Origin of the sequence: Marinobacter sp. NFXS11, from assembly GCF_040148675.1 — a bacterium.
Classification (GTDB): Bacteria; Pseudomonadota; Gammaproteobacteria; order Pseudomonadales; family Oleiphilaceae; genus Marinobacter.
On sequence record NZ_JAGDDV010000001.1, the window covers coordinates 907,817 to 1,138,502 of the forward strand.

The 230,686-nt window shown below is 57.1% G+C and carries 211 protein-coding genes and 7 tRNA genes (2 of these 218 cut by a window edge); 141 read left to right on the forward strand and 77 right to left on the reverse strand.

What is annotated here, in order from left to right:
- Positions 1-113: the start of a YciI family protein gene (locus tag J3362_RS04300; protein WP_349518276.1), read on the reverse strand. It extends 187 nt beyond the left edge of the window; only the first 113 of its 300 coding nucleotides appear in the window; the start codon lies at positions 111-113; its stop codon lies beyond the left edge, outside the window.
- A gap of 131 nt (positions 114-244) precedes the next feature.
- Here J3362_RS04300 and J3362_RS04305 point away from each other — a divergent pair, with 131 nt between their 5' ends.
- Positions 245-1,123 (forward strand): PHP domain-containing protein, encoded by an 879-nt coding sequence (locus J3362_RS04305; protein WP_349518277.1) that lies wholly within the window; start codon positions 245-247, stop codon positions 1,121-1,123.
- Here J3362_RS04305 and J3362_RS04310 read toward each other — a convergent pair.
- Positions 1,120-1,662 (reverse strand): YecA/YgfB family protein, encoded by a 543-nt coding sequence (locus tag J3362_RS04310; RefSeq protein ID WP_349518278.1) that lies wholly within the window; start codon positions 1,660-1,662, stop codon positions 1,120-1,122. The genes J3362_RS04305 and J3362_RS04310 overlap by 4 nt on opposite strands.
- A gap of 3 nt (positions 1,663-1,665) precedes the next feature.
- Positions 1,666-4,905 (reverse strand): ribonuclease E, encoded by a 3,240-nt coding sequence (rne, locus tag J3362_RS04315; RefSeq protein ID WP_349518279.1) that lies wholly within the window; start codon positions 4,903-4,905, stop codon positions 1,666-1,668.
- A 595-nt stretch (positions 4,906-5,500) separates the two neighbouring features.
- On the opposite strand from rne, the gene rluC reads away from it, so the two are divergent.
- The 3 genes from rluC to J3362_RS04330 are packed head-to-tail and all read left to right on the forward strand — an operon-like array spanning position 5,501 to position 8,286.
- A complete protein-coding gene (gene rluC, locus J3362_RS04320) occupies positions 5,501-6,559 on the forward strand; it encodes a 23S rRNA pseudouridine(955/2504/2580) synthase RluC (protein ID WP_349518280.1) in 1,059 nt (352 codons plus the stop codon).
- Complete coding sequence (locus J3362_RS04325; protein ID WP_349518281.1) at positions 6,556-7,203, forward strand: HAD family hydrolase; 648 nt, start codon at positions 6,556-6,558, stop codon at positions 7,201-7,203. The genes rluC and J3362_RS04325 overlap by 4 nt, the downstream gene beginning before the upstream one ends.
- 39 nt (positions 7,204-7,242) lie before the next feature.
- Entirely contained in the window at positions 7,243-8,286 is a 1,044-nt protein-coding gene (locus J3362_RS04330) for a S49 family peptidase (RefSeq protein WP_349518282.1), read from the forward strand.
- A gap of 4 nt (positions 8,287-8,290) precedes the next feature.
- Here the strand turns inward: J3362_RS04330 and J3362_RS04335 are convergent, their stop codons facing one another.
- A complete protein-coding gene (locus J3362_RS04335; protein WP_349518283.1) occupies positions 8,291-8,899 on the reverse strand; it encodes a Maf family protein in 609 nt (202 codons plus the stop codon).
- Between the two features lie 138 nt (positions 8,900-9,037).
- On the opposite strand from J3362_RS04335, the gene J3362_RS04340 reads away from it, so the two are divergent.
- The 13 genes from J3362_RS04340 to J3362_RS04400 all read left to right on the forward strand — a co-directional run bounded on the left by J3362_RS04340 (position 9,038) and on the right by J3362_RS04400 (position 20,566).
- Positions 9,038-9,598, forward strand: coding sequence for a YceD family protein (locus J3362_RS04340; protein ID WP_349518284.1), 561 nt, complete (start codon positions 9,038-9,040; stop codon positions 9,596-9,598).
- A gap of 100 nt (positions 9,599-9,698) precedes the next feature.
- On the forward strand, positions 9,699-9,878 hold the full coding sequence (gene rpmF, locus J3362_RS04345) for a 50S ribosomal protein L32 (RefSeq protein ID WP_008174968.1): 180 nt from the start codon (positions 9,699-9,701) through the stop codon (positions 9,876-9,878).
- A gap of 43 nt (positions 9,879-9,921) precedes the next feature.
- Positions 9,922-10,923 carry a phosphate acyltransferase PlsX gene (gene plsX, locus J3362_RS04350; RefSeq protein WP_014577545.1) on the forward strand — a complete coding sequence of 334 codons (1,002 nt, stop codon included), beginning with the start codon at positions 9,922-9,924 and terminating at the stop codon, positions 10,921-10,923.
- Positions 10,924-11,035: 112 nt separating this feature from the next.
- Positions 11,036-11,974, forward strand: a complete 939-nt coding sequence (gene fabD / locus J3362_RS04355) for an ACP S-malonyltransferase (protein WP_349518285.1) — start codon at positions 11,036-11,038, stop codon at positions 11,972-11,974.
- 18 nt (positions 11,975-11,992) lie between these two features.
- The gene (gene fabG, locus J3362_RS04360) at positions 11,993-12,736 is read left to right on the forward strand and encodes a 3-oxoacyl-ACP reductase FabG (protein ID WP_349518286.1); all 744 of its coding nucleotides are present in this window, start codon (positions 11,993-11,995) and stop codon (positions 12,734-12,736) included.
- 133 nt (positions 12,737-12,869) lie between these two features.
- Complete coding sequence (gene acpP / locus J3362_RS04365) at positions 12,870-13,103, forward strand: acyl carrier protein (RefSeq protein ID WP_008174976.1); 234 nt, start codon at positions 12,870-12,872, stop codon at positions 13,101-13,103.
- A 130-nt stretch (positions 13,104-13,233) separates the two neighbouring features.
- Positions 13,234-14,481, forward strand: a complete 1,248-nt coding sequence (fabF, locus tag J3362_RS04370) for a beta-ketoacyl-ACP synthase II (RefSeq protein WP_349518287.1) — start codon at positions 13,234-13,236, stop codon at positions 14,479-14,481.
- Positions 14,482-14,489: 8 nt separating this feature from the next.
- Positions 14,490-15,308, forward strand: a complete 819-nt coding sequence (gene pabC / locus J3362_RS04375; RefSeq protein WP_349518288.1) for an aminodeoxychorismate lyase — start codon at positions 14,490-14,492, stop codon at positions 15,306-15,308.
- A gap of 5 nt (positions 15,309-15,313) precedes the next feature.
- On the forward strand, positions 15,314-16,378 hold the full coding sequence (gene mltG, locus J3362_RS04380; protein ID WP_349518289.1) for an endolytic transglycosylase MltG: 1,065 nt from the start codon (positions 15,314-15,316) through the stop codon (positions 16,376-16,378).
- A complete protein-coding gene (tmk, locus tag J3362_RS04385; protein ID WP_349518290.1) occupies positions 16,375-17,016 on the forward strand; it encodes a dTMP kinase in 642 nt (213 codons plus the stop codon). Before mltG ends, tmk begins: the two co-directional genes overlap by 4 nt.
- Before the next feature lie 100 nt (positions 17,017-17,116).
- Positions 17,117-17,896, forward strand: a complete 780-nt coding sequence (locus J3362_RS04390; protein WP_349518291.1) for an AraC family transcriptional regulator — start codon at positions 17,117-17,119, stop codon at positions 17,894-17,896.
- A 303-nt stretch (positions 17,897-18,199) separates the two neighbouring features.
- Positions 18,200-19,690, forward strand: coding sequence for a sodium/proline symporter PutP (putP, locus tag J3362_RS04395; RefSeq protein ID WP_349518292.1), 1,491 nt, complete (start codon positions 18,200-18,202; stop codon positions 19,688-19,690).
- A gap of 129 nt (positions 19,691-19,819) precedes the next feature.
- Positions 19,820-20,566, forward strand: a complete 747-nt coding sequence (locus tag J3362_RS04400; RefSeq protein WP_349518293.1) for a sulfite exporter TauE/SafE family protein — start codon at positions 19,820-19,822, stop codon at positions 20,564-20,566.
- Positions 20,567-20,658: 92 nt separating this feature from the next.
- Here J3362_RS04400 and J3362_RS04405 read toward each other — a convergent pair whose 3' ends face one another.
- Complete coding sequence (locus tag J3362_RS04405) at positions 20,659-23,253, reverse strand: bifunctional aconitate hydratase 2/2-methylisocitrate dehydratase (RefSeq protein ID WP_349519246.1); 2,595 nt, start codon at positions 23,251-23,253, stop codon at positions 20,659-20,661.
- A 257-nt stretch (positions 23,254-23,510) separates the two neighbouring features.
- Between J3362_RS04405 and J3362_RS04410 the strand changes: the two genes are divergently transcribed.
- Entirely contained in the window at positions 23,511-24,119 is a 609-nt protein-coding gene (locus J3362_RS04410) for a MiaE family protein (protein ID WP_349518294.1), read from the forward strand.
- Here the strand turns inward: J3362_RS04410 and J3362_RS04415 are convergent.
- A complete protein-coding gene (locus J3362_RS04415) occupies positions 24,111-24,995 on the reverse strand; it encodes a LysR family transcriptional regulator (protein ID WP_349518295.1) in 885 nt (294 codons plus the stop codon). The two genes, J3362_RS04410 and J3362_RS04415, sit on opposite strands and share 9 nt — an antisense overlap.
- A 145-nt stretch (positions 24,996-25,140) precedes the next feature.
- Here J3362_RS04415 and J3362_RS04420 point away from each other — a divergent pair, with 145 nt between their 5' ends.
- The 12 genes from J3362_RS04420 to J3362_RS04475 all read left to right on the forward strand — a co-directional run bounded on the left by J3362_RS04420 (position 25,141) and on the right by J3362_RS04475 (position 37,086).
- On the forward strand, positions 25,141-25,911 hold the full coding sequence (locus J3362_RS04420) for a ferredoxin--NADP reductase (protein ID WP_349518296.1): 771 nt from the start codon (positions 25,141-25,143) through the stop codon (positions 25,909-25,911).
- A 114-nt stretch (positions 25,912-26,025) separates the two neighbouring features.
- A complete protein-coding gene (locus tag J3362_RS04425; RefSeq protein ID WP_349518297.1) occupies positions 26,026-27,606 on the forward strand; it encodes a PQQ-dependent sugar dehydrogenase in 1,581 nt (526 codons plus the stop codon).
- Between the two features lie 68 nt (positions 27,607-27,674).
- Entirely contained in the window at positions 27,675-28,067 is a 393-nt protein-coding gene (locus J3362_RS04430) for an acyl-CoA thioesterase (protein ID WP_349518298.1), read from the forward strand.
- A 3-nt stretch (positions 28,068-28,070) separates the two neighbouring features.
- A complete protein-coding gene (locus J3362_RS04435; protein WP_349518299.1) occupies positions 28,071-28,229 on the forward strand; it encodes a hypothetical protein in 159 nt (52 codons plus the stop codon).
- Between the two features lie 243 nt (positions 28,230-28,472).
- Positions 28,473-29,723, forward strand: a complete 1,251-nt coding sequence (locus J3362_RS04440; protein WP_349518300.1) for an efflux RND transporter periplasmic adaptor subunit — start codon at positions 28,473-28,475, stop codon at positions 29,721-29,723.
- The gene (locus J3362_RS04445) at positions 29,720-30,466 is read left to right on the forward strand and encodes an ABC transporter ATP-binding protein (protein ID WP_349518301.1); all 747 of its coding nucleotides are present in this window, start codon (positions 29,720-29,722) and stop codon (positions 30,464-30,466) included. The genes J3362_RS04440 and J3362_RS04445 overlap by 4 nt, the downstream gene beginning before the upstream one ends.
- Positions 30,463-31,671, forward strand: coding sequence for an ABC transporter permease (locus J3362_RS04450; protein WP_349518302.1), 1,209 nt, complete (start codon positions 30,463-30,465; stop codon positions 31,669-31,671). The genes J3362_RS04445 and J3362_RS04450 overlap by 4 nt, the downstream gene beginning before the upstream one ends.
- 68 nt (positions 31,672-31,739) lie before the next feature.
- Positions 31,740-32,627: a DcrB/PsbP domain-containing protein gene (locus J3362_RS04455; protein WP_349518303.1), complete on the forward strand. Its 888-nt coding sequence runs from the start codon at positions 31,740-31,742 to the stop codon at positions 32,625-32,627.
- A 261-nt stretch (positions 32,628-32,888) separates the two neighbouring features.
- Complete coding sequence (locus J3362_RS04460; RefSeq protein ID WP_349518304.1) at positions 32,889-33,914, forward strand: amino acid ABC transporter substrate-binding protein; 1,026 nt, start codon at positions 32,889-32,891, stop codon at positions 33,912-33,914.
- Between the two features lie 90 nt (positions 33,915-34,004).
- Positions 34,005-35,192 carry an amino acid ABC transporter permease gene (locus J3362_RS04465; protein WP_349518305.1) on the forward strand — a complete coding sequence of 396 codons (1,188 nt, stop codon included), beginning with the start codon at positions 34,005-34,007 and terminating at the stop codon, positions 35,190-35,192.
- Entirely contained in the window at positions 35,192-36,277 is a 1,086-nt protein-coding gene (locus tag J3362_RS04470) for an amino acid ABC transporter permease (RefSeq protein WP_349518306.1), read from the forward strand. The genes J3362_RS04465 and J3362_RS04470 overlap by 1 nt, the downstream gene beginning before the upstream one ends.
- A gap of 38 nt (positions 36,278-36,315) precedes the next feature.
- Positions 36,316-37,086 carry an amino acid ABC transporter ATP-binding protein gene (locus tag J3362_RS04475; protein WP_349519247.1) on the forward strand — a complete coding sequence of 257 codons (771 nt, stop codon included), beginning with the start codon at positions 36,316-36,318 and terminating at the stop codon, positions 37,084-37,086.
- 40 nt (positions 37,087-37,126) lie between these two features.
- Here the strand turns inward: J3362_RS04475 and J3362_RS04480 are convergent, their stop codons facing one another.
- Together J3362_RS04480 and J3362_RS04485 are read right to left on the reverse strand one after the other, a co-directional pair.
- Positions 37,127-37,852: a UDP-2,3-diacylglucosamine diphosphatase gene (locus tag J3362_RS04480; RefSeq protein ID WP_349518307.1), complete on the reverse strand. Its 726-nt coding sequence runs from the start codon at positions 37,850-37,852 to the stop codon at positions 37,127-37,129.
- Positions 37,849-38,349: a peptidylprolyl isomerase gene (locus J3362_RS04485; RefSeq protein ID WP_349518308.1), complete on the reverse strand. Its 501-nt coding sequence runs from the start codon at positions 38,347-38,349 to the stop codon at positions 37,849-37,851. The genes J3362_RS04480 and J3362_RS04485 overlap by 4 nt, the downstream gene beginning before the upstream one ends.
- 138 nt (positions 38,350-38,487) lie before the next feature.
- On the opposite strand from J3362_RS04485, the gene J3362_RS04490 reads away from it, so the two are divergent.
- The 3 genes from J3362_RS04490 to J3362_RS04500 all read left to right on the forward strand — a co-directional run bounded on the left by J3362_RS04490 (position 38,488) and on the right by J3362_RS04500 (position 43,883).
- Positions 38,488-40,167: a glutamine--tRNA ligase/YqeY domain fusion protein gene (locus tag J3362_RS04490; RefSeq protein WP_349518309.1), complete on the forward strand. Its 1,680-nt coding sequence runs from the start codon at positions 38,488-38,490 to the stop codon at positions 40,165-40,167.
- Entirely contained in the window at positions 40,164-41,552 is a 1,389-nt protein-coding gene (gene cysS / locus J3362_RS04495) for a cysteine--tRNA ligase (RefSeq protein WP_349518310.1), read from the forward strand. Before J3362_RS04490 ends, cysS begins: the two co-directional genes overlap by 4 nt.
- 150 nt (positions 41,553-41,702) lie before the next feature.
- Positions 41,703-43,883 (forward strand): malate synthase G, encoded by a 2,181-nt coding sequence (locus J3362_RS04500; protein ID WP_349518311.1) that lies wholly within the window; start codon positions 41,703-41,705, stop codon positions 43,881-43,883.
- 83 nt (positions 43,884-43,966) lie between these two features.
- On the opposite strand, the gene folD is transcribed toward J3362_RS04500, so the two are convergent.
- A complete protein-coding gene (folD, locus tag J3362_RS04505) occupies positions 43,967-44,824 on the reverse strand; it encodes a bifunctional methylenetetrahydrofolate dehydrogenase/methenyltetrahydrofolate cyclohydrolase FolD (protein ID WP_041645301.1) in 858 nt (285 codons plus the stop codon).
- A 234-nt stretch (positions 44,825-45,058) separates the two neighbouring features.
- On the opposite strand from folD, the gene J3362_RS04510 reads away from it, so the two are divergent.
- The 10 genes from J3362_RS04510 to J3362_RS04555 all read left to right on the forward strand — a co-directional run bounded on the left by J3362_RS04510 (position 45,059) and on the right by J3362_RS04555 (position 54,357).
- Positions 45,059-45,135: transfer RNA gene (locus tag J3362_RS04510), tRNA-Pro, on the forward strand.
- A gap of 32 nt (positions 45,136-45,167) precedes the next feature.
- A tRNA-Arg gene (locus J3362_RS04515) sits at positions 45,168-45,244 on the forward strand.
- 86 nt (positions 45,245-45,330) lie between these two features.
- A tRNA-His gene (locus tag J3362_RS04520) sits at positions 45,331-45,406 on the forward strand.
- A 78-nt stretch (positions 45,407-45,484) separates the two neighbouring features.
- A tRNA-Leu gene (locus J3362_RS04525) sits at positions 45,485-45,569 on the forward strand.
- A 224-nt stretch (positions 45,570-45,793) separates the two neighbouring features.
- Positions 45,794-47,098 carry a trigger factor gene (tig, locus tag J3362_RS04530; RefSeq protein WP_349518312.1) on the forward strand — a complete coding sequence of 435 codons (1,305 nt, stop codon included), beginning with the start codon at positions 45,794-45,796 and terminating at the stop codon, positions 47,096-47,098.
- A 172-nt stretch (positions 47,099-47,270) separates the two neighbouring features.
- Positions 47,271-47,906, forward strand: coding sequence for an ATP-dependent Clp endopeptidase proteolytic subunit ClpP (gene clpP, locus J3362_RS04535; protein ID WP_349518313.1), 636 nt, complete (start codon positions 47,271-47,273; stop codon positions 47,904-47,906).
- Positions 47,907-47,982: 76 nt separating this feature from the next.
- The gene (clpX, locus tag J3362_RS04540) at positions 47,983-49,266 is read left to right on the forward strand and encodes an ATP-dependent Clp protease ATP-binding subunit ClpX (protein ID WP_349518314.1); all 1,284 of its coding nucleotides are present in this window, start codon (positions 47,983-47,985) and stop codon (positions 49,264-49,266) included.
- Positions 49,267-49,427: 161 nt separating this feature from the next.
- Positions 49,428-51,845, forward strand: coding sequence for an endopeptidase La (lon, locus tag J3362_RS04545; protein ID WP_349518315.1), 2,418 nt, complete (start codon positions 49,428-49,430; stop codon positions 51,843-51,845).
- Positions 51,846-52,083: 238 nt separating this feature from the next.
- On the forward strand, positions 52,084-52,356 hold the full coding sequence (gene hbs, locus J3362_RS04550; RefSeq protein ID WP_008174603.1) for a non-specific DNA-binding protein Hbs: 273 nt from the start codon (positions 52,084-52,086) through the stop codon (positions 52,354-52,356).
- A 156-nt stretch (positions 52,357-52,512) separates the two neighbouring features.
- A complete protein-coding gene (locus J3362_RS04555) occupies positions 52,513-54,357 on the forward strand; it encodes a SurA N-terminal domain-containing protein (protein ID WP_349518316.1) in 1,845 nt (614 codons plus the stop codon).
- A gap of 112 nt (positions 54,358-54,469) precedes the next feature.
- Here J3362_RS04555 and J3362_RS04560 read toward each other — a convergent pair whose 3' ends face one another.
- Complete coding sequence (locus J3362_RS04560; protein WP_349518317.1) at positions 54,470-55,342, reverse strand: MurR/RpiR family transcriptional regulator; 873 nt, start codon at positions 55,340-55,342, stop codon at positions 54,470-54,472.
- Between the two features lie 211 nt (positions 55,343-55,553).
- Here J3362_RS04560 and zwf point away from each other — a divergent pair, with 211 nt between their 5' ends.
- Genes zwf through J3362_RS04575 form a run of 3 tightly spaced genes read left to right on the forward strand, consistent with a single transcriptional unit; the run spans position 55,554 to position 58,412 of the window.
- Entirely contained in the window at positions 55,554-57,029 is a 1,476-nt protein-coding gene (gene zwf, locus J3362_RS04565) for a glucose-6-phosphate dehydrogenase (protein WP_349518318.1), read from the forward strand.
- On the forward strand, positions 57,022-57,735 hold the full coding sequence (gene pgl / locus J3362_RS04570) for a 6-phosphogluconolactonase (protein ID WP_349519248.1): 714 nt from the start codon (positions 57,022-57,024) through the stop codon (positions 57,733-57,735). The genes zwf and pgl overlap by 8 nt, the downstream gene beginning before the upstream one ends.
- A 17-nt stretch (positions 57,736-57,752) precedes the next feature.
- On the forward strand, positions 57,753-58,412 hold the full coding sequence (locus J3362_RS04575; RefSeq protein ID WP_349518319.1) for a bifunctional 4-hydroxy-2-oxoglutarate aldolase/2-dehydro-3-deoxy-phosphogluconate aldolase: 660 nt from the start codon (positions 57,753-57,755) through the stop codon (positions 58,410-58,412).
- Positions 58,413-58,824: 412 nt separating this feature from the next.
- Here the strand turns inward: J3362_RS04575 and pyk are convergent, their stop codons facing one another.
- Positions 58,825-60,273, reverse strand: a complete 1,449-nt coding sequence (gene pyk, locus J3362_RS04580) for a pyruvate kinase (RefSeq protein ID WP_349518320.1) — start codon at positions 60,271-60,273, stop codon at positions 58,825-58,827.
- A 68-nt stretch (positions 60,274-60,341) separates the two neighbouring features.
- The gene (gene gap, locus J3362_RS04585) at positions 60,342-61,346 is read right to left on the reverse strand and encodes a type I glyceraldehyde-3-phosphate dehydrogenase (RefSeq protein WP_349518321.1); all 1,005 of its coding nucleotides are present in this window, start codon (positions 61,344-61,346) and stop codon (positions 60,342-60,344) included.
- Between the two features lie 169 nt (positions 61,347-61,515).
- Between gap and edd the strand changes: the two genes are divergently transcribed.
- The gene (edd, locus tag J3362_RS04590; RefSeq protein ID WP_349518322.1) at positions 61,516-63,336 is read left to right on the forward strand and encodes a phosphogluconate dehydratase; all 1,821 of its coding nucleotides are present in this window, start codon (positions 61,516-61,518) and stop codon (positions 63,334-63,336) included.
- On the forward strand, positions 63,333-64,298 hold the full coding sequence (locus J3362_RS04595; protein WP_349518323.1) for a glucokinase: 966 nt from the start codon (positions 63,333-63,335) through the stop codon (positions 64,296-64,298). The genes edd and J3362_RS04595 overlap by 4 nt, the downstream gene beginning before the upstream one ends.
- Before the next feature lie 21 nt (positions 64,299-64,319).
- Here the strand turns inward: J3362_RS04595 and J3362_RS04600 are convergent, their stop codons facing one another.
- Positions 64,320-65,060, reverse strand: coding sequence for a nitroreductase family protein (locus J3362_RS04600; protein ID WP_349518324.1), 741 nt, complete (start codon positions 65,058-65,060; stop codon positions 64,320-64,322).
- A 92-nt stretch (positions 65,061-65,152) separates the two neighbouring features.
- Here J3362_RS04600 and J3362_RS04605 point away from each other — a divergent pair, with 92 nt between their 5' ends.
- A complete protein-coding gene (locus J3362_RS04605) occupies positions 65,153-65,761 on the forward strand; it encodes a uracil-DNA glycosylase family protein (protein ID WP_349518325.1) in 609 nt (202 codons plus the stop codon).
- A gap of 51 nt (positions 65,762-65,812) precedes the next feature.
- Here J3362_RS04605 and J3362_RS04610 read toward each other — a convergent pair whose 3' ends face one another.
- Positions 65,813-67,564: an ABC transporter substrate-binding protein gene (locus J3362_RS04610; protein WP_349518326.1), complete on the reverse strand. Its 1,752-nt coding sequence runs from the start codon at positions 67,562-67,564 to the stop codon at positions 65,813-65,815.
- 370 nt (positions 67,565-67,934) lie between these two features.
- Between J3362_RS04610 and J3362_RS04615 the strand changes: the two genes are divergently transcribed.
- Positions 67,935-69,062 (forward strand): porin, encoded by a 1,128-nt coding sequence (locus tag J3362_RS04615; protein ID WP_349518327.1) that lies wholly within the window; start codon positions 67,935-67,937, stop codon positions 69,060-69,062.
- 301 nt (positions 69,063-69,363) lie between these two features.
- Here the strand turns inward: J3362_RS04615 and glpD are convergent, their stop codons facing one another.
- Together glpD and J3362_RS04625 are read right to left on the reverse strand one after the other, a co-directional pair.
- Positions 69,364-70,893 (reverse strand): glycerol-3-phosphate dehydrogenase, encoded by a 1,530-nt coding sequence (gene glpD / locus J3362_RS04620; protein ID WP_349518328.1) that lies wholly within the window; start codon positions 70,891-70,893, stop codon positions 69,364-69,366.
- Positions 70,894-71,073: 180 nt separating this feature from the next.
- Complete coding sequence (locus J3362_RS04625) at positions 71,074-71,832, reverse strand: DeoR/GlpR family transcriptional regulator (protein WP_053112348.1); 759 nt, start codon at positions 71,830-71,832, stop codon at positions 71,074-71,076.
- Positions 71,833-72,036: 204 nt separating this feature from the next.
- Between J3362_RS04625 and glpK the strand changes: the two genes are divergently transcribed.
- The gene (gene glpK, locus J3362_RS04630; RefSeq protein ID WP_349518329.1) at positions 72,037-73,509 is read left to right on the forward strand and encodes a glycerol kinase GlpK; all 1,473 of its coding nucleotides are present in this window, start codon (positions 72,037-72,039) and stop codon (positions 73,507-73,509) included.
- 28 nt (positions 73,510-73,537) lie between these two features.
- Here the strand turns inward: glpK and J3362_RS04635 are convergent, their stop codons facing one another.
- On the reverse strand, positions 73,538-75,418 hold the full coding sequence (locus J3362_RS04635) for a sigma-54-dependent Fis family transcriptional regulator (protein WP_349518330.1): 1,881 nt from the start codon (positions 75,416-75,418) through the stop codon (positions 73,538-73,540).
- 334 nt (positions 75,419-75,752) lie between these two features.
- On the opposite strand from J3362_RS04635, the gene J3362_RS04640 reads away from it, so the two are divergent.
- From J3362_RS04640 to J3362_RS04685, 10 genes are all read left to right on the forward strand, one after another.
- Positions 75,753-76,847, forward strand: a complete 1,095-nt coding sequence (locus J3362_RS04640) for an ABC transporter ATP-binding protein (RefSeq protein ID WP_349518331.1) — start codon at positions 75,753-75,755, stop codon at positions 76,845-76,847.
- Entirely contained in the window at positions 76,847-77,947 is a 1,101-nt protein-coding gene (locus tag J3362_RS04645; RefSeq protein ID WP_349518332.1) for an ABC transporter ATP-binding protein, read from the forward strand. The genes J3362_RS04640 and J3362_RS04645 overlap by 1 nt, the downstream gene beginning before the upstream one ends.
- Positions 77,947-78,813: a carbohydrate ABC transporter permease gene (locus tag J3362_RS04650; RefSeq protein ID WP_349518333.1), complete on the forward strand. Its 867-nt coding sequence runs from the start codon at positions 77,947-77,949 to the stop codon at positions 78,811-78,813. The genes J3362_RS04645 and J3362_RS04650 overlap by 1 nt, the downstream gene beginning before the upstream one ends.
- A 10-nt stretch (positions 78,814-78,823) precedes the next feature.
- On the forward strand, positions 78,824-79,630 hold the full coding sequence (locus J3362_RS04655) for a carbohydrate ABC transporter permease (RefSeq protein ID WP_349518334.1): 807 nt from the start codon (positions 78,824-78,826) through the stop codon (positions 79,628-79,630).
- Between the two features lie 11 nt (positions 79,631-79,641).
- Positions 79,642-79,917, forward strand: a complete 276-nt coding sequence (locus J3362_RS04660) for a DUF2160 domain-containing protein (RefSeq protein ID WP_349518335.1) — start codon at positions 79,642-79,644, stop codon at positions 79,915-79,917.
- Positions 79,918-80,138: 221 nt separating this feature from the next.
- Positions 80,139-81,881 (forward strand): ABC transporter substrate-binding protein, encoded by a 1,743-nt coding sequence (locus J3362_RS04665; protein WP_349518336.1) that lies wholly within the window; start codon positions 80,139-80,141, stop codon positions 81,879-81,881.
- Positions 81,882-82,094: 213 nt separating this feature from the next.
- The gene (locus J3362_RS04670) at positions 82,095-84,101 is read left to right on the forward strand and encodes a methyl-accepting chemotaxis protein (RefSeq protein ID WP_349518337.1); all 2,007 of its coding nucleotides are present in this window, start codon (positions 82,095-82,097) and stop codon (positions 84,099-84,101) included.
- Between the two features lie 163 nt (positions 84,102-84,264).
- Complete coding sequence (gene eno / locus J3362_RS04675; protein ID WP_349518338.1) at positions 84,265-85,566, forward strand: phosphopyruvate hydratase; 1,302 nt, start codon at positions 84,265-84,267, stop codon at positions 85,564-85,566.
- Positions 85,567-85,588: 22 nt separating this feature from the next.
- Positions 85,589-86,395 carry a triose-phosphate isomerase gene (gene tpiA / locus J3362_RS04680; RefSeq protein ID WP_349518339.1) on the forward strand — a complete coding sequence of 269 codons (807 nt, stop codon included), beginning with the start codon at positions 85,589-85,591 and terminating at the stop codon, positions 86,393-86,395.
- A gap of 11 nt (positions 86,396-86,406) precedes the next feature.
- Positions 86,407-88,038, forward strand: coding sequence for an NADP-dependent glyceraldehyde-3-phosphate dehydrogenase (locus J3362_RS04685; RefSeq protein ID WP_349518340.1), 1,632 nt, complete (start codon positions 86,407-86,409; stop codon positions 88,036-88,038).
- A gap of 23 nt (positions 88,039-88,061) precedes the next feature.
- On the opposite strand, the gene J3362_RS04690 is transcribed toward J3362_RS04685, so the two are convergent.
- Positions 88,062-89,312 carry a substrate-binding protein gene (locus J3362_RS04690; protein ID WP_349518341.1) on the reverse strand — a complete coding sequence of 417 codons (1,251 nt, stop codon included), beginning with the start codon at positions 89,310-89,312 and terminating at the stop codon, positions 88,062-88,064.
- 402 nt (positions 89,313-89,714) lie between these two features.
- On the opposite strand from J3362_RS04690, the gene J3362_RS04695 reads away from it, so the two are divergent.
- Entirely contained in the window at positions 89,715-90,608 is an 894-nt protein-coding gene (locus J3362_RS04695; RefSeq protein WP_349518342.1) for an FAD:protein FMN transferase, read from the forward strand.
- Between the two features lie 21 nt (positions 90,609-90,629).
- On the opposite strand, the gene J3362_RS04700 is transcribed toward J3362_RS04695, so the two are convergent.
- Genes J3362_RS04700 through J3362_RS04710 form a run of 3 tightly spaced genes read right to left on the reverse strand, consistent with a single transcriptional unit; the run spans position 90,630 to position 95,937 of the window.
- On the reverse strand, positions 90,630-92,189 hold the full coding sequence (locus tag J3362_RS04700; protein WP_349518343.1) for a hypothetical protein: 1,560 nt from the start codon (positions 92,187-92,189) through the stop codon (positions 90,630-90,632).
- A gap of 12 nt (positions 92,190-92,201) precedes the next feature.
- Positions 92,202-94,670, reverse strand: a complete 2,469-nt coding sequence (locus tag J3362_RS04705) for a LamG domain-containing protein (protein ID WP_349518344.1) — start codon at positions 94,668-94,670, stop codon at positions 92,202-92,204.
- Between the two features lie 31 nt (positions 94,671-94,701).
- On the reverse strand, positions 94,702-95,937 hold the full coding sequence (locus tag J3362_RS04710; protein WP_349518345.1) for a hypothetical protein: 1,236 nt from the start codon (positions 95,935-95,937) through the stop codon (positions 94,702-94,704).
- 170 nt (positions 95,938-96,107) lie between these two features.
- Between J3362_RS04710 and J3362_RS04715 the strand changes: the two genes are divergently transcribed.
- The 15 genes from J3362_RS04715 to J3362_RS04785 all read left to right on the forward strand — a co-directional run bounded on the left by J3362_RS04715 (position 96,108) and on the right by J3362_RS04785 (position 111,280).
- Complete coding sequence (locus J3362_RS04715) at positions 96,108-98,810, forward strand: HzsA-related protein (protein ID WP_349518346.1); 2,703 nt, start codon at positions 96,108-96,110, stop codon at positions 98,808-98,810.
- A 22-nt stretch (positions 98,811-98,832) separates the two neighbouring features.
- Positions 98,833-99,585, forward strand: a complete 753-nt coding sequence (locus J3362_RS04720; protein ID WP_349518347.1) for an SH3 domain-containing protein — start codon at positions 98,833-98,835, stop codon at positions 99,583-99,585.
- Positions 99,555-100,199 carry an outer membrane beta-barrel domain-containing protein gene (locus J3362_RS04725; protein ID WP_349518348.1) on the forward strand — a complete coding sequence of 215 codons (645 nt, stop codon included), beginning with the start codon at positions 99,555-99,557 and terminating at the stop codon, positions 100,197-100,199. Before J3362_RS04720 ends, J3362_RS04725 begins: the two co-directional genes overlap by 31 nt.
- An 11-nt stretch (positions 100,200-100,210) precedes the next feature.
- Positions 100,211-100,714: a TlpA family protein disulfide reductase gene (locus J3362_RS04730; protein WP_014577483.1), complete on the forward strand. Its 504-nt coding sequence runs from the start codon at positions 100,211-100,213 to the stop codon at positions 100,712-100,714.
- An 18-nt stretch (positions 100,715-100,732) separates the two neighbouring features.
- Positions 100,733-100,969 carry a DUF4266 domain-containing protein gene (locus J3362_RS04735; RefSeq protein WP_041645289.1) on the forward strand — a complete coding sequence of 79 codons (237 nt, stop codon included), beginning with the start codon at positions 100,733-100,735 and terminating at the stop codon, positions 100,967-100,969.
- Positions 100,956-102,116, forward strand: coding sequence for a DUF3570 domain-containing protein (locus J3362_RS04740; RefSeq protein ID WP_502882405.1), 1,161 nt, complete (start codon positions 100,956-100,958; stop codon positions 102,114-102,116). Before J3362_RS04735 ends, J3362_RS04740 begins: the two co-directional genes overlap by 14 nt.
- Positions 102,117-102,135: 19 nt before the next feature.
- Positions 102,136-102,687 carry an AraC family transcriptional regulator gene (locus J3362_RS04745; protein ID WP_349518349.1) on the forward strand — a complete coding sequence of 184 codons (552 nt, stop codon included), beginning with the start codon at positions 102,136-102,138 and terminating at the stop codon, positions 102,685-102,687.
- Positions 102,688-102,695: 8 nt separating this feature from the next.
- Positions 102,696-104,639: a hypothetical protein gene (locus J3362_RS04750; RefSeq protein ID WP_349518350.1), complete on the forward strand. Its 1,944-nt coding sequence runs from the start codon at positions 102,696-102,698 to the stop codon at positions 104,637-104,639.
- Positions 104,632-107,517, forward strand: coding sequence for a tetratricopeptide repeat protein (locus J3362_RS04755; RefSeq protein WP_349518351.1), 2,886 nt, complete (start codon positions 104,632-104,634; stop codon positions 107,515-107,517). The genes J3362_RS04750 and J3362_RS04755 overlap by 8 nt, the downstream gene beginning before the upstream one ends.
- Complete coding sequence (locus J3362_RS04760) at positions 107,504-108,073, forward strand: tetratricopeptide repeat protein (protein WP_349518352.1); 570 nt, start codon at positions 107,504-107,506, stop codon at positions 108,071-108,073. Before J3362_RS04755 ends, J3362_RS04760 begins: the two co-directional genes overlap by 14 nt.
- 15 nt (positions 108,074-108,088) lie before the next feature.
- Positions 108,089-108,394 (forward strand): hypothetical protein, encoded by a 306-nt coding sequence (locus J3362_RS04765; RefSeq protein WP_349518353.1) that lies wholly within the window; start codon positions 108,089-108,091, stop codon positions 108,392-108,394.
- Positions 108,395-108,533: 139 nt separating this feature from the next.
- On the forward strand, positions 108,534-109,241 hold the full coding sequence (locus tag J3362_RS04770) for a MotA/TolQ/ExbB proton channel family protein (RefSeq protein WP_349518354.1): 708 nt from the start codon (positions 108,534-108,536) through the stop codon (positions 109,239-109,241).
- A 25-nt stretch (positions 109,242-109,266) separates the two neighbouring features.
- Entirely contained in the window at positions 109,267-109,779 is a 513-nt protein-coding gene (locus tag J3362_RS04775; RefSeq protein ID WP_349518355.1) for an ExbD/TolR family protein, read from the forward strand.
- Positions 109,776-110,276 carry an ExbD/TolR family protein gene (locus tag J3362_RS04780; protein WP_349518356.1) on the forward strand — a complete coding sequence of 167 codons (501 nt, stop codon included), beginning with the start codon at positions 109,776-109,778 and terminating at the stop codon, positions 110,274-110,276. Before J3362_RS04775 ends, J3362_RS04780 begins: the two co-directional genes overlap by 4 nt.
- Before the next feature lie 2 nt (positions 110,277-110,278).
- The gene (locus J3362_RS04785; protein ID WP_349518357.1) at positions 110,279-111,280 is read left to right on the forward strand and encodes an AgmX/PglI C-terminal domain-containing protein; all 1,002 of its coding nucleotides are present in this window, start codon (positions 110,279-110,281) and stop codon (positions 111,278-111,280) included.
- 24 nt (positions 111,281-111,304) lie between these two features.
- On the opposite strand, the gene J3362_RS04790 is transcribed toward J3362_RS04785, so the two are convergent.
- The 3 genes from J3362_RS04790 to J3362_RS04800 all read right to left on the reverse strand — a co-directional run bounded on the left by J3362_RS04790 (position 111,305) and on the right by J3362_RS04800 (position 114,913).
- Positions 111,305-112,669 carry a sodium:solute symporter family transporter gene (locus tag J3362_RS04790; RefSeq protein ID WP_349518358.1) on the reverse strand — a complete coding sequence of 455 codons (1,365 nt, stop codon included), beginning with the start codon at positions 112,667-112,669 and terminating at the stop codon, positions 111,305-111,307.
- A gap of 99 nt (positions 112,670-112,768) precedes the next feature.
- Positions 112,769-114,571, reverse strand: coding sequence for a PHA/PHB synthase family protein (locus J3362_RS04795; RefSeq protein ID WP_349518359.1), 1,803 nt, complete (start codon positions 114,569-114,571; stop codon positions 112,769-112,771).
- 9 nt (positions 114,572-114,580) lie between these two features.
- Complete coding sequence (locus J3362_RS04800; protein ID WP_008174685.1) at positions 114,581-114,913, reverse strand: phasin family protein; 333 nt, start codon at positions 114,911-114,913, stop codon at positions 114,581-114,583.
- Between the two features lie 143 nt (positions 114,914-115,056).
- On the opposite strand from J3362_RS04800, the gene J3362_RS04805 reads away from it, so the two are divergent.
- The 11 genes from J3362_RS04805 (at position 115,057) to J3362_RS04855 (ending at position 128,575) form a co-directional block, all read left to right on the forward strand.
- Positions 115,057-115,377, forward strand: coding sequence for a TraR/DksA family transcriptional regulator (locus J3362_RS04805; protein ID WP_008174687.1), 321 nt, complete (start codon positions 115,057-115,059; stop codon positions 115,375-115,377).
- An 8-nt stretch (positions 115,378-115,385) separates the two neighbouring features.
- Entirely contained in the window at positions 115,386-116,117 is a 732-nt protein-coding gene (locus tag J3362_RS04810; RefSeq protein ID WP_088557001.1) for an ABC transporter ATP-binding protein, read from the forward strand.
- Between the two features lie 21 nt (positions 116,118-116,138).
- Positions 116,139-118,520: an ABC transporter permease gene (locus tag J3362_RS04815; RefSeq protein ID WP_014577470.1), complete on the forward strand. Its 2,382-nt coding sequence runs from the start codon at positions 116,139-116,141 to the stop codon at positions 118,518-118,520.
- A gap of 32 nt (positions 118,521-118,552) precedes the next feature.
- Positions 118,553-119,758, forward strand: a complete 1,206-nt coding sequence (locus tag J3362_RS04820; RefSeq protein ID WP_349518360.1) for an efflux RND transporter periplasmic adaptor subunit — start codon at positions 118,553-118,555, stop codon at positions 119,756-119,758.
- 98 nt (positions 119,759-119,856) lie between these two features.
- Positions 119,857-121,605, forward strand: coding sequence for an N-acyl-D-amino-acid deacylase family protein (locus tag J3362_RS04825; protein ID WP_349518361.1), 1,749 nt, complete (start codon positions 119,857-119,859; stop codon positions 121,603-121,605).
- Positions 121,606-121,625: 20 nt separating this feature from the next.
- Positions 121,626-122,231 carry a DUF2238 domain-containing protein gene (locus J3362_RS04830; RefSeq protein ID WP_349518362.1) on the forward strand — a complete coding sequence of 202 codons (606 nt, stop codon included), beginning with the start codon at positions 121,626-121,628 and terminating at the stop codon, positions 122,229-122,231.
- Between the two features lie 50 nt (positions 122,232-122,281).
- On the forward strand, positions 122,282-123,748 hold the full coding sequence (locus tag J3362_RS04835; RefSeq protein ID WP_349518363.1) for an SLC13 family permease: 1,467 nt from the start codon (positions 122,282-122,284) through the stop codon (positions 123,746-123,748).
- Positions 123,749-123,954: 206 nt separating this feature from the next.
- A complete protein-coding gene (locus tag J3362_RS04840) occupies positions 123,955-124,755 on the forward strand; it encodes a C39 family peptidase (protein ID WP_014577465.1) in 801 nt (266 codons plus the stop codon).
- A gap of 53 nt (positions 124,756-124,808) precedes the next feature.
- Positions 124,809-125,819 (forward strand): hypothetical protein, encoded by a 1,011-nt coding sequence (locus J3362_RS04845; RefSeq protein WP_053112282.1) that lies wholly within the window; start codon positions 124,809-124,811, stop codon positions 125,817-125,819.
- A 38-nt stretch (positions 125,820-125,857) separates the two neighbouring features.
- Positions 125,858-127,483: an OmpP1/FadL family transporter gene (locus tag J3362_RS04850; protein WP_349518364.1), complete on the forward strand. Its 1,626-nt coding sequence runs from the start codon at positions 125,858-125,860 to the stop codon at positions 127,481-127,483.
- A 63-nt stretch (positions 127,484-127,546) separates the two neighbouring features.
- Positions 127,547-128,575, forward strand: coding sequence for a MalM family protein (locus J3362_RS04855; RefSeq protein WP_349518365.1), 1,029 nt, complete (start codon positions 127,547-127,549; stop codon positions 128,573-128,575).
- A gap of 4 nt (positions 128,576-128,579) precedes the next feature.
- Here J3362_RS04855 and J3362_RS04860 read toward each other — a convergent pair whose 3' ends face one another.
- Genes J3362_RS04860 through J3362_RS04870 form a run of 3 tightly spaced genes read right to left on the reverse strand, consistent with a single transcriptional unit; the run spans position 128,580 to position 130,995 of the window.
- A complete protein-coding gene (locus J3362_RS04860) occupies positions 128,580-129,611 on the reverse strand; it encodes a polysaccharide deacetylase family protein (protein WP_349518366.1) in 1,032 nt (343 codons plus the stop codon).
- Between the two features lie 45 nt (positions 129,612-129,656).
- The gene (locus tag J3362_RS04865) at positions 129,657-130,331 is read right to left on the reverse strand and encodes a DNA-J related domain-containing protein (RefSeq protein ID WP_092029830.1); all 675 of its coding nucleotides are present in this window, start codon (positions 130,329-130,331) and stop codon (positions 129,657-129,659) included.
- 19 nt (positions 130,332-130,350) lie between these two features.
- On the reverse strand, positions 130,351-130,995 hold the full coding sequence (locus J3362_RS04870) for a TetR/AcrR family transcriptional regulator (RefSeq protein ID WP_349518367.1): 645 nt from the start codon (positions 130,993-130,995) through the stop codon (positions 130,351-130,353).
- Between the two features lie 72 nt (positions 130,996-131,067).
- Between J3362_RS04870 and ttcA the strand changes: the two genes are divergently transcribed.
- A complete protein-coding gene (gene ttcA / locus J3362_RS04875; protein WP_108017366.1) occupies positions 131,068-131,982 on the forward strand; it encodes a tRNA 2-thiocytidine(32) synthetase TtcA in 915 nt (304 codons plus the stop codon).
- Here the strand turns inward: ttcA and J3362_RS04880 are convergent.
- The 9 genes from J3362_RS04880 to ccoN form a co-directional block, all read right to left on the reverse strand.
- The gene (locus tag J3362_RS04880; protein ID WP_349518368.1) at positions 131,979-132,668 is read right to left on the reverse strand and encodes a sulfite exporter TauE/SafE family protein; all 690 of its coding nucleotides are present in this window, start codon (positions 132,666-132,668) and stop codon (positions 131,979-131,981) included. The two genes, ttcA and J3362_RS04880, sit on opposite strands and share 4 nt — an antisense overlap.
- On the reverse strand, positions 132,665-132,925 hold the full coding sequence (gene ccoS / locus J3362_RS04885) for a cbb3-type cytochrome oxidase assembly protein CcoS (protein WP_349518369.1): 261 nt from the start codon (positions 132,923-132,925) through the stop codon (positions 132,665-132,667). Before ccoS ends, J3362_RS04880 begins: the two co-directional genes overlap by 4 nt.
- A 36-nt stretch (positions 132,926-132,961) precedes the next feature.
- Positions 132,962-135,409: a heavy metal translocating P-type ATPase gene (locus J3362_RS04890; protein ID WP_349518370.1), complete on the reverse strand. Its 2,448-nt coding sequence runs from the start codon at positions 135,407-135,409 to the stop codon at positions 132,962-132,964.
- Positions 135,406-135,921, reverse strand: a complete 516-nt coding sequence (locus J3362_RS04895) for a FixH family protein (protein ID WP_349518371.1) — start codon at positions 135,919-135,921, stop codon at positions 135,406-135,408. The genes J3362_RS04890 and J3362_RS04895 overlap by 4 nt, the downstream gene beginning before the upstream one ends.
- Positions 135,922-135,967: 46 nt before the next feature.
- The gene (ccoG, locus tag J3362_RS04900) at positions 135,968-137,398 is read right to left on the reverse strand and encodes a cytochrome c oxidase accessory protein CcoG (RefSeq protein ID WP_349518372.1); all 1,431 of its coding nucleotides are present in this window, start codon (positions 137,396-137,398) and stop codon (positions 135,968-135,970) included.
- A 129-nt stretch (positions 137,399-137,527) separates the two neighbouring features.
- Entirely contained in the window at positions 137,528-138,418 is an 891-nt protein-coding gene (ccoP, locus tag J3362_RS04905) for a cytochrome-c oxidase, cbb3-type subunit III (protein ID WP_349518373.1), read from the reverse strand.
- Complete coding sequence (locus tag J3362_RS04910; RefSeq protein ID WP_349518374.1) at positions 138,415-138,600, reverse strand: cbb3-type cytochrome oxidase subunit 3; 186 nt, start codon at positions 138,598-138,600, stop codon at positions 138,415-138,417. The genes ccoP and J3362_RS04910 overlap by 4 nt, the downstream gene beginning before the upstream one ends.
- A 4-nt stretch (positions 138,601-138,604) precedes the next feature.
- Positions 138,605-139,213 (reverse strand): cytochrome-c oxidase, cbb3-type subunit II, encoded by a 609-nt coding sequence (gene ccoO / locus J3362_RS04915; protein WP_349518375.1) that lies wholly within the window; start codon positions 139,211-139,213, stop codon positions 138,605-138,607.
- A gap of 15 nt (positions 139,214-139,228) precedes the next feature.
- Positions 139,229-140,659, reverse strand: a complete 1,431-nt coding sequence (ccoN, locus tag J3362_RS04920) for a cytochrome-c oxidase, cbb3-type subunit I (RefSeq protein WP_349518376.1) — start codon at positions 140,657-140,659, stop codon at positions 139,229-139,231.
- 220 nt (positions 140,660-140,879) lie between these two features.
- On the opposite strand from ccoN, the gene J3362_RS04925 reads away from it, so the two are divergent.
- On the forward strand, positions 140,880-141,521 hold the full coding sequence (locus J3362_RS04925) for an alpha/beta family hydrolase (protein WP_349518377.1): 642 nt from the start codon (positions 140,880-140,882) through the stop codon (positions 141,519-141,521).
- Between the two features lie 9 nt (positions 141,522-141,530).
- On the opposite strand, the gene J3362_RS04930 is transcribed toward J3362_RS04925, so the two are convergent.
- Positions 141,531-143,372, reverse strand: coding sequence for a sensor domain-containing diguanylate cyclase (locus tag J3362_RS04930; protein WP_349518378.1), 1,842 nt, complete (start codon positions 143,370-143,372; stop codon positions 141,531-141,533).
- Between the two features lie 112 nt (positions 143,373-143,484).
- Here J3362_RS04930 and rlmM point away from each other — a divergent pair, with 112 nt between their 5' ends.
- Complete coding sequence (gene rlmM, locus J3362_RS04935; protein ID WP_349518379.1) at positions 143,485-144,561, forward strand: 23S rRNA (cytidine(2498)-2'-O)-methyltransferase RlmM; 1,077 nt, start codon at positions 143,485-143,487, stop codon at positions 144,559-144,561.
- Here the strand turns inward: rlmM and J3362_RS04940 are convergent.
- Positions 144,558-144,848, reverse strand: coding sequence for an antibiotic biosynthesis monooxygenase family protein (locus tag J3362_RS04940; RefSeq protein ID WP_014577445.1), 291 nt, complete (start codon positions 144,846-144,848; stop codon positions 144,558-144,560). The genes rlmM and J3362_RS04940 overlap by 4 nt on opposite strands.
- Before the next feature lie 86 nt (positions 144,849-144,934).
- Between J3362_RS04940 and tusA the strand changes: the two genes are divergently transcribed.
- The gene (tusA, locus tag J3362_RS04945; RefSeq protein WP_014577444.1) at positions 144,935-145,174 is read left to right on the forward strand and encodes a sulfurtransferase TusA; all 240 of its coding nucleotides are present in this window, start codon (positions 144,935-144,937) and stop codon (positions 145,172-145,174) included.
- Positions 145,175-145,186: 12 nt separating this feature from the next.
- Here tusA and dsbD read toward each other — a convergent pair whose 3' ends face one another.
- A complete protein-coding gene (gene dsbD, locus J3362_RS04950; RefSeq protein ID WP_349518380.1) occupies positions 145,187-147,082 on the reverse strand; it encodes a protein-disulfide reductase DsbD in 1,896 nt (631 codons plus the stop codon).
- 187 nt (positions 147,083-147,269) lie between these two features.
- Here dsbD and J3362_RS04955 point away from each other — a divergent pair, with 187 nt between their 5' ends.
- Genes J3362_RS04955 through pdxB form a run of 3 tightly spaced genes read left to right on the forward strand, consistent with a single transcriptional unit; the run spans position 147,270 to position 150,283 of the window.
- On the forward strand, positions 147,270-147,824 hold the full coding sequence (locus J3362_RS04955; protein WP_349518381.1) for an elongation factor P hydroxylase: 555 nt from the start codon (positions 147,270-147,272) through the stop codon (positions 147,822-147,824).
- A gap of 6 nt (positions 147,825-147,830) precedes the next feature.
- Positions 147,831-149,114: a DEAD/DEAH box helicase gene (locus J3362_RS04960; RefSeq protein WP_349518382.1), complete on the forward strand. Its 1,284-nt coding sequence runs from the start codon at positions 147,831-147,833 to the stop codon at positions 149,112-149,114.
- A 17-nt stretch (positions 149,115-149,131) separates the two neighbouring features.
- Positions 149,132-150,283: a 4-phosphoerythronate dehydrogenase PdxB gene (pdxB, locus tag J3362_RS04965; protein WP_349518383.1), complete on the forward strand. Its 1,152-nt coding sequence runs from the start codon at positions 149,132-149,134 to the stop codon at positions 150,281-150,283.
- A gap of 48 nt (positions 150,284-150,331) precedes the next feature.
- Here the strand turns inward: pdxB and htpX are convergent, their stop codons facing one another.
- The 3 genes from htpX to J3362_RS04980 all read right to left on the reverse strand — a co-directional run bounded on the left by htpX (position 150,332) and on the right by J3362_RS04980 (position 153,005).
- Complete coding sequence (gene htpX / locus J3362_RS04970) at positions 150,332-151,213, reverse strand: protease HtpX (RefSeq protein ID WP_349518384.1); 882 nt, start codon at positions 151,211-151,213, stop codon at positions 150,332-150,334.
- Positions 151,214-151,308: 95 nt separating this feature from the next.
- Complete coding sequence (locus J3362_RS04975) at positions 151,309-151,779, reverse strand: hypothetical protein (protein WP_349518386.1); 471 nt, start codon at positions 151,777-151,779, stop codon at positions 151,309-151,311.
- A gap of 11 nt (positions 151,780-151,790) precedes the next feature.
- A complete protein-coding gene (locus J3362_RS04980) occupies positions 151,791-153,005 on the reverse strand; it encodes a pyridoxal phosphate-dependent aminotransferase (RefSeq protein WP_349518387.1) in 1,215 nt (404 codons plus the stop codon).
- Positions 153,006-153,257: 252 nt separating this feature from the next.
- On the opposite strand from J3362_RS04980, the gene J3362_RS04985 reads away from it, so the two are divergent.
- Positions 153,258-153,749: a glutathione peroxidase gene (locus J3362_RS04985; protein ID WP_349518388.1), complete on the forward strand. Its 492-nt coding sequence runs from the start codon at positions 153,258-153,260 to the stop codon at positions 153,747-153,749.
- A gap of 9 nt (positions 153,750-153,758) precedes the next feature.
- Here the strand turns inward: J3362_RS04985 and J3362_RS04990 are convergent, their stop codons facing one another.
- Both J3362_RS04990 and J3362_RS04995 read right to left on the reverse strand, forming a co-directional pair.
- Complete coding sequence (locus J3362_RS04990; RefSeq protein WP_349518389.1) at positions 153,759-156,086, reverse strand: hybrid sensor histidine kinase/response regulator; 2,328 nt, start codon at positions 156,084-156,086, stop codon at positions 153,759-153,761.
- A gap of 53 nt (positions 156,087-156,139) precedes the next feature.
- Positions 156,140-156,907 (reverse strand): hypothetical protein, encoded by a 768-nt coding sequence (locus J3362_RS04995; RefSeq protein WP_349518391.1) that lies wholly within the window; start codon positions 156,905-156,907, stop codon positions 156,140-156,142.
- Between the two features lie 235 nt (positions 156,908-157,142).
- Here J3362_RS04995 and J3362_RS05000 point away from each other — a divergent pair, with 235 nt between their 5' ends.
- Positions 157,143-158,153 carry a LysR family transcriptional regulator gene (locus tag J3362_RS05000; RefSeq protein WP_039882066.1) on the forward strand — a complete coding sequence of 337 codons (1,011 nt, stop codon included), beginning with the start codon at positions 157,143-157,145 and terminating at the stop codon, positions 158,151-158,153.
- Here the strand turns inward: J3362_RS05000 and J3362_RS05005 are convergent.
- From J3362_RS05005 to J3362_RS05040, 8 genes are all read right to left on the reverse strand, one after another.
- Positions 158,142-159,107, reverse strand: coding sequence for a GNAT family N-acetyltransferase (locus J3362_RS05005; RefSeq protein WP_062782559.1), 966 nt, complete (start codon positions 159,105-159,107; stop codon positions 158,142-158,144). The genes J3362_RS05000 and J3362_RS05005 overlap by 12 nt on opposite strands.
- Positions 159,108-159,112: 5 nt before the next feature.
- A complete protein-coding gene (locus J3362_RS05010; protein ID WP_349518392.1) occupies positions 159,113-160,264 on the reverse strand; it encodes a JmjC domain-containing protein in 1,152 nt (383 codons plus the stop codon).
- Between the two features lie 15 nt (positions 160,265-160,279).
- Entirely contained in the window at positions 160,280-161,647 is a 1,368-nt protein-coding gene (gene purB / locus J3362_RS05015) for an adenylosuccinate lyase (RefSeq protein WP_349518393.1), read from the reverse strand.
- Positions 161,648-161,734: 87 nt separating this feature from the next.
- Positions 161,735-162,379, reverse strand: coding sequence for a high frequency lysogenization protein HflD (hflD, locus tag J3362_RS05020; RefSeq protein WP_349518394.1), 645 nt, complete (start codon positions 162,377-162,379; stop codon positions 161,735-161,737).
- Positions 162,376-163,563, reverse strand: a complete 1,188-nt coding sequence (gene mnmA / locus J3362_RS05025; RefSeq protein ID WP_349518395.1) for a tRNA 2-thiouridine(34) synthase MnmA — start codon at positions 163,561-163,563, stop codon at positions 162,376-162,378. The genes hflD and mnmA overlap by 4 nt, the downstream gene beginning before the upstream one ends.
- A 36-nt stretch (positions 163,564-163,599) precedes the next feature.
- A complete protein-coding gene (locus tag J3362_RS05030) occupies positions 163,600-164,064 on the reverse strand; it encodes an NUDIX hydrolase (protein ID WP_349518396.1) in 465 nt (154 codons plus the stop codon).
- The gene (locus tag J3362_RS05035) at positions 164,061-164,693 is read right to left on the reverse strand and encodes a pseudouridine synthase (RefSeq protein WP_349518397.1); all 633 of its coding nucleotides are present in this window, start codon (positions 164,691-164,693) and stop codon (positions 164,061-164,063) included. The genes J3362_RS05030 and J3362_RS05035 overlap by 4 nt, the downstream gene beginning before the upstream one ends.
- 187 nt (positions 164,694-164,880) lie before the next feature.
- Positions 164,881-165,192: a cold shock domain-containing protein gene (locus J3362_RS05040; RefSeq protein WP_349518398.1), complete on the reverse strand. Its 312-nt coding sequence runs from the start codon at positions 165,190-165,192 to the stop codon at positions 164,881-164,883.
- 306 nt (positions 165,193-165,498) lie between these two features.
- On the opposite strand from J3362_RS05040, the gene clpS reads away from it, so the two are divergent.
- Together clpS and clpA are read left to right on the forward strand one after the other, a co-directional pair.
- On the forward strand, positions 165,499-165,858 hold the full coding sequence (gene clpS, locus J3362_RS05045) for an ATP-dependent Clp protease adapter ClpS (RefSeq protein WP_349519250.1): 360 nt from the start codon (positions 165,499-165,501) through the stop codon (positions 165,856-165,858).
- 18 nt (positions 165,859-165,876) lie between these two features.
- Positions 165,877-168,147 (forward strand): ATP-dependent Clp protease ATP-binding subunit ClpA, encoded by a 2,271-nt coding sequence (gene clpA, locus J3362_RS05050; protein ID WP_349518399.1) that lies wholly within the window; start codon positions 165,877-165,879, stop codon positions 168,145-168,147.
- A 105-nt stretch (positions 168,148-168,252) separates the two neighbouring features.
- On the opposite strand, the gene infA is transcribed toward clpA, so the two are convergent.
- From infA to J3362_RS05095, 9 genes are all read right to left on the reverse strand, one after another.
- Positions 168,253-168,471 carry a translation initiation factor IF-1 gene (gene infA, locus J3362_RS05055; RefSeq protein ID WP_008169200.1) on the reverse strand — a complete coding sequence of 73 codons (219 nt, stop codon included), beginning with the start codon at positions 168,469-168,471 and terminating at the stop codon, positions 168,253-168,255.
- 80 nt (positions 168,472-168,551) lie between these two features.
- Positions 168,552-169,265: an arginyltransferase gene (locus tag J3362_RS05060; protein WP_349518401.1), complete on the reverse strand. Its 714-nt coding sequence runs from the start codon at positions 169,263-169,265 to the stop codon at positions 168,552-168,554.
- Positions 169,266-169,979, reverse strand: coding sequence for a leucyl/phenylalanyl-tRNA--protein transferase (gene aat, locus J3362_RS05065; protein WP_349518403.1), 714 nt, complete (start codon positions 169,977-169,979; stop codon positions 169,266-169,268).
- A 195-nt stretch (positions 169,980-170,174) separates the two neighbouring features.
- The gene (trxB, locus tag J3362_RS05070; RefSeq protein WP_008169196.1) at positions 170,175-171,128 is read right to left on the reverse strand and encodes a thioredoxin-disulfide reductase; all 954 of its coding nucleotides are present in this window, start codon (positions 171,126-171,128) and stop codon (positions 170,175-170,177) included.
- Positions 171,129-171,270: 142 nt separating this feature from the next.
- Positions 171,271-172,182: an AAA family ATPase gene (locus J3362_RS05075; protein WP_014577419.1), complete on the reverse strand. Its 912-nt coding sequence runs from the start codon at positions 172,180-172,182 to the stop codon at positions 171,271-171,273.
- A gap of 7 nt (positions 172,183-172,189) precedes the next feature.
- Positions 172,190-173,113, reverse strand: a complete 924-nt coding sequence (locus J3362_RS05080; RefSeq protein WP_349518404.1) for a carbon-nitrogen hydrolase — start codon at positions 173,111-173,113, stop codon at positions 172,190-172,192.
- Positions 173,113-174,162, reverse strand: a complete 1,050-nt coding sequence (locus tag J3362_RS05085) for an agmatine deiminase family protein (protein WP_349518405.1) — start codon at positions 174,160-174,162, stop codon at positions 173,113-173,115. Before J3362_RS05085 ends, J3362_RS05080 begins: the two co-directional genes overlap by 1 nt.
- 101 nt (positions 174,163-174,263) lie before the next feature.
- Positions 174,264-174,566, reverse strand: coding sequence for a hypothetical protein (locus tag J3362_RS05090; RefSeq protein ID WP_349518406.1), 303 nt, complete (start codon positions 174,564-174,566; stop codon positions 174,264-174,266).
- A gap of 95 nt (positions 174,567-174,661) precedes the next feature.
- On the reverse strand, positions 174,662-175,249 hold the full coding sequence (locus J3362_RS05095) for a PilZ domain-containing protein (protein WP_349518407.1): 588 nt from the start codon (positions 175,247-175,249) through the stop codon (positions 174,662-174,664).
- Positions 175,250-175,372: 123 nt separating this feature from the next.
- Here J3362_RS05095 and J3362_RS05100 point away from each other — a divergent pair, with 123 nt between their 5' ends.
- Both J3362_RS05100 and J3362_RS05105 read left to right on the forward strand, forming a co-directional pair.
- On the forward strand, positions 175,373-176,614 hold the full coding sequence (locus J3362_RS05100) for a lipoprotein-releasing ABC transporter permease subunit (protein ID WP_349518408.1): 1,242 nt from the start codon (positions 175,373-175,375) through the stop codon (positions 176,612-176,614).
- A gap of 13 nt (positions 176,615-176,627) precedes the next feature.
- On the forward strand, positions 176,628-177,317 hold the full coding sequence (locus J3362_RS05105; RefSeq protein ID WP_014577413.1) for an ABC transporter ATP-binding protein: 690 nt from the start codon (positions 176,628-176,630) through the stop codon (positions 177,315-177,317).
- Here J3362_RS05105 and J3362_RS05110 read toward each other — a convergent pair.
- Positions 177,305-177,850, reverse strand: a complete 546-nt coding sequence (locus J3362_RS05110) for a DUF2062 domain-containing protein (RefSeq protein ID WP_349518409.1) — start codon at positions 177,848-177,850, stop codon at positions 177,305-177,307. The two genes, J3362_RS05105 and J3362_RS05110, sit on opposite strands and share 13 nt — an antisense overlap.
- Positions 177,851-177,931: 81 nt before the next feature.
- Here J3362_RS05110 and J3362_RS05115 point away from each other — a divergent pair, with 81 nt between their 5' ends.
- The 9 genes from J3362_RS05115 (at position 177,932) to murB (ending at position 186,856) form a co-directional block, all read left to right on the forward strand.
- Positions 177,932-180,364 carry a DNA internalization-related competence protein ComEC/Rec2 gene (locus tag J3362_RS05115; protein ID WP_349518410.1) on the forward strand — a complete coding sequence of 811 codons (2,433 nt, stop codon included), beginning with the start codon at positions 177,932-177,934 and terminating at the stop codon, positions 180,362-180,364.
- Positions 180,365-180,436: 72 nt separating this feature from the next.
- Positions 180,437-181,063 carry a flagellar polar localization protein PocA gene (gene pocA, locus J3362_RS05120; protein WP_008169179.1) on the forward strand — a complete coding sequence of 209 codons (627 nt, stop codon included), beginning with the start codon at positions 180,437-180,439 and terminating at the stop codon, positions 181,061-181,063.
- Positions 181,064-181,068: 5 nt separating this feature from the next.
- Complete coding sequence (locus J3362_RS05125; protein ID WP_014577411.1) at positions 181,069-181,494, forward strand: ExbD/TolR family protein; 426 nt, start codon at positions 181,069-181,071, stop codon at positions 181,492-181,494.
- Positions 181,491-183,269, forward strand: a complete 1,779-nt coding sequence (gene msbA, locus J3362_RS05130) for a lipid A export permease/ATP-binding protein MsbA (RefSeq protein WP_349518411.1) — start codon at positions 181,491-181,493, stop codon at positions 183,267-183,269. Before J3362_RS05125 ends, msbA begins: the two co-directional genes overlap by 4 nt.
- Positions 183,266-184,312 (forward strand): tetraacyldisaccharide 4'-kinase, encoded by a 1,047-nt coding sequence (lpxK, locus tag J3362_RS05135; RefSeq protein ID WP_349518412.1) that lies wholly within the window; start codon positions 183,266-183,268, stop codon positions 184,310-184,312. Before msbA ends, lpxK begins: the two co-directional genes overlap by 4 nt.
- A 19-nt stretch (positions 184,313-184,331) precedes the next feature.
- Positions 184,332-184,520, forward strand: a complete 189-nt coding sequence (locus tag J3362_RS05140; RefSeq protein ID WP_008169170.1) for a Trm112 family protein — start codon at positions 184,332-184,334, stop codon at positions 184,518-184,520.
- A 26-nt stretch (positions 184,521-184,546) separates the two neighbouring features.
- Positions 184,547-185,341, forward strand: coding sequence for a 3-deoxy-manno-octulosonate cytidylyltransferase (kdsB, locus tag J3362_RS05145; protein ID WP_349518413.1), 795 nt, complete (start codon positions 184,547-184,549; stop codon positions 185,339-185,341).
- Positions 185,334-185,813: a low molecular weight protein-tyrosine-phosphatase gene (locus tag J3362_RS05150; protein WP_349518414.1), complete on the forward strand. Its 480-nt coding sequence runs from the start codon at positions 185,334-185,336 to the stop codon at positions 185,811-185,813. The genes kdsB and J3362_RS05150 overlap by 8 nt, the downstream gene beginning before the upstream one ends.
- Positions 185,810-186,856, forward strand: coding sequence for a UDP-N-acetylmuramate dehydrogenase (gene murB / locus J3362_RS05155; protein ID WP_349518415.1), 1,047 nt, complete (start codon positions 185,810-185,812; stop codon positions 186,854-186,856). The genes J3362_RS05150 and murB overlap by 4 nt, the downstream gene beginning before the upstream one ends.
- A gap of 55 nt (positions 186,857-186,911) precedes the next feature.
- Here the strand turns inward: murB and J3362_RS05160 are convergent, their stop codons facing one another.
- Positions 186,912-188,645 (reverse strand): proline--tRNA ligase, encoded by a 1,734-nt coding sequence (locus J3362_RS05160; RefSeq protein ID WP_349519251.1) that lies wholly within the window; start codon positions 188,643-188,645, stop codon positions 186,912-186,914.
- 127 nt (positions 188,646-188,772) lie between these two features.
- Between J3362_RS05160 and J3362_RS05165 the strand changes: the two genes are divergently transcribed.
- Positions 188,773-189,387: a TetR/AcrR family transcriptional regulator gene (locus J3362_RS05165; protein ID WP_502882418.1), complete on the forward strand. Its 615-nt coding sequence runs from the start codon at positions 188,773-188,775 to the stop codon at positions 189,385-189,387.
- Between the two features lies 1 nt (position 189,388).
- Here J3362_RS05165 and J3362_RS05170 read toward each other — a convergent pair whose 3' ends face one another.
- Entirely contained in the window at positions 189,389-189,886 is a 498-nt protein-coding gene (locus J3362_RS05170; protein ID WP_349518418.1) for an Lrp/AsnC family transcriptional regulator, read from the reverse strand.
- 145 nt (positions 189,887-190,031) lie between these two features.
- Here J3362_RS05170 and leuA point away from each other — a divergent pair, with 145 nt between their 5' ends.
- Positions 190,032-191,726 carry a 2-isopropylmalate synthase gene (gene leuA / locus J3362_RS05175; RefSeq protein ID WP_349518420.1) on the forward strand — a complete coding sequence of 565 codons (1,695 nt, stop codon included), beginning with the start codon at positions 190,032-190,034 and terminating at the stop codon, positions 191,724-191,726.
- 91 nt (positions 191,727-191,817) lie between these two features.
- Here leuA and J3362_RS05180 read toward each other — a convergent pair whose 3' ends face one another.
- The 3 genes from J3362_RS05180 to xseA form a co-directional block, all read right to left on the reverse strand.
- A complete protein-coding gene (locus tag J3362_RS05180; protein ID WP_048494874.1) occupies positions 191,818-192,027 on the reverse strand; it encodes a cold-shock protein in 210 nt (69 codons plus the stop codon).
- 316 nt (positions 192,028-192,343) lie between these two features.
- On the reverse strand, positions 192,344-194,218 hold the full coding sequence (locus J3362_RS05185; protein ID WP_349518422.1) for a propionyl-CoA synthetase: 1,875 nt from the start codon (positions 194,216-194,218) through the stop codon (positions 192,344-192,346).
- A gap of 103 nt (positions 194,219-194,321) precedes the next feature.
- On the reverse strand, positions 194,322-195,710 hold the full coding sequence (gene xseA / locus J3362_RS05190) for an exodeoxyribonuclease VII large subunit (protein ID WP_349518423.1): 1,389 nt from the start codon (positions 195,708-195,710) through the stop codon (positions 194,322-194,324).
- 192 nt (positions 195,711-195,902) lie between these two features.
- Here xseA and guaB point away from each other — a divergent pair, with 192 nt between their 5' ends.
- The 6 genes from guaB (at position 195,903) to J3362_RS05220 (ending at position 202,367) form a co-directional block, all read left to right on the forward strand.
- On the forward strand, positions 195,903-197,366 hold the full coding sequence (gene guaB / locus J3362_RS05195; protein WP_349518424.1) for an IMP dehydrogenase: 1,464 nt from the start codon (positions 195,903-195,905) through the stop codon (positions 197,364-197,366).
- A 62-nt stretch (positions 197,367-197,428) separates the two neighbouring features.
- Entirely contained in the window at positions 197,429-199,006 is a 1,578-nt protein-coding gene (gene guaA, locus J3362_RS05200) for a glutamine-hydrolyzing GMP synthase (protein WP_349518426.1), read from the forward strand.
- 20 nt (positions 199,007-199,026) lie between these two features.
- Positions 199,027-199,530, forward strand: a complete 504-nt coding sequence (tadA, locus tag J3362_RS05205) for a tRNA adenosine(34) deaminase TadA (RefSeq protein WP_349518427.1) — start codon at positions 199,027-199,029, stop codon at positions 199,528-199,530.
- Between the two features lie 9 nt (positions 199,531-199,539).
- The gene (galE, locus tag J3362_RS05210) at positions 199,540-200,535 is read left to right on the forward strand and encodes a UDP-glucose 4-epimerase GalE (protein ID WP_349518429.1); all 996 of its coding nucleotides are present in this window, start codon (positions 199,540-199,542) and stop codon (positions 200,533-200,535) included.
- Positions 200,536-200,565: 30 nt separating this feature from the next.
- Positions 200,566-201,909 (forward strand): UDP-glucose dehydrogenase family protein, encoded by a 1,344-nt coding sequence (locus tag J3362_RS05215; RefSeq protein WP_349518431.1) that lies wholly within the window; start codon positions 200,566-200,568, stop codon positions 201,907-201,909.
- Positions 201,910-201,926: 17 nt separating this feature from the next.
- Positions 201,927-202,367, forward strand: a complete 441-nt coding sequence (locus tag J3362_RS05220) for an HIT domain-containing protein (RefSeq protein ID WP_349518432.1) — start codon at positions 201,927-201,929, stop codon at positions 202,365-202,367.
- Between the two features lie 13 nt (positions 202,368-202,380).
- Here J3362_RS05220 and fabR read toward each other — a convergent pair whose 3' ends face one another.
- The gene (gene fabR, locus J3362_RS05225; RefSeq protein ID WP_349518433.1) at positions 202,381-202,998 is read right to left on the reverse strand and encodes an HTH-type transcriptional repressor FabR; all 618 of its coding nucleotides are present in this window, start codon (positions 202,996-202,998) and stop codon (positions 202,381-202,383) included.
- A 337-nt stretch (positions 202,999-203,335) separates the two neighbouring features.
- On the opposite strand from fabR, the gene aspS reads away from it, so the two are divergent.
- The 15 genes from aspS to nadA all read left to right on the forward strand — a co-directional run bounded on the left by aspS (position 203,336) and on the right by nadA (position 215,274).
- Complete coding sequence (gene aspS, locus J3362_RS05230) at positions 203,336-205,144, forward strand: aspartate--tRNA ligase (protein WP_014577395.1); 1,809 nt, start codon at positions 203,336-203,338, stop codon at positions 205,142-205,144.
- A gap of 25 nt (positions 205,145-205,169) precedes the next feature.
- Positions 205,170-205,913: a YebC/PmpR family DNA-binding transcriptional regulator gene (locus J3362_RS05235; protein WP_349518434.1), complete on the forward strand. Its 744-nt coding sequence runs from the start codon at positions 205,170-205,172 to the stop codon at positions 205,911-205,913.
- Positions 205,914-205,931: 18 nt separating this feature from the next.
- Positions 205,932-206,459: a crossover junction endodeoxyribonuclease RuvC gene (gene ruvC, locus J3362_RS05240; RefSeq protein WP_014577393.1), complete on the forward strand. Its 528-nt coding sequence runs from the start codon at positions 205,932-205,934 to the stop codon at positions 206,457-206,459.
- Between the two features lie 30 nt (positions 206,460-206,489).
- On the forward strand, positions 206,490-207,119 hold the full coding sequence (gene ruvA / locus J3362_RS05245) for a Holliday junction branch migration protein RuvA (protein ID WP_349518435.1): 630 nt from the start codon (positions 206,490-206,492) through the stop codon (positions 207,117-207,119).
- 132 nt (positions 207,120-207,251) lie between these two features.
- Positions 207,252-208,283, forward strand: coding sequence for a Holliday junction branch migration DNA helicase RuvB (ruvB, locus tag J3362_RS05250; protein WP_008169131.1), 1,032 nt, complete (start codon positions 207,252-207,254; stop codon positions 208,281-208,283).
- Positions 208,276-208,737 carry a YbgC/FadM family acyl-CoA thioesterase gene (locus J3362_RS05255; RefSeq protein ID WP_349518436.1) on the forward strand — a complete coding sequence of 154 codons (462 nt, stop codon included), beginning with the start codon at positions 208,276-208,278 and terminating at the stop codon, positions 208,735-208,737. The genes ruvB and J3362_RS05255 overlap by 8 nt, the downstream gene beginning before the upstream one ends.
- Before the next feature lie 3 nt (positions 208,738-208,740).
- The gene (gene tolQ, locus J3362_RS05260; RefSeq protein WP_148607270.1) at positions 208,741-209,430 is read left to right on the forward strand and encodes a protein TolQ; all 690 of its coding nucleotides are present in this window, start codon (positions 208,741-208,743) and stop codon (positions 209,428-209,430) included.
- 46 nt (positions 209,431-209,476) lie between these two features.
- Complete coding sequence (gene tolR / locus J3362_RS05265) at positions 209,477-209,923, forward strand: protein TolR (protein WP_014577388.1); 447 nt, start codon at positions 209,477-209,479, stop codon at positions 209,921-209,923.
- 79 nt (positions 209,924-210,002) lie between these two features.
- Positions 210,003-210,983 (forward strand): cell envelope integrity protein TolA, encoded by a 981-nt coding sequence (gene tolA / locus J3362_RS05270; protein WP_349519252.1) that lies wholly within the window; start codon positions 210,003-210,005, stop codon positions 210,981-210,983.
- Positions 210,984-210,999: 16 nt separating this feature from the next.
- Positions 211,000-212,313, forward strand: a complete 1,314-nt coding sequence (tolB, locus tag J3362_RS05275; RefSeq protein ID WP_014577386.1) for a Tol-Pal system beta propeller repeat protein TolB — start codon at positions 211,000-211,002, stop codon at positions 212,311-212,313.
- A gap of 67 nt (positions 212,314-212,380) precedes the next feature.
- Complete coding sequence (gene pal, locus J3362_RS05280; protein ID WP_008169120.1) at positions 212,381-212,953, forward strand: peptidoglycan-associated lipoprotein Pal; 573 nt, start codon at positions 212,381-212,383, stop codon at positions 212,951-212,953.
- Between the two features lie 16 nt (positions 212,954-212,969).
- Positions 212,970-213,716: a tol-pal system protein YbgF gene (gene ybgF / locus J3362_RS05285; protein ID WP_349518439.1), complete on the forward strand. Its 747-nt coding sequence runs from the start codon at positions 212,970-212,972 to the stop codon at positions 213,714-213,716.
- A gap of 84 nt (positions 213,717-213,800) precedes the next feature.
- Positions 213,801-213,876, forward strand: a tRNA-Lys gene (locus J3362_RS05290).
- A 68-nt stretch (positions 213,877-213,944) separates the two neighbouring features.
- Positions 213,945-214,020, forward strand: a tRNA-Lys gene (locus J3362_RS05295).
- Positions 214,021-214,212: 192 nt separating this feature from the next.
- Complete coding sequence (nadA, locus tag J3362_RS05300; protein ID WP_349518441.1) at positions 214,213-215,274, forward strand: quinolinate synthase NadA; 1,062 nt, start codon at positions 214,213-214,215, stop codon at positions 215,272-215,274.
- Here the strand turns inward: nadA and J3362_RS05305 are convergent, their stop codons facing one another.
- Positions 215,275-216,708, reverse strand: a complete 1,434-nt coding sequence (locus J3362_RS05305; protein WP_502882419.1) for a M48 family metalloprotease — start codon at positions 216,706-216,708, stop codon at positions 215,275-215,277.
- A gap of 204 nt (positions 216,709-216,912) precedes the next feature.
- Between J3362_RS05305 and J3362_RS05310 the strand changes: the two genes are divergently transcribed.
- Both J3362_RS05310 and J3362_RS05315 read left to right on the forward strand, forming a co-directional pair.
- Positions 216,913-217,140: a sulfurtransferase TusA family protein gene (locus tag J3362_RS05310; protein ID WP_008169116.1), complete on the forward strand. Its 228-nt coding sequence runs from the start codon at positions 216,913-216,915 to the stop codon at positions 217,138-217,140.
- 16 nt (positions 217,141-217,156) lie between these two features.
- On the forward strand, positions 217,157-218,236 hold the full coding sequence (locus tag J3362_RS05315; RefSeq protein ID WP_349518443.1) for an AI-2E family transporter: 1,080 nt from the start codon (positions 217,157-217,159) through the stop codon (positions 218,234-218,236).
- A 7-nt stretch (positions 218,237-218,243) separates the two neighbouring features.
- On the opposite strand, the gene J3362_RS05320 is transcribed toward J3362_RS05315, so the two are convergent.
- The gene (locus tag J3362_RS05320) at positions 218,244-218,711 is read right to left on the reverse strand and encodes a peroxiredoxin (RefSeq protein ID WP_349518444.1); all 468 of its coding nucleotides are present in this window, start codon (positions 218,709-218,711) and stop codon (positions 218,244-218,246) included.
- 74 nt (positions 218,712-218,785) lie between these two features.
- Between J3362_RS05320 and dapA the strand changes: the two genes are divergently transcribed.
- From dapA to J3362_RS05350, 6 genes are read left to right on the forward strand one after another with little or no spacing between them, the layout of a single operon-like run.
- On the forward strand, positions 218,786-219,664 hold the full coding sequence (gene dapA, locus J3362_RS05325) for a 4-hydroxy-tetrahydrodipicolinate synthase (RefSeq protein ID WP_053112172.1): 879 nt from the start codon (positions 218,786-218,788) through the stop codon (positions 219,662-219,664).
- 35 nt (positions 219,665-219,699) lie between these two features.
- Positions 219,700-220,797, forward strand: a complete 1,098-nt coding sequence (gene bamC, locus J3362_RS05330; RefSeq protein ID WP_349518445.1) for an NlpB/DapX family lipoprotein — start codon at positions 219,700-219,702, stop codon at positions 220,795-220,797.
- Positions 220,798-220,841: 44 nt separating this feature from the next.
- Positions 220,842-221,555: a phosphoribosylaminoimidazolesuccinocarboxamide synthase gene (gene purC, locus J3362_RS05335; RefSeq protein ID WP_008169108.1), complete on the forward strand. Its 714-nt coding sequence runs from the start codon at positions 220,842-220,844 to the stop codon at positions 221,553-221,555.
- Between the two features lie 32 nt (positions 221,556-221,587).
- Positions 221,588-222,325: a TIGR04219 family outer membrane beta-barrel protein gene (locus J3362_RS05340; protein ID WP_349518446.1), complete on the forward strand. Its 738-nt coding sequence runs from the start codon at positions 221,588-221,590 to the stop codon at positions 222,323-222,325.
- Between the two features lie 28 nt (positions 222,326-222,353).
- The gene (locus tag J3362_RS05345; protein ID WP_349518447.1) at positions 222,354-223,361 is read left to right on the forward strand and encodes an NAD-dependent epimerase; all 1,008 of its coding nucleotides are present in this window, start codon (positions 222,354-222,356) and stop codon (positions 223,359-223,361) included.
- A gap of 60 nt (positions 223,362-223,421) precedes the next feature.
- A complete protein-coding gene (locus tag J3362_RS05350) occupies positions 223,422-223,958 on the forward strand; it encodes a lipocalin family protein (protein WP_349518448.1) in 537 nt (178 codons plus the stop codon).
- A 164-nt stretch (positions 223,959-224,122) separates the two neighbouring features.
- Here J3362_RS05350 and J3362_RS05355 read toward each other — a convergent pair whose 3' ends face one another.
- The 7 genes from J3362_RS05355 to J3362_RS05385 all read right to left on the reverse strand — a co-directional run.
- A complete protein-coding gene (locus J3362_RS05355; RefSeq protein WP_349518449.1) occupies positions 224,123-225,817 on the reverse strand; it encodes a carboxylesterase/lipase family protein in 1,695 nt (564 codons plus the stop codon).
- Between the two features lie 524 nt (positions 225,818-226,341).
- A tRNA-Val gene (locus J3362_RS05360) sits at positions 226,342-226,418 on the reverse strand.
- A gap of 55 nt (positions 226,419-226,473) precedes the next feature.
- On the reverse strand, positions 226,474-227,424 hold the full coding sequence (locus J3362_RS05365) for a DMT family transporter (RefSeq protein ID WP_349518450.1): 951 nt from the start codon (positions 227,422-227,424) through the stop codon (positions 226,474-226,476).
- Between the two features lie 146 nt (positions 227,425-227,570).
- Positions 227,571-228,659 (reverse strand): hypothetical protein, encoded by a 1,089-nt coding sequence (locus J3362_RS05370; RefSeq protein ID WP_349518452.1) that lies wholly within the window; start codon positions 228,657-228,659, stop codon positions 227,571-227,573.
- A gap of 102 nt (positions 228,660-228,761) precedes the next feature.
- Positions 228,762-229,832, reverse strand: a complete 1,071-nt coding sequence (locus tag J3362_RS05375) for a hypothetical protein (protein WP_349518453.1) — start codon at positions 229,830-229,832, stop codon at positions 228,762-228,764.
- A 132-nt stretch (positions 229,833-229,964) separates the two neighbouring features.
- A complete protein-coding gene (locus tag J3362_RS05380) occupies positions 229,965-230,582 on the reverse strand; it encodes a YceI family protein (protein WP_349518454.1) in 618 nt (205 codons plus the stop codon).
- A protein-coding gene (locus J3362_RS05385) for a CDP-alcohol phosphatidyltransferase family protein (RefSeq protein WP_349518455.1) crosses the window boundary here: on the reverse strand, positions 230,569-230,686 show its 3' portion. Its footprint extends 617 nt past the window's final position; only the last 118 of its 735 coding nucleotides appear in the window; the start codon falls outside the window, past its right edge; the stop codon is at positions 230,569-230,571. The genes J3362_RS05380 and J3362_RS05385 overlap by 14 nt, the downstream gene beginning before the upstream one ends.

A 230,686-nucleotide genomic window follows, 5' to 3' on the forward strand; every position in this document is an offset into this window, starting at 1 on the left:
AGCAATCGGCCCTCGGCCTTCAATGCCTGAAGTCGGTCGATGTGAGCCGGACGTGCGGACTGACGTAACGGCAGGCTGTTCTCGACATCTTCACTGATAATGGCGTAGTACATTCAGCTCTCCGAACTGGTTTTCAAAGACAAGATAGTTGATCAGAGAATCAGCGGTCGTGTCGTGCAAGGGTTGGCTGGTACACTGTCAACCCTTGGCTATCCGCCAGTTATCTGAAGATTCAGGATATTTTGTGACTATACCGCAAGACCCGCATTTGTGCATTGATCTGCATTGCCACAGCACGGCTTCCGATGGCGCGCTATCACCGGCGGCACTGGTCGAGCGCGCTGCCGGTCGGGGCGTTACTCACCTGGCCCTTACTGACCACGACACGATCGCTGGCCTTGCCGAAGCCGAGGCGGCTGCGCAGGCGCAGGGTATCATCCTGATTCCCGGGGTTGAGCTTTCCTGTCTCTGGAAAAGCCGGACCATCCACGTCGTCGGCCTGGATTTTGATCCCGGGCAGGCCGGTTTCAGGCAAGCGCTGGAGCAGCAGAACGACAATCGCTGGGCTCGTGCTCGTATGATTGCGGAGCGCCTGGGTAAGCTTGGTGTTGATGATCTTCTCGGTAAGGCCTCCGGGGCTGCCGGTGGCGACGTGCCCGGACGGCCCCATTTTGCCCAGGTTCTGACAGAGGCTGGCGTGGTTCGCAATGCTGCCCAGGCATTCAAGCGATACCTGGGTAACGGTAAGCCCGGTGATGTAAAAGCTTTCTGGCCGGAGCTTCCAGAAGTCGTACGCTGGATCACCGAGGCAGGTGGCGTTGCGGTTCTTGCCCATCCCCGAAAATATCAGCTTACAGCAACCAAACTCCGGGAGCTGACCGCGGATTTCCGAAGGGCAGGGGGGCAGGCAATTGAGGTGTCTACTTCAGGTCAATCCAGTGGTGATCTGGGTTTTCTTGCAGAACTGTGCCGGAAAGAGAAATTGCTGGCATCCCAGGGCAGTGATTTTCACTTTCCCGGCGCTCCCTGGTGTGAGCTTGGCCGCATCATGAAAATGCCAGACGGGCTCGAGCCGGTCTGGCATTCCTTCAGACAACCTGTTCCGGGTGCGGCGCAGGCTTAATCCGGCGCGTGGAACAGCAGGTAAAGATCCGTCAGTGAATCCGGGATGGCGTCAGCCATCTGCCGGGATAGCTTTTCACTGTTGCGAACCTTCTGGAAGTCCTCGTCATCAAACAGGCCTGAGAGTGTCAGCATGGGCACCATCAGATCGGCCGCTTCTTCTTCGCTGGTCGCTTCGAGCCATTCTTCTTCGTGTTCCAGGAAGGTGTCCACGAACCCGGCGCACCAGTTTTCCAATGCGTTCATGGGGTCGCCATCCTCCGGCTCCGGCAGTTCCAGGGACTGCCCCATGTCCAGTGAATGGGCCATGTCATTGGCCAGCTGGGTCGAGCAGCGCCTGAACACCTCGGGAATCCCGGTGTCGGGCACCTGATCGGTGCCCGTGGCGAGCCGGAAGATTTCTTCCGCGCTCAGTTCAGCCGGGCCGACAACGCTGGCGCAGACCACCCCATGAAAACCGAAGAAATCCAGGGCATCATCGCCCCAGGGCTCGGCAAATAGGATGTCTTCCAGCGCTTCTATGTCGGAGTTCGATAGCATCAGTTAGTTACTCCCGGCCTTTTTGGCCTCTTCCGCAGCCTTTTGGCGCTTGCGGACTTCTCTTGGGTCATTGTAAGCGCGGCCCGGTGTTACCGGGACGTCGACTGCCGGGGCGTCGGCAGGCGTGTCCTTGGCCGCTGCCTCCGGAGCGGAAGGCGCCTCTTCCCTCACTGGCTCTGAGGGTTTGGGCTCAGCCTTTTCGGGTTCGGCTTTCTTGGGCTCGGCCTTTTCGGTGCTGGCCTGCGCTGCTTCCGGCTGCTTTGGCTCCGGTTGAGCCTCGGGAGCTTTGCGCTCTGGTGCTGCCTTCTCCTCCGCTGGCTTTTCGGCCTTCTCGGGTTGTGGTGCCTCCTCCGGTTCTACCTTGGCGGCTGGAGCTTCCTTTGGCTTCGCCGGCTGCTTCTTCGCCCGAGGCGCTTGTTCACCGTCGGTCGTGGCCCTGGACTCCGGCTTTGGCCTCGGAGCTGCCTCTTTTTTCTCGGGAGCCAGGTCAGTCACCGGCTTTGGCTCATCAGTAGCCGCGGTGTTCCTGGCAGGCTCTTTGTCTGTGGCTACGCCTTGAGCCTGCTCGGCAACTTTTTCGCTCTTTTCCTCTGGCTTCTCCAGGGGTTCGGAGCTTTGTTCAGCCTTGGCCGGCTCGGCTTTTTCAGGCTTCGCTTGAACAGCTTCCTGCTTTTCAGTCGACCTGTCTGCAGCGGGTTTTGTTTCCGCTGCCGGTTTAACTTCCGGCTTGCTCTCTGACGGCGCTTTGTCTGCCGATGCCTTCTCGGGCTTCTGCTCTTTTGCCGGCTCTTTCTGAGCAGCTTCGGGTTTTGGTGCTTCGCTGGCCGCCGGCGCAGTCTCGGCCCTGGTTTCGGGCTTTTCAGGCGCCTTGTTGACGGTTTCCTTCGCCTGCTCGGCTTTCACTTCGGGCTTGGCATCGTCACGACCGTTTTCCGGCTGTGTATCCTTCTGATGCTTCTCGCTACGAGCGGCCTTTCGATCAGCCGGAGCGGACGCCGGAGATTCAGACGGAGAGCCGTCGCGGTTGCGCTGGCGACGTGGCTTTCTGCGCTTCTCTTCTGAACCGGTCTTGTCTGCTGGCCCGGACTTGGCTGCATCATCCTGCGGGCCCTGATCTTTCTGATCCTTCTGCTCGCGGTTATCCTTCTGGTCTCGCTGGGGCCTGTTGCGGCCGCGGCCCTGGTTGTCGCGACGGTTGTCACGGCGATTGTCAGAGCCTTTGTTATCGGCGCTCTTGCTGTCGCCTCCACGATTTTCCTGACCTTTGTTTTCGGGCTCCTGGCGATTCTGGTTGCCACGGTTCTGGTCGTCATTGCGGTTGCGCCCGCGGCCACGGTTGTCGTCACCGCGGCCCTGCTGGCCGCCCTGGCGACGGTCGTTGCCACTGCGGTTGCCACCTGCACGCGGGTCATCGCCCCGGGCTACCCGGGATTTGCGACGGTCCTGACGGCCCTGGTTGCGAAGATCTTCGCGCTGGCTCTGGCTCTGTTCGCGATTCTCGACCTTCTGCTCTTCCTCGCCACTGAAGAAACCAGCGATCTTGCGTCCGAGCCGCCGGAAGAGGCCTTCTTCCTGCTCGGCGGTTTCATCAGCCTTCGGTGCGGTTGGGGCAGGCGCGGGTGCGGGCGCGGGTGCGCTGGGCCGGATCGCTTTCACCGCAGCCTGTTCGCGTACCGGCTTCTCAGGGGTCGGGGCCTCAAAGATTTCTTCTTCACGCTCGCTGTATTCCTGGGCCACCTGATGGCTGGAAATGTGTTCGGGCGTTGTTTCATCCTGACGCATCCGGATGATTTCGAAATGCGGTGTCTCCATATGGGGAACCGGCACCACGACAACGCTCACTTCCTGGCGGGCCTCAATGTCGGCCAGCTGCTTGCGCTTTTCGTTGAGCAGGAAAGTGGCGACAGAAACCGGCACAACGGCTCGTACTTCCCCGGTCTTGTCTTTTGACGATTCCTCGTAGATCAGGCGCATGATGCTCAGGGCGAGGGACTCGATGCCACGAATGGTGCCCTGACCTTCACAGCGGGGGCACACTTCGCTGCGAGTCTCTCCCAGGGAGGGGCGCAGACGCTGACGGGACATTTCCAGCAGGCCGAAGCGGGAGATCTTGCCGACCTGAACCCGGGCCCGGTCGATTTCCAGGGCCTCACGCATCTTCTGCTCGACTTCCCGCTGGTGCTTGGCAGGCGTCATATCGATAAAGTCGATGACAATCAGTCCGCCCATGTCCCGCAGGCGCAGCTGGCGGGCGATTTCCTCTGCCGCTTCCAGGTTGGTCTGGAGCGCGGTTTCCTCGATATCCTGGCCTTTTGTGGCGCGGGAGGAGTTGATGTCGATGGAAACCAGGGCCTCGGTCGGGTCAATCACGATGGAGCCGCCCGAGGGTAGTTTCACTTCCCGCTGGAAGGCGGTCTCGATCTGGCCTTCGATCTGGTAGCGGCTGAACAGGGGAATTTCGTCCTTGTACAGCTTGATCTTGTTTTCGAAGGTGGGCATGACCGCACGAACGAAATTCAGCACGTCTTCATAGACGCCGTTGGCGTCAATCAGAACCTCGCCGATATCCTGGCGAAGGTAGTCACGAACCGCACGGATGATGACGTTGCTTTCCTGGTGAATCAGGAAGGGGGCCTTGCGCTCGCCGGCGGCCTGGGTGATGGCCTCCCAGAATTGCACCAGGTAGTCCAGATCCCACTGGAGTTCGTCAGTGGTACGGCCGATGCCGGCGGTACGAACGATGATGCCCATGGATTTCGGAACCTGGACATCGTTCATGGCTTCTTTGAGCTGCGCCCGCTCATCGCCCTCAATGCGACGGGAGATGCCGCCAGCACGGGGGTTGTTGGGCATGAGTACCAGGTAGCGACCCGCCAGGGAGATAAACGTGGTCAGGGCTGCGCCCTTGTTGCCACGCTCTTCCTTGTCTACCTGCACAATCACTTCCTGGCCTTCGGAAACAACGTCCTTGATGTTGATCTTGCCTTCGATCTGGCCGGGCGACTTCTTGAAGTATTCCTTGGAAATTTCCTTCAACGGCAGAAAGCCGTGGCGCTCGGCGCCGAAATCCACAAACGCGGCCTCAAGACTGGGCTCGACCCGGGTAATACGGCCCTTGTAGATGTTGGCTTTCTTCTGCTCGCGGGAGCTGGATTCGATATCAAGGTCGAACAGACGCTGGCCGTCAACCAGGGCGACGCGCAACTCTTCGGGATGAGTTGCATTGATAAGCATTCTTTTCATGGAAAGAAAGAGTTCCTGTCGTTTAATTTGACAGAAAACCGGAGGGGATCGCATCAGCGAAGCAGGATGTGCGTGCCGCGGGCCCTGTTACATCAAGGGCGGACCGGCGGCCAGACGAATCAGACCCTTCTGGGGTTTGATCCTTTCGGTCTGAGACCAACGCCGACGATCCGGCTGCCCGTGAGCAGGGAGAGGTCGTGTAAGGTTCGTGTCTGTTGACGCATGTTATCCGTTTTCAGGTTCACTCAGGTGCCTGGGTCTCACGTCGTATTCGTATGCTGGACGGCCCGGCCCTGGGTGGCAGTGATTCTTCGCGATGTCGCCCGCGGTTTTCCGCGCGGTTTTTCTCTCCCCCGGGTACAGGATGCAGCCTTTCGAAGATCTGTCCTGGTCCTCCGGGAGCATTTCTCTCGCCGTTCCCGGTAGTGATTGGGTGCACGGCGTTCAAACTCTCGAATAGTGTCGGTATACTTCTGCCGCTCCGGCTTCTGACTTGAGTTGGTCAGGCCGTAGACAAACGGCAAAGCACGCCGGAATATAACAGTATTCATGCAGCCGTTCAATCCTGCAGTCACTTCAGTAACCAAGGAACTTCATGTCTCGAAAGTCTGCGAGCAGAAAGCCAGCCCAACCTCGGCCCGAAAGGGCAAAAAAAACCAGCAGGGCGGGCAGTGAGAGTCAGGCTGTTCGTGGCGAAGTCCGTCAGGGCGTGCAGTGGGTTACTGTGGACGAAGACAACGATGGCCAGAGGGTGGATAACTTCCTTCTTGCCCAGCTTCGTGGTGTGCCCAAGAGCATTATTTATCGCGTCATCCGCAAGGGCGAGGTTCGGGTCAATAAAGGACGGGTCAAGCCGGATTCCCGGGTGAAAACTGGTGATCAGGTGCGAATCCCACCGATCACCCGAAAGGAAAAGCCGGATCAGGTGGCGCCCGGTTCCCGGGTTCAGGGCGTGATGGAATCAGCTGTTGTCTTCGAGAATGAGCAGATGCTGGTGGTCAACAAGCCGTCCGGTATCGCCGTACACGGCGGCAGCGGCCTGAGTTTCGGGTTGATCGAGGTGCTTCGTTCCGCTCGCCCAACGGCAAAGTTTCTGGAGCTCGTTCACCGTCTGGATCGGGATACGTCCGGACTGGTCATGGTGGCCAAGAAGCGGTCGGCACTGCGTTATCTTCAGGATGAGCTGCGGGAGAAGCGAATTCGCAAGCATTATCATGCGCTGGTCGCCGGCGACTGGTCAGCCAGCGTCGACCGGGTGGATGTGCCTCTGCTGCGCTACGAGATGCCCAATGGCGAGCGTCGGGTGAAAGTTGATGCCGCCGGCAAGGCCTCCCTGACGACGTTCCGCTGCCTTGAGCATTATGCGGGCTACAGCCTTGTCGAGGCGTCGCCAATTACCGGTCGCACGCACCAGATTCGCGTGCACAGCGCCTGGGCCGGTCATCCGATTGCGGGTGACGACAAGTATATGGATGATGTCAGCCTCAAGGCGTTCCGGTCCATTGGCGGGCAAAGGTTGATGCTGCACGCGCGGGCCCTGGAGTTTACCTTGCCGGTCTCGGGTGAGGCGATGCGCCTTGAAGCGCCTTACGACGATGCATTCAATGACGTGCTCAGGAAGCTTTCCGGGCGTCTCAAAGGAAACGATCAATGAACGTCAGAGTAGTAATTTTTGACTGGGACGGGACCCTGGTGGACTCGGTGGAGCATATTGCTGACAGCCTGCATCAGGCGGCAACCGAGCTTGGCTTTCCGGCCCTGGAGCGTGAGGCTTACCGGGATATTATCGGGCTTGGCATGGTCGAGGCATTGGAGAAGCTATATCCGGGCATCAGTCGGGAAGAGATGAACAGAATCCGCGACGGTTACGGGCGCTATTTCTTCAGTAAGACGACAACACCCCAAAACGTGTTCGAGGGAATGGCTGAGGTGGTCGCGGATCTGCGAGGATCCGGTCGCAGTTGTTCCGTTGCAACTGGCAAGAGTCGGCGCGGGCTGGACTTTGCCCTGGTTTCCAGCGGTCTTGGTGACCACTTCGAGATCACCCGTTGTGCCGATGAGACGCGCTCCAAGCCGGATCCTGCCATGCTCGAGGAGATTCTTCGTTTCTATCGTATTGGGCCTGAGGAGGCGGTGATGATTGGCGATACCCGATACGATCTTGAAATGGCCCGGCGTATCGGCATGCCTTCTATCGGCGTTGAGTGGGGTGTGCACAAGCGGGATGTGTTGGGTGATTATTCGCCCCGTGCCATTGTTGAATCCGTGCCAGATCTCCGACGGGTACTGGGGCTGTAAACAGACCGAATTTATATACGTTGCTGACAGGATGCGCACATGAGTGACTGGGAATCTGACAAGTCTGCCGAATGGGGTGACAAACCGGTGGAGCCTGGAAAGGAAAACAAGCCGTTTTTCGGGCGCAAGTCACCGAAGCTTCCGCCCGAGTCCGGACGTGACTGGAAGCTCATCGAAAAACTCGTCATGTCGCTGCAGTCTGAGCAGCGCAAGAGCCGGCGCTGGGGTATCTTTTTCAAGTTCCTGACGTTTGGTTACCTGATCGCCCTGCTGTTTTTGATCAAGTTTCCCCTGGGCGATTCACTGGAGGGTGTAACCGGCAAGCACACGGCTCTTGTAGAAATAAATGGTCCGATCGCTGCCGACGAACTGGCCAGTGCCGACAATATTGTAGGTTCTCTGCGAACAGCCTTCGAAGAGCCAAACTCGGTAGCGGTGATTCTGCGCATCAACAGCCCGGGTGGAAGCCCTGTTCAGTCCGGGTATGTTTACGATGAGATCAAGCGCCTGCGGGAGAAATATCCCGAGAAAAAGGTCTACGCCGTGATCTCGGACATCGGCGCCTCCGGGGCCTATTACATTGCTGCGGCAGCGGATGAAATCTACGCCAACCGGGCCAGCCTTGTCGGCTCGATTGGGGTGGTGGCTGGCGGTTTCGGGTTTACCGAGGTTATGGAGAAGATCGGCGTGGATCGCCGTCTCTATACGGCCGGTGAGAACAAGGCGTTCCTTGATCCGTTTTCGCCGGAGCAGGAAGAGGAAGTCACGTTCTGGCAGAGTGTTCTGGAAAACACTCACCAGCAGTTTATCGAAGCGGTCAAGCAAGGGCGTGGTGATCGCCTGGCGGATGATGAGCGCCTGTTCAGCGGGCTGGTCTGGAGTGGCGAGCAGGCCGTTGAACTTGGCCTGGCTGATGGGCTCGGCAGCGCATCACACGTTGCCCGGCAGATCATAGGCCAGGAGGAATTGGTGGACTACAGCCGTCGCAAATCGCCGTTCCAGGATATTGTTGATCAGCTTGGTGTCGCCTTTGGCGAGGGTTTCGCCAGTCAGCTGGTCGAGTCCCGGCTCGAGCTTCGGTAATGCCTTATGAGGCAGGCCGGTTTTCCAGCAGGGGATTCCGGCCCCATTGCCTAAACAGATTGTTCAGGGCAATAAGAGGGAGGCCCACCAGGCTGTTCGGGTCCCGGCCCTCAAGGGCCTCGAACAGAGTAATGCCGAGGCCTTCCATCTTGAAGCTGCCGGCGCAGTCGTAAGGTTTCTCCCGCAGTAAGTAGGCTTCTATCTCCTCATCAAGCAGTTCCCGGAACCTGACGTTAAACGGCTCGCAAAGGCTGGCGATTTTGCCGGAATCAGAGTCGAGCAGCGCCAGGCCTGAAAGAAACAGTACCCTGTGACCACTGCACTGGCGTAACTGTTCTGTCGCCATTTCGTGGTTGCCGGGCTTGCTCAGTACCGAGCCGTCGGGCAGGCAGGCGACCTGGTCCGAGCCGATGATCCAGTGGCCGGGGAACCGGTCCGCCAATTCGCGGGCCTTGCTCTCGGCGAGACGTGTCGCCAGGGCCTCTCCGGTCTCGCCTTGATGGGGTGATTCGTCGATATCCGGGCTGGCGCAGGTGAAAGGCAAGCCAAGCCGCTCCAGGAGCGCTCTCCGGTACGGTGATGAAGACGCCAGTAAAAGCGGTTTTGGGGGCATTGTTCGAGTCCTTTAAGTACCTGGCCGGTGCATCTGTTGTGCGATTATCGTAAATTACACCTATCTGCACTGGAACCCCCGTGAAAAAGCAACGAAGTCTTTGACAGCGGCCGGCTGCGCCCCTAAAATTGCGCGCCTATGTCAAACGCGTCCAACGCCGAGTTGCCCAAATCTGTTGATCCTTACCGGTTAGCGGAACATAACAGCACACTGGAGGGAGTGATTCCCATCAGCGGGCTTGGCCGTTTTCGGGAATCCGTTCTCGGGTTTTCGGAAGGCGCTGCGTGCCGGGTCAAACTGTCTTTTTTCATGGATGGTGAGCGTCGTCGCGTTGTTTCGGGCGAGCTGGCGGCCCCGGTTGATCTGGAGTGTCAGCGGTGCATGGGCGCCATGAGCGTGACTCTGGTCTCCGAGTTCAAGCTGGGTCTTGTTACCAGTGACGAGCAGGCGCAACAACTGCCGAAAGAACTCGAGCCGTTTTTGACCGATGATTTTACGGCGGACCTCTGGTCGATGGTGGAAGACGAGCTGTTGCTGGTTTTGCCACCTTTTCCGCTTCACGAACGGGACCAGTGTCCTGCCCGGGAAGATCTGGAAGCCTACGAGCCTGACAGCTCCGGGGCAGAGCCGGTGAGAAAGTCGGGTGAGAATCCGTTCAGTGTCCTGGCGGATCTCAAGAAGACGAAGACAAAGCATTAACCGGGCGTGGGTTGTCCCTCGGGAGACCGGCGCACATTTAACGAACAGACGTTACTTATTCAGCACTACAAGTTTACGTTAACAGGTCAGGAGCATAATCATGGCTGTACAGCAAAATCGTAAGACCCGTTCCAAGCGTGGCATGCGCCGTTCGCACGACGCCCTGAGCGCCGCTGCTCTGAGCACCGATGCGACTACTGGTGAAGTTCATCGTCGTCATCACGTGTCTCCGGACGGCTTCTACCGCGGCAAGCAGGTAATCGAAGCGCGCGACGAGTAATCTCGTTACCGCTATGCACCGCCCCGAATCGGATGGCAGAACGGTGAAGCCGGTCACCATCACGATTGACGCAATGAGTGGCGACCGCGGCGCTGCCGTCGTGGTTGCCGCATCGCTGCGGGCGGTGCGCGAAAACGAAGCCTTGAGCATCGTTCTGGTGGGAATCCGGAGCGAGCTTGAGGCTTTGTTGCGTGAGGGGCACGCCCGAATTCGCATTGTCGAGGCGGCCGACGTGGTTCGGATGAACGAGCGCCCGTCCCACGCCCTTCGCCACAAGAAAAACTCCTCTATGGCCATCGCCCTCAGCCTTGTTCGAGACGGCGAAGCGCAGGGCTGCGTCAGTGCCGGTAATACCGGTGCGTTGATGGCGTTCGGGCGCACCATCATCCGTATGTATCCGGGTATCGAGCGCCCGGCCATTGCCAAATTGATTCCCTCGCTTCGGGGGCGTTGTCACGTCCTTGATCTTGGCGCCAATGTCGACTCAACCGCCGAGAATCTCTACCAGTATGCCCTGATGGGATCCCTGATGGCCTCTGCGATCTGCAGCCAGGCTGAACCGAGGGTCGCTCTTCTGAACGTCGGTGAGGAAGAGATCAAGGGCAATGAGCAGGTCCGGCTGGCGTCTCATATGCTGGCCCAGTGCGATACCATCAACTACATCGGTTATGTGGAAGGTAGCGATCTGTTCCGGGACGTCGCTGATGTGGTCGTCTGTGATGGCTTTGTCGGCAATATTGCCCTGAAAACCGGCGAGGGTGTTGCCGGTCTGCTTATCGAACTGATGGAACAGGCCTTCACACGAAATCTCTACGGCCGACTGGTCGGTCTGCTGGCCCGTCCGATTATCGGTCGGCTTCTGCAGTTGATGGATCCTTCCAGGCACAACGGTGCCAGTTTGCTCGGCCTCCAGGGTGTGGTAATAAAAAGTCATGGCAACGCCAACGAGCGGGCCATGTTGTCGGCCATTCGGCAGGCCGTGCGGGAAGTTGAGCTGGAAGTGCCCCGCCGTATCAACGAGCGTCTTGACGATCTCATGCTTTGAGTGCCTGAGACTAAAGTCTGTCCCGGTTTGGCCACGCATTCGCGGATAATTGGCCGAACTTGTACTATTGGCTAATCTCACGTAACCACCCAATGACGATAAGATCCCGCTTATGAAATCAGCCTTTATTTTTCCAGGACAAGGGTCGCAATCGGTGGGCATGCTTTCGGCTGCCGCTGAAGCCTGGCCCATCATCGACAGAACCTTTTCCGAAGCCTCCAATGTCCTCGGCTACGACCTCTGGGATCTCTGCCAGAAAGGGCCGGCGGAGGAATTGAATAAAACCATGGTGACCCAGCCTGCGCTCCTGACGGCCAGTGTTGCCCTCTGGCGGCAATGGTTTGTTGCCGGCGGTGTTTCTCCCGATTTTCTCGCGGGTCACAGTCTGGGAGAGTACAGCGCCCTGGTGGCGGCAGAGAGCCTCGATTTTGTTGAAGCGGTCAAGCTGGTTCGCCTCCGTGGTGAGCTCATGCAGGACGCTGTGCCGGCCGGAGAAGGGAAGATGGCAGCCATCCTTGGTCTTGAGGATGACGACGTTGTGGCAGCCTGTCAGGATGCGGCACAGGGCGATGTGGTATCTGCGGTAAACTTCAATGCCCCTGGTCAGGTGGTTATTGCTGGCTCGGCTGCCGCAGTTGAACGGGCTATTGAAGCCTGCAAGGAAAAAGGCGCGAAGAAGGCCATGCCATTGCCTGTAAGCGTGCCATCCCATTGCGCACTTATGAAAGGCGCTGCGGAGGAGCTGGCGAAAGCGTTGGAGGATGTTCGCTTTAATGATGCTGTCATCCCGGTTATACAAAATGTTAACGCTGCCGCCGAGACCGAATCCGCTACACTGAAGGCCAACCTTCTCAAGCAACTTTATTCTCCGGTGCTCTGGACGGACTCTGTGCGTGCGCTCGTTTCCAATAATGTCGAAGTTGCAGTCGAGTGCGGCACTGGAAAAGTGTTGGCAGGGCTGGCCAAACGTATCGACCGGGCTTTGGCAGTTCACAGTATCGAAGACCCGGATTCGCTGGCGAAGGCGCTGGACGCTTTCGGTCAGTCCTGAAACGAAAGGGAGTTATTCATGTCTCTGGAAGGTAAAACCGCACTGGTCACCGGTGCTACCCGCGGTATTGGTCAGGCCATTGCCCGGGCGCTGGCCGCGCAGGGTGCCGAAGTTGTCGGAACAGCAACCAGTGAAGCCGGTGCAGAATCCATCACCAACGATCTCCAGTCGGCCGGTTACAAGGGTTACGGCATGGTCATGAACGTTGCAGACCCCGCCAGCATTGACGCCGGTCTGAAGGAGCTGACGGAAAAATCCGGGGCGCCCCTGATTCTGGTCAACAATGCCGGCATTACCCGTGATAACCTCCTGATGCGGTTGAAAGATGATGACTGGGCATCGGTTCTGGAAACCAACCTGTCCAGCGTCTACCGGACCAGCAAGGCGGTGCTTCGTGGTATGGCCAAGGCCAAATGGGGCCGGATTATCAATATCAGCTCCGTGGTTGCCGGTATGGGCAATGCGGGGCAGGGCAATTATTGCGCCGCCAAGGCCGGGGTTGAAGGGTTTACCCGAAGCCTGGCCAAGGAAATGTCGAACCGTGGTATCACTGCAAATTGCGTGGCTCCCGGATTTATTGACACGGATATGACAAAAAAACTGGACGACAAGCAGCGCGGGGCTATGCTGGAAATCATACCCGCGGGTCGTCTGGGTGAGCCGGAAGAAGTGGCAGCCGTGGTTGCCTTTCTGGCATCAGATGCAGCCGGATACGTGACGGGTGAAACCATCAACGTGAACGGCGGAATGTACATGGGATAAGCCCCTTTCGGGGTCTGTGCGCAACTCCTTGTCGCACAACATGTTTATCAGAATCCCTGCTTGTTTGCAGGTAGGGTTTAAACTAAACTGGCAGCACTAGAGTTGCTTGGTTGACACACAAAGTGAGGACATTATGAGTACAGTTGAAGAGCGCGTGAAGAAGATCGTTTGTGAACAGTTGGGCGTTAAAGAGTCCGAAGTTCAGAACTCATCTTCTTTTGTAGAGGATCTTGGCGCTGACTCACTGGACACCGTTGAGCTGGTTATGGCACTGGAAGAGGAATTTGAAACCGAGATTCCTGACGAGGAAGCCGAAAAGCTGACAAGTGTTCAGGACGCGATCGACTACATCGTCGCGCACACCTGATACTCTGCATTTAAGAAAGCCAGGCAAAAAGCCGTCCTTGTGAAACAGCGAGGGACGGCTTTTTTATTGGCCGAAAATCAGGTTCAATCGGCGTTCAGATTCATTCGGACAAGATCAGGTGCAACAGGTTATGGCTAAACGGCGAGTTGTCATCACAGGTATGGGCATGCTGTCTCCAGTCGGCAATAGCGTGGAGTCGTCCTGGCAAGGGATTCAGGCTGGGCGCAGCGGGATCGGTATGATCGACCGCTTTGACGCGTCTGCCTACAACACCAGAATTGGTGGGGCCATCCGGGATCTGGACATGGAATCCTACCTGTCCCCGAAGGATGCCAGAAAGCTTGATGCCTTTATCCATTATGGCCTGATTGCTGCGCAAAAGGCTGTGGACAGCAGTGGCCTGGAGTCGTTTGAGAAGCTTGATCGGGAGCGAGTGGGTATTGCAATCGGCTCCGGGATTGGCGGCCTTGAGTACATAGAGAAAAGCGTCCTGACCATGGACAAGTCGGGGCCCCGAAAGGTTTCCCCGTTTTTCGTGCCTGCTTCTGTTATCAACATGATCTCCGGCAATGCCGCGATTCGTTTCGGATACCGTGGCCCCAACATTGCGATCGTGACAGCCTGCACTACCGGCACCCACAACATTGGTTACGCGGCCCGCACGATTGCCTATGGCGACGCCGATGTCATGCTGGCAGGTGGCTCGGAAATGGCGACGACGCGTACCGGTATGGCTGCGTTTTCGGCTGCGCGGGCTCTGTCTACCCGTAACGATGAACCGGAAAAGGCCAGCCGTCCCTGGGATAAAGACCGGGACGGCTTTGTGCTCAGCGATGGCGCCGGTGTCGTTGTGCTTGAAGAGCTTGAACACGCAAAGGAGCGGGGCGCCACCATATACGGTGAAGTTGTCGGTTTTGGTATGAGCGACGACGCCCACCACATTACAGCGCCGCCCGAAGATGGCGAGGGCGCCGCCCGATCCATGGCGAACGCAGTTCGTGATGCTGGCCTTGAGCTGGAAGAAATCGACTACATCAACGCCCACGGCACCTCCACCCAGGTTGGTGACGTGGCCGAAGTGGCCGCAGTCCGTCGGGTATTCGGCGCGCATGCCGAAAAGCTGGCCATGAGCAGCACCAAGTCAATGACAGGGCACCTGCTTGGAGCTGCCGGTGCTGTGGAAGCGATCTTCTCGGTTCTGGCGATTCGGGATGGCGTCCTGCCGCCCACCATCAATCTGGACAATCCGGATGAGGGTTGCGACCTGGACCTCGTCGCACACACGAGCCGTCAGGCCGACGTGCGGGTAGCGCTATCTAACTCGTTCGGGTTCGGTGGCACCAATGGAACCCTGATTTTCCGTCGCTACGAAGGCTGACCCGCGCCGTGTTTCGTCTTTACTGGGCCGACGAAGGTGGCCTGCCCGCCAATGACCGGGGGCTGGCCTATGGAGACGGGTTGTTCGAAACCATTCGGATGTCCGGTCAGAAGGGGGTTCTGCTATCCCGACACCTGGAGCGAATGGCGCGCGATGCCGGCCGACTTGGTATCGAGGTGTCGCGGAAAGAGCTTGCCAGCGTTTGCGTCGAGGCGGCGCAGCGTTTTACTGATCGCTTCAAGGGCGACGGCTGGGTTCTGAAGCTGACCCTGACCCGCGGTAGTGGCGGCCGAGGATATCGCCCGGATCCGGGGATGGAGCCCAATTTGCTGGTTTCGGCATCGGCTTTGCCGCCGACACCGGATCCTGATGGTGTCGCGGTTGATTTCTCCAAGGTAACTCTCGCGGTTAATCCGTTATTGGCCGGGATCAAGTCGCTGAACCGGATGGAGCAGGTTCTGGCGGCCGCCGAGCTCGAACCATCCCTGTTCGAGGTCATCATGGCCGATCGTGATGGAAATCTGGTCGAAGGCACTCGTACCAACATCCTGCTCCGGCAGGCCGATGGATGGGTGACGCCCCCGGCTTCCAGTCTGGCGGTTGCCGGTGTTCTCAGGCAGTGGCTGCTGGAGCGTCTGAGGCAGAGAGGCGAGCCGGTAACAGAGCGCCCCGTCACTGTGCCCGATGTTCTGGGTCCGGATTGTCAGGGAATGTTTCTCCTGAACAGCGTTCTGGGCATTGTTCCGGTTCTCACTATTGCCGGCCATCATTTGCCTGCGGATAGCGGACTTGCGACAATCTTTAATCCTCTCGAAACACTGGAATAAATCGTTTGCTCAAGAAGTTATTGCTTGCGTGCGTTTGTGTCGCCGTCCTCGCCTCTGCGGGAACCGGGCTGTGGGTATGGCAGGGGCTACAAGGCTTGAAAAAGCCGGTGGTGCTTGAAGAACCGCTGCTATTTGACGTTCCCCAGGGCAGTTCATTCATTGAAGTCGTTGGTCGACTTGAAGCTGAGGGGTTGGTTTCAGACCGGCTCTGGCTGAGGTTATACGGTCGGCTAGAGCCCGAGCAGACGCGGATCAAGGCCGGCCAGTACGAGTTTCTTGATGGTATGAGCCCCAAAGACATGATCGGTGTCATGGTGTCGGGAGACACCAAGCACTGGTACGTTCAGTTTATCGAAGGCTGGACCTTCAGGGATATGCGAGCCGCTCTGGCGCAGGCCGAGCGACTTCAGAAAGTCACTGGCGAGTGGACCAGCGAGCAGGTCATGGCGGCTGTTGGAGCCGAGGGTGAGCATCCTGAAGGTCGATTCTTTCCCGATACCTACGCTTTTACCAGTAGCGAGTCCGATCTGGATTTGTTGAAGCGGGCCTTCAGCCGGATGGAGACAGTGCTGGCCGAGGAATGGGCGGCGCGAGAGGAAGGGCTGCCCTATGATAATCCCTACGAAGCCCTGATCATGGCATCAATTGTGGAACGCGAAACCGGTGCGCCCCATGAGCGGGAGCAGGTGGCAGGGGTATTCGTCCGTCGTTTGCAGAAGGGAATGCGACTGCAGACCGACCCCACGGTTATCTACGGTATGGGTGACAGCTATCAGGGCCGGATTGGGCGTAAGGACCTGCGCACGCACACGCCCTACAACACGTACCGAATCAATGGCTTACCTCCAACCCCCATCGCCCTGCCAGGCCGCGAAGCCATTCGTGCGGCCCTGCACCCGGATGACGGTGACGCCCTGTACTTCGTTGCCCGGGGGGATGGCACCCACAAATTCTCGCGCACGCTCGCGGAGCATCAGAAAGCCGTACGTGAGTTTCAGTTAAACAGGCGTGAAGACTACCGCTCTTCACCGGCGCCAAAAAACAGTGATTCTGATGAGGATGCCGGATGACAGTGCGAGGGCAGTTTATAACCTTCGAAGGCACGGAAGGGGTCGGCAAATCGACCCAGCTGACGAATGCAGCCGACACGCTCGCTAAACTGGGCGTCGATTATATCGTCACCCGTGAGCCGGGTGGCACGCCAATGGCTGAGGCTGTTCGCGAGCTTTTGCTGGCGCCCAGGGATGAACCGGTCAATGAAATCACAGAGTTGCTACTGATGTTCGCTGCCAGGGCCCAGCATCTGCATACCCGTATCCTGCCAGCGCTTGAGCAGGGCCAGTGGGTTTTATGCGATCGTTTCACCGATGCGACCTTTGCCTATCAGGGCGGTGGACGCGGTGTTCCGGAGGAGCGAATTGCCGTGCTTGAAACACTGGTTCAGGGTGATATCCGTCCAGATCATGTGATTGTCCTGGACGCCTCGGTGGACACCGGGATGGCCAGAGCTCGAAAGAGGGGCGACCTCGATCGTTTTGAACAGGAGGATATGGAATTCTTTCAGCGAATCAGGGAGACCTATCTCGCTCGCGCCATGGCCCAGCCCTCCAGGTATCACGTGGTTGACGCTGCACTCCCGCTGGCCGAGGTTTCCGGGCAGGTTTCGGGATTGTTGAGCCACTGGGTAAGAAGTTCAGAGGCTGACTGAAAACTGTGAGTTTTCCCCAGAGTTTCAGTTCCATTCGTGCACTTTCTGTAATGTTCTGCTTTAATTGAGGAACATTCTCAGTTAAACGCTGGCAGTTTTAATGGTTAACGCGAAACTTCTGAAGCTTCCCATGGCTGCGCACCAACACCGGCATGAACACCACCAGATTGTCATTGGAGTACGTGGCGAAGCCGAGTTGAGCGTCGATGGGGCCGGGGCTCAACTGGACACCTGGAGAGCTTACCTGGTGCCCACGGAAGCCCGCCACGATTATCGCGGTAACGACAAGAACCATGTTCTTGTGATCAATCTTGATCCGCTCACTCCGGCCGTCAACTCGCCAGCGCACGCCGAATACGAGCGCATGATGCGGGTTTTTGAAAAGCCGCGGACCCTGCAAATGGATAGCCGTTTGCACGGGCTGGTCCAGTTTGCGGCCGGCGAGTTCGACCGCGCGCCTGATCATATTACGCTCCAACAACACCTTGCTTCGAGCATTCTTTACTGCATGGCCGATCGTATCACCGAGGGCCGCTCGTTCTCCTCAAACCGGAATGCCATCAGCCCTGAGGCAGTCCGTCGTTATATCCTCAAGAATATCCACAAGAAGATCACCGTCGAAGATATGGCAGGAGAGGCATGCCTGAGTGTTAGCCGTTTCCATGAGGTATTCAGAGAATTAGCTGGCATAACGCCCCACCAGTTCCTGTTACAGACACGCCTCGATCAGGCCGCCACCCTCCTTACTACAACGACCCTTACGGTGTCTGAAATCAGTTACCGAACCGGTTTCTCATCTCAAAGTGCACTGACAAATGCACTGCGTAAATACAAAGGGACTACGCCTTCACGACTGCAGGTTGGCGATCGAGTGGCCTGATTTGGCGTGTCGGTTTCCCAGTCCCGTAGGATTGTGCAAAAGAATCGTAGGATTTCGTAAGCCCGGAATCCGTACTAATACTAAGTTATAGCGACTGAGCCCCGGTCTCATGCATTTGTGCGGGGCGCGAGTCGCAAACCTTCTTTGTGTGCTCAGGTTCAGGAAGTTGTTACATGGAAAATTCCTGCTTCAATCGAGATGGAACTCGGAAAGAAAAGAAGAATAGTGCAGCGAGTTGGCGTGAAGTCAGCCATGTGCTTTGCGAGCGGACCTAGTCCGACTCATTAAACCGGAGGAGCCCCTATGGCTATTGGTGTTTGGATCAGTCTCTTTTTATATTTCGCGCTCATGATTGCCATTGGCATTTTCGCAATGCGCAGAGCGACGTCTTCCTCTGAGGACTATATGTTGGGCGGTCGCGCCCTGAGTCCAAAGGTGGCAGCGCTTTCCGCTGGCGCTTCTGACATGAGTGGCTGGTTACTCCTGGGTCTGCCCGGGGCGCTGTTTGCGTCGGGTTTGGGATCGGCCTGGATCGGTATTGGTCTGCTCGTGGGGGCATTCTTCAACTGGACGCTGGTCGCGCCACGTCTTCGTGAACAGACGGTTCACTACGGCAACGCGATTACTATCCCGTCTTTCCTGGCGAACCGCTTTCCGACACAGGCCCTGTCCCTGCGTACGGTTTCGGCCATCGTAATCGTTATCTTCTTCGCGGTTTATACGGCATCCGGCCTCGTTGCCGGCGGCAAGCTGTTTGAAAGCGCGTTTTCCGGCATTTTCAATTTTGGTGGTCTGAGTGATTACGCCGTAGGTATTGTGATTACCCTCGGTGTGGTTCTGGCATACACCGTGGTGGGCGGCTTCCTGGCCGTGAGTCTGACCGACTTCGTGCAGGGCTGTATCATGATGCTGGCGCTGGTCATCATGCCGGCGGTTGTGCTCTTCGGTGAAGGCGGCGGGGGCTTTGCCCAGGCGTCGCAAACCCTGAATGAGGTAGATCCCACTTTGCTGTCCTGGACGGAAGGGCTAACCTTCATCGGTTGGCTCTCTGCGGTTACCTGGGGCCTGGGTTACTTTGGTCAGCCCCACATCATTGTGCGTTTCATGGCCATCCGCACCCTGAAAGATGTACCGGTTGCCCGGAACATCGGCATGAGCTGGATGCTGATTTCCCTAATCGGTGCGATCTCACTGGGTGTGTTCGGCCGCGCGTACGCAATCCGAAACGGCATGGACGTGCAGGATCCGGAAACCATCTTTATTATCCTGTCAGACATGCTGTTCCATCCCCTGATTACAGGCTTCCTGTATGCGGCCCTGCTGGCGGCAGTGATGAGTACCATCTCCAGTCAGCTGCTGGTGTCGTCTTCTTCGCTGACAGAGGATTTCTATCGTCTGTTCCTGCGTAAGGAAGCAAGCGACAAGGAATGCGTGAATATTGGCCGTGTGTGCGTTGTCCTCGTCGGCCTGGTCGCTGCCGTCATTGCATCCGATCCGAACTCTCAGGTTCTGGCTCTGGTTGCTAATGCGTGGGCCGGCTTCGGTGCCGCATTTGGTCCGCTGATCATTCTTTCACTGATGTGGCCGCGCACCAACGGTGCTGGTGCCATCGCAGGTATGGTTGTCGGTGCAGCCACCGTTATGATCTGGATCTCACTGGGATGGAACGGTGAGTTCATGGGTGGTCCCGGTGTCTACGAGATCATTCCGGGCTTCATTGCCTCCATGATTGCGATACTGGTGGTGAGCAGTGCCACTGCCGATGCGGGTGAGTACCAACACATCGAGCGGTAAAGACGAACGCTTAAAACGCGTTAAACGAAATGAAAAGGACTCCTTCGGGAGTCCTTTTTTTGGTCATAATGATTCCGGATTGGGGGTTCCCTCCATTCGAACACCCCAATTACAGATGGAGCGCGCCGAGTGACTGTTCTTGAAGTCGTGGCTTTACTGTCGATCGGCGGCATTGCCGGGTTTATTAATGTTCTCTCAGCTGGTGGCTCCATGCTGACTCTGCCCCTGTTGATGTTTCTTGGTTTGCCGCCACAAGTGGCCAACGGCACCAACAGGGTGGCGATAACTCTGCAGAGTATTACCGCGGTTGGCAGCTTCTACCGGATGGGGCATGGCAACCTGATTGTCAGTCTGCATCTGGCTTTACCGGCGGTTCTCGGCTCGCTGCTGGGCGCCTGGATTGCCACCTGGGTGCCGGACGCTGTGTTTGAATGGGTGTTGGTCTATGCCATGATTGGCGCGTCCGTATTCATGCTCTTACCGCAACCTGTTTTGAATACCCGGCCGTTGACACAGGAGCGCCTGAGTCCGGCCATTTATCTCGCGATGTTCGTCGTTGGTATGTACGGGGGATTCATTCAGGTTGGTGTGGGCGTGCTGTTCATTGTGGTGCTTTACCACATGCTCAAGATCGACCTGCGTCAGGTGAATGTGCTCAAGGTATCGATCGTGTTGCCTTTCACCTTCGCCGCCTTGGTGGTATTCGCTCTGAACGATCAGGTTCGTTGGGGGGTAGGTCTGACGCTGGCACTGGGCAATATCACCGGCGCTTTCATTGCGACTCGGGTGAACATGAGCAAACGCGGAGCCCGCTGGATCAAAGGGGTTACCCTCGTCATGGTGGCTGCGATTCTTGTGAGGCTGATTATCTACTGATTGTAGGGGCATCCCGGGTATGTAATCAGGCATAAAAAAACGCCAGCCCGAAGGCTGGCGTTTCTGTGGAGCTAAACCCTGAAGGTCAGTGCTCAGGCAACGTTCGCCTCGGCAGCCTTCTTGGTGTAGTTCTCCATCTGGTCGAAGTTGAGATACTTGTAGATCTCTTTCGACATGCTGTTGAGGTCCTTGGCGTACTCCATGTATTCCTCGGCGGAGGGGAGTTTGCCCAGTACCGCGCCAACCGCTGCCAGTTCCGCGGAGGTCAGGTACACGTTGGCACCATCGCCCAGACGGTTCGGGAAGTTACGGGTGGAGGTTGACAGCACGGTGCTCTTGGCCGCCACACGCGCCTGGTTACCCATGCACAGGGAGCAGCCCGGCATCTCGGTGCGAACACCGGCGGTGCCGTAGATGTTGAAGTAGCCTTCTTCCATCAGCTGAGCCTGGTCCATCTTGGTGGGAGGTGACATCCACAGGCGCGTCTTCAGGGGTTCCTTGTTCTGCGCCAGCAGCTTGCCGGCGGCACGGAAATGACCAATGTTGGTCATGCAGGAACCGATGAATACCTCGTCTACCTTGTCGCCGGCCACTTCTGACAGAGTCCGGGCATCGTCCGGGTCGTTCGGGCAGCACACGATCGGCTCTTTGATTTCGGCCAGATCGATTTCCACCACGTGGGCGTACTCCGCGTCCTTGTCGGCACGCATCAGCTTCGGATCAGCCAGCCACTCTTCCATCTGCTGGGCGCGACGCTCCAGGGTACGTGGGTCGCCGTAACCTTCGGCAATCATCCAGCGTAGCATGGTGATGTTGGAGCGCAGGTACTCGGCCACGGACTCTTCAGACAGGTTGATGGTACAACCGGCTGCAGAGCGCTCGGCAGAAGCGTCGGACAGCTCGAACGCCTGCTCAACGGTCAGGTGCTCAAGACCTTCGATTTCCAGGATGCGACCGGAGAACTCGTTGATCTTGCCTTTCTTCTCAACGGTCAGCATGCCCTGCTTGATGCCGTACAGCGGGATGGCGTGTACCAGATCACGCAGGGTGATGCCCGGCTGCATTTCGCCCTTGAAACGAACCAGAACGGATTCCGGCATGTCCAGAGGCATAACGCCGGTCGCCGCGGCAAACGCCACCAGGCCGGAACCGGCCGGGAAGGAGATGCCCATCGGGAAACGGGTGTGGGAGTCACCCCCGGTACCTACGGTGTCCGGCAGCAGCATGCGGTTCAGCCAGGAGTGGATGATACCGTCGCCCGGGCGCAGGGAAACACCGCCACGGGTGCGGATAAAGTCCGGCATGGTGTGCTGCATTTCCACGTCAACCGGCTTCGGGTAAGCAGCGGTGTGGCAGAAAGACTGCATGACCAGATCGGCCTGGAAGCCCAGACACGCCAGGTCTTTCAGCTCGTCCCGGGTCATTGGGCCGGTGGTGTCCTGGGAGCCCACGGTGGTCATGTGTGGCTCGCAGTAGGTGTTCGGACGAACGCCTTTGCCTTCCTCCAGGCCACAGGCTTTGCCGACCATCTTCTGGGCCAGGGTGAAGCCTTTGGTGCCGGCTTCAGGATCTTTCGGCAGGCGGAACAGGTCGGTCGCGCCCATGCCCAGTGCTGTACGAGCCTTGGCAGTAAGGCCGCGACCGATGATCAGCGGGATACGACCGCCGGCCTGAACTTCGTCCAGGATCACGTCGGACTTGAACTTGAACTCGGAGATAGTCTCGCCGGCCTCGTTCAGGATCTTGCCCTCATACGGGCGGATATCGATAACGTCGCCCATGTTCATGTCGTCGACGGGGGCTTCGAAAACCAGGGCACCGGCATCTTCCATGGTGTTGAAGAAGATCGGGGCAACCTTGTTACCGATACAGACGCCGCCGGCACGCTTGTTCGGCACGCCCGGGATGTCTTCACCGAAGAACCACAGGACGGAGTTGGTGGCCGACTTACGGGAGGAGCCGGTACCGACTACATCACCCACGAAAGCAACAGGCAGGCCTTTGGACTTGATCTCGTCGATCTGGCTCATCGGGCCGGTTACACCCGGCTCTTCCGGCTTCAGGCCGTCACGTTCCATTTTATAGGCAGCGCGAGCGTGCAGCGGGATGTCCGGGCGCGACCATGCATCCGGGGCTGGAGACAGGTCGTCGGTGTTGGTTTCGCCAGTGACCTTGAACACCACCATCTTGGTGCTCTCGGGTACCTTCTTCTTGTTGGTGAACCACTCGCCGTTGGCCCAGGATTCGACGACTGCCTTGGCAACGGGGTTGCCTGCATCCATCTTTTCCTTCACGTCGTTGAAGGCGTCAAACATCAGCAGGGTGCGCTTCAGCTGCTCGCCGGCCAGTTCGGCCAGTTCGGAGTCGTCCAGAAGGTCAACCAGGGTCTCAATGTTATAGCCACCCTGCATCATACCCAGCAGCTTGACCGCTGTTTGCTTGTCCAGCAGCGGAGAAGAGGCTTCGCCTTTTACGATGGCCGTCAGGAACGCAGCCTTTACATAGGCGGCTTCATCGACACCCGGCGGTACGCGGTTTTCCAGGAGATACACCAGGGTATCTTCCTCACCGGCCGGCGGATTTTTCAGCAGATCGACCAGAGCAGCGGTCTGCTCGGCGTTCAGGGGCTTGGGAGGAATACCCAGGGCTTCACGTTCAGCAACGTGTTCACGATAGGCTTCTAACACGATATGGACCCTCATCAGTTGGAATGTCCCGCGCCGTTGGCTTCATGCCTTGGCGGGAGGTTTTTGGCGGAAAGGCCGCAGGAGCCTCTGAATAATGCCTCAAATCACCGATGGGGTTTCAGGGTTTATTCAGAGACTCCTTAATCTGGCGCTGCATTCTATAGGAAACCCCTTATAAAGTTAAGTTGGACAGAGGTCGGAGAGATCTGTTAAGTACGCTATACTCGCCGCCCGCAAATCAACCAACAAATTGAGCCATGAACGACGCCCTGCAAGAGATTCACAACTTCCTGCCGTGCCGGACCCCGCAACAATGGATCGACAATGCCCTGGAGAACCAGGACTTGATGCTGATCGATCACGCCCATTGCGAGAAAAAGGCCGCTTCCACAGCGCTCAGCCTGATGTACCGGTATGTTGACAATACGGACCTGCTGAACAAGATGTCCCGGCTTGCCCGGGAAGAGCTCCGGCATTTCGAGCAGGTGCTCGCGATCATGAAAAAGCGGGGCGTGGCCTATTGCCACCTGACACCGGCTCGTTACGCTGCAGGGTTGAGACAGGATGTCCGGTCAGAAGATCCCGGCCGGTTGGTAGATGTGTTGATCGTGGGCGCTATTATTGAGGCGCGTTCCTGTGAGCGCTTTGCTGCGCTCGCGCCGTTCCTGGATGAAAAGCTGGCAGATTTCTATAACAGCCTGCTGAAGTCCGAAGCGAGGCATTATCGGGATTATCTGGCGCTGGCCGAGCAGGCTGCCGGTGCTTCTGTGGAGGAGCGTACTTCAGAGTTCCTGTTACTTGAGAAAGCATTGATCGAGAAGCCGGATACCGAGTTCCGGTTCCACAGTGGGCCGGTTTCAGCGTAGCTGCCTACAAAGCTCTATCCAGGCATCAATGCCGGCGCTGCGGTACTTCTGCTTGTGCAGGATAAAGTAGAACTGCCTGTCAAACCGTCGATGCTCCGGAACGGTCAGCGGAACCAGGCTGCCCCGCTTGAACGCGTCGGCCAGGACGACCTCGGACAGGCAGCCAATGCCCAGGTCTGCCTCCACCGCACGTTTGATGGCCTCGGTGTGTTCCAGCTCCAGCAGCACGTTGAGATCTGGTAGCAGGCCGTGCATGCCCCGCTCAAAGCTTTGCCGGGTACCCGACCCGGGTTCCCGCATGATCCAGGTGGCGTTGCGCAGGTTCTCATCCGAGAGAGATTCTTTGCTGGCCAAAGGATGGGTAGGAGAACAGAACACGACAAGCTCGTCGCCTCGCCAGGGGAGCACATCCAGTTCCGGTGACTGCAATTCCCCCTCAATCAGCCCGATGTCCAGCTCAAAGTCCTTGACCCGTCTGGCAATGGTGCTCGTGTTGGCCACTTCCAGGGAGACTCTTGGGCGGGTAGGGGTATTCATGTATTGGGCCATGACCCCCACGGCCAAATAGTTCCCGATAGTCAGGGTGGCGCCGACTTTCAGGGCGCCCACCTCCGTGTGTTTGCTGAAGGCCTGTTCCAGTTCATTGGCCTGGGCGAGGACGGCCTCCACCTTGGGGCGGTAAAGCCGCCCAAGCTCGTTCAACTGAAGCCGTTTGCCAACGCGGTCAAACAGCTGGATGTCAAACTGGTTTTCCAGTTCTTTCAGCGCGCTGCTGGCCGCCGATTGTGACATGGCCAGCGATTCGGCAGCACGGGTAATGTTCTGGAAATGGGCGGCTGCCAGGAAAACTTCCAGCTGTCGAAAACTGTACTTCATAACTTTTCGCTCTTAATCGGCTCACTCGAATAAGGTTATGAGAATATCCCATTTTCCCGATAGGTTAGTGTCGGGTTAGACTGAGCGCAATCCAAAGTTGAATCATTCGCCGTAAAAAAGCGTAACGAACAGGCAAGAGGTTTACATGAGCAACCTGATCAAAGAGAAAGTTACCAGCGTCCATCACTGGAACGATACCCTGTTCAGCTTTACCACGAGCCGGGATCCGGGCTTCCGTTTCAAGAACGGGCACTTTGTCATGATCGGCCTGGAAACCGAGGGTAAGCCGCTGATGCGCGCCTACAGTATTGCAAGTGCCAACTACGAGGAAGAGCTTGAGTTCTTCTCGATCAAGGTCCAGGACGGCCCACTGACATCCCGGCTTCAGAAAATCCAGGTAGGCGACGAAATTCTGGTGAGCCGCAAGCCGACAGGCACCCTGATTCTGGACAACCTGTTGCCCGGAAAGAACCTGTGGCTGATCAGCACCGGCACCGGTTTGGCGCCCTTTATGAGCATCATCAAGGATCCGGAAGTGTACGAGGCGTTCGACAAGGTTATTGTGACCCATGGCGTTCGTTACGTCTCCGAGCTGGCTTATCAGAAGGAGATCGAGGAGCTGCCGGAGAACGAATACTTCGGCGAAATGGTTAAGGGCAAGCTGGTTTACTATCCGACCGTCACGCGGGAAGAGTTCCGCAACCAGGGTAGGCTGACCGATGCCATGGAGACCGGGAAAATCACCCGTGATCTGGACCTGCCGGATTTTGACCCGGAGAATGACCGATTCATGATCTGCGGCAGCCCAAGCATGCTCAAGGACACCTGCGCCATCCTGAACAACATGGGCTTCAAGGAAGCCCGGGGTGGTGATATGGGGCATTACGTGATTGAGCGGGCGTTCGTAGAGCAGTGAGCTCGCGGGCTGAATTCGCCTCGCAAAAAGCCGGAGCGTGATGCTCCGGCTTTTTTGTGTTTGTATCTGACAGGATTGGTCGTATAAACCGCAAAGGGTTTTGGAGGCGGAGCAATGGCAGGACGGCAGTTAACGAAGAAAAACGTCATCAGCTTTTTGGTGGCACTGGCGGTCGGGGTAATTCTTGGCACCGTGGTTCAGACCCAGCTAAACCTGTGGGCCCTTCAGGCTATGGGGGTGGCGGTTGGGCTTGACGCCCGCATTTCCGCCACCGGCCATGACCTGGTCTCTTTTGCGCCGCTCTACCTGCTCCTCTTTGGAATCAGTTTCCTTGTTTCCCAGGTTACCGCGGCGGCCGTTTCCAGAGTCATGGGGCGTGGGCTGCGGGTGCCACTGTTCGCCCTGGCCGGGGCATCCGGGCTGTGGGTTGCACTAGTGTTGGTCAATGCCCTGGCTCCCATGCCAACCCTGATTGCGGCGACCCGAACCGGGGGAGGTCTGCTTGCCATGCTGTTAACCGCAGCATTTGCCGGAGCCCTGCTCGCCAGACTTACTGCCAGGCCCGCCACCGGGGTCAGTAGCCACGCCTCAGGCACCCTGCTGGCCTTTTGCCTGGCGGTTGGCCCCGGGGCGCTGCCAGGCCCGACACAGGCCCAGTCCTTGAGCGATTACACCGTCGAGACGTTGACCTCCGGGCTGGAGCATCCCTGGTCTCTGGCGTTTCTTCCCGGCGGTGGCGCACTTGTGACGGAGCGGGCAGGGCGATTGCGGCGGATTTCAGGTGATTGGGAGCTCGGCCAGGCCCCGATTACCGGAGTTCCGCCGGTTTTCAATGATGCCCAGGCAGGTCTGTTCGATGTGCTGTTGTCGCCGGACTTTGAGAATGACCAGCTGGTCTTTCTCGCCTACGCTTGCGGAACTGCCTCTGCGAATCACCTGTGCGTGGCCCGTGGTCAGTTGCAGGCGCAGGCCTTGACGGAGGTTGTCAAGATATTCCGGGCCAAACCGGCCAAGCAGGGCAGCGCCCACTACGGTGGCCGAATGGCATGGCTTCCGGATGGTACGCTGATCGTGACGCTGGGAGACGGGTTTGATTATCGGGAGCAGGCGCAGAACCTGTCCAGTCATCTGGGCAAGATCGTGAGGCTGAACCCGGATGGCAGTGTTCCCGCCGACAACCCCTTCGTTGGCAGGGAAGACGCTCTCCCGGAAATCTACAGTTACGGGCATCGTAATGTTCAGGGGCTCGTCTACGACTCCGTTGAGGGCCTGTTGATTGCCCATGAACATGGCCCGCGCGGCGGTGATGAGATCAATATTATCGAGCCGGGACACAACTATGGCTGGCCGGTGATCACGCAAGGCATCGATTACACCGGCGCGATGATCACGCCCTTTGTTGAGCGGGAAGGTATGGAGCAACCGTTGTTGCACTGGACCCCTTCAATTGCCCCTTCAGGCATGACCCGCTATCGGGGTGACCTGTTTCCGGACTGGCAGGGAAACCTCCTGGTCGGTGCCCTTGCCGATAAAAGCGTTCACCGCGTCACACTGGAAGCTGGCGAGGCAAGCGACGTGGAGAGTTTGTTCGAAGCAGTTGGCGAACGCATCCGGGACGTGGCTACCGGGCCTGATGGAGCGGTGTATCTGCTCACTGACAGTGCGGACGGACGGATTCTGCGTATCCTGCCTTAGTCTCGGCTCTGGGGTCTTTGGCCCCGGCCGGTGTATAGTAGGCGGTTTTCACAAAGAGGGAAGCCGCTATGTTTCATCTGGAACTGGAACCGCGTTTCAGCGATACCGATGCCCTCGGGCATATCAGCAATACCACTTTGCCGGTCTGGTTCGAGCAGGCCAGGACGCCGGTTTTCCGGATCTTTCATCCTACCCTTGAGGCGGAGACCTGGCCGCTAATTATTGCACGGCTGGAGATTGATCTGATGGCTCAGAGCTACTGGCATATTCCGGTCAAGATCAAGACCGGTATCGGTAAGATCGGTAATTCCTCGTTTCATGTGGTTCAGGAAGCTTGGCAGGGCGACAAGCAGATTGCCCGGGGCGTTGCAGTGTTAATCCATTTTGATTATGAAACGGAGAAGGCACTGCCGATTCCGGACGGAATCAGGGCAAAGCTTTCTGAGCATCTCATGGAATGAGGCTTGGCAGGCGACTTGGCCCGCACCTTGACTCCAATATCTCCGGCGGGTGTTGAGCTGGATTTTGGTGTTCCGGTGTTGGTCAATTTTGATGTCCGCTACACCTTATTAGATACAGATGCCACCTTCTCCGATGCCATTGACGAAACCGTGGCGATGTAGATAGATCCGGTCGTATTCTTGATAGGTGTTGGGTGTCGGTTCTAAGTTCGATTTACACGAGCTCTTACGAAGAAGGCCGGGAAATCCCGGCCTTCTTCGTTTTGTAGGCGGAAAGGTTGATAGCTCTGATGCGTTGACTAAAAAATTAACGGTCTATGCTTGCAATCTAGAAGCTGTTCAGCGTAATGCGTATTGAGGGCCCTCAAGTTCGTGCCCTGTGCTTCCGATTGGAAGGAGAGCCTGATGGAAGAGGAAAAGGATGCAACCCGGCAGGAAATGGCTGCTGAGGTCAGTCGGGTTATTCGCTCAGAGCGCAAGCGGGGAAGGGCTGGCCTGTTTGTCTGGCTGATTGCCCTGATGGCGGTTCTGGCGCTCGTTGGTTGGTGGCTGTGGCCGGATGACGGCGAGGTACAATGGCAGATCCACAATCTGGACCGGGGCGACATGGTGCTGACGGCCACAGCCACTGGAAGCCTTGAACCCAAGAGTGAGGTTTCCGTGGGGGCCGAAATATCAGGCCTGATCACGCAGGTTCTGGTGGACGAGAATGACCAGGTGACCGAAGGCCAGGTTCTGGCTCTGTTCGACACTGATGAGCTGGAGGTGGCGCTGGAGCAGGCGGAAGCCCAGCTTGCCCTGTCACGGGCGTCGGTGGCAGAGGCCGAGGCGACTCTTGACGAAGCGAGGGTGGATGAACGGCGGATCAGCGCACTGCGTGAGCGGGGCACCACTGCGCAGGCGGAGCTGGATTCTGCCGTTGCGGCCCGTAAGCGGGCAGAAGCGAAGCTGGCCTACGCCCGCGCCTCGGTGAGGCAGGCGGAAGCGTCGGTTCTTCAGGCCCGAACCCGGTTGGAAAAAGCAGTGATTACATCTCCCATCAACGGCGTGGTTTTACAGCGAAGCATTGAGCCCGGCAATACCGTGGCGGCCAGTTTCCAGACACCGGTGCTGTTCCTGCTGGCAGAAGATCTGAAAGCCATGGAGCTGCATGTGTCCATGGACGAAGCCGATGTCGGGATGGTGGAAGCTGGTCAGACGGCAACGTTTACTGTGGATGCCTGGTCTGGCCGGGAGTTTTCTGCCGAAGTGCTCAAGGTTCATCTTTACCCGTCCGTCGACAACAATGTGGTTACCTATACGACCGTTCTTTCCGTCGACAACAGCGACGGTTTGCTGAAACCCGGCATGACCGCCACCGCTACCATTGAGACCGGCCGTCGTGAGGATGTTTTGCGGGTACCGAATATGGCATTCCGTTTTACACCGCCCGCGGCTGATGGCAGTGGCGGTGGCCTGTTTAGCCACCCCGGTGCCCGGGCTGGCTCAAATCGGGCCGGCCCCTCAAACACTGTTTGGGTACTGCGAGACGGGGCGCCGACCCGGGTGGTCGTAAAAACGGGGGCCTCCGATGGCCGCTACACGGAGTTGCCTGGTGACGAGCTGGCGGAGGCTGACGAGGTGATAACCGGCATGCAGTCAGCGGTAATTCCATGACGGAACCAGTTAATGTCGGTGTGTCTGCCGTCTCACAATCCTTGCCATGCGTTGTGGAGATGCGCGACATCTACAAGATCTACGGCAGCGGAGAAACTCAGGTTCGTGCTCTGGACGGAGTCAGTCTCAGTATTCGGGCTGGGGAGTTCGTTGCCATCATGGGCCCGTCCGGCTCGGGAAAATCCACCTGCATGAACATTCTGGGTTGCCTGGATATGCCTACCTCCGGGGAATACTGGTTTCGGGGCGTGGAAGTTGGCGGCCTCGACCGGGACGAACTCGCCCTGTTGCGCCGCAACTTCATGGGGTTTGTGTTCCAGAGCTTCAACCTGCTACCCCGCACCAATGCTCTGAGTAACGTTGAGCTTCCGCTGATTTATGAGGGGGTCCGGCCTGCGCGGCGTCGTGAACTGGCTATGAAGGCGCTCATGACCGTTGGTCTTGCGGATCGGGCCCATGCGACGTCGGCCGAGCTTTCCGGTGGTCAGCAACAAAGGGTGGCGATAGCTCGAGCCCTGGTGACCGAGCCTCCGGTTCTATTGGCAGATGAACCCACTGGGAACCTGGATACCGCCATGGCCGGGGAGATCATGAAGGAACTCGTCTCCATTCGAGAAAAGCGGGGAATTACGATTCTCATGGTGACCCATGAGCCTGATATTGCCCGGTATGCGGACCGGGTTCTGTTTTTCACCGATGGCAAATTGGTCCGGGATGGGACGCCATCCGAGGTTCTCCCGTGAGGGCTCTGGATACCCTGGGCATGTCGGTGCAGGCCATTGCCCGAAACAAGCTACGTTCGTTCTTGACAACGCTCGGCATCATTATCGGGGTGGCAAGTGTGGTGGCCATGGTGCATCTTGGGCAGTCGGCTACCCGAAGTGTGACTGAGCAGATCGCAAGCATTGGCTCCAATTTGTTGTTTGTCATGCCGGGTACAGCCCAAAGGGGGGCCGGCGGGCTGCGCACCAGTGCGGAGAATTTCGAGCTGGGCGATGCCGATGCCATTCGCAATGAAGTGGATGGCATTCTGGTTGCTCCTGCGCTCACCACCAGTGCCACCGTCGTCATCGGTAATGCCAATGACACCATCCCGGTCATCGGCACCACTAATGACTATTTCGCCGTACGCAATCATTACCTTGATTATGGCCGCGAGTTCGAGAGCAGTGAACAGTCCGCCGGCGCTGCCGTGTGTATCATTGGCAAGACCCTGATCGAGGAGATGTTTCTCGGTCAGGAACCCCTGGGAGCGAATATCCGGGTTGGGCGGACGGCATGCCGGGTGATTGGTGTCCTGGAAGAGAAGGGCGAGTCCATGGGGCAGGATCGGGACAAGACCATTCTCATGCCGGTTAAGGCTGTGCAGCGACGGCTGGTGGGGGAGCTGGACGTTAGTGCCATTTATGTATCGGCTCTGGTTGATGGCACGACAGGCTTGGTCCAGGCCCAGATCGAGTCCTTGCTGAGGCAGCGTCGCAATCCAGCGGCTGGCGGGGCTGATGATTTCTATGTCCGGGATACTCAGGATATTGCACAGACGCTGGAAAACACCACCAACACGCTGACGGTGCTGCTTGGTGCGATTGCAGCGGTCAGCCTGCTGGTGGGTGGTATCGGGATCATGAACATCATGCTGGTCTCGGTCACCGAGCGTACCCGGGAGATCGGCATTCGCCTTGCAATCGGTGCCAGGGCCCGGGATGTGCTAACTCAGTTCCTGGTTGAGTCCATTGCGCTCTCCACCCTTGGTGGAATTGTTGGTCTCATTGTCGGGGTTGGGGGCACATGGCTGGTCACCTGGCAACTGGATATGCCTTTTGTTGTCTCGCCAACGGTTATGGCGGTCGGGTTCACTTTCTCCGTGGCGATCGGCATTATCTTCGGTTATTTCCCTGCTCGCAAAGCTGCCATGCTGAACCCGATTGATGCGTTGCGTCACGAATAGTGACCTGCCGGAAGCTCGTCAACTATGTTATTGATTGTTCAAACAACCCGGTTATCAGGAGTGAAACATTGGCTTTCAAGTACTTCGGAGTAATCTTGCTGGCCAGCCTTATGGGCCTGGCTGCTTGCGATTCCGATAAAAAGACGTCGGCGGCGGATTCCGCCATCCAGAATGTGGAGAATCCTGGCCTGCAATCCGGAAATATCTCCCTGGCGTTGACCTCCGCACAGTTGGACTGGGTGGGCCAGCAGATTTTCCGGAACGAGTGTGCAGGTCGTTTCCAGTGCCTGGTTCACTGGAACGATGGTGAGGCATTCCCGTCCCTCGGGATCGGCCACTTCATCTGGTATCCAAAGGACGTTGAGGGACGGTTTGTAGAGAGCTTTCCCGCCTTGATGGAATACATGGAGCAACGGCAAGCCAACATTCCCGAGTGGTTGCGAACTCTGGAGCCGTTCGATGCGCCCTGGGATGTAAAAGCGGATTTTCTGGCTGTCGATGATTCGCCTCGGCTGGCGGAACTGCGGGAATTTCTGGCTGGCACCCAGGGGATACAGGCTGAATTTATATTCCGGCGCGCCAGGCAGTCGCTCGGAAGGGTAGTTGATGCGGCTCCGGATGATCGAAAGTCGGAAGTTGCTGCCAGGCTGGAAGCTCTTAGTCAGACCCCAGGCGGTGTCTACGCCATCATCGACTACGTGAATTTCAAGGGTGAGGGGCTTTCTCCCGGGGAACGATACAAGGATCAGGGCTGGGGCCTGCTGCAAGTGCTGTTGGAGATGTCTGGCTCATCTGAACGGAGTGCCCTGGTGCAATTTCGAGAGGCGGCTGGCACTGTTCTGACCCAAAGGGCCGAAAACGCGAAGGATCCGATTGAACGTGAGCGCTGGCTGCCGGGTTGGCTTAAGCGCCTCGAGACCTACGCAGAGCCCCCAGTTTTCAAAATTTCGAAATAATTTTGCATAAAAACTAGTTCATTTCCCGAACCTTGTTCTACTTTTAATAGGCGCGGCCCTTGGTCTGCCTTTTTTTGGCGCATGGGGTTGGAGCGAAAGCGCCGAACTGGTGCATGAAATGGTATTACCTCGTTCCAGATTCGCCTGAAACGCACCGGTGATTGATAAAAACAATATAAATCATCGGGTTACGCCGAGTGGCTTGTAAATTGCTGATCACACTCGTCGCGATAAAACCAACTGATGTTCGGAGAAAAGACAATGAGAAAGACGAAATCGATTGCCCTGGGGATTGCTCTGGCCGTAGGTACGTTCTCTGCTACTGGTGCCATGGCAGCCACAACTCTGGAGAACGTCAAGGAGAAGGGTCACCTCCAGTGTGGCGTGACCAGCGGTTTGCCTGGCTTCTCTCAGCCTGATGAAAAAGGTAACTGGACCGGTATCGACGTGGATACCTGCCGGGCGGTTGCTGCGGCCATCTTCGGTGACGCAAACGCGGTTGAGTTTACTCCACTGACTGCAAAGGAGCGTTTCACAGCCCTGCAGTCCGGTGAAATCGACATGCTCTCCCGTAACACCACCTGGACACTGACCCGCGATGCGTCTCTGGGCCTGAACTTTGCCGGCGTGAACTATTACGATGGTCAGGGCTTTCTGATCAACAAGGGTATCGGTGTGGACGATGCCACCCAACTGGACGGTGCCACCATCTGCATCCAGGCCGGCACCACCACCGAGCTGAACCTGTCGGATTACTTCCGTGCCAAGGGCATGGAATTCAAGCCGATCGTGTTCGACACCTCCGAGCAAACCGTTCAGGGCTTTGCGGCGGGTCGTTGCGACGTTCTGACCTCAGACCGTTCGCAGCTGGCGGCACTCCGCTCGAAGCTGTCTGATCCAAGTTCAGCGAAGATCCTGCCTAACACCATTTCCAAAGAGCCGCTGGGTCCGGTCGTTCGCCAGGGTGACGATCAATGGTTCAACATCGTTAAGTGGGTGCTCTCCGTGCAGATCAACGCCGAAGAGCTGGGCGTGACCAGCGCCAATGCTGACGACATGCTGAAGTCCGACAACCCGAATATCCAGCGCCTGCTGGGTACCGACGGTGACATGGGCGCCAAGCTTGGGCTGCCGGATGATTTCGGTCATAAGGTGGTGAAGATGGTTGGCAACTACGGTGAAATGTATGACCGCAACGTAGGTCCTGACACCCCGCTGGGACTGGATCGCGGAATCAACGCGCTCTGGACTGAAGGCGGTATCATGTATGCGCCGCCGGTCCGCTAAGACCTGAAGGCATACGGCGAAGTCTCCTGTGGGAGGCTTCGCCGTTATCTCTGATGCTGTAAACCACAGGGAAGCTCTTCAGGACAATCCATGAAAAAACAAACAATCGATACCCGACCTGCAGGGCCCAAGCCCTGGTACGACCCCCGGGTCCGCTCACTCTTCTTTCAGGCGGTAGCCATTGCCCTCGTGTTCTGGGGCGGATGGATTCTCGTCGATAACACGCTTTCCAACATGGAAAGCCGTGGCATCAGCACCGGTTTCGGTTTTCTCGATGAAACTGCCGGGTTTGGCATCATCATGAATCTGGTGCCTTATGATGCAACCATGTCTTATGGCCGAACCTTCTGGGTCGGTTTGACCAATACATTGCTTGTTTCCGCGATGGGTGTCGTTGCTGCCACCATTCTCGGTTTCATCATTGGTGTTGCGCGACTCTCGAGCAACTGGCTTGTGGCCAAAATGGCGCTGGTTTATATCGAGGTGATTCGCAACATACCGCTGCTTCTGCAGATTTTCTTCTGGTACTTTGCCGTACTCAGCAATCTTCCGTCACCACGCCAGAGTGTTGATGTCGGCGGCGCGCTATTCCTGAATAACCGTGGCCTTTACCTGCCAGATCCCGTGACCCAGGAGGGTTTCGGGATTGTCTGGGGCGGTATTCTGCTTGCCATCGCTGCTGTCGTTGGAATTCGGATATGGGCCAAAAAGCGCCAGTTGGCCACCGGACAGATCTTCCCGACCTTCAAGGTCGGCGTGGCTATCCTGGTGCTGGTACCGGTGGTCTCTTATCTTGTGGCCGGTCGGCCTCTGGAGTGGGATTTGCCAGCGCTCAGGGGTTTCAACTTTGGCGGGGGAATTACCATCATTCCGGAGTTGGCAGCCCTGTGGATTGCACTGTCTCTTTACACGGCCAGCTTCATCGCTGAAATCGTCCGCTCCGGTATTCTTTCGGTCAGCAAGGGACAAACCGAGGCCTCCAAGGCTTTGGGACTGCCCAATGGTCTTACCCTCAGGTTGGTGGTGATACCGCAGGCCATGCGGGTCATCATTCCGCCTCTCACCAGCCAGTATCTGAATCTGGTGAAGAACTCGTCGCTGGCCACCGCCATTGGTTATCCGGATCTGGTGGCGGTCTTCATGGGCACCACGCTGAATCAGACGGGGCAAGCCGTTGAAGTTGTCGCCATTACCATGGCGGTCTATCTCACAATCAGTCTGCTGATCTCGCTGTTCATGAACATCTATAACCGGGCTGTGGCCATTAAGGAGCGATGATGACCGAGTCAACCATGAAAGCACCCAAGAAGGCGCTCAGGCCGGTCAAGTGGATGCGGGAGAACCTGTTCTCTGGCTGGTTCAACACCGTGCTCACGCTGGGTGTCGCCTATATGCTGGTTACCAGCGTGGGGCCCTTGCTCAACTGGTTCTTCCTCGACGCCAACTTTGTTGGCGCTGACGCGAGTGACTGCACGGGAGCCGGTGCCTGCTGGCTCTTTATCAGTCAGCGGCTGAACTTCTTTATCTACGGATTCTACCCTGATGAACTGCAGTGGCGCGTGGATACGATGTTCCTGCTGTTGGCCGTTGCCTTTATTCCACAGTTCATTGAGCGATTCCCCGGCCGAAAATGGCTCGGGCTTTTCGGTATCTTTGGTCTGCCCATCGTTGGCTACTTCCTGATTCCCGGAGGCAGTTTCGGCCTGGAAGAAGTGCAGAGCTCGAAATGGGGCGGACTGATGTTGACCCTGATCCTGGCTTACATCGGGATCGTAGCCTCGTTGCCAATTGGCATACTTCTGGCGCTAGGCCGGCGCTCCGAGATGCCGATCATCCGGGGGATTTGTGTGGTCTTTATCGAGGTATGGCGGGCGGTTCCGTTGATCACGGTTCTGTTCATGGCCTCGGTGATGTTGCCCCTGTTTCTTCCTGAGGGCGTCAACTTCGAGAAACTGGCCCGTGCGCTGATCGGCATAACATTGTGGCAGTCTGCATACATGGCGGAGGTGATTCGCGGCGGTCTGCAGGCGATTCCGCGAGGCCAGTACGAGGCCGCCGATGCTCTGGGGCTGGGGTACTGGCGCAAAATGGGGCTGGTTATCCTGCCGCAGGCTCTGAAGATGGTTATTCCGGGTATCGTGAACACCTTCATTTCCCTGTTCAAGGACACCACGCTGGTGCTGATTATCGGCCTCTTCGATATCCTCGGCACAGTCCAGTCCACGGTTACCGACCCGGCCTGGCAAAATGTTGCCATTGAAGGCTATGTATTTGTGGCGTTCTGTTTCTGGGTCTTCTGCTTTGGCATCTCCAGATACAGCCAGAACCTTGAACGAAAACTAGACACTGGTCATAAGACCTGACGGGTAATCCTATGACAGACCAAACACAAACCTCAGAAATGCAGACCCCGCCGAAGGACCAGCCGGATAAAAAACCGGGGATTATCCGGGTTGAGGGCATGCACAAGTGGTACGGGGACTTCCATGTTCTCAAAGATCTCAACCTGACCGTTGACCAGGGCGAGAGAATTGTCATCTGTGGGCCATCCGGCTCGGGAAAATCCACCTTCATCCGTTGCATCAACCGGCTGGAGGAGCATCAGCAGGGCAAAATCATTGTTGATGGTATCGAGCTGACCGATGATGTTCGCCATATTGATACGGTTCGGCGGGAAGTCGGCATGGTGTTTCAGCACTTCAACCTTTTCCCACACCTGACGGTTCTCGAGAACTGCTGCCTGTCGCCCATCTGGGTGCGCAAAACGCCCCGAAAGGAAGCGGAAGCATCGGCGATGGAGTATCTGGAGCGGGTCAAGATTCCGGATCAGGCTAACAAATTCCCGGGGCAGCTTTCGGGCGGCCAGCAACAGCGTGTGGCGATTGCCAGGGCCCTTTGCATGAAGCCCAAGATCATGCTCTTCGATGAGCCAACTTCAGCGTTGGATCCCGAAATGATTAAGGAAGTGCTTGACGTAATGATCGAGCTCGCTGGAAGCGGCATGACCATGCTTTGCGTAACCCACGAGATGGGCTTCGCCAAAACGGTGGCTGACCGGGTTATCTTCATGGATGGAGGTGAGATTGTGGAAGAGGCGCCACCCCACGAGTTCTTCACAAACCCACAGGAAGCCAGGACTCAGAAGTTCCTCCAGCAAATACTGGCGCACTGAAACCAAGGGTAAAAAAATGCCGGGCATTTGCCCGGCTTTTTTACAACGGCTGCTTGTTCAGCTTGGGCGCTTCGCCCGGTTTCGCCTCCAGCCACCAGACATTATCGTCCCAGTCTCCCAGAACAATGCGCTTTGCCGGCGACCCGTTGGCCGTCAGTTCATGCACAGCGGGGCGATGGGTGTGGCCATGGATCATTTGTTGGACACCATGCCTTTCCATGTCCTTGACTACTTCCTCGGGCGTCACGTCCATGATGAACTCCTCCTTGCCCTGATTTTTCGCCATGCTGATTTCCCGTAGTTGGCGAGCCATTTGCTGCCGGTCTTCGAGGGGACGCTGGAGTATCATCTGCTGCCACTGCGGGTTACGCATGTTGGCCCGGAACTTCTGGTATTCCACATCGGCGGTGCAAAGGCTGTCACCATGCATCAGCAGGGTAGGGGTGCCGTACAGATCAATCACCGTCGGGTCGTCCAGCAGCGTCGCGCCGGCCCGGTCGCAGAAGTCCTTGCCGATCAGAAAGTCCCGGTTGCCGTGCATCAGGAAAATCCCTGTGCCGCTGTCCCTCAGTTTTCGCAGGGCAGCCGCTATCTGCTCCTGGAGCGGCGTGCGCTCGTCATCGCCGATCCAGGCCTCGAAGAAATCGCCGAGGATATACAGCTGATCAACACCGCTGGCTTTCCCGCCGAGAAATCCCAGAAATGCCTCAGTAATATCCGGGCGGGATTCCTCGAGGTGAAGGTCTGAAATAAACAGCGTGGTCACGCGTCCTCCAGAACCTCGGCTTTTTCGATAACCACGTCATCGGCAGGCACGTCCTGGTGGCCTGCACGCATTGTGGTGCGCACTGCTCGAATCGCGTTGACTGTGTCCATGCTGTCGACCACTTTGCCGAACACGCAGTAGCCCCAGCCTTCCGCGTTCTTGGCGGTGTGGTCCAGGAAGCCGTTATTCTCGACGTTAATAAAGAACTGGGCAGTGGCAGAGTGCGGGTCCATGGTGCGTGCCATGGCGATAGTCCCCTGCATGTTGCTCAGGCCGTTGTCGGCTTCATTCTGGATGGAATCGCGGGTTTTCCGTGGGGTCATGCCTGGCTCGAAGCCGCCGCCCTGAATCATGAAATTGCTGATCACACGGTGAAAGATCAGGCCATCGTAAAAACCGTCGCGAACGTACTGTTCAAAGTTTTTGGCGGTTTCCGGTGCCTTGTCGTAGTCCAGTTCCAGCTTGATGTCACCGTAGTTGGTTTTCAGCAGAATCATCAGGTTTTCCTGTTTAGAAAGGTTAGGTACGTTAACGGGGCCATTGTACTCAAGAGTTTCCCGCTATGCATGAGTCCGGCAAGGATTTGTGAGTATAATACGCGGTTTAAGATTCACTCCCCTTTTAACAGAGATTGTATGAGCGCCGAGTCGAAGAAAGCCCACAACTTTATCCAGAGCCTGATCGAAGACGCCATCGCCAACGGAGAGCATACCGGCAAGGTGGTCACCCGATTCCCGCCGGAGCCCAACGGTTACCTGCATATTGGTCATGCCAAATCGATCTGCCTGAACTTTGGCATCGCCGAAACCTTTTCCGGCGACTGTAATCTTCGGTTTGACGACACCAACCCCGAAAAGGAAAACCAGGAATACATCGACGCCATCAAGCAGGATGTGGAATGGCTCGGCTACGAGTGGGCCGGGGATGTTCGTTACGCTTCCGATTACTTTGACGCCCTTTACGAATTTGCCGAGGAGCTGATCACCCGGGACAAGGCGTACGTGTGCGCCCTGACGGCTGATGAAATGGCAGAGTACCGTGGCAGCCTGAAAGAACCGGGCAGAAACAGCCCTTACCGGGACCGGCCGGTAGAAGAAAGTCTGCAACTGTTCCGCGATATGCGGGACGGCAAGTACCAGAACGGCGAGCTGGTGCTGCGGGCCAAGATCGATATGGCCTCTCCGAACATCAACATGCGGGATCCGATCCTTTATCGTATCCGTTACGCCGAACACCATCAGACCGGCAACAAGTGGTGCATTTACCCGATGTACGACTTTACCCATCCGATTTCCGACGCCATGGAGGGAATCACCCACTCCCTGTGCACGCTGGAGTTTGAGGATCACCGGCCGCTGTATGACTGGGTGCTGGATAACATCTCCGGCCCCTGCCACCCGCGCCAGATCGAGTTCGCCCGGCTGAACCTGAACTACACCATTACCTCTAAGCGTAAGCTAAAGCTTCTGGTGGATGAGAATGTGGTTGATGGCTGGAACGATCCGCGCATGCCAACCATCTCCGGCATGCGCCGGCGTGGCTACACGCCGGAGTCCATCCGCACCTTCTGCGACATGATTGGCGTGAACAAGGCCGGCGGTACCGTGGATGTGGGCATGCTGGAGCACGCCATTCGGGAAGATCTCAATACCCGTGCGCCCCGGGCCATGTGTGTGATGCGCCCGCTGAAAGTCACGCTGACCAATTACCCGGCCGACAAGAGCGAAACGCTCACCCTGCCGGTGCACCCGCAGAACCCGGGCATGGGTGAGCGGGAAGTGCCCTGGACCCAGACTCTGTATATCGATCGGGAAGATTTCGAAATGGAGCCGCCGCGCAAATGGAAGCGGCTGGCACCGGAGCAGGCGGTACGTCTTCGTGGCGGTTATGTGATGACCTGCCGGGAAGTGATTCGTGACGACAGTGGCGAGATTGTCGAGCTGAAGTGTGAGTACGATCCCGACACCCTGGGCGTCAATCCCGAAGGCTACAAACCCAACGGCGTGATTCACTGGGTTTCGGCCAATGACAGCGTGGAGGCAGACATCAATCAGTATGACCGCCTGTTCAATCACGAATCGCCGGACAGCGACAAGGACGGTGATTTGATGGACCACCTGAACCCGGAATCGCTGGTGGTTCTGAAAGGTGCTCGGGTCGAGAAGAGCCTGTCGTCTCCCCGTGTGGATCTTCCGTATCAGTTCGAGCGGGAAGGCTACTTTTTCTGTGATCCCGTCCTTACCGAGGCCGCCGGTCGGCCGGTATTCAACCGCACGGTAACGCTCAGGGATTCCTGGGGTAAGGGGGGCAAGTGATCCGCATCTACAACACGCTGACCCAGCAGAAGGAAGAGTTCCGGCCGATAGAGCCGGGCAAGGTCCGGATGTATGTCTGCGGGATGACGGTCTACGACTATTGCCACCTGGGCCATGCCCGGGTGCTGGTGGCCTTTGATGTGATTACCCGTTACCTGCGCCATCGCGGCTACGAAGTGAACTACGTTCGCAACATCACCGATATTGACGACAAGATCCTGCGCCGTGCGGATGAGAACGGTGAGCCTTATACCGAGCTCACTGACCGGATGATCAAGGCCATGCACGAGGATGAAGCCCGCCTCGGCGTGCTGTCTCCGGATGACGAGCCACGGGCCACCGCGTTTATTGACGAAATCATTGCGATGATCCATAAGCTGATTGCCAGCGGCCACGCCTACGCGGCGGATAACGGTGATGTCTACTTTGCCGTTGATTCCTTCGATGACTACGGCAAGCTCAGCAAGAAAAAGTTGGAGGATCTTCTGGCGGGTGCACGGGTGGATGTCCAGGAAGCCAAGCGCAGCCCGGCCGATTTCGCATTGTGGAAAGCGGCAAAGGCAGGGGAGGTCAGCTGGCCCTCGCCCTGGGGCGATGGTCGTCCCGGCTGGCACATCGAGTGCTCTGCCATGTCCACCTGTTGCCTCGGCGATACCTTCGATATTCACGGTGGTGGTCCGGATCTGCTGTTCCCGCATCATGAGAACGAGATTGCCCAGTCTGAATGTGCTACCGGCCATACCTTCGTGAACACCTGGATGCACGCCGGCGCCATTCGGGTAAACAAGGAAAAGATGTCCAAGTCCCTGGGCAACTTCTTCACCATCCGTGAAATCATGGAGACCTACCCGGCAGAAGTGGTTCGCTACTTCCTGGTTTCCAGCCACTACCGCAGCCAGGTGGACTACTCCGAGGAGAATCTGGCCGAGGCGGGCCGCACGCTCACCCGGCTCTACCATGCGCTGAGGGGAGTTGTGCCTGCCAAGGCGTCGAATGTGCCGGAGTCCGAGCATGATCAGCGGTTTGCCGAGGCGATGGACGATGACTTCAACACCGCGGGTGCCATTGCTGTCCTGCACGCTGTTGCCAACGAGATCAATCAGCATCGTCGCGATGGTCTTGAAGATGATGCCAAGCAAAGTGCGTCGATTCTGGTAAGGCTTGGTGGTGTTCTGGGGCTGCTGCAGCAGGACCCGGAGGCGTTCTTCCAGGCAGACACGGGTGGTGAGCTTAGCGCCGAAGACATTGAAGCACTGATCCAGGCCAGGGCTGATGCCCGCAAGGCAAAGAATTTTGCCGAGGCCGACCGGATCCGCGACGAGCTCCTCGAGAAAGGTATTATTCTGGACGATTCCCGAGAGGGGACGACCTGGCGTAAAGCCTGAATTTCCGGGAGCTGCCGGTTGGTCAGACCAGTTTTGCGCCTGCAAGAATGATCTTGTAAGGATTTTCCCTTACAATGCGGCGCTCAAATTAGAATGCCCCCTCAAGATGAAGGGGGAGTCGGGAAACGTAACCCACTGAGGCAGACAACGATGACAGAACGCGTACAAGTCGGCGGCATTCAGGTCGCAAAGAATCTGTATGATTTCGTGAACAACGAAGCGATCCCGGGCACCGGAATCGATGCCGATAAATTCTGGGCAGAATTTGACAAGATCGTGAACGAGCTGGCGCCACGCAACCGTGAATTGCTGGCCAAGCGTGATGCTATCCAGGAAAAAATGGACAGCTGGAACCGGGATCACAAGGGCCAGAAGCTCGACATGGGCGAATACAAGTCTTTCCTGAAAGACATCGGTTACCTGGTTGACGAGCCTTCCGAGTTCAAGATCTCCACCTCCAATGTCGACCCGGAAGTGGCAACCATGGCCGGCCCTCAGCTGGTGGTGCCGATCATGAACGCCCGTTTTGCTCTGAACGCTGCGAACGCGCGTTGGGGTAGCCTGTACGATGCGCTGTACGGTACCGACGCGATTTCCGAGGAAGACGGCGCTGAAAAAGGCCGTGGTTACAATCCGGTTCGCGGTGCCAAAGTTATCGAGTGGGCCCGCAACCTGCTCGACAGATCGGCACCGCTGGCCTCTGGCAGTCACAAAGATGCTGCCAAGTATGTGGTTGAAGGTGGCAAACTGGTCGTCAAGCTGCAGAACGGTGAGTCCACCGGCCTGAAAGACGAAGCCGGCTTTGTTGGCTACACCGGTGCCGCTGATGCGCCCACCGGCGTACTGCTGGTCAAGAACGGCATGCACTTCGAGATCCAGATCGATGCCACTCACCCGATTGGCAAAGACGACGGTGCCCACGTCAAAGACGTACTGATGGAGTCTGCACTGACAACCATCATGGACTGCGAAGACTCCGTGGCCGCTGTAGACGCCGACGACAAGGCGCTGGCCTATCGCAACTGGCTGGGCCTGATGAAGGGCGACCTGCAGGAAACCTTCGAGAAAGGTGGCGAGCAGTTGACCCGCAAGATGAACGCGGATCGCACCTACACCGCGGCAGACGGCAGCGAGCTGAGCCTGAAAGGCCGCAGCCTGATGTTTATCCGTAACGTTGGTCACTTGATGACCAACCCGGCCATCCTGCTGAAAGATGGCAACGAAGTGCCGGAAGGCCTGATGGACGGCCTGATCACCTCACTGATCGCCATCCACGACATGAAGGGCAATGGCAAGTTCCAGAACAGCACCAAAGGCTCCATGTATATCGTGAAGCCTAAGATGCACGGGCCGGAAGAGGTGGCATTCACCAACGAATTTTTCGGTCGTGTAGAGGATGCATTGAGTCTGCCTCGCTTCAGCCTGAAGGTCGGCATCATGGACGAGGAGCGTCGCACCACAGTTAACCTGAAAGCCTGTATCCATGCCGCGAAAGAGCGGGCTGTGTTTATTAACACCGGTTTCCTGGATCGCACCGGGGACGAGATCCATACCTCCATGGAGCTGGGTCCGTTTATCCGCAAGGGTGCGATGAAGCAGGCGACCTGGATCAATGCCTACGAGCAGTGGAACGTGGACATCGGCCTGGAAACCGGTTTCCGTGGCGTTGCCCAGATTGGTAAGGGCATGTGGGCCATGCCTGACCTGATGGCCGGCATGCTGGAAGCGAAAATCGGGCATCCGAAGGCCGGTGCGAACACTGCCTGGGTTCCATCTCCCACGGCGGCTACACTGCACGCCACTCACTACCATCAGGTAAGTGTGGCTGATGTCCAGAAGCAGCTGGAAAGCCGCACCCGCGCCGCGCTGGACGATATCCTGACCGTACCGGTGATGGATGATCCCGCTTCTTTGAGCGCCGAAGACATCCAGCAGGAGCTGGACAACAACGCCCAGGGCATCCTCGGTTACGTTGTGCGCTGGATTGACCAGGGTGTTGGCTGCTCCAAGGTGCCGGACATCAACGATGTCGGCCTGATGGAAGACCGTGCGACTCTGCGTATCGCCTCCCAGTTGCTGGCCAACTGGCTGCACCATGGTATCTGCTCTGAAGATCAGATCATGGAGACCATGAAGCGTATGGCAGCGGTGGTCGACAAGCAGAACGCCGGTGATTCGGCGTACCGCCCGATGGCCGGGAACTTCGATGACAGTGTCGCCTTCCAGGCAGCGCTGGATCTGGTTCTCAAGGGCCGCGAGCAGCCTAATGGCTACACCGAGCCGCTACTGCACGCTTACCGTCTGAAGGCGAAAGCCAAATACGGGCAGTAAGAGCTGCGAAATAAAAAACCCCGCTTCGGCGGGGTTTTTTGTGGCACGTCGGATCAGGCAGAGCCTGAACCCTGACTCCGGGCTCAGTCCCTGTGCAAGACATCAGCCGCATAGAGGGTGTTTTGCAGCAGGGTGGCGATGGTCATCGGCCCTACGCCGCCGGGAACCGGCGTTATATAGGCCGCGCGCTCCGAAGCGGCTGCGAAATCAACGTCGCCATGCAGTTTCCCGTCGTCCATCCGGTTGATGCCCACATCAATCACGGTTGCACCCGGTTTTACCCAATCGCCCTTGATCAGGCCTGGCTTGCCGACGGCTGCAACCAGGATGTCAGCCTCACGAACAAACTTCTCCAGATCCGGCGTGAATCGGTGACACACGGTTGTTGTGGCACCCTTCAATAGCAGCTCCATGCTCATGGGGCGGCCGACGATGTTGGAGGCGCCAACGATGACGGCGTGCTGGCCCTTGTAGGGCGTGTCGATGCTGTCGAGCAGGGTAATGATGCCGGCCGGTGTGCAGGGGCGCAGGGTAGGCTTGCGCTGCATCAGGCGACCGATGTTGTATGGATGGAAGCCATCAACGTCTTTATCTGGCCGGATTTTTACCAGAATCGGATCTGCATCGAGATGCGAGGGCAGGGGGAGTTGCACCAGGATCCCGTCCACGGTGGGGTTCTCGTTCAGCTCATCAATCAGTGCTTCCAGCGCTTCCTGGGAAGTGTCTTCCGGCAGATCGTATGAGAGTGAGAGGATTCCCGCCTGGTCGCACGCCTTCCGTTTATTACCCACGTAAACGTGGGATGCGGGATCGTTGCCGACCAGGACTACGGCCAGTCCGGGCGCTCTGAGCCCCTGTTGGGTTCTTGCTTCCACCCCTGCGGCGACTTGCTGTCTTACTTCGGCGGCAATCTCTTTTCCGTTGATCAGTTTGGCGGTCATGTCTCGTCTTGTCGGTTGGGCATCGGTAAATTGAAGGGACGGCATTGTCTCATGCTTCCGCCGGAACTCCAATTGGACGGTTGTCTGGACGGCGCGCGCCGGAACTTTTATCAGGGCGCTTTGTCACTGAAGAGACTGTTGTTTCAGGGAATTTGGAAATACGTGTTGACGGCACCGTCCGGCGCCGGTAATATGCGCGCCAACTTTGCTGAGGCACTTGTTGTTCAGTTCAGACGGGGTATAGCGCAGTCTGGTAGCGCGCCTGCTTTGGGAGCAGGATGTCGGGAGTTCGAATCTCTCTACCCCGACCATTTTCTGGATGTTCAGGTGGGCGAACGGTTAAGCGCCCGTAGCTCAGCTGGATAGAGCACCCGCCTTCTAAGCGGGTGGTCGCAGGTTCGAGTCCTGCCGGGCGCGCCATCAAGTCGTTGGCTTGGTCCGCGCCGGAGCGACCGTAACCAGCAAAGTTGAAGTTGTGCAAATGCCGAAAGGCATATCCTGATGTGGTGGACGTAGCTCAGTTGGTAGAGCTCAGGATTGTGACTCCTGCGGTCGAGGGTTCGATCCCCTTCGTCCACCCCACTTTTCTTTCTGGTTTTTTCCGCGTTTGACGAATCGCTTGATGGCAGCCCTGTCCTCGATCATTCTTCATTCTATTGTGCGCGAGTGGCGGAACTGGTAGACGCGCTGGATTTAGGTTCCAGTGGGGCAACCCGTGAGAGTTCGAGTCTCTCCTCGCGCACCACCCCCTTTCTTTTTTTTATTTCGTCCCCATCTCTTGTTCCAAAGAATTTTCAGGCCGTGTTTCCACGGGATATCAAACTGCATAGCACGGTGATTCTCTCGGCGGTGCAAAGCATGATAAACTACCGGCTTTTAATTTTCGGTCCTTTTGCGGGAGTTTCCCCGGAACTGGATTTTTAGTTTTAATTTCATTCACATACCGAACCTGTAATTTGAGGATCTTCCATGCAAGTGTCTGTTGAAACGACCTCCAACATCGAGCGTCGCATGACGATTGGTGTGCCCGCCCAGGAAATCGACCAGGCGGTCCAGAAACGCCTGCAGGAAACCGCGCGTACCGTGCGCCTGAACGGTTTCCGTCCGGGTAAGGTGCCCATGAGCGTCGTCAAGCGTCGTTTCGGTGACAGCGTCCGCCAGGAAATCGTTGGCGAGGTTATGCGCGACAACTACATCAAGGCACTGCAGGAACAGGATATCAACCCGGCAGGTTGGCCGAAGTTCGAGCCAAAGACCATGGAAGAGGGCAAAGACCTGGAATTTGTCGCCATCTTCGAAGTGCTGCCGGAAATCGAGCTGGGCGATCTCAGCAAGATTTCAGTCGAGAAGCTGACTTCCGAGATCACCGACAAAGATGTCGACAACATGATCGACAACCTGCGTCGTCAGCAGGCCACCATGAAAGAAGTCAAGCGCAAGTCCAAGAACAAGGACGTGCTGACCATTGACTTCAAAGGTTTTATCGACGGTGAAGAATTCGAAGGCGGAGCCGCTGAAGGCCATCGTCTGACTCTGGGCTCCGGCCAGATGATTCCGGGCTTTGAGAAGGCCATCGTTGGTGGTAAGGCCGGCGAAGACATGGAAATCGAGGTTACCTTCCCGGAGGATTACCACAACGAAGATCTGGCGGGTAAGCCGGCCAAGTTCGAGATCAAGATTCACAAGGTTGAAGAGCCGCAGTTGCCGGAACTCGACACCGAATTCTTCAAGAAGTTCGGTATTGATGCCGAAGACGAAGCGACTTTCCGCGAAGAAGTCAAAAAGAACATGGAGCGCGAGCTCAAGCAGGCGGTTTCCAATAAGGTCAAGAACGACGTTGTTGACGGTCTGCTGGAAACCACTGAGCTGGATATTCCGGCTGCTCTGGTTGATCAGGAAATCGATCGTCTCCGTCAGGACGCCGTCCAGCGTTTCGGCGGCCAGATTGATCCGCAGCAGCTGCCCAAGGAAATTTTCCAGGAGCAGGCTGAGCGCCGCGTGAAGACTGGCCTGCTGTTCCAGGAAGTGGTCAAGAAAAACGACCTGAAAGCCGACGCGGCCAAGGTAGACGAAAAGATCCAGGAGATCGCGTCTACGTATGAACAGCCAGAAGAAGTGGTTGCACACTTCAACAGCAACCCGGAGCAGAAGTCCCAGATTGAGTCTTCAGTCCTGGAAGATGCAGTTGTTGACCATGTCCTGGAACAGGCTCAGGTCAAAGAGAAAAAGGTCAAGTACGAAGAGGCCGTTCAGGCCGGTCAGCCCCAGCGCTGATTTTGCCCGGGACCGGATTAGAAGCCGGTCTCGAAGGCCGACCCTGAGAACAGCCGGCATGCCCGGCTGTTTTCATCTGGGGCCGCTGCTGGCAAAGTATGGGGTGCAACACTATTGAAACTGCCGTGGCGCGAGTCCACGACCCATTGTCCATAAGGAGTTCAGGCGCATCATGACGCAGAAACCAATCGATGGTCCCGCAATGGTTACCAATTCCGGACTGGTACCGATCGTTATCGAGCAGACAGCTCGCGGCGAGCGGTCGTTCGACATTTATTCCCGTCTGCTCAAAGAGCGGGTTATCTTCATGGTCGGTCCGGTCGAGGATCACATGGCGAACCTGATCGTGGCCCAGCTCCTGTTCCTTGAGTCTGAAAACCCGGACAAGGATATCCACCTGTATATCAACAGCCCGGGCGGCTCGGTAACTGCAGGCATGTCCATCTACGACACCATGCAGTTCATCAAGCCGGACGTTGCGACCCTGTGTGTAGGCCAGGCGGCCAGCATGGGTGCGTTTCTGCTCGCCGGCGGTGCCGCTGGAAAGCGGGCCTGTCTGCCGAACTCCCGCGTGATGATTCATCAGCCGCTGGGTGGCTACCAGGGGCAGGCAACGGATATCGAGATTCACACCCGGGAAATCCTGAAGATCCGGCATACGCTGAACTCCATCCTGGCCCATCACACGGGGCAGGATCTGGAGACGATCGCCAAGGATACCGACCGTGACTACTTCATGGATCCGGCCCAAGCGAAAGAGTATGGGCTGATTGATTCAATACTTGATAAGCGCGTACCGAATAAATAATACTGGAAGTAATCGCATCATACTTGGCCGGCGTATCAGGCAGTGACGCCGGCAAAACGAGATCAGAGGTATTTCAATGGCAGATGAAAGAAACGGCAGGGGCGACGATAATGGCAAGTTGCTCTACTGCTCGTTTTGTGGAAAGAGCCAGCATGAAGTCCGAAAGCTCATTGCAGGGCCCTCGGTGTTCATCTGCGACGAGTGCGTCGACCTGTGCAACGACATTATCCGGGAGGAAATCCAGGAAAATGCACAGGAAGAGCCGAGCGATCGCCTTCCTACACCGGCCGAGATCCGCAATACCCTCGATGAATACGTGATTGGCCAGGATCGAGCGAAGGTGGTGCTGTCGGTTGCGGTCTACAACCACTACAAGCGTCTTCGTTATGGCGAAGGCAAGGGGGATGTTGAGCTTGGCAAGAGTAACATCCTGCTGATCGGCCCTACCGGTAGTGGCAAGACTCTGCTTGCAGAGACCCTTGCGCGGATGCTGAACGTCCCCTTTACCATTGCTGACGCGACCACTCTGACCGAAGCCGGTTATGTGGGTGAGGACGTGGAGAACATCATCCAGAAACTGCTCCAGAAATGCGATTACGATGTCGACAAGGCCCAGCGAGGCATCGTCTACATTGACGAAATCGACAAGATTTCTCGTAAGTCAGACAACCCGTCAATCACCCGGGACGTCTCCGGTGAGGGTGTCCAGCAGGCGCTGTTGAAGTTGATTGAGGGTACCGTTGCGTCAGTCCCGCCACAGGGTGGCCGCAAGCATCCGCAGCAGGAGTTTCTGCAGGTCGATACCGGCAATATGCTGTTTATCTGCGGTGGTGCCTTTGCCGGGCTGGACAAGGTAATCCGCGAGCGTACCGAAAAGAACAGTATCGGCTTCTCCGCTTCGGTAGCCAGTCAGGACGACGCCAAGAATACCGGCGATGTCATCAAGGACGTGGAAACCGAAGACCTGGTGAAATACGGTCTGATACCCGAGTTTGTTGGTCGGTTGCCAGTGGTGGCGACTCTCAATGAGCTGGATGAGGAAGCGCTGGTTGAGATCCTGACCGAGCCCAAGAACTCCCTGACCAAGCAGTACCAGAAGCTGTTTGATATGGAAGGGGTTGAGCTTGATTTCCGCGACGACGCGCTTCGGGCCGTTGCCCGTAAGGCCATGGAGCGGAAAACTGGTGCCCGCGGTTTGCGTTCCATTATGGAAGCGACGCTGCTGGACACCATGTACCAGATTCCCTCTGAGCATGACGTAACCAAGGTTGTGATCGACGAGAGCGTAATCAGCGGGGACTCCGAGCCCTTCAAGATTTACGCGAGCAGTGATCACGCCAAGGCCGTTCCTGAGGATTAAGGGCTGCTCAGTGGTTCAAATGAAAAGGGGCGGTGACGCCCCTTTTCGCGTTTTGTATCCCGATATTCCTGCCCTGTTTCGTTTGGTAAAAATATTGCAATTTTTGCGGGCGCCCCAATGAAGGGTGATATGCTGAAGTAAATACCGTCAGAGGATTCCCAATGACCCGTATACCCGAAAATGCCGTGCAAGAATACCCGCTGCTTCCGCTGCGTGACGTAGTGGTGTTTCCGCACATGGTGGTCCCACTTTTCGTGGGCCGAGAAAAATCCATTCAGGCTCTGGAAGCCGCGATGGAAGGAAGCAAGGAAATCCTCCTGGTAGCCCAGAAAGACGCCTCTACTGATGAGCCGGGTCCGAAGGATGTGTTCGAGATGGGCACCCTGGCCACGGTCCTTCAAATGCTTCGCCTGCCTGATGGGACCGTAAAGGTGTTGGTAGAAGGCAACGCCCGAGCCACCATCAGCGATATCTCCGAGGGTGAGTACCTGTCCGGTGGCGCTGTGCTGATGGATGAAGAAGGGCTGCCCGAGCGCGAGCAGGAAGTGCTCGTCAAGACCCTGATGGATGAGTTCGAGAAGTACGTGAAACTCTCCAAGAAGGTACCCTCGGAAGTCTCCAATGCTCTCACCGGTATTGAGGAGCTTGAACGCCTGGCCGACACCATGGCTGCACACCTGGAAATGCGTATTCCGGAAAAGCAGGAACTGCTGGAAGCGCTGGATATCCGCAAGCGGGTGGACCTTCTGCTCGGCAAACTGGACGGCGAAATTGACCTGATTGAGGTTGAGAAGCGCATCCGCGGCCGCGTTAAAAAGCAGATGGAGCGCAGCCAGCGCGAGTACTACCTTAATGAACAGATGAAGGCTATCCAGAAGGAAATGGGTAACCTGGGCGAAGGCAACAACGACTTCGAGGAGCTTGAGCAGAAGCTGGAAGAAGCCGGATTGCCAGAAGAGGCCCGCAAGAAGACTGAAACGGAACTGAACAAGCTGAAGATGATGTCGCCGATGTCTGCGGAAGCGACCGTCGTTCGTGGCTATATTGACTGGATGCTGGCTATTCCCTGGAAGAAGCGCAGCCGTGTTCGTCACGATATCGAAAAAGCCCGTGAAATTCTCGATCAGGATCACTACGGTCTAGATGAGGTGAAAAAGCGCATCCTGGAATACCTTGCGGTTCAGAGCCGTGTGAAAAAGGTCAAGGGTCCTGTGCTCTGCCTGGTTGGCCCTCCCGGGGTCGGCAAGACCTCACTCGGTCAGTCCATTGCTCGTGCGACCAACCGGAAGTACACCCGCATGGCCCTCGGTGGCGTGCGTGATGAAGCTGAAATCCGCGGCCACCGGAAAACCTACATTGGTGCGTTGCCCGGTAAGCTTCTTCAGAAGCTGTCCAAGGTTGGCGTAAAGAATCCGCTGTTCCTGTTCGATGAAATTGACAAGATGGGCATGGATCATCGTGGTGATCCGGCGTCGGCGCTGCTGGAGGTTCTCGACCCGGAACAGAACCACACCTTCAACGATCACTATCTGGAAGTGGATTACGATCTCTCCGATGTGATGTTCGTGTGTACCTCTAACTCCATGGACATTCCTCCAGCTTTGCTGGACCGTATGGAAATCATCCGTATCCCGGGTTATACGGAGGACGAGAAGGTCAATATTGCGCTGCGGTATCTGTTGCCGAAGCAGATCAAGGCCAACGGCCTGCGCAAGGATGAGCTCAAGTTGCCAGAGGACACCCTTCGCGACCTGATCCGCTATTACACCCGTGAAGCTGGTGTACGTGGCCTGGAGCGCGAGATTGCCAAGATCTGCCGCAAGGTGGTACGTAACCATGTGGAGAGCGGAGAGAAGGTCTCTGTTACTCTCACGCAGGACATGCTCGAAGATTACTCGGGGGTCAAGAAATTCAAGTACGGCCTCGCCGAGGAAAAGAACGAGATTGGTCAGGTTACCGGCCTGGCATGGACTCAGGTGGGTGGCGAACTGCTGCACATTGAGTGCGCCCTCACGCCGGGCAAGGGCCGGGTCGTGAAGACAGGTTCCCTGGGTGATGTCATGCAGGAGTCGATCCAGACAGCATTGACTGTGGTACGTAGCCGGGCACCCGGTCTTGGAATTGCTGATGATTTCCATGAAAAGCACGATCTGCACGTGCACGTACCGGAGGGTGCGACACCGAAAGATGGCCCCAGTGCCGGTATCGGTATGTGCACGGCGCTGGTGTCTTCACTGACCAAGATTCCGGTTCGCGCCGACGTCGCGATGACCGGTGAGATAACCCTGCGGGGGCGCGTACTGGCCATCGGTGGCTTGAAGGAAAAGCTGCTTGCGGCGCATCGCGGTGGCATCAAAACAGTGATTATCCCGGACGAGAATGTCAGGGATCTCAAAGAGATACCGGAAAACATCAAGGAATCCCTGGAGATCCGCCCGGTCAAGTGGATCGACGAAGTGCTGGATATTGCGCTGGCTTATCCGCCCGAGCCCAGGGCCGAGGATTCCTCTCCGGAAACCGGGTCGGGGAAGCCGCGTGATGAAGAAGGTGACGCGTCAGAGCGCATAAATACACATTAAAGCCTTGATGAGTTGTTGACATGCCTGAGAGCCCATTGGTATAACTGTTTCGCCGTGAAGCAGCCAATACCAAGGGCTCCCGCGCAGTAAGTGCCTATTCCGAATGCCGGTATAAAGCCGAAAGGAATAAGAAAACTGAAGAATGGAATTCTCCGACCGCTTATGCGATAGTCGAGAACGTCCGAGAAAAAACAAACCAACCTATAACATCTTCAACCTGAAATCGAAGGGGTTTAGTGTGAACAAGTCCGAACTTATCGATGCAATTGCAGAGTCCGCAGATATTTCCAAAGCCGCCGCTGGCCGTGCTCTGGACGCAATGACCAACTCCATCACCGGTGCCCTGAAAAAAGGCGATCAGGTAACTCTGATCGGTTTTGGTACCTTCTCCGTTAAAGAGCGTGCTGCTCGTACCGGTCGTAACCCGCAGACTGGTGCCGAGATCAAGATTCCGGCCTCCAAAGTGCCTGGGTTCAAAGCAGGCAAAGCCCTGAAAGACGCCGTTAAGTAACGGTTCTTTCTCCGGTGGCTTCTGTCGCAGGAAGTCACCCAAGAAGAATTCAAGGCGCATTCCACACTGGGTGCGCCTTTTTACGTTAGGTCCGCCCGTCGCCGCGCGCTGAAACGAATAAAACCGCACCACCTTGAACAGGGATCCGGGAGAAACATGCTTCAAGATATTCGGAACAATGCCCAGGGCACGATCGCCAAGGTCATCATTGGTCTTCTCATTGTGTCGCTATCCATTTGGGGGATGGACGCCATTGTTGGCGGCTTCTCCGGCGAACCTGAGGTGGCAACCGTCAACGGCGAGGATATTACCGAGCGGGAATTCCTCCGCGTGGTCCAGATGGAGAGCCAGCGCCGGCTATCCAGAATGGAAAACCCGGACCCCTCGATGCTTGATGAAGACCAGATTCGCACAGACGTTCTGGATTCCCTGATCCAGGAGCAGGTCCTGATCCAGGACGCCAACGCTCAGGGGCTTGAACTCAATGATGCTGATATCGATGCGTTGATTACCCAGATGCCGCAGTTCCAGGTGGATGGCCAGTTCAATCGCGACCGCTTTGTGGCCACAGTCCGGAATATGGGCATGGGCGTGGGCGAGTTTCGCGAAGCCATGCGCAAGCAATATGTGGTGAACCAGATCCGTGCGGGTATCGTTCAGAGTGGCCTGGTGGCGGATGAGAATGCCGAACAGTTGCTTCAGATTCAGAACCAGACACGCAGTTTCCGGGTGCTGGATATTCCTGCCAGCTCAGTGGCGGACACGGTATCGGTTTCTGATGCGGACGTTGAAGCCTTTTATGAAGAGAACTCGAGCGCGTTTGAGCAGCCAGAGCGCGTTGACGCTGCCTACATCACGCTTTCGCTGGGTGCCCTTGCCGAGCGCATTGAAGTTGACGATGCGGAGCTTCAGGCCTACTACGAACAGCAGGCGGCCGACCTGGCCAGTGAGGAGCGTCGGGCGTCTCACATCCTGATCGAAGAGGGCGGTGACGCGGACGAGACCATGGCAACGATCCAGGAGCGCCTGGCGGCCGGGGAGTCTTTTGCTGACCTGGCGCGGGAGTATTCCATTGATACCGTTTCGGCCGAAGACGGCGGCGACCTGGGCTATGCCGGTCGTGGCATTTACGCCGAGCCCTTCGAGGAAGCTCTGTTTGCCCTTGAGAAAGGCGAAGTTTCCGAGCCGGTTCGAACATCGTTCGGGGTTCATCTAATTCGCCTGGAGGATGTCAGGGAGTCAGAGGTGCCGTCTCTGGATGAAATGGAAGGCCAGCTACGTCGTGAGCTGGCGCGCGAAAAGGCCCGTGAGCAATTTGCCGAAGTCCGGGCAGAGCTTGCCGACTCCGCGTATGCCGCCGATGATCTGGCCGGTCCTGCCGAGGAGCTCGGGCTTGAGGTACGCGAGGCCAACGACGTTACCCGTGACGGTGGTCAGGCCCCGTTCGACCACGCCGGTCTGGTACGACAGTTGTTTTCTGAAGATGTCCTTGAGGCGGGTTACAATACCGAGCTGATTGATGTGGGGGACAACGTGTCTGTCGTTGCCCGGGTTCGTAAGTATCATGAAGCCGAGCAGCTGCCGCTGGATCAGGTCCGCGATCAGATCCGGGCGACGCTGGAGCAGCGCAAGACACGGGAAGCGCTTTCTGAAAGGGCTGATACGATTATCGCTGATCTTGAGTCAGGTGAGAGCCCCGAGGGTTTCGGTGAGTGGTCCAGCTATGAAGGGCTGGCAAGGAACGCCTCCGAGGCTGGTCCCGCCATTCTCCAGCAGGTGTTTTCTTTGCCGCGCCCTGCGGATGGCGCCCGGTTTGGCAAGACTGTGATGGCCAATTCTGCCGCGGTGATCGCGTTGGACGAGGTCACGGACGGGCCGGTCTCGGAAGATGGCACCGAACTTAACCAGCTTCGCGAATTCCTGGCATCTCTTGAGGGCCAAAGAGAGTACGCCGCTTACCAGCAGTTCCTGAGAAATCGGGCGGAGGTCGAGAGACCCTGATGTCAGCCTAGTGAAAAAGGCGCCGAATGGCGCCCTGCGAGCAACAAAAAGCCCGGTGCGAATGCCCGGGCTTTCTTGTATTTGCATGCCCCTTCTATTAAAGCACTGAGGCTCAGGTCGGAGGGAAGCGGGTGGGCTTGAGGCTTTCCTTGATCTTTTTGAGGTGCCCAAGGAAGTCTGCGCCACGTTTGAGCGTTACGCCGGTTGCCAGAATGTCGATAACGCTCAGATGAATGATGCGAGAGGACATTGGCATATAGACCTCAGTGTCCTCCGGAGCGGTGACGCCCAGCACCACCGTGCAGCTTTCCGCCAGGGGGGAATCGGGATTGGTTATGCCAATCACAGTAGCACCGTTGGCCCGCGCCAATTGCGCGATATCCACGGTTTCCCGGGTGCGGCCCGTGTAGGAAATGAGCACGATAACATCACCCACGTTTGCGCCGGCCGCCACCATGCGCTGCATCAGGGCGTCGTCGTAGGACATGACCGGGATATTGAAGCGGAAGAACTTGTGCTGGGCATCCATAGCCACAGCAGCAGACCCGCCCATGCCAAAGAAATTAATCTGCTTGGCCTGGATCAGGTAATCGATCGCCGTTGCCAGGGCCTTCGGGTCCAGAGCCTGCCGTGCCTTATCCAGGCTGGCAATAGTACTGAGCATGATTTTGTCGGCGAATTCGGCAACGGTGTCGTCGGGCTCCACGTTCTGGCCGATATATGGCGTACCGGTTGCAATGCTCTGGGCCAGGCGGATCTTGAAATCCGGAAAGCCTGTGGCGGAGAAACCCCGGCAGAAGCGGTTAACGGTTGGCTCGCTGACGTCAGCGGCTCGGGCCAGGGCAGCTATGCTGTAGCGTGTGGCCGCGCTTGGATCGCGGAGAATGGCCTCGGCCACTTTCCGCTCGGATTTGTTAAGGGTGTCCAGCCTGGACTGGATATCCTCAAGCAGATTGTCGTCACGGTGCGCCTGGTTCGCGGCCATCAATGGTACTCCCTGAATCATGGGCGGTCGTTGTCTTAAAAACGCGGTGATTATACCGCTTTTTTACCGGTTTTAGGGTAGTAAAAATATCACGAAACGCAGTTTTTTCTTGGAAAATTGATTTTTGGATGTCATTATTTGTTTAAAATTACTACATTGAGTCCTGTCGCCGAGTTTTTGCGACGGGCTGCCCACCAGAGAGAAGGAACCAATGGTCAACAAGATCAATACCCGTTGTGACCTGATGCTATTCGGAGCGTTGGGTGACCTTGCCCAACGAAAACTGTTTCCTGCCTTGTACCAGCTGGAGCGCGCCAACCTGCTGGCCGATGGCAGCCGGATATTGGCCATTGCCCGTACGGAGGCCAATACCGAAACCGTACGCCAGCAGTTGTTTGACAAGCTGAAACAGCATGTAAAGCCGGCAGAGTTCGATGCCGAACTGGCCCGGTCATTTCTTGAGCGGGTTGATTACCAGATCCTGGATTTTAACGAGCCGGAGGCTTTCGGGGTGCTCAACGAGTGGCGTGATGATGCCAACAATGAGCTTATTGTTTACATGGCAACCCCGCCGTCCATGTATGGCGTCCTGGCCCGAAATCTGCGCTCCGCCAGTTGCTGTACCGAGAAGACGCGGGTGGTGGTAGAGAAGCCGATCGGTCACGACCTGGAGTCGTCGAAGGTTATCAACGATGAGCTGGGTGAGGTCTTCAACGAGAACCAGTTGTTCCGGATTGATCATTACCTGGGCAAGGAAACTGTTCAGAACCTGATCGCTCTGCGTTTTGCCAACAACCTGTTTGCCTCCCAGTGGGACCAGAACCACATCTCCCACGTTGAGATCACCGTGGCTGAGAGTGTTGGTATTGAGGGTCGGTGGGGGTATTTCGACAAGGCCGGACAGATTCGCGACATGATCCAGAATCATCTGCTGCAGCTGTTGTGCCTCATTGCCATGGACCCGCCTTCGGATCTGTCCGCAGACAGCATTCGCGATGAAAAAGTAAAAGTGCTCAAGGCATTGAAGCGGGTGACGCCGGACATGATGGACAGCTACGTTGTACGCGGGCAGTACACCGCTGGCACCAGTAATGGCAAACCGGTGCCCGGGTACCTGGAAGAGGAGGGTGCCAACAAGGGTAGTGCCACGGAAACCTTTGTGGCGCTGAAGGCCGAGATCGACAACTGGCGTTGGTCTGGCGTTCCCTTCTATATCCGCACCGGCAAACGCCTGCCCGAGAAACTGTCGCAGATTATCATCCACTTCAAGCCGGCACCGCACTACATCTTTGATCCGGACCAGAAGCACCTTGCCAACAACAAGTTGATCATCCGTCTTCAGCCGGATGAAGGTATGGCACTCAAGATCCTCACCAAGGACCAGGGCCTCGACAAGGGCATGCGCCTGCGCCAGGGCCCGCTGGAGCTGACTTTCTCGGAGACTTTCGCTACTGACCGTATTCCCGACGCCTACGAGCGCCTGCTGTGGGAGGTGATGAAAGGCAACCAGTACCTGTTTGTTCGCCGTGACGAGGTGGAGTTCGCCTGGCGCTGGGTAGACCAGGTTATCCAGAACTGGAAAGACAGTGGTGAACCGCCCAAGCGTTATGCCGCTGGAACCTGGGGCCCGGTTGCCTCCATCGCCATGATTACCCGGGACGGGAGGAGCTGGTATGAAGATGTCTGATTTGCGTTTGCCCGAGGGTGTCAGTGACCGCTCAGGTGAAACGGCCGATGGCGTGGCTCTAAATCTTGCCGATGCCGTCGCCGGATTTCTGAATGCCCGCCTGAGAGAAGCGCCCAGGGCGAGCCTGGTGGTATCTGGCGGTTCCACGCCGCTGCCATTTTTCAGAGCGCTGTCCGGCAAGGATCTGGACTGGAGCAGGGTAGACGTTTTGCTGGCGGATGAGCGTTGGGTGGATGAAGACGACGACGCCAGCAATACCCGTCTGGTTCGGGAAAACCTGCTGCAGGACAACGCCGCATCGGCCCGATTCCTGTCACTCAAACAGCCGGGTGCGACGCCCTTAGAGGGGCTTGAGCGAGTGAAGGCCGAGCTGGCGGACCTTGCCCTTCCCATTGACGTGCTGATTCTTGGTATGGGCAACGACGGCCATACCGCCTCACTGTTTCCCGACGCACCCGAATTGGAAAGCGCGATGAATCCTGAATGCCAGGAAATCGTCGCGCCCGCCACGCCCGCGTCGCAGCCGCAGAAACGCATCACCTTAACCTGGCCACCCCTGAGAGATGCCCGATTCACCGCATTGCATCTGAAGGGCGAAGACAAACTGCAGACGCTGGACCGTGCCATGTCTGACCCGGACAAGGTGCTCGAGATGCCCATCAGAGCTTTCCTGAAACCAGGCCTCCAGGTGTTCTGGAGTCCCTGAAACGCCCGACATTTGTTATGGAGAAAACCGTGAGCCAACTTTCCGATTACCATCGCGAGCGCGTCAGGGCAGTACTGCAATCCTCACCCCTGGTGCCGGTCATCGCCATTCAGGACCTCGACGACGCCGTGCCCCTTTGCCAGGCTCTCGTTGATGGCGGCATCAACGTCCTCGAAATTACCCTGCGCACTGAACACGGCCTAAAAGCCATCGAAGAAGTCCGCAAAGCCATCCCGGATGCGTGGGTCGGGGCGGGCACCGTTACCAGCATTGCCCAGTACCGCCAGGTAGAGGCCGCTGGCGCCCAGTTCGTAATCACCCCGGGCGTAACCGAAGCCATCCTGGAATTCGGCCTAACCTCCGAAGCCCCGCTGTTGCCGGGCATTGCCACCATCTCGGAAATGATGGTTGGCTATAACCTTGGCTACCGCGAATTCAAGTTTTTCCCTGCCGAAGTTGCCGGCGGAATACCGGCCCTCAAAGCCTTCAACGGCCCCTTCCCGGACGTCACCTTCTGCCCCACAGGCGGCATTCGCCGCAACACCGCGGCAGACTACCTGGCACTGGGTAACGTGCAGGCCGTTGGTGGCACCTGGTTGACCCCTGCAGATGTGGTGGCGGCCAAGGACTGGGCGCAGATTACCGAGATTGCGCGTGGGAGTCTGGCGGATCTCTGACTTCGGTTCTGTTCCCGTAGCCTGAAGCTTTTGGAGTTTGCGCGCTTCGAGGCGGGGCTTCCGGGAAACGCTACGAGCACATCCATGTGCGCTTGGCGCTGGCCGTCCCTGGCCAGCGACATTCCCGGAAGCCCCGCCCCGAAGCGCTTGGCATAATTTCCGATAACGCGAGAATTCGTCGTAATTTCGCGATACTCAAGAAACTGTCACGCTGAGATAACTGCAACATTCTGAAGGAGGGAGTGGGGTTCCCCTTTCCAAAAATGTCTGTGGCCAAGGATGGCCACAGCCAAGCGCACATGGATGTGCTCGTAGCGGTTTTTGGAAAGGGGAACCCCACTGCCGCCCGGCACAAGACCCTCAGGCTACAAGGTCTTCCACCGCCGACGGCGGGCTAATCGGGAAGAAATAATCAGCGAATATCCGATCCAACGCGAACAATCTTCATGGTATTGGTTCCACCTTGGGCATTCACATAATCACCCTTGGTAATCACCACCAGATCACCATCCTTGACTGCTCCGCGATTCACCAGCTCCGACACCGCCAGCGCATTGGTCCGCTCGTTCGGAATCTTGGCTGAATCGAAAGGCACCGTCTGAACGCCACGGAACATAACGACCCGATGCTGGGTGGAGTGATGGCGCGAAAACGCAAAGATTGGCAGGCTTGATTTGATGCGAGACATCAACCTCGGCGTGGCACCCGTCTCGGTCATGCAGATAATGGCCGAGACACCCTCAAGGTGGTTCGCGGCGTACATGGCGGAGAGAGCGATAGCTTCATCAACTTCCTCCATGCTCTCGTGAATCCGGTGTTTGGACTGATGCATCGACGGATGCTTTTCTGCGCCCAGGCAGATGCGCACCATGGCTTCGACTGCTTCCTTGGGATAATCACCCACCGCGGTCTCAGCAGAAAGCATGACCGCGTCGGTGTAGTCCATCACCGCGTTGGCAACGTCTGAAACCTCCGCACGGGTTGGCATCGGGCTAGTGATCATCGACTCCATCATCTGAGTGGCCGTGATCACCGCGCGATTGAGAACGCGGGCGCGGGAGATGATGTGCTTCTGAACGCCCACCAACTGGGCGTCGCCGATTTCCACGGCCAGATCGCCACGGGCAACCATCACGGCATCGGATGCTTCAATGACCGCATCCAGTGCTTCCACATCGTCGGCAAGCTCCGCCCGCTCGATTTTCGCCACCAGACCTGCGTCAGAGCCTGCCTCTTTAAGCAGACGACGGGCGATGTGCATATCCTCGGCGGTGCGAACAAACGAGACCGCCACGTAATCCGCGCCCAGCTTGGCAGCGGTTACGATGTCCTGCTTGTCCTTTTCTGTCAGTGCCTCGGCAGACAGACCGCCGCCACGCTTGTTCAGGCCCTTGTTGTTGGAAAGCGGACCGCCAATCAGAACGGTAGACGTGATGCTGTGGTCGCTGACCGACTGCACTTCCATCTCTATACGACCGTCATCGAGCACCAGAATGTCGCCCGGTTCCACATCCTCAATCAGCTGCTCGTAATCAATACCGACTTTCTCCTCGGTACCCGCTTCCTTGTCCATGGCAGCATCCAGGATAAAGGTCTGGCCCGCCTTGAGGGTGACCTTGTTCTCGGAAAAGCGGGCGATCCGCAGTTTTGGCCCTTGCAGGTCGGCCAGCAGTGCGACGAACCGACCCTGGGCCGCTGCCGCTTCGCGAACGCGGCGGGCCCGGCCGATGTGCTCTTCGGCGCTGCCGTGGGAAAAGTTGAGTCGGGTGACATCGACACCGGCGGCTATAACGGCCGCGAGGGATTCCGGTGAGTCAGTGGCAGGGCCGAGGGTGGCGACAATCTTGGTACGCCTGAGCATGGTTGGTGTCCTTTGGTTCTTCAAAATGGTCTCGAACAGGGTAGCGGAATATGCCGGAACGGCCAGATTTACTGGCCGGCCTTGATCAGGGCCAGGGCATTATCCAGCATGCGATTCGAGAAGCCCCATTCATTATCGTACCAGGCCATGACTTTTACGTGACGACCCAGAACGCGGGTGTGGTTGGCATCATAGATGCTGGAAAGTGCGTTGTGATTGAAGTCGATGCTGACCAGTTTTTCGACATTATAGCCAAGAACCGGATTTGTCTCGGCTGCCGCTCTGACAGCTTCGTTTACTTCGTCGGCAGTTGTTTCCCGACTGGCAATAAAGCCGAAATCCACCAGTGACACATTGATGGTCGGAACCCGGACTGCCAGACCGTCAAGTTTGCCTTCAAGATCCGGAAGAACCTTGCCAATGGCGGCAGCGGCACCAGTTTTGGTCGGAATCATGGACTGGGTGGCAGAGCGCGCTCGGTATAGATCGGAATGGTATACGTCGCTCAGCTTCTGGTCGTTGGTATAGGAGTGGATGGTGGTCATCAGGCCACTCTCGATACCAATGGTCTTGTGCAGTGCTTCAACAACCGGTGCCAGGCAGTTCGTGGTGCAGGATGCGTTGGAAATGATGTCGTGCTCGGCAGTCAGGGTTTCGTGGTTCACGCCGTAGACTATCATGGCGTCCGCATCCGGGCTTGGCGCCGATATGATGACTTTGCGGGCGCCGGCGTTCAGATGCGCTGCCGCCTTCTCGCGTTTGGTGAAAAGGCCGGTACACTCGAAGACAACATCAACGCGGTGATCTTTCCAGGGCAGTTCGTCGGGGTTGCGCAGTGCGGTGATGGCAATCCGGTCCCCGTTCACGGTCAGGGATTCGGCGTCGTGGCTGATGTCGGCATTAAACCGGCCGTGAACACTGTCATACTTGAGCAGATGCGCGTTGGTTTCGGCGTCACCCAGGTCGTTGATAGCAACAACCTGCAGCTGGCTTCGGTAGTTGTTTTCATACAATGCTCTGAGAACATTGCGACCAATGCGGCCAAAACCGTTGATTGCGATACGGATGGTCATCGTTTGACTCCTTGAGTGGTCGTTTTTTGTTCGTTTAACCTCTTCGATGTAGTAAATATAACAACAAAAAAAGAATAAATGAACGATTTGACGGTGGAAATACCAAAAAAAGGAAGTAAAATTACGTCTAAAAACGATCACTCTAATAATTCATGCAATGGAGCCCACCATGCACCCGACCGTAGACAAGGTTACCCAGAGAATTATCGAGCGCAGTCGCCCAACGCGGCAGGACTACCTGAACCGCATGAATGCTCTCAAAGCCCAGTCCCCGCACCGGAGTTCTCTGTCCTGCGGCAATCTGGCCCACGGTTTCGCGGCCTGTAATCAGGGCGACAAAGACACCCTGAAGTTCATGAACAAGGCCAACGTAGCCATGGTAACGGCCTACAACGATATGCTTTCGGCCCACCAACCCTACGAAAAGTTCCCGGATCTTATTCGCGAGGCAGCCCGAGGGATGGGGTCCGTAGCCCAGGTAGCCGGTGGTACGCCCGCAATGTGTGATGGTGTGACCCAGGGCCAGCCGGGGATGGAGCTTAGCCTGTTTTCCCGGGACACCATCGCCATGAGCACCGCCGTGGCCCTGAGTCACAACATGTTCGATGCCACGCTGCTCTTGGGGATCTGCGACAAGATCGTGCCCGGCCTTCTGATTGGCTCGCTGAGCTTCGGTTATCTGCCCACTATTCTGCTTCCGGCAGGCCCAATGCCTTCAGGGCTACCGAATAAGGAGAAACAGCGGATTCGCCAGCTTTACGCCGAGGGCAAGGTTGGTAAGGATGAATTGCTGGAGGCCGAGAGCAAGTCCTATCACAGCCCGGGCACCTGCACGTTTTACGGCACTGCCAACAGCAACCAGCTGTTGGTGGAAGTGATGGGGCTGCACCTGCCAGGGGCGGCGTTTGTGAACCCCAATACACCGCTGCGCGATGAGCTCACACGGGCGGCGACCGAGCAGGTGATCAGACTGTCCAAGCCTCATGGCGGCGAGCGCGGTCTGGGCGACATGGTCGATGAAAAGAGCATCGTCAATGCCCTGGTGGCGCTTCTGGTCACTGGTGGCTCCACCAATCACACCATCCACTGGATCGCTATTGCCCGGGCCGCCGGTATCATCATCGACTGGAACGACTACGCCGAGCTTTCCTCGGTGGTGCCGTCCATGACCCGGATCTACCCCAACGGGCAGGAAGACGTGAATGCTTTCCATGAGGCTGGTGGAACGCCGTTCCTGATCAGGGAGCTGCTGAGTGGCGGATACTTGCATAATGACGTCAATACGGTGGTTGGCTACGGCCTTGAGCGCTACACCGAGATGCCGGAGCTGGAGGAAGAAAAGCTGGTCTGGAAGCCGGCGCCGGAAACAAGCCTCCGTCCGGATGTGCTCAGCCCGGTAGCGGAACCGTTTGCGCCGGATGGTGGGCTGAGGGTGCTGGATGGCAACCTCGGTCGAGGTGTCATCAAGGTATCTGCCGTTGCCCCGGAACACCGTAAAGTTGAAGCGCCGGCCGTGGTGTTTAACGACCAGAACGAACTCAAGGCAGCCTTTGAGGCTGGCGACCTGGACAGGGATTGTATTGTGATCGTGCGTTTCCAGGGCCCGAAGAGTAATGGCATGCCGGAGCTGCACAAGCTCACCCCCTACCTTGGCGTGTTGCAGGATCGCGGGTTCAAGGTGGGCCTGGTAACCGATGGCCGGATGTCCGGCGCCTCGGGCAAGGTGCCCGCAGCGATCCACGTGTATCCGGAGGCACTGGATGGCGGGCCCCTGGCCAAGGTTAAGACTGGTGACCCGGTCTGTCTGGATGCCGAAAACGGCGTTCTTGCAGTCCGGGTGGATGAGCAGGAGTTTGCAGGCCGGGAATCTGAAAAAGCGGACCTGACCGGGTATCATCACGGCTACGGTCGGGAGTTGTTCGGCTGGATGCGACGCGCCGCCAGCAATCCCGAGGAAGGGGCCAGCTTTTTCTGGAATCATGAGGCATGACATCAACACACTATTCACTGGTTGGTGATATTGGTGGCACCAATGCGCGTTTTGCGCTGGTAGAGCAGGGTAGCGTACAGCCTCGCGCCATCGAGATTCTGCCCTGCGGGGAATACACAAACCTTGATGACGCAGTGCGGGATTACCTGGCTCGGGTTGGGGTTTCGGAGGTAAATGGCGCCTGTCTGGCTGTTGCCTCACCGGTTCGCGGTACCCAGGTTCGGATGACCAACAATCACTGGCGCTTTGATACCGAAGAAGTCCGGGCGCAGTTTGGCTGGTCCAGATTCAAGGTGATCAATGATTTTACCGCCATGGCCCTGGGCGTCCCCCACGTTGCTGGCGATCATCTGGTGCATGTTTGCGGCGGCCCGGGTGACAGCCGTCGCCCCAGGCTCGTTATGGGTCCGGGAACCGGGCTAGGTGTTTCAGGTCTGGTGCCTATTGAGCATGGCTGGGTGCCGTTGATGACCGAGGGTGGCCACGTGGATTTCGCTCCCACGGACGATACCGAAATGGCTGTGCTGCGGATTCTCAAGGCCCGGTTTGGCCGGGTTTCCGTAGAACGGATTCTGTGCGGTCAGGGCCTGCTGAACCTGTATCAGGCCCATGCGGAGATTCAAGGCGTTGCGGCGCCACTGGATGCGCCGGAGAAAATCACCGCGGCTGCGGTGGAAAACACCGATAGCCTGGCCCGGCACACGCTTCGTCACTTCTGTGAAATTCTCGGTCGGGTAGCCGGCAACGGGGTTCTCACTCTCGGGAGTACCGGCGGTGTCTACCTTTGTGGCGGAATCCTGCCACGCTTTCTTCAGTTCTTCCTCGAAAGTCCTTTCCGTAGTGGCTTTGAGGATAAGGGCAGAATGCGGCCGTTGCTGGAGTTTACGCCGGTCTACGTGGTCACCGAGCCCTACACCGGTTTGCTGGGAGCCGCCGAGGCGCTGGGCAATCCGGAGGTATGACGCCGGATGGCCGTTGCTGGATCAGAGGTAATGTACCAGTTGGCTCTGATCAAATCGGTACTGGCGGTTATACACACCGTTTTCGGCCCTTCGGCCGGCTGCCAATACCATGGTGACCAGTCCTTTTCCGGGGAGATTGAGTAGCTTTTTCACACGGTGCTCGTCAAAACCCTCCATGGGGCAGGAATCGTAGCCGTGGGCCCGGAGCGCGAGCATCAGGTTCTGGGCTGCCAAAGCCGTGGATTTCGTGGCCCAGATTTTCATCTCGCAGGTGGAATAGGGCCCCCGGGGCACCGGCCGGGTGATTCCCACCGCAAGGCCTGCGGCTTTTTTCGCTAACCCCAGAATACCAAAGGGTCCCTGGTTGTAATGAATGGGGGCGACTTTGCGGTAGTACTTCTCAACGATCGGCGGCAGTTTTTCTTCCGGCCAGTCCTCCAGGGCCTGCCGGGCATGGGCGCGCCAGGTGTCCGGTCGGGCAACTACCACGATGAGCGCGGCGGCGGTTTTCGCTGCATTCTGGCCAAGACAGGCGTGGGCAAGTTTTGCCTTCAGATCTGGCGTCCGGACCACGAAAAACTCCCAGGGCTGCAGGTTGCTGGAATTGGGAGCCAGTGTTGCCAGCTCCAGGCAATCCTCAAGCACCGGCTCGGGAATCGGCTCATCAGTAAAACGCCTTATGGAACGGCGCGAGCGAACGACTTTCCGGAACTCTTCGACATCAATTTCCGGCAGCGGGAGAGAGCCTGCTTTGGCATTCATGGTGTGTCCTTCGAGACTTGTTGTGCAGTGATTGTGCCTCTATCGTTACGATAAATGCAGGTTTATGCAATCACCTTGATGACGGAGCGCCCATGACTGAGGATCCCTCCCGGCTTCCCTTCGACGACCTGGTTCGACGAGTACGGGCGTGTACGATTTGTGCAGACGTTCTTCCCTGCGGGCCGAGGCCGGTCATACAAATATCGGAAAATGCCAGAATTCTGGTGGTTGGGCAGGCTCCGGGCAGGCGCGTGCATGAAACCGGGCTGCCCTTCAACGATCCCAGCGGCGATCGGCTTCGACAATGGATGGGGATTACCCGGGATACCTTCTATGACGAGCAGAAGCTCGCGATCCTGCCGATGGGGTTTTGCTATCCGGGCACAGGCAAGTCCGGCGACCTTCCGCCGCGGCCGGAGTGCGCGCCAGCCTGGCGCAAATTACTGCTGGATCGTCTGCCGCACATTGGGCTCACGCTGGTTATTGGCCAGTATGCCCATAACTGGCATCTGGCCGACTGCCGAAAATCCGTAACAGCCAATGTGCAACATTGGCAGGACTACTGGCCAGATGTTCTCCCGATGCCTCACCCCAGCCCGAGAAATAACCTGTGGCTGCGTCGCAATCCCTGGTTCGAAAGTGACGTTGTGCCTGAACTGCAACGCCGGGTGGCTCGTCTTCTCGCACCCGAGTACGGATAGCCGGCGTTCTCAGCCGGCAACGCCCGCAGGAGTCTCTAGTTGCATCGGTGTTCATTGGGCAGCAACGTCCCACTGCCTGAGCAGGTCCTCGTAACGGATGGTTTTGCCCGGCGGTTTCTCGTTGCTTAGACGCGGTTTGGGCGCTCCGGGCTGCGCCATCCACCAGTCAGCGCCCTTTAACTGCTCTTCCTCTGCCATTTTCGGGCCGCAATTACCGGCCAGGAAATTACGCTCAATGACCGACAGAGTCCTGTCCTGCGCCGCGGCCAGGTTATCGAGCGCCTGCTGAGGGGTGACTTTGCCTGTTACTGCATCGGCGATGTTAGGCCACCATAGTTTGGCCAGGCGGGGATAGTCTGGCACGTTCACACCCGTCGGCGACCAGGCTGTCCTGGCAGGACTCCGATAGAATTCGACCAAACCTCCCAGTGCCGGCGCTTTTTCCTGCATTTGCGGCGACTCCAGGTCCGAGAGCCGAATTGGGGTGAGACCGTAGAGGGTCTTCTGGAGTGATACCGTACGCGAGACGGTAAATTGGGCGTAAAGCCAGGCTGCTTTCTGCTGGTTCGACCCCATGGCCCGGGGAATGGTCCAGGCGCCAACGTCCTGGTATCCCAGTTTCATTCCCTCTTGCCAATAGGCGCCGCGAGGAGAGGGCGCCATGCGCCATTTGGGTGTGCCGTCTTCATTGACGACAGGTAAACCCTCTTTTGTCATGTCGGATGTGAAGGCGGTATACCAGAAAATCTGCTGTGCTACCTGGCCCCTGGCAGGCACGGGCCCGGCTTCTGAAAACGTCATGTTTGCGGCTTCAGGAGGCGCGAAGCGCTGCAACCAGTCTATGTATTTCTCGAGTGCGTAAACCGCCGCAGGACTGTTGGTGGCGCCGCCGCGACTGACAGAAGAGCCAACAGGATGACAGCCCTCCATACGAATGCCCCATTCATCGACGGGCAGGCCGTTGGGAATACCCCGATCCCCCGCGCCTGCCATGGAAAACCAGGCGTCGGTGAAGCGCCATCCCAGGGAGGGATCACGTTTGCCGTAGTCCATGTGGCCGTAAACCCTTTCACCATCAATTTCCCGAACGTGTACCGTGAAAAACTCTGCAATGTCCTCATAAGCAGACCAGTTGACGGGCACGCCAAGCTCGTAACCGTAGCGCTCCATGAACCGAACCCTCAGTTCCGGGCGTTGGAACCAGTCGTATCGGAACCAGTAAAGGTTGGCGAACTGTTGATCGGGCAACTGGTAAATCTTCCCATCCGGCCCAGTAACAAATTCCAGGCCAATGAAATCTTCCAGTGACAGGGTAGGCAGGGTAAATGCCTCGCCCGCGCCCTCCATGTAATCGCTGAGCGCGAGAGCCCAGCCGCTGCGGGAGTGGGTGCCGATCATGTCTGAGTCGTTAACGAAAGCATCGTATCGGCCCTTGGCAGCCATGATTCGCTGGAGATTGATCTGGCGAATGACTTCGCCCTCTGGCTTTCTGTCGTGTGTTACCGGAATCTCCGTCAGCTCGGAAAATGCAGGTGCCAGGACTTCTGCCTCGTAGTCATGGGTCGGCAGTTGTTCGGACAGAACCGAGATCTCTGTTCCCTGTAGCTCAGAGGCTGCATGGGCAAACCAGGCCAGCTCTTCCGCCTGTTCATCCTCGGACAGGGTTGAATCCGGGAAATGATCTTCAATCAGCGTGCGGATCTGGGATTGCTTCTCCTCAGACAGCGACTCGAAAAGAGGCCCTGCGGTTACCGGTGGGCCAATCAGTAGTGTCAGTCCTATTAACAACGCGGGTTTGTTCATGATCGTCTCTTGTTTTTGTTGCTTTTCGTACAATTTACGATCATATGGTTCGTTAAAAGGTTCGTCAACGAAAAATTCTTGGATTAGGAAAATATACTTTAAGGCATTGTAATATAACAGTTTAATTTTATTAAATGGAATTTTTGCCTGTCTCTGACACGCTTAAACGAAAATTTTTTCGATCATAAACTTTTCATTTGGAATTTTCAGCGCTAAATTTGTGCTGTTTCGAACTGTTTTGTCTTAAAGCGAAAATAAATCGGTTCGTTAACGCAGTTGGCTGCCACGCGCCTGGCCGCGGCTAAGGCTTTTGGCGAGGCGTTTCGGTTGGCTGGCTAAAGTTCAGCGCTAACAAAAACAGGAAATTATCATGATCGAAAATAACAACGTTTTTATGTCGTCCAACAACCGCTCTTTCCGGAAAGCCCCGATGGCAGCCGCACTGCTATTGGCGGCAGGCGTATCTTCTCCAGTCATGGCGGAAGTTTCTTTCGAGTCCGATAATGGGTGGAAGGCCGGCTTCAACGGCCATATTCCGATCTTTGCGGTGTTCGGAAACTATGACGAGCCAACCGATGAAGATTCTTTCACCATCACAACCGGTTTTAACCCCGCAACACTGCAAACGAACATCTATGCGCCAACCCAGAACGGCCTGGAGGTGTCAGGCCACTTCCAGATGAATGCCAATATTGCGCCCGGTGATGCCAATACGGAGTTCCGCAGTCGGGTCTCGGAGATTGCAGTGGCAGGTGATTTTGGCAAGGTTAATATCGGAAAAGGCTTCGGGATCTATGGGGTTCCTGCCATTGGTGATAACGGTAGCGCATTGGGTGTCGGCCTCATTGGCGGGCCAGACCAGGTGGCGGCCACCGCCGGGCGCATCGGTAACGGGTACTTTTATGCCAACTTCACGCCCCGCGTGATGTACACCTCCAACAGCTTGGGTGGCCTGCAATTTAAGGTTGGTCTGTTTAGTCCGTCGAAAGTGGACGGCGTTACTGATGCCGAGTACACCATGCCCCGCATCGAAGCGAACGTGGTCTATTCCGGCGACAACTTCTCCCTTTGGTCCAGTGGCTTCACCCAGGATGTGGACTCCAAAACCGGCACCTTCGATGACTACACCATGTCCGGTATCGATTTCGGTGGTTCCGTCTCGCTCGGTGGTCTGAGTGTTCGTGGCAACTACGGCATTACCCAGGGCACAGGCAACGGTGTGTTTGCCGCCCGCCTGGATCCGAACGAAGAAGACGCCAGCCAGTGGTATGTTGAAACCACCTACCAGATCAACCGGACGACATTGGGTGTCAGCTATGGTGAAGGCGAGGACGATATCGTCGCTGGTGACAGCAACGACACCGACCTCACCATGCTCTTTGCCCGCTATGCGGCAACCGACCATCTGACCCTGATGGCTGAATACACCACGTTGGGTACCGGTGACGGGCAGGGTGAATACGATGCGATCATCTTTGGTTCGCAACTGACGTTCTGATTGTCTCAAACAGAGGCACGCACCCTCGGAAGTCGGTGCTCAAAAGGTTGAGGTTAATTCCTCAACCTTTTTTATTGTCCGAGATTCCGGAAATGGATGGGAGGGCAGGCAGAGGAGACTCCTAAAACCGTGCGGAGCCATGGATGGCGGAGCCGAGCGTACAGGGAAGTATTTACAGCGTGTTTTAGGAGTCTCCTCTGCCTGGCCGACTTCTCCCAAGCCAAAAATCCCTGGCCGTGGAAGCGCCGAAAAAAGCTCCGGGCGGAATTATCCGGCCGGAGCAAGGATGCCTGAGAGAGCTTCAGGCGCTGTGGTGGAGAGCAGTTTTGCGAGTTTCAGTGGTGACAGTTTTCATCAGATAACGTTCCAGGGCTTCGATATCGGAGTCGCTGGCGTATAGCCCCTGTTTGGTCCTGCGCCAGAGAATATCCTCCGACGTCATGGCCCACTCGTTCTTGATCAGGTGTTCGACCTCACGTTGATAGAGAGTTCCGGCGAAATGAATACCCAGGTCTTCCATAGACTTGCAATCCCTGAGAATGTCATAGCTGGTTGTGCCGTAGGTGCGCACGTAGCGGCTGATGACTTTCTCGGAGAGCCATGGAAATTCGCGACGAAGGGTTTCCTCCAGGGCCTCGTGATTGGCAAAGTCGCCGCCCGGTAGAACCCCTTTCTTGGTCCAGCGTCCGCCGGCTTCGGGAAAGAACTGGCAAAGTTTGTCAGTCGCGGCTTCGGCCAGCTTGCGGTAGGTCGTGATCTTGCCCCCGAAGACTGAAATCAGCGGTGCCTTGCCTTTCTCGCTGTTGACCTCAAAAGAATAATCCCGCGAGGCTTTCTGAGCATTCTCCTGCTCATCGTCCATGAGAGGGCGGACACCGGAGTAGGACCAGACAACATCCGAAGGCTCCAGTTGTCGCTTGAAATGAGAGTTCACAATGTTGAGAAGATAGTCGGTTTCCTCGGGCGAAATCCTGGCTTTTTTAGGGTCACCTTCGTAGTCCACGTCGGTTGTACCCACGAGCGAAAATTCATCTTCGTACGGAATAACAAACACGATCCGCTCATCTTCGTTCTGGAGAATATAGGCTTCGGTTCCCTTGTTCAGCCTCGGCACAACGATATGACTACCTTTAACCATGCGAATCATCTTCGGGGCGGGCATTGACAGCGTTTCTCCGAACAACCGGCTCACCCAGGGGCCCGCGGCGTTCACTATCGCCTTTGCCGAGACGGTTTTCTCGGTCTCATCGATCATGTCACGGAGGGTCACTTGCCACTCCCGGGATCCCTGTTCCGCTTTGACGCATTTGGTGCGTGTAAGAATCTGCGCACCGAATTGCTGGGCTTTTTTTGCGGTCAGAACCACCAGGCGGGCATCGTCAACCCAACCGTCCGAGTATTCAAAGCCCTTGGTGATATCGGGTTTGAGTGGATCGTCTGCTCCGAATTTGATGGAGCGTGAGCCCGGAAGAATTTCGCGCTTTGCCAGATGGTCATAAAGGAAGAGGCCGGTGCGAATCATCCAGGCCGGGCGCAGGTGAGGGCGGTGAGGTAGCCGAAAGCGCATTGGCCACATGATGTGTGGAGAGTTGCGAAGCAGGGACTCGCGTTCAGCCAGTGCCTCCCGGACCAGTCGAAATTCGTAGTGCTCCAGATACCGAAGCCCGCCGTGTATCAGCTTGCTGCTGCTGGATGAGGTGGCCGAAGCCAGATCATTCATTTCACATAGCAGGACTTTCAGACCTCGCCCGGCTGCGTCCATGGCAATGCCGGTGCCGTTGACTCCGCCGCCAACGACAATAACGTCAAACTGTTCGTGCTCCGTAGTCATTGTTGGTCATCTCCTGACGCCACTGGAAAAGACGCTTTGTTGTGATGCGCACTTTTCAATGTTCAATAAGCGGTATGGAACTATTATGCGAAAGGCAAAGATATTCGTAAAGGAAAAAATAGAAAAAAAACGAAAAGAGCGAGGCGATCACGTTTTCGAATAGGAGGGACCGAAAAGAAATCAGACGATATGAAGCTGTACGTTATGTTCGGTCAGCAACTGGCGGATCTCGACAGGAGGTTGCTGGTCGGTAAACACGTGGTCGGCCTGGGAGATGCTACCGAGACGGACCATGGCGTTGCGCCCGAACTTGGAATGGTCGGCGGCAAGAAGAACCTGGTTGGAGTTCGCAATGATTGCCTGGGCGACGCGGACTTCGCGGTAATCGAAATCGAGCAGGGAGCCATCGTTATGAATGCCGCTGATGCCGATAATACCGAAGTCCATTTTGAACTGATTGATGAAGTCCCGTGTGGCTTCACCGACAATGCCGCCGTCGCGGTTACGTACTTCCCCGCCGGCAATGATGACATGGAAGTCTTCTTTGGCGGAGAGAATGGATGCGACGTGAAGGTTGTTGGTGACGATCTGCAGGTTGTTTTTCTCAAGCAGTGCCTTGGCAATGGTTTCGGTGGTGGTGCCGATGTTGATGAACATGGAGGAGTTATCAGGAATAAGCTCTACCAGTGCTTCGGCAATTCGTTCCTTGGCTTCAAGATCCATGATCTTGCGGGCCTGATAGGCGGTGTTTACAGTGCTGGAGTCAATGCCCGCTCCACCATGGTGCCTGCGGAGCTTTTTCTGTTTGGCAAGTTCATTCAGGTCCCGGCGGATGGTCTGAGGCGTTACCTTGAACTGGTCTACCAGCTGTTCGGTGGTGACGAAACCGTTCTGCTGGATCAGCTCCATAATCAGATCCTGTCGGCGACGCTGTGCCATTAAAACCTCCTCCGCTCTGTCATTTTTCTCATGCGAAATATAGTGCGTCCGAAAACATTCCCAAAGTTTAGTGGTTTTCAGCGGGTTATGCAGCTTTTTTACAGGGATCGGTTGGCCAGATGCGCGCTTGCCGTGAAAACCACTTGGCATTTATGTTCAAAAAGGTAAAAATACGAAAAAATAAGAAACCGAGGTCGAAATTCTATGAGCCAGTACATACTCTCCATTGATCAGGGAACTACCAGTTCCAGAGCCATACTCTTTGACCTGCAGGGCAACATACACGCCACCCGCCAGCAGGAGTTTCCGCAGCATTTCCCGGCCAGTGGCTGGGTAGAGCACAATCCGGAGGATCTTTGGTCATCGGTCAAGCAGACCTGCGATGCGGTGATGGCCGAGGAATGTGGTGATCGCGGTGAAGTGGTCGCAGTGGGTATTACCAATCAGCGCGAGACCACTGTGGTCTGGGATCGTAAAACCGGGGAGCCCGTATACAACGCTATTGTCTGGCAGGACCGGCGAACGGCCTCCTACTGCGAATCCCTGAAGACTGAGGGGCTTGAGCCGTGGGTCAGCAGCAAGACTGGGTTGCTGGTCGATCCGTATTTCTCCGCCACCAAACTCCGCTGGATTCTGGAAAATGTCGCTGGAGTCAGGGAGCGTGCGGAGCGCGGAGAGCTCGCGTTCGGGACGGTTGACAGCTTCCTGTTGTGGCGATTGACTGGTGGCCGAGAGCATCGTACTGACGCCACCAATGCCAGTCGTACGCTGCTCTTCAACATTCACAACCAGAAATGGGATCCGGAGCTTCTGGAACTTTTCGATATTCCCGAATCGCTGTTGCCGGAGGTGATGGATTCCGCCGATCAGTTCGGGCGGATCACCGAGGGCGGGGCACTCAACGGTACCTCGGTATTGGGCGTGGCCGGCGATCAGCAGGCGGCCCTGTTCGGTCAGACCTGCTTTGGCATTGGCATGGCGAAGAGCACCTACGGCACGGGTTGCTTTCTGATGCTCAATACTGGCGACAAGGCTTTGCAGTCGAAGCACCGTTTGCTCACGACGGTGGCGTACCGGGTAAATGGCAAGCCTACCTATGCCCTTGAGGGCAGTATTTTCATTGCCGGGGCCACCATCCAATGGCTGAGGGACGGGCTTCGGCTTATCCGGGATGCCTGTGAGACGGAGCCGTTGGCAGAGGGGACGCCGGTCGACCACGGCGTCTATCTGGTGCCTGCCTTTACCGGGCTTGGGGCACCTTATTGGGACCCCAATGCGAGAGGCGCGATATTCGGCCTGACTCGTGATACCGGTATCAAGGAGATTGTGACTGCAGGTCTGCAATCGGTCTGCTACCAGACCAAGGATCTGCAAAAGGCCATGGAAAAGGACGGCATCCGCCCAGTCAACCTCAGAGTCGACGGTGGTATGGTGGCCAACAACTGGGTCCTCCAGTTTCTGGCAGACATTCTCGGCGCCCGGGTGGATCGTCCATCACTGGTTGAAACCACAGCGCTGGGTGCCGCCTACCTCGCTGGTCTGGAAGCCGGGGTCTATGGCTCTCTCGAGGAGCTTTCGGGCTTGTGGCGATGCGATCGGAATTTTGAGCCCGTTATGACTAAAGAGCATCGGGACAAGCTCTACGACGGCTGGAGCCAAGCGGTGCAAAAGCTTTGACACAACAAAGTGGCCGCGGCAACGAACTTCAGCGAACACCCATTTCCCGCAGGCGCTTATAGAGGGTGTTGCGGCTGATGGCCAGTTCTCTGGCCGCCTGCGAGATATTGCCGGTGCATTTTCGGTAAATCTGCAGGGTTCTCGCGAGGGTGTCCTCGGGTTCTGCTTCGGAACCGGCAACTGGCTGTTCCTGCATCGGTGGATTGCTCTGTTCAGAGGGGGTGGCCTCGAACTCTGCAAGAAAATCTTCGGGCAGGTGCCAAACCTGCACCTGTTCGCCGTCGGCAATTGCGATGGCGACCCTCAGCACATTGACCAGTTGGCGGATGTTACCTGGCCAGGGGTGGGCTTCCAGGGCTGAAAGGACTTTCGGTGAAAGTTGCTCAGACTGACCCGGATCCCGGTGCCGGGCATACAGGCTCTGTATCAGCATCCGCCTGTCGGCACGGTTTCGAAGGGCCGGGAGTTCCACGCACAACCCGTTGATGCGGTAGTAGAGGTCGGCCCGGAAGAGGCCGTTCTCAATACGGTTGGTCAGCGGTCGATTGGTTGCCGTAACCAGCAGAATATCGACGGGGACGCTGTCGGTGGATCCCACCGGTGTAACGACCCTTTCCTGGAGAACACGCAATAGACGCGACTGCGCAGAAAGAGGCATTTCGCCGATTTCGTCGAGGAACAGAACGCCCTTGTGCGCTTTTCGTATGAACCCCAGTGATCCCTGCGCCCTTGCGCCGGTAAAAGCACCGGCTTCATAACCGAACAATTCCGATTCGACCAGCTCCGGCGGAATGGCTGCGCAGTTAACCGCGACCAGCGGCTGGTCCTTGCGGTGGGATGCGCGGTGAAGAGCTTTCACTAGCACCTCCTTGCCAACCCCCGTCTCGCCGGTGATGAGTACCGGTAAACCCCGCTCAAGAACCTTGAGACTTTGCGTAGCACAGCGTTTGACCGCGGAATCGCCGTAATCAAGGTTGTCGATATCGAGCGGTTGGGCGGATTGCCGGAGGTCCTCCGGTACTGGAGACGGCTCTGTTTTTCCGTTGGTCTCAGGGATTCGGGTGGGGCGTTTGATCCGGGCACTAAGACGGACCTTACTCCGCGTGGTCAGTTGCAGGGTTTCTGTTTCAGGGTGGCCGAGGATGTGATTCCGGTGGCGGGTAAACAGCTCATCCAGCCTGGCGTCGACGGTGTTCATTCCCAGCAGTTGGTCTGCCCTCTGGTTGCTGGCGATCACCTGACCGGAATCATCACACACGAGAATGCCGGACCATGGGCTATCGAAGTTATCAGCCGTTGTATTCAGGGTGATCTGGAAGTGATCCGGCCCGAACTGACGATTGATCAGGCGGTTTTCCACAGATTGGGACAGCAGCCTTACCATGCCTAATGTGTGAGCCTGAGGCAGATAGGCGTCGCTGAACACGCTGAGAACACCCGCGATTTGCCTGTGGGCATCGAAAATCGGTGCGGCAGAGCCGATGATGCTTCGGTTTGTTTTCAGGAAATGTTCATTACGCTGAATCTGAACGGGGGCCCCCACGGCAATCGATGTGCCAATAGCGTTGGTACCGCAGTTCTGCTCTTGCCAGTTTGCACCGGTCTGGAACCAGGGTTTGAGACGGGTCTCGGTGATGCGTTCATCACCCCAGCTGCTGAGTACGGTTGCGTGCTGATCGGCAAGCAGGATGAGACATCGGCTGTTTGACAGGACGTTCCGGTAATAGGGCAGAACTTCTGCTTCGGTCACTGAAAGCAGTTCGCTGTGCTGTCGGTTTATTTCCTCTAACCTGGCCGGCTCTGGTCTCAACGGTGCTGGCTCATGATCGTGATCAAGGCCCCAGTCAATACAACGGTTCCAGGAATCGGCAATCACGCTTCGATAATCCGAATATTCGTTTTTTCTCATCAGGCGTCACTCAGGTTTTCGTTTGTTGTTCTGGTTGACGATTCGAGCAGCAAAGTGGCACAAGCCTGTCCTTGCTGTTGCTCAATAATCTGTGCAAATGCTGTTCACGTCAATGTTCAATTTGAACAAAGTATTGCTAAACGAACATTGCTGTTTTCGGATAGGAAATCGCCATAGAAATTAAAAGGCTTTAAAAACAGTATTATAGGTAGAGATACCTATGAACCTTAAAGAAGTGGTACACCGTTTGCGTTGGTAGATTCGAAATCGAATTTTCGCGGTCGGTGTATGCCGGTCTCGAAGCGCGTTTCCACAAGAACAAAAAGGAAAGCCTATGTCCTTAACACTGGAGAATCTCTCCCGTGAGGTCGACGGTGTCGACTACATACGGGATGCCAACCTCACCTTTGAGGCAGGTTCCTTTAACGTTCTGCTCGGCCGGACACTGGCCGGAAAGACCTCGCTGATGCGATTGATGGCCGGGTTGGACAAGCCCGATAGCGGCCGTCTGATATACAACGGCGAGGACGTAACAGGGCAGAGCGTGCAGAACCGTAATATTTCGATGATCTACCAGCAGTTCATCAATTACCCCAACCTGACGGTCTACGAAAACATTGCTTCGCCCCTGCGGCTTGCACAGATGACCGAGTCCGAAATTGATCGCCGGGTGAAAGAAACCGCGTCGATGCTCCGGATTGACCCTCTGCTGAAGCGCTACCCCCTGGAACTGTCGGGTGGTCAACAGCAGAGAACCGCCATGGCCCGGGCGCTGGTTAAAGATGCCACCCTGGTGCTTTTCGATGAGCCACTGGTCAACCTTGATTACAAGCTGCGCGAAGAGCTCCGGGCGGAACTGCGGGATCTGTTCCGCGAGCGTCAGTGTATTGCGGTGTACGCAACCACAGAGGCCAATGAAGCCCTCGCACTCGGCGGTACAACAACATTACTGCACGAGGGGCGGGTCGTTCAGACCGGCCCGGTGATGGATGTCTATCGGGCACCGGTGAACACTCTCGCTGCACAATTGTTCAGCGAGCCACCGATGAACATGATTCGTGGCCGGGTTTCCGAAACCGAGGTGACCTTCGACGAATACTCCCACCACGCGCTCACGCAGGAATTGGCGAAGCTGAAACCGGGTGATTACTGGTTCGGGATTCGTCCCAGCCATATTGGTCTGGTCCCCACCAGCGATGATGATCTGGAAATGTCCATGGAGGTGGAGCTCAGCGAGATCAGTGGTTCTGAAACCTTCATGCATGTCGAGAACAGTCACTTCGAAATGGTGTTGCAACTGATGGGCGTGCATCAGTACCACACAGGTGCGCCCATCAAGGTGTATCTGCCGATCAACAAACTGTTCGTTTTCGATAGCAGCGAGCAGCTGGTGCACACACCGTCCCAGGTTTCAGGAGGGTCTGTCTGATGGCTGAAATTCAATTGAAGTCACTTGCCCACAGTTACAGTGATAAGCCGGAAGGGCCGGATGATTACGCCATCCGTCAGCTCGACCACGTATGGCACAAGGGTGGGGCATACGCATTGCTGGGTCCGTCCGGTTGCGGAAAGAGCACCATGCTGAACATCATTTCCGGCCTGGTTCAGCCCTCTGAGGGGGATGTCCTGTTCGACGGCAAGCGTGTTAACGAGCTGTCGCCGAGAGACAGGAATATTGCCCAGGTTTTCCAGTTTCCGGTCATTTACGACTCGATGACCGTGTACGACAATCTGGCGTTTCCCCTCAAGAACAACAAGGTGCCCGCGTCGAAGATCAAGGCCCGCGTTCATGAGATCGCCGAAGTGCTGGAAATTGAGGACAAGCTCTACAAGAAGGCGAAGAATCTGACCGCGGATGAGAAGCAAAAGGTCTCCATGGGCCGTGGCCTGGTTCGGGAAGATGTTTCGGCGATTCTGTTCGACGAGCCCCTGACGGTGATCGATCCGCAACTCAAGTGGAAGTTGCGTCGCAAGCTCAAGCAGATTCACGAACAGTTCGACATCACCATGGTGTATGTCACCCACGACCAGCTCGAAGCCTCCACATTTGCCGACAAGATTGCTGTGATGTACGGCGGGCAGATTGTCCAGTTCGGCACTCCAACGGAACTATTCGAGCAGCCCAACCACACCTTTGTGGGTTTCTTCATCGGCAGCCCCGGCATGAATCTCATCGAGGTACAGCGGTGTCCCAGGGGCGTGTGTTTCGGAAGCACAGTTGTGGCACTCGAGCCCTGGCAGGTAGATGTCCTGCAGCGGACCAGGTCCACCAACATCAAGATCGGAATCCGTCCCGAGTTTGTGGAAGTGTCCTCTGTGGCTTCAGACGACACCTTCGAGGCCGAGGTCCTGGATGTAGAGGACCTGGGTACCTACAAAATCGTTACCGTTCAGCTTGACCATGAAAAAATGAAAGTCCGGCAGAGCGAGGAGTTCGCCGCATCGATTGGCAGTCAGGTTCACCTCTCGTTCCCGAGGCAATGGCTGAAGCTGTATGTGGATGAATTCCTGGTACAGGAGCAACAGTGATGCAAAAGGTACAAAACAATAAAGCCTGGTGGCTGGTGCTGCCGGTATTTCTGCTCGTTGCCTTCTCGGCGCTGATTCCGCTGATGACCGTGGTGAATTACTCGGTCCAGGATATTTTCGGTCCGGGCCAGGCGTTCTACGTTGGCACCGAGTGGTTTAAAGAGGTACTGACTGATGAGCGCCTGCAGGATTCCCTGATTCGTCAGTTTATATTCTCGGGTGCGGTATTGCTGATCCAGATTCCTCTGGGTATCGGTGTTGCCCTCATGATGCCGAAATCCGGTATCAAGGGTTCCCTGTGCCTGATTCTTCTGGCCATTCCACTGCTGATTCCCTGGAATGTGGTTGGCACTATCTGGCAGATATTTGCCCGCGGCGATATCGGTCTGTTCGGCTGGGGCATTAACCAGTTGGGAATTGATTACAACTACACCGGCGACACCCTCGATGCGTGGCTGACGGTTCTGTTGATGGACGTCTGGCACTGGACGCCGCTGGTTGCCTTGCTCTGCTATTCAGGGTTGCGGGCAATTCCGGAAGCTTTCTACCAGGCGGCAGAAATTGATCGCGCCTCAAAGTGGGCGGTGTTCCGGTATATCCAGCTCCCGAGGCTCAAAAGTGTTCTGATCATCGCGGTGCTGCTGCGTTTCATGGACAGCTTCATGATCTACATTGAGCCTTTCGTGCTCACCGGTGGCGGCCCTGGCAGCTCTACCACCTTCCTGAGCCAGACCTTGACGACCATGGCAATCGGACAGTTTGATCTGGGGCGCGCGGCTGCGTTCTCGCTGATCTACTTCCTCATTGTATTACTGATTTCATGGGTCTTCTTTACCGCCATTACGCACGCCGACAAAGAAAAATAAGGAGAGTGTGATGAGACAGACACGTTCAAAAAATGTCGGGATTACGCTGTTCATTCTGTTGCTCCTGACTCCGATCTACTGGTTGCTGAACATGTCGTTCAAGACCAACCAGGAAATACTTGGCGGACTTACCCTGTGGCCGCAGAATTTCACCCTGGATAACTATGCCGTGATCTTTACTGATCCCAGCTGGTACAACGGCTACATCAACTCGATGATCTATGTTTCGATAAACGTAATTATCACGTTGCTCGTGGCGCTGCCGGCGGCCTATGCCTTCAGCCGTTACAAGTTCCTGGGCGACAAGCACCTTTTCTTCTGGCTGCTGAGTAACAGGATGGCACCGCCAGCGGTTTTCCTTCTGCCATTTTTCCAGTTGTATTCATCCATCGGTCTGTTTGACACACACATCGCGGTAGCCCTGGCGCACTGCCTGTTCAACGTACCCCTGGCTGTCTGGATTCTGGAGGGATTCATGTCCGGTGTCCCGCGCGAGTATGACGAGATGGCCTATATTGATGGCTACAGCTTTCCCAAATTTTTCGTGAAGGTGTTTTTGCCGATGATTCGCTCCGGGATAGGTGTGACGGCCTTCTTCGCTTTCATGTTTTCCTGGGTGGAACTGCTTCTTGCCAGAACTCTTACCTCCGTGGATGCCCAACCGATCGGCGCAATCATGACCCGAACGATTGGGGCGAGCGGTATCGACTGGGGTGTTCTGGCTGCGGCCGGTTCACTCACCATCATTCCTGGTCTGCTGGTGATCTGGTTCGTTCGTAACCACGTTGCCAAAGGCTTTGCCCTCGGACGCGTTTAAGGAGACGTTTTATGATTGCCTGGATGAACTGGACGCCGACCGTCGCCATTTTCTTTGCAGTGATTGCGGGAATTCTGGCGGTAATGACGGTTTTCGAGATTGTCTCCCCATGCTCCGAGAGAAAGGGGTTCCTGCCGATTGCCACTACCCGGGGGGATCGGCTGTTTATCGGATTACTCTCGGCGGCGTATATACATCTGACCTTTCTCGCAGTGAGCGATGTCACCCTCTGGGTCGCGCTCGCTGTTTCGGTAGGCTGGTTATTGGTGTTGTTGCGTTGGGGGTGAGCCTGGATCCGAATGTTCGCTATGTTGGTTTTGCGAACATTCGGCTCTAAAAATTCTATGAACCCTCTTGTAATGATTTCGTAAACGAACTATTTTGTTTTAAATGATCGGAATCGATCACGAAAGGTTCCGGTGAAAAGAATAGCGACCAGAGCGCTATAAGTGCGGAAACGAAACCCGACTGTTTCGTTCCATTCATAAAAAGACGAACGAGGTTGGATATGTTCAACAACAATAAATATCCGAGGACCCTGTTGCTGAGCGCCGCCGTTGGTGTCGCCAGTATGGGTTTGAGCCTGCATGTCAGCGCCGATCAGTACAGTGACGCGGCTGAAAAGTGGGTGAACGAAGCGTTCAAGAACTCCACGTTAAGCAAGGAAGAGCAGCTCAAGGAAATGGAGTGGTTTACCAAAGCCGCTGAGCAGTTCCGTGGCATGGACATCAACGTGGTTTCCGAAACCATAGCGACTCATGAGTATGAGTCTAATGTTCTGGCCAAGGCGTTTTCCGAAATCACCGGGATCAACCTTACCCACACGCTGATTCAGGAAGGCGACGTCATCGAGAAACTCCAAACTCAGATGCAGTCCGGACGGAACATCTACGACGGCTACGTGAACGATTCAGACCTGATCGGCACCCACTTCCGTTATGGAAAGGTGGTGGCCGTTGAAGACATCATGAATGGTGCCGGTAAAGATCTCACACTGCCCACCCTCGATCTCGACGACTTCATCGGGCTCGATTTCACCACAGGGCCTGACGGCAAGCTCTACCAGCTGCCTTCCCAGCAGTTTGCCAACCTCTACTGGTTCCGGGCCGACTGGTTCGAGCGTGAAGACCTGCAGAAGCAATTCAAGGACATCTACGGGTACGATCTGGGTGTGCCGGTTAACTGGTCAGCCTACGAGGATATTGCCGAGTTCTTCTCGGTTCACGTGAAGGAAATTGACGGTGAGCGCGTCTACGGCCACATGGACTATGGCAAGAAAGATCCGTCTCTGGGCTGGCGTTTCACCGATGCCTGGTTCTCCATGGCTGGTGCTGGCGACAAGGGCCTGCCTAACGGCCTGCCGGTAGACGAATGGGGCATTCGGGTTGAGGAGTGTCACCCGGTCGGCTCCAGCGTCAGCCGCGGCGGTGCAACCAATGGCCCTGCTGCCGTGTATGCCACCGAGAAATACGTGGACTGGCTGCGTGAGTATGCGCCACCTGAAGCCCAGGGCATGACGTTCTCCGAGGCCGGCCCGGTTCCCGCCCAGGGTAATGTTGCCCAGCAGATTTTCTGGTACACCGCCTTTACCGCGAGCATGATCAAGGACGGCCTGCCGGTGGTGAACGAAGATGGCACGCCCAAGTGGCGCATGGCACCGTCTCCCCGTGGGCCCTACTGGGAAGAGGGCATGAAACTTGGTTATCAGGACGTGGGCTCCTGGACCTTCCTGGATTCAACGCCCGAGAAGCGTCGCCTTGCAGCGTGGCTGTATGCCCAGTTCACGGTCGCCAAGACTGTGTCTCTGGAGAAAACCATCGCCGGTCTGACTCCGATCCGGGAGTCCGATATCGAGTCTGAGGCAATGACTGAAATGGCGCCCAAGCTTGGTGGTCTGGTTGAGTTTTATCGCAGCCCTGCGCGCGTTCAGTGGTCTCCCACTGGTACCAACGTTCCGGACTATCCGAAGCTGGCCCAGCTGTGGTGGCAGTACATCGCTCAGGCAGCCAGTGGTGAAGCCTCTCCGCAAGAAGCCCTTGATGGTCTTGCCCAGGCTCAAGATCGTGTCATGGAGCGCCTGGAGCGCGCCAATGTCCAGCCGACCTGTGGTCCGAAGCTGAATGAGCCGCGCGACCCGCAATACTGGCTGGATCAGCCAGGCGCACCCAAGCCCAAGTTGGCAAACGAGAAGCCGCAAGGCAAAACCGTTGCCTATGATGAACTGCTGAAAACCTGGGAAGAGGCGCGCTAAGGCGAGCTGATTTCCTGAAGAGCGATGCCTGTCGCAACAGGACCCTTTGGTTGCGGCAGGCAGAGCACCGTTGTCACGGTGGGTTTTGGCCGGTTGCTTATAGTCCCCCCCTTTCAAGCATTTCAAGGTAGCCCCTCCCGGGGCCAACCCTGCCGGCCCTTTTTCTACCGTTTGGCCCGCCTCTGCATGTCGATGGCGGGAAGGGTGTTTCCAATGAACAGAATCTCCGTAATTCATCGTTTGTACGCGGGCTTTGGCCTGCTTTGCGTGATTATTGTGTGCTGGGGAGCGTTCAATATCAGCGTCATGTCGTCCTTTTCGGGAACAACGGACAAACTGACATCGGATGTCTTTCCGCTCAGCGGTTTGATTCAGGAAATGGAAACCCATCGTTCTGAAACTGCCAAGCATGTAGTGGAGGTGGTTTCGGCCGACGATCCGGAGGCACTGGATGCCAGCCTGGAAAAGCTTTCCACCAGCCTTGAGCAACTGCGCGGCGGTGGTGAGACACTGCTAACCACTAACAGTTCTGCCATGTTTCCTCCGCTGCAGGCTGTCAACAGGACAGCTCAGTCACAGCTGTCGAAACTTGATCGCAGCACTGGTGCGCTGGCCTCTCTCAAGGCACGGGTGTTGTCGGTTTCGGATGCGGTGAACACTGGCCTGACTGAATTTCTCGCCAATAACGGGGAAATCAAACGAACCCTGGTTCGGGAGGGTACCGAACCGGCAGGCGGGGATATATACATCCGTGATCTGTTTACTACCGTCATGGAGAATCTGGCGAACATTGAGTTGTTGGTCATGCAGATGGTCAGCACGGAGGATGCGCGTCAGCTCGATGCCATAGTCGAGAATCTCCGATTCAATACCCGGACCATCGAGCAGGACATTTCGGCCCTGGTTGAGGAAGTGCCTCGTCTGGATGGTATGCCGGCACTTGTGAAGACGTTTCTGTCTGCGGTAAATGACCAGGCCGGGATAATCAGCCAGTACTCGGGTTATCGCCAGAGCCGGCTGGAGCTGGACAATGTCGCCAGAGAGGTCGATCAGAATCTGGCGGCATTGGCGTCAGCCCTGGATGAGGCTGCGAAGACGGTCTCTGATCGTGCGAGCGCCTCGGTGTTCACACTGGATGCAACCGCTCTGACTTCGGAAAAACTGGTCTACTGGTTGTTGCCCGTGGTGGTTCTTCTGACACTGGCAACCTCGTTCAGGCTGGGGCGAATGATCAGCAGGCCACTGCAGGTGACTCAGGCTCATCTTGCTGCAATGGCCGAGGGAGACTACTCACAGGTTCTCGAGTTTCCTGCCCGCGGCGAATTTATTGATCTCAAGAGTTCTGTTAACCGGCTGTCGGAGGCCATGGCCACGGTTTTGGGTAGTTTGCAACAGGCGGGTTCAGACATCTCGGTGATTGCGTCGGGCAACGCGAGGTTCGCCCGTGAATTCAACGAACGGACAAGGAATCAGTCTGACGAACTTGGTTCCATTGCGGCTGCCATGACTGAAATGGAGGCCTCTGCAAGGGAAGTGGCAAGATCGGTTCGGGGTACCCATGATCTGGTTGGCAAGGTCAATCTCCAGGTGGACGACAATCTCTCTGCCGCTGGGCGTGGCATGGACTGTGTTGCGGATCTGGAGGTCCAGGCGGAGCGGACCGCAGGGAAGCTGCGTCAGCTTGAGCAGGCGTCCTTCGATATTGGCAGGATTACCGAGGCAATTGATGACATCGCCAATCAGACCAACCTGTTGGCCCTCAACGCCGCCATCGAGTCGGCACGCGCCGGTGATGCCGGTCTCGGTTTTGCAGTGGTCGCCGATGAAGTGCGGGGTCTGGCCCAAAAGACCACCGAGAGCACCGATACAATCCGGAGCCTCGTAGAAGGGCTTCAGAGAGAAGCGTCGGAATCGGTCAGTTCCATGAATTCCAGCTTCGAACAGCTGCGATCTGTGCGTGAGCTGATGGCCAGCGTTTCCGAGGGCGCAGGCAGAATTGGCTCGGCGATGGAGCGGATTCATCAAGGTGCTGAGCACATCCGCCACGGCATGGACGAGCAGGAGAACGTCAGTCAGTCGGTGGCGCGACAGGTCAGTGATATCAGCGGTTCTGCGGCTGAAGGTCTTGAAAGCATTGATGAATTGGTCACAACCTGTGACCGGTTGGAGGATTCGGTGACAAACATTGAGTCACTGATGGCTCGCTTTCGGATTCATTGAACAAATCGGCAACTGACCAACTTTCGTTTTCATATAACAAATTTGTCTGATCGAGGGTTCATTTTCGCTTGATGATGTTCGTTTACGAATATTAAGATGTTTTTAATGTTCGTTATCAAAAAATAAAATTCACAAACAACAATGATGTGACAGGAACGACACCATGGAACACATAAAAAAAGTGACGGCTCGAGAAATTCTGGATTCCCGAGGATTTCCTACAGTGGAAGTGGACGTAGAACTCCGAAACGGCGTGGTCGGGCAGGGCCGGGTGCCATCCGGTGCTTCGACAGGAACCTGGGAGGCGCTGGAAAAGCGCGACGGTGATGACAGTCGCTATAACGGCAAGGGCGTTCTGCAAGCCGTCCGGTGCGTTAACGAATTCATAGCACCGGCACTGGAGGGCCGTGTGGTGTTTGACCAACTGGTGATGGACCGGCTCATGTGCGAGATGGACGGCACGCCCAACAAGGCAGAGTTTGGCGCCAATGCGATTCTCGCAGTCTCCCTGGCCACGGCCAACGCTGGCGCCAATTATCGGCAACAGCCCCTGTACCGGTATCTAGCGGAGTTATACGGCTGCAACGGCCCGAGCATCCTGCCGGTGCCAATGATGAACATCATCAATGGCGGCGCTCATGCGGACAACAACGTTGATATTCAGGAATTCATGATCCAGCCGGTTGGCGCGCCGAGCTACAGTGAGGCGCTGCGAATGGGAGTGGAAACCTTCCATGCCCTTAAGTCGTTGCTCCGCAAAAAAGGTCTTTCAACTGCGGTAGGAGATGAGGGTGGCTTCGCGCCCAATCTGCGTTCCAGCGAGGAAGCCCTCGACCTGATTCTGGCGGCGGTCGAAAAGGCGGGCTATCGGCCAGGATCCGATGTGGTCCTGGCGCTCGATTGCGCCGCGTCGGAATTCTATGAAGATGGCCATTACAACCTGAAGGGCGCTGGAAAGCAGTTCACTTCCGAAGAGTTCTCGGATTACCTGCTCGATCTGGCCATGAAGTACCCGATCGCCTCGATCGAGGATGGTATGGATGAAAGCGATTGGGACGGCTGGAAGCTTCTGACCGAAAAACTTGGCGAACGCGTCCAACTGGTAGGGGACGACCTTTTCGTCACGAATACCTCAATCATTACCGAAGGCATCAGGAAGGGCATTGCCAATTCAGTGCTGATTAAGTTTAACCAGATCGGGACCCTGACCGAGACCCTTGATGCTATCGGAATGGCTCAGGATGCCGGCTACACCACGGTGATTTCCCACCGTAGCGGCGAGACCGAAGATACGTTCATATCGGATCTGGCCGTTGCAACGCGATCAGGCCAGATAAAAACCGGCTCTCTCTGCCGATCAGACCGGGTTGCCAAGTACAACCGCCTGCTGCGCATTGAACAGGATCTTGGCGCTCACGCGTTTTATCCGGGTGTCGGCGCGATCCGTTGTGCCCTCGATACATGACTTTCTTTGCGGGAGAAACACCATGAGAAAACCGATTCTGATTGGAAACTGGAAAATGAATGGCAGCCTCCAGGCAAACCAGGCGCTGATGGTGCGCGTCTTACCCCGACTGCGGATGTTCCGTAAGTCTATTGATCTGGTGGTATGTCCGCCGCATCCGTACCTGTTCCAGGTGCGTGATCTGCTTGGCTATACCGGCATCATGCTGGGCGCCCAGAATGCGTCCGGGTTTGTATCTGGCGCCTACACCGGCGAGGTCAGCGCCACCATGCTTCAGGAAATGGGCTGCCGGTATGCGCTCGTGGGTCACTCCGAACGCCGGCTACTGTTCGGCGAAGGCAACCAGGAGGTGGCAGCCCGATATCGTTCGGTTTTGCAGTCCGGCCTTACACCGGTGCTATGCGTCGGTGAGACACTGGAAGACAGAGAGTCGGGCCGTACCGGTCTGATTATCGAACAGCAGCTACAGGCGGTGATTGACGAGGTCGGCCTGGCGGCCATGGCTAATGGAATCGTTGCCTATGAACCGGTCTGGGCGATCGGAACGGGCAAAACAGCAACGCCGGAGCAGGTTTCGGAGGTGCATCAACAGATCCGCCAGTTCATCGCCAAAAGCGCTCCCGAGTCAGCCGACGACATCAGCAAGGAGCTGCGGGTGGTATACGGGGGCAGCGTTAAAGCTGCCAATGCTTATGAACTGTTCAGTCTTGCCGACGTTGATGGCGGCTTGATTGGCGGTGCCTCACTGCACGCGGATGAATTCGGAACGATCGCCGGAGCCCTGGCTGAGGCTTCCGGCATTCTGGCCGGCGAATGCGAAACCCACTGATGGAGATGTAAATGGATCCAACACGCTGGATGCAAACCACGTTTTTCCCGAAAGAAACCGATGTGCCGGAGGAGTTCCGTGAGGGAGGCGTGAACTTAAATCATACCCTGGTTGGCGGCGAACTGCGTCCCTGGGACGGTTCTTACGCAGAGGTTCGCAGCCCGATCTGCTCAGCAGCGCAAGGCGAGGGAGTTCCTCAACCTCTGCTGATCGGACGGACGCCTCTGATGGATGAGGCCGCTGCCCTGGAAGCCCTGGATGCGGCGGTTCAGGCCTACGGTCAGGGAAGTGGCGACTGGCCCAGCATGTCTGTCGCCAACAGAATTGAACACGTCGAGCAGTTCCTTGCGGAGATGCGCAACCATCGAGAGGCCGTGGTAGAGCTTCTGATGTGGGAAATCGGCAAGACCCGGAAAGATGCCTGCAAGGAATTTGACCGGACCTGCGACTATATCAACGATACGATTCATGAGCTTAAGCTGCTTGACCGCCGGTCCTCGAGATTTGAAATCGTCGGTGGCGTGGTGGCTCAGACCCGCCGCCTACCGGTAGGGGTAGCCCTCTGCATGGGGCCGTTCAATTACCCGCTCAATGAGACTTTCACGACGCTAATTCCAGCGTTGATCATGGGCAACACGGTGGTTTTCAAACCCGCCAAATACGGTGTGCTGTTGATCGGCCCTCTGATGGAAGCATTCCGGAAGTCGTTTCCGCCAGGAGTCATCAACATTATTTTCGGACGGGGCAGGAATACGGTTGGGCCTTTGATGAAAAGCGGCAAGGTCGACATGTTCGCCTTCATAGGAACCCACCGCGGTGCGTCAGCGCTCAAAAAGATGCATCCGAAACCGCATCGCTTAAAGGCAGTGCTGGGCCTGGACGCCAACAATCCGGCCATCGTGCTGCCGGATGCGGATCTTGAGCTTGCCGTGAGTGAATGTGTCACCGGTGCGCTGTCTTTCAATGGCCAGCGCTGCACCGCACTGAAACTGCTGTTTGTCCATGATTCCCTTGCGGACCAGTTTGTCAGCAAGCTATCGGCAGGGGTCAATGAACTGGTAGCGGGCATGCCCTGGGAGCAGGACGTATCGCTGACGCCATTGCCCGAGCCGGGCAAGATCGGGTTTCTCAGGGAACTGGTAGACGACGCAATCGCCAAGGGCGCATCCGTGGTCAATGAGGGTGGCGGCGAGGTCAACGGCACGTATTTTCACCCTGCCGTGCTTTACCCGGTCACCGCCGATATGCGCATCTATCATGAAGAACAGTTCGGGCCGGTTATTCCTGTTGCTGCTTTCTCGGATGAGCAGGAAGTGATTGAGCACGTTCGGGATTCCAGCTTCGGGCAGCAGCTAAGTATCTTCGGTTCGGATTCCGACACGGTGGGCAGGCTGATTGATCTGCTTGCCAATCAGGTGGGCCGGATCAACCTGAATGCCCAGTGCCAGAGGGGGCCGGATACCCTGCCGTTTAACGGACGCAAAGACTCCGCGGAAGGCACACTTTCGGTATCGGATGCCCTTCGGGTGTTCTCGATTGGCACAACCGTGGCCACCAAGTCCAGTGAGAGCAATCGGGACCTGGTGACCGGCATTGTGCGGGGACGAAGCTCGAAAATACTGACAACCGACTATCTGTTCTGATCGCCGGATCCTCTGTCTTTGGCCTAGAGCCGGGGAGGCTTGCCAGCCTCTCGGCGCCGCTCTTCCCATTCTTCGCGGGTTTGGGCGGCCTGATCACCAGGCATGGAATCAATGATGCTGAAATAATCGGAACTGTATTCGTCAGCAATGATGGTGTTGCGTGGTTTTACTTTCACCACATACACCGTCTGGACATTCTGGTGATCGAATTCGCGCCAGTACTGCTCATCCTTCAGGAAAGTGTATCTGTGTCCCTCCAGGGCCCTGATGAGGCTGGCGGTATTGGTGGTGCCGGTACGTTCCACTGCATCCTTGTATTGGTAGACGATGCTGTAGGCTGAGGCCGCAGCGGTAGATGGCCGCATTTCATATCGCGCTGAGAAGGCCTCAACAAACTCTCTTCCTCTCGGATAGTTCAGCTCGTAGGGTACGTTCCATACCCAGGGCGAGCCACCGATAACGCCTTCCATAATGGTGGGGCCTACCTGGCGCGCCATACCGAGGGTGAGGTTGGGCACAACGATCTGCATTTTTTTGGTGAGACCCATTTCGTAGGCAACATTCAGGGCGCGCACCATATCGTCGCCGAATAGAACCATCATCAGAACCTTGGCATCGCTCGCGTCTGCCTGTTCCAGCGCCTCGCGGAAGTCGGTAATCAGCGCTCGGGGGAAAGGCGTTTTCACGCCCTGGTGGCGGTCGGTATCCTCGGTTCCCGAAAATTTGCGTACAGACTCTTCCACAGACCAGCCCCAGGTGTAGTCGGCGGTTATGTAGAAGTATTCGTCGTCGGCGTGATTGGTGGTGAGATATTGGCTCAGCGCCTTGGCGGTCATCCAGGCGTTGTAGGGCTCCCGGAACATGTGTGAATGACCTTCGGCACCGGTGGTGGCGTTCGAGTAGGTGAGGGTGCCAAAGTAAATCCGGTTGCGATCCTGCGCCGCCTTGCCAGAGGCAATGGCAACGGCGCTGGACACACCGCCGAACACCATCTGGACGCCTTCGCGGTCGATAAGCTCTGCGGTGTTTTCCGCGCCCTGGGCCGGTTCGCCTCGTGTATTCCTGATCACCAACTCCAGCTGGCGGCCCATCACGCCACCGGCCTTGTTAATTTCGTCAACGGCCAGGAAAGCGCCCAGACGCTGTTGCAGGCCCTGATCCTTGTAACGACCTGTTTGCGGATAATTCAGGCCGATTTTAAGAGTTTCGGCATACAAAGTGGTGCTCGCCAGCAACAGCAGACAAGCAGAAAAGAGTACTTTTCTGACGTTCATTCAGGTTGGCCTCCGGAATTGCAGCGCCAATGGGGGAAAAGGGCTGCCAATCTTTGTTTTGATTATTTGTTAAGCAGAGCTAGTGTCCCTGCTGATTATGGAGCCAACAATGGGACTAAAGTGGAATTTTGGGTAACAAATTGTAGGTTAGTGATCTGCATCTAGTCTGGTCCATGTCGTTCCGACGAATCGGTTCGGCTGCCGTCGAAGAAATGGATATACTTTTCGGAGTTGCCCGGTTTGGGCCTCGCTGCAGCCAATGGAGATTAGTGGGTCTTGATAACCAAGAAGCGTTGGAAATTCGAACTAGGATCGCCTCTCTCGTCTATCGTCGCGGCAATGGGGCTTGTCATCGTTCCGATGTCGGCGAGCGCAGAGTGGTATCGGCTTTCGGATACTGCAATGACCACGCCTATCGAACTGGAGTTCTGGGCGGAAGATGAAGAGCTGGCGAGCCGGGTTGGGAAAGAGGTGCTGGCGGTTTTTCATCAGGTTGATGAACAGATGAGTCGCTACCGGGAGGATTCGGAGGTTTCCAGGCTCAACCGCAATGCCCCCGGCGGTCCAGTAGAAGTGAGTGACGGGTTGTTCGAGGTGATTGAGAAAGCGCGGGAGGTTTCGCTACTCAGCCATGGCGCCTTCGACATTACCTTTGGCTCAGTGGGTTACCTGTATGACTTCAGAGCCGGTAAAAAGCCCACGGACGAGGAGCTTCGATCCGGCTTGCCGCGGGTGAATTTCCGGGATGTGATTCTCGATCATGATGATCAGACAGTCGAATACCGGCAGGAAGGGATTCTGGTAGACCTCGGTGGCATCGCCAAAGGATACGCAGTGGATCTGGGAATCGAGCGTCTGGTCAGTTTTGGCATTCGCCATGCCCGGCTGAGTGCTGGCGGCGACATGCGGCTGCTGGGTGACAAGCGGGGGCGGCCCTGGTACGTGGGCATTCGGGACCCCCGCTCAGAAGGGCGCAACGCGGTGGTTTTGCCGCTGGAGGACGTGGCAGTGTCCACCTCCGGCGACTATGAGCGGTTCTTCGTTGATGAAGCGGGAGAAAGGGTCCATCACATCCTGTCGCCTGAGACCGGCAAATCGGTTCAGGGTGTTCAAAGCGTGACCATTATAGGTGAGGACGCGTTGACAACCGACGGCCTGTCTACAGCGGTGTTTGTGCTCGGACCTGAAAAGGGGCTGGAGATGATCGAGCGTTTGCCGGGTATTGATGTTGTGGTTATCGACGATCAGCGCATGATGCACGTGTCAGAAGGGCTCGTTCCGCCCCAATCAGACTAGGGGCGGAGCGAGCGGTTTTGGTCAATTTCCGATAGTGCCGTTCACGACATTCGAGAACGCAATCAGGCTGTCCTGGGACGTGCCATTGCCTAGCCCATGCCCGTTGAAACGGGTGCCGAACTGGTTTTGTTCACCGTGTAGTGCCATATAATTGAGCAACACGGTCTGAACCAACTGGTTGACGTTGTTGGCCGCAGGGCTGGAGGCAGTTTCCACTGACGCATCAGAGCGCATGAAGCCGATCTGTCTGCGAATCGGGGTAGGGCGACCCGCCGGGTTGTATACCATAAAGAACGAGGCGGCTGTCTGCTGGTTGTCGCCAGTCCACTCGCCCTTGCCGCGACCATCCATGGAATCATCAATCCGGCCGTTACTCGACACCGAACCGTCACTGAACACATAGAGCATCAAAGGCATGCCCACCCGGGCTGCGTATTCCAGACAGGCACCCATACAGCGGCCTGCCTGCTCGTCACGACGTTCGCCGGTCCCGCGCTCACCCGTATGGTAGTCGTAGCCGCCCATGGTGATCGTGCCGGCACCGGCATAGCCGCTCAGAACCAGCTTCATCACAGACGCGGTTTTGCGGAATTCGCGGTTGCTGTTGAATTCATCGCGGCTGAAGATGCCAGTCGGGCCAACGATTTCGAGATCCAACTCCGGATCCAGATCCGCTGGGTTGCCGAATCGGTCGGCGAGATCAGCACTCTTTACATAGCCACAGCGGACCAGATCCTTGACGACTTCATCAGTCGAGATGCCGGTGTTGACCTGATTCATCTTGGCGTCGCTGATGCGCTGAATGGATTCCATGACGGCGACAGCATCTTGCTGTTCCAGAATGCCGATTAGATCGCCCACGTCCACCAGGCCGGTAACGTCCGAGGGCCGGTCAATCTTCGTGGGACGAACCTCCGGATTGATCAGGTTCATCGGTGCCAGCGAGTTTCCACCGGATTCCGAGCTCTGGGAACCCACAAGGGAGAGCAGAGAGCCGTCGGCACCGGCGCGATGAATGCCATACATCGGGTTGTGGGGGTTATTGCCGGTATCGTTTTCCGAGCGGGCCGCAATGATCGCGCCGTCGGTTGCTGCTCGGGTGCCGGCACTGGTGCTCTGCAGGATGCCGCGCAGGAAGGCGCTGTCAGAATGAAATGCCAGGCCCAGCTCGGTGTTCACGAACGCCGGGTCGTTGGGCAGCATGTCACCTGGTAGGCCAAGCTTGTTGTAACCGGCGGTACTCAGGAAGTCCATTTGTCCGCCGGATTTGCCCATCAGAACGTTGGAGCCGGCAATGTTGGCGCCGCCTGCCAGGTCAAAGCAGATAAAGGGAATCTTGCCGGCACCCTGAACCGCGATGCCACAGCTTTCCTTCAAAGTGTTTAGATCGTCTGAAAGCGCAGCTGCGGCCATTCGTGGGTTTCCGAACAGGCTGAACAGGGAGGCACCGAACACCGTCGCTGAGCCTGCCATCAGGCCCTGGGCGATAAATTCGCGGCGGGTCCTCGGCTTGCCGTGATCGTCGTGGAGCAGTGGGCTGCCGTTGGCCAAAGGCTTTTTACGGGATTTGCGTATAAACATGATCGGCTTCCTCTACTGAACCAGGGTGGTGGCGCTGCCAAGCACGGCGGCACAGCTTGCTTTCACGACTGTTTCTGTGCGGTCAGGCTCACACCCTGCATCACAGCTGGTCAGTCTATTCATGAGCTCGCTCAGCTCCGTTGCGATTGCGCTGTCACCAGGCTGTGATGCCAGGTTGCTGCCTACAAAGCGCGACAGCAATGGCCCGGTAACCAGGCTCTTGCCACCGTGGTCGAAGGCGGTGCTGGCCGGGGCGGAGAAATCGAACCCGGGGAACATCTGGTCCCGAAGCTGCGCATTTTCGACCAGAACATTGCAATACTGGATGGCCATCTGGGTAACCGCCATCTGATGAGAGGACAGGAAACCCTGAATAGTCTCTACCGTGGGCAATTGCTGCTTTACGGTGGTGTATGTGTTGAATACATCCTGGTTGGTTGTGGGAACACCGGTCATCCGCGACATGGACTCGTTGATCTCGTCAAAAGTCTTCAAGCCGATCTCCGATGACGGTGCCAGGTCAGCCGGTTCCGGCTGAGGCGGCAGGGCGGGCTCGGAGCGGGCAAAGTTGTTACCTCCCAGCTGGTCGAACGTCAGGAAAAATTCATCGTTCTCGGGTCCGTTTTCCAGCGCAATGATGGTGCCAAGAGAGGAGAGCGGTTGCCCGGTGCCGGGTTCATAGCTGCTGCTGTCCAGGACAACGTCCAGGTTGGCCCAGGCCTGTCCGACAGTCGCTTCTTTGCCATTGATGCTCAGTCGCATGCCGCGCAGCGGAATGTTTGATGGCTCTACGGAGTCATCAAGGCTGATGAAGAAGGGACTGGTGAATCTATACGCATAGCTGTCGAACTGGCTGACTTCGAACACGATGAAACTCTCGGGCAGGTCGATCAGGTGAGAGACCCCGAACAGAAGATAGAACTTCTGGCCAACGCCCACCTCAAAGTTGGCCTGGACCTGTTCCGGTGTCAGCGCCCGATTGTGGATGGCGACCATCCGGATCGCGCCCTGCCAGGGAGAGTTGCCATCGGTCTCGTTGCCCAGGACCAGGGCAAAGCTGTCGTCCCATTCGGTCAGCAGTCCGCCGTCGTCCGGGTCAACATCGCCGGTTGGAACGCCATTCACAAAGATCTGGCGACCGGTCGCCGGGGTGTAGTTAACCACCACGTGCTGGAGGGTTGCCTGCAGGAGCATGTCGGCGTCCTGGGTTGCGAAAGGCGTATTCTCATCGCTGGTGGTGCTGCGATGCAGTACCTCGTAACGCTGGAGCGACTGGCTGAGCGTGACGTTGCGAGCGGTGGATGAGCCCGAGTAGGTCACGATGCGGGCATCTTCCTGGGTGATGTTACCCGGGGCGACCCAGGCCTCGATGCTGTATTCGCCGGAAGCGGTCAGCAGGGTGTGCAGCTTCCGGCTGGCGGTGGTGCTGCCCTGGGCCTTGCCGGCAGGGATCATGAACCCCTGCTCGTTTTCCCCCGCCGGGCCAAGGTCGATCCCCCAGCCGCCAACCCAGTCGACGTTTCCGCTCAGGGTCAGATCCAGCGCAGGCGACACGCCGCTGGTGTCAAAGGCCGCTTGGCCTTCACCTGATTTGAATTCATAAAGCGCGATGACGTTGTCTTCAAAACGACCACCTGAATTCGCCAGAAGTCCGTCTCCAGTGAGGGTCAGGGCCTTGCTGGCAACCATGGTTGGATCAACCGGTTGGCTATCCTGAAGACCTGCAAAATCGGATATTGCCATTTGCATCATGTCCGCTGACATGGCGCAGTCGTCATCCCAGCAACCGTGCAGTTCCGCTCGAAGCTTTTCAACAAATCTTGAGGCCGAGGGCGTCCCCAAATTAATCCGGCTTTTTGATTCGCTATACGCGGTCGCTACGTCAGGGCTTGCGAATGGGTAGGGCGCCGGTCCCGAGCCTGCATGACAATCACTGCAATAGGTCGTCAGGATTGGATAAACGGTCGCTGAGAAGTCGGTGCTTTCCGTGGGAAATGCCAGCGTTGCGCCAGGATCTTTGATTGTAGGAGCGCGAAGTTCAACGGTTTTGGCGGAACCCTCGGATCCGCCAGCCCAGTTTGAAATATAGGTGGTGAGGATATCTACACAGGCGGAATTGCTTGTTAACCAGCAGTTGTGGCCGCCGGCCACCTTGGTCACCATCGCCGACTGAGACGGGTCCGACAGATTAACAATGGTGTTTGCCTGGGCGTATGCAAGATTAACGTCCTGCTCATTGACGAACGTCGGTGCCTGACCATTGGCGCCATGGCATGCGCCGCATTTGTCCTGGGTGACCAGGTTGTCCCAGACACTGCGTTTGAAGTTTGCTACATCATCGGTTGAAGGCGCCGGACCGTTGTAGGTAACCGTGCCGGAGTTTCCGGACGTATTAGGGAGTTGTTCTGTGGACTCGCCACCGCAGGCTGCAAGCAGCAAAGCCATGGCGGCGAGCGCGATGACGGATTTGAGGGAGCTCATGGAAATTCCTTTAAGTGTTTTCATAGCGTCCTCACTCCCCCATGCAATACACAGCGGATTCTGCAAATACCTGCTTCAGGTCGTAACCCTGGCTGGAGAAGCTGGTAACCATACTGTTTACCTGAGAGCGGTCTGAGCTGTTCGAGGGAGGCCGCAGGCAGACATTTTCAAACACCTTTTTAACCTGGCACTCGGCGAAGGCGTCGGAATGGGCGAATTCCATGCCCAGGCTCTTCGCACCGCTTCCGGAGCCCGGCAGTGAGGGATCCCATCCCAGTCGGCGATTGGCGCCCTGGCGCCAGTAGTTATCCCAGCTGTCGTCAGGCGTGACATAGCCCTGCTCGAAGGTTGCAGAATTGATGTGGTACTTGGCTTGAACTCTGGAGCCGGTCTCCGGATCCGTTTCGCCAATGGCGTTGTAGACCAATCTGCCCAGTTCTCCATCGGGGTCGGTGTTGGCGTCATACTCGTAGTCATAGTAGGCAAACGCCTGGGTCATGGGGTCCATACCGGTGTGGCAGCCAACGCAGTTGTTCAGGAATACCCGGCTATCACCACCCGGGCTGCGGGACACATCCTGGCGAATGCGATCCGGAGGCAGCGTAACGTCTGCAACCTGCTCCAGGTCGTTGCACATGTGGTTGATCAGTGTGAAACGGAACATCGCCCGGTTGGTGCCGGCACTGAAGAATGCTCGGGCTGAAGCCCTTGATGTGATCACGCCTGCGGTGGCAGAGGGGGGAAGGCCGGTGTAGGTGGACTGATTCACGCTCACCAGGTTGTTCTTCAGGCTGGCTCCGCTGTTCTCAAGGGATTCATAGTGATTATTATTGCGGGTAGAGTAGTTCGGCAGATTCAGGGAAGGATCTCCGATATACAGCACATCGTCATACAGGACTTTGCGGAAATCTTCCCCGTCCCGCACCAGGCCTATCACCGTGGCGATGTAATCATTGAGGGGCACGAACTTTGACATCGCTTCGTTGGTCCAGGGGGCGGCGAAGTTCTTCAGGGTGACGTCGTAGAAGGCGCTGTCCTGCATGGCAGTGAAGGCGGCGTCAATCGTGTTGCCCGAGATAATGTCGCTTTCCATGTCGTTGAGAACGTCGGCGGAAGGGGGCACACCGGCAATCCGGTCGTGGATTCGTTTGGCCTGTTCCCTGGGGCCGGCCTGAACAAGGCTTGCCTGTCCAAACGTCAGTGCGACGAGAACTGCGGTACTGCAAGCCTTGCAAAGCAGGCTTCTGATCCTGTTCCGGGCGGTCATGTCCTTTCCCTCGGTGATCGATAGCATTTGCACATTAATGCTTTTTGACAATTGTTAAAAGTTTACGGCTTGCTATATCCTTCGTTTTGAGCCGTAGGCCACGTTATTACATTGCGTTACGTAAAACCCTTGGAGCCTGCCAGCGGAACCGACTTAATTTATGTCATGGAATGTCATCCGAAACAGGGTTTCTCACGTTGGAAATTAAGTCGCCCAGTCTAAATATCTCCCGCAGTGCTCGTCTGGCTATCGCTCTTGGCTCGCTTGCCGCTCTGTCTGGCTGTCTTTCAAGCAGCGACAGCCAGCAGGCAGATCCGGTGGTTGTCGAGAACCCTGTGGCATATGTCGAACGGGCTCTGCTTTTTGACGAAAACACCGGCGCCCTGGTGGAGGATAACCTTGCCGACCCGAGCGCCTTCCGTCCGGGGGCGAGATTGCTTCTGAAGGCCAGCGCGACCGCCGATGCTGAAACACGGGATATTGCCTCCAGGGCGTTCGCCGGGCCGCAATTCCTCGATGACAATGGACGGTTGCGTTATGACGTGAAAGATCTTCACGTCTCCCACGATGGCTCTAGATTGCTGTTCGCCATGCGCGCCCCGGAAATCGAGGATGCAGACGACGAGGATCAGCCAACCTGGAATATCTGGGAATACGACGTTAGTACCGACATCCTGCGCCGGATCATCGATTCGGACGTTACCGCCCGGGCCGGCCAGGACGTTGCGCCAGCCTATCTGCCGGATGGCAGAATCGTTTTCTCCTCAACCCGTCAGCGCATCTCGAAAGCGGTACTGCTTGACGAAGGCAAACCCCAGTATTCCGGTCTGGACGAGGAGGGGGACAGCCCCGGGTTCGTTCTGCATGTAATGGACGATGATGGCCAGAATATCGAGCAGATCACGTTCAATCAGAGCCATGACCTCGACCCCATGGTGGCCGATGATGGCACCATTGTGTTCAGCCGTTGGGACAATGCCGGCCAGACCCGTAACAACGGTGTAAACCTCTATCGCGTGAACCCTGACGGCACCGGCCTGAGCTATCTCTACGGTCGTCACTCCCACGATTCGGTGCCCGAAGCCAATGACATCCAGTATCTTCAACCACGTAAATCAGATAGCGGCAATTTGCTGGTGCAGCTAAGGCCTTTTGAGAGTGATGATTACGCGTCCGTGTTGGCAGAAGTCGATGTTGACCAGTTTGTCGAGGCCAATCTGCGCGTCGACGGGACCGAAGGGGCAGGTCAACAATCACTGGTTCCCGGCGTTGGTCTGGATGGACAGCTGTCTCTGAAAGGCAGTTATGCATCGGTTTCACCACTGCTGGATGGTACCAACCGCTACCTGGTCAGTTGGACACCCTGCCGCTTGCGTGAAACAGCAACAGACCGGATTGTGAACTGCACGGAAGACCGTCTTCAATCCGAAGATTATCAGCCCGCAGAGCCGGTCTACGGTCTCTGGCTTCTTGATATCGCCAGTGAAACCCAACGACCGGTCGTCCCGCCGGTAGAAGGTATTCAGTTCGACGAAGCGGTCCTGATGAAGGAACGGCCTCTGGAAGGGTTCATCCCGGAATCCCAGTTCACGGGTGATGAGGGGGCCCTTGGCGATGCCGGCTACGGAGTTCTGCACATTCGAAGTGTCTATGATATTGATGGAGTGGACACCACGCAGACTGGTATTGCTGCAATGGCTGATCCGCTGCAAACGCCGCCGGAAGATCGCCCGGCCAGATTCCTTCGACTGGAAAAGCCCGTGGCCATCCCCGATGAGAACGTCCGGGATTTCGACAACAGCGCCTTCGGCCGCAGCCGGGCGCAGCTAATGCGGGAGATACTGGGTTACGTGCCGATAGAGCCCGATGGTTCAGTGAAGGTGGCGGTGCCCGCCAATGTCGCTTTTGCCATCAGTATTCTCGATGAGAAAGGCCAGCGTGTTGGTGGCGCTATGGGCAACCGGCACCAGAACTGGCTCACGGTGCGCCCCGGCGAGACCCTCGAATGTTCAGGGTGCCATAACCCGAACAGTCCGACACCCCATGGCAGACCGGATGCCGGTCCAACGTCCGTGTGGGGAGGGGCCGCAACCACCAGCCTTCCGTTCCCGAATACCGACCAGGCTCTGTTTGCCGATATGGGTGAAACCATGGCTCAGGTGTTTGCCCGCATCAACGAGATTCGCCGGCCGACGCCGGATGTGATCTATGCCGATGAATGGTCCGGAGATGCCGTGGATCCCAAGCCAGACAGCTTTGCCTACGCCTACGCCGATCTGCAGACACCGCCGCCAATATCCGGCGTATGTGCCACAGACTGGGCGCCGAATTGCCGGATCGTGATCAACTACGAGCAGCATATTCATCCGCTGTGGAACGTCAATCGGGAGGTATTGGACCCGGACACCATGGCGGTTGTGGATGACTACACCTGCACCAGTTGCCATACCGACACTGATGCGGCAGACGCTCAGCAAGTGCCGGCTGGACAACTGGATCTGGGCGATGGTCCGTCACCCGATGAACCGCTGCACTTCAACGCCTACAGAGAACTGCTCTTCCCGGACAGTGAGCAGGAACTGGTGAACGGCGCTCTGATCGATGTGCTCGTGGACTCCGGGGAGGTTTTGAGGGACGAAGAAGGCAATCCCATTCTGGACGCCAACGGAGATGAACAACCCATCCTGGTAACAGTGCCGGTGCAGGCTTCAATGTCCGTCAACGGTGCCCGTGCCAGTCGTTTCTTCGACGTATTCGCCGACGACGGTTCACACAGGGATTTCCTCTCGCCCGCCGAACTGCGACTGATTGCAGAGTGGTTGGATATTGGCGGCCAGTATTTCAACAATCCGTTCGACGCTCCGGAAGACTGATCCAAGGACTGAAACTCGCGCTATGCCCATTGCCCTTCTCTTGTTTCTATTGTTTTTTCCGGCCCAGAGCTGGGCTGGCTGGCTGTGGGGTCAGGCTGAAGAAGACTTAGCGCAAGTGCAGGTGACGGAGCCTTACGTTTCCTGGCGAACCGGACCGGCAACGGGCTATCCGGTTTTTCATACCAGCGAAAAAGGGGAATGGCTGACCATTCTCCAGCGCAAGACAAGTTGGATCAAAGTGACGGATACCCGTGGCCGGGAGGGTTGGATAGCGGTTGCGGATATTGCACAGACGGTGGATGCCACGGGTAATCGTGTGGATCTTCAGGTGTTGGATTTTGAGGCCTTTGGAAGCCGGCGGGTGGAAGCCGGATTGATGATGGGGGAATTTGATGGTGCCGCTGTCACGGCAGGCTACGGCGGCTTCTGGATGACCAGAAACCTGTCCGCCGAGCTTTGGGCTTCTCAGATTCTGGGCAGCGCCTCGGAAATAAGAATGGTCAATGCGAATCTGGTGCATCAGCCATTTCCTGACTGGCGGGTATCACCCTTTTTTACCCTGGGGGTCGGGCATATCTGGGTTGATCCCAAGGCCACTCTGGCTCAGCCCGAAGAGCGGGATAACAGTATTGGCCATGCAGGGCTTGGCATCCGCGCCTACATCACCGATCGATATTTCATCCGTGCCGAAGTGAAGGACTACAAAGTGTTCACTACCCGGTCCACCAACGAAGAAGCGACAGAATGGAAAATCGGACTAAGCATCTTTTTCTGAAAACGCTGTGTCTCGGGGCAGGGCTATGCATAGCCACAGCAACCCAGGCCCAGGATGATCGGCCGCTGATCGAGCCGGATGTGACCCCGGTGCAGGTCACCGAGGCGCTGATTGACACCGAGAACTTTGAAATTGGCGCTTTTGTGGGCGTGCTCAATATCGAGGACTTCGAGTCGTCGCTGCTTTATGGCGGCAAGCTCACCTACCACCTCAGCGAGTCCTTCTTTTTCGAGGCCGGAGTCGGCTTCGCGGAGGGTGGAGAAACCAGTTTCGAGAAGCTGGCCGGTAACGTGGAGGTGCTTACCGACAGCGAGCGGGATTACAGCTATTACAACATCAACCTGGGTTACAACGTGCTTCCGGGCGAGGCCTTCCTCACCGAGAACTACGCGTTCAACACCAATTTCTATCTGATTGCGGGTGCCGGCGCTACCGATTTTGCGGGTGACACCCGGTTTACCCTGAATGCCGGCGCGGGCTATCAGGTTCTGTTGACGGACAGCGTTGCAGTTCAGATTGGCGTAAGGCAGCACTACTACCGAATAGATGTTCTTGGGGCCGAGAAAACCTCCATGAACACAGAGGTCAGCACTGGCCTGTCGGTCTTTTTCTGATTACAGGAGCAATGGTTATGAAAGCATCCATAAAATCACTGGCGGTGGCGGGCGTCCTGGCCTGTCTTAGCCCCATGGCGGGCGCCGAGGCCATCAATGTGCCAGCTCCAGATTTCACCCTGGAAAGCCGTTCCGGCGAAAACCTGAGGCTGGAGGACCATCGTGGTGAAGTGGTGATGCTGAACTTCTGGGCATCATGGTGTGGTCCCTGCCGCCAGGAAATGCCGCTGATGGATGAGCTTTACAGCCAATACAAGGATCTCGGCTTCACGATTCTGGCGGTCAATGTGGATGAGAATCGGGAAGAGGCCCATCGCTTCCTGGACAAGGTACCCGTGAATTACCCGATCCTCTACGATCCGGAGAGTTCGGTGAGCGAGCTTTATGAAGTGCAGGCCATGCCAACGACCGTGATGATCGATCGCGATGGTAATGCCCGGTATCTCCACTACGGCTATCAGCCGGGTTACGAAGACGAGTACGAACAGCAGATTCGCGAGCTGGTGCGCGAATAATTTTCGGACGGAACGTTTATGCGTAATTTGTCGATCTTCACTGCCTCTGCTCTTTTGGTCGCGACCTTCACGATCTCTGGATGCAGCTCAATCAAGCCGTGGGTAAAACCCTATGAACGGGATAATCTGGCGGATCCGGTCATGAGTCTCAGCCGTCATGGCAAGGCGGATTCCTATATGCATCACGTCTATCAGTCCCGGGAGTCTGCGCGGGGAGCAGAAGGCGGTTCTGGGGGTGGCTGTGGCTGTAACTGACGGCAAAAGGTTAGTACGCTCCGTCTGCGCTCTGTTCGCGCTTATGTTGGCCGGGCAACAGGCGATTGCGGCGACCTTGCCAGTGGATAACGTGGATGTTCTCTACCACCGCTATGACGGTGGTGGCATGGTCATTGATGGCCCCTCAGTTTTGGTGCGCAAGGGTATTGGCTCGTCGGTTTCGTTTTCCGGCCAGTACTATGTTGACTCCGTTTCGGCTGCATCTGTGGACGTTCTGGCCACGGCGAGCCCCTATGAGGAAGAACGCAACGAGTACACCTTTGGTGTCGATTACCTGCACGATAAGTCCATTTTGAGTCTGGGTTTCACCAACAGTTCCGAAAACGATTACGAAGCCAACACCGTCTACTTCTCGCTCAGCCAGGAGTTTTTCGGGGGCATGTCCACAGTAACCATGGGCTATGCCAGCGGCTGGGATGAAGTGGGCCGGGTTGGCAACGATTCCTTCAGCGAGGATGCTGATCGTCGGAACTATCAGCTCGGACTGAGCCAGGTCGTCACGCGCAACAGCCTGGTAGGTCTGGATCTTGAGGTGGTTACGGATGAGGGCTTCCTGCAGAACCCTTACCGACAAAACCGCTACATCGACCCGAACGATTCCACAGCGTTCCTGTATCAACCGGAGCGTTATCCGGAAACCCGAACAAGTACCTCCGTGGCCATGCGAGCGCTTTACTATCTACCGTATCGCGCCTCAATTCGCGGTGAATACCGTTATTTTTCAGATACCTGGGGAATTAACGCCCACACGGTCGAACTGGGATACGTGCACGGATTGAACCAGCACTGGACCCTTGAGGGTTCCATTCGTTACTACAGCCAGAGCGAGGCCGACTTTTACAGCGATCTTTTCCCGTTCGAGAACTCCCAGACACACCTGGCCCGTGACAAGGAGCTCAGCTCCCTTTCCGGGACAACCCTGGCGGTGGGCGCGGTTTACGAATGGAAGCAGACGTCTCTTCCCGGCATCGATCGCCTTCAGTTCAGCCTACTGGTTGACTGGCTGAATTTTGAATATGACAACTTCCGGGATGTCACCGCAGCCGGGGATTTTCTCCCTGGCGAAGAACCCCTTTATTCCTTCGATGCCTACGTAACCCGGGCGTCGTTGATTCTTGAATACTGAGCATGCAGGAAGAACGACCATGGCCACTTGCTTGAACTCCCGATTTTCGGTGCTTTTAGCGGCATTGACCCTCGCCCTGACAGCCCCCGCATTTGCCCAGACCAATCCCGGGGCGGAGAAAGATGATACAGCCGTCGCCGAGCAGGTGGAGGCGCTCAAGAAGAAAGTGATACGCCTGAACCGTGACCTGTTTATCCTCGAGGAAGATCTGCTTTTTCCGGCCAATACCCAGGTTGCCGTGTTTCTCAGCGTTGATGCCGGGAAGTTTCTGAAGCTGGATGCGGTCAAACTGAAAGTCGACGACGAGATTGTTGCTTCCCACCTGTATACGGAGCGACAGGTGACTGCCCTTGAACGGGGCGGCATGCAGCGGCTATACGTCGGCAACCTGAAAACCGGCGTCCATGAGATGACGGCGTTTGTTGAGGGAGTCGGGCCGGATCAGCGGCCTTACAAGCAGGCGGCCTCCCTGGAGTTTGAGAAGGGCACGGGAACAGCCGCTCTGGAAATCCGCGTTGAAGATCGCTCCTCCAACTACCAACCCTCCGTATCCATTGTGGAGTGGGAGTAAGCCGCGTCGTGGGATTGAAAGCAAGCCAGTCGTCAGGTCGACGCCCGTTCATTTACGCGGGTGCCCTACTGTGGCTGATGATGACCCCGGTCCATGCCGACGAGGCGCAACCCGAGCGGGCGAAGGACCTTCGTTATGGTTGGGCGCTGTACGAATACCATCAGGGTAACGCCTTCGAGGCTCTGACCCAGCTGGCCGTGGCGCGCGAACGGGGCGGCATCGAAGGGCATGGAGATCATCCGGCTCTCGTCGAGGGCGGGCTCATGTTGTCGTGGGGGATGACCCGAGAGGCGAACAGGTTGTTCACGCAGCTACTCGGGGCCGATGGCGCCGGCAGCAATCTGTCGCCCGATGTTCGTAACCAGGCCTGGTTCTATCTCGGCAAGGTGTTCTACCTTGAGGGGAATCAGGCGCTCGCAAGTGAGAACCTCGATCGTGTCGATGGCGAGATACTGGCCGAGGCCGACCACGATCTGTTCCGCGAATGGGTTTATCTGCGCTCCCGGCTGGCCATGATGTCTGCCCGCCCTGATGATGAACCCGAACTGGCTTCGCTTCGGGAGCAGCTGGACGAAACGGACATATGGTCCCTTTACCTCCGGTACAATTCCGCGGTCTCCGCTCTCGATGCGGGAGACGGAGCTGCCGCAGAAGAGGGACTGAAAAAGCTCATCGCCATCCTCGATGAGTCCATTGACTCCGTCGAGCCAGATGCCGAACGGGAGGGCCTGCTGGGCCGCGCTCGCCTCTCGCTTGCGGGCCTGTATCTGCGTGATAACCAGTTTGAGGCAGCTCTGGAGGTCCTGGGAGCCATGCCACTGACCGGCGTGTTCGCCGACCAGGCTCTCTTTGACTACGCCGTTGCCGCGGCGGGCCAGGGCAGGCCGGAGAGGGCTCTCGACGCCCTTGATACTCTCGCGAACCGTGAACTGTTTTTGCCCTGGCGCCAGCAGGTTCCCTTTGCCCGCGCCTATGTTCTTGAGCAGATGAACGCTCCGCAGCGAGCATTGCCCGCGTTTAAACAGGCAGCCGACCATTACGAGGCCCGTATCAGGGAGCTCGACAATATCCGGGATCGGCTCAATGAAGAAAATCTGATGGCCCAGCTCGAGTTCAGCCGTGACAGCGACGGGATTCTCACAGATTCCTATGGCCGGCTGCGCGTGCAGCCCCTCGATTCTGGTATGGCGGAAGTGCTGGCTTCGGAGACGTTCCAGCAGGCCCTTGCCGAATTGAACGAACTCTACCGAATGCAGTCCTTCATCGCCGAGCGGCAGTCCAGGTTCGAATCGTTCCGGATTATGCTGGAGACCCGTGAGCAGCAACGGCAGATTCGTGTTGCCGAGACCCGTCGGGCACTCGAAACCCAACAGGCAGACCAGTGGCAGCAGTTGCACGAGGACTTCACGGACAGAATTTCCTCGGCGCTGGCAGGCGAAGATGCGGGATTCTTCATGACCTCGCAACAAAAAGCGCTCAGAGACAAGCTCGATGAGGTGGAGAAAACTCTGGCGGATTTGCCTGACGACGCGACCACCGCCAGGCAGCGTGCGACGTATCGGCGGATGCGTGCCTACTTCGACTGGTGGATTGCGGATGACTATGGAATCAATCGCTGGGCGGCGCAAAAACGGCTCATGCAACTGGATCGCGAGATGCAGAGCTTTCAGGCCCAGCGGCAACGGGTTGAAAGCCTGATGGCCGATGATGCCCGCCATGCGGAACTGGCTCGGCGGATCGCTGAGAGCGAACGGGAACTCGCGACCCTTGGAACAGACGTGTCCGAGGCATTAGGCAGTGCCCGGCAAACACTCCTGGCGCAGGTTGATCGGATGCTGGCTGCCCAGCAACAGGAGCTTAATGGATACCTGCTGGCTTCGCGCCACGCCCAGGCGAGGCTGGCGGACCAGTTGTTCCGCGCATCGCAAAATGCAGGTGCCGGTGATGAATAATCGCATGGCCGGCAGGACTGTTAAAGGCCTCCTCATGGTTGGGGCCCTTGTCATGGCGAGTGGCTGCCAGATGTTGCAGTCGATGATGCCTGCCGGTGGTGAAGAAATGCCGCGAGTCCGTGAGGGCACTCTGGCTGCGCTTCCGGCGATCGAAATGCGGCAGGAAAGTGCAGATGCAGCGGCCGACAGCGGCCCCGCAGAAGATGTTTCCATTGAAACGGTGATGGACAGTTACAAGGCGCTTTTGCCACTCGTAGAGGATCCCCGCAAGCAGGTTACCATCAGGCATCGGTTGGCCGATCTGGAATTCCAGCGTGCGGAGCGGAAAATGGCGGATTCGGCTGTCGATGAACTGTCCGGAGCCATCGATGCCTACCAGCGTCTTCTGTCGGAATATCCAGAGCGTGAGGGCAATGACCAGATCTATTACCAGCTTGCCAGAGCCTGGGAGCTTCGAGGCGCGACGCCGCAGCAGCTTGATGCCCTGAATACTCTGGTCCGCCGCTACCCGGATTCAGAATACTGGGTTGAGGCTCAATTCCGCCGCGGCGATCTGTTGTTTATCGATGGCCGATACGGGGAAGCGGAACAGGCGTTCGACGAGGTTACCCTCGCGAGCCAGGAACGCATGGCCGATCCCTCGTTCCTGGTGAACGCGCATTACATGAAGGGCTGGAGTCTTTTCAAACAGGCGCAATACCAGGAAGCGCTCTTCAGTTACGTAGAAGTGCTTGATCTCGTCATGCCCGAGGGCAGGCCGGTGGCGGACGTGGATCAGCGGAGCCAGACACTGATCGAAGATCTGTTCAGGGTGGTTGGGCTGTCCCTGTCGTACCTTGACGGAGCGGAAACCCTCCAGGCGCTTTTCCGCCAAACGGGTGGTCGCCCTTACGAAGTACTGGTCTACGACCGCTACAGCGAGCTCTTGCTCGAGAGAGAGCAATACAGTGATGCCATCGATGTCTTCGAGGCCTACATAGAAGACCATCCGGAGAGTCCCTGGGCGCCGCGCTACCACATCCGGATCATCGATACCCTTGAGCTGGCCGGTTTCACCCGTACGATCCCTGAACGAAAGGCCGGCTTTGTCAGCCTTTACGGAATTTACAGCGATTACTGGCAGTCAGCGGGCCCCGATGCGATTGGCTTTATCGAGCAACAACTGGAACAACTGTTGCCGGAACTGGCGGACCGCCAGTACCTGCTGGCAGGGGAAGCGGAGGATGATCAGCAGGCGGACGATCATTACCGCAAAGCCGCCAGTTATTACGCCGAATTTGCGGCTACCTTTCCGGACCACCCCCGTACACCGGAGCGGCTGTTCCTTCTGGGTGAAACTTACCTGGAGCTGGAAGACTGGCCGGCAGCAATCGCAGCTTTCGAACGAGTGGCCTATGACTATCCGCAAGACACGGTAGCCGATCGGGCAGCTGAAGCCGGGTATGCCTCGGTGCTGGCATTCCGGGAGTACTCGCAAACCTGGGAGAGTGAACCGGTATCGGAGCGGATGGCCTATCAGGAGCTGCAACAACTGAACCGGCTGCGGTTCGCAAATGCGTTTCCCGGCGACGCCCGGGCACCGGCGGTGTATTACATTGCGCTGCAGCGTGAATTTGACCTGAACAACTGGGAAGAGACCGTCAATATGGCGGCCCGACTTGTTACCTGGCAGCCCACGGCTCCGGATGAATTGACGACGGAAGCTTTGCTGTTATCCGGGCACAGCCTCTCCGAACTGGCCCGATACGCCGAGGCGGAACAGGCTTATCGTGACGCCCTGGCAACAATGGCCGAAGACGATGAACGCAGAAGCGGCGTTCGTGAAAATCTGGCAGCCGCGGTCTATCGACAGGCGGAGCAGTTAGCTGATGCCGGAAATGTGGAGGCTGCGGTCAGCGAATTTCTGCGAGTCGGGACGGCCGTTCCAGAATCCGCTCTGCGGGCAAACGCCGAATACGATGCTGCCTCACTTCTTATCACTGCCAATCTCTGGGAGCAGGCCATCGGTGTGCTGACCAGTTTCAGGCGGTCTTTCCCCAATCACGAGCTGATTGACACAGTCCCTGCAAAACTGGCGTTGGCCTACCGTGAAACGGAGCAGTGGGAGCGAGCCGCCGACGAACTCCAGCAAATGGTCTCCCTCGCCAAGACGCCGGAAGAGCGAAGGGAAAACCTGTTGATTGCAGCAGAGCTGTACGATCAGGCCGGTAACCGGGAGAAGGCGATTGATACCTGGCGAAATTACGCCAACAGCCACCCCGAGCCGACGGACGTCTACATGGAAGCGGCCAATCGGCTGGCTGAGCTCTATCAGGAAGACGGGGATGCCGAAAGCAGGGATTACTGGTTGCGAAGGCAGATGGAAACGGTGGACCGTGAACCGGACGCCGCGGACGATCGCATGCGGTACCTTGCGGCGTCAGCCTCTGCAATCCTCGCCCGCGATGCCCTTGCCCGGTATGACGGCATCAGGCTGACTCTGCCTCTCAATCAAAGCATGACAGCGAAGACCGATGCGCTTGAAAGAGCGGTCAACGCCTACAAGAAGACGGCCAGCTATGGCCTTTCATCATTTGCAACCGAGGCCGGTTACCAGATCGCCCACATCTATGCACGCCTCGGTGCCGATCTCATGGACTCAGAGCGGCCCACCGGATTGAGCGAGCTTGAACTGGCGCAGTACGAGCTTCTCCTGGAAGAGCAGGCCTACCCGTTTGAGGACAACGCCATCGATATCCACGAGCAGAATATCCGGCGGGCCCGGGAGGGCATTTTCGATGAATGGGTCAAGCGCAGTTATGAGGCCTTGAAAGCCCTGTTGCCCGGACGTTATCGAAAAGAAGAAGTTACCCAGGGGGTTGTCTATGAGCTCGATTAAGGCCTGCGGACTTTGTCTTTTCCTGATGTTTTCGCTTTCGGGGTGTGTGACGGCGCCAGCGCCGCCGGAGTCTGAGGCCGAAGTTGAGCAGGCTGCACTGGAAGCGTCATTCGCCAAGGCAGTGAGTGCTATGGAGGAGGGAAACCTTGCCGAGGCCAAAATCCGATTCGAGCAACTGGCGAGCGACTACCCCGGAAAAGCCGGCCCCATGGCCAACCTTGGCATTATTGCTTTCCAGGAAGAGGATGCCGAGACCGCGAAAAGTTGGTTTGAGCGCACGCTGGCGGTGAATCCTGAACATGTCCAGGCGTTGAATCATCTGGGAGTGATTGCCCGGAACGCCGGAGAATTCGACGAAGCAGAACGGTATTATCGCGCGGCACTGTCTGCTGATCCGAATTACGCGCCTGCGATCCTTAATCTGGCCTTCCTGCTTGATATCTACCTGGGTAAACCTGCCGAGGCGGTTGACCTTTATGAGCGTTATCAGTCCGCGGCCAGCGAGCCGCACCCCAGGCTGGAAGACTGGATCTTCGATGCCAAAAACAGAATCTGATGTGGACTATGTGATATGAAACGTCTTGCGCTGATCGCTCTGGCAGTTTCCGCGCTGTTGCCCACGGCGCCGATGGTCTTCGCCCAGGACGCCCCGGGTGTGGTTACCATTGAGGGCACTCGAATCCGTGGCGATCAGGAAGTGCCCACGGTGATGTATCTGGTGCCCTGGCAGCCACCGGAAGTGGACGAGTTGCGTGCGCCAGAAGAACGCCTGATGGTTGATCAGGGCCTTCGGCCATTGGAGCGCTATGAGTTCCAGCGTTTTATCAGGTATCACGAAGCGTTTATCAAACAGACCCAGGCCAACACAGGGCAATAGAGTGTGATGCCTGTCACGTCCTGAGTGTGTTCCTGCGCAAGATTAAACAAACCCTCACACAGACTTTCGCGAACTTACCCTTGCGGGTGAGAGACGCGCTTAGACTGATCTGAAAACCGGACCATGGAGTGCCCAGAAAATGATCGATACCGCCGTTCGCTTCTTCCAGGAAGGTGGCTTTTTTATGTTTCCGATTGCTGTTGTGCTGATTGTCGGACTCATTGTTGCCATTGAACGCTACGTTTACCTTTCCGCCCAGAAACTGACCAACCGTCGGGACTTCAACCGCCTGCATCAGATGATCGCCAAGCGTGACCTGAAGGGCGCCCTGAACTACACCCAGGAATCCGGTAGTGCCATGTCGACCATGATCGGCTTCGGCCTCCAGCGCCTGGCCCGCCGCCAGGGTCGTGAAGAGATCGAATACGCGATGGAAGAGGGGTTGCTGGATGTGATGCCGCGGTTGGAAAAGCGCACCCAGTATCTGGCAACGCTGGCCAACATTGCCACGCTGCTTGGTCTGCTGGGTACCATTATCGGGTTGATTGCAGCCTTTACGGCGGTAGCTGCAGCGGATCCGGCCCAGAAGGCGAGCCTTCTGTCCCAGAGTATCTCGGTCGCCATGAACACGACCGCCTTCGGCCTTATGTCTGCTATTCCAATGCTGCTGATCCACTCATTGCTGCAGACCAAGACCAATGAGATCGTCGACAGCTTTGAGATGGCGGGCATCAAGGTCCTGAACCTCCTCAGCGATGGTTCCGGCAGTAAGACCGCCGCTCAACCACAGGGACAGAATGCCGCTGCGTCGGCACAGGTAGCGACTCCGGCCGGTAGCCCGGCCTGATAACCAGCCAGAAGGATGTCAGGCCATGAGACGGAAGCATCGTCGCCTACAAAGTGAGGCCGATCTCGACATCACGCCCTTCATGAACCTCATGATTGTGCTGGTGCCGGTACTGCTGCTGAATATGGTGTTCGCCCACACCAGCGTTCTGGAACTCAACTTCCCGACCGGTGAGAGCCTGTCGGCCGAGCAGGCGGAAGAGCTGCAGATCCAGGTGGTGATTTATGAGGATCGCCTGGTCGTTGCGGATAACCAGGGCGGCGTAATCAAGAACATCCCCCAGCGCGAGGGCGAGTATGATTTCGTTCTGCTCAAGGATGTCATGAAGGAAATCAAGAGCCGTGTGCCGGACAAGAAGGATGTGATTATTATGCCGTCCAGGCAGACATCCTATCAGTCTCTGGTCTCGGTAATGGACACGGTGCGCTCATACGAGGCGGTGGTGGCTGGAAGTGTGGTGGAAGCGGAGCTGTTCCCCGAGATCTCTCTCGGCGATGCGCCCGGCCAGCCTTCGGGATCCGCGGAGGTGAGTTCATGAAAGAATCTGCCAAGGCCCGCCGCCAGAAACGCCATTACCGGCGCAATAAAAGCCAGGGAAAGATGAACCTGGTCTCGTTGATGGATATCTTCACCATCCTTGTGTTCTTCCTGATGGTGAACTCCTCCTCCGACGTACAGGTATTGAACCAGAACAACACCATCAAACTGCCGGATTCCACCGCTCAGCAACCCCCTGGTGATGTCTTGGCCCTGACCGTCACGGACCGGGATATCCTGGTGAACGGTCGGCTGGTGGTGAAACGCGACGCGTTCCAGACGTTCGACGGACAGGTGGAGCCTTCCCTGAAGCAGGAACTGGACTATCAGGCCAGTCGCTCGTCGGCACCTGCCCCGGATGCGGGTCGACCCATTACCATTCTTGCAGACCGCGAACTGCCCTACGAGCTGCTGAAAAAAATCATGTCCACCTGTGTGGACGCCGGTTACGCCAGTATTTCCCTGGCGGTTAATCAGCGTGCGGAACAGGGAGCCTGACCATGATGGATTATCGGTACGGATTGCCCTGGAATCAGGAGCGTGGTGAACGTAAGCGGTTGTTGGCCGCCGCTGTTTTTGTGATGCCATTGTTCCTTGCAATTGCAGGTTATGTCAGCTGGGTAGAGCTGCCAGAACGTGACAGGCAGGAACAGGAAGCTCTGCCGCCTCAGCTGGCCAAGCTGATCATCGAGAAAAAGGAGCCCCCAAAACCGGTGATGCCCGAGCCGGAGCCCGAACCGCCGAAGCCTGAGGAAAAGCCGGTGGAGCAGGCCAAACCAGAGCCCAAGCCGGAGCCGGTTCCTGAACCGGTGATGCCGGAACCCGAGCCGGAGCCTCAGGTAGCCGAAAAACCGGAGCCCAAGCCAGAACCCAAGCCTGAAGAGGTCGCCAAGGCGCGGGAGAAGGCAAAGAATACCGGTATTCTGGCAATGGGCAACGAACTGAAGAAACTCAGTTCGCTGGCGGAGTCGGTCAAGCTGGATGGCCCGGTTGCCAATACGGCGGAACCTATTGCCCGCAAAACCGGTGATACTTTGGCCTCGCGCGCGACCGCGAGCGCGAAGAGCAGTGGGGTGAACGAGGAAGTGCTCAACCGGGAGGCCGGTCAGGTCGCCCTGGCCGAGCGTCAGCGCACGGAAGTTGCCGAAGCAGAGAGAGTTGCTGCGGTGAAAGAGGCGGCACGCAAGGAACAGCAGGAAACTGCGGCCAGAACCCGGAGCAAGGAAGAGTTGCGCCGGACCATGGATGCCAACAAATCCGCGATCTACAGCATCTACAACCGGGAGCTTCGGCGCAAACCGTCGCTGCAGGGAAGTATTACCCCGGAGTTGGTCATTGAGCCGAACGGTGCAGTATCGAGTTGTTCGGTGGTGGAATCTACACTCAATGAGCCGGCGCTGGAGAGCAAGATCTGCAATCGTCTGAGGTTGGTGGATTTCGGGGCCCGACCGGGCGTTGATCAAACCAAGATCCGTTATCCGATCGAATTGCTGTCCAGCTAGGGCGCTGGACAGCAAGGATGCCGCTTAGCGTTTCCGGGTTGTGGTCGCGATCACGACACTGACCACTCCGGAGCCTACCAGGGCACCAATGAAAGGCATCAGGGTGGGAATGCTGCCGGGGAAGCTGGCAGCTTCCAATCCGGCCATCAGGCTGCCACCGGTAATCCATCCGGGCAGAATCGCGCCGAAAAGTCCCGCCAGACAGCCCAGGATCGCCGCCCTCGTGGTCATTTTTCCCCAGAGCCCCATCAGTACAGGCAGAACCGCCGTGGCGCAAAGCAGGTCTGCGATCAAAAATAGCCGCAGCACGGAAATCCCCTGAAGTGCCACCAGAACCACAGGAATCATCAGCAGCACGGTAAACCATCGGGCACTGACAATGGACAACCCCTGTTTTTCGGTAACCGCCAGCGACGCAAGTGCGTTCTGCAGGGTATCCACCGAGGATGCCACGAGTGTGATGGCCAGGATCAGGGCCGGTAAAGCGAGCCAGGCCGGCGCATCAGCAAGCAAGGCAAAAAACGGAATCGGCGGGCTGCCAAGGTCGGCGCCGCTCATGGCCGCCAGTATTCCCAGCCCGCCAACCACGGCGACAACGGCGATGGTGACCACGCCGCCCAGCAACGCGCCGCGGCTCAGGGCGTCCGTATCACGAGCCGACCATAAACGCTGCCAGTATCCCTGGTGGAACAGGTTGGCGGCGGTGACGGCAATCACCAGGGTTAGCGCCACGCTCAGGGCCGCCGACGCAGGGATATCCGGCAGCGCTGCGGGTGCTGCGTCAGGAAACTTACCTACGGCAACAAAACTGACGATAGCCAGCAAGCCGATCAGTAACAGCGCCTGCCATTGGTCGGTAACGATGCTGGCCCTGAGACCACCGACAGCGGTGTATACCAGTGTGGTTATGGCAACGCCAATAACCACAATGCCGCCATCAATACCGGAAAGCAGCGACGTTATGGCACCAATGGCAGTAAGCTCCGCGGTCAGAAAGCAAAGCATATAGAGCACCGAGATCGTCGAAACGTAGCGGCGTACGCCATTGCCATAACAGGCGTTGGCGAATTCGCCGATGCTGCGTCCTTCCGGAAGGAAGCGGCGAATAGCGGGGCCACAGAAGGCAAACACGATGAACGGCAGAGCAGCACCCAGGGCATAGCCAGCCAGAGCCAGAGGGCCGACCTGTGCGCCAACCTCCGGCGGGGCAAACAGTATCCAGCCGCCCATGCCGGAAGCGAGGAAAGACAGTCCGAGGGCCCTGGCTCCCTGACTGTTTCTTGCCGTTACATAGTCATCCAGTCCGCCGTCGGCGAGACGGGCTCTCAGTCCGAGCCAGGCAAACAGGATCATGGCGACCACGATCGCCGCGAGGGTGGTATAAAACATCGGGAGGTTCTCCGCCGTTCATCAAGCGGGCCATAGTGCCACAACGGCGCAAGCGGGGCGAGATACGTTGGCCCGCAGGAATGCGGGCCACGCAGAGGTCTACTGCTTCACGGCCTCCGCAGCTTTGACTTTGACGTAGCTGCCGGGTGCGTCCTCAATCGCAGGAAGTTTCCCTTCGCCGGGGATGCGAGCCGGCACGTCGCCGTCTGAAAAACGGGCAATCCACTCGAGCCAGTGGGGCCACCAGGATCCCGGATGGTGTTCGGACTTCTCGAACCAGGCGTCTGCATCCGGCACCAGGGTGTCATTGGTCCAGTAGCCGTACTTTTCCTTGTAGGGCGGGTTGATCACGCCAGCGATATGGCCGGAGCCGGAGAGCACAAAGCGGACATCACCGCCGTGGGCCAGCGCCCCTTTGTAGGTGGTTTTCCATTTGGCGATGTGATCCTGTCTGGCAGACAGGAAAAAAGAGGGCACATCGATTTCGGACAGATTGATGGACTCGCCGAGCAGATTCAGGGAGTCTGGCTTCACCAGTCGATTATTCAGGTACATCTGTCGCAGATAGTAGCTGTGCATTCGCGCTGGCAGGTTGGTGCCATCGGTGTTCCAGTACAGCAGGTCAAAAGCCGCGGGCTTCTGGCCTTTAAGGTAGTTATTAGTCCAGAACGACCAGAACAGCTCGTTTTCTCTCAACAGGTTAAACGTGAACGCCATAGCGCGGCCGTCCAGGTAGCCCTTGCGCTCCAGCATTTTCTCAATACCCCGGATCGAGTGATCGTTGATGAAGACACCGATTCCGCCAGGGTCCGAGAAGTCCAGAAGTGTCGTCAGATAGGTAGCACTGGCTACCGGATCACGGCCTTTTTTCTTGAGCCAGGCCAATGTTGAGCCCAGCAGGGTGCCACCGATGCAATAGCCGATCAGATTCATCTGGTCTTCGCCGGTGGCTTCGGTAACCGCATCCATGGCCGCCAGTGGCCCGAGTTCCATATAGTCTTCCCAGCCTTTGTCCCTCAGGGAGGGCCCGGGATTTCGCCAGGAAATAATAAAAACAGTCTGTCCCTGGTTGACCAACCACTGGATAAAGGAGTTCCTGGCGGTGAGGTCCAGGATGTAGTACTTGTTGATCCATGGCGGAACAATCAGCAACGGGCGTTTGCTGACGGTCTCTGTTGTTGGCGAGTACTGGATCAACTGCATCAGTTCGTTCTGGAACACGACCTTGCCAGGGGTAGTTGCCAGATTACGTCCTACCTCAAAGGCAGAGCGATCTGTCATCCCAACATTGAACAGGGAAGGATTCTGCCGCAGGTCTTCGATCAGCTGCCGTCCACCGTCAATCAGGTTCATCCCTTTGCGTTCCCACGTAATCCTGAGCACTTCCGGATTCGTGGCGGGGAAATTCGATGGCGACAGTGCGCTGGTCAGGTGTCGGGCGTAGAACAGCATCTGGTCCCGTCCTGCCGGGGGAATCCCTTCCATGCCGGCCGCCCAGTTCAGAAAGGCCTGTGAGTTGATCAGATAGGCCTGGTGGAGGACATCAAAAGGCAGATGCTTGTGCCACTCCTCGGCCTGGAAGCGTCGGTCGTCGGCCTCTGGTTCGACAACGGGCTTCTTGTCCTTGCCCACGAGCCGTGCAAGGGTGTAGTACCCTAGCGCGGCATGTTTGCGGGCCAGATCCAGTTCCGCTCCTGCAAACCGGAGCGGGTGCAGGAGCAGATCTTCGGCCATTGTGCGGTAGGCATCGGACATTTCCGTTATCGTGGAGAGCGTTGCGGCATCCAGGACGCCAGTATCTCCCAATGCTTTCTCCAGTTGCTGCTGTCCCTGGCGGACGTTGGTTTCGAAGCCGTTGACGAGCTGACCTACGGCTTTCCCGAGCGTATCCAGACCGAACATAACTATCCCTTATTTGGCGGTTTTCGGGCCGGGCTTGGCTGAGGCCTCGGGTGCTTTCTCGAACACCTTCTGAATCTGCTCCCTGCTTTCGTTGAAGTAGTCCTGCCAGGCTTTCCAGTCTGCGGTGAACTGCTCGCTCAGTGATTTCAGGGTCTCCGCCTGGTCGCCAGTCAGGCTTTTCAGGCTCTCCAGATCACGGACCTCAGACACCTTTTTAGCCTGCTCCATGGTGACATCGGCATAACGTCGGAAGGCGTTCATCTGCATTTCTGCAGCCTTGCCAAATTGCTCGAACAGGGTTTCGTTCAGACGGGTCGCTTTTTCGAAAAGCTCGGTGTTCATGGTCACAACTCCTTTGCGTATGGATTTGATGGAATTCTATTCTGCCTCATCCTGCGTGACGCAATTTTGACAAGCATCAATCCCGGGTTCAGCTTATGCTTTACTGTAGGAACATGTTTTCCCGGCAAGGCAGGAGGCGCCATATGACCAACCGGAAATCCGAACTTGAAACACTGAGAGCCGACCTGACGGCCAGACTTTCCCGTTATGAGGCGCATCAGCATCGGGAAGGGGGCGCGTTAGACAAGGATTTCGAGGAGCAGGCTACCCAGACCCAGAACGACGAAGTGGTCGATTCGCTGGAAACCGAAACCCGTTCCGAACTCGCTCAGATTGAACATGCACTGGCTCGGATTGATAACGGTGTGGGTGACGAATGCGAATCCTGCGGCGAGGCCATTGACCCGCGCCGCTTGCAGGTTCTGCCATATACCACGGTTTGCGTGGACTGTGCCGAAGACTGAGTGACACCATGGAGCCACTGCAGGCATCCACGACCGGCTCGGCCGTATTCCAGACCCGGGGCCTGACGAAAACCTATGATCAGGGGGAGGTTCAGGTTCATGCCCTCCGTGGCGTAGATCTGGATCTCTATGGCGGCGAACTGGTCGTCATGCTGGGCGCTTCCGGTTCTGGCAAATCCACACTCCTTAACATTCTTGGCGGGCTGGATGTGCCATCGACCGGCGAGGTCCGGTATCGGGATTTTGATCTCAGTGCTGCCGGCGACCGCGAACTCACCCGTTATCGCCGTGAACACGTGGGTTTCGTGTTCCAGTTCTATAATCTCATTCCCAGCCTCACCGCCAGGGAAAATGTGGCGGCAGTGACCGAGATAGCGACCAATCCAATGACGCCGGAAGAGGCACTTGAACTGGTTGGGCTCAAGAGCCGCATTGACCATTTTCCGGCCCAGCTTTCCGGTGGTGAACAGCAGCGCGTTGCCATTGCCCGGGCCATTGCCAAACGACCGGATGTACTCCTGTGCGACGAGCCAACCGGCGCCCTCGATTCCGCCACCGGCGTATTGGTGCTCGAGGCACTGGACAAAGCCAACCGGGAGACCGGCACGACTACCGTCATCATTACCCATAATGCTTCCATCGCCGGCATGGCGGATCGCGTGATAACGCTCTCGGACGGCAACATCAGCGGTGAGCGTCTTAATGAACGTCGCCAGGATCCCCGTACATTGTCCTGGTAACGGTACTGAAGAGTAACAGCGATGTCGCCGAAGGGATTGAACACGGTTCTGAACGTAAAGTTACGCCGGGAACTCTGGCAGATGCGCGGTCAGGTACTGGCCATCGCACTGGTTATTGCCGGAGGCGTGGGCGTGTGCGTGATGTCTCTCGTGAACTATTCATCGCTGTTGGCAACCAGAGCCCAGTATTACGAACAACACGAATTTGCCGAGGTCTTTGCGCCGGTCAAACGGGCTCCACGCCATACTCTCAAGGACATCGCTGCGCTGCCTGGTATCGCCAGGTACGAGGGGAGGGTCGAAGGCGCTGCGAAACTGGAAATACCCGGGTTCCCGGATCCGGTGTCGGCTCGCCTGGTGTCTGTTCCGCCGGAAGGTCAGCCTGACGTCAACCGCCTTTTTATTCGCCAGGGACGGCTCCCGGCTGCTGGTCGAAGCCAGGAGATCGCAGTTATCGGAAGCTTTGCCGAAGCGCATGAGTTGGTTCTGGGAGATCAGTTTGAAGCCATTATCAACGGCCGCCGGCAGGCTCTTACGATAACCGGCATTGTTGAGTCACCGGAATTCATCTACGTCATTCCTCCGGGCGGTATGCTGCCGGACTATCAGCGGTATGGTGTTCTCTGGATGAACAGAGAGTCCCTGGAATCCGCCATGGATATGCGGGGCGCTTTCAACAGCCTGGTGGTGACGCTCAAACCTGGCCATTCTGCTGCCTCCGTCATTGATGCTCTGGATCGATTGCTGGCCCGGTATGGGGCAACGGGGGCTTTTGGCCGGGACGACCAGTTTTCCCACCGTTTTCTGAGTGACGAGCTCAATCAGCTGAAAACCATGGCGACGGTTTTCCCCCTCATTTTCATGAGTGTCGCCATGTTTTTGTTGAATGTGGTGATTGGCCGTCTGATCAGCACCCAACGGGATATCGTCGCGGTACTCAAGGCCTTCGGCTATAGCAACCGTCAGATCGCCTGGCATTACAGCAAACTGGTCATCGTGATCGCCGTCATCGGTTTGCTGGCGGGGCTTGGCCTTGGCCTATGGCTTGGACGCTCTCTCGGCGAACTGTACATGGATTATTACCGCTTTCCGGGGCTGTTGTTTCGCATTGACCCCGCATGGGTTGTGCTGCTGGGGCTGATGACAATTGTGGTCGCCTGGCTCGGTGCCTGGCGAGCCATCAGGCAGGCAGCGGCACTGCCGCCCGCTGAAGCCATGAGGCCTGAGGGGCCCGCCAGGTACCGGGTGACCATAGTGGAAAAGCTGCTCTCGGGAATCCGTTTCGCCCAGCCCTCCCGAATGATCGTGCGCCAGCTCTCCCGTCGTCCGGTCCGGACCCTGTTATCCATGACTGGGGTCGCTATGGCCACTGCCATCGTGATGGTGGGCAACTTCCAGTTCGACTCGGTGTCCCTGATGGTCCACACGCAGTTTGCACGGGTTCAGCAACAGGATCTGTCCGCGACCTTTATTGATCCGGTGAACAGCGCGGCGTTGTTCGGCTTGCAGCGGCAAGCCGGGATACGTTACGTGGAGGGGCGACGCTCGGTCCCGGCACGTCTTGTTTCCGGCCATCGGGAGTGGCGAAGCGCAGTCACCGGAATACCCTCCGAGGCGCGCCTGCAATTTGTCATCGACAGTGACCTGCAGCCGGTTCCGCTCCCCAGGGAGGGGTTGTTGTTGACCGATTTTCTGGCCGATGAACTGGGTGTCGGTCCGGGAGATGTTCTGCAGCTGGAGCTCCTTGAGGGCGACCGCCGAACGGTTATGGTTCCGGTCGCCGGTATCACCAGCGAGTTTCTCGGGGTTGGTGCCTACATGGATCTGGATGCCCTCAACCGGGCACTGGGGGACGGGCCCCTGATCAATCAGGCCCTGATCAACCTGGACCCGGACAAGGCTTCGGAAGTTTATAACAGTCTTCGCGAAACCCCGGGAGTGCTTGGCCTGAGCATCCGGCAGGCCATGCTCGACAGCTTCTACGACACCCTGGCGAGAACCTTCCTGACGTTCACCTTTTTCAACAGCTTGATGGGCGGAATCATCGCTTTTGGAGTGGTCTACAACACGATCCGGATTTCACTGGCGGAAAAAGGTCGGGAGTTGGCGAGCCTGAGAGTGCTGGGATACACCCAGAATGAAGTTGCGCATATATTGTTGGGAGAGGTTGCGCTTTTGCTGTTTCTGGGCATTCCCCTCGGTTGGCTGATTGGCCAGGGTCTGGCTCTCATGATTGTTACTGCCATGCAAACCGAACTGTATCGGGTGCCCTTGACGATCACTAGCCAGACACTTGGCATGTCCGCGTTGGTCGTGGTGGTATCGGCGATCGCTTCCGGGGCCATTGCCTGGTGGCGCCTGAAACGGCTGGATCTGGTAGCGGTGTTGAAAACACGGGAATAGGTGCGAAAGCAATCGGGGAGTGAACTGAGGTTATGGCGAAAAAAGGGTTTGCCGGAAAATGGTTGTTCTGGGGGGTGTTTGTAATGCTCGCCAGTGTTGCAGTTGTGGTCACGATCCGACCGGATCCGGTCTGGGTGGATCTGGCGCCGGTAACCCGTGGCCCCATGGAAATCACTATCAAGGAGGAGGGTAAAACGCGGGTGCGTGACCGATACGTGGTTTCATCACCGGTTGCCGGCTATCTGCACAGGGTATTGCTGGAAGTGGGGGATCCGGTGATTCCGGGAGAGCTGCTGACGGAGGTTGACCCCATGCCTGCCAGCACCCTTGATGCCCGAAGTCGGGCCGAAGCAGAGGCCAAGGTGCAGTCGGCCCGCTCGGCGCTGAACTCCACTCGTCAAAAAGTGGCGGCGGCCGAGGCTGAAGCAGACCTCGCCGTGCGTGAGCTGGCCCGCCTCCAGGCACTCAGTGATGATCGTTTTGTTTCCGACGAGCGTTTGCAGCAGGCCCGGGCCGCTGCGGCCAGAACCCAGGCCATTCTGCGTTCCGCGCGCTTTGACGAAGAAGTGATGGCCCACGAACTGGCAGCGGCCCGAACCCGCCTTGAGGTGTCTGCCGCGCGTGCGAACGGCGATGGAGCGGTTGAACGTGTGCCGGTCAGGTCCCCTGTAAACGGCTCTGTTTTGGGAATTGTGCGAAAAAGCGAGGGTGTGATTCAGGCCGGTGAAGCCATTCTGGAACTGGGGGATCCCGGGGCGCTTGAGGTGGTTGTGGATGTATTGAGTTTTGATGCCGTGAATCTTCAACCCGGTATGGTGACGCGCCTCACCGGGTGGGGTGGCGGCACCCTGGACGCTACCGTCCGGCGCGTTGAGCCGGTTGGATTCGAGGACGTGTCGGCCCTGGGTGTGGAAGAAAGGCGGGTACAGGTGGTTGCGGATATCACCAGTCCTGCTGATGCCTGGCAAAGCCTGGGGGACGGCTATCGCGTAGACGCCGAGTTTCTGCTCTGGCGTTCCGACAATGTCCTTCAGGTTCCGGAATCCGCCATCTTTGTCACTGATGGGCAGCACCAGGTATTCCGCGTTGTCGATGACATTGCGGTTCTGACAGACGTGTCGGTCGGTCGCACAAACGGATTTCGTACAGTTATCCAGGAAGGATTGACTGAGGCAGACAACGTCGTCCGACACCCGGATCGTCAGCTTGAAGACGGCAGCCGTATCCGTCTTCGTTAATGGCCTGCATTGCACGGTCCGCAGGGTAAAATGAGAGGACATATCACGTTTGGCTGGCTAGACTGACGGCACATAAAAACAAAAAGGAGACTGGCACGGTGAACCAGTTCGATACGCTTATTGTCGGCGGCCGCTACTTTGACGGTACCGGCGGCCCCTCACGCATCGCCCATGTTGGCATCAAAGATGGGCGGGTTGCCGAAGTCTTTGACCAGCAGCCCGAACCCGGCCATGCGACGCGCACGATTGACGCCAGCGGTTGCTGGGTGACGCCGGGATTTCTCGATACCCATACCCATTACGATGCCGAGTTGCTGGTAGCGCCGTCCCTGTCTGAATCCGTGCGTCACGGTGTCACCACGGTGCTGATCGGCAGTTGTTCCCTGAGCATGGTCTGTTCTGATCCGGAGGACGCCTCGGATATTTTTACCCGGGTGGAAACGGTCCCGAGGGAAAAAGTGCTGCCCATTCTGAAGCAGCACAAGTCCTGGCAGACACCAAAAGAGTGGGTGGCGTTCATGGACCAGCATCCACTGGGGCCCAATGTCATCAGCTTTCTCGGCCACAGTGATCTGAGAACCGCCGTGATGGGTCTTCATCGCGCCACCGACAGGAACGTGACGCCGACTCCCGAAGAACAGCAAAAAATGGAGGCTCTGCTGGAGGAGGCGCTGCAGGAAGGATTCCTCGGTCTTTCCACCATGTGCCTGAAATGGGACAAGGTGGACGGTGATCGGGAGTGGTCCAAGAGCCTGCCAAGCACCTACGCCCGCTGGCGGGAGGTCAGCCGTCTGAATGCACTTTTGCGTCGGTACGGGCGGGTGCACCAGGGCGCACCGAATGCGGCCAATCCGTTGCAGGTAACCCAGTACCTGAAAGAGACCCTGGGCTGGTTGAGAAAGCCGCTGAAAACAACCCTCATTGCGATGATCGACCTCAAGGGTAACCCCACGGTCAAACCAATGGCGAGTCTGGTCGGATGGCTGGCCAACAGCTTTGGAGGTAATTTTCGCTGGCAGCTGCTCCCGACACCGTTCACGGTCTATGCCGATGGCATGGATATCGTGCTGTTCGAAGAATTCGGTGCCGGTGAAATGGCCCTGGATATTCGGGATCAGCTTGAGCGCAACGATCTCCTCAAGGACGAACAGTACCGCCGGAAATTCCGGAAATTCTATAAGGAAAAGCTCTCTCCGCGCGTTTGGCAGCGGGATTTCGGTGATGCTGTCATTCTCGATTGCCCGGACAAGAGTGTCGTAGGGCGAAACTTCGCTGAACTGGCGGCAGACCGCGGCATCCATGTTGTCGATTTCTTCCTCGACATGGTGGTGGCCCATGGACGTTCGCTGCGCTGGTTTACCACGGTGGGGAATCACAGAAAGGATAGGCTCAGAAAAATGGTAACCAATCCGGGCGCGCTGATCACCTTCTCCGATGCCGGCGCCCACATCCGGAATATGGCCTTCTACAACTTGCCGCTTCGATTTCTGAAGCTGGTAAATGAAAGCCACGGGGAGGGCGAGCCGATCATGTCCCTCGAACGGGCCGTGCACCGATTGACCGGCGAGCAGGCAGATTGGCTTGGCGTTGATGCAGGTCATATCAGGGTAGGGGACCGGGCCGATATAACGGTACTTGATCCCCGTGGCCTTGATCAGGATCTGGAGCAGGTTGAATGGGGCGAGATGGAAAACTTCGGACTGGAAAGAATGGTTAACCGTGTCCCTGGTTGTGTCAGAGAGGTGCTGATCAATGGCCGGCCTGCGGTAACGAATGGTGAGGTGCAACCTGCGTTGGGCAGCGAATCTGGATACGGACACTTCCTGCGCGCCGGGGCCTCTGGATAATCACGGACAAAAGGAAACTTATGAGCCAGCGATTTGCACCCGCAGTCTGGGTGGTGGTCTTCCTTGCTGTATTTGTCTGGTCTGCCATCGAGCCCACGGATCGGGCCACATGGGTTCTGGAAGTGCTGCCTGCCGCCGTCGGTTTCTCCGCGGTTGTCTGGTGTTACTTCCGTTATCCACTCACGCCGCTGGTTTATGTGTTGATACTGGTGCATGCCATCATCTTGATGGTTGGCGGGCACTATACCTATGCGGAAGTACCTTTGTTCGACTGGTTTCGGGAATGGTTCGACTGGGAGCGTAACAACTACGACAAGCTTGGCCATCTGGCGCAGGGTTTTATCCCCGCAATGGTCGCCAGGGAAGTGGTCATTCGTTTCGAGGTGTTCTCCAGTCGCCGCTGGGCTGCGTTTTTTATTGTCTGCTTCTGCCTTGCGGTGAGCGCCTTCTACGAGTTGATCGAGTGGTGGGTGGCCTTGCTCAGCGATGAAGCCGCCGAGGCATTTCTGGGCACCCAGGGTTACGTCTGGGACACTCAGTCGGATATGGCCTGGGCGTTGTCCGGGGCCATCCTGGCCCTTACCCTGCTCGGGCGTTTTCATGATCGCCAGCTTCAGAAGCTATGACACTGTGCCGCGAGCTGGAGTGGCATGTCTGATTAATGGAACAGGACTGTATGTCGGAAGAACTCAATGCTGACAACCAACCGGAGGGAATGCCCCGCAGCCAGGTGATCGGGCTCATCCTCGGAGCCGCGTTTCTTCTGGCGACTATTCTCCTTCCACCTCCTGAAACCATGTCTGGGCATGCATGGTCCGCCCTCGGATTGATGCTGCTCATGGCGACCTGGTGGTCCACCGAGGCCATTCCGATCCCCGCCACTGCCCTGTTACCGATCGTGCTGGTTCCCGCGCTCGGGCTTGGAACCGTTGGTGAAGCCACCGAGCCCTATGCCAATCCAATCATTTTCCTGTTCCTGGGGGGATTTACCCTCGGGCTTGCAATGCAGAGGTGGAACCTGCACCGGCGAATCGCCCTGATGACGCTTAAGGCTGTGGGTAGCAAGCCCCGACGCCAGATTGCTGGATTCATGCTGGCCACGGCCTTTCTGAGCATGTGGGTCAGCAATACGGCAACCGCCATTATGATGCTGCCGATTGGTCTGTCGGTTGTAGCCATGATGGATACCAATGATAACCCTGAGGGCGTTCGGCGTTATGCCACGGCCCTGCTGCTGGCTATCGCTTATTCTGCCAGTATCGGTGGCATTGCCACACTTATTGGCACACCGCCAAATGCCTTGCTGGCCGCCTACCTGAGCGAAAACCAGGGGGTCTCCGTGGGCTTTGCCCAATGGATGCTTCTTGGCGTTCCGGTAACGATCGTAATGCTGGTTCTGGCGTGGTGGTGGCTGACCCGCCGGGACTTCGGTCTTGGCAACTCTGGCGACGGTGGCAAGGCCATTCGGCAAGAGCTTGACGCGTTGGGCTCGCTCGGAAAGGGCGAAAAGCTCGTGGCACTGGTGTTCCTTGTTACGGCAAGTGCCTGGATCTTCAGGCCTCTGTTATCCGACAGATTGATGCCCTGGCTAAGCGACACCGGCATTGCCATTGCTGCGGCCATCGCCATGTTCTTGATCCCGGTGAATACCCGCAACCGTGAATTTCTGCTGGACTGGGAAACTGCAAAGGGTATTCCCTGGGGCGTACTGCTCCTGTTTGGCGGGGGGCTGGCCATGGCCGGCGTGATCAGCAGTTCGGGCCTTGCGGAGTGGATCGCCCAAAGTCTCGGAGTGGCCGGCGCCCTGCCGATGCTCGTCATGATCCTGCTGGTGGTTGGCGTGATCATTTTTCTGACCGAAGTTACCAGCAATACAGCGACTGCGGCGGCGTTTCTGCCGTTGCTGGGGGCGCTGGCCCTTAGTCAGGGGGTGTCGCCGTTGCTACTGACAGTACCGGCTGCAATTGCCGCCAGTTGTGCCTTCATGATGCCGGTAGCTACCCCGCCCAATGCCATCGTGTTCTCCAGTGGCCACATGCAGATCGGCGACATGATCAGAGCCGGGTTCGCCCTGAACCTGCTCGGCATTGTGGTGGTGACTGTCCTGAGCTATCTGCTACTCGGAGTGGTCTTTATCCTCTGACCCTCATCAGGCCCGGCAACCGGGCCTGCCGCCTTATTCCTCCCGATGTCTTGAAGCAGTTCTCAATTCCCCTCCGTAAGGCCCCTCCTGCAGCGACAGATTTGAGGCACAGTTATCTTTAAGGGCGCAGGCTTTTCGGTATCTTACCGTAACAACATGTAACCCGATGAATAACGGGGCCAATAAAAACAGGGACTTCGTCTGACATGCTGCTGGTGCTCGCTGGATCCATTCTTACATTCACCATGGTGCAGGAAGCCACCGTGGTGGAGCCTTTTGAGAAGGGTCAGATTGTTATTGAGCAGGACGTGGATTCGAGCCCGATAAAGTTGCGATCGGATGTCAGGGTCGAGCCACTGGTGGAGCAGAAGTTCCGCAACATCGTTCGTCAGGCCTATGACTACAGCTGCGGAAGTGCAGCGCTGACCACCGTGCTGAACTTCTACCTGGGTCGGACCCTGTCGGAACGTCAGGTCATGGAGGGGCTGCTTCATTACGGCGAAAGCGAACGTATCGTGGAACGTCGCGCCTTTTCCATGCTGGATATGAAGCGACTGGTGACAGCGCTCGGTTATCCCTCAGGCGGCTTCCGGGCAACGATTGATGACCTCAAGGATCTTGATCACCCGGCGATCGTGCCCATCCATCACGCGGGTTTCAAACACTTCGTGGTGTTGAGGACGATTCGCGACGGGCGTGCCTATCTGGCAGACCCCTCGGTAGGGAATATCTCCTTCACGCTGGCTCAGTTCGAGGAAAAGTGGGACGACAATGTGCTCTTCATTGTCTTCCCGGGCAGCGATAAACCGCTGGACAACCTCGAGCTGAAGGAAGAAGACCTTCGCTTTGTGGATGACCAGACAATGACCCTTCTGGCGCTGGAAAGGATACCGGCGTTTCACGAGTCCACCCAGCGGCGGATCCAGAATCTGCTTGAACGCCAGAAAAACAATCCCGACGGCAGTGTGGAGAACACCCGCAAGCAGTTGCACTACCGTCGGAACTAATTTACCGGGTAGTCCCGGGTCAGGAACACTACAGATAAAATAAGGGAGTCAGGATGAATCGTTGGTTTGTGCGAGGTTTTATCCTTGTTTCCACGGCAGGTCTGCTTCCGGGCATGGCCCTGGCGCAGGAAGGGAGTGTGGATCAGGCGCGGGAAGCCCTGGCCAAACAAGAGGGCGACGAAGATGCTTCGCAACAACTGGAGGAAGTGTTCCAGGCTGCCGAGAAGAACTATTCGTTGCAGAAAAAGGGCTCTCATTCCCTGAATTACTCGTTCGATTATTCCTACACCGCGGACCAGCGTCTTGACCTGGCCATTACCAATGGATCGGTGAGAAACCTGGATGTGGTGCCATCGGCGACCCACAGCTTTACGAATTCCTTTTCCTACGATTATGGCCTGCTGGACAACCTGACGGTCGGAACCCGAATTCCGCTGGTGGTCAAATACGACACTCAGGATGAGCTCAACGTCTATGACTTTGGCGATATTTCATTTACCGGGCGCTGGCAGCCGTTCGCCTATGTGCCTGGCAAGATGTCGACCACACTGTTTGGAACCCTGTCCACCAAGACCGGCGTCAGTCCCTACGAAATCGATATCAACGAGCAGCTGTCTACTGGTAGCGGTTACTATTCGATCGGCGGCGGCGCAAGCCTTTCCAAAGTCCTCGATCCGGTGGTGATCTTTGGGTCCGTCAGTGCCACCTATAACTTGCCGGCTGAAAACCTGCAGCAGGTAAGGGGTGCGCGGCTTCTTGAAGAGGTGGATCCAGGGTTCGGGCTGTCCGGCTCGGCGGGTTTTGCCTATTCCCTGTCTTACGATATTTCACTGAGTATTTCCGCTCAGCTCAGCTACAGCGATGAAACGATCCTGACTTTCTCCAATGGCGATCAGGCCGTTGCCCAGGACCAGATGACCGGTTTCCTTAGCATGTCATTGGGAACGCGCATCAGCGATACCACTATCGTGAATACCAGTCTTGGGATTGGTCTCACCGAGGACGCCCCGGACTTTTCCCTTGGGGTCTCCCTGCCCATTAACTTCTCCGGTCTCAAAGAGTGATTGGTGTCGTTGACGATCTACGGGAAGGGAAGGACTTCATGGGACAGAAAATCCACAACCGTCAGATTCTCGCGGCGCTGATTGCCACGACCCTATCGTGTGGCGCCCAGGCCCAGCTGGCGCAGAACCTGACAATTCACCCCAAGGCCCTTGCGCTGGGCAATGCCGTGACTGCAGATCCACCGGGGATCATGGCCATTCACTACAATCCAGCGGGCCTGACCAAACTGGAAGGGCGCCAGCTGGAAGTAAACCTGATGAGCGTCTATCTCGACATTGACGCGGACTTCACAGCGCCGGAAGGGTATGAAATTTTCGGTATCGACGGCCTCGAAACGGATCCGCTGACCGGAAAGCAACGGGACCCTGTTGCCAATACTCACAGCCACAGCAACAATGTCGCCCTGTATTTGCCCGGATACGGTATTCTTCGCGCGCCTCCCGGGCCGGCCCTGGCCCCTTCAGCGGGGATCAGTATCAACCCCCCGGGCTCGAAACTAACCTTTGGTAATGCGTTCTACCTGCCGCTGGCGGCCGGCTTTTATCGCGACAAGGACGACCCTGGCCGTTACCAGCCCCAGGCCACGGCGCTGCAGCGCACGACTTATCTCTCACCCACGGTCGGTTACGAGATCAACGACGATTGGTCCGTGGGTGCCGGTATCCACCTGTCCCACATGGGTATCGCGGCAGACCAGTACATGCGGGCGCCCAACCTGCTTCTGGGGGTGGCTGAAGTTCTACAGGACGCCTTCAACTGTGAGAGTGGTGACGAGCCCCTGCAGCCCTGGCTGGCGCTGTGTGGCGGTAACGTCGGTCCCTGGGATGACATTGGCGCCTTGAACATCAATGTTCAGGAAACCCTGTCCCCCACCTATGCATTAGGGGTGATGTGGGAGCCAACCGACTGGTTCAGCTGGGGGGCGAGCTATACCTCCGAAGCTGAAATGAACATGAAGGGTACCTTCGAAATCCAGTACACCGACGACTGGTCCGGCTTCTGGCAGAGCGTTAACGGATCCGTGCTGGGTGCGATTACCTCGGCGATCCTGAGTCTTCCGTCAGGTGCGCCCAAGGAATCCGGCAACGTCAGTATGGATCTGGTGTATCCCCAGCACTTCCAGACCGGCATCAGCGTTGATGTGCATCCAAAGCTGACCCTCAACGCTGACATCGGCTGGACCGATTACGAACAGTGGGATGCCTTCGTTTTCCGGTTCGACCGCAACCTGGAGTTCCTCAATGCGGCGCGGATCCTGTCACCGGAGAATGCCACGCCGAATACCCTGAGACTGCCTCTGGGTTTCAAGAGCCAGTGGAACTGGGCGTTTGGCATGGAGTTCCATGCGTCCTCCCGTCTGGACCTGCGTGCCGGCGTGGAAATACGGGATTCTGTAATACCGGATGATCAGCGACAGGTCATGGCACCTTTTGGTGGGGCCAACCTCTATAGTATTGGTATGGGGTACCAGTGGGACAAGGACACTCAAATTGACATGAATCTCAGCTATCTTCATTCGGTGGAGTCGATTCCCGCGGACACCAGCTGTAACCTGAACTGCGACAACATTACTAACATTATCTACAACCCCTATGCAGGCCTGGATGTCAAAACCTCGCTACGGGTTGTGATGGCGGGCCTCAGTTTCCGGACCAAGTTCTGAGTGGTGCCATTAACCAGGGGGTAGTCATTCGCAGTGATTAACGGCTCTTTACTGAAATTAGCCTTGTGTCTTTTTCTGGTAGCGGTTCTGGGAGGTTGCCAGGTTGGCGGGTCCACGGTATCCGAGCGAGAGGGCTATTTTACCTGGGTAGACGAGCAGGGCAGGGTGCGGTATTCCCCCATTGCAGGAGCCGCGACTAATAAGACTGACAAGGATGCTGACGCACGCAGCGATTCGGGGTCCGCGGAAGAACCAGCGCAGTCAGATGAAGGGGCCAGCCCTGAGTCGGGCCTGATGGAAGACAACGAGTACACACTTGAAAACTATCCGGATGCCGAAGCGCTTGCGAAAGACGGTTACGTTCGGCCGGGCGAGCGGCAGCCCTATTTCACCTGGCGCGACGCCGAGGGCAATGTACGCGTTAGCTATTACCGACCAGATACCCGCTCTGACCTTGAGAAAGGGCTGATTGAACCGCCTGTTCAGATCACTGAAGCCAGCGTTTACCAGGCAGGCCCCGCTGTAGCGGGCGCTGCTCCCGTAGAGGGTTATGACCCGGACGCCTTCGCGATATTGGCTATTGAAGCTAAAACCGATGATTTTTTTGACCGGTTTTCAGCCAGCTGTTGTGAATCCATGGATGTCCCTGATCGGCAAAGCTGGCAATCGGGAAGGGAATTTGGCATTTCCCTCTCTGACGACTCAGCCACCCATCCGTTTCTCACCGGCACCAGCCCCTATCAACTGATTGAGCTCCCGGACGCGGGCACGCATCGCAGTCTGGTTATCCGCCTGCGCTCCTATGCCAAAGACGGCGTGTTCGTGCCCTCGCTGGTGTTTCTCGATGAGTCGATGGCACCGTTAAGACTGGTGACAGACCTGGTGATGGATTTTACCCCGGAGAACTGGCATCGGCGCGGCTACCTGGAAGCATGGGTGCCCGCTTTCCCGGGACAGGACGAGCGTTGGCTGGTCCTGTTTACACGAGATGAAGACCTGAACGGTCAGACTGTTATCGAAACCCGCGCCGGCCCCCGCAAAATTCCCCACATCAGGCACGGTGAAATCGGCCTGATGCAGTTGGAGGAATGAGGTTTCAGTCCTCTGTCTTGCTAAGATCCAGCCACTGTTGCGACAGCCAGTAGTAGCTGCCATCGCTTGCAGGGTGGGTGCAGTTGTAACGGAATCTCCTGCTATTGAAGGCTTTAGGGGCCTCTACCGCCACATTGCCATCAGTCACGTCAAAGTCGATACGTCCCTGACCTGAGGCAAAGCATGTCAGCCGGTCGGCTCCAATGGGTTCAACCAGCGGGAAAGTGAGGGTTGGCGGATTAACGGAGATCACGCCGTCGGGCAGCTTGCCGGTATCAACAGGGAAGGCTTTGCTGCGAAGTTTGTTCTCAAGGCTTCCCAGCTGGCCGTAGGCGTTTGCCATTGGAAAACGCGGCAATCGGGTTTTCTCGGTTTGTTGGCCGATGGCGCCGGATTGCTGGCCAAAACCGTACCAGCCCCGCTCAGCCACTTTGCGCTCCAGTGCTTCGTCAAACTCGCCATAAGGGTACGCAAACATGGGTGCAGGCGCCTTCAATTCCCTTGAGAGGGTCGCCTGGGCTGAGTCGAGACTGCTGGTAACCCTGGCTTGCCAGTCACTCTGACTTTCGTTCGGTTTACGGGCAAGATGCCCATGATCAGCGCTGTGGTTGGCAATGGTTACGCCCGGTCGTTCGGCCAACTCCCGAATCTGATCCCAGGTCATGTAGCCGGTTCGGCCAACGGCTTCTGTATTTACAAAAATCGTGTAGGGGTAGGCCTTTTCGGCCAGCAGCGGTGCCGCCGTATGGTAGATGGAGTCGTAGGCGTCATCGAAGGTAATGGCGATGCGATTACCTTGTTCATCGGTACCGGCCAGCGCTGTTTCGGTGCCTTCCTGTAGACCCACAACGACCAGCTCCAGATCCGAGATCATGTCCAGCTGGCCCTCGAACAGGGATACAGACGTGCTGGTCGCGGGCGGCGTTGAATCACTGACATGATGATACTGCAGGACAACGAGGTCTGCCCGGGCCGAGGTTGCGGTCGACATAACCGCGACAGCCAGGGTAATTTTCAGGAATGCTTTGAGCGGCATATCGTCTCCTGTGTTTCTTCGCTCCGACGCGATCAAACCGGCCGGTCAGATGTTGTGACGGAAGTGTGCTTTGAGTACGGCAAAGGCCTGATTCAGATCCTGAATGGTTTCGGTCTTGCCTCCGCGATCCGGGTGGGCGTTCATAACCGCCCGGCGGAAACGCTTCTTGACGGTCGGGAAATCAGAAGGGACAGCCTGGAAGCCCAGTATTTCCGCTGCTTCACGTGTTTCGGCCTGGGCCGGTGCCTGCCCGGGCGCACCGGCCCAGAAATCATTCATCATCCGTTGGATCGCTTCCTCCGGCAGACGGTATTGGGAGAGATCCAGATAGAATTGACGAAGCGTGTCGACACTGTCCGGAACGCCCTCGCCACTGACCACACTCTGCTTTTCGATGCGTATATTGAGAGGCGATATCTGGAGGCTTTCGCCGGCCTCGGACAACTGGTCCCGAAGACGGTAGAGTACGTGGAACAGCAGAAAATGAACCGGGTAGAGTTTTTCGGGTTCGCTGAAAACAACGTCTCCAAGCAACTCCCACGGTTGCCCCTGGAGCGCCTTGATCAGCGACAGCTCATTCATGCCCGCCGGTGTTGACCGGATTTCATGCTCAACAGCCACCAGCAGGTGTTGAATCTGCTGCTCCAGGCAGTCATCTTCGTTCACCGCTCCAGGGTAGGACATTTTGATCGGGGCTTGGCTTTCGGTCATGGAGTCCATGGTAGGGTACTCCCGGCCATCAGGGAAGTGCAGCCAGCCGCGGAAGCCCGCCCATGAACAGGGCGGTCGAGAATCGGGTTGCGGTCAACGCTTCAGCTTCCGCTGAATCCGGGTTCCTGTGGGCCCGCCTGGCAAGCGTCAGGCTGGTCTCATAGGCGACGCCGAAGAAAGCGGCACACAGGTATTCATGATCGATCCGCGGAAGCAGTCCCCGCGCCATCGCCTCGCGAACATCGTCTTCCAGGGACAGCATGGTCAGACCGAGAATATCCGAACCAAACAGCTCCCGTAGCGCTCGATCATTTCGGTGCGCGAGCTCGTAAACCAGTGGATCCCGGGCGGTCGCAGTGAATAAAGCCATGTAGGCGTAGTGGATAAAATCTTCTGTGGTGTCCGCAGCGCGCCGATGGCGCGTGAGGTTGTTATTCAGGTTGGTCAGGAAGTCAGTGAGCAGGGCGGCGAAGATGTCCTGCTTGCTGGAGAAATAATTGTAGAAGGTACCGGCGGCAAGACCGGTGCGGCGGACGATGTCGCGGATGGTCGATTTTTCATATCCCCGCTCGCGAAAACATTCCCTCGCCGCGAGCAGGATAGCCCTCCGGTTCCGGATGCGGTTCTGTTCCCGTTTACCAGCGGCTTCTTCACTCGATTGCAACGTATCCATGTTGGTATCCTGTCCCTGAATCCATGTGACGCGTATAATCCCACGTCCATTTAACCTGTGAACGTAGTTGGTATGTCCGAAGCAATGATCGCCAGTGCCGAACAATCCCTCAACTCAGAGCGGGAGCGCCGCCAGAAGCTGGAGTTGAACAAGCTGCAGAAACGTCTGCGCCGCGAAGTCGGGCAGGCGATTGCCGATTTTTCGATGATCGAGGCCGGTGACAAAGTCATGTGCTGCCTCAGCGGCGGAAAAGACTCTTACGCCATGCTCGATATCCTGCTTAACCTGCAGAAGAGCGCGCCTGTCTCGTTCGAGCTGATTGCCGTCAACCTTGACCAGAAACAGCCCGGTTTCCCGGAAGAGGTGTTGCCCGAATACCTGTCCTCCATGGGTATCGAGTACCACATCATCGAAAAGGACACTTACAGTATTGTTAAGGAAAAAGTCCCCGAAGGGAAGACTACCTGCGGTCTGTGTAGCCGGCTACGTCGCGGAATTCTCTATAATTTCGCCGAAGAGCACGGAGTAACCAAGATTGCGCTCGGTCACCATAGGGACGATCTGCTGGAAACCCTGTTCCTGAACATGTTCTATGGCGGCAAACTGAAGTCCATGCCGCCAGTTCTGCACAGTGATGATGGCCGGAATACCGTTATCCGGCCGCTGGCTTACAGTCGCGAAAAGGATATCGCCCGCTACGCCGGTCTGAGAGAGTTTCCCATCATTCCCTGCAACCTGTGTGGTTCACAGGAGAATTTGCAGCGCCAGGTTATCAAGGACATGTTCCAGAGCTGGGACAAGCAGCACCCCGGCCGGTTGGAGACCATGTTCCGGGCCATGTGCAATGTGGAGCCGTCGCACCTGGCTGATACCAACCTCTACGATTTTCGGGAAGGAAAGCGCCTCGGCGGTAAACGCCAGGCCGTTCACACTGCCGAACCTGAGGCCACTACTGACTTCGGTCGCCTGGACGTGTTGAACATCTAGGTAGCTAGCAGATGCAGGAATGGCAGGGTCCATAGCCCGAAGAGGATAAGCAGCCCACCGGTGACCTTCCGGAACAACTGGTGGCTCTGCAAGCCTCGGATCCAGTTGGCCGCAAAACCTGTTGCGAGCATTGAAGGAAGGGTGCCAAGCCCGAAAAACAGCATGGTTAGTGCAGCCGAGCCCACCGTCGGTTGGAGCGCTGCCCATCCGAGAGTGCTGTAGACCAGGCCACAGGGCAGCCACCCCCAGAGCGCTCCGAGGGCAAGCGCCTGTCCTCCGTGATTTACCGGCAGGAAGCGACGGGTCAGGGGAGAGAGACGAGCCCAGACTGGGGCGCCAACCCGTTCGACGTAACGAATCCCCTGCCACCATTGCCCCATGGACAATCCCATGAAGATCAGCAAAACCCCGGCAAGGCTACGAAGCACAAGACCGGCCGTGCTCCACTGACTGGCCGCCGTGGTACTGGCCAGCGCGACCAGTGTGGCGATCAACACATAGCTACCGATGCGCCCAAAGTTGAATGCCAGCAGCATGACCGTCTGTCGTAGCCGGAAACCCCGGCCTACAGGCAGTGCCATTGAGAGGGAAGCGCTGATGCCGCCGCACATGCCAAGGCAGTGCGTGCTGCCAAGGAGTCCTATGAGGAAGGCGCTAGGATAGCTGAGGTAAAGTTCCGGACTCATCCTTTTTGAGGTTTATCCCCATCCGGATTGTCAGCCTCGCTGACCTCAACGGCCTGCTCTGGGGAAGAAGCCTCTTTGGCCGTCTTGTCAGTGCGAGCATCGTCCGGAATCATATCTTTATCGTCATCGTAAAGTATCCGATGGGCCGGACCTTCCAGGTCATCGTACTGGCCGTTCTTGACCGCCCATGAAAAAAGCACGACACCCAGAGTTACCAGGATGAGCATCACCGGAACGAGGAACATTACGATTTTCACAGTGAACCCTCAAAAAACGAGTATAAAGCTACGGTATCAGGACAGGGCCTGTGCGCCAACCGGGGGATTATCCTGATGCGGTTGCTCAGGCGCTTTGCCAAGCCGAAGTGCATTTAACACTACCACCAGGGAACTGAGGGACATCCCGATTGCTGCCAGCCAGGGTGGCACCATGCCTGCGGCAGCCAGTGGCAGCGCACAGACATTGTAGGCAAGGGCCCACCAGAGATTCTGGCGGATGATGCGCCGGGTCTGACGGCTGGTTTTCAGGGCCTCAACCAACTGCAGCAACTGGCCGTTCAAAAGTACCGCATCGGCTTTGAGCTGGGTCAGGTCCGCAGCAGTGCCCATGGCGACCGAGATTCCCGCTCCGGCCATGGACGGAAGATCGTTCAGACCGTCGCCGACCATCATGATGTGCCTGCCTTCAGATTCAAGTTTCTGAAGTACCGACAGTTTTTCTTCCGGAGAGGCCTGTCCTATCGCTTCGTCAATGCCCAGCATGCCTGCTACCTGCTCAACATGTCCGGAACGGTCGCCACTCAGGAGCAATGTGCGAATACCAGCGTCCTGAAGAGCTCTGATCGCCGCACGGGCATCGGCTCGGGGCTGGTCGTCCAGCCGGAAACAGGCCAGCCACTCGCGATCCGAAGCGAGCCAGATCTCCATGCCCTGGTGAGGTTCGGCGCTGGGCGCGGGTGTACTGACATGCTGTTTGACAAAACCCCGGTGGCCGATGAACAACGGCCTGTCTCCCAGCTGACCAGAGAGACCCCCACCGACGTGGTTTTCCACGTTTTCGACGGCTGCGGTGTCACGCCGATGGAATACGCGGGCGATGGGATGCTCGGAATATTTCTCGAGCCCGGCGGCGAGCTTAAGGCAGGTTGTTTCATCCATGCTGCCAACAATATCAATGCCGGTCAGGCTGAGTTCGCCGCGGGTCAATGTCCCGGTTTTATCGAACACCACGGTATCGATGGTGTTCATTGATTCGAGGGTGTGGCCCCGAGTGGGCAGAAACCCGAGACGGCGCAGCCTGACGGTAGCAGAGGTGATCGCTGTCGGCGTTGCCAGCGACAGAGCACAGGGGCAGGTGACCACCAGCACCGACAGGGTGATATCGAAGGCATTGTCGGCGCCTGCCAGCCACCAGCCAATCCAGACAACGGGTGCCAATATCAGTACCCGCCCGACAAATTTCCCCGCCATCCGGTCGGCCATCATCGCGACCTGGGGCTTTTCGGATTGTACCCGGTCCAATACCCTGAGGATGCCTGAAAGCCGCGTTTGCGCGCCCGCCTTTACCACACGGACATCGAGAGGATTCTCGCCGTTCACACTGCCGGCATGAACCGTATCCCCGGGATAACGGGTTTCTGGCAGATACTCTCCCGTCAACGCCGCCTCGTTCAGGGTGGACTCGCCCCGCACGATTTCTCCATCCACTGGCAGAGTTTCGCCGGGTCGAACCCGAACGATATCTCCGGGGCGAATCTGGTGCGCCGGGACTATGTCCGTATCATCACCATTCACCAGTGTGGCAACGGTCGGCTGGAACCCCGCAAGGGCATTACCGGTCAGCCCGGCACGGTAGCGGGCCTGAACTTCGATATAACGACCCAGCAGCAGGAAGAACGTAAACATGCACACGGACTCGAAGTAGACTTCGTCCCCGCCAACTATGGTTACCCAGGCACTGGCAAGGTAGGCAAGCCCGATTGCAATGGCAACCGGTACATCCATGGTCAGGTGCCGGCTCAGGAGATCCCGGCGGGCGTTGCGGAAAAAGGGGGCAGCGCTATAAAGAACCACAGGGGTGGCCACCAGCAGACTGAACCAGCGGAAAAAGCTTATAAACTCCGGTGACAGATCATTGACCAGTTCAAAGTACAATGGAAATGCCAGCATCATGCTCTGGAAAGAGCCTATGCCCGCGATGGCAACCCGGATCAGCATGGAACGGTGCTCTGCCTTTAGAGCCTGTTCTGCCTCGTCTGCCTGGTATGGCCGGGCCGTATACCCAAGCTCATGGATGGCAATCAGAAGATCGCTCAGCGGCGCCTGGTCCTGGGACCAGATCAGACGGGCACGCTGTGTGGTGTGATTCACCGAAAAAGACACGACACCAGGCTGCTGCTTCATGTGATTTTCAAGCAGCCAGATACAGGCAGCGCAGGTGATACCGCCAATCAGCAGCTGGGCTTCCTGTGCGCCTTTGACAGGAGCGACAAAGGATTCCTGAACCAGGGGATGGTCCAGCTCCCTCAGGCGATTCACTTCCGCGTTTGTCAGTTGCTTTGGTGTGACAGCCGGCTGGGTCCGGAAATCGTAAAAACCGGTCAAACCCTCGCTATGGATGGTTTGGCAAACCGCCTTGCAGCCCTGACAGCAGAAGTGGTGGATTGCGCCATCGAGCTCAAGGGTGATGGGCGGTTCACCGTCTGCCGGTTCACCGCAGTGGAAGCAATCCAGGTGCGTCAACCTTGGGCAGACTCCCCGGCCTTGATGGTAATGCCGCTTTCAGTAGGTAACCAGGTTTCACCTTTAAGACGCCATTCATTGGCCGGACCCCGGAGGTCGTAGTACCAACGGCCGTCGATGTCGCTATGAAGTTTCCCGGCAAATCGCCCTGGGGCGATCTGCTGGAACTGGATAGTGCGGTCTTTGTCCGAGAGTGTCGGGTGGAAAAGGTTGAGAATCAGGTATGGGAAGTCAGCCGGACCTTCCACGGTATTCAGGTTGACCGTGACGTTTCGGTCCTGAAAGTCAATCTGAGCTTCCATGCCAAGGTCCAATGCTTTCTGGTCCCTCGCGATGGACATGTTGATCCCGCGGCCTTCCTTGGACCAGTCGTCCGTCACCATTGAATTTTCAGTGTTGATAGCGATGGTGATTGCAATGGCGCAATAAATAATTGACGCACCCGGGAAAATCAGAAGAAACCAGAACCAGGGCTGGCGATACCACGGGGCAACGGGTGTTTCAGTAGTCATATATCTCTATCTCGTTTATACGTTCGGATGCGCACGCGATCAATGATCAGCGCGTTGGACCGACGAATCGACTTTCGGTTTCCAGGCTCAGCGAAGAATCTGATTCTGATTGAGCCCTGAACAGAATGTCGTTATTGGATTCGGTAATGGATTCTGGTGGCACATCGACAACAGTCGGCAGCGAACGGTTTTCGCCACTCTCTACGGTCACTGAGTTGTCAGTCAGGATACGAATTCCATCCAGCCCGGTCACCGACAGGGCGAAGGTTTGAGGCACCTCTGTCATATTGGCGATTTTGAGGGTGTAGGAATTCTCGATCCGACCCTCACCATTGAAGCTGAACAGCGCACCGCGATCACGCAGAGCATCCATCTGGGCGGGAACCCGGGTGGCAATCGTGAAAATAATCGCAGCAATCATGACCGACAGCACGGCGCCGTAGCCAAAGGTTCTGGGCCGCAGGAGCTTCGAGGTCTTACCCTCCAACTCATTCTCTGTGGTGTAACGGATAAGCCCTCTGGGATAATTCATCTTGTCCATGATCTCGTCACAGGCATCAATGCACAGGGCGCAGCCGATACACTCGTACTGCAGCCCGTCTCTGATGTCGATACCAGTCGGACATACCTGAACGCACTGGCCACAGTCGATGCAGTCGCCCAGCCCGGCCTCCGCCGGATCCACGCCTTTCTTGCGCCCGCCCCGGGGCTCGCCGCGGTTGGGATCGTAGGAGACCACCCGGGTGTTGGGGTCAAACATCACCGACTGGAAGCGTGCATAAGGGCACATGTATAGACAAACCTGCTCACGCATCCATCCTGCATTGAGGTAGGTGGCTACGGTGAAAAAGGCAACCCAGAAATAGGCCCAGCCATTGGCCTGCAGGGTGAACAGATCTGCAATCAATTCGCGAATGGGGTAGAAATAGCCGACGAAGGTCAGACCAGTGGCCAGCGCGATCAACAGCCATACCGCATGCTTGGCGGATTTTTTGACAACCTTTTCAGTGGATCGTGGGGCCTTGTCCAGCTTCATACGCTTGTTTCGGCTTCCTTCGATCCGTTCTTCAACCCACATGAATATGAAGGTCCACACGGTCTGGGGGCAAGTGTAGCCACACCAGACCCGGCCAAATAACGTGGTAATGAAGAACAGACCAAAAGCGCTGATAATCAGCATTCCCGAGAGCAAGATAAAATCTTTCGGGTAGAACGTCGCTCCGTAAAGATGGAATTCACGGGCAGGAAGGTCGAAATGAATCAGCGGTTGTCCGTCCAGGGTGAACCAGACAAAGGCAAAGTACATGCCCATCAAAAGTAAAAGACTGACATTACGGATACGCTGAAAGAAGCCTTTGACTTCCTTCACGTAAATCTTCTTGCGGCTGGCGTATAGCTCGACGGTTCCGGATTTATTGTTGTTGTCGGAGGGGTCAGAGGATGGGTCAACCTGTTTGACCGGAATCTCACTGCTCATCGTTACCTCCAAAAAAATGATAATGCGGGGCAACAGGCCGTTAGGCTGCTGATCTCTTCAAGCCTGTGCCCGCATCGCAGACACAGGGTTGAAAAGACCGTGCCGGGGATTGACCCCCGGCCGGCTGACTCAGTTCGATAGGCTGTAGACGTAAGCCGCGAGAATCTGAATCTGGTCCTCGGAGAGGCGACCGCTTTGGGCTGGCATCTGGTTCTGGCGACCGTTCATAACGGTCTCCTTGATCCAGTCATAGGTAGAACCGTAGAGCCAGGTATTATCTGTCAGGTTTGGTGCGCCAAGGGCCTGGTTACCCTTGCCATCGGCGCCGTGGCACGCCACGCAAGCCTGTGCAAAAACTGCTTCACCGGCTTTTGCCGCTTCTGCATCTTTCTCGCGCCCACTGAAGCTCAGTACGTAATTAACCACCTGATCGACCTGTTCGTTGGTCATGTTGGGCATTGTGCCTTTGGCAGGCATGGCACCCATTCGACCATTGTGAAGTGTGCTCAGGATCGCTTCAGGTGTTCCGCCATACAGCCAGTCGTCGTCAGTCAGGTTGGGAAAGCCGACCTGACCACGAGCCGCCGAGCCATGACAGACGGCACAGTTGTTAGCAAAGAGACGCTGGCCAATTTTCATGGCATCGCCGTTTTCTGCTAACTCGGGAACCGGAGTCTGGCCGTACTGGGCATAAATGGGGCCATATTTCTCCTCGGCTTCCGCAACTTCGGCCTCCCACTGATTTGTGGAAGTCCAGCCCAGAAGCCCTTTGAAGTTGCCAAGGCCCGGGTAGAGGGCGAGATAGCCAAGCGAGAAAATACAGGTTGCGAGGAACAGGTAAAACCACCACTTTGGCAGCGGGTTGTCATACTCTTCGATGCCATCAAAGGAATGGCCTGTTGTGCGATCGGTTTCGGAATCGGTCGTCTGGCTCTTTCGAGTCGCCCACAGCAGCCACCAGCAGCCAAACACCGTACCGAGCACGATCACACTGATCCAGATGCTCCAGAAGGTACTCATTGTTTATTCTCCGTTTTTTCCTGTTCGAGCGTACGCTGTTCCACGTCATCGTCATCGAAGGGCAGGTGCGCTGCCTCATCGTTGGCTTTTTTGCGGTGAGCGCTGTAGGCCCACCAGACGATTCCAAAAAAAACCGCCATTACCAAAAGTGTGTGAATGCCGCGTAACTCATTAATATCCATTAGTTCACCGTCTTTCTGATATCACGGTACCAAGTTGTTGCAGGTACGCGACCAGAGCCTCGATTTCGAATTTGCCTTCCACCTGAGCCGAAGCTTCTGCAATCTGCTCGTCAGTGTAGGGCACGCCCAGTGTTTGGAGGGTCTCCATCTTCGCGGCGGTCTTGGTATGGTCTACCCGATCTTCAAACAGCCAGGGAAATGCCGGCATGTTTGACTCGGGAACGACGCTGCGTGGGTTGTAAAGATGCTGGCGCTGCCATGCATCGGAATACCGACCACCAACGCGAGCCAGGTCCGGGCCAGTACGCTTGGATCCCCACAGGAACGGACGGTCATAAACAAATTCGCCCGCAACGGAGTAATGACCATACCGCTCAGTTTCCGCCCGGAAAGGACGAATCTGCTGGGTATGGCATACGTGGCAGCCTTCGCGGATGTAAATGTCCCGACCTTCCAGTTCCACAGCCGAGAGAGGCTCAAGGCCCTCTACAGGCTCATTCACGCTTTTCTGGAAGAAAAGAGGCACTATCTCCGCGAGAAAGCCACCGCTGATAGTCAGGATGATCAAGACGATCATCAGACCAATATTTTTTTCAACAATTTCGTGTTTCATTTGATCTCTCTCCCGTTACGCAGGCTGTGTCGCCGCATTATCCTGCGCAACCGCTTCCTTCTGGCGTATGGTCATGTACACGTTGTAGGCCATGATAAGCATACCGCTCAGGAAGATAGCGCCACCAATGAACCGAACGAAATAGCCCGGATAAGAGGCCTCCAGCGCTTCTACAAAGCTGTAGGTCAGAGTGCCGTCCTGGTTAACAGCCCGCCACATCAGGCCTTGCATAATGCCGTTGACCCACATCGCTACGATGTAGAGCACTGTACCCACTGTTGCGAGCCAGAAATGAACGTTGATCAGGTTCGTACTGAACATGGCTTGCACACCCCACAGTTTGGGGATCAGGTGATACATGGCACCGATACTGATCATGGCGACCCAGCCCAGCGCACCGGAGTGAACGTGGCCGATGGTCCAGTCAGTGTTGTGAGATAGCGCGTTAACCGTCTTGATGGCCATCATCGGACCCTCAAAGGTAGACATGCCGTAGAAGGACAGGGAAACCACAAGGAACCGCAGGATTGGATCGGTACGCAGTTTGTGCCATGCACCCGACAGGGTCATCATGCCGTTGATCATACCGCCCCAGGAAGGTGCGAGCAGAATCAGGGACATAACCATGCCTGCAGTCTGGGCCCAGTCTGGCAGGGCAGAGTAGTGCAGGTGGTGACCGCCGGCCCAAACGTAAGTCGCAATCAGCGCCCAGAAGTGAACGATCGACAAGCGGTAGGAATAAACCGGACGGTTGGCCTGCTTGGGAACGAAGTAGTACATCATGCCCAGGAAGCCTGCGGTCAGGAAGAAACCTACGGCATTGTGTCCATACCACCACTGCATCATGGCATCGGTGACACCTGCATAGGCGGAATAGGACTTGAAGGCGGTGGCCGGCAATGCCAAATTGTTACCGATGTGCAGGGCAGCAACCGTGATGATGAAGGCACCGTAGAACCAGTTGGCCACATAGATGTGTGGGGTGCTACGTTTCGTGATGGTTCCGAAGAACACCAGAGCGTAGATTACCCAAACAATCGTGATGGCAATATCGATTGGCCATTCCAGTTCAGCGTATTCCTTGGAGGAGGTAAGGCCGAGCGGGAGCGTGATGGCGGCCGACAAGATAATCGCCTGCCAACCCCAGAATGTGAATGCAGCGAGGCCATCCGAAATCAGGCGCGCCTGACAGGTCCGTTGCACCACATAGTAGGAGGTAGCGAACAAGGCACTTCCACCGAAGCCGAAGATGACGGCGTTGGTGTGCAGCGGCCGGATTCGGCCGAAGTGGGTAAAGGGCAGGTCGAGGTTGAGGGATGGCCATACCAGTTGCGCTGCAATCAGCACACCCAGCGACATACCTACAATACCCCATACCACCGTCATGATGGCGAATTGTCTCACCACCTTGTAGTTGTATGTCAGGTTTGCATTTACTGTGCTCATAGCCTTACCAATGGGTTTAAAGTGGGGAAATATGCGGGCGCAAGTATGGAGAAAGGATTAGCTGTTTGCAATGACTCAGGTCAACTCCTGACATCCATCAAATGCGCCGAAATCAGCAACATGGCTTCCTTTTCAGTGCCGTTATTGGAGTTATTTCAGCGTAGGGAATGTGTGTTGCCTGAGAGCAATGATAGTCGCTTAACTGGATGAGGTGAATTCTGTGGAGTTGATTAAGACCAAAGGCTATGGGAATGAACCGAAAGTTGTACTGATTTTGGCGCACGGCGCCGGTGCGCCGGCCGATTCGGGTTTCATGGAAGAGCTTTCGGCAGCGCTGGAGCGTGAGGGCATTGCGACGGTACGTTTTGAGTTCCCCTACATGCAGAAAAGGCGTCTGGATAGCAAGAAGCGACCGCCCGACAGAGAGCACGTGTTGCTGGAATGCTTTACCCGGGTGGTTGACCAGGTGCGATCAGATTGCGGACCTGCCTGCAGGGTGCTGGTGGGTGGCAAATCGATGGGTGGACGCATGGCCAGCATCCTGGCCAGCCGTCGGGAAGGAATTGATGGTGTCGCCTGCTTTGGTTATCCCTTCCATCCGCCCGGGAAGCACGATCGCTGGCGTACCGCACATTTCCAGGATGTGGGCTGCCCCATGCTGGTGCTTCAGGGGACACGGGATCCATTCGGGAAACCTTCCGAGATGCCCGGCCATGAGCCGGAGTTGGAGGGAATCCGGTTGCGCTGGCTGGAAGGTGGTAACCACGATTTCCAACCGCTGAAAAGCCAGGCACAGACTCAAAGTGAACTGATCGTGGCGGCTGCCCGGGAAACCCGGATCTTTGTGGATGAGCGGCTTTGAGCCTGATCTCTACTGCACCCCGATAGCCTCAGAGAGCTCAGCGCGGTTGCGGCCCTTGCTCTTTGCACGGTACAGGGCCTCATCGGCTCGTTCGAACAGTTGGTTCTGGGTCTCGCCAGAGTTGAGTGATGCGATACCTGCGCTCAGGGTTATTCTCACCTTGTTGCCGTCCGGGGAGAGTAGTGGCGTCCTCGCGATGTCTTGAAGCAGTGCGGAACAGACATTCAAAGCCCCAGTCGCATCGGTTCCGGGCAGCAGTAATGCAAACTCCTCACCACCGAATCGAATGGCAACATCCCGGGGGCGTTTTACGTGCCGGGTGAGCATTTCGGCGATGAACTGAAGGCAGCTGTCCCCAAAGCCATGGCCCCAGGTGTCGTTAATGTGCTTGAAATGGTCGGCATCGACCAGCGCCAGGGTCAGTGGCTGGGAGGTGCGCCGCGCTTCGGCGCACAACTCCGGGAATATGTTGTTCAGGTGCCTTCGATTGTAAAGGCCGGTCAGGACGTCATTCAGGCTCAGTGTCGATAGCTTGCGGTTGGCCTTTTCCAGTTCCCGCATGGTGTTCCGCAGCTGCGCGGTACGTTCATGCACCTTGAATTCCAGTTCTGTCCTTGCATTGTGTTCCACATCCAGAAGCTTCTGGTTCAGCAGGCGCCACCTTTGCACCATCGCATAGTTCAGCAGGATTACCTGTCCTCCCACTGCTGATTGCATCAGCGCCTCCCGTGCAAGAAAGTCATGCAGATAGCCAAAAGCCGCAAGGGCATAGATCAGACCACCAACCAGCATGATCAGCCAGGCCAGCAGATACCACATGGCCGGCTGATACCCCTGTTTCCATCGAACCGCTGCGATGATGAACAGGCTTGAAATAACCGTTAGCGCAAGAACGGTATTGAGCAGAATCGTTTTGTTGTAGGGCAGTATCAGTGTCAGCGCCAGGAAGCCAATGCAGAACCAGGCCTGCCCCTTAAGGACCGTTTCCGAGATGGTTCCGCGGTCCACTTCAAGGAAGGACCGGCCGAAAAGGATCATGGCCAGGGCGCAAAGGGACAAAGACAGGGGGATGGATGTATTGGCAAAGCCTGGGTTGTCTGGCCAGAAGTACTGGTTTGCGAAGCCGCCCATGGCGAACAGAAAGAGTCCCAGTGCTGCCAGGTAAAAAGCGTTGTAGAAGTAATAGCCGGTCCCGGAGCTGAAAAACAGCAGAAGGTTGAAGACCGCAAATACCAGCAGCGCGCCGTAGAATAGCCCGTGGGTGAGTGTCAGATGATTACTGCGGGCAATGACTTCCGCCGGGGTTTCAAAGCTGAGCGGCACGTTCAGTGCGCCATTGCTGTGGATCCGGATCGTCAGAGACCGGGTTTCACCGCCATCCAGTGTGACGGGAAGCAAAAAGTACCGGTAGTCTACCACCCTGGACCCGAAAGGCCGCTGATCTCCGGTAACCAGTGTCTCTGTAGTATCATTACCCGCCTGCCAGAATGTGACTTCGTCCAGCAGGGGGTAGTTGAGTTTCAGGTACCAGGCGGCCCGCTCAGCGCCTGAGTTCCTGACTTGCAGGTGTACCCAGTAAACGGATTTGGTGTGGCTGAATACCAGGTCCCGGCCGTTTGCCGGGGTCCAAACGATATTTCGGGGGAGTTGGTCCGGATTACTTGCTTCATGTCCTGGCGCCCCCGGCGGCGCGCTGTAATAGCAAACGTATTGCATCAGGGAAGCGCGGGCAGCAGTATCGGTGGCCTCGAGCACAGGGCAGTCCGACGGCACCGAACCCGTATCTGGCAGCGCCAGGGCAGGGGCCAGCAAAAGACAGAGAATGGCAATCAAGCGCAAAACGGACGACATTCATGGCTTCCCGCGGTTATCAGAGCGGGAAGTGTAGCCAGAGAAGACAATCTAAGCTGTTAAACAGTTTCAACTTTTACGGGTTGGTCTCCGACCCTGATTCAGGAAATGCATGGAACAGATTCTTGTGTTTTGCCGGCCAGGCTTTGAAACCGAAGCCGGCCGTGAAATGATCGACTCAGCCTCGGAGCGAGGTATTTTCGGGTATTTCGAGCCCCTGAAAGACCAGGGTCTGGTGCGCTTCTACCCGGCCGCTCCGGAAACTGCCGATGATGTAATGGCTCGTCTGCCTCTCGAGGAGATGGTCTTCGTCCGTGACTGGATTGTCGTTCTCGGGCAATTCAGCTTGCCGGAGACTGACAGGGTCGGTGCCGTTATCGAGGGAATCCGCGGACTTGGGCGCGGTTTTCCGGGTTGCGCGCGGCTGGAAGTCCGGCTACCGGAAAACAACGCGGATGGAGACCTTGGAAACTTTGCCCGAAAGTGGGTGTCTCCGCTCTCCCGCGGTTTGCGAGGAGCCGGCCTCCTGAAGGCTGACCAGAATGCTCCTGCGCCGGCGCGTCTGGAGGTTTTTCTCCCCGATTTTACGTCGGCGGTCGTCGGTTTCAGTCTGGCGGATAACCGGGCACGTTACGTTGGTGGCATCCCACGCCTGCGGCTGCCGGCATCAGCGCCCAGTCGTTCAGCGCTCAAGCTCGAAGAGGCCTGGAAGGTGTTTCTGCCCCCGGAACAGGAGCTGGACTACCTTGGTGGTGGCAAGAAGGCCGCGGATCTTGGCGCTGCTCCGGGCGGATGGACCTGGCAGCTTGTGCGCCAGGGGATGATGGTAACCGCAGTGGACAACGGCCCAATGAATCTTGAATTAATGGCCTCTGGGCAGGTGGAGCATGTGGAGGCGGATGGCTATGGTTGGCGGCCCAGGCGCGGCATCGACTGGATGGTCTGCGACATTGTGGATCAGCCCCGGAAAACGGCAAAATTGGCTGTGACCTGGCTAGGTGAAGGCCTTTGCCGTTACACGGTTTTCAATCTGAAGTTGCCTATGAAAAAGCGCTATGACGAGTGGCTGATTTGCCGGGACATTCTCGTTGATGGCTTGAAAAAGGCGGGCATCGGTTTTCGCCTTAAAGCCCGCCACCTTTACCATGACAGGGAAGAAATAACCTGTTTCATCGAGCGGACGGGTTAAAAGGCGCTTTGCTCCAGCACTGTAATGTGCTCTTCTTCGTCCATCATGGGGATAAGCTCCAGCATGAGTTCACGGCGCTCATCGGAGTGAAACCATCGATCCCAGTCTGCTTCGGAGCGCCAGTTCGCCAGTGTTATCCGGTGATTGGGGTCGTGGCTGTCGAGCAGGGTTTCGCCAGAAATGAAACCGGGGGCACTGACAGCCTGCTGCAGAACCTTGCGCGACCGTTCTTCGTAGGCTGTTTCAAGGGTTTCGGCAATATGGCGTTCGATCAGAACCCGGATCATGAGAAACCTCCAAGTGGTTTAACTGTTATAAACAATAATTTAGCAGGTTTTTACGAAAAATCAGGTTCATTGATGGGAGACGACGTGTGACCGCAACTGACTACGACCTCGAGCTGGACGCCCGGGGCCTTTTCTGCCCGGAACCGGTCATGATGCTTCATAATCGGATCAACGATGTCCAACCTGGTGGCGTGTTGCGGGTTGTGGCGACCGACCCCTCTACCACCCGGGACATACCGAGGTTCTGCCAGTTTCTCGGCCATGAACTGGTGAAACAGTTGGAAGAGGACGATCTGTTTATCTACCTGATACGCCGGGGACAATAGCGATTTTGCCAGTCAGGCTTCCGGCCGCAGCGTCTGCAGGTGGCCAAGGAATTCCTCCCGATCCATTTCGCCCAGCACTCTTCGTTGGGCAAGTTCTTCCCCGTTGCTGCCATAGAATAGCATGGCGGGCGGCCCGAACAGGCCCAGTTCGTCCAGCATGGCCTGCTGCTCGGGGGTGTTGTCCGTCATGTCGATCTGAAGCAGGGTGAAGGGGCTGAGCGCCTGGATAACATCCGGCTTGCTGAAAACATTGCGTTCCATCACCTTGCAGGAGATGCACCAGTCGGCGTAGAAATCGAGCAGCACGGGCCGGCCCTTCTCGCGAGCCTGTTCTAGCATCGCCTGAATATCCGCTGGCCGTTCGACCCGCACGAAATCAGCGTGCTGAATGCCAGCGGTCCCAATGACGCCTGACGATGCTGAGGCGATGGTGAATGGTGCCAGAGGTTTTAATGGGTCATTGGCGCCACCCACGGCGCCTGCCAGCAACGCCAGACCATAGGCGAAGAGGACCAGGCCCAGACCTTTACGAGTGCGCTCCCAGCCCGCCTTGGCAGCGTCAAAGGCCCCCAGTTGAACGCCGGTGATGGCGACCAGGAGGCCCCACAGGGTCAGTGCCAGCCACCCCGGCACCAGGCGTTCCACCAGCCAGATGGCTACGGCCAGCAACATCACACCATAGAAGTGCTTCACGGCGGTCATCCAGTGGCCGGTTGTTGGTAGGAGTTTCCGGCCACCCACCGCCACCAGAATCAACGGAATGCCCATTCCAAGTCCAAGCGCAAACAGGGCAACCCCGCCGATTACGGCGTCCTGGGTCGTCGAGATATACAGCAGGCTGCCAGCGAGTGGCGCCGATACGCAGGGCGATACGATCAGCGCTGACAGGGCGCCGATACCGAAAATACTGAATACCCGACTCCCCGTGAGCCGGTGACTGGCATCATTGAGTGGTTCGCGAATAAAGCGAGGCAGCTGGATTTCGAACAGATCGAACATCGACAGTGCGAAAACGACAAACATCAGCGCAAAGACGCTCAGAACCCAGGGTGACTGCAATTGTGCCTGAAGATTGAAGCTGGCCCCCAGCAGGCCCGTCAGCACGCCGGCCGCAGCGTATGTGAGTGCCATGCCCAGTACATAGCTACCGGACAGGAGCAGGGCATGGCCGGTTGTCCGGGTGTTTCTGCCGGAAACCAGCGAGGAAATAATCGGGACCATGGGCAGCACACACGGCGTGAAGGTGAGTCCCAACCCGAGGAGCAAAAATACACCGGCAATGACCAGGGTGGATTGCTGGGCCAGAAAGCCGGCGAGGCCGGTGGCGGTTTCCGTGTCGACGGGAACACTGTCGCCTGACGCAAAACCCGCTGTTGCGGCGGTCTGCGAGCCGGATCCGCCGCTACCCTCGTAGAAGAGTACATCCCGGGTCTGGGGCGGGTAACACAAGCCTGCTTTGGCGCAGCCCTGGTAGGTTACCTGAAGTTCGGCTTCCCGAAGGCCAGCAGGCAGTATGACAGGCACACGGGCTTCAACGGGATCAAAGAAAACGGTGGTTTTGCCGAAGAACTCATCCTCGGTCACCGTGCCTGGCGCCGAGAAAGCGGGTTCTCCCAGGCTTACCCCGGGATTCGCAGCGGTGATGCTGATGCGGTCGCGATACAGGTAGTGCCCGGGCGTGATATTCCAGGAGAGAACCACGGTGTCAGCGTCGGTCGAGAAACTGAAGGGCAGCGCTTCGTCAACGGGCAGAAAGTCGCTGCCCTGGCCACCGAAAAGCGAGCCTCCATTGCCACCGAGTGCCCAGGCGGAGGGGGAACTCAAACACACCAGGGCGAGTGCCAGAATCAGGCCCAGTGGATTTGCCCATTGGCGTTTTATCGTCGTTACTGCAGCAAAAGCGATCATTGATTGTAAGATTTCCCGGTTGGTGTCTCTCTGTTCAGAGTCTATTCAATTACGACTGTTACACCGCAATCGGCGCCGGCGCACGCCAGCCATGGACACGACGTGACTGTCAAAGTTCCCTCTGGTATTGGGGGCAGTAAAGTCGCACAATAGCCACCCAATGAATCACAGTCCAAATGATCTTATCATGCTGTTTAATGACCTTTTCCGGGAAGCATACCGGACAGTTCTGGTCAAAGGCAGTGGTGAACCTGAATACTTGCCTGCCAGCGATCCGGAAGGTCTCGCACAGGTCGTTTTCGCTCATGGCTATTATGCCAGTGCTTTGCATGAAATAAGCCACTGGTGTATTGCTGGTGAGCACCGGCGCACACTTCATGACTATGGTTACTGGTACTGTCCGGATGGCCGGACACTGCAGCAGCAACAGGCGTTCGAGCAGGTTGAGGTCAAGCCCCAGGCCCTTGAGTGGTTGTTTTCGGTGGCCGCAGGGTCCCGTTTTCACATCAGCGTGGACAACCTCTCCGGCGTTGGCGCCGCCGATGAAGAGCGGTTTCGGCAGAGAGTCAGAGACCAGGCACGTGAGTATCTGGAACAGGGGTTGCCACCCCGGGCCCAGAGATTTTTTGACTCGCTGGCCACATTTTACGGTACCGGAGAAATCCTAGAAGAACGCTGGCATGAAGATGCCCGACGTATCGCTCCGCTATATTCTGAATCAGGACATTCCCAGGAAAACTGAGACTTTATGACATCTGACCCAAAACACACCGGTGATCTGAGATTCAGCGATCTGAACCTCGACAAACGTTTGCTGGATGCCATTACGGCCATTGGTTTTGAATACTGCACACCCATTCAGGCCGAAACACTGCCCTGGACACTGGCCTGCGAAGATCTGATTGGTCAGGCGCAGACCGGCACCGGCAAAACCGCTGCGTTTCTGATTACGGCGATCCAGAGTTTGCTGGAAACCCCGATTCCCGAAAAGGACCGATTTGCCTCCGAGCCGAGGGTTCTGGCCCTGGCGCCCACCCGGGAACTGGCGATGCAGATCGCGAAAGACGCTGAGCAACTGTGCCAGCATACCGGCCACAACGTAGTAACCGTTGTCGGTGGCATGAACTATGACAAGCAGCGCGATCAGTTGCAGAATGAGATCGTCGACATTCTGGTTGCTACCCCGGGCCGTCTGATCGATTTTCTCGGATCCCAGGACGTGTTTCTGGACCAGCTCGACATCCTGATCCTTGATGAGGCTGATCGCATGCTGGACATGGGCTTCATTCCCGATGTGAAGCGCATTATCCGCAAATGCACACCCAAAGAGGAGCGCCAGACCCTGCTGTTCAGTGCCACGTTCAACCAAGACGTACTGAACCTCGCCTCCATGTGGACGAGCAACGCGGAGTTTGTCGAAATTGAGCCGGAGCAGAAAACGGCGGAGCGGGTCGAGCAGACCGTCTACCTGGTGGGCGACGATGAAAAGTTGCCGGTGCTCGTCAATTTCCTGAAGCGGCCGGAAGTGGAAAAGGCGCTGGTATTTGCCAACCGCCGGGATCAGTGCCGCGACCTGGAAGAAGATCTGAGGAACCAGGGCGTCAAGGTGGCTCTGATGTCGGGAGAAATCGCCCAGAACAAGCGCCTCAAAACCCTGGACCAGTTCAAAAAAGGCAGCATCCAGGTCCTGGTGGCCACCGATGTGGCGGGCCGTGGTATTCACGTCAACGGCGTCACCCACGTTTTCAACTACAATCTGCCTGATAATGCCGAAGATTATGTGCACCGGATTGGGCGCACAGGCAGGGCTGGCAAGCACGGGGTTTCCATCAGTTTTGCCGGTGAGGATGACTCGTTCGCGCTTCCCGCCATCGAAACCTACATCAGCCAGAAGCTGAAGACTGCCGTGCCCGATGAGGCGCTCATGGCGCCGATGGACAATCCGCCAATTACCCGCAAGCGAAGTCGTCGCCCGCAGGGCGGCGGTGGACGTGGTCAGGGTGGGCGCAATCAGCGTCAGCGCAGGAACTGACAGGGCCGGATATCAACATGTTGATCGTAGCAGACGAAAACATTCCCTTACTCGATTCCTTTTTCGGCGATATCGGCGAGATTCGCCGGGTATCCGGCCGTTCCATGTCGAACGAGGATGTCCGGGATGCCGATATCGTGCTGGTTCGTTCCGTCACCAGGGTAAATCGTGAGCTCCTGGAGGGTAGTCGGGTTCGGTTTGTCGGCACAACCACCATCGGTACCGACCATGTCGATCTTGACTGGCTCGAGGGCGCGGGTATTCGCTTCTCGGCGGCGCCGGGCTGCAACGCCAACAGTGTTGCCGAGTACGTGTTGTCTGTGCTTTCGCTGCATGCGGAGCGGCGTGGACTTGCTGACTGGTCCCAGCTCAGTGTTGGTATTGTCGGGGTCGGCAATGTCGGTGGCGAATTGGCCCGCAAACTGGAGCGCCTTGGATTTGATGTGCGGCTCTGTGATCCGCCCAGGGCGGATCGGGAAGAGGACGACCAGGAGTTTGTGTCGCTGGAAGAGGCCATGAAGTGTGATGTGGTGTCCCTGCACACACCCTTGACGCGAGAAGGGGACCATCCCACTCTGCATATGATTGGTCATCCCGAGCTTGAGGCTCTGGGCGCAAATCAGCTTCTTATCAATGCTGGTCGTGGAGAAGTCATCGACTCTTCGGCATTGCTGGCCCGGCTAGAGCAGGGTAATGCGCCGACCGTGGCGCTGGATGTCTGGGAACAGGAACCGAGGATTCATCCCGAACTGGTTGACCGGGTCTGGCTGGCGACACCGCACATCGCCGGGTACAGCCTCGATGGCAAGGTTCAGGGGACGGAAATGATCTACCAGGCTCTGAGCCAGTTTCTGGGTTTGCCGGTTCGCAAAAAAGCCGGCCAGTTTTTACCGGAGCCGGCGCTCAGCAAAATTTCCTTTACCAGCTCGGCGGACGAAGAAGATGCCATCCGCCTTGCGCTAAGGGCATGCTACGACCCTCGTCCCGACGATTCCCGGCTGCGTAATGCCATGACAGGATCCGTTGAGGAGCGAGGTGCGGCTTTTGACAGGCTCCGTCGTGATTACCCGGTACGTCGGGAGTGCTCCAGTCTCAAGATTCAGCTCAAGGGAACCAGCAAATCGTTGCAGGACAGTTTCCGGGCCATTGGGTTCAAGTTGAAGATTTGAACGAGTCACACCTGTAAAACAAAAAACGGGGCCCTCGGGCCCCGTTTTTTACAGCTTGGCGTGCTGCAATGCCTGTATACGATCTTCCAGCGGCGGATGCGTCATGAATAGCGCACTCAGGCCGCCCCGGGCTCCGCGATTGATGCCGAATGCCTGGAGAGAGTCCGGCATCTGATCCGGTACTTCACTTTCCTGTTTCAGCCTTGCCAGCGCGCTGATCATGGCTGAGCGCCCCGCCAGTTGGGCGCCAGCGATGTCCGCCCGGAATTCCCGCCGGCGGGAGAACCAGAACACGATCGTGCTGGCCAGAATGCCCAGGACAATCTCGGCAACGATGCTGACGGCGAAAAAACCAAGGCCATGCCCACTTTCGTTCTTGAATATCACCCGGTCAACAAACGAACCGATGACCCGGGAGGCGAAGATCACGAACGTGTTCACCACACCCTGAATCAGAGCCAGGGTCACCATGTCGCCATTGGCCACGTGGCCGATTTCGTGGCCCAGAACTGCCCGGATTTCGTCCTTGTTGAAGCGATGCAAAAGGCCCTCGCTGACGGCGACCAGGGCATCGTTCTTGTTCCAACCCGTTGCGAAGGCGTTGGATTGGGACGCCGGGAAAATAGCCACCTCCGGCATTCCGATACCGGCGTTCTTCGCCAACTCGGCTACGGTATCCACCAGCCAGCGCTCGGCAGGTGTTCTCGGGGAATCAATAACCCGGGCCCTGGTGCTCCACTTGGCCATTCGTTTGGATATCAGCAGAGACACGATGGCGCCGGCAAATCCGAAGACCGCCGCGAAGGCCAGCAAAGAGCCATACTGAATACCATTCTGGGCAAGGTAGCTATCCACGCCCAACAGTCGCAGTGTAAAGCTCGCGACAAGGATGACAGCAAGGTTGGTTGCCAGAAACAGCAGAATACGCATGTTGGTGCCCTGATCAGTTCGTCAAAGAAAATAAAGCCGCTATTCAGACCGTTATATGCGGTCGCGGTTCAATCAATCAACGAGCTTACGGTGATTTAATAATTGCCGCGGTCGGCAAAAAAGGTTGCCTGCATGATCTGGCTGATTCGGGCGGAGCTCCCCCCGCGCAGCGCCCTGCGAATCAGGTGGATGTGAGTGGAAAGATCCTCCTGAACGGAAGGGGGCAGATTACCGGCAGCCGTTTCCTCGGGGATACCGAATTCGCTGGTCAGAGTCTCTGGCGCCGGTGCGCTCAGGCGGATAAAGGCGTCTCTGGTCAGAACCGCCTGGTCCAGAGCCTCCTGGCGGATGGTGTCGACGTACCGGAGCAGACCTTCCTCTGCGAGCCAGAGCAGGGCGCCGAAACAGGCCATGTGTCGCTTGCTGTGCAGGCCAAATTCGTCCGGCTCATCCGGGCCGGCAATGTCCTCGACAAACAGGTTGATGCGCCTGGGAAAGGCGCCATACAGCTGCACCAGGGCAATGGCCGCATCCTTGTAGAATTCCTCGACGTGAATATCCGCCATGGTTTTCCCCGTTATTGCTGGTATTGGGCAAGGAAATTGCCGAGCCGGCCCATGGCGTCCTCGAGGGTATCTTCCCTGGGCAGGAACACGACTCTCAGGTGCTGCCTGTCATCGATATTGAAGGCCGACCCCTGCACCAGGAGGATTTTCTCCTGCAACAGCAGGTCCAGAACCAGTTTCTCGTCGTTTACGATAGGGAAGTGCTTGGGATCCAGTTTAGGAAACAGGTACAGCGCACCCTGGGGTTTGACACAGCTAACACCCGGAATGTCGTTGAGCATCCGCCAGGCCGTCTCCCGCTGTTCGTACAGACGTCCGCCCGGCGCCACCAGATCGTTGATGGACTGATAGCCTCCCAGGGCTGTCTGAATAGCGAGTTGGGCTGGAACGTTGGCACACAGGCGCATATTGGAGAGCATGTCGATGCCCTCGATCAGATCCTTCGCCCGGTGTTTTGCTCCACTGACGATCATCCAGCCCGAGCGGTAACCTGCTGCGCGGTAATTCTTGGACAGGCCGTTATAGGTAAAGAACAGCACGTCGTCGGCCAGTGAGGCGGTAGAGATGTGCTGGGTACCGTCATAGAGAATCTTGTCGTAAATCTCGTCCGAAAGAATGATCAGGTTGTGCTTGCGGGCCAGTTCGATGACCTGCTCCAGAAGCTCCTTTGAATACACTGCCCCGGTCGGGTTGTTGGGGTTGATCAGAACAATGGCACGGGTCCGCCGGGTGATCTTCTTGCGGATATCGTCAATATCCGGAAACCAGTCCTGCTGTTCGTCGCAGCGATAGTGCACGGGTTTGCCGCTGGAAAGTGTGACGGCTGCGGTCCACAAGGGGTAGTCGGGGGCGGGGATCAGGACTTCGTCGCCGGTATTCAACATGGCCTGCATCGTCATGACGATCAGCTCACTGACGCCGTTGCCCAGGAAGATATCGTCAATATCGACCTTGTCGATACCCCGCTGCTGGCAGTAGTGCATGACCGCCTTACGGGCGGAGAACAGCCCCTTTGATTCCACATAGCCCTGGGCCTGGTGCATGTTGTAGATGACGTCCTGCTGGATTTCCTCAGGGACATCCAGCTCGAAGGCAGCAGGGTTGCCGATGTTGAGCTTGAGCACGCGATGACCTTCTTCTTCGAGTCGACGCGCTTCCCGCAGAACTACGCCACGTATTTCATAACACACGTTATCCAGCTTGGCGGATTTGTAGTAGTTCTGCATAAGACCCGGACGTCCTTCTTTTGAGATCGAAAAATGGCACCTGCCAATACGAGAGGCCTTTATTCTAGCGGAGCGAGGCCCGGCGGCAACAGGGGAATTATGATGAATTGTGTCGTGTTAAGGCAGATTTAGCACACAAACCTGAACCGGTTTTTAAAAATGATCGCCGTAGAGCCTGCATTGCCATGGTTTTTTGGTCTGTGTTGTGAACAATGGAGTCACGACGAACACAAACATCGAAGGGAGAGCTCCATGGCAGGCGAGACGGTCTACGATTTTACGGTAAGGGATATCAAGGGTAATGAACAAAGCATGGCAGAGTACCGGGGCAAGGTGCTCCTGATCGTGAATACCGCCAGTAAATGTGGTTTCACGCCGCAATTCGAAGGCCTACAGTCCCTGCACAATGAATTGGGGAGTAAGGGGTTTGAGGTTCTGGGCTTTCCCTGCAACCAGTTCCTTAATCAGGACCCGGGCGACGAGGATACAATTAGCCAGTTCTGCAGTCTTAACTACGGGGTCGACTTCCCTATGTTTTCCAAAGTCGAAGTCAATGGTGATGGCACCCACCCACTGTTTCGCTTTCTCAAGCATGAAGCCAAGGGACTGATGGGGTCGGAAAAGGTCAAGTGGAACTTCACCAAGTTCCTGGTGGCTCCCGATGGCAAGGTGGTACGTCGCTATCCGCCTACAACCAAGCCGGAGGATATTCGGGCCGACATCGAGAAACTGTTGCCGGCCTGAAGGCTACGGTCAAATCGCGGGGCGCCAGCGGTCGATGACCGTCCGGAGCTCTTCGCGCTTGTACGGCTTGGTAATGTAGTCGTTCATGCCTGAGGCAAGGCAGTCCTCGCGGTCGCCCTGCATCACATTCGCGGTAACAGCGATGATCGGCAGGTCTTTCCATTCCGGGTTTTGCCGAATCCTCTGTGTTGCTTCGTAGCCGTCCATAACCGGCATCTGGCAATCCATCAGCACCAGGTCATAGTGGTTGTCTTCCAGTGCCTGTATGGCTTTGAGGCCGTTCTCTGCATGATCTGTGCGATGGCCGAGTTTCTTGAGCAGGCTGACGGCCACCATCTGGTTGACCTGATTGTCCTCCACCAGAAGGATTGCCAAGGAAGCCTCTGTGTCGGTTTGCTCATGGTCTTCCACGGCGTTAGCAGGTTGTTCGTCGCTTTTCACCAGCCCTGCAGCCAGAAGGAGGCAGCGTAGCAGTTCATCCCGTCGCAATGGCAGCGAGAGCAGCTGTTGCTGCCCCAGGGCGGGGGGCAGGGTGCCGGAAAAGTCCACAAGCACGACGCCGGCGCCTTGCCAGTTGCCGGCGAATGCCAGGGTTTCTTCATCCCCTGCGTTGGCAAGAGCAAGCAAAATTCCATCCGGGTGTCTGCTCGCGCCGCGTATCGGGATGCCCCACTTGCGAAGTTGGGCTTCGATTGCAGACCGATGTGGGTTGTCCGGTGGTATTGCCATCGCTATACCAATGTCCTTGAGCCGGGAATCCAAGCGGGGCAGATCATGATCTTCGCTGGCTTCATGAAACGGCAGGGGCAGGGTAACGGTGAAGTGTGTGCCGCTGCCCTCCCGGGAGTCCACCAGAATCTGGCCATGCATGCGTTCGACAAGTTGACGGCAGAGCGTCAGGCCGAGACCGGTTCCCCCATACAGCCGCGTGGTCTCGGCATCAGCCTGGGAGAAGGGTGAGAAAATCCGGTGCAGGCCCTCGGTAGACATACCGATCCCGGTGTCTACGACATCGATTCTCAAGCTACCCCCGGAGTAGGCTGCCTTTAATTTCACGCTGCCTTCGTCCGTGAATTTGATGGCATTGCTCAGGAGGTTGTTGAGCACCTGGCGTACCCGTGTCGGATCCCCCAGAAAGTCTTCAGGCAGATCCGGATCGATTTCGGTGACCAGGTGAATACGCTTGCGGCGCGCTTGTTGGGCATGGAGTGTCGCGCACTCTTCGATCAGGTGTCGGACACTGAAGGGAATGTTTTCCAGGCTGAGTTTGCCGGCCTCCACTTTCGAGATGTCCAGTATGTCGTTCAACAGCCCGAGCAGGCTTTCACCGGCGTTCAGGGCGATTTCTATCCTGTTGCGCTGGGCAGACTCCAGCTCGCCCTCAAGTGCCAGGCCTAGCATCCCGAGAACACCATTGAGCGGAGTCCGGATCTCATGGCTCATGCTTGCCAGAAAATTGGCCCGTGCCCGTGCCCGGCGAACTGCATCTTCCTTGGCTTTGACCAGGGCGCGATTGCCACGCTGCAAAGCGTCGTTCTTTTCGGAGATTTCCCGGGTCCGGTCGGCCACCTCCTGCTCAAGCTGGCTGGAGTAGTTTTTCATGGCACTCTCGGCGTGCCGGAGTTGTGCAAGGCTCGAATCGATGGTTTCGAGGTGCTGGTTGATGATACCTACCATGGTCCCGATCTCATCTTCCCGATGGTTTGCCGGGATCGGAAGCCTGACCTTTTCCGGAGAGGTAGCCCGAACCTGGCTCAGTGCGCTGATCACATTGAGCATGGGACGGGTCAGCACAAAATAGAAAATGGCAAGAAGTGCGGCAGACAGGATCAGGCTTTTCAGTAGCCCGCTGATCAGAGTGTATCCGGCTCGTTGGAGGAAGAGCGCCCCATAATGATAGGTGTCAATGGTGACGATCAGATGCCCAAGTGGCAGATCCTCAAGCTGCGGAACCCGGAGTTCCTGTCGAAACACGCGATCCGGGCCGAACAGCAGATCGCTGACCCAGCGATAGGGCGAGACCGGGCTGCTCTTGCTGGATGCTGCCATGGTCTCGTCGTCATTATCGGTAATTCTGGCATCAATGGTAGCGGGATGGCGAAGTAGGCCGTCGAGCAATTCTTCCGCCAGACGGACGTCGATGTTGTAGGCAATCTGGGAAGCAGGGCTGTTGCTGATATCGATCAGCGCATGGATTTCCTTCTCCATAGAATCCTTCGCGCTGAAGTAGTCCAGGGTAATCTGGGCCACATTCAGCACCAGCCCGAGGGCCATGGCAACCAGTACCGTGTCTCGAGTCAGTCGATAAGAAAGCCGTTGTTTGAAGCCGTTGCTCACGGGTTTGCACTGTCCCTGTTGACGGGCCCTTTAAAGCGACCCGTTCGGTACCTTCAGTCGTCGTAATCGGCCTTTTTCTTCCACTCGTCGTCGTGGAGAAACGTATCCCACTCACGGTCCAGTTTGGATTCTCCTTGCGGGCTTTCTTTACCCTCTGCACTCATGGCCTCAAGTTCCTGAATGCGCGTCCGGAAGCTTTTCACTGCCTTCATAGCAAGGGGATTGTCGCGGGATTTGCCCATTTCGGTACTGGCCAGATGATAGGCATGAATGGCCTTCCGGATCTGGTTCTGGCGAACATGGTCCCGGGCCTGAAACACATGCAGGTCCGCGTGGGTCTTGTGGACCAGGAAGAGCACATACTTGAGGTTTTTCTTGGCGGTGGCCGAATCAATCCGTCCGCTCTTGTGCATGGCTTCAATCATCTTGAACAGATTCTGAAGCAATTCCTTGACGTAATTCGACTTTTCCGCGGAATCAATCTTGACTGGCGTGGTGGTGTCGCGCTTTTCAACGATCTGTGTTTTCAGTTCTGCAGCGGACTTCTGCCATTCCTTGACCGGCAGGTTCGACTTCAGGCCGGCCAACTCCGCGCACGCTTCTTCCATGCGTTTAATCAGAAGCAGCTTCAGATCCGCTGTCAGGTATTGGCCGGGAATTTCGGTCAGCAGGCGATTGGCCCTGTTATAGGCGTCTTCCTGAGCGGTAATCTTGCGCGCCCGTTCAATGCGGGCGCGTTCCCGCATCTGGCTGAGCACAATAATGACAATCGAGACGGTAACGATGGCCGCCAGCAGAAGGACGATCGTAGTGGTATCCATTTTGTCAGTAACGACTCCGGCTTCAGGATCAAATGATGGCGGGTGTACAAACCGGCCTCAAAACACCGATATTATTCAGCAAGTATCCGAAAGACTAGCAGAAATACCGCTCCAGATCCGTTTTCAAATGTGAAAGTTCGTGTTGCTGATTGATTACGTGAATCCTCGCTATCATGTATATTGCTCTCGTGAATGAGCCTCGCTTTTCCTGTTGTTCTGGCGTTCCGGAGTTTTTGTGGATATTTCCCGTGTTGATCTGAACCTGCTCGTGTACCTGGATGTGTTGCTGCGCGAGCGGAATGTGACCAAGGCAGCGAACCACCTGGGTATTACCCAGCCTGCCATGAGCAATGGTTTGAAGCGGTTGCGGGATCTATTCAGTGATCCGCTCCTGGTGCGAACCAGTGAGGGTATGACGGCCACGGAGCGCGCGCGTGAATTACAACCGCTGGTGCGGGGAATCCTGTCGGATATTGAGCAGGCCGTGCAAGATAAGACACCGTTTTCGGCTCTTGAAAGCCAGCGCGTGTTCCGGATTATGGCCAGTGATTATGCCGAATCCTGCCTGATGCCCCGAGTTCTGAGGCGGATCCGTCAGGAAGCGCCGCACGTCACCCTGGATGTGCTCACGCCCAGTGATGTCAGCTTCCTGGATGTCGAGCAGGGGCGGTTGGATATGGCGATCAACCGGTTCGACAAGATCCCCCAGTCTTTCCATCAGAAGACCCTCTGGACCGAGTATTTTGCCTGCCTGATGAACGCCCGTAACCCGGTATTGAAGGAGCCCTTCACGCTGGACACCTATCTGGACGCCAGCCATATCTGGGTCAGCAAGACCGGGTTTGGTGTTGGTGTTGGTGTAAACCCAAAGGATGTCCAGCGGCTGGGCTGGGTTGATGAGGCGCTGTCGAGAATGGGGCGCAAGCGTCAGATTTCCGTTTTCACCCGTCACTATCAGGTTGCGATGCTGCTGGCCGAGCAGCATGACCTGATTGCCACGCTGCCATCCCGGGCAGCCTGGCTGCAGAAAGACAACCCGAATCTTGTGGTCAAGGTGCCTCCGTTCGAGATTCCACCGTTCGAGCTGAAAATGGCCTGGAGCCCTCTGTTGCAGCACAACGCGGACCATCAATGGCTGCGCAAACTGATTGCTGAGGTGGCTACGGAGGTGGATACCGAGTTTGCTCCGTTCGGGGCCAGGTTCGAAGCGCCGGACGCGCCCCAGGCCCATCACTCAGAGCGGTAGTTCCCGAAGCTCCAGGGAAGGGCGGGCCGCATCCCACATGCGCTGGAAGTTTTCCGACAAGAGCTTTACGCGGCCACCGTCCGAGAACTTGGCGAAACCCTCTGGCTTGTAGAAATCATGTCGGTACACCACGCCTTCACGGTCCGCAATAATGAAGGGCTGGTCCTCAACCGGGTAGTCCTCGTTGACCAGTCGAAGTTCCATGCGGCTCGGCAGTCGGCGCATCAGTTCGACCAGTGTGTGTCGACGTTTCACCAGCGGCTTGTCGTCATGGATCAGCAGCCTGACTTCGCTGAGCCGGTGCCGACGGGCCAGGGCGGAGATCAGCTCCCGGAAACGATGCCGGTCATACAGATCATGTTCGAGCAGGCGGTCATAAAGCCAGATGCGCTGGCCGGCCTGGCCAACCACCGAATCCATCAAGCCCAGTAGCCTGGCCTCGGTATCAAACAGCCAGGAGTCCGTGTCGCTGCCCAGAATCATCGGCCGGTCCCGGGAGCCAAGGCCCTCGGCAGCGAGTCCCGGCGCCAGGCTACGCATGTCAAAGTGGGGAATGCCGGCGTCGTCGTAAACGCCCGAACAGACATGGAAGCCTGACCGCTGATAAAAAGGAATGGCGTGCTCCTGGGCAGACAACCTGAGCTCGGCAAAACGGTCAGCCGATTCTGCGATCAGGTGCCTGAGCAATGCCTCCCCGATACCCTGTCCGCGGTACTGGGGCAGGATCGCCATGCGACCGATGTGGCCGGTTTCTTCCAGGGTTGAAAACAGTCGTGCCACGCCTGCCGGGGTATTGTCTGGCAGCACTGCCAGATAGTGATCGGCAATTTCGTCGGTTTCATCCCACTCCAGCTCCGGCGGAACTTTCTGTTCCTCAATAAACACCTGCTGGCGGATATCCCGGATGGATGCCGGGGCCAGTTGCCAGCTGTATTTGCGAAACCGGATGCTCATAACGCCTATTCGAAGTAAACCGAGCCTTGATTGTAGAGCGTGGTCAGAAGCCCAAGCAATGCTTCGTCTTCGGAGAGCCGGGCGAGGGTTGGCATATCGACGCGGGCTCCCGAGCACAGAAGCGGAGCAAGCGGCTGGGCATCGCCCTTGAGCAGGAACTGCTCGCCGTCCACAAACAGGGCGGTTTCGCTGGCAAACTCGTAGTAGGCGAAACGGGAGCCTTCGTTCCAGCGCAGCTGCTCGCCCGCGTGTATTGCTTCGGCGACGTCTCCGGTGGACGCTGGCTCCTCCGCGGGCACGACAATATCCATGCTCTTGGGCGCCGTTGAGAACTGGCCAAACCAGAGGGCCAGTTGCCGGCGGTCCTCAAGTTTTTCCCGGATCACGGTCTCGAGGCGGTCAACCACACCCGGCTGAATCGTGCCCGGATTGTCCTGTACCTTCAGATCCGGATCGTTCAGGTGATCCGAGGCATCGGACTGGCTGCAGAGGAAATCGGTAAATCCGGTCAGAATGTCATCCACGGTGGGTGCACGGAAGCCCACCGACAGCGTGATACAGTCATCCTCGGCCACTCCATGGTGGCCAATACCCGGCGGCAGGTACAGCATGTCACCGGGTGCCAGAGTAACGGTTTCTTCGCCATCCCAGCTGCTCAGAATGCGCAGCGGAGTGCCTTCCACGCGGGGGGAGGTATGATCGCAATGGCCTCCAAACGTCCACCGGCGGTGGCCCTGGGCCTGGAGGAGGAATACATCATACTGGTCGTAATGGGGGCCAACGCTGCCGCCTTTCGGGGCAAAACTGGCCATGATGTCATCCAGGCGCCAATTGGGGATGAAGCGGAAGTGCTCCAGCAAATCTGCAATATCGGGCACCCAATGGTCCAGCCCCTGCACCAGGAGCGTCCAGTCCTGTTCGGGCAGGCTGCTGAACCGGTCCGGCGAAAAGGGGCCGTTGTGGAGCTGCCAGGGCTTGCCATCGTCATTTTCGATCACAATCCGCGACTCCACGCCCTCCTCACAGGCCAGGCCGGCCAGTTCATCGGCGCTGACCGGGCACTGGAAGTCGGGAAACGCCTGACGGATAACCAGCGGCTTTTTCTGCCAGTAGTCCCGCAGAAATTCAGAGGGTGTTAGTCCGCCAAGCATGTCCATGGGTTACTCCCGGTTTCAGATGTTTTGTGCCTGATCGACTGCGTTACCGATGTAACGGCCCGGCGTCAAAGCCATCAGTTCGGCCTTGGCCTGCTCCGGAATGTCGAGGCTCTCAACGAAATTCTTGATTACTTCCGGCGTCATTGCCTTGCCGCGGGTCAATGCCTTGAGTTTTTCATAGGGCTTTTCGATATTGTAACGACGCATCACCGTTTGGATCGGCTCGGCAAGCACTTCCCAGGCATGGTCCAGATCTTCATCCAGTCGGGCTGGATTGATTTCCAGTTTGCCCAGGCCTTTGAGGGTGGCTTCGTAGGCAATCAAACTGTGCGCAAAGCCAACACCCAGGTTACGCAGTACGGTGGAGTCGGTCAGATCCCGCTGCCAGCGTGATATCGGCAGTTTGGCGGAGAGGTGGCTGAACAGTGCATTGGCGATGCCAAGGTTGCCCTCGGAGTTCTCGAAATCGATGGGATTGACCTTGTGGGGCATGGTCGAAGAGCCCACTTCGCCTTCCACTGTTTTCTGCTTGAAATAGCCGAGGGAAATATAGCCCCAGACGTCACGGTCCAGGTCGATCAGGATGGTGTTGAAGCGAGCGACAGAGTCATACAGCTCGGCAATGTAATCGTGCGGCTCGATCTGGGTGGTATAAGGGTTCCAGTTGAGCCCGAGGCTCTCGATGAACTCCCGTGCGTTCTGGGCCCAGTCGATTTCCGGATAGGCGGAGAGATGGGCGTTGTAATTACCCACGGCACCGTTGATCTTGCCCAACAGCTCGGTTTCCCGGATCTGTTTCACCTGGCGCCGCAGACGGTGAACGACGTTCGCCAGCTCTTTGCCCACGGTCGTGGGCGAGGCCGTCTGGCCGTGAGTGCGCGACAGCATCGGCTGTTCGGCGTGGTCATGGGAAAGCTGGGCCAACTTGTCGACAACGCGGTCCATGGCCGGCAGCAGGCCGTGGTCGAGGCCTTCTCGAAGCATCAGTGCATGGGAGAGGTTATTGATGTCTTCAGAAGTGCAGGCGAAGTGAACAAATTCCGTGACAGCGTGCAGCTCAGGAACGCCGGCGATCTTTTCCTTGATGAAGTACTCCACCGCTTTCACATCGTGATTGGTGGTGCGTTCGATGTCCTTGATACGCTCTGCATCTTCCAGGCTGAACTCGCTCACCAAGCGGTCCAGGAAGCTGTTGGCGTCGGATGAAAACGCGGGAACCTCGGCCACACCAGGGTGAGCGGCCAGTTTCTGCAGCCAGCGGATCTCGACGGTCACCCGGTTCCTGATCAGGCCATACTCACTGAAAATTTCACGGAAGACGCTGACCTTGTTGCCATAGCGTCCATCGACCGGGGAAATGGCGGTCAGGGCGGTGAGTTCCATCGAAAACCTCTCAAGTCATCAAAGAATCGGATCAAAAGAAAATAGGGGAGCACATCATACACCACCGCCGGCTCTGAATCAGCGCCGTCAGTGGTAGAGGGAGCGATTGGCTTCTTCGGCCAGCTCGCCGGCCAGCCCGATCACTTTCTTGCGGGCAAAGATCAGTTGCCAGCGTCGGCCGCCGGTCTGGCGCCAGAGCACGGCAGAGCGGATGCCCGCCAGCAGCAGTGCCCGCACTTTCGCGGCATTCTCCTCACGCTGGAGCACAGAGGCATTACCGCTCACCTGGATACGCTGGCGAAAGGTGCTGATGGTATCGGCGTAGACGGAAGCCAGATTGCTGATCAAATTCGGGTGTGTGTAGCCGAAGTGGCTGGCGGTGTGCCTGGCCTGATCAATGCGGCTGCCAATCACGTCCAGCATGTCAGAGCGGCGATTCAGTTTGGATTCTAGCTGGATCAGGTTGAGGGCATAGCGCAGTACTTCGATGTCCTGCTGCCGGGACTGCTGGCTGAGAACCGAGGAAAGGGTGACAAGGCCTTCGCGGATGTCGCGAAGCTCGCCTCCGTAGACGTCCAGTGTGTTCTCGGGGTTGGTGGCAAACAGGGATCGGATAGATGTTTCGAGGCTGGCCTCATTGCACTGGCCATTGTGGGCAATCTGCTGGACCAGGTTGGCGGCCTGGAATACCCCGGCCAACGCCAGGGTCTGATCCTTGAGTGTGCGGCTCATGCGGTCTGTTCCTCGGAACGGGTGCCGGTCAGACGGTCTGGAAGTGGTTCGTCGTCACGCCAGGTCTGCTCAATAACGCCGCCACCAAGGCATACCTCGCCGTCATAGAAAACCACGGACTGCCCGGGTGTGACAGCCCGCTGGGCGTCGTCAAAATCGACGCGGACACCGCCGTCGATCAACAGAACCTGGCAATCCTGATCCGGCTGGCGATAACGGGTCTTGGCCTTGCAGCGGAAACGTCCAGCAGGTGCCTCTCCGGCAACCCAGTCGATCGGGCCGGATACCAGGCCACGGGAAAAGAGCAGGGGATGGTGTTTGCCCTGAGCCGCCACAAGCACATTGCGGCTGAGGTCTTTCTCCGCCACATACCAGGGCTCGTCCCCGAATTCACTGAGACCGCCAATGCCCAGGCCCTGTCTCTGGCCGATGGTGTGATACATAAGGCCCTGGTGCCGGCCAATTTTCTGGCCGTCCGGTGTTTCAATATCGCCGGGCTGGGCCGGAAGGTATTGCTTCAGGAAGTCTTTGAACTTGCGTTCGCCGATAAAGCAGATGCCGGTGGAGTCTTTTTTATCATGGGTAACGAAACCCTGCTGCTCGGCAATACGGCGGACTTCCGGCTTTTCCAGCTCGCCGACCGGGAAAAGGGTCCGCGCAATGCGGTCGCCGGAGACGGCATGCAGGAAATAGCTCTGGTCCTTGTTCGGATCCAGTCCCTTCAGGAGTTGGGCCTTGCCGGCGGAACCAGGAATCGGCCGTTGCCGGGCGTAGTGGCCCGTTGCGATATAGTCGGCGCCAAGGGTGATGGCATAGTCCAGAAAAGCCCGGAATTTCACTTCTTTGTTACAAAGAATATCCGGATTGGGTGTTCGTCCGGCCTGATATTCGGAGAGGAAGTGCTCAAAAACCCGGTCCCAGTACTCGGCCGCAAAACTGGCGGTGTGAAGTTTGATGCCGATAGCATCGGCTACGGCCTGCGCGTCGGCCAGATCTGTCATGGCCGTGCAGTACTCGGTGCCGTCATCCTCGTCCCAGTTCTTCATGAACAGGCCTTCAACCTGGTAGCCCTGGTCTTTCAGAAGCCAGGCGGCCACTGAAGAATCCACGCCGCCGGACATGCCGACGATCACGCGCGTGCTGGCGTTGCTTTTTGAAGAGGAGGCTTCGGGTGCGTTGGTCATGACAGCTTCGTTACCGGCTAAAAAACCGCGAGTTTATCATCTTTCCGAGGGCGCCGTCTGCGCGTCCACCACCACGTCCAGCGGGTATTGCCGGCCGTTTCGGTAATCTTCTATGCACTGGATGACCAGCGGACTGCGCAGTTTGTCCCCCAGCGCGCGGATTTCATCAAGGGTTAGCCAGTGGGCGGCAATGATGCCATCGTCCAGCTGTTCGGTGGCCCGGTCGCGAGCCCGCGCGGTATAGCAGAAACGATAGTAGGTAACGCCATTGGCCGGAGCCTTGTAGGTGTAAATGCCAAGGAAGTGTATGGGCTCTATGTTCCAGCCCGTCTCTTCAAGGGTTTCCCGTCGAACGGCATCCAGAATGGCTTCATCTTCTTCGACATGGCCAGCCGGCTGGTTGAAAACAACCTTGCCGCCGCTGACCTCTTCAACCATCAGGTAACGGCCGGCTTCATCCTCGACTATAACGGCCACGGTAGCATGGGGTGTCCAGGTCATGATTTCCGGTTTCTCCTGGTTCGGGCGCCAGCGGCGTTGCCGCGGCGGGTTGGTTTTGGTGAAGCGGGTAGATTGACGGTGACCGTTCGATGCGCCCCGGATTCGAGGCCGTCAAGGGTCCAGTCACCAATCCGGTACCGGATCAGGCGAAGTGTCGGAAACCCGACGGCAGCGGTCATTCGACGTACCTGCCGGTTCCTGCCCTCGGTTATCGTCAGTTCAATCCAGCTCGTCGGAATGTTATCTCGATGTCGCACCGGAGGCACTCTCGGCCAGACCGCCGGGGCAGGCATTCTATCGGCTTTTGCCGGCCGGGTCAGACCTTCCTTGAGCTGCACACCGGTAGCCAGGTGTCTCAGCGCTTCTTCAGAAATGTTTCCTTCTACCTGCACCCAGTAGGTCTTTGGCATCTTCAGTGATGGTGACGCTATGCGGTGTTGGAGGGAGCCTTCAGCGGTCAGAAGGAGCAGGCCTTCGGAATCGTAGTCCAGACGTCCGGCCGGATAAATACCCGGGATGCGCACGTAATCTGCCAGGGTAGCGCGAGGTGGTTTACTTCCGGAAGCGCCATCGTCTGTGAATTGGCTAAGAACATGAAAGGGTTTATTGAAAAGCACGAGTTTGGCCATGCGCAGGTCTTTTCCCGGATATCCGCTGTCTTTGAGGAGTGCAGCGTACTGCAAACAAGAAGGCTGGCAAAGTTGGGCGAATGCCAGCGTCCGACGGAACCTGTTATCCGGAATTTTTTGAAGGGCAAAAAAAGAGACGCCCACCAGCAGACGACCGGTGGGTGTGATTTTGCGTTACCAGGACAGATCAGGCGTTGACTGCGCGGGGCGGATAGCCGTCCCTGCCTGATTCCTGCTGGTCTGATTTTCCGGCAGAGTCGCTGCTGGCGTCTGTTTGTGCCTTGCCGGCAGGCAACTCGTCGGGAACGATGTTGACTGCGTGAATGCCCTTGTCGCTGGGCTTTTTGTCGAAGGTTACGGCCTGGCCAGCTTTTAAGGTCTTGTAGCCGTCCATTTGCACCGAAGAGAAGTGCGCAAACAGGTCGTCACTGCAGCCATCCTCGATGATGAATCCGTACCCTTTGGCATTGTTGAACCACTTGACCTTGCCTCTTGGCATGATGAACTCCCCTGTTCTTTTGCTGTCTCTATTCTTGTTGATTCTCTGTGTGCCTATCGGCGCCGTCGCACAGTCGGTCCGAATCCTGTTACACAAACCTTGCATGGATTTACATTATTTTACATTGCAACTTAACTTTCGACCAATCATCGCGGTGAGTCAATAGTTTCTATGCCGGGAATGTGTGGTTGAACGCAGTCTGGAAGCGGTATCATGTTCGTATTGATAAATATCTCATGCCCCGCTTGAAAACCCGGGGGCGGACATCCACATTTAACAGGAGCACCGATAAACCGGTAAGGAATGATGCGGACTATCGAAAATTCTCTACTAGTATTCAATCAGGGGGAGGACGAACAACCGGGGCGACAAGATGACCTCAGCGTTGCTCCCGAGAAGCCTGCTCTCAAGCGTCCGGCGCAATACAGGGTGGTGCTTCTGAACGATGATTACACGCCCATGGATTTTGTTGTGGAAGTGTTGATGACGTTCTTCGGAATGAACGAGGAAAAGGCGACCCAGGTGATGCTGCTCGTCCATACGCAGGGAAAAGCTGTATGCGGGGTTTATACCCGGGACATCGCGGAAACAAAGGCGGCACAGGTGAACCAGTATTCCTCGGAATGCGAACATCCGCTCCTTTGCGAGATTGAACGTGCGGACTGATAGACGTTGGGGTGGCCCATGCTGAGCAAAGATCTAGAAATTACGCTGAATACGGCCTTCAAGAATGCCCGGGACAAGCGTCATGAGTTCATGACTGTGGAGCATTTGTTGCTGGCCCTACTGGATAATGAATCGGCAGTGGGCGTCCTGAAAGCCTGTGGTGCAGACCTCAAGCGGCTTCAGGAAGAGCTTGTCGAATTCGTGGACTCCACCACACCTTTGATTCCGAGCAGCGACAGTGAGCGCGAGACCCAGCCAACACTGGGGTTCCAGCGAGTCCTGCAAAGGGCTGTGTTCCATGTGCAGTCTTCGGGCAAGAAAGAGGTAACCGGCGCTAATGTGCTGGTAGCCATCTTCAGTGAACAGGAAAGCCAGGCGGTGTATGTGCTCAAGAAACAGAGCATTGCCCGCATTGACGTGGTCAACTTTGTTTCCCATGGCATTTCCCGGGTGCAGGGCGCCGAAGATCAGGAAAGTCATGATCAGGCATCGCACGAAGAGGCTGGCGAGGAAGGCGGACAATCCAAGCCCCTTGAAAGCTACGCTACCAACCTGAACGAGCAGGCCCGTCAGGGCCGAATTGATCCGTTGATCGGCCGTGAACACGAAGTCGAGCGGGTGGTCCAGATCCTTGTGCGCCGCCGGAAGAACAATCCGCTGCTGGTCGGCGAGGCCGGGGTCGGCAAAACCGCCATTGCGGAGGGGCTCGCCAAGCGTATCGTCGACGGACAGGTTCCCGATATTATTTCCGATGCGGTGGTCTACTCGCTGGATCTGGGTGCCCTGCTGGCCGGAACCAAGTACCGCGGCGATTTCGAAAAGCGTTTGAAAGGTCTGCTTGCCGAACTCAAAAAAGAAAACCATGCGATCCTGTTCATCGACGAGATTCACACCATCATCGGAGCGGGCTCTGCCTCCGGCGGCGTGATGGATGCGTCGAATCTGTTGAAGCCCATGCTCAGTTCGGGTGAAATCCGGTGCATTGGCTCTACAACGTTCCAGGAGTTCCGGGGTATTTTCGAGAAAGACAGTGCCCTGGCGCGCCGTTTCCAGAAAATCGATGTGAACGAGCCCAGTGTTGAGGACACCTACCAGATCCTGAAGGGCCTCAAGCCGAATTTCGAAAAGCACCACGATCTCAAATACACCGACAAGGCGCTTCGGGTGGCTGCAGAGTTGTCCGACCGTTACATCACCGATCGTCACCTGCCGGACAAGGCGATTGACGTCATTGACGAGGCGGGCGCGCGTCAGAGGCTGCAGCCAGAAGGCAAGCGCAAGAAGACCGTTGATGTCACCGAGATTGAGGATGTGGTTGCAAATATTGCCCGTATCCCACCGAAGAACGTGTCTACCAGCGACAAGGATCTCCTAAGGAACCTGGAACGGGATCTGAAGATGACGGTCTTTGGCCAGGATCCGGCCATCGAATCGCTGGCCACTGCTATCAAGCTGGCTCGCGCCGGACTCAAGGCCCCAGAGAAGCCGGAGGGTGCCTTCCTGTTCGCAGGGCCGACCGGTGTCGGTAAAACCGAGGTAACCAAGCAGTTGGCCAAGGTTCTGGGTATCGAACTGGTACGTTTTGATATGTCGGAGTATATGGAGCGGCACACCGTATCACGGCTGATCGGTGCGCCTCCCGGCTACGTTGGGTACGATCAGGGCGGCCTGTTGACCGAGTCGGTGAACAAGCATCCGCACTGTGTCCTGCTGCTGGACGAGATCGAGAAGGCCCATCCGGAAGTGTTCAACCTCCTGCTGCAGGTCATGGATCACGGCACGCTGACGGATAACAATGGCCGCAAGGCAGATTTCCGCCACGTGATTCTGGTGATGACCACCAATGCCGGTGCCGAGAGCATGGCTCGTCGCTCTATTGGCTTCAGCGAGCAGGATCACAGCACCGACGGTATGGAAATTATCAGCAAGACCTTCACACCGGAATTCCGCAATCGCCTGGATGGTATCATCCAGTTCGGCGACCTGCAGATCGACACCATCACCCACGTGGTGGACAAGTTCCTCACCGAGCTGCAAGCGCAGCTGGACGAGAAGCATGTGGTTCTGCATGTGGATGATGAGGCGAAGGCCTGGTTGGCCGAAAAGGGCTACGACGTCACCATGGGTGCCCGTCCCATGTCCCGTCTGATCCAGGACAAGATCAAGCGACCACTGGCCGAGCAGATCCTGTTCGGGCGTTTGTCAGAGAAGGGCGGGGATGTCTTCATCCACCTGCGGGATGACGAGCTGGTATTCGATTACGAGGACGAGCCTGCAGAGGCGGTCTGAGACAGGCTCGATTAAAGAAAAACCGCTGCCCGGGTGACCGGCAGCGGTTTTTTTGTGCTCTGACGAAAAAAGCCCCCGAAGGGGCTTTCAGATGTCACGTGAGCATCAACGGGCGCGATATACGATCCGGCCTTTGCTCAGGTCGTAGGGAGTCAGCTCAACCTTGACCTTGTCACCTGTCAGGATGCGGATGTAGTTCTTGCGCATCTTTCCGGAGATATGGGCTGTTACAACATGACCGTTGCTAAGCTCAACGCGGAACATGGTGTTTGGAAGGGTATCGATAATAACGCCTTCCATTTCAATGGCATCTGATTTCGGCATTCAGTAGAAACCTCGTTTGAATATGCTTCTGGTGATTCTAAATTGCGCAATTCTGCCTGATTTATCGGCGTTTGGCAAAGTTAGCCTGCGTCCAGTTCACGCCAGTGCCCGTCTCTCAGTGCTTCGATGGGTCGGAAGCGTGTTTTGTAATTCATTTTTCGGCACTGCTTGATCCAGTAACCGAGGTACAGGTGGGGAAGCCCCCTGCGGCGGGCTTCCTCAATTTGCCAGAGGATTGCGAAGGTACCCAGGCTGCGGTCCTCCAGATCAGGGTCGAAAACTGTATAGATGGCCGATAGGCCATCATCCAGAAGATCGACGGCTGCCAGTCCTACCAGCTGGTCGCCCTGGTGGATTTCCAGAAACCAGGAATCGGTTGCACCCTCCACCAGAAACGAGGTGAACTGTTCCCGGGTCGGCGGGTACATATCGCCGTCCTTGTGCCTTTGTTCGATGTAATTGGCGTATAGCTGGTAATACCTTTCCGCAAAGGTGGCGGGCACCATGGTGCACTGCAAATCCTTGTTTTTCCGGAGAACCCGCCGCTGGCTTCTGTCCGGCTTGAAATCATCAACTTTCAACCGAACCGGTATGCAGGCATTGCACTGCTCACAGTGAGGGCGGTAGTAGTGGGATCCGCTGCGGCGAAAGCCGAGAGCCGTGAGTTGGCTGTAAAGTTTTTTGTCGATATGAGCCCGCGGATCCACAAACATGGTGGTGGCCTCGCGGTCTGGCAGGTAGCTGCAATCGTGGGGCGGTGTCGCGAAAAACACCAGGGTTCTGAGATTGCTCATTCACTCCTCCGGCCCGGGCCAACGCCATCGGAAGGTCCAGTCGGTCTGATCCGGTTTCTGATCGATGCTCATCCTGAGTATAGATAAAAACTCTTCCCGGGGAATAGTCCGTGCGCCCATGGTCAGCAAATGCCGGCTCTCGACCTGGCAGTCCATGACCCGGTAGCCCCAGAGCTGTAATTGGTGCGCCAGGTGAACCATGAGAACTTTGGACGCGTTGGTTTCCAGAGAAAACATGGATTCACCGAAGAAACACCGGCCAATGGCCAGTCCGTACATGCCACCGGCCAATTCACCACGCTGGTTCCAGATTTCGATGGAGTGGGCGACGCCCATGCGATGCAGCTCTGAGTAGCTGGCAATCATTTCTTCGGTAATCCAGGTACCTTCAGCACGGGTGGAGGCGCACAGGCGGATGATTCGTCCGAAGTGTCTGTCAGCGGTCACCTGGAAGCGTTGTTGGTTCAGGGTTCGGCGCAGGCTGCGGGACACGTGGATTTCGTTGGGAAAAAGGACACACCGCGGATTCGGTGACCACCACAAAATGGGCTGGTCGTCGCTGTACCATGGGAAGATGCCGTTCCGGTAGGCCAGTATGAGTCGCTCGGTGGAAAGGTCGCCGCCGAGGGCAAGAAGGCCGTCCGGGTCGTCCAGGGCTTCGTTGGCGGGGGGGAACCAGAGTTGGTCCGGGTCTAGCCAGGGTAGTGAGGTCATCCTTCTCCGGCAATTACTGCGATGTTTCGGGCCTATAGAGTTCAGGCCGGTGGGAGCCGCCTTCTGAAACACGCTGTGAATACGTCCTTGTACGCTTGGCTCCGCCATCCATGGCTCCGCACAGTTTCAGAAGGCGGCTCCCACCGGCCTTCGCAAACTTTTGAGTTCGCGTTCCTTTTTGTTACTGAATCACAATCAGTCTTGCTGATCCAGAAACTTTTCCGCATCCAGGGCGGCCATGCAGCCGAAGCCGGCGGAAGTGACGGCCTGGCGGTAGACGTGGTCGGCTACGTCGCCGGCTGCGAATACGCCGGGGATGCTGCTCTGGGTGGCCATGCCTTCGAGGCCGGAGCGGATGCGGATGTAGCCGTTCTCCATGTCCAGCTGGCCCTGGAACAGGTCGGTGTTCGGCTTGTGGCCGATGGCGATGAATACGCCGGCCAGGTCCATTTCCTGGGTGGAGTCGTCTTTGGTGCTTTTGATGCGCATACCGGTGACACCGGTGCCGTCGCCCAGGACTTCGTCGAGGGTGTGGTCCCAGACGATCTTGACGTTGCCGTTTTCGGCTTTTTCAAACAGTTTGTCCTGGAGGATCTTCTCGGCACGCAGGCTGTCTCGGCGGTGCACCAGGGTCACTTCATCGGCAATGTTGGAGAGGTACAGAGCCTCTTCGACCGCGGTGTTACCGCCGCCAATAACGGCAACTTTCTGCTTCTTGTAGAAGAAGCCGTCGCAGGTGGCGCAGGCTGAGACGCCCTGGCCTTTGAATTTCTCTTCAGACTCGAGGCCGAGATACATAGCGGAGGCGCCTGTAGCAATGATCAGGGCGTCGCAGGTGTACTCGCCGCCATCGCCCTTGAGGCGGAATGGGCGGTTACGAAGGTCGGCTTCGTTGATGGTGTCGTAGACGATGCTGGTTTCGAAGCGTTCGGCGTGCTTGAGCATGCGCTGCATGAGCTCCGGGCCCTGAACGCCGTCGTTGTCGCCGGGCCAGTTGTCGACGTCGGTGGTGGTGGTGAGCTGGCCGCCGACTTCAATACCGGTAATCAGGGTCGGGTTCAGGTTGGCGCGGGCTGCGTAAACGGCAGCGGTGTAACCTGCGGGGCCGGAACCGAGGATGATCAGTCGGGAATGTTTGGTGTCGCTCATTGGGAATTCTCTCACTGAAAAAGCCGTACGTTGCCGGGCCCCGGTTTCAGGGCCAGACGCTTCGGGGAAAGGAGCAAAGGCTAACATGAAAGGCGCGGTCTGCCATTCGTTTTGGCCAATTCCGCTTATAAAACCTTGCTATTTACTCAAGCACAGAAACAGTTGCCAACAGCTGACGAACCCTTTCCGCACTTTTGCCGGACTCGCCCTGTTCGAGACGGTGGGCTGCCACTGCAGGGAACACGGCCTGGATGTCGTCAGGCAGCACGTGATGACGCCCCTCCATCAGGGCCCAGGCCTTGGCGGCCCGCACCAGTCCCAATCCCGCCCGGGGCGAAAGCCCGTACAGAAGGCCGGGCATTCTCCGGCTCTGTTCCAGCAACCGTTGCACGTAATCCAGAAGAGCCGGGCTGGCGGTTATCCGGGTAACGCCCTCCTGCAGAGTTTTCAGGTCGGCCTGGGAGAGCAGGGTCGGCAGCTTTTCGGTCATGGCACGACGGTCTTCGCCCTCCAGCAGCTCCCGCTCGGCCCGTGGGTCCGGATAGCCGAGGCGAAGACGCATAAGGAACCGGTCCAGTTGGGACTCGGGCAGGGGATAGGTGCCGCCCTGTTCGATGGGGTTCTGGGTGGCAATCACAAAGAACGGATGTGGCAGTGGCCTGGTCTCGCCCTCGATCGACACTTGGCGTTCTTCCATGGCTTCAAGCAGGGCGCTCTGTGTTCGCGGTGATGCCCGGTTGATTTCATCAGCCAACACCACTTGGGCAAAAATCGGGCCGGGATGGAATACCAGGCTGCCGGCCTGTTTGTCGTACATGGAGTAACCCAGCACATCCGCCGGAAGCAGGTCGTTGGTAAACTGGATGCGCTGGTACGTCAGCCCCATCACCTTGGCCAGGGCATGGGAAAGGGTGGTTTTGCCCATGCCGGGGATATCTTCAATCAGCAGGTGCCCGCGGGCCAGTAGCCCGCAGAGGGCGAGGCGTACCTGTTGGTCTTTGCCCAGGAGTATCTGGTTCAGTTCACTGACTACGGTATCGACCAGTTTTTTCATTCGGGGCTCAGTCTCTTACGCGTTTGAGGATGTCGCCGTAGGCGTCTATTCGGCGATCTCTCAAATACGGCCAGATACGGCGAACCGATTCACTGCGGTTGCGATCCAGGGTGACGGCAAGGATGCATTCGGAGCTGTCATCGCCCCGGGCCAGCAACTCGCCCTGCGGGCCACAGATAAAACTGTTACCCCAGAAACGAATTCCGTCGCTGTGCCCGGAGGGGTCGGGTTCGGTGCCTACCCGGTTCGGAGCGACGACTGGCAGGTTGTTGGCAACTGCATGGCCCCTTTGCACGGTGACCCAGGCGTCCAGTTGACGCGCCTGTTCATCGGGGTCATCCGTTACATCCCAGCCAATCGCAGTGGGGTAGATCAGGATCTCGGCGCCAGCCAGGGCCATCAGCCTTGCGGCCTCCGGGTACCACTGGTCCCAGCACACCAGCACGCCGAGCCTGCCGATAGACGTATCGATAGGCGTGAAACCGCTGCGGCCATCGTTGAACTGGGCGTCACCGGGCGTGAAGTAGAATTTTTCATAGAAACCCGGGTCGTCCGGGATGTGCATTTTACGGTACAGCCCTGCCATGGAGCCGTCTTTCTCAAACACGACCGCGGTGTTGTGGTACACGCCGTTCATACGACGTTCGAAAATGGATCCAACCAGCACAATACCCAGTTCCCGGGCCAGGTCAGACAGGCGCTTGCTGGTAGGGCCGGGAATCGGCTCTGCCAGCTCGAAAACAGACGTTTCCTCGGTCTGGCAGAAATATAGGGTGGCGTGAAGTTCCTGGAGGACCACCAGGTTGGCGCCACTGGCAACGGCCTCACGGACCAGTTTCTCGGTAGTGGCGAGGCTGGCGGCCTTGTCGCTGCTACAGGCCTGCTGGATGGCGGCAACATTGATTTCGCTTTTGCGCAACTCACTGCTCATCAACTGACTACTCCGGCGGGAATTTGCATGGTCACACAGTGAAGGCTGCCATGTTGACGAATCAAGGGCCGGCAATTGATCGGCACTATTTTTCGTGTCGGAAAGATCTCTTTCATGACAGCGATGGCGTCCTGATCCTGATCAACGCCGTAAACGGGAAGCAAAACCGCCTCATTGATGATCAGGAAGTTGGCGTAGGTAGCCGGAAGACGCTCACCGTCCTCATCATGAATGGCATCGGGCCAGGGCAGAGGCGTCAGCTTGTAGGGGGCGCCGTCGGCCTGGCGGAACTCCTGAAGTTCCTCCTCCATGGCTGCCAACGCGCTGTAGTGTTCATCCGCCACGTCTGGACAAGCCACGTAGCAGATGTGATCCGGGGCGCAAAATCGGGCCAGGGTATCGATGTGGCTGTCGGTGTCATCCCCGGCGAGATAGCCGTGGTTGAGCCAGAGAATCCGCCGGACTCCCAGCACCTCGGAAAGCAGCTGTTCAATCGCCGTGCGATCCATGGCCGGGTTTCGGGTGGGCGTCAGCAGGCACTCGGAGGTGGTGAGCAGAGTGCCCTGACCATCCGATTCAAAGGAACCCCCTTCCAGCACAACACCAACCTGCTGCATCTCGGTTGTGCCGAAGACGCCGGCATTGAAGAGGTGATTGTTTAACGCATCGTCTTTTTCCCAGGGGAACTTTCCGCCCCAGGCGTTGAACCTGAAATCCAGCAGTGTCGGACCTTCATCGGTGAGAATGGTGATTGGTCCATGGTCGCGGGCCCAGGTGTCATTGGCCGGCGCCGGAACCGATTTTACGCGGCCCGAAAAACCATTGTCCTGGGCGTAGCGATTGAGGTCCCGTTCAAGCTCCTGCAGGCGGACAACGTGTTCGCAACTGATAACAAGGTGTTCGTGTGGGAGTACGGCTTTCGCGATGTCGAGGAACACCGGTTCAACTTCGTCGATCAAGCCTGCCCAGTCGGTTCCCGGGTGGGGCCAGGTCAGCATGACGGCACTCTGGGGCGCCCATTCTGCGGGCAACACTCGTTTGGTTGTCACTACGTCACCTTGAATCATAAAAGACGCCATTCTAACCAACGATTGGTTGAACGTCAGGACATGGGAAGGGAATTTCCAGCCTGGAAAGGCCCCTCGGGCCTTCAGCGATTCGGCTTGAGAACGGTGTGGATAACCCGGTCGCCTTCGAAATACACGATAAAGCCCTGATAGTGCCACTGGGTGATCGGTGGCTGGCCCACGGGACCCTCAATTTCCACGGGTGCTCCCCAGGACGCGCGCACTGATGACTGGCTCATGCCGGAGCCGGGGAAACTGGCCTGGTCACGATCGGCCTGGGTGCCGACTGGCACGCGGACCTCTTCAGCTACCGCGGACATCATCGGGAAAAGGGCTAGTGTGGCAGTCACTGCCAGTGCGCCGAACAGGGTAGATTGTTTTCTCATTGATGGGTCTCCATGAAAACTGATGTCCTCGGGAGGACATGGATAAAGCGTAATATCCGAAAAAGATTAGCAAAAGTCACTCGTTTTTCCCCAGTCTACTCCTTTTGACGCTGTCGAATCTGCCACCGCATCACATGTCGTGCGATTTGCTGGCGATCGCTGTCATCAATCCGGGCGAATTCCGTGTGGACCCTTGCTCCGCCTGACGAATCGGGGTGTACCTCGATAACTTGGGCAATTGCGCGGGGCTGGAAAAGTTCGGGTGGGAGGGTCATTCGAACAGCGAGCCGGTCTCCCGGCTGCCAGGCAGGGGTGCTGCTTGAGAACGACAGCCCACCCTCGCTCAGGGTTACTTCCTGCCATTCCTCAGGTTGCAACGGATTTTGCTCAAAGGCCATAATGCGCGCAAGCGTGTCCAGCTTGCCGTTCAGGGATTTGATCAGTCCGGTAAGCAGCCGGTCTTTTTCGGCAAGGCTGGCAAGCTGGGATTTTACGTCCTGATCCAGCCGCCTGAATTCAGCTTTCAGGCTCTCAAGATGGTCGCCGTCGAAGGCATCTTCTTCCAGTGCGGTGCCAGGCGCCAGCTTGCGGATCTCCAGGCCGATGCGGTCTTCAATGCGGAAAAAGTCCCGCCGTTCGGGTGAATAGTCCACCGGTTCGTTGGGGATGTCGGACGACTGCATCGCGGCTCCGGAAGGCTGAATTTTTATTTGGTACAGAACAGTTTAGCAGTTTCCCGTCGTGCTGGAAGGTACCCGGGAAAACCAGACCACGACAGACCCGAAGGTAGCAACAGGCACCTCTCAATGTTCAGACCCTTATCACTCTATATTGGCTTGCGTTACACGGCCGCCAAACGCCGCAATCACTTCATTTCCTTTATTTCCCTTACCTCCATGATCGGGCTGATGCTGGGGGTTGCGGTTCTGATCATCGTGCTGTCGGTGATGAACGGATTCGATCGGGAGCTCAAGCAGCGAATTCTCGGTATGGTGCCCCACGCTACTATTCAGGGAGCCGGGCCGCTTGACGACTGGCAATCAATCGACGCGAGGGTGCAGCAACATCCTCGCGTGTTGGCTGCTGCGCCTTTTATACAGGGGCAGGGTATGGTTACCGGCGGCGGAAATGTTCGTGGGGTCGTGCTCAACGGCATTCTCCCGGACGAGGAGCGCACGGTCTCCATCATTGAAAACCACATGGTCGAAGGGAGTCTCAACGATCTCGTTTCGGGCGAATTCGGTATCATCATCGGTCGGTTGATGGCCGCCAGCCTGCGTCTTGAGATCGGTGACAAGGTAACCGTGGTCCTGCCGGAAGCCTCGGTTACGCCGGCTGGGGTCCTGCCCAGGCTCAAACGGTTCACGGTCAAGGGCATCTTCAGCGTCGGGGCAGAACTGGATGGCAATTACACCCTGATTCACATGGATGATGCCGCCAAGCTCATGCGGACCGGGGGCAAAGCCGAGGGTATTCGCCTGCTGGTAGATGACCTCTTTGCCGCGCCCAAGGTGTCGCAGCAGGCTGCTGAGTCCCTGGGCGGCCGGTATTACGTATCCGACTGGACCCGTACCCACGGCAACCTGTTCCAGGCTATTCGCATGGAAAAAACCATGATTGGCCTGCTACTGATGTTTATCGTGGCCGTCGCCGCCTTCAATATCGTGTCCACGCTGGTGATGGTGGTTACCGATAAAACCGGTGACATCGCGATCCTCAGGACCATGGGGGCAACGCCGGGCCGCATCATGCGGATTTTTATTGTTCAGGGGGCGGTCATCGGTATTTTCGGAACCATTGTCGGCACGGCGCTGGGCGTTTTCGGGGCGCTCAACATCAGCGCCTTTATTTCCTGGCTGGAGGGAGCGCTTGGCCACCAGTTCCTGAGCGCAGACGTGTACTTCATCAGCTATCTGCCCTCCCAGCTGCAATGGCAGGACGTTTTTATCATCAGTGGCGCCGGCCTCGCCATGAGTCTGTTGGCAACCATTTATCCGGCCTGGCGGGCTTCCAGAGTGGATCCGGCGGAGGCGCTTCGTTATGAGTAAGGAACAATCCGCAATGGCACACTCCGCCCTGGTAATAGACTGCCGTCAGGTAACCCGGACCTATAACGAGGGCCTGGGCAAACTCACCATTTTTTCGGACATCTCGCTCGAAGTTGCACAGGGAGAAACCGTTGCCATTGTGGGAAGCAGCGGTGCCGGAAAAACCACGTTGCTCAACTTGTTGGGCGGGCTCGACAAGCCATCTTCCGGCCAGATTTCCATTTGTGGCGAAGACATTCACCGGCTTTCCGAGGGACGGCGCGCCCGGTTCCGGAATGCCCATCTCGGGTTTGTCTATCAGTTTCATCACCTGTTGCCGGAGTTCACCGCTCTGGAAAACGTGATGATGCCGTGTGCGTTGGGCGGTATGGCGGTATCCAGGTCGAGGGACAAGGCAGCGAGCCTGCTGCAGCGGGTCGGACTTGCCGAACGTCTGGATCACAAACCCGGCGAGCTGTCCGGTGGCGAGCGCCAGCGGGTGGCCATTGCCCGGGCACTGGTCAATGAGCCGGACTGTGTTCTGATGGATGAACCGACGGGAAACCTGGATGAACATACCGGAGAAGGGGTGCAGGCGCTGATCGAGTCATTGAGGGATCAGCTGGGCATTGCCTTTGTCATGGTCACCCATGACATGAAAATGGCCAGAAGCCTGGGGCGGGTTATGCGGCTTGAGCAGGGTCGCCTGATTCAGGAAGCCTGATCAGCCCCACGACGGCGTCTGAGTCTTGCGGTGCGTCGCACCTGCCAGTCAGAGCGAATTTTTCGGCGCCACAGATACTGGATAATCAGGTAGGCCACGCAAGCTGAAACCGTTGCGACCACCAGGGAACCGAGATAGAGGGGAATGCCGATATCCAGCAGCCGCTCGCTGATCCAGGACCACGACAGCTCGAAATCAAAACTGAGCACAGGGCGATCCAGAGCCCAGGCGCCAATCTTGTAGTTGAAATAGAACATCGGCGGCATGGTTACAGGGTTGCTGATCCACACCAGGACCACTGAAAGCGGCAGGTTGGCATTGAACCAGATGGCAAAAAAGGCCGCCGCGAGCATCTGGAACGGCATGGGAATAAAGCAGAACCAGATGCCGACGAGAAAGGCCCGCGCAACACTGTGACGGTTGATGTGCCACAGGTTCGGTTCATGAAGGATATCGCCCAGAAAGCTCAGCGACTGCATCGCTTGCACCTTCTCTGGTGAGGGCAGATAGCGTTTCATGAACTTCTTTGGCATTGGAAGTTCTGCCTTTAGACGGAGTTAGTAGACCGGCTCATCGGATGTTGCCGGTGTTTGTGACATACAGGAGGACAAGGATTGTCCGGAAGTATCAACAGACCGGTGGGCCCTTCGGGCAACTCCGGTTCCGCAGCGCTGGGCGTTATCGCCTTCTCTTGTGGCGTTATCTTACTGTATTGGTTGTCGATACTGCCACCTCCCGCGTGCTTGATCGCCGTGATACCACTGCTGGCGTTCGGCCGGATCTGCCATTCACCGACCTCTGCCAGCTCCGCATTCGTATCTGCGCTTGGCCTCACCGTCGGACTCTCCTGGGCGTCGTGGCATGCCAGTGACCGGCTTTCATCGGTTCTGCCGGCAAGCCTGGAACGCGAGCGTCTCTCTGTCTCAGGATACGTGTGTGACATTCCTTCGCCCGGAAGCTTCAACAGTTTACGTTTCAGTTTCTGTGTCACCCAGTGGCACAACCTTCCCATCCCGACCGGAGAGGAAGCAAGGATGCCGGCTCTGCTGAGGTTAGCCTGGTACGGTCACGGAATAGACCGGCTCCCAAGTCACCGTTTGCGGCTGGAAGTTGTACTCAAGCGCCCCCACGGCACCCTTAACCCCGCCGGCTTTCGCTACGAGGACTGGCTGTTTCGCAAAGGTTACCGGGCCACGGGCAGCGTCCGCAGCGTGGAGGTTGACCGGGATGTCGGGTGTTTCGTCCATTGCCAGTACCGGAAGCTGCATCGTTTGCTCCACCAATGGACCATCGGGCAATTTGGCGCTGCCCGTCATTTTCCGCTGGTTTCTTCGTTGCTCATAGGTCATCGCGGCCACATGGAACAGAAACACTGGGATGTGCTCAAGGCGACCGGCACCATTCACCTGGTTGCCATATCGGGCCTGCACCTGGGCCTTATCGCCCTGGGGGCAGGGTTTCTGTGCCGGCGACTGTTGCTGACTGTTCCGGCACAAATAGTCAGCGATAGCTCCAGGCGTTGGTCAGCTTTCCTGGCAGTTATCTTCTGCTGTCTGGTTTATGCACTGGCGGCGGGGTTTACCGTTCCAACCCAAAGAGCTCTGGTGATGGTCGTGGCCGGTGGGTGGCTGGTATTGATGAGTCGTCAGGCCCCGGTCTGGCACGTTTTCCTGGCCGCGTTGGCTGCCGTTCTTGTGCTGGACCCTTTCGCCCCCCTGGACCAGGGATTCTGGCTTTCGTTCGCTGCGGTTTCCACCCTGATCACTGTATTCTCGTCGCGACTGGCTGGAACCGGGTGGCTGAGAGGACTCGTCCTGGCGCAGCTCGCGGTCTTTGGCGGATTATGGCCAATCCTCGAAATGCTGGGGCAGGGTCAGCCCCTGGTGGGGCTGTTGGCCAACCTGGTCGCCATCCCCTGGGTATCCCTTGTGGTTATGCCAGTGCTTGTCACGGGTGGGTTGCTTGCCGCCTTATTTCCAGACACCGCCCAGCTCTTCATACCATTATTCGATCTAACGCTCGGGGTTCTGTGGCAATTGCTGATGTGGCTTGCACAGTGGGAGGCGCCGGACATCCCGGCCGGCGTCCCGGAGCTTGTTGGCTGGGCGTTGGTGACCGTCGCGGTATTGTGTCTGCCGTTCGCCACGTTCCGCCTTGTGGCGGTCCTTTCTGCGATGTTCTGGCTGGTGTACCCGGCCCCTTCTTCCGAAAGGAATTCGTACGTGGCAGCGCCAGTGATAAGGATATGGGATGTTGGGCAGGGTCTTTCGGTTCTGGTCCGGCACGGGCGCGAGGTTCTTGTCTACGATACCGGTCCCGCCGTTCCGGGCGTGTTTTCGGCCGTCGAATCCACGCTTTTGCCCAATCTCGCGGCCGAGGGAATCAAGCGTATTGACACTCTCTTGATCAGCCACGCCGACAGCGATCATGCCGGGGGCATCGCGGAACTTTCCCGGAACGTCAGGATCGGCCGTGTGATTGCAGGCGAGCCCGCGGCGGTCAGACAGCAGGTTGCCGAACTGTCCGTGCAAGCCTGCAAGCAGGCTGAAGAAAGGCTGGGAGGATTGGTCCTCGAGTTCTGGCAGGGTGAGGGCGCAGAAGAGGGAAACGACGCCTCCTGTGTGTTGCGTATCTACCATCCTGACTCCGGAACTGAGTGGCTTTTGCCGGGAGATATTACCGAACCCATGGAGGCAGAGTATCTGGCCTATATGGCTGGCCGCGAGGACGTTCAGGCTCCTTCAACCCGGGTGCTCGTTGCGCCCCACCACGGGAGCAAAACCTCATCTTCCGAACCCTGGGTGCGCGTGCTGAGGCCAGATCGGGTCATCTATACCGCTGGCTATCGCCACCGGTACGGTCATCCCCATCCGACGGTAGCCGCGCGCTACGCCGGGGTCGGAGCGATTCCGCTGAACACAGCATGTTCAGGCAGCGTGGAGATGACCGTTGTCGATAAAAAGCTGGTATTAAAGGAAATGCGGCATGGCTCCTCGTTCTGGATCGGTGGTCCGGGGCTTGCCCGTGACCAATGTAAAATACCGTGACATTGCAGGTGTGGCCTCCACCGGTAGCTATGCTAAAGTAGCGCGGCTTGCAAACAATCAGGGAGACCAAGCGTGTTCGAGCTGTTGAAAGCCGGTGGCATTCTGATGGTGCCAATTGTTGCCTGCTCCATTCTGGCGCTGGCCATCATTCTGGAGCGTTTCTGGACCCTTCGCGCCTCCAGGGTCGCTCCCCCCCAGACCATCAATGAGTTATGGCGCTGGATCAAGAAGAAAGAACTCAATGGCCGGAAACTGAAAGCCCTGCAGGGGTCATCACCCCTGGGCCGGATTCTTGCCGGTGGCCTGCTTAACGCCAAGCATGGCCGCGAAATCATGAAAGAGAGCATCGAGCACGAGGCGAGCCAGGTCATCCACGATCTGGAGCGTTTCCTCAATCCGCTGGGCACCGTTGCGACGATCACCCCTCTGCTGGGGCTGCTTGGTACCGTCATTGGCATGATCAAGGTATTTGCCGAGATCCAGCTGGCCGGGGTGGGCAACGCCGGCAACCTCGCCGGTGGTATCTCTGAAGCGCTGATCACAACAGCCGCTGGCCTGAGCGTTGCCATCCCGGCACTTATCTGCCACCGCTACTTTATTCGCAGAGTGGATGAGCTGGTCGTCGGCATGGAGCAGGAAGCCATCAAGCTGGTTGAGGTAGTGCACGGAGACCGCGAAATCGACGTGGAAGGAGCCTGAACGCCGTGAAGTTCAAGCGCCAGAGGAGCCAGGAAGTCGGGGTAGACCTGACACCGCTGATCGACGTGGTGTTTCTGCTGCTGATTTTCTTTATGGTTTCCACGACCTTTACCCGCGAGAGCCATCTGCAGGTTGAATTGCCTGAAGCCAGTGGCGAGCCTGCGCCGGCATCCGAAGTGCAGCAGATCGACGTGGTGATCAATGCCGAGGGGCAGTACATCCTGAACGACCGCACATTGGTCAATAATCGGCGGGAAACCCTTGAACGGGGTGTCCGAGAACTGGCTGAAGGCAATAACTCGCTTCCGTTTATTATTACCGCTGACGCCCGCACACCCCATGAATTTGTGGTTCGTGCCATGGACGTTGCCGGACGCCTGGGGTTCGCCAAGCTCAGTATCACCACTGAGCGGGAGGCTGAGAGCCAGTGAAGGTACCCGAGCCTTTACCAGACCCTGCGGCCGGCCTGCCGGCGGGCAGCTGGGATACCTACAAGCGTCTTCTCGCTTATGTTAAGCCTTTTATGCTGGCCTTCTCCCTTGCGGTACTCGGCAACATTATCTATGCCGCTGCATCGACCGGTATGGCGGCAGCCATGGAATACGTCATTGCGGCGATAGAGAACCCGACCGAGCAGAATCGTCTTATGCTGACGCTGGTTATTGTTGGCGTATTCGCATTCCGTGGGCTGGGCACCTTCCTTAGCCAGTACTTCATCAGCTATGTCGGTCGCCAGGTCATCAATGCACTTCGTAACGATGTGTTCGATCGACTGATGACACTGCCCTCCCGCTATTTCGATGACAACGCGGCGGGACGGCTGGTGTCCAAGCTTACCTTTAACGTCGAGCAGGTGGCGGAGGCGACGACCAACGCCGTGACCATCACGCTCCGCGAAGGTCTGACCATCATCGGTCTGCTGGGTTACATGTTCTACACCAACTGGAAGCTCACGCTGATCTTTCTGGCGGTAGGGCCGCTTATTGCCGCGGTTGTAAGCTATGCCAGCAAGCGCTTCCGTAAGATCAGCAAACGTATCCAGGGCTCCATGGGTGATATTACCCACGTGGCTTCCGAATCCATTACCGGCTACCGGGTTGTTCGTACGTTCGGTGGTGAAGATTACGAACGCCAGCGTTTTCAAGAGGTTAATAATAAAAACCTCAAGCAAAGTCTGAAGATGGCGTCGACTCAGGCGATCAGCGTTCCAGTGATTCAGGTGCTGGTGGCCATCGCCATTGCCGGACTCGTCTGGATGATGCTGGCGCCGGAAATTCGCGGTGAGATGACCACGGGTCAGCTGGTGGCGTTCATTACGGCAGCGACGACCATGGCCAAGCCCATCCGCCAGGTCACCTCTGTTCACGCCAAGATCCAGAAGGGCGTTGCAGCCGCTTACGATGTGTTCGAAACCATCGACGAATCGCCGGAGCAGGATCCGGGTACGTATTCGCCGGATCGCGTTGAAGGCGACATCGAGTTTGACGAAGTGGCGTTTCGGTACCGCGACCAGTTGGACAATGTGCTGGAAGGCATATCCCTCAGCATTCCTGCCGGGCAAAGTGTGGCTCTGGTTGGGCGTTCCGGCAGCGGTAAATCCACCTTGGTGAGCCTGTTGCCGAGGTTCTATGAGTACACCGGCGGCGATATCCGAATCGACGGGCACTCGTTGCGCGATTTCTCCCTCAAGGCCCTGCGTAAACAGATCGCTCTGGTAACCCAGAACGTTGTCCTGTTTAACGACACCATCGCTGCCAATATCGCCTATGGTTCCTTGAGAGACTGCACACCGGAGGACATCCGCGAGGCCGCGGCCAAGGCTCATGCGCTCGAATTTATTGATCGTATGCCCGAAGGCCTGGACACCATGATCGGTGACAACGGGGTCATGCTTTCCGGTGGGCAGCGACAGCGGCTCGCCATCGCCCGGGCGCTACTCAAGAACGCCCCGATTCTGATCCTTGATGAGGCGACATCAGCGCTGGATACGGAATCTGAACGCCACATCCAGGAAGCGCTGGAAACGGTTATGCAGGGCCGCACCACGCTGGTCATTGCGCATCGCCTGTCCACCATCGAGAAAGCGGACCGAATCCTGGTCATGGACAATGGCCGTATCGCCGAATCCGGCCGCCACGACGAACTCCTTGCCGCTGGCGGCGCCTACGCTCAGTTGCACCAGATGCAGTTCAGCGAGCAGTCATGAGTGCGGTGCAATCTGCCATGAGTTCGCTGGTTGAGCGTCTCTGGTATGGAAGGAAGCGCCCTCTGGCTTTTCTGGCACCGCTGTCCTGGCTGTACCGGAGCATCGCGGAAGCCCGCCGTCGGGCCGCCTGGGATGCGAGGGATGCGTCGCTCCCGGTTCCGGTCATTGTGGTTGGCAACATCACTGCCGGTGGAACCGGCAAATCGCCGCTCACTGCCTGGCTGGTTTCCGCACTGGCATCCGATGGCTGGCGGCCGGTTATTCTCAGCAGGGGTTATGGTGGTGATGCTGGCCGGTACCCGCTGGAAGTTGCGGCGGAGACCAGTCCTGCGGAAGCCGGTGACGAGCCGGTCATGCTGGCCCTGAGCACCGGGTGCCCGGTTGTTGTTGATCCCCGACGCCGACGGGGCGCCGATTACGCTCTTGAGAAAAACCTGGGTGATGTGCTGATTTGTGACGATGGCCTCCAACACTACAAGTTGCCCAGAGACCTGGAATTGTCGGTATTTGATGGGCAACGGGGCATCGGTAACGGCGCCTTGATCCCCGTTGGCCCGCTTCGGGAGCCGGTTTCGCGACTGGCTTCTGTGGACTTTGTTATCGTAAACGACAAAGAGCTTTCAGAGCAGGCCATGGAAGGCTTTGTTGGCGTTGATCACCCTGCCATATTTTCCATGGTTCTTGAGCCCGCAACCCTTGTTCACCTGAAAACAGGGGAGTCGAGAGCAGTTGGCGATCTCAGGGGCAGGGCCGTGAGGGCAGTGGCCGGGATCGGAAACCCGTCCCGGTTTTTCGATACACTCAGAACCCTTGGCGCGGATGTTACCGAGGCGGCCTTTCCGGATCACCATCGTTTCCGCCCTGAGGATCTGACCAGTGATACCGATGAGTTGATAGTCATGACGGCAAAAGACGCGGTGAAATGCCGGGAATTTGCACCCGATAATGCCTGGAGCCTCACCGTTGAGGCCAGATTGCCGGGACCGTTCCGGGACGCGTTTCTGGCCCGGGTTCGCCAATGTTCCGAGCCGTTAACTTCCTGATATCAAGTGAGTAAGCAACATGGATAAAAAACTGTTGGCGCTGTTGGCCTGTCCGGTGTGTAAGGGCGACCTGAAACTCAACGAAGACAGAACCGAGCTGGTCTGTTACCAGGACGCCATGGCGTTCCCGATCCGCGAGGGGATTCCTGTGATGTTGGCTACCGAAGCCCGGACGCTCTCTACTGATGAGCGTCTGCACAAGCGTTAAACCCAAGTCAGCCAGGTGGTTACTACATGTCTTTTACCGTTGTAATTCCGGCCCGCTATGCGTCCAGCCGCCTTCCGGGCAAGCCTCTGGCAGACATTGCCGGCAAGCCGATGATCCAGCATGTCTGTGAGCGTGCCGCGGAAAGCCGGGCAGACAGGGTCGTTGTCGCCACGGACGATGATCGGATCCGGACCGCTTGCGAAGGCTTTGGTGCAGAAGTGGTCATGACATCACCCAATCACGCCAGCGGCACAGACCGTCTTGAGGAGGTTGCACGGGTGCTGGGTTTCGGGCCAGATCATCGGGTCGTTAATGTGCAGGGTGACGAGCCCCTGATCCCGCCCGAACTGATCAACCAGGTGGCCGACAATCTGGAGTTTTATCCGGAAGCCGCCATTGCCACACTGTGTGAGCGGATCCACGATCCGGAGCACGTGTTCAATCCCAATGTGGTCAAGGTCGTGTTCGATCACAGGGGGATCGCCCATTATTTCAGTCGTGCGCCGATCCCGTGGGCCAGGGATCAGTGGCGGGAGGGCACACCTCTGACGGGGCTGGACACCTCCCTGCCGGATAATGTCGGGTATTTCCGACATATCGGCATCTACGGTTACCGTGCTTCCGTCCTGGCCGAGTTTGTCAGCTGGGCGCCTGCTCCAACCGAGGTAACCGAATCTCTGGAACAGTTGAGGGCACTCTATAATGGTGCCCGTATTCATGTGGATGTGGCTGCCGTCAACCCGCCGGGCGGCGTTGATACCGAAGCGGATTTGCACAGGGTCCGAGGCTGGCTGGAGAAGAGGAATAGCGAGAATGGCTGAACCGGTAAACGTTCTTTTCGTGTGCCTGGGTAACATCTGTCGATCGCCCAGTGCCGAAGGTGTGTTTCGCTCACTGGTAGAGCAGGCGGGCCTTGCAGAGCAGGTCCACATCGATTCCTGCGGCACCGGTGATTGGCACATTGGCAAGAGTCCTGACGCCCGCGCCCAGGAGGCTGCTCGTCGGCGGGGTATCGACATCAGTGGATTACGGGCCCGCCAGTTCAGCTCGGAGGATCTGGACACCTTTGACTACGTGCTGGTGATGGACCGCCAGAACCTGGCGGACATCAAGGACGTATGGCATCAGAATGGCGGCACCCGGCCAGCCCTGTTTCTGGAGTTCGGTCAGTCGGCCCATCAGGAGGTGCCAGACCCCTATTACGGTGGTGACGCAGGTTTTGAAACCGTGCTTGACCTGATTCAGGAAGCCGGCGAGGGCCTGCTGGCGGACATCCGGGGGCGTCTGGCTTGAGTCAGCAGCCGGAAATTCGGGAAAACATAGAGCTGGAGGCGCTGAATACCCTGCACGTGCCGGCCAAAGCCCGTTTTTATGTCGAAGTTCACACCGCAGATGAGCTGGTCCGGTCTCTCGGCTGGGCCTCGTCGGAGGATCAGGAAGTCCTGATTCTGGGTTGCGGGAGTAACCTGGTGTTCGCGGGTGACTTCGCGGGGCTGGTGGTCCGTCTGGCGATTCGTGGCCGGCGTTGGGAGCACATCGAGGACCACAGGGCGACCCTGGTGCTTGGCGCGGGTGAAAACTGGCATGAGGCGGTCCTGTATGCTGCCCGAGCCGGTTATCGCGGTATCGAGAATCTGGCTCTTATTCCGGGGACGGCCGGTGCGGCACCCGTGCAGAATATTGGTGCTTATGGTGTCGAGCTCGGCGATTGCCTGGAATCCGTCACCGCACTGGATCGCAATTCGGGAGAGCTGGTTGTGGTCAATAACGCCCAGTGCCGTTTTTCCTACCGCGACAGCCTGTTCAAGCAAACGCCGGGCCGCTATGTGATCACCGAAATCCGTTTGGGCCTGTCCCGCTCACGTCCTCTGGTGCTTGGATATCGGGATCTCCGGGAGTACCTCGGTGATACAGCGGAAACAGCCCTCGACCCCTTGCATGTGGCAGAGGCCGTAATGGCTATTCGCCGACGAAAGTTGCCGGACCCGGATATGATTCCGAACGCCGGAAGTTTCTTCAAGAACCCGGTGGTTGACGGAGAAACGTTCGAGGCACTCAGCGAGCGGCACCCGGATATTGTGGCTTATCCTCAGGAGCAGGGGGTCAAACTGGCAGCGGCCTGGCTGATCGATCGGAGTGGCTGGAAAGGCTTCCGGAATGCCCGGGTGGGCGTGCATAACCGACAGGCGCTGGTTCTGATTAACCACTCGGGCGGCACAGGTGCCGACATACTGGAGCTTGCCAGAGAAGTTCGTCAGTCAGTAGTTGACCGGTTTGGTGTCACCCTGGAAATGGAGCCAGGGATTGTGGGTGGTTCGGGAAGGGAAAATCCCTGACGGCACTGCTTTATGCAAGTGCCGTCAGAGGCTTGTCCGCGTGTGCGGACAGCGATCAGAGCCCTTTTCGGGGCGATGCGTTGACCAGGAATGGCAGCGCTTCAGCCACCGGGACATCCTGTTTTTCCGCATCCTTTCTGCCCTTGTACTCCAGGGTTCCGGCTGCCAGACCACGCTCGGAAACCACGAACCGGTGCGGGATACCTATCAATTCCATATCGGCAAACTTCACGCCCGGGCGCTCTTTGCGGTCGTCCAAAAGCACATCGTAACCGGCCTGGCGTAGCTGTTCATAAAGCTTTTCGCCGGCCTCGGCAACGGTCGGTGACTTATGGGCGTTCAGGGTAACAATGGCCACCTGGAAAGGCGCAATGGCATCGGGCCAGATGATGCCGTTTTCATCGTGGTTCTGTTCAATGGCTGCGGCAACAACCCGGGAAACACCCAGGCCGTAACAGCCCATGTCCATAATCACGGTTTTGCCGTTTTCATCGAGAACCGTGGCGTTCATGGCAGTGCTGTACTTGTTGCCAAGTTTGAAGATGTGGCCCACTTCAATGCCGCGCCGGATCTCCAGAGTGCCCTTGCCATCTGGGCTGGGGTCGCCCTCAACCACGTTGCGCAGGTCTTCCACCCGTTCAAGCGCAGCGTCTCTCTCCCAGTTCACGCCGGTAAGGTGGAAGCCTTCCCGGTTGGCGCCGCAGACAAAGTCAGCCAGATGCGCGGCACTGCGGTCCACAATGACGGGCACGTTGAGGTTTACCGGTCCGATAGATCCGGGCTTGCAGCCGACAGCCTGTTCGATTTCCTCATCGGTGGCCATTGTCAGAGGCTCGGCAACGCCGGCCAGGTTTTCGGCCTTGATCTCGTTCAGGGTGTGATCGCCCCGCAGAACCAGTGCAACCAGCCCGGAGCTGCCGTCTTCGTCGGGTTCCGCCTTCACCAGCAGGGTTTTGACCGTGCGGGTGGCGTCAATGCCCAGCAGTTGTGATACCGCGTCGATGGTTTTCTCGTCCGGTGTGGCGACTTCCTTGATTTCCTCGGCCGGGGCAGGGCGGGAGCCACTCGGGGCTACTGCCTCTGCTTTTTCGATGTTGGCTGCGTAATCGCTCCCGGTGCTGAACACGATGTCATCTTCACCCGAAGATGCGAGCACATGGAACTCGTGGGATGCGCTGCCACCAATGGCGCCGGAGTCCGCCTGTACCGCACGGTAATCCAGGCCGAAACGGTCGAAAATGGCGCAGTAGGTGCGGTGCATCAATTCGTAGGTTTCGTTCAGGGACTCGGCGTTCAGATGGAAGGAATAAGCGTCCTTCATCAGGAATTCCCGGGCGCGCATCACGCCAAACCGGGGGCGACGCTCGTCCCGGAATTTGGTCTGAACCTGGTAGAAGTTGGCTGGCAACTCCTTGTAGCTGCTGATCTCATTCCGGATCAGGTCGGTAATGACCTCTTCGTGGGTCGGTCCGAAACAGAAATCACGGCCATGACGGTCTTTCATTCGCAGCAATTCGCCGCCGTACTGGGTCCAGCGTCCGGATTCCTCCCAGAGTTCGGCCGGCTGGACCGCCGGCATCAACACTTCTTGAGCGCCACTTTTGTCCATTTCTTCGCGAACGATCCGCTCAACCTTGCGCAGGGTACGCAGGCCCATCGGCAACCAGGTGTATAGCCCGGCGGCCAGTTTGCGGATCATACCGGCACGCAACATCAACTGATGGCTGATGATCTCGGCGTCGGCGGGGGTCTCTTTCTGGGTGGCAATCAGGTAGCGGCTTGCTCGCATCATGTCTTCCGTTTGTAATAAATCTGAAGTGTTAGACTAATGGACAGGCGGCGGTTGGCCCGCCGGAGCCTTTATTTGTCGTAAAGTGGCCATTATTGTACGGAGCCTGTTGCACAAGGTACAGATGATGACCGACGAATCTATTGATGTCGCCCCGCGTCGCCGCCCGGTTCAGGCACGCAGCCGGGAGCGCGTCAACACCATCCTTCGCCATGCCGCCGCCATTTTTCATGAGACTGGTGTCGATGCCGCGAGCATGTCAGCCATTGCCCGACAGTCGGGCATGTCGCTGGCTTCTCTCTACCGCTACTTTCCCAACAAAGCCGCCATCGTCCATGCGATTGCCGAACAGCACGTGGAGAAGATGGAGCAGGCTCTGCGTGAACGGTTGCAGGAACTGAACCTCAGCGATGCGGTAGATGTTCTCATCGATCAGTTTTACGAGTTCTATCGTCACGAGCCCGCCTACTCGGCGATCTGGAGTGGTGTAGAGGCGATGCCTGAGCTGAGGGAGCTGGATCTGAGGGAGCTGTACACCAACGCCCGCGATCTGGACCAGAAACTCAAAGAGGAGTGCCCCCGGATTCCTGATGATCGGCGCTGGACCGCAAGCCTTTTGCTGCCACGGTCCGCCGGCACTGTCTTGCGGCTGGCGGTAACTCTGCCCGACGCCCAGGGTCGACAGCTGGTGGAAGAACTCAAATGCATGGCAAGGGCTTACGTCCGCGAGCTTGTCGCCTGAGTCAGGAAAGGTACCCCAATGGCAGGGCAGTACTGTCGATCACTCGTCGGAGTACGAAGCTGGAGTGCACGCCGCTGACGCCCTGAATGCGGGTAATGCGGTTCAGCAGGAAATGGTGGTAATGGTCCATGTCAGGTACCACCACCTTCAGCATGTAATCGGCGTCCTGGCCGGTAATCAGATAGCACTCTTGCACCTCCGGGTACTCTGCAACCTGCTCTTCAAATGCCGCGAAACGCTCGGGCGTATGCCGGTCCATGCCAATCAGGATAATCGCCGTCAGAGAAAGGCCAAGTTTCTTGTGGTCCAGAATGGTGACGGTTCTGACGATGATACCGGCATCCTCCAGTGCTCGCACACGACGGAGACAGGGCGAAGGGGATAGCCCGACTTTCTCTGCCAGTTCCTGGTTGGTCAGGGCGCCATCCTGCTGGATCTGTTCGAGGATTCGACGGTCCATCTTGTCAATTTTGACGAGGGTTTTCTGATTTGCGGCCATAAAATTCTATGAATCCACGTTGTTCGGCAATGTGTGGATTATAAAATACGTTTTTCGGCCAAAGTTCGCAATCAAATAGCAGCTTCATCACGTTAACATGTACTCGTTGAAGAATTCATTCCCGAAACCGCAAGGAACTACCAGCATGGCTTTCGATCATCGCAAATACGTTGCGTTCAAACCTGTTGCCAAAACCGACCGTCGCTGGCCGGACAAGGTCATCGAAAAAGCACCCACCTGGTGTGCCGTGGACCTTCGGGATGGTAACCAGGCGCTGGTGAAGCCCATGTCCGTTGCGCAGAAAACGCGGATGTTCGAATTGCTGGTGAAGTTGGGCTTCAAGGAAATCGAGATCGGCTTTCCGGCAGCCAGTCAGCCGGATTTCGACTTTTGCCGAAAGCTCATTGAGGAAAACCGCATCCCTGAGGATGTGAAGATTCAGGCGCTGACCCAGGCCCGTCCTGAACTGATCGAACGCACCTACGAAGCGTTGGCCGGCGCCCGCAAGGCGATCGTCCACGTGTATAACTCCACCTCCACGGTGCAGCGGGAGCAGGTATTTGGTCTGGATCGTGACGGTATCAGGGACATTGCCGTCAATGGCGCAAAACTGGTTCGCGACATCGCCGCGCGTCACCCGGAGACCGAGTGGACGTTCCAGTATTCACCGGAGAGCTTTACCGGTACCGAGCTGGATTTCGCCGCGGAAGTGATTGATGCCGTGAGCGAGGTCTGGCGTCCGGAAGAGGGCCAGCCGATGATCATCAACCTGCCTGCCACCGTTGAAATGGCGACACCCAACGTGTTTGCGGACCAGATCGAGTGGATCTGCGACAACATCCAGCGCCGTGAACACATCAGCATCAGCGTGCATACCCACAATGATCGCGGCTGTGCCGTGGCCGCAGCCGAACTGGCGGTAATGGCAGGGGCTGATCGGGTCGAAGGGACATTGATGGGCAACGGTGAGCGCACCGGCAACATGGATCTGGTGACGATGGCCATGAACCTCTACTCCCAGGGCATTGATCCCACGCTGGATCTGTCGGGCATGGCAGAGATCACCGAAGTGGTTGAGGCCTGTACGGAGATTTCCACCCATCCACGCCATCCCTACGCCGGCGAATTGGTGTTCACCGCCTTCTCAGGCAGCCATCAGGATGCCATTCGCAAGTGTCTGGCGCGTCGCAAGGATGGCGAGACCTGGAACGTCGCGTATCTGCCCATCGACCCGTTCGATGTCGGCCGCCGCTATGAGGAAGTGGTTCGCATCAACAGTCAGTCTGGCAAAGGTGGTGTCGCCTATGTGCTGGAGCGGGATTACAACATCAGCCTGCCGCGCTGGTTGCAGATTGAGTTCAGCAAGGTGGTCCAGAGAGAGGCGGAAACCAACGGCGGCGAGATTGACTCCCTGACCATTCATCGCCTGTTCGAGGATCGCTATTTGAAAGTCCACGCCGATTGGGCACTGCGCTCTTACGACCTGCACCGGGACGAAGAGGGCGTTCACGCCGAGGTGTCGGTGGGTCGCGATGCGTCGCCGGTTCGCCTGGATGGTCATGGACTGGGCGCCGTGGAGGCGGTATCGGAAGCGCTGGAGAAGCGTTTTGGCATCTCCATTGCAGTTGAAGCTTACGACGAGTTTGCCCTGGGTGAGGGCACCAATGCCAACGCCCTGGCCTGTATCCGGTTGACCGCAAACGGTATGCATTGCAGTGCAGCGGCACTGGCAGAAGACACGACGTCTGCCACATTGCAGGCCCTGTTTTCAGCGGTAGCACAGGCGGTGGGTGTTGAAATGCCTGAGACGGAGGCGGAGACTGAAACGGCAGGTGCCTGAAACCCTGCCATCCTGACGACACAAGCCGGCACGAATGCCGGCTTGTTGATTTTCCGATGCCCGTGAGGGGCAAAGGACGGAGCGTAGACCCTCAGACCGGGGTAACGTTTTCCGCCTGCGGGCCTTTCGGGCCCTGTGTTACGGTGAACTGCACCTGCTGGCCTTCGGTCAGGGTGCGGAAACCGCTTGAATTGATTGCGCTGTAGTGAACAAACACGTCGCTGCCACCGTCCTGAGCAATGAAGCCAAAGCCTTTGGACTCGTTAAACCACTTAACGTGGCCGGTTTTAGTATCGGACATTGATCTTTCCTGTCTTTCTGTAATTTGCCCTCACGGGACCTTCAAAATTCCACATGGAATCGTTGCTGAGAAATCCAGAGAGTACTGAGGAAGGGGCAACGAAGAGCACTTCGGCAGGACGTTGAAACGCATTCACCAAATACCGCTGTATTTTCACAGCAATTTCAGTATAGACCGACTTTGGGGGGCGTCAACGAAATTTTTGCAGCTTTCGTGAAGGTTTTATTGCCGGCAAAAACAACAGGTTGGGATTTGATTGGGCAAAAATTGCCCGCCCCCGGTTCGGGCGGGGCGGGCAGCATTCACGGTGGCTCTGTCAGCGGCGGAACTGCTCGCTGATTTCCTCCAGGATGGCAGGGTCATCAATGGTGCTGGGCACCGAGTATTCCTCGCCATCGGCAATCTGGCGGATAACACGTCTGAGGATCTTGCCGGAACGGGTCTTGGGCAGGCGATCAACCACCAGAGCGCGGCGGAAACAGGCGATGGCGCCAATCTTGTCTCGAACCATCTCCACCAGCTCGTCTTCCAGTTCGTCATGGTCGATGGTTGCGCCGTCCTTGATCAGAACCAGTCCTATGGGGATCTGCCCCTTCATATCATCGTGCGCACCCACGACGCAGCATTCGGCTATGGCCGGGTGTGAAGCCACAACCTCCTCCATCTCGCCGGTGGAGAGCCGGTGGCCGGCGACATTGATAACGTCATCGGTACGGCCCATAACGAACACGTACCCGTCATCGTCAATGAAGCCTCCGTCGCCGGAGCTGTAGAATCCCGATATCGGTTCCAGATAGGTTTTGCGGAAGCGCTCATCGTCGCCCCAGACTGTCATCATACAGCCTGGTGGCAGTGGCAGTTTTACAGCAATCTGGCCCTGCTCGCCGGCGGGCATCTGGCTGCCGTTCATGTCCACTACCTGAACGTTGTAGCCGGGGGAGGGCACGGTTGCCGAGCCTGGCTTGGTCGCCATTAACTCGATCCCCACCGGATTGCAGCAAATGGCCCAGCCGGTTTCGGTCTGCCACCAGTGATCGAGAACCGGCAGGCCGGTGTGCTCTTTCAGCCACTCATAGGTGGCGGGATCGAGTCGCTCGCCGGCCAGGAACAGCCTTTTCAGTGAGCTGATGTCGTAGCGTGAAAGCTGGTCTGCTTCCGGATCTTCCTTGCGGACGGCCCGGAATGCGGTCGGGGCAGTGAACAGCATGTTCACTTTGTGATCCTGAACCACCCGCCAGAAGGCCCCGGCATCCGGGGTTTTCACCGGCTTGCCCTCGTACATGATGGTGGTGCAACCCGCAAACAAAGGAGCGTAGACGATGTAGCTGTGGCCGACGACCCAGCCGACGTCAGATGCAGCCCAGTAGACATCGCCGGGTTTGGCATCGTAGACCAGTTTCATGCTGTAGTTCAGCGCAACCGCATGACCACCGTTGTCGCGCACCACACCTTTGGGCTTACCGGTGGTGCCCGAAGTGTAAAGAATATAGAGCGGGTCTGTTGACTTGACGGGCACCGGGTCGGCCGGTTCGGACGTTCTCATCAACTCGTTCCAGTCGTGGTCACGGCCAGACTGAAGATCGGCCTTCGCCTGTGGGCGCTGGTAAACGATGCAGGTTTCCGGTTTATGGCTGGCCTGATCAATGGCCTTGTCGACCAGAGGCTTGTACTCGATCACCCGGGTGACTTCGATGCCACAGGAAGCGGTAATCACAGCCTTCGGTTTGGCGTCATCGATGCGAACCGCAAGTTCATGGGCTGCAAAGCCGCCAAAGACCACAGAATGAATGGCGCCGATCCGCGCGCAGCCCAGCATTGCAATGACGGCTTCAGGAATCATCGGCATGTAGATGATGACCCGGTCGCCCTTGGTGATGCCGCGGTTCTTGAGGGAGCCAGCGAACCGGGCCACTTCATCGGTCAGTTCGTTATAGGTGTAGGAACGCTGGGTATCGGTAACCGGAGAATCGTAGATCAGGGCTTTCTGGTCGCCACGCCCTGCACGGATGTTCGCATCCAGTGCCACATCGCAAGTGTTCAGGGTGCCGTCGGGGAACCACTGCCCGTGCCCATTTTCGGTTGGCTGCCAGATGGTTTTCGGCGGTTCGATCCAGTCAATTTTTTCCGCCTGTTCACGCCAGAATTCGTCCGGTTTGTCTATCGACCGCCGGAACTCTGAGTGGTAGTCCATACATTCCACCTCATCGTGCCTGTTGTTGTTTTAATACGTTTCCTGACAACTTTAGGCCGTTTGAAATCATGGACTAGTAGACCATTGGCTTAGTCTTGGGGGTCTAGGGGCCAGTTTCTTCTGCAGATTTGACTGAAGTCACCTTCGCAGTCATTTCACCCCGTGCAACGCGGGCTGAGATGGTGTCGCCGGGGTTAACGTTTGAGGCATCCCGAAGAATGTTTCCGTTGTTGTCGCGCACGATGGAATAACCCCGTCCAAGGGTCGCAAGGGGGCTGACCACATTCAGAGTCTGCGCCGCATGTTCCAGGTTGTCGCGACGCTGTTTCAGGTCCTGCTGCATTACCGAAACCACTCGCTCGCTCACGCGCCGCAGCGCGTCCTGGCTATCCGAGAGCTGGCGGTGCGGCGACTGCATGACCAGTCTCTGGCGCAGGTGATCATTGCGCACGCCAACGGTTGTCAGGCGCTGTCGAATAGCTTTGCGGAGGCGCATTTCGAGCTCATCCATTCGCTGGGCTTTCTCCAGAAGCTCCCTTCTTGGGTCTCGCAATCGGGCGCTCAGATGTCCGAGCTGAGTGCCCAGGCGCTTCAGGGCCAGGCCCATGGCGTTGGAAAGGCGGAATTCCCGGTCTCTTAGCTGTTTGAGCCAGTCTGACTGATCCGGCGAAATCTTTTCGGCGGCCGCCGAGGGCGTCGGGGCCCGAAGATCGGCTACGAAATCGGCAATGGTTACATCCACCTCGTGACCAACCGCGCTGACAGTGGGAATCCGGCAAGCGGCAATGGCGCGGGCGACCGCTTCTTCATTGAAGCACCAGAGATCCTCCAGGGAGCCACCGCCACGGCCGATAATCAGGACATCGGCAACGCCGTGGTTCTGTGCGGCTTCGATGGCTCGTACGATGTCAGCGGTAGCCGCCTTGCCCTGAACGGCAGTGGGGTAGAGCGTCACTGGTATAGCGGGGCATCGCCGGGCGAGAACGGTGAGTATGTCGTGGATCGCGGCGCCGGTGGGTGAGGTCACCACACCGATGTGCCTGGGCAGTGAGGGCAGAGGTTTCTTGCGGGCCGGTTCAAACAGCCCTTCGGCCAGCAATCTCCGTTTGAGTTCCTCGAAGGCCTGTTGGAGGGCGCCGAGCCCCGCCGGCTCAACGTGTTCAACGATAATCTGGAAGTCGCCGCGGTTCTCGTAAAGAGTGACCTTGCCGCGGATCCGTACCTGATCGCCCTCCTTCGGTGGTGTGCGGATGCGCTGGTTCATGCCCCGGAACATGGCGCATCGCACCTGGCATTTCCGGTCTTTCAGGGAAAAATACCAGTGGCCGGACGAGGGGCGAGAAAATCCGGAGAGTTCACCTTCCACCCACACCTGCATAAAGCTCGATTCCAGAAGATGTCTGGCCTGGTGGTTGAGCTCGCTGACGCTGAGTGCCCGGGGGCGGGTGTCCTGAAGGTGCGGCGTCGCCGGTCCTGATCCGTCGTTATACATACGCAATAGCCGAAAAGAGGGAGGGTAAAAATAGCCAAATTTCAAAAAGATGCAATGGAACCTTAAAAAAGGGCCGGTTTACTGTCTTCGAGAGCCCCATTATAATAGATCGATTAAGGATTTTGCTTTGTCGTACCGCCGCGGGTACGGCACGGAAATTCCCAACTTAGCACGATCAAAAGGCGGATCCCAATGCTGCGAATTGCCGAAGAAGCCCTCACATTTGATGACGTTCTGCTGGTTCCCGGATATTCAGAAGTGCTGCCCCACGAGGTCAGCCTGCAAACCCAGCTGACCAAGGGTATCACCCTCAACATTCCTCTTCTGTCCTCCGCCATGGATACCGTTACCGAGGCAGAATTGGCCATCGCCATGGCTCAGGAAGGCGGTATCGGCATCATGCACAAGAACATGACCGTTGAGCAACAGGCGGCAGCTGTCCGCAAGGTCAAGAAGTTCGAGAGCGGTGTGGTGAAGGATCCGATTACAGTTTCGCCCGAGACAACGGTTCGCGAACTGGTTGATATCACCATGGCGAACAGCATTTCCGGTCTTCCGGTGGTGGATGGCCACGACCTGATCGGTATCGTCACTGGTCGCGACATCCGTTTTGAAAGCCGGATGGACACGCTGGTTCGGGATATCATGACGCCGAAGGAAAAGCTGGTTACGGTCAAGGAAGGTGCCTGTCTCGAGGAAGTGAAAGAGCTGCTGCATCGCCACCGGATCGAGAAGGTTCTGGTCGTTAACGATAACTTCGAGCTGCGCGGCCTGATCACGGTCAAGGATATCCAGAAGGCGAAAGATTACCCGCTGGCGTGTAAAGACGACCAGGGTCGTTTGAGAGTTGGCGCGGCCGTGAGCACCGGTGGCGACACCGAAGCGCGTATCACCGCACTGGCCGAGGCCGGGGTCGACGTGATCGTGGTGGATACCGCTCACGGTCATTCCCGCGGCGTTATGGAGCGCGTCCGCTTTATCAAGAAGAATTTCCCTGATGTTCAGGTGATTGGCGGCAACATCGCCACGTCACACGCCGCGCTCGCCCTGGCGGAAGCCGGCGCGGATGCAGTAAAGGTGGGCATTGGCCCCGGTTCCATCTGCACCACCCGCATTGTGGCGGGTATTGGCGTGCCCCAGATTTCCGCGGTTTCCAACGTGGCAGCAGCCCTGAAGGAACACGGAGTCCCGGTAATCGCCGATGGCGGTATCCGTTTTTCCGGTGATATCGCCAAAGCCATTGCCGCTGGCGCCCATAGCGTCATGATCGGCAGCCTGTTGGCAGGTACCGATGAGGCACCCGGCGAAGTGGAGTTGTTCCAGGGCCGCAGTTATAAGGCCTATCGCGGCATGGGTTCCATCGGCGCCATGGGGCAGGGCTCCAGCGACCGTTACTTCCAGGATGCCAGTAAAGGTATCGAGAAACTGGTTCCTGAAGGCATCGAAGGCCGCGTCGCCTGCAAAGGCCCGATGCGTAACATCGTTCACCAACTGGTTGGTGGCCTGCGGGCTGCCATGGGCTACACCGGTAGTGCCACCATGGACGAAATGCGCACCAAGCCCGAATTCGTGCGCATCACCAACGCGGGTATGCGTGAGAGCCACGTGCACGATGTGACCATCACCAAAGAATCGCCCAACTATCGTATCGGTTAACCATTGCCCTACCAGACGCGGCCCCCAGAGGGCCGCGTTGTTTATTCAGCCCCGAGGACTCCATGGCCCAGAACATCCACGACCACCGCATCCTGATTCTCGATTTCGGTTCCCAGTACACCCAGCTGATTGCCCGCCGTGTTCGCGAGATCGGCGTTTACTGTGAGATCAAAGCGTTCGATATCACTGATGACGAGCTTAATGAGTTCAATCCGAAGGGGATTATTCTTGCAGGCGGTCCGGAGTCGGTAACCCAGCTGGGCGGTCCCCGGGCGCCGGAAGGGCTGTTTGACCGCGGTATCCCGATTCTCGGCATCTGCTACGGCATGCAGACTATGGCGGAGCAGCTCGGCGGCCGCGTTGCCAGTTCCGAGAAGCGCGAGTTTGGTTATGCCCAGGTGAAGGTTCGCGCCAAGGGTCCGCTGCTGGCGGATATCACGGATCATCTGACGCCGGCTGGTGAGTCCCTGCTGGACGTGTGGATGAGCCACGGTGACAAGGTGGTGGCGATGCCTGAAGGCTTCGAGCTACTGGCCTCTACCGAGAGCGCGCCAATTTCTGCGATGCAGGATCTCAGCAGGAACCTGTTCGGCGTCCAGTTCCACCCCGAAGTAACCCACACCCTTCAGGGCAAGCGGATTCTCGAGCATTTCATCCTGACTATCTGTAAATGCGAAGCCCTCTGGACACCGGCCAAGATCGTCGATGATGCGGTTCGGCAAATTCGCGAGCAAGTCGGCAGCGACAAGGTATTGCTGGGCTTGTCCGGTGGCGTCGATTCCTCGGTGACGGCAGCGCTGCTGCACCGCGCAATCGGTGATCAGCTGACGTGTGTGTTTGTGGACAACGGTCTCCTGCGTCTTCATGAAGGCGATCAGGTGATGGACATGTTCGCCAGCAACATGGGCGTAAAAGTGATTCGGGTTGATGCCGAAGACCTGTTCCTGTCGAAGCTCAAAGGGGTCAATGATCCAGAGCAGAAACGCAAGATCATCGGCAATACCTTTATCGACGTGTTCGACGACGAGGCCGCCAATATCAAGGACGTGAACTGGCTGGCACAGGGTACGATCTATCCGGATGTGATCGAGTCTGCCGCGTCGAAGACCGGCAAGGCGCACGTTATCAAATCCCACCACAACGTCGGCGGCCTGCCGGAAACCATGAAGATGAAGCTGGTGGAGCCGTTGCGGGAGCTGTTCAAAGACGAAGTGCGCCGGATCGGCCTTGAGCTCGGTTTGCCCTACGACATGGTTTACCGCCACCCGTTCCCGGGGCCGGGTCTGGGCGTGCGTATTCTCGGTGAAGTTAAAAAGGAATATGCCGATATCCTGCGCCGCGCCGACGCCATTTTCCTGGAAGAGCTCCACCGTGCGGATTTCTACCACAAGACGAGCCAGGCCTTTGCGGTATTCCTGCCGGTCAAGTCGGTTGGCGTGGTAGGTGACGCCCGCCGCTACGAGTACGTGGTGGCTCTTCGTGCTGTTGAAACCATCGATTTCATGACCGCACGCTGGGCGCATCTGCCTTACGATCTCCTTGAGACCGTTTCCAACCGGATCATCAATGAGATTACCGGTGTATCCCGGGTGACCTACGATGTTTCGTCCAAGCCGCCGGCAACCATCGAGTGGGAATAATCGACGGGTGAGCCGGTCCGATGTCTGAGGCGACGCCGGAAGACGAGCGCTGGATGAATCGCGCGCTTCAGCTGGCTGGTGAGGCTGCAGCAAAGGGCGAAGTGCCTGTCGGTGCCGTGGTGGTTCTGGAGGGCAACGAAATCGGCGCGGGTTTTAACGCGCCGATTTCCGGTTGCGACCCCACGGCCCATGCCGAAATCAGGGCGCTGCGCGATGCCGCCGCCCGGGTGGGCAATTATCGGCTGCCGGATGCCACGCTTTACGTTACTCTGGAGCCCTGTACCATGTGCGTGGGTGCCATCGTCCACGGCAGAATCAGTCGGCTTGTCTACGGGGCACGTGAGCCCAAGGCCGGTGCGATAGAGTCTGCACGCCGGACGCTTGAAGAGCCCCATCTGAACTGGGACGTGACGGCCGTTGGCGGTGTTCTCTCAGAACGGTGCAGCCAGGTGATCAGTGAGTTTTTCAGTCGGCGACGGGCAGAGATCCGGCGTCTGCGCAAACAGAATTCAGGGAAGGAGTAGTTTTCGCCTATGAAAGTCCTCGTTACCGGCGGAGCCGGATATATTGGCAGTCACGTGGTCCGTCAGCTGGGTCAGGCCGGTCACGATATCGTTGTTTTCGATAACCTCTCCACTGGCTACCGCTGGGCGGTCACCGCCGGCGAACTGGTGGTCGGGGATCTGGCCGATGAAGCGGCAATCGAAGATCTGTTCTCCCGTCACCGGTTTGAGGCGGTTCTGCATTTCGCTGCCAACATTGTGGTGCCGGAGTCTGTCGCCAACCCCCTGAAGTACTACAGCAACAATACCCGCAATACCCTGAACCTCCTGAAAGCTGTCGAAAAGCACGAAGTGCCGTACATGGTGTTTTCCTCCACCGCGGCCGTCTATGGTATGCCCGAGCAGACGGTGCTCACTGAGGATCTGCCGCTGGCCCCGATCAACCCCTACGGCGCGTCCAAGATGATGAGCGAGCGGATGATCATGGATCTGGCCGCAGCCACCAGCCTCAATTATGTGATTCTCCGTTACTTCAATGTGGCAGGCGCGAATCCGGAAGGGCTGCTGGGACAGGCCACACCTGAAGCCACGCATCTGATAAAGGTCGCCTGTGAGTGCGTGACGGAACAGCGGGAAGGCATGAGTGTCTTCGGCACCGATTACGATACCCGGGACGGCACCTGCATCCGCGACTACATCCACGTGGAGGACCTGGCCAAGGCCCACGTGATGGCGCTGGACTACATGGCAGATGGTGGTCATTCTAACGTCATGAACTGCGGTTATGGTCGCGGCTTTACGGTCCGGGAAGTGATTGATGTGGTCAAGGCGCAATCCGGTGTTGATTTTCCGGTCACCGAAACCGGCCGCCGCGCCGGCGACCCGTCAGCATTGATGGCGGACAACACGCTTATCCGCCAGACCCTGGGCTGGCAGCCGGACTACGACAATCTGGATACCATTGTCGGCACAGCTCTGGCTTGGGAAGCGATCTGGCAGAAGAAAAAAGCTGACGACGCCCCATAACTTTTCTGTATTTGTATCGGGATTTAACGGATGAAAATTACGATTTTTGGGACCGGCTATGTCGGTCTGGTTACTGGCGCTTGCCTGGCGGATGTGGGTCACAACGTTTTGTGTATGGACGTGGACCAGGGCAAAATTGAAAAGCTCAAGAATGGCCAGATTCCCATCTATGAGCCAGGCCTTGAAAATATCGTAAAGCACACCGTTGAGGCGGGCCGCCTTTCGTTCACCACAGATAGCGCGGAGGCCGTTCGTCACGGCACACTCCAGTTTATCGCCGTGGGCACCCCCCCGGATGAAGACGGCTCTGCCGACCTCCAGTATGTGACTGCCGTAGCCCGTTCCATTGGTGAACACATGGAGGACTACAAGGTAGTGGTCGACAAGTCCACGGTACCGGTGGGCACCGGTGACAAGGTCCGGGCTTCGGTTCGCGCCCAGCTGGACCGACGTGGCCTGGAACTGGATTTTGATGTGGTGTCCAACCCCGAGTTTCTCAAGGAAGGGGCGGCTATCAACGATTTCATGAAGCCTGACCGCATTGTTGTCGGTACCGACAGCGAGCGGGCTGCGGAACTGCTGCGGGAGGTCTACTACCCGTTCAACCGGAATCATGACCGCATGATCTTTATGGACCTGCGGTCTGCCGAGCTCACCAAGTATGCGGCCAACTCCATGCTGGCCACCAAGATCAGCTTTATGAACGAAATCGCCAACCTGGCAGAGCGACTGGGCGCTGATATCGAAGCCGTGCGCCGAGGCATTGGTTCCGACCCGCGGATTGGTTATCACTTCATCTACCCTGGTTGCGGTTACGGCGGTTCCTGCTTCCCGAAAGATGTTCAGGCCCTGGCCCGAACCGCCAGCGACTGTGGCTATGAAGCCCGCCTGCTCAATGCGGTTGAATCGGTGAACTACGCCCAGAAACACGTGTTGTTCGACAAGATCAGCCACTATTTTGGTGGTGAGCTCAATGGCAAGATCGTTGCGCTTTGGGGACTGGCGTTCAAACCGAATACCGACGATATGCGCGAAGCTTCTTCCCGCACATTGATGGAAGATCTCTGGAAAGCCGGCGCCAGAGTACAGGCTTTTGATCCGGAGGCCATGGAGGAAACCCAGCGAATCTACGGTGATCAGGATGGCCTGACCCTGTGCGGCACCAAAGAGCAGGCGCTTAAAGGGGCAGATGTTCTCGCTATCTGCACCGAGTGGAAAGAGTTCCGGTCGCCGGACTTCGAATCCATTGCTGCGACCATCCGTGAGCCTGTGGTCTTTGATGGCCGCAATCTCTACGAGCCGGATATGCTGGATCGCTACGGCCTCATTTACTATGCCATTGGTCGTGGCCGCACCCAGTTCCACTCCGAGTAAACCCAGATAATCGGAGGATGAGTATGAGCGAACCGGCAGTTTTCCGGTTACACGAGCGACTGAAGGCCGACACGATTGGCCTTGGAAGCACCTCGCTTTGTGAAATCCGACTGATGAATGACAGCACCTGGCCTTGGGTGCTGTTGGTGCCGGCGGTCGCCGGCATCCGTGAGATCTACCAGTTGTCGGCGGACCAGCAGCACCAGTTGGTCCGCGAGTCCTCCGCGCTCAGCGAAGCCATGATGGATGTCTTCGGCGGCGACAAGATGAACGTCGCAGCCCTTGGCAACATGGTGCCCCAGCTTCATCTTCATCATATCGTTAGGTTTGAGGGTGACCCGGCATGGCCGGGCCCGGTGTGGGGCAAGCAGGCGCCGGTTGCGTATTCCGATGAGGGGCTGGAGCAGGTTCGCTCAAAGCTGGCGCCGGTTCTTGCTCAGCTTAAGGCCGGTGTCTAGTTCGAAATAGGGGTTAGTTGCGTTTCGCCAGAGTCTGGGAGCCGACCAGGATCATTCGGAGCTCGGTTTTCAGCTTGGCCTTCAGCTCATCACGTTCGGAAGCGGTTGCATCCAGTGCTTCTGCGCCCTGATTGAAGACCAGTGTTACCATGGTCTCGGCCACCAGCCTGGCCTCTGAGAGGGGCTTGTTCTGCTCGTCGGCGATCCGGCGGAGGTCATCCGCCAGTTCGGTCGCAAAGTGGTCAATCTCGGCTTTTACGGCTGTCCGAAAAGGCTTGGAGACCCCTGTTCGTTCCCGCAGCATCAGGCGAAACAGATTTGCATTGTTACCCAGGTACTCCATGAAGGTTTCTACGGAAGTGGAAATGGCGCTGCCGCCATCCCGCGCAATCCGTTTGCGGGCCTGACGCATCAGTTGTCGCAGGGCAACGCCACCTTCGTCCACCAGAGCAAGCCCCAGCTCATCGAGCTCCGCAAAGTGCCGGTAGAAAGAAGTGGGGGCGATCCCGGCTTCCCGGGCAACTTCCCTCAAGCTGAGGCTGCCAAAGCCCCGATCCGCACTGAGCTGCGAGAGCGCCGCATCCATCAATGCCCGCCGGGTTTTCAGTTTCTGCTCCGCTCTGGTTGCCAAGGTGAGACTCCATCCTTACGCCGTTAAAAATCAGCATTCTAGTCCTCTAATACCCCACAGTCATCCTGGCTTCCAATTTACACTTCAGGGGCGCCTGATTTTCACCGCTATTGTGTTTATAATGGGCGGCTTTTCGAGTAAGGTCGCGAGTTAATTTTTGCGATCCAGATATGCTGCAAGCAACCTGGTGGCGATGGCTTTCCGAAACACGCTGTGAATACATCCATGTACGCTCGGCTCCGCCATCCATGGCTCCGCACGGTTTCGGAAAGCCATCGCTACCAGGTTGCCCAGACATTTGAGATAAACGAACATATTAAACGTAACGGGAACCGGTATGCGCAGTCATTATTGCGGTGGGATTAACGAATCCCACATCGATCAGGAAGTCACACTTTGCGGATGGGTCCACCGCCGCCGTGACCACGGTGGGGTTATCTTCCTGGATCTGCGGGATCGGGATGGTATGTCTCAGGTTGTTGTGGATCCTGATACCCCGGAGAGCTTCGCGCTTGCGGAAAAAGTCCGTAGCGAGTTCGTGATCAAGGTCACCGGCCGGGTGCGTCGTCGTCCTGCCGGAACCGAGAACAACAACATGCCGACTGGGCAGGTTGAGCTTCTGGGTAAGGAGCTGACTATCCTGAACGCCGCGGCAACGCCGCCGTTCCCGCTGGATGAGCATGTCGACGTTGGCGAGGACGTGCGTCTGCGCTACCGGTTTGTGGACCTGCGTCGTCCGGAGATGATCAACCGCCTGCGTTTCCGTTCACGGGTAACCAGTTATATCCGCAACTACCTCGACAGCAACGGCTTCATGGATGTGGAAACTCCCATCCTGACCCGTGCCACGCCGGAAGGCGCGCGGGATTACCTGGTGCCGAGCCGTACCCACGAAGGCTCCTTCTTCGCGCTTCCGCAGTCTCCCCAGCTGTTCAAGCAGTTGCTGATGGTGTCTGGTGTTGATCGTTACTACCAGATCGCCAAGTGTTTCCGGGATGAAGATCTGCGTGCAGATCGTCAGCCGGAATTCACCCAGGTAGACATCGAGGCCTCTTTCATTGATGAAGAGACCCTGATGAAGCTGAACGAGGACATGATCCGGGCGCTGTTCAAGGACGTGCTGGAGGTTGAACTGCCGTCCTTCCCGCAAATGCCGTATGCCGAGGCAATGCAACGTTACGGCAGCGACAAGCCGGATCTGCGAATCCCGCTGGAGCTGCTGGATGTAAATGATCTGGTTGAAGGCGTGGACTTCAAGGTCTTCGCTGGTCCCGCCAAGGATCCGAAAGGTCGTGTGGCGGCTCTGCGTGTGCCGAAAGGCGGCGAGCTGACGCGCAAGCAGATTGATGACTACACCAAGTTTGTTGGTATCTACGGTGCCAAAGGTCTTGCCTATATCAAGGTCAATGACCTGTCCAAGGGCGTTGAAGGTCTGCAGTCCCCGATCATCAAGTTCCTGGGTGATGATGTTGCTCTGGCTATCATGGAGCGTGTGGGTGCCGAAGACGGCGACATCGTGTTCTTCGGCGCGGACAAGACCAACGTGGTCAATGAAGCCCTCGGCGCACTGCGGATCAAGATCGGTCACGATCTCGACATGCTGACTTCCGAGTGGGCGCCGCTCTGGGTTGTCGATTTCCCGATGTTCGAGGAAACTCCGGACGGCGGCCTTACCGCGATTCACCACCCGTTCACCGCGCCGTCCTGTAGTCCGGAAGATCTGGCCGCAGACCCCGCCAACGCGTTGTCCCGCGCCTACGATATGGTGTTGAACGGCACTGAATTGGGCGGCGGTTCTATCCGTATTCACGATGAGAAAATGCAGGAAGCGGTGTTCCGTATTCTGGGTATCGGTGAAGAGGAAGCCCGCGCCAAGTTCGGCTTCCTGCTGGATGCCCTGAAGTTTGGTTGCCCGCCCCATGGTGGTCTGGCGTTCGGCCTGGATCGCCTGGTCATGCTGATGACCGGCGCTTCGTCCATCCGTGACGTTATCGCATTCCCGAAAACCCAGAGTGCCACCTGTCTGATGACCCAGGCGCCGGGCGAAGTGGATGAGAAGCAGCTGCGTGAGTTGCATATCCGTCTGCGCAAGCCGTCAAAGCCGGTTGAAGGCAACAAGGCGGAAGCCGGTGAGGGCAACGAGTAAGTCAGTGATTTAAGGGAGGAGCTGTATGGCGGGTCACAGTAAGTGGGCCAACATCAAGCACCGCAAGGCGGCACAAGATGCCAAGCGGGGCAAGATCTTCACCAAAATCATTCGTGAGCTGACCGTGGCCGCGCGCCAGGGCGGGGGGAATCCCGATGATAATCCCCGCCTGCGCGCCGTCATCGACAAGGCGCTCACCGCCAATATGAAAAAAGACACCATCGAGCGCGCGGTTGAACGTGGCGCCGGTGGTGGCGATGATGACAACTACGAAGAGCTGACCTACGAAGGCTATGGCCCCGGTGGTGTGGCGATATTCGTGGAAGTCATGACCGACAACAAAAACCGGTCTGTGGCTGAAATCCGCCGCGCGTTCAACAAGATGGGTGGCAATCTCGGTACCGACGGATCGGTCGCCTACCTGTTCAGCAAGCAGGGAATAATCAGCTACGGTCCGGAGTGGGAAGAGGACAGGCTGGTGGAAGCCGTACTCAGCGCCGGTGCCGAAGACCTTGCGGCCCAGGACGACGGTTCCTGGGAAATCGTAACCACACCCGAGCAGTTTCTGGACGTCAAGGAATCTCTGGTCAATGCGGGACTGGTGCCGGACAATGCTGAAGTAACCATGGTTCCATCCACGCGGGTTGAGCTGGATCGGGACGGCGCGGAAACCATCCTCAAGCTTATTGATATGCTCGAAGATCTGGACGATGTTCAGAATGTCTACCATAACGCGGATATCTCCGGCGACATCATGGAATCGCTTTGACCAGTCAGGAGCATTGATGTGGCGATAATTCTGGGCGTTGATCCGGGGTCACGAATTACCGGTTACGGCGTCATTCGGGCAGATGGTCGACACATCGAGTACATCGACAGTGGTTGTATCCGGGTGGGCGAGAAGCCCATGGCTGAACGCCTTCAGACCATATTCCAGAGCCTTGCCACCCTGATCGGAGAGTATCGGCCGGAAGAATTTGCCATCGAGCAGGTGTTCATGGCCCGCAATCCTGACTCGGCTCTGAAGCTCGGTCAGGCCCGCGGCGCGGCCATCGTCAGTGCCGCCAACAGTGGCTTGGCGGTTCATGAATACTCGGCGAGGCAGGTAAAGCAGGCGGTGGTCGGCAAGGGCGGCGCTGACAAATCCCAGGTTCAGCACATGGTTCAGGTGTTGCTTTCGCTTTCACGCAAACCCCAGGCAGACGCGGCCGATGCGCTCGCCATCGCCATGTGCCATGCCCACATGAGTCAGAGTATCCTGCGGGTGGCCAGTGGCGCGGGAAAAGTCCGAAGCGGTCGTGTGCGACAACAATAAACCGCTCCCAGGAGCGACAGGAGATTCAGCTTGATTGGTCGTATCCGAGGTATTCTGGTCGAAAAGGCTCCGGGCCAGGCGCTGGTTGAGTGCGCGGGCCTGGGCTATGAAGTCGACATCCCCTTCACCACCTTCTTTCATCTGCCGGAGACCGGCGATGAAGTCACCCTGCACACCCATTTTGCCGTCCGAGAAGACGCCCAGAGCCTCTACGGCTTTGCTTCCAGCCTGGACCGGGACGTCTTCCGCCTGCTGATCAAGGTTAATGGGGTTGGCCCGAAGCTAGCCGTTGGCATTCTTTCCGGATTGGACGCACAGCAGTTCATTCGCTGCGTTGAGAATCGTGACTCCGCCTCGCTGGTCAAGCTCCCCGGCGTTGGCAAGAAGACCGCAGAACGGCTTCTTATTGAAATGGCGGACCGGATAGGGCAACTTGAAGGGCAATTTGTGCCAACGTCGCCCGAGACGACAGGCGTGGGGCAGCCGGGCGGACAAGGCCCCGCTGGCGGGCCGGCGGCCACTGAAGAGGCGGAAGCCGCACTGATCGCTCTGGGTTACAAGCCTCAGGAGGCTGCCAAGGCCATCAGCAAAGTGGCCGAGGAGGGAATGAGTAGTGAAACGCTCATCCGTCTGGCCCTGCGAAACATGATTCCGGCCTGATCGTCAGAACCTGTCGCGAACCTGTAGAGAGCGTAACGTGACACCTGCTAACCCCTTTGTACAATTGGGGCTGCGCTGGAATAGCGGGCAAACGTGAGGCACGATGTTGATTCCCACACTATGGGTGATGCCATGATCGAATCCGACCGGTTGATCTCGGCCCGGGCCGGTGAATATGAGGAAGTACAGGACAGGGCCATTCGCCCGACACTGCTGGCCGAATATGTTGGCCAGCCCACGGTCCGTGAGCAGATGGATATTTTCATATCCGCGGCCCGGGGTCGTCAGGAAGCGCTGGACCACGTTCTGATCTTTGGCCCGCCCGGTCTGGGCAAAACAACCCTTGCCAATATCATCGCCAATGAGATGGGCGTATCCATCAAGACAACGTCTGGTCCTGTGCTTGAAAAAGCCGGCGACCTGGCCGCCATGCTGACTAATCTCGAAGAAGGTGACGTTCTCTTCATTGACGAGATCCACCGTCTCAGCGCGGCAGTGGAAGAAGTGCTGTATCCGGCGATGGAAGATTACCAGCTCGACATCATGATCGGTGAGGGTCCGGCCGCCCGCTCCATCAAGCTGGACCTGCCGCCGTTCACCCTCGTCGGGGCGACCACCCGGGCAGGCTTGCTGACTTCGCCGCTGCGTGACCGCTTCGGCATCGTGCAGCGGCTGGAGTTCTATAACACCGAAGATCTTACCAGCATCATTCTGCGCTCCGCGCGATTGTCTTCGGTAGCCGTCGATGAGGCAGGCGCGTTCGAAATTGCCCGCCGGTCCCGGGGCACCCCGCGTATCGCCAATCGCCTGTTGCGCCGTGTCCGCGATTTTGCGGAAGTCCGCTCAGACGGTCGTATCACCTCTGACATCGCCGATCAGGCACTGAACATGCTGAAAGTGGATAACCAGGGTTTCGATCACATGGATCGGCGCCTGCTGCTGGCCATGATCGAGAAATTCGACGGTGGCCCTGTCGGGGTCGAGAGCCTTGCTGCCGCGATCAGTGAAGAGCGCGGCACCATTGAGGATGTGCTTGAGCCCTTCCTGATCCAGCAGGGTTATATGGTCCGGACTCCCAGAGGGCGGATGGTGACCTCCAACGCCTATCAGCATTTCGGCGTGATTCCGCCGAAGTCGGGCAGGGAGGACGATCTTTTTGGTTGAACAGGCGCCAGAGGGAAGGTTCGAACTGCCGATTCGGGTCTATATCGAGGACACCGACGCTGGTGGCATCGTATTTCATGCCAAATATCTCCATTACATGGAGCGGGCCCGAACCGAATGGGTGCGCAGTTGCGGCGTTGGCCTCAGGGCGGGTCTGGCAGACAATATCAGTTATGTGGTGCAACGGCTGACCATTCATTATGCGGTGCCGGCCAAGCTTGATGACGAACTGCTGGTTACTGCGGAACCCGTGGCTTTTGGTAGAGTCTGGATGGATTTCCGTCAGCGTGTGATGCGGGCCGAAGACCGAAAGTTGCTGAGTGACAGTGATGTGCGGGTAGTCTGCATCGCGCTTGATTCCGGTCGTCCCCGCCGGTTACCGACGAATATGCAGGAATTGCTGGCCAGGAATGTCCAGCCCACCGAAACGATAAACAGAACGAGCCAGGAGTAAGAAGTGGATTCAGAACTTTCAGTCTGGTACCTCATTGCCAATGCCGGTGTCTTGGTTCAGCTGGTCATGCTTTTGCTGGCCCTGGCGTCAATCATGTCCTGGGCCCTGATTTTCCAGCGCCTGCAGGTGTTCCGGAAGGCCAAGAGGGCGCAATTGGCGTTCGAGGAGCGTTTCTGGTCAGGCATGGATCTGGGGCAGTTGTACCGGGAGGTGAACGCCGATCCAACACCGTTTTCCGGCATGGAATCCCTGTTCCGGGCCGGATTCAAGGAGTTTTCCCGGTTGCGCCAGCAAAGCCGGGATGCCGATGCGGTCATGGAAGGTACCCAGCGGGCAATGCGGGTGGCCTTTTCCCGGGAGCATGAGCGGCTGGAGGCCAGCCTGCCTTTTCTGGCGACGGTCGGCTCCACCAGCCCTTATGTGGGTCTGTTTGGTACCGTCTGGGGCATCATGAACTCGTTCCGGGGGCTGGCACAGGTTCAGCAGGCGACACTGGCGACGGTGGCGCCCGGCATCTCAGAGGCCCTCATCGCAACCGCCATGGGTCTGTTCGCCGCAATACCGGCGGTTATTGCCTATAACCGTTTTTCCGCCATGTCCGATGCCCTGTTGAAGAACTACGAAACCTTTGCGGATGAGTTTTCCAGCATCCTCCATCGCCGCGTCCACCAGAGCGAGAAGGGCGCCGCATGATGCGGTTGGTAATTAGAGGCAGGAATCAGCCCAGGAGCAGAGTTCTATGAAAGGCATGGGAATGATGCCGGAAAACCGGCGCAAGCCAATGTCGGAGATCAACGTGGTTCCGTACATTGACGTAATGCTGGTGCTGCTGATCATCTTCATGGTCACCGCCCCGATGCTGACGCAAGGGGTGAAGGTTGATCTGCCCCAGACCACTTCCGATCCTATTCAGTCTGACAAGGATGTTGAGTCCATCATTGTTTCGGTTGATGCAAACGGAGCGTACTACGTCGAGATCGGAGACGAGGGCAGTGACCCCATGACGCTGTCCGACCTGCGTGCCCAGGTTTCCAAGATCCTCTCGCAACGGGCCTCCAGTGAGATTCTGGTTCGCGGCGATGAGAATGTTACTTACGGCACAGTGGTTCGGTTGATGGCCGAGTTGCAGGGTGCCGGGGCGAGCAGTATCGGCCTGATCACCGAATCACCGCGGGACGACAATTGATAGTGTTGCGGGCAGGAGTGTTGTGAGAGATCACCAGCGCGAAGTAACCACAACAGGCGTGCCACCATGGAAATCACCGGTGGCGCTCTCGGTCACGTTGCACCTGTTGATTCTGGGCATTGCGCTTGCGGGTTGGTCTTGGACCAGCACCGATCATGAGCCGCCACCCAGGAGCATATCGGCCCGGCTAATTACCCAGCAGGAGCCGGAACCGAGCCCGGTGGTAGAGCCGGTCGATCAGCAAAAGCGGGACGAAGAACGCCGGGCCGAAGAGCAGCGTCGCAAGGAAGAAGCTGAACGACAGAGGCAGGAAGAAGCCCGTCGCATTGCAGAGCAGAAGCGACAGGAAGAACGAAAACGGCTCCAGCAGCAGAAAGAGCAGGAGCGACAGGAAGCAGAGGCGAAAGAACGCGAAGCCCGGAAAGCCCGCGAAGCGGAGGCCGCCCGTCAAAAGGCGGAAGCGGAAGCCAAGGAGCGGGCCAGGCAGAAAGCTGAGGAAGAAAAACGCCGTCAGGAAGAGGCAGAACGAAAAGCCGAAGAAGAGAAGCGGCGCCAGGAAGAGCAGCGGAAGCGGGAAGAGGCCGAACGAAAGCGCCAGGAGGAACTGGCTCGCCAGGAAGCTGAGCGCAAGCGCCTCGAGGCAGAGCGCAAGCTCCGGGAACAGCAGTTGGAGGCCCAGGCGGAGGCAGCCCAGAGAGCTCGGGAGGAAGAAGCGCGTCGCCAGCGTGAAGCGGCTGCTGCCAAAGCCCGGGAAGCTCAGATGCTGTCGGAGAGTGAGAAGTATCAGGCTCTCATCAGAGAACAGCTCAGCAATGCTTGGTACCCGCCATCTTCTGCCACTGAAGATATGTCGGCGCGGGTTCAGATTATGTTGCTGCCGACCGGGGAGCTTGCGAGGGCCGAATTAGTAAGTAGCAGCGGAAACAGGGCCTTTGACAATTCGGCTCTACAGGCCGTGCGCTCGTTACAAAGGTATCCAATTCCCAACGATCGGAGCACTTTTGACCGGTATTTTCGACAGTTTACGATTGAGTTCAATCCACGCCGGATGAATAGATAATGATATGGATAACATTATGACACATCGGATTTGGCACAAACCGTCCAGAACGCTTCTTGCCGCCACGGCGCTGATCTTTTTCGCGGTTTCGGCAGCCCGGGCTGAGCTGTTGATCCGGATTACTGAAGGCGCGGATTCGGCCATTCCTGTTGCAGTGGTGCCTTTCGCCGAGTCTGGACAGATGCCCGCTGGCGACAAGGTCAGCAGCATTGTTCAGGCGGATCTGACCATGACGGGCGAATTCCGGACTCTGCCTCCCGAGAAGATGCTGAGCCTGCCATCCAGGCGGGAGGAAGTGTATTTCCGGGACTGGCGCCTGCTGGGCCAGCGCTATGTCCTTGTGGGGGCCCTCAGCCGAAGTGGTGACCGTGTTCAGGCCCGGTATGAGTTGTTCGATGTAAACCGCGAGGAACGGATTCTCGGTGAAACTGCGGCGGCACCTGCCTCCAATATGCGCTCGCTCGCTCACCACATCAGCGACAAGGTATATGAGGCCATCACAGGCGTGCCGGGTGCCTTCTCAACAAAGCTTGCCTATATCACGCTTGATACCGCCAACGGCAAACCCCGTTACCGACTGCAGGTCAGTGACGTGGACGGCAAGCGCGCCAGAATCCGTCTTGAAAGCCAGGAACCCATCCTGTCACCGGCATGGTCGCCAGACGGGGAAAAGCTGGCCTATGTGTCGTTCGAAACAGGGAAACCGGTGATTTTTGTTCATGAGCTTGCAACCGGCAATCGCACCAAAGTGGCAGACTTTCCGGGGCTTAACTCGGCGCCGGCCTGGTCCGACGATGGCCGATCGTTGTTGATGACCCTCTCGAAAGACGGCAACGCCGAGATCTACCGGATGAACCTGGATACCCGGCAGTTGACCAAGCTTACGAACCACTGGGCTATTGATACCGAGCCGAGCTATGACGCCACTGGCAAGGGCATTTTCTTTACGTCGGACCGGTCCGGAGGTCCGCAGATTTACCACATGGATACACCGGGTGCGGAGCCTCGCCGTATCACCTTCGGCAGCCGTTACAACGCTCGGCCAAGGCCCGACAATGACGGTAACTATGTGTATTACGTTCACCAGCGCGATCGGGCATTTCACATTGCCCGTACCGAACTGAAAACCGGGGAGGAAACGATCCTAACCCGCACCGAGTCTGATGAGTCTCCCAGTGTTGCGCCCAATGGCCGGATGCTGATCTACGCTACCCGGCAGAATGGCAGCAACGTGCTCACGGTTATTTCCGCGGATGGTGGAGCAGCGTACAGCTTGCCGGCATCCGAAGGCGATGTTCGTGAGCCCGCCTGGGGACCTTTGGTTCGCTGACTCCCGGAGCTTTCCGGTGTTGGCCATTGTTCAAGCAATAACGTCACTCAACTGAAAGGAAGAAAACATGAATTTTTCAGCTCAATCAAAAGCGTTCGCACTGTTGTTGTCCGTCGGTCTGGTAGCGGGCTGTAGCTCTACCGGTGGTACCTCCGAAGAAGGCGGCGAGTATGGTTCCGATGTGGCTGCTGTAGACCAGGAAGGTGGATCCACTGTTTACGGAGGTGACGACCAGGGCGGTGTTTCTTCTTCAGCCATGACCGAAGAAGAGCGTATGGAAGCTCGCAAGCAGGCCGAACAACAGGCCCTGCGTGAAATCACCACCTTCTACTTTGATTTCGATACGGCTGAAATCAAGCAGGAAGCCCGCGATGTCCTGGTGGCACATGCCCGTTTCCTCGCCAACAACCCGGGTCAGAACGTCCGCATTGAGGGTCACGCCGACGAGCGCGGTACCAAGGAATACAACCTGGCCCTTGGCGAGCGTCGTGCTAACGCCGTTCAGCGTTTCCTGATTGTAAACGGTGCTTCACGTGGCCAGCTCGAGACCGTAAGCTATGGCGAAGAGAAACCGGCCGTGATGGGTTCCAGCGAGAGTGCCTGGGCCCAGAATCGTCGTGTAGAACTCGTATTTGAGTAATCACACAGGAACGACCATGAGAAAAATCCTCATGGCGACAGTGGTGCTTCCGCTTGCCCTTGGGCAGGCGGGAGTGGCCCTGGCGCAATCAGCCCAGGACAGTCAGCGTAACGCCAACAGCAGCCAGGCGACGTCGGAACTGTTCTACATGATCCAGCAGCTTCAGGGTGAAGTCAGACGGCTTCAGGGCGAAGTGGAGGAGCAGCGGCATCTGATTAACCGCCTGCAGCAGCAAGGGCGAGACCGTTATATAGATCTGGACCAGCGTATTCTGGATCTCTCGGAAAAGGTCGCATCACAGCCGGCCCCCGAAGCCAGCGAAGATGGTGGCTCTGCTGCCTCAGGCCAGGCCCGGGAGGCCAGAGAATATCGCCAGCCCGATGCGGAAGAGCGAAAGGCCTACGAGCAGATCCAGGACCTGATTCGTAATCAGAAAAAATACGATGAGGCCATTAGCCGGATATACGAATTTATCGATGAATATCCGGAAGGGGATCTGACCGTTAACGCCTATTACTGGCTCGGCGAGGTTTATCTGGTAAAGCCCCAGCTCGAACAGGCAAAACAGGCGTTCACGATTGTCGCTACCCGTTTTGCCGACCATCGCAAAGCTCCGGATGCGGTTTACAAGCTGGGCGTGACTCATGATCGCCTGGGCGAAAAGGAACAGGCTCGGCGCAGCATGCAAACCGTGATCGATGATTACCCGGCCAGCGGTGCTGCTGACCTCGCCCGGAAGTTTCTCGAGTCCCAGAACGGCTGATTGTTGGGCGCGGCAAAAATGTTGAGAAACCTGAGAAAAGGGGTTGATCAGCGGCCAAAAATCATTACTATATGCGCCTCGTTTGGGTCGTTAGCTCAGTTGGTAGAGCAGTTGGCTTTTAACCAATTGGTCGAAGGTTCGAATCCTTCACGACCCACCAAACACGGAATACCGGGTGGGCTGAGTCATTCGGTATTGATTGAAGCCAAGGCTTCGGTCGCCAGTTACGGGTCGTTAGCTCAGTTGGTAGAGCAGTTGGCTTTTAACCAATTGGTCGAAGGTTCGAATCCTTCACGACCCACCAAATAACAGAAGCCTTCGGGTTTTTGTGAAAAAAGAGCCTTCGGGCTCTTTTTTTTTGCGTATACGTTCCTACCTAGGTAAACAGGGAACAGGCAAAACGATCACAATTGTGTGATCGCACTGTTTCAGAAACATTAAGCCCGGGGCATGAATGTTATAATGCCCCGGGTTCACGCAATACAGAGACGCAGTAATGACATACGCTGAAGACCGTATCCTTGTTCAAGAGCACCTGGCGCATGCTGCCGAGCCAAAGCCCCTCAGCGCGGACGAGAAGTCCGAGCTGGAGGCTCGTATAAAATCGGCTCTGAAGGCGCAGGATGCGGTGCTTGTGGCTCACTATTACACGGACCCCGATATCCAGCGGCTTGCCGAGGAAACCGGAGGCTGTGTTGCGGACTCCCTCGAGATGGCCCGTTTTGGCAACCAACATTCGGCCTCCACCATCGTGGTTGCCGGCGTGAGGTTCATGGGCGAAACCGCCAAGATCCTGAATCCTGAAAAGCGCGTTCTGATGCCGACCCTTGAGGCGACCTGTTCCCTGGATGTGGGCTGTCCTGCGGATGAGTTCGCCGAGTTTTGCGGCCAGCACCCGGATCGCACGGTCGTGGTTTACGCCAATACCTCTGCGGCCGTGAAGGCGAGGGCGGACTGGGTGGTTACCTCAAGCTGTGCCCAAGCTATTGTTGAAGATCTGGATGCCCGCGGCGAAAAAATCCTCTGGGCGCCGGACAAGCACCTTGGGCACTACGTCCAGAAAACCACGGGTGCTGATATGTTGCTCTGGGACGGTTCCTGCATCGTTCATGAGGAATTCAAATCCCGCGGGCTGGAGGATCTGAAGGCCCTTTATCCGGACGCGGCGGTACTGGTCCACCCGGAATCGCCCGATGCCGTGGTTGAGATGGCGGATGTTGTGGGTTCAACCTCGCAGCTGATTCATGCTGTCCAGACCATGCCCAACGAAAAGTTCATCGTTGCCACTGACAACGGCATTTTCTACAAGATGCAGCAACTGGCTCCCAACAAAACGCTGATTGAAGCGCCCACCGCAGGCAATGGAGCTACCTGCCGTAGCTGCGCCCATTGCCCCTGGATGGCGATGAACGGCCTTCAGAATCTGCTACAGGTACTGGAGCGGGGCGATCAGGAAGTGTTTGTGGATCCGGAACTGAGAGAGAAAGCACTGCAGCCTCTGCAACGCATGTTGGACTTTACCGTCAACATGAATCTCAAGGCTGCTGGCAACGCCTGATCAACTGTTGGCCCGCGCGTGCAGGCGGCTGGTGATTTCCGCCAGCCGCTCGGTCACAATCTGCCTCTGTGGCGCGCCGGCCGGCAACTTCTCCTGCGCCTGCCTTAGCTGACGCTGTGCAGACTCCAGATCGCCCATCAGAACATCGTATTCCGCCCGGGCACGATGCACGCCCACAATATTCCTTGCCATGCCCTCCGCCTCGGCCAGTTTCAGCCATAGATGCTCCTGTCCGGGTAGTTGACGGGTCAGCTGTTTCAGGTACTCAGCCGCCGCGGCGCCATTGCCATCGGCTATTTCCGTAAGGGCAAGAGTGTGGGTGATCGGATAGTTTCCCGGATTTCTCGCCAGCGCGTCTTTCAGAATGGATCGAGCGTCGTTCATACGGTCTTGCGCAAGCCTGACTTCTGCGAGGGTTACCTGGAAGGTGATTCGGCCCGGATTCCTGGCCAGCAGATCGTCCAGTATATCTACTGCCTTATCGTATTGCCGGTCCTCGAGGTAGGCCACGGACAAGCCATACCTGATGGCTTCGTTTCTCTGGGCATCCGGCCGATCGAGGTAGGCTTCAAAGGTTTCGACGGCTACGTCTGGGGAGGGAGCATAATGCACCTGCAGGCGGCTGCGCATCAGATGGTATTCCTGGCCGTCCCGGATGTTTTCGTCTGGATACTGTTCTGCCCGATTCCGGGTGTCTGCCACGCGGCTCTGGGTTAACGGGTGCGTAGACAGATACTCTGGCAGTCGATTTCCCTGCATGCGGTTCTGGCGCATCATGATTTCAAACATTTCCGGCATGCCGCGAGGGTCCATGCCGGCGCTGGCCAGAATGTCCAGCCCGACCCGGTCGGCTTCCTGCTCATGGGAGCGGCTGTAGGCGAGCATGTTCTGGGCGGCCAGGGCCTGGGTCCCGGCAATGGCAGCAAAACCGATATCAGACTGGGTGACCGCCGACAGGACAATGCCGGCAATCATACCGGCGAGTGTGAGCGGAGCGCTGGTTTCCTGCTGCTCCATGCGCCGTGCAAAATGCCGCTGGCTGAGGTGGGCCAGTTCGTGGGCGAGAACGGACGCAAATTGCTGCTCGGTCGCAGCATTGAGAAACAGACCGCCGTTAACGCCTACAATGCCACCGGGCACCGCAAATGCGTTGATAGCAGGGCTGTCGATCAATGCCAGGGTCAGGTCCCGATTCTGGAGTGGGGCCGAGGGCACCAGGCGATAGGTAATGGCGCTCAGGTAGTCATAAACCAGGGGGTCGCTGATCCTTGGCGCCGACCGGCGGATAGAAACCATGACCTGCTGGCCAATATCCGATTCCTGCTGGCCCGCGATCAGGCCTCCACCTGCACCGCCAATGCTGGGCAGCCTGCTCTCCTGAGTGTGGCCCGGCATTGAAGCGAGCAACAAAGCCAGCAAGGCGGTGATGGCCATTGCCGGTAGCGTTCGGGATCTGGGTCGGTTAGCAATCATGTAAAGCCGGGTGCCTGTGGTCTGAATCGCCGGTTTGACAGCGGTTTGCGATAAAAAGTTCTGATCCCCTGGTTGAAGAGGATTGTGATGCAATACATTATCACTGTCGGCATAATGCGTGCTTGTTAAAATCCGCTTATTATTTTGTGATGGTGTATCGCTAGTATGGTTGATCGAACGCTTGATGCCTCAGGGTTGCGCTGCCCGATGCCGCTGCTGAAGACAAAACTGGAGCTAAACAGCATGGCGCCCGGTGAAGAACTCGAGGTGATTGCAACAGACGCAGGTTCCGCCCGGGATATTCCGGCCTTTCTGCAGATGTCCGATCACAAGTTGATGAGCAGTTCTGAAACCGCCGGGCAGTATCGGTTTGTGATAAAGTGCGGCGGTTAAGGTTTCGGAGCTGTAAATGATCAGGACATTACGCGCTCTCGCGCACAAATACTTCTCGGATGAAGAAGCGGTCATCCTGTTCCTGATACTGGTGACAGGAACCATCTTTGTTATCTGGTTCGGTGCCATGCTTGCGCCGGCCATTGCCTCGCTGATTGTCGCCTTTATTCTGCAGGGTCTGGTCACCAAGCTCAACAAGCTGGGCGTGCCGGAGACGGTTTCCATCATTGGGGTATTCCTGGTCTTCCTCGGCGTGCTTGTTGGCTTCCTGTTTGGCCTGCTTCCGCTGATCTGGACGCAGTTGAGCAACCTGGCCGGCGAGGCGCCACGCATCATCCGGGAGTTGCAATCCTATCTTGAGCTGTTGCCGCAGCAGTATCCCCACCTGATCTCCGGAGAAGCTGTCAGCACCGTTTACAGCCAGGTGAGTACGGAAGTGGGTCACATGACCCAATGGTTGGTGTCGTTCTCGCTGTCCAGTATTCCAGATCTCGTGGCGTTGCTGATCTACATGGTGCTGGTGCCCATCCTCGTGTTCTTCTTCCTGAAGGACAGGGAGGTTCTGCTGAACTCCATCGCGAGATTGCTGCCACCCCAGCGCCCGATGATGCTGCAGATCTGGCACGAGGTGAACCTCCAGTGCGCCAACTACGTGCGTGGCAAGGCCGTCGAGATCCTGATTGTGGGAGGCGCCACCTACATTGCTTTCAAGCTGCTGGGTATGCCATATGCCGCGCTGCTTTCACTGTTGGTGGGGCTGAGTGTGGTTATTCCCTACATTGGCGCGGCCGTCGTTACCATCCCTGTTGCGGTGATTGCCCTGTTCGCCTTCGGCTGGGGCAGCCAGTTCATCTGGGTGATGGTCATCTATGGTGTCATTCAGGCGCTTGACGGCAATGTTCTGGTGCCCATTCTGTTCTCGGAGGTGAACAACCTGCACCCGGTGGCAATTATCGTCGCGGTGCTATTCTTCGGGGGAATCTGGGGCTTGTGGGGTGTTTTCTTCGCTATTCCACTGGCAACCATGCTCAAGGCGGTGTTTGCAGCCTGGCCAGTTAAGGAGTCGGCGCCGCCGGCGGAACCCGGGGACGCCTGAAAGGCGCTTAAAGCGCCTTGACAGCCTCGAGAACCTCGTCGGCGTGGCCTTTCACTTTTACGCCTCGCCATTCAGCTCGCAGCACGCCATCCTTGTCGATCAGGAAGGTGCTCCGGTCAACGCCCATGTACTCCTTTCCGTAAAGCTTTTTCAGCTTGATCACGTCGAAGAGGGAGCACAGGGCCTCGTCCTTGTCTGAAATCAGGTGAAAGGGAAACTCATGCTTGGCCCGGAAATTCTCATGGGCTTTCAGGCCGTCCCTTGATACGCCCAGAATCACCGTATCAAGCTCCTCAAACTGCTTCATCCGGTCCCGGAAGTCCTGTCCCTCAGTGGTGCAGCCAGGGGTGTTGTCTTTCGGATAGAAATAAATCACCACATTCTGACCTTTCAGATCGTCCAGGCGAACAGCCTGGTCACCGGTAGCGGGTGCTTCAAAATCCGGTACGGGTTTGTTTAACTCAACGGATGGCATGACATCTCCTTTAATTTCCTTGTGTCAGTTCGTGCCCAACATTACCATATCGGTTTTATTCGGACGGAGCTTTTATGATTACGGGTAGCCTTGTCGCACTGGTCACGCCCATGCATCCAAACGGTGACATCCACTGGGAGGATCTGGACAAGCTGGTAGACTTTCATATCGAAAACGGCACACACGGCATCGTTGCTGTGGGCACCACCGGCGAATCCGCAACGCTCGACCCGGAAGAGCATTGCCAAACCATTGGCCACATCATCAAACGTGTTAATGGTCGCATTCCGGTTATTGCGGGCACCGGCGGCAACAGCACCCGTGAGGCCATTGAACTGACGGCCGAGGCCCATAAGCTTGGCGCAGATGCCTGTCTGCTCGTTGTTCCCTACTACAACAAGCCGACCCAGGAAGGCCTGTATCAGCACTTCAAGGCGATTGCCGAAGCCGTCCCCGGCATGAACCAGATGCTGTATAACGTGCCCGGCAGGACAGCGTGCGACATGCTGAACGAGACCGTGCTCCGGCTCGCAGATATTCCGAATATCGTAGGCATCAAAGACGCCACCGGTAACATTCCCCGGGGTGCTGAACTGATTGAAGCGTTGGACGGCCGTCTGGCTGTCTACTCAGGTGATGACGCCACGGCAGCGGAACTGATGCTGGCCGGTGCCAAGGGCAACGTGTCCGTCACCGCGAACGTCGCCCCGAAGGCAATGTCCCAGCTGTGCGAAGCGGCTGTTGCCGGAAATCGTGAAGAAACCGAGCGTCTGAACGAACTGCTCATGCCCCTTAACCGGAAGCTGTTCCTCGAAGCGAATCCTATCCCGGTGAAATGGGCGCTCCATCATATGGGAATGATTGGGGAAGGCATCCGCTTGCCGCTGACCGTGCTCAGCGAAAAGTTCCATGGCGAAGTGGAAGATGCCCTCAAGGCCTCAGGTGTTCTCTGAGTTTGCTTAAATCATCCCATCACCGGAGTAACCTGATGCAGGTTCTAAAAGGAACCGGTAGTACCCTGATGTTCAAACCCCTTGTTCTCGCATCCGGGCTGTTGCTTCTGGCAGCAGCCTCGGGCTGCAGTCTGGTTGAAGACCGCTCCGAACGTTATGTGAATGCCACGGAAGGAAAAACACTGGAATTGCCGGAGACCGCCGACGATTCCCGTTTCAGTCAGACCATGCCCATCCGCGATGTCCAGCCGGCCGATGCCAGCAAAATGTTTCCGTCTGATATACCGCGTCCGCCTGACATGACGTCGGACATTCTGGATGAAAACTACGTTATCGAAGAGCTGGATGGTCGGCTCTGGCTTCTGGTCAACGATGTGCCAGGCAGAATCTGGCCTGCGGTTAACAGCTACCTGTCAGAGCGGGGCCTTGGCGTCGGCTTCGACAGTCCCCAACTGGGCATCTTGCAGACCGAACTTGCCAATTTCAGCAAGCGTGCCCGAAACCTTGTGGAGCTGTCGGATAACCCGTCTGCCGGAGAACAGAAAGTCGTTCTTCAAGTTCGGATGGCTCCCGGTGTGCGACGCAAGACCACAGAGGTGCAGGTCCGCCGGTTGGACGTTGAAGACCAGCCGGACGAGCTGATTCCCTGGACCGGCGTTTCTGATCCATCCGAGCATGCTCTGGAACTGCAGAGACGCCTGCTCTCCGATCTGGGTGATTTTCTCAGGGCGCGGGAAGAAACCAAGTCCTTTTCCCGTGCGGCATCCGGAATGGTCAGCGACCCTCTGGTTCGCCTGATCTCGGAAAACGATGAAGCCGTCGCGATCCGCATGGAGCTTGATTACGGTCGTTCCTGGGCGGAAGTAAGCCGGGCGCTCACAGATTCCGGCATTCCTGTTGTCGATCTGAATCGCAGCGAAGGCTGGTTCCATGTCGACTTCCGCACCGAAGACGAGCGGGACCCGGGCTGGTTCAGCTGGTTCAGTGACAAGGACGCACCCCAGCATACCCACACAGTCAGCCTCAGCCAGCAGAGCGACGCCATTGTCATCTCTGCCGAGGACGTTCCGGGTTACACTGGCAGCCGGACGACGCCGGATCTGCTCGAGCAACTGTTCGATTACCTATACTGATTCAGGAAGAGGCCGCCAAAGGCGGCCGCTTTTCGGAGACCCCAATGGAAAAACGCGAAGAACTCTACGCCGGCAAGGCAAAATCCGTCTACCGTACCGACAACCCCGAACGTTTCGTGCTGGTATTCCGCGATGACACATCCGCCTTCGACGGTGAGAAAAAGGAACAGCTCAATCGCAAGGGCATGGTGAACAACAAGTTCAATGCGTTCATCATGGAGAAGCTGGAAGCGGCAGGTGTGCCAACCCATTTTGAAGGGTTGCTGTCTTCCACCGAATCTCTCGTCAAGAAGCTGGATATGATTCCGGTTGAATGCGTGGTTCGCAATGTTTCCGCCGGCAGTCTCTGCCGTCGTCTTGGCGTGGCGGAGGGGCAGGAACTGAATCCGCCCACCTACGAACTGTTTCTCAAGAACGACGCACTCCACGATCCGATGGTCAACGAATCCCTGGCCGTCAGCTTTGGCTGGGCCGCGGCGGATGAGCTGGAGCAGATGAAATCGTTGACCTATCGGGTTAACGACGTGCTCAAAGCGCTGTTTGACGAGGCAGGCATGCTGCTTGTGGACTACAAGCTGGAGTTTGGTCGCTGCGAGGGCAAGATCGTTCTGGGTGACGAATTCAGTCCGGACGGTTGCCGGATCTGGGACAAGGAAACCCGCAAGAAAATGGATAAGGATCGTTTCCGCCAGGGGCTTGGCGAAGTGATCGAAACGTACGAAGAAGTCGGGCGCCGTCTGGGAATCCAGTTCGACTGACTGAAACTGACAACAAATTCAAAAGGTGTGTCATGCGTAAACTGATGCTTGCTGTAGGTGGTTCACTGTTTCTGGTGGCGCCTGTGTCACAGGCAGATGTGGTTGGTCTCGGAGCCAGTGTAAGTTACTGGGATTCCAATCTTTCCGGCCAGGCTGCTGACAACGGTGATGTGGTTGATGTAGAAAATGACCTCAACCTAGACAGCGATTCGAATGCCAATGCGTCCCTGTATCTAGAGCATCCGATTCCGGTGCTTCCCAATGTTCGATTGAACTACACTCTGGTTCAGCAGAGTGGTCGTGGCCAGGTAAATGGTAACTTTGGCGGCGTGAATTTTGGTGGCCTTGATGTTCAGTCTGATCTCGATCTGGAGCAACTGGATCTGACTCTTTACTACGAGGTGCTTGATAACTGGGTGAACCTGGATCTTGGCCTTACCGCACGGGACCTGTCCGGAGAGCTTATTGTCAAAGAGGCGTTAACAGGCACGCCATCGAACGAAACTACGGTCGATGCGGTTATACCCATGGGCTACCTGGCAGCTCGTTTCGACCTGCCGCTAACGGGTGTCTCCGTGGGTGCTGAGGGCAACTTCATCAGCTTCGACGGTGACTCTCTGCATGATTTCAACGCCTACGGTCAGTACGAGATCTCATTGATCCAGTTCCGTGCAGGCTATCGTCAGATGTCCATTGATTATGAAGACGGCAATGACCGCCTTGATGTCGAGATTGGCGGACCGTTTGTGAGTGCCGGGGTATCGTTCTGAGGCTGGCAGTCTTTTCAGGGAGAGACACGTGAAGATTCTTGTTACCGGAACTGCCGGTTTTATCGGCTCACACCTGGCTCATCGCCTGCTTGACCGGGGCGATGAAGTCATTGGCGTTGATAACGTCAATGATTACTACGATGTGAACTTGAAGGAAGCGCGGCTGCAGCGCCTGACGGGCAAGACAGGCTTCACCGAAGTCCGTGAGGATGTGGCTGATAGGGCCGCTATGGAAGCGCTTTTCGCAGAACACAAACCTGAGCGAGTAGTGCACCTGGCGGCCCAGGCGGGTGTCCGGTATTCCATCGAGAATCCTCATGCCTATGTGGACGCCAACCTCGTGGGTTTCATGAACATCCTTGAAGGTTCTCGGCACAACAAGGTGAAACACCTCGTATATGCCTCCAGCAGCTCGGTCTATGGCGCCAACGAGACCATGCCGTTCTCGGTGCACGACAACGTGGATCATCCGCTGAGTCTCTACGCGGCCTCCAAGAAGGCCAACGAGCTCATGGCTCACACCTATAGCCATCTCTACAACCTGCCGACCACTGGCCTGCGATTTTTTACCGTCTATGGCCCTTGGGGTCGTCCGGATATGGCGTTGTTTATCTTTACCAAAAAGATCCTTGCCGGAGAGCCCATTGACGTCTTCAACCATGGCCACCATCGTCGGGATTTCACCTACATCGACGACATCGTCGAAGGCGTGATCCGGACGCTCGATCATGTTGCTGAACCCAATGATCAGTGGAGCGGAGCAACCCCGGATCCCGGCACCAGCAAGGCGCCTTATCGCCTTTACAACATCGGTAGTAACAACCCGGTTGAGCTATCTCGCTTTATCGAGATCATCGAGGAGCGAGTCGGGAAGAAGGCCCAGAAAAACCTCCTTCCGTTGCAGCCGGGCGACGTGCCGGCCACCTACGCCAATGTCGATGATCTGATCGAGGATGTGGGCTACAAGCCAGCTACCCCCGTAGAGGAGGGTATTGCGCGGTTTGTGGATTGGTATCGGGACTTCTACAACGTATAAAAGAGGGCCAGCAACTGCTGGCCCTTCTCGTATCTGGGACTCGACAATGGAGCATTGGCGATGATGGCAGTGTTAAAAAGATGGTTTCTGGTAGCCGCGCTTATCGGCATGGCCGGCTGCACCGGTCTTCCAGAGGGTATTGAGCCAGTCTCCGGTTTTGAGAGTGATCGTTACCTGGGTACCTGGTACGAAATCGCCCGCCTGGACCATTCCTTTGAGCGAGGCCTGAGCAATGTGCGCGCCGAATACAACCGAAACGACGACGGCAGCATCGAGGTAATTAATCGCGGTTATAACGTCGAAAAAGAGACATGGGAGGAAGCTGACGGCCGTGCGGTGTTTGTGGAGGATGAAAACACGGGCCACCTGAAGGTGTCTTTCTTCGGACCTTTCTACGCCTCTTATGTGGTGTTTGAACTCGACAAGGAACAATACTCCTACGCCTTTGTGACGGGGTACAACCGTGACTATCTCTGGTTTCTCTCGCGTACCCCCGAGGTCAGTGAGGATGCGATTGAGGCGTTCACGAAACGCGCAAAGGCAGAAGGCTTTGATCTGGAAGAGCTGATCATTGTTGATCAGTCACGGGCTGAATAAAGGCCTGAAGACCCGTTTGTTACACTCAGGGAACCAGTCCTGTTCGCCCGCGGCAAAGGCATAGCGGGGGTGAGTAGGAACGGCTTCCTCGGTCGCAAATAAATAAAAAGTCTGGTGCCTGCAAGGCACCAGACTTATCAACTGCATTTTCAATTCAGAGAATTTCAGCCGCCTAGCCAGAGACTGCAATTGCGAGCCTGGTTGAATGATTCTCCACTCGACAACACTGCGAATGGACCAGTGTTTTGGGCAGGCGCCTGCAACGATTGATAGCCCTGATTTACAAAGGACAGCCATGCAGGCAGAGTCCCGTCGCTCGGGGTTGGAGCGCCTGTGCGGGCAAAAGCAGCCCAGTAGCGAACCATCGTCTCGGCGAGCGTTGCCGAATCTGCAGAGAACTCTGCATTCAGCTCAGTCTGGGACGCAAATATATAAGGAATCTCAGTGGCGTGCGCAGCACCTAAAGAGGGTTGAACTGTCGCGAACAACGGCGAAGGCAGCGGTGCATTCCGGTCGGCGAATTCATAAGCGTAGACCGGGACATGTTGCGCGGCAGCCGCAATGTTGCCAAAGCCTGGGCAGGCAAAGATAGCGTCGGTGCCTACGGCAGAGACTGCGATATCGGCATTGTCGTAACTGCTCAGCGGATATAGATCTACTACCGCGTCCGCATTGGTCTCAGTGACTGAACCATACCGCCGTATCAGTTCTTGCCGATAGTCTGTCGAGTCGCCCGCAATTATATCCTCAAGTGAATTTCGCCCACTTACAAGCTGTTCAGCGGCAACAAACAACCGCCATTCATCCCGGTTGGAGCCTTCCAACACTTGGTCGGCAGTGAACTGTCCACTTGCCAAGGCGTCTGCCACTGTCTGGTCAAGAACACCCGGCCGCCGAACAATTTCCGAATCGAATTCGGGATCGCCGGCCTGCAAAGTAAGAAGTTGCTCAAGGGTCAGATTACGCAGGCACTCCGCTGCTTCAGGCGAAGAATCATCTGCGCAAAGGCTGGCCATAAAATCGGCACCGCGTTGCTCAGCGTCTGTGGGCGTTTCCTGAAAGAAGGCTGGACCGCTTTGAACGATGACACGGCGGAACAAACCGTCCGTTCGATCATTTGCGGCCATTAGTCCCTTGATGCTGAAGCCGCCTGCAGACTCACCGACCAGTGTGACGTTATTCGGGTCACCCCCAAATGCGGCAACGTTTGCCTGAAGCCATTCCAGGGCTTTAATCTGGTCCATCAGACCGTAGTTACCTGATCCCTTTTCAGAGGTTTGCGAGGTGGCAGTAAGTGCTGGATGCGCCAGGTAGCCGAGGACACCCAGTCGATAATTGATGGCCACTACAACAATGCCTTCTTTCACCAACCTGTCAGGTTTCGCGCTAGACTGAAAACCGGCACCGGTATCCAGACTGCCGCCGTGAATCCAAACAACCACCGGGTAATTATCACCGTCAGCAGGCGCGTAAATATTGAGATTCAGGCAATCCTCTGAGGTACTAGACCCTGGATTCGAGCTTTGGATGGCAAATGGAGATTGCGCTGGCGTTTGTGGGCACGAATCACCAAATTCTGTTGCCTGCAAGACATCCGACCTGGGCTCCAGGCTTTGGGGCGCAAGAAAACGGTTTGCTCCCTCGGTCGATTGGGCATAGGGAACGCCCAGCCATTGTTTCATCTCGTCGTCGTTATTGTCGGTGACAAGTTGCCCCGTGATGCCCCCCTCGGACGTTGTCACCTCGGTCGGGTCACTTGACCCCGAAGACGAATCGTTACAGGCGGACAGAGAAAAAACCAAAGTTGATAAGATCAGAAGGCGAATAGCCCTCGGCATTCGAGGTATATAAACACGCATAGAGTGTTCTCCAGGAGTTTCATTTTTGTTTTTGCTGTGCTGAAACTGAGAGCCTAACCTGCTTGTTTTTTTGAGCGTACATTTGTACGCCGAGGCTCTGAAGGAAGCGTAACTTGAGTTTTAAGAAAGTCAAAGATGTGTGCAAATCCCAACAATTACACTTCTTTCGGTTGTTGCGAAACAGGGACACCTATTAGTTGAATGAAACCTGTATGGAGGGCCAGACCTTCACGGAAGGTCGTTGCCTGATCGTGCCGGAGGAGATAAAGATATGGATGTCAGGAGCCGCATTTACAGGGGGTATTTACTACGAAAGGTGGTTTGGTTTGGCGCAAATTCGAGTAGTTGCGAGTCTCTTCTTACAGTCGCACTGTTTCAGATAGGTTACGCGATCGCTTGGCAATCCGTACGAGAGATTTGTTCGGTTTTCCTGGACACAAAGTGGTGTCCCAAAGCCGTTCCATGTGGGCAGACACAAAAAAAGCCACTAAGCTTTAGCCAAGTGACTCTTTTACCTGCAGAATTGGTAGGACCACCCAGATTCGAACTGGGGACCTCTACCATGTCAAGGTAGCGCTCTAACCAACTGAGCTATGGTCCTGTGTCCTGCAACGGGGACGAAATATACTGATTCAGCCGATGCTGGTCAACCACTTTTATGCGGTTTTCCGCTTGCGGAGTTTTTCCTTGATGGCTTTGCTTAGCACAGCCCAGCGGTTGACGATCAGGGCGGCAAAGATGAGGCCACAGCCGGCCAGTTGAATGCCGGTCATAGACTCGCCAAACCATCCTGCCGCGAACAGAGCAACCCACACCGGCTCAAGTACCAGAATCACCACGCCATGGCTGTTCGCAGACAGGCTCTGGGCGAACGTCTGAAGCAGGAAACGACCGGCTGTGCCAATCACGGCACTGGTCACCACCCACCAGACCAGCATTGGTGAGAGGTTAGTCAGGGTGGGCCGCCAGGGCTCCATAATCATGGATTCAACCAGGGTGAGTAGGCCGACCGTCAGCAGCGCAATGGCTGTCAGGGGCAGGGCGGGAACGCGGTGCTTTTCCACCGTTCTGCCCAGCCGGTTTATCACGGTTCTCTGGTTGGCCGCCCGGGTATTGAGATTGAAATACAGGGCGAAAATCGTCGCTGCCATAACAAAGAAAATCTGGCCTGCTTCGGGGCGAAATCCGTTTTCAAGGGAGAGCAGCGCAAGCCCGGCAACGGCAATCGGAATCGCCAGCCATGTGCTCGGCGGTTGGGCTTCCTTGAACACCAGGCGTGCGATAATCGGCACTATCACGACACCCAGGCTGGTTAGAAAGGCACCTTCACCCAGACTGGTTATATGAACCAGTCCCATCACCCAGCAGGTCATGGCCGTGCCGAACACCAGCCCGACACCCACACTTCGGCGGAGCTGATCGACGCTCAGTTTCATCAGCGAGCGACGGGCGAAAAACGCCAGCACCGTGCCAGCAATCAGAAATCTGGCCGCCATGAACATCAGAGGCGGCATCAGCAGCACCGCTTCCTTGGAGAACATCCAGCTTATGGCTGCGAACAGGGTGACAACAACCAGTAGAAGATCGGATTTGTGGGTATCAGACATCGGATATCGCTTGGCGGCAGTGGTTGAATCGAACGGCGAAAGCGAACCAATGTATAGTTTGCGAACTAAAAAGGAAAGATGGGTAGAACTACCGAGGTGAGAAGCGGCTCTTCCCTGAGCCCTTTACAGTATTCGTCCGTGTAAGGTCAGTTATTCAGGGTTGTGTAAACCAGATTCGACATATCCGTCTGATCTGAGCCGGGCACTTCAATGTACCGGTCACCGGAACCCCACCATTGCCACCAGGCGCGCTTGTTGTAGGTGCGGCTGGCGAAATCCACCTGCAAACCGCCGAGAGTGGTGTTGTTGACCACCGGAACGGAGATGTTGCCCGTCTCGGAGCCGAGCACGCCGCTGTGGGTGACGCCCTCGTTCATCAGCACCGGATAGTGGTTGAAGTAAAGAGCGGCCGGGCCATCCTGGCTCGTTACCTTGCCCGCCAGGCTGATGCTGGAAGAGCAGGAATCGATCCCGGCGGCGGAGGTGGCGCCACAGGCCGAGTGGGTGGGTACCACGCCATCGTCCGTGCCGGCGATGAATGGCTTGGTGATACCGCCATAGGACGACCCACCAGCCACGAACCGCAGTCTTGGGATTCCATTCGGGCTCACCGCCAGGTTGCGCGCTGCGTTGGTTTGCAGGTCGTTTACCACACCCAGCTTGCCCGGTTCCGGCTCGATGCCAGTGAAGGCTTCTACTGCCGCCCTGAGGGGCCAGTTGTACCAGCTGTCGTTGTAGGCAAGGCTGAGTGCCAGGTTGGCCAGTTCAGTGCCGCCGCCGGCGCCGGAGTAGTCCAGGGTTGCCAGGATTTTCAGCGGCTGAAGGCCCTCGGATTGAAGCCAGCGTGCCTGGTTTTCCAGCAGATACCGGGTAACGAGATCCCCGGTAGAGTGAGAGACAATGATGCAAAAGTCATTGCACAGACCTTGCTGACTGATCTGGCGCATCTGTTCATAGGCTTGCTGGGCAATACCACCTTCAACGCGCCCGTCACTGCCCCAGTCGATACGGGCTTCGGCCCGGGAGAGCCAGAAAGTGCGCCAATAGTCCTCGCCGGCGTTCTTCACCTCCTGCAGATTGGCAGGAGGGTTGGCCAGGTCTTGTTGCTGGAACCCGTGAACCAGGATCACGTTGTGCCCGGCCAGTTGGGCCTGGGCGGTGCCGGCAAACAAGCTGCCGGTGATAGCGACCGCCAAGGCGGCCTTACAGGCACTTCCGATCTTTGTTGTTTTCATAGTTGCTCCGTCTTTGCTGCTTTATTGTTGTCACAAGACGTTTATCCGCCACTTGTAGCGGTACAGCCCGGCGTTAGCCGGTGCAGAGCTTGCGCCCTGCCATCAGAACTTGTCGGCAAGCTGCCGCAGCAGAGCCGCGCGCTGTTCTGATTCGGGATCCACCGCCGGTGTATCGGTAAGACTGCCGAGATCCGGCGGTGTGAAAGCATAGCCCTCGTCGGGGCCGAAAGCGTAATTGGTCCGGTCACCCGGCCGGGCGGGAAGCTGTCGAATCTGCAGGTTTTTCAGCTGCAGCTGGCCGTCCACCGTCTCATTCGCCAATACCGTGCCGTGTGCCTTCAGATTGATCGTGTTTGAGGTGCTATCCAGTCTTTTCTCCATCTGCAATTGAGCAACCGGGCGTTGGCCAACGAATAGCTGGGCTGAAAGCGCGTAATAGCCGGAGTCTTCCGGCGAGAAACGAACGGGAATTATCAGATTGTTGCCCTGGATACGGGTATCGCCAAGCCCTTCGAATTCGCCCAGGTAAGGTTCAATGGCCAGTGTTGAGACATGGCGGACTGGTTTGCCATCAAGTCGGGCCTCGACGATCAGCCGATATTCACCCGGTGATTCGTCGGCGGACAGAACGCCCTCGAAGTAACCCGGGGAACCCGCCTCTTCCAATGCGGTGCCGGCGACGGCATCCCGGCTTTCCGGCCTCTCCAGCGTTGCAGACAGCCGGCGACCGACCACCTGTGAACCCTGGATAGCCGCTGCAACAAGAATTTGTTCACCTGCTGTAAACCGGTATTTTTCCAGCGTTACTGTGAACTGCCCGTCACCTTCGAGGGGCAGACTGACCGGCTCGTAGTAATTGCCACGGTAGGCGTTCGCTTGTTCCGGGGAGAGAGGTACAGACCAAGGAGGATATCGGGTAGATTCAGCGTATTGATCGGCAACGCTGGCCAACATGAACCCCAGGGCGTTATCCGAGGGTGGTTCCGGCTCAGCCGAGGGGTCGGCAGAAGACGGCTTTGCCGGACCTGCGTTTCGAACGGACGCCGTATCGGCCGAGTCAGCCGCCTTCGTAAACCAGCTGAAATCTGTGTGGTTGTCAGCGGAGAGTAGATACCCCGTGCCAACCACGCCAGCAGTTACCAGTGTCAGAAGAAGAGCGACCTTGCCCGGCATGCGGCAATTCCCTTAACTATTGTTGTAGCTTTAAAGATAACGGGATTTCCGCCGCACCCCAAAAATCCGGACTCTTTGTGTAACAGAATGTGTCCGCATTGTGCGGCGGATCACATTCCGATTAGCCAGTCATCAGAACATACCGGATTCCCGAATGGCCTCGAAGCCAAAGTGCAATTTCACTTCATCACCGACCATCGCGCCATCAATGCCGTAGGTCATGCCCCATTCACTGCGTTTCAGAGTGGTCGAAGCGCTGATGCCCAGTGTGTATTCCTCATGACCAAAGGGGTAAACGTCTGCCTTGTTGAGGGTCACATCCAGCACCACGGGCCGTGTCTGGCCGAGCAACTCCAGATCGCCCGTTACCTTGCCAGTGTTCTCGCCAGTCGTTTCGAAGTCGGTGATAGTAAAGGTAATCTCCGGATACTCGTCGGCGTCGAGGAAATCCTCGTTGCGAACGTGTTCGTCACGCTTCTTGTGGTTGGTGTATACACTGTCGCTCTGGAACACCAGCTGACCAGATTCAAGCTCTCTGGCTTCCTCGTCGTAAACGAACTGACCCTCGACTTCGCGGAACATCCCCATCACCGGGGCGTAGCCGATGTGCATGATCTCGAAGAACATTGAAAAGTGTTCGTCGTCGACGACAAAGTTTCTCGGCTCGGCCATGGCTGCCGGGCTCATTGCGAGGGCAGCAGGGAGGGCAACGGCAGAACGGGTGAGGGTTTTCCGATTAATGAACATCATGGTGATGTCTCCTCTGATAAAGCCAGTGAATATCCAAGAAAAACGACCACAAAAGCAGTGCGAGGGCAGTTGCAAGCGTGGTACTGGCGAACAGCACATTGACC

Excerpts from the sequence above, each read along its gene's own strand:
- J3362_RS04800 (WP_008174685.1), bottom strand. The coding sequence starts at position 114,913 with ATGAACACCGAGCTTTTCGAAAAAGCGACCCGTCTGAACGAAACCCTG.
- J3362_RS04880 (WP_349518368.1), bottom strand. The coding sequence starts at position 132,668 with ATGAGTCCGGAACTTTACCTCAGCTATCCTAGCGCCTTCCTCATAGGA.
- J3362_RS05095 (WP_349518407.1), bottom strand. The coding sequence starts at position 175,249 with ATGCAGTCGTCCGACATCCCCAACGAACCGGTGGACTATTCACCCGAA.
- purC (WP_008169108.1), top strand. The coding sequence starts at position 220,842 with ATGGAAAAACGCGAAGAACTCTACGCCGGCAAGGCAAAATCCGTCTAC.
- J3362_RS05100 (WP_349518408.1), top strand. The coding sequence starts at position 175,373 with ATGTTCAGACCCTTATCACTCTATATTGGCTTGCGTTACACGGCCGCC.
- J3362_RS04625 (WP_053112348.1), bottom strand. The coding sequence starts at position 71,832 with ATGGCACAGCGTCGCCGACAGGATCTGATTATGGAGCTGATCCAGCAG.
- J3362_RS04810 (WP_088557001.1), top strand. The coding sequence starts at position 115,386 with ATGGAGCCACTGCAGGCATCCACGACCGGCTCGGCCGTATTCCAGACC.
- clpX (WP_349518314.1), top strand. The coding sequence starts at position 47,983 with ATGGCAGATGAAAGAAACGGCAGGGGCGACGATAATGGCAAGTTGCTC.
- tolR (WP_014577388.1), top strand. The coding sequence starts at position 209,477 with ATGAAAGGCATGGGAATGATGCCGGAAAACCGGCGCAAGCCAATGTCG.
- tmk (WP_349518290.1), top strand. The coding sequence starts at position 16,375 with ATGACAGTGCGAGGGCAGTTTATAACCTTCGAAGGCACGGAAGGGGTC.
- J3362_RS04795 (WP_349518359.1), bottom strand. The coding sequence starts at position 114,571 with ATGTTCGGTCTGGATACGCTCGGGAAAGCCGTAGGTCAGCTCGTCAAC.
- J3362_RS04895 (WP_349518371.1), bottom strand. The coding sequence starts at position 135,921 with ATGACTACTGAAACACCCGTTGCCCCGTGGTATCGCCAGCCCTGGTTC.
- aat (WP_349518403.1), bottom strand. The coding sequence starts at position 169,979 with ATGACCTCACTACCCTGGCTAGACCCGGACCAACTCTGGTTCCCCCCC.
- tadA (WP_349518427.1), top strand. The coding sequence starts at position 199,027 with ATGTCTGAGGCGACGCCGGAAGACGAGCGCTGGATGAATCGCGCGCTT.
- J3362_RS05370 (WP_349518452.1), bottom strand. The coding sequence starts at position 228,659 with ATGAAAACAACAAAGATCGGAAGTGCCTGTAAGGCCGCCTTGGCGGTC.
- J3362_RS05030 (WP_349518396.1), bottom strand. The coding sequence starts at position 164,064 with ATGACCTGGACACCCCATGCTACCGTGGCCGTTATAGTCGAGGATGAA.
- J3362_RS05105 (WP_014577413.1), top strand. The coding sequence starts at position 176,628 with ATGGCACACTCCGCCCTGGTAATAGACTGCCGTCAGGTAACCCGGACC.
- J3362_RS04470 (WP_349518306.1), top strand. The coding sequence starts at position 35,192 with ATGACCGAGTCAACCATGAAAGCACCCAAGAAGGCGCTCAGGCCGGTC.
- galE (WP_349518429.1), top strand. The coding sequence starts at position 199,540 with ATGAAAGTCCTCGTTACCGGCGGAGCCGGATATATTGGCAGTCACGTG.
- J3362_RS05365 (WP_349518450.1), bottom strand. The coding sequence starts at position 227,424 with ATGTCTGATACCCACAAATCCGATCTTCTACTGGTTGTTGTCACCCTG.
- ccoO (WP_349518375.1), bottom strand. The coding sequence starts at position 139,213 with ATGAAACACGAAATTGTTGAAAAAAATATTGGTCTGATGATCGTCTTG.
- htpX (WP_349518384.1), bottom strand. The coding sequence starts at position 151,213 with ATGCGTATTCTGCTGTTTCTGGCAACCAACCTTGCTGTCATCCTTGTC.
- clpA (WP_349518399.1), top strand. The coding sequence starts at position 165,877 with ATGCTGAGCAAAGATCTAGAAATTACGCTGAATACGGCCTTCAAGAAT.
- J3362_RS05355 (WP_349518449.1), bottom strand. The coding sequence starts at position 225,817 with ATGCGTGTTTATATACCTCGAATGCCGAGGGCTATTCGCCTTCTGATC.
- J3362_RS04600 (WP_349518324.1), bottom strand. The coding sequence starts at position 65,060 with ATGAATGCCAAAGCAGGCTCTCTCCCGCTGCCGGAAATTGATGTCGAA.
- J3362_RS04605 (WP_349518325.1), top strand. The coding sequence starts at position 65,153 with ATGACTGAGGATCCCTCCCGGCTTCCCTTCGACGACCTGGTTCGACGA.
- dapA (WP_053112172.1), top strand. The coding sequence starts at position 218,786 with ATGATTACGGGTAGCCTTGTCGCACTGGTCACGCCCATGCATCCAAAC.
- ruvB (WP_008169131.1), top strand. The coding sequence starts at position 207,252 with ATGATCGAATCCGACCGGTTGATCTCGGCCCGGGCCGGTGAATATGAG.
- J3362_RS05140 (WP_008169170.1), top strand. The coding sequence starts at position 184,332 with ATGGATAAAAAACTGTTGGCGCTGTTGGCCTGTCCGGTGTGTAAGGGC.
- J3362_RS04575 (WP_349518319.1), top strand. The coding sequence starts at position 57,753 with ATGGAGAAAACCGTGAGCCAACTTTCCGATTACCATCGCGAGCGCGTC.
- J3362_RS05185 (WP_349518422.1), bottom strand. The coding sequence starts at position 194,218 with ATGGACTACCACTCAGAGTTCCGGCGGTCGATAGACAAACCGGACGAA.
- J3362_RS04735 (WP_041645289.1), top strand. The coding sequence starts at position 100,733 with ATGCGTAATTTGTCGATCTTCACTGCCTCTGCTCTTTTGGTCGCGACC.
- J3362_RS04650 (WP_349518333.1), top strand. The coding sequence starts at position 77,947 with ATGCAAAAGGTACAAAACAATAAAGCCTGGTGGCTGGTGCTGCCGGTA.
- J3362_RS04845 (WP_053112282.1), top strand. The coding sequence starts at position 124,809 with ATGAATCGTTGGTTTGTGCGAGGTTTTATCCTTGTTTCCACGGCAGGT.
- J3362_RS04765 (WP_349518353.1), top strand. The coding sequence starts at position 108,089 with ATGAAACGTCTTGCGCTGATCGCTCTGGCAGTTTCCGCGCTGTTGCCC.
- clpP (WP_349518313.1), top strand. The coding sequence starts at position 47,271 with ATGACGCAGAAACCAATCGATGGTCCCGCAATGGTTACCAATTCCGGA.
- lpxK (WP_349518412.1), top strand. The coding sequence starts at position 183,266 with ATGAGTGCGGTGCAATCTGCCATGAGTTCGCTGGTTGAGCGTCTCTGG.
- eno (WP_349518338.1), top strand. The coding sequence starts at position 84,265 with ATGGAACACATAAAAAAAGTGACGGCTCGAGAAATTCTGGATTCCCGA.
- J3362_RS04985 (WP_349518388.1), top strand. The coding sequence starts at position 153,258 with ATGGCAGGCGAGACGGTCTACGATTTTACGGTAAGGGATATCAAGGGT.
- J3362_RS05075 (WP_014577419.1), bottom strand. The coding sequence starts at position 172,182 with ATGAAAAAACTGGTCGATACCGTAGTCAGTGAACTGAACCAGATACTC.
- J3362_RS04475 (WP_349519247.1), top strand. The coding sequence starts at position 36,316 with ATGCAGACCCCGCCGAAGGACCAGCCGGATAAAAAACCGGGGATTATC.
- J3362_RS04595 (WP_349518323.1), top strand. The coding sequence starts at position 63,333 with ATGACATCAACACACTATTCACTGGTTGGTGATATTGGTGGCACCAAT.
- nadA (WP_349518441.1), top strand. The coding sequence starts at position 214,213 with ATGACATACGCTGAAGACCGTATCCTTGTTCAAGAGCACCTGGCGCAT.
- acpP (WP_008174976.1), top strand. The coding sequence starts at position 12,870 with ATGAGTACAGTTGAAGAGCGCGTGAAGAAGATCGTTTGTGAACAGTTG.
- zwf (WP_349518318.1), top strand. The coding sequence starts at position 55,554 with ATGGTCAACAAGATCAATACCCGTTGTGACCTGATGCTATTCGGAGCG.
- fabG (WP_349518286.1), top strand. The coding sequence starts at position 11,993 with ATGTCTCTGGAAGGTAAAACCGCACTGGTCACCGGTGCTACCCGCGGT.
- J3362_RS04425 (WP_349518297.1), top strand. The coding sequence starts at position 26,026 with ATGGCAGGACGGCAGTTAACGAAGAAAAACGTCATCAGCTTTTTGGTG.
- J3362_RS04560 (WP_349518317.1), bottom strand. The coding sequence starts at position 55,342 with ATGGCCGCGAACCAGGCGCACCGTGACGACAATCTGCTTGAGGATATC.
- J3362_RS04695 (WP_349518342.1), top strand. The coding sequence starts at position 89,715 with ATGACCACGCCTATCGAACTGGAGTTCTGGGCGGAAGATGAAGAGCTG.
- J3362_RS04490 (WP_349518309.1), top strand. The coding sequence starts at position 38,488 with ATGAGCGCCGAGTCGAAGAAAGCCCACAACTTTATCCAGAGCCTGATC.
- J3362_RS04995 (WP_349518391.1), bottom strand. The coding sequence starts at position 156,907 with ATGGATACCACTACGATCGTCCTTCTGCTGGCGGCCATCGTTACCGTC.
- J3362_RS04930 (WP_349518378.1), bottom strand. The coding sequence starts at position 143,372 with ATGTCGTCCGTTTTGCGCTTGATTGCCATTCTCTGTCTTTTGCTGGCC.
- J3362_RS05150 (WP_349518414.1), top strand. The coding sequence starts at position 185,334 with ATGGCTGAACCGGTAAACGTTCTTTTCGTGTGCCTGGGTAACATCTGT.
- J3362_RS04715 (WP_349518346.1), top strand. The coding sequence starts at position 96,108 with ATGTCATCCGAAACAGGGTTTCTCACGTTGGAAATTAAGTCGCCCAGT.
- J3362_RS04850 (WP_349518364.1), top strand. The coding sequence starts at position 125,858 with ATGGGACAGAAAATCCACAACCGTCAGATTCTCGCGGCGCTGATTGCC.
- ccoN (WP_349518376.1), bottom strand. The coding sequence starts at position 140,659 with ATGAGCACAGTAAATGCAAACCTGACATACAACTACAAGGTGGTGAGA.
- J3362_RS04415 (WP_349518295.1), bottom strand. The coding sequence starts at position 24,995 with ATGAAGTACAGTTTTCGACAGCTGGAAGTTTTCCTGGCAGCCGCCCAT.
- ttcA (WP_108017366.1), top strand. The coding sequence starts at position 131,068 with ATGTCCGAAGCAATGATCGCCAGTGCCGAACAATCCCTCAACTCAGAG.
- J3362_RS04645 (WP_349518332.1), top strand. The coding sequence starts at position 76,847 with ATGGCTGAAATTCAATTGAAGTCACTTGCCCACAGTTACAGTGATAAG.
- J3362_RS04610 (WP_349518326.1), bottom strand. The coding sequence starts at position 67,564 with ATGAACAAACCCGCGTTGTTAATAGGACTGACACTACTGATTGGCCCA.
- J3362_RS05375 (WP_349518453.1), bottom strand. The coding sequence starts at position 229,832 with ATGCCGGGCAAGGTCGCTCTTCTTCTGACACTGGTAACTGCTGGCGTG.
- J3362_RS05160 (WP_349519251.1), bottom strand. The coding sequence starts at position 188,645 with ATGCGAGCAAGCCGCTACCTGATTGCCACCCAGAAAGAGACCCCCGCC.
- J3362_RS04555 (WP_349518316.1), top strand. The coding sequence starts at position 52,513 with ATGCTTCAAGATATTCGGAACAATGCCCAGGGCACGATCGCCAAGGTC.
- J3362_RS04980 (WP_349518387.1), bottom strand. The coding sequence starts at position 153,005 with ATGCAGAACTACTACAAATCCGCCAAGCTGGATAACGTGTGTTATGAA.
- pdxB (WP_349518383.1), top strand. The coding sequence starts at position 149,132 with ATGTTGATCGTAGCAGACGAAAACATTCCCTTACTCGATTCCTTTTTC.
- mnmA (WP_349518395.1), bottom strand. The coding sequence starts at position 163,563 with ATGACCAACGCACCCGAAGCCTCCTCTTCAAAAAGCAACGCCAGCACG.
- kdsB (WP_349518413.1), top strand. The coding sequence starts at position 184,547 with ATGTCTTTTACCGTTGTAATTCCGGCCCGCTATGCGTCCAGCCGCCTT.
- J3362_RS04660 (WP_349518335.1), top strand. The coding sequence starts at position 79,642 with ATGATTGCCTGGATGAACTGGACGCCGACCGTCGCCATTTTCTTTGCA.
- ybgF (WP_349518439.1), top strand. The coding sequence starts at position 212,970 with ATGAGAAAAATCCTCATGGCGACAGTGGTGCTTCCGCTTGCCCTTGGG.
- J3362_RS04910 (WP_349518374.1), bottom strand. The coding sequence starts at position 138,600 with ATGGATATTAATGAGTTACGCGGCATTCACACACTTTTGGTAATGGCG.
- J3362_RS04440 (WP_349518300.1), top strand. The coding sequence starts at position 28,473 with ATGGAAGAGGAAAAGGATGCAACCCGGCAGGAAATGGCTGCTGAGGTC.
- tolB (WP_014577386.1), top strand. The coding sequence starts at position 211,000 with ATGACACATCGGATTTGGCACAAACCGTCCAGAACGCTTCTTGCCGCC.
- J3362_RS05220 (WP_349518432.1), top strand. The coding sequence starts at position 201,927 with ATGAGTATGAGCGAACCGGCAGTTTTCCGGTTACACGAGCGACTGAAG.
- J3362_RS04655 (WP_349518334.1), top strand. The coding sequence starts at position 78,824 with ATGAGACAGACACGTTCAAAAAATGTCGGGATTACGCTGTTCATTCTG.
- J3362_RS05170 (WP_349518418.1), bottom strand. The coding sequence starts at position 189,886 with ATGGCCGCAAATCAGAAAACCCTCGTCAAAATTGACAAGATGGACCGT.
- J3362_RS04975 (WP_349518386.1), bottom strand. The coding sequence starts at position 151,779 with ATGGCGGATATTCACGTCGAGGAATTCTACAAGGATGCGGCCATTGCC.
- pyk (WP_349518320.1), bottom strand. The coding sequence starts at position 60,273 with ATGCTCAGGCGTACCAAGATTGTCGCCACCCTCGGCCCTGCCACTGAC.
- J3362_RS04665 (WP_349518336.1), top strand. The coding sequence starts at position 80,139 with ATGTTCAACAACAATAAATATCCGAGGACCCTGTTGCTGAGCGCCGCC.
- rluC (WP_349518280.1), top strand. The coding sequence starts at position 5,501 with ATGTCTCGAAAGTCTGCGAGCAGAAAGCCAGCCCAACCTCGGCCCGAA.
- J3362_RS04420 (WP_349518296.1), top strand. The coding sequence starts at position 25,141 with ATGAGCAACCTGATCAAAGAGAAAGTTACCAGCGTCCATCACTGGAAC.
- J3362_RS04725 (WP_349518348.1), top strand. The coding sequence starts at position 99,555 with ATGGAAAATCGGACTAAGCATCTTTTTCTGAAAACGCTGTGTCTCGGG.
- J3362_RS04820 (WP_349518360.1), top strand. The coding sequence starts at position 118,553 with ATGGCGAAAAAAGGGTTTGCCGGAAAATGGTTGTTCTGGGGGGTGTTT.
- J3362_RS04325 (WP_349518281.1), top strand. The coding sequence starts at position 6,556 with ATGAACGTCAGAGTAGTAATTTTTGACTGGGACGGGACCCTGGTGGAC.
- J3362_RS04700 (WP_349518343.1), bottom strand. The coding sequence starts at position 92,189 with ATGTTTATACGCAAATCCCGTAAAAAGCCTTTGGCCAACGGCAGCCCA.
- J3362_RS04730 (WP_014577483.1), top strand. The coding sequence starts at position 100,211 with ATGGTTATGAAAGCATCCATAAAATCACTGGCGGTGGCGGGCGTCCTG.
- J3362_RS04460 (WP_349518304.1), top strand. The coding sequence starts at position 32,889 with ATGAGAAAGACGAAATCGATTGCCCTGGGGATTGCTCTGGCCGTAGGT.
- J3362_RS04865 (WP_092029830.1), bottom strand. The coding sequence starts at position 130,331 with ATGGACTCCATGACCGAAAGCCAAGCCCCGATCAAAATGTCCTACCCT.
- J3362_RS04685 (WP_349518340.1), top strand. The coding sequence starts at position 86,407 with ATGGATCCAACACGCTGGATGCAAACCACGTTTTTCCCGAAAGAAACC.
- J3362_RS04860 (WP_349518366.1), bottom strand. The coding sequence starts at position 129,611 with ATGCCGCTCAAAGCATTCCTGAAAATTACCCTGGCTGTCGCGGTTATG.
- tpiA (WP_349518339.1), top strand. The coding sequence starts at position 85,589 with ATGAGAAAACCGATTCTGATTGGAAACTGGAAAATGAATGGCAGCCTC.
- putP (WP_349518292.1), top strand. The coding sequence starts at position 18,200 with ATGGCTATTGGTGTTTGGATCAGTCTCTTTTTATATTTCGCGCTCATG.
- J3362_RS04830 (WP_349518362.1), top strand. The coding sequence starts at position 121,626 with ATGAGCCAGCGATTTGCACCCGCAGTCTGGGTGGTGGTCTTCCTTGCT.
- pal (WP_008169120.1), top strand. The coding sequence starts at position 212,381 with ATGAATTTTTCAGCTCAATCAAAAGCGTTCGCACTGTTGTTGTCCGTC.
- bamC (WP_349518445.1), top strand. The coding sequence starts at position 219,700 with ATGCAGGTTCTAAAAGGAACCGGTAGTACCCTGATGTTCAAACCCCTT.
- infA (WP_008169200.1), bottom strand. The coding sequence starts at position 168,471 with ATGCCGAAATCAGATGCCATTGAAATGGAAGGCGTTATTATCGATACC.
- J3362_RS04955 (WP_349518381.1), top strand. The coding sequence starts at position 147,270 with ATGCTGTTTAATGACCTTTTCCGGGAAGCATACCGGACAGTTCTGGTC.
- J3362_RS04780 (WP_349518356.1), top strand. The coding sequence starts at position 109,776 with ATGAAAGAATCTGCCAAGGCCCGCCGCCAGAAACGCCATTACCGGCGC.
- fabD (WP_349518285.1), top strand. The coding sequence starts at position 11,036 with ATGAAATCAGCCTTTATTTTTCCAGGACAAGGGTCGCAATCGGTGGGC.
- J3362_RS04745 (WP_349518349.1), top strand. The coding sequence starts at position 102,136 with ATGGCCACTTGCTTGAACTCCCGATTTTCGGTGCTTTTAGCGGCATTG.
- tig (WP_349518312.1), top strand. The coding sequence starts at position 45,794 with ATGCAAGTGTCTGTTGAAACGACCTCCAACATCGAGCGTCGCATGACG.
- J3362_RS05340 (WP_349518446.1), top strand. The coding sequence starts at position 221,588 with ATGCGTAAACTGATGCTTGCTGTAGGTGGTTCACTGTTTCTGGTGGCG.
- J3362_RS05380 (WP_349518454.1), bottom strand. The coding sequence starts at position 230,582 with ATGATGTTCATTAATCGGAAAACCCTCACCCGTTCTGCCGTTGCCCTC.
- J3362_RS04310 (WP_349518278.1), bottom strand. The coding sequence starts at position 1,662 with ATGCTATCGAACTCCGACATAGAAGCGCTGGAAGACATCCTATTTGCC.
- purB (WP_349518393.1), bottom strand. The coding sequence starts at position 161,647 with ATGGAACTCACCGCCCTGACCGCCATTTCCCCGGTCGATGGACGCTAT.
- J3362_RS04805 (WP_008174687.1), top strand. The coding sequence starts at position 115,057 with ATGACCAACCGGAAATCCGAACTTGAAACACTGAGAGCCGACCTGACG.
- J3362_RS05165 (WP_502882418.1), top strand. The coding sequence starts at position 188,773 with ATGACCGACGAATCTATTGATGTCGCCCCGCGTCGCCGCCCGGTTCAG.
- pgl (WP_349519248.1), top strand. The coding sequence starts at position 57,022 with ATGTCTGATTTGCGTTTGCCCGAGGGTGTCAGTGACCGCTCAGGTGAA.
- J3362_RS05180 (WP_048494874.1), bottom strand. The coding sequence starts at position 192,027 with ATGTCCGATACTAAAACCGGCCACGTTAAGTGGTTTAACGAGTCCAAA.
- J3362_RS04330 (WP_349518282.1), top strand. The coding sequence starts at position 7,243 with ATGAGTGACTGGGAATCTGACAAGTCTGCCGAATGGGGTGACAAACCG.
- J3362_RS04840 (WP_014577465.1), top strand. The coding sequence starts at position 123,955 with ATGCTGCTGGTGCTCGCTGGATCCATTCTTACATTCACCATGGTGCAG.
- J3362_RS04635 (WP_349518330.1), bottom strand. The coding sequence starts at position 75,418 with ATGAGAAAAAACGAATATTCGGATTATCGAAGCGTGATTGCCGATTCC.
- J3362_RS05090 (WP_349518406.1), bottom strand. The coding sequence starts at position 174,566 with ATGAGAAAACAATCTACCCTGTTCGGCGCACTGGCAGTGACTGCCACA.
- J3362_RS04615 (WP_349518327.1), top strand. The coding sequence starts at position 67,935 with ATGATCGAAAATAACAACGTTTTTATGTCGTCCAACAACCGCTCTTTC.
- J3362_RS05315 (WP_349518443.1), top strand. The coding sequence starts at position 217,157 with ATGATCAGGACATTACGCGCTCTCGCGCACAAATACTTCTCGGATGAA.
- hflD (WP_349518394.1), bottom strand. The coding sequence starts at position 162,379 with ATGAGCCGCACACTCAAGGATCAGACCCTGGCGTTGGCCGGGGTATTC.
- glpD (WP_349518328.1), bottom strand. The coding sequence starts at position 70,893 with ATGACTACGGAGCACGAACAGTTTGACGTTATTGTCGTTGGCGGCGGA.
- J3362_RS04390 (WP_349518291.1), top strand. The coding sequence starts at position 17,117 with ATGGTTAACGCGAAACTTCTGAAGCTTCCCATGGCTGCGCACCAACAC.
- trxB (WP_008169196.1), bottom strand. The coding sequence starts at position 171,128 with ATGAGCGACACCAAACATTCCCGACTGATCATCCTCGGTTCCGGCCCC.
- leuA (WP_349518420.1), top strand. The coding sequence starts at position 190,032 with ATGGCTTTCGATCATCGCAAATACGTTGCGTTCAAACCTGTTGCCAAA.
- J3362_RS04670 (WP_349518337.1), top strand. The coding sequence starts at position 82,095 with ATGAACAGAATCTCCGTAATTCATCGTTTGTACGCGGGCTTTGGCCTG.
- J3362_RS04755 (WP_349518351.1), top strand. The coding sequence starts at position 104,632 with ATGAATAATCGCATGGCCGGCAGGACTGTTAAAGGCCTCCTCATGGTT.
- J3362_RS04410 (WP_349518294.1), top strand. The coding sequence starts at position 23,511 with ATGAACGACGCCCTGCAAGAGATTCACAACTTCCTGCCGTGCCGGACC.
- J3362_RS04940 (WP_014577445.1), bottom strand. The coding sequence starts at position 144,848 with ATGATCCGGGTTCTGATCGAACGCCATATTGCCGAAACCCTTGAAACA.
- J3362_RS05110 (WP_349518409.1), bottom strand. The coding sequence starts at position 177,850 with ATGCCAAAGAAGTTCATGAAACGCTATCTGCCCTCACCAGAGAAGGTG.
- J3362_RS04760 (WP_349518352.1), top strand. The coding sequence starts at position 107,504 with ATGAGCTCGATTAAGGCCTGCGGACTTTGTCTTTTCCTGATGTTTTCG.
- J3362_RS04870 (WP_349518367.1), bottom strand. The coding sequence starts at position 130,995 with ATGGATACGTTGCAATCGAGTGAAGAAGCCGCTGGTAAACGGGAACAG.
- J3362_RS04445 (WP_349518301.1), top strand. The coding sequence starts at position 29,720 with ATGACGGAACCAGTTAATGTCGGTGTGTCTGCCGTCTCACAATCCTTG.
- lon (WP_349518315.1), top strand. The coding sequence starts at position 49,428 with ATGACCCGTATACCCGAAAATGCCGTGCAAGAATACCCGCTGCTTCCG.
- J3362_RS04785 (WP_349518357.1), top strand. The coding sequence starts at position 110,279 with ATGATGGATTATCGGTACGGATTGCCCTGGAATCAGGAGCGTGGTGAA.
- J3362_RS04770 (WP_349518354.1), top strand. The coding sequence starts at position 108,534 with ATGATCGATACCGCCGTTCGCTTCTTCCAGGAAGGTGGCTTTTTTATG.
- J3362_RS04815 (WP_014577470.1), top strand. The coding sequence starts at position 116,139 with ATGTCGCCGAAGGGATTGAACACGGTTCTGAACGTAAAGTTACGCCGG.
- ccoP (WP_349518373.1), bottom strand. The coding sequence starts at position 138,418 with ATGAGTACCTTCTGGAGCATCTGGATCAGTGTGATCGTGCTCGGTACG.
- J3362_RS05350 (WP_349518448.1), top strand. The coding sequence starts at position 223,422 with ATGATGGCAGTGTTAAAAAGATGGTTTCTGGTAGCCGCGCTTATCGGC.
- J3362_RS04430 (WP_349518298.1), top strand. The coding sequence starts at position 27,675 with ATGTTTCATCTGGAACTGGAACCGCGTTTCAGCGATACCGATGCCCTC.
- J3362_RS05080 (WP_349518404.1), bottom strand. The coding sequence starts at position 173,113 with ATGAGCAGTGAGTTGCGCAAAAGCGAAATCAATGTTGCCGCCATCCAG.
- J3362_RS05040 (WP_349518398.1), bottom strand. The coding sequence starts at position 165,192 with ATGCCAAGAGGCAAGGTCAAGTGGTTCAACAATGCCAAAGGGTACGGA.
- J3362_RS05310 (WP_008169116.1), top strand. The coding sequence starts at position 216,913 with ATGGTTGATCGAACGCTTGATGCCTCAGGGTTGCGCTGCCCGATGCCG.
- J3362_RS05215 (WP_349518431.1), top strand. The coding sequence starts at position 200,566 with ATGAAAATTACGATTTTTGGGACCGGCTATGTCGGTCTGGTTACTGGC.
- fabF (WP_349518287.1), top strand. The coding sequence starts at position 13,234 with ATGGCTAAACGGCGAGTTGTCATCACAGGTATGGGCATGCTGTCTCCA.
- J3362_RS04690 (WP_349518341.1), bottom strand. The coding sequence starts at position 89,312 with ATGAACGTCAGAAAAGTACTCTTTTCTGCTTGTCTGCTGTTGCTGGCG.
- J3362_RS04710 (WP_349518345.1), bottom strand. The coding sequence starts at position 95,937 with ATGACCGCCCGGAACAGGATCAGAAGCCTGCTTTGCAAGGCTTGCAGT.
- dsbD (WP_349518380.1), bottom strand. The coding sequence starts at position 147,082 with ATGATCGCTTTTGCTGCAGTAACGACGATAAAACGCCAATGGGCAAAT.
- J3362_RS05035 (WP_349518397.1), bottom strand. The coding sequence starts at position 164,693 with ATGGCCAAACTCGTGCTTTTCAATAAACCCTTTCATGTTCTTAGCCAA.
- J3362_RS05305 (WP_502882419.1), bottom strand. The coding sequence starts at position 216,708 with ATGGCCATCACCGCCTTGCTGGCTTTGTTGCTCGCTTCAATGCCGGGC.
- J3362_RS04485 (WP_349518308.1), bottom strand. The coding sequence starts at position 38,349 with ATGATTCTGCTGAAAACCAACTACGGTGACATCAAGCTGGAACTGGAC.
- J3362_RS04335 (WP_349518283.1), bottom strand. The coding sequence starts at position 8,899 with ATGCCCCCAAAACCGCTTTTACTGGCGTCTTCATCACCGTACCGGAGA.
- J3362_RS04500 (WP_349518311.1), top strand. The coding sequence starts at position 41,703 with ATGACAGAACGCGTACAAGTCGGCGGCATTCAGGTCGCAAAGAATCTG.
- J3362_RS04960 (WP_349518382.1), top strand. The coding sequence starts at position 147,831 with ATGACATCTGACCCAAAACACACCGGTGATCTGAGATTCAGCGATCTG.
- J3362_RS04790 (WP_349518358.1), bottom strand. The coding sequence starts at position 112,669 with ATGTTTTATACCACCCTCGCGGCGATCGTGGTCGCCATGATCCTGTTT.
- rne (WP_349518279.1), bottom strand. The coding sequence starts at position 4,905 with ATGAAAAGAATGCTTATCAATGCAACTCATCCCGAAGAGTTGCGCGTC.
- J3362_RS05060 (WP_349518401.1), bottom strand. The coding sequence starts at position 169,265 with ATGAGCAATCTCAGAACCCTGGTGTTTTTCGCGACACCGCCCCACGAT.
- ccoG (WP_349518372.1), bottom strand. The coding sequence starts at position 137,398 with ATGAGCAGTGAGATTCCGGTCAAACAGGTTGACCCATCCTCTGACCCC.
- J3362_RS05235 (WP_349518434.1), top strand. The coding sequence starts at position 205,170 with ATGGCGGGTCACAGTAAGTGGGCCAACATCAAGCACCGCAAGGCGGCA.
- J3362_RS05320 (WP_349518444.1), bottom strand. The coding sequence starts at position 218,711 with ATGCCATCCGTTGAGTTAAACAAACCCGTACCGGATTTTGAAGCACCC.
- guaB (WP_349518424.1), top strand. The coding sequence starts at position 195,903 with ATGCTGCGAATTGCCGAAGAAGCCCTCACATTTGATGACGTTCTGCTG.
- J3362_RS04340 (WP_349518284.1), top strand. The coding sequence starts at position 9,038 with ATGTCAAACGCGTCCAACGCCGAGTTGCCCAAATCTGTTGATCCTTAC.
- folD (WP_041645301.1), bottom strand. The coding sequence starts at position 44,824 with ATGACCGCCAAACTGATCAACGGAAAAGAGATTGCCGCCGAAGTAAGA.
- glpK (WP_349518329.1), top strand. The coding sequence starts at position 72,037 with ATGAGCCAGTACATACTCTCCATTGATCAGGGAACTACCAGTTCCAGA.
- xseA (WP_349518423.1), bottom strand. The coding sequence starts at position 195,710 with ATGTATAACGACGGATCAGGACCGGCGACGCCGCACCTTCAGGACACC.
- rpmF (WP_008174968.1), top strand. The coding sequence starts at position 9,699 with ATGGCTGTACAGCAAAATCGTAAGACCCGTTCCAAGCGTGGCATGCGC.
- J3362_RS04640 (WP_349518331.1), top strand. The coding sequence starts at position 75,753 with ATGTCCTTAACACTGGAGAATCTCTCCCGTGAGGTCGACGGTGTCGAC.
- J3362_RS04720 (WP_349518347.1), top strand. The coding sequence starts at position 98,833 with ATGCCCATTGCCCTTCTCTTGTTTCTATTGTTTTTTCCGGCCCAGAGC.
- rlmM (WP_349518379.1), top strand. The coding sequence starts at position 143,485 with ATGGAACAGATTCTTGTGTTTTGCCGGCCAGGCTTTGAAACCGAAGCC.
- gap (WP_349518321.1), bottom strand. The coding sequence starts at position 61,346 with ATGACCATCCGTATCGCAATCAACGGTTTTGGCCGCATTGGTCGCAAT.
- aspS (WP_014577395.1), top strand. The coding sequence starts at position 203,336 with ATGCGCAGTCATTATTGCGGTGGGATTAACGAATCCCACATCGATCAG.
- edd (WP_349518322.1), top strand. The coding sequence starts at position 61,516 with ATGCACCCGACCGTAGACAAGGTTACCCAGAGAATTATCGAGCGCAGT.
- J3362_RS04775 (WP_349518355.1), top strand. The coding sequence starts at position 109,267 with ATGAGACGGAAGCATCGTCGCCTACAAAGTGAGGCCGATCTCGACATC.
- J3362_RS04465 (WP_349518305.1), top strand. The coding sequence starts at position 34,005 with ATGAAAAAACAAACAATCGATACCCGACCTGCAGGGCCCAAGCCCTGG.
- J3362_RS05010 (WP_349518392.1), bottom strand. The coding sequence starts at position 160,264 with ATGGACATGCTTGGCGGACTAACACCCTCTGAATTTCTGCGGGACTAC.
- guaA (WP_349518426.1), top strand. The coding sequence starts at position 197,429 with ATGGCCCAGAACATCCACGACCACCGCATCCTGATTCTCGATTTCGGT.
- J3362_RS04705 (WP_349518344.1), bottom strand. The coding sequence starts at position 94,670 with ATGAGCTCCCTCAAATCCGTCATCGCGCTCGCCGCCATGGCTTTGCTG.
- clpS (WP_349519250.1), top strand. The coding sequence starts at position 165,499 with ATGCGGACTATCGAAAATTCTCTACTAGTATTCAATCAGGGGGAGGAC.
- J3362_RS05005 (WP_062782559.1), bottom strand. The coding sequence starts at position 159,107 with ATGAGCATCCGGTTTCGCAAATACAGCTGGCAACTGGCCCCGGCATCC.
- J3362_RS04835 (WP_349518363.1), top strand. The coding sequence starts at position 122,282 with ATGTCGGAAGAACTCAATGCTGACAACCAACCGGAGGGAATGCCCCGC.